Origin of the sequence: Streptomyces sp. Alt3, assembly GCF_030719215.1 — a bacterium.
Lineage (GTDB): Bacteria > Actinomycetota > Actinomycetes > Streptomycetales > Streptomycetaceae > Streptomyces > Streptomyces glycanivorans.
The window spans coordinates 916,620-1,145,764 of the sequence record NZ_CP120983.1 but is presented as its reverse complement, the minus strand read 5'-3'; the positions used below and the strand labels follow the sequence as shown (position 1 = coordinate 1,145,764).

Genomic DNA, 229,145 nt, shown 5'->3' with positions numbered 1-229,145 from the left:
CACCGCGGCCAGGGACGAGGCGACGGCAGGACGCATCCTCGACGCGCTGCGGACCGGCCGTCAGGACTAGCACCGCGACAGCCTTCAGCCGGACTCGGCTGCGCTGTGCCCCGCCGCTCCGCGGCGGGGGCTCACTCGGGCAAGCCGCGACAACTTCCGTCCTGGCATGCGGTTTTCGGCACCCGGGTGGACAATGGGAGCTGGAGTTCCTGCCCGGCGGCCGCCGACTGCCACCGGAGCCGCCGGAGTGTTCGGAACCCGAAGGGCCCGACCGGGCGACGGCGCGGCACGGCCGGATGCGTGCGGTGTCCGGCCCCGATGCGGGGCGCACCCCGGTGGGACACGGCACGGACGCGCCGGGACGGCGTGGAACGGACCGTCGTTCCCGGGGCCACCCCCGACAGCCGCCGCACCGCTGTGTCCGCCCGGGCCCGCGAGCCGCCGGGGCCCGAAAGCTCTCCCGGGCCCGCCGGGCCCCACAGCCGGACGGAGGATCCGACGTGGTGATGAAGCAGGAAACGGTTCCGATGCGCGACGGATACGACATCGGCATCGGGGTGTCGATGTCGAGCGGCAGCCCCATGGCCCTCGGCGCGACAGGGGCGGTGACCCCGCCGCAGGTCGGTGGCGGCGAGACCGGCTCCTTCACCTTCCGGCGCATCGAGACGACACAGGATCTGGAGTCGGAACTCGGAGTGGGAGCGGACATCTCGGCCGGGATCGGCCTCTTCAGCGGCTCCGCGTCACTCGACTTCTCCAAGCGGTGCCGGGTCCAGACGAGCTCCCTCACCGTGATGGTGTCGAACTCGCGGACCTTCGCCTTCGAACAGATGGACTCGCCGGCGCTGTCGGAGGCGGCGGGGAAGCTGGTGGAGCGGGGAAAGCCGCTGGAGGATCAGTTCGGCGAGTACTTCGTGCGCGGTATCGGCACGGGCGGCCGGTTCTTCGGGGTCGTACGGATCGACACCAAGAGCGTGCAGTCCAAGATGTCGCTCAACGCCGCGCTGGAGGGCAGCTACGGGGTGACGGTCTCGGCCGAGGTGCGGATCAGCGTCTCGGAGGCGATGCGGAACGCGGAGGCGCGGGCCGAGGCGTTCATCCTCCACGACGGCGGCACGTTCACCACCCAGCCGCGCAGCGGAGACCCGGTGGAGCTGGTGAACCAGCTCTACAAGGCGATGGACGAGTGGACCGCGAGCGTGCGCGCCGAGCCGCGGTCGTACACGGTGACTCTGGCGCCTTACGCGATCGCACTGGGGCCGACCCCGCCGAACATCGCCGACATCGAGAAGCAGCGCCGGGTGCTGATCCGCTGCGCGAAGCTGCGGTCGCAGAGCATCGACATGCTCAACCTGGTCGACTACGTCCTCGACATCCGGCACACCGCCGAGTTCGAGTTCGCGCCGGACGGTCCGGACCTCCAGGCCCTGCGGGCGGCGCTGGCCGGCGACCTCGACGTGATCGAGGAGGCCGCGTCCTTCGCCATCGAGAACCTGAAGGAGGCGCGCGACCCCGAGGTGTTCATGCGGGACATCCACGGGAAGGCGGACTTCCGGCTCACAGGGCTGCCGGCGAACATGCCGAAGCAGAAGGAGATCCTCCCTCCGGTCACCCCGTCGGCGGCGGCTCCCAACGCGATGCCCGATCTCGTCGGCCAGATGGCGGAACCGGTCGTCGACCTGCTGGCCTGCATCAACCTGGAGGGCGTCGACCATTGCCTGAACTTCCTGGGGCCCCGGCTGGACGCGCTCGGGCTCGACCGCAGGAAGCTGGGCGACTTCTTCTTCACCGTGCTCCGCAGCGGTGTGACCCCCGATGTCCGGGGCGACGCCGGCCGTCCGGGCTCGCGGATCACCTCGCAGTCGCCGGCCCCGGCAGCCCGGTGGAGCCGCTGACAGTCGTGACGCTGGTGGTGGCCTGAGCCGCCCGGCCCGAACGGGCGGCCGTGGGCACCGGGAAAGGAACGGTCATGTCGGCCACAGCATTGGAGCTGGGGGAAATCGTCCAGGTCGAGGTACGGGACGCGGCGGGGGTGGTGACGGGCTTCTCGCACGACTACGCGGTCGATGCCGACCGCCTGCTGCGGATTCCCTCGCTGAACATGATCCTTGCCGAGGGCAAGCCACTGACGCCGGACCTGCGGGCCGAGATCGAAGACCGGTTCATGACGGACGGCGTCCTCACCACCGTCACCGTCAATCTCGGGATTCGGGGCGACCGGGTGGACCTGGAGAACACCATCCGGCCGGGGGACGAGCTCTTCGTGCGGATGCTCAACCCCGACGGCACCATCGACGCGAGTTCCGGCTCGTTCCCGGTGGACGCCTCGGGCAGCATCAACATGCCTTTCCTGGGTGGGGTCCTCGTCCGCGACAACCGCTTCTTCGAGGCGGAGCACCAGATCGAGCAGGGGTTGCTGGACGCCCGGATCTTCACGCGGCCGCTGGTCGACGTGACCCGCGTGGAGCTCTTCTGAGCCTCCTTTCCCGGAGGCCGGCATCCACCGGAGGGGCCCGCAGAGCCGAGCTCTTTCAGCCCGCTCACCGATCGGGTGACGGCGGCCGGGCACGCACCGCGCTCCCGTCCCGCTCATCGCGCCTGCCAGGGAGCCGGACCGTGGGTGACCACGGGGCGGGAACGGCCTCCCGGCCGCGAACTGCCCCCGACCCGGCGCACAGTCGACCGAGCACCGGCCCGGGCCCGGGCACCTGGCGCGTCTTCTGCCGGGCGCCGTCACTTCCGCGTGGACAGGCGCGATCCCACGGTCCGCAGCAGCTCCTGCTCACGCGGCGGGATCGTCCCGTCAGGGCGAGGTCCGACATTGAGGAGCAGGTTGCTGCCGGCCGACCAGGCGCGCCGAATCGTGTCGAGCAGTTGGTCGGCCGTCTTGTAGGCGTCGTCCGTGGGCACGTAGCCCCAGGTCCTGTTCATGGTCAGGCAGGTCTCCTTGGGGCCGTCGAGAACGGTGCCGGTGTTGAAGCCGGCGGTGTTCTCGCCCGGGAGGTCGTTCTCGAACCCCTGCACGTCCTCCCCGGGCGGAAGGGGTACGGACTTCCGGTTGTTGAGGACCACGGCGTCGGGCTGGAGGCGGTGGACCATGTCGTAGAGCTCCGGGTAGCCGTACGACCCCCCAGGGGCGAACCAGTCGGCGTGCTCCCCTGACCAGGCGGAGTGGGGCCACTCCCCGTCGAACCAGACCTGGCCCAGTTCGCCGTACTGGGTGCACAGTTCCCGTACCTGGCCGTGCAGGAAACCGACGTAGTCCTCCCAGGCGAGCTTCGACCTCTCGCGGAAGCGGAAGGCCGGGTGGTGCCAGTCGATCAGTGACACATAGGCCCCGAGCTTCACCTCCCTTCCGGAGCATGCCTCGGCCAGCTCACCGAACGCGTCGCGACCGAAGGGCGTGTTGGTGGACCTGAATCCGGAGAGCGCGGTGTCGTACATCGAGAAGCCGTCGTGATGGCGGGTCGTCACCGTCATGTAGCGCTGCCCCGCGGCCTCCGCCAGATCGACCCACTCCCGCGCGTCGAATCGCTCCGCCTCGAAGCGGTCGGCCAGGCGCTCGTACTCCGCGAGCGGGGTGCGCGCCTCGAACATGTTCCACTCGCCTCTGCCGTGGAGGGCGTACAGCCCCCAGTGGACGAACATGCCGAACCGGGCTCTGCGGTACCGGTCGAGGCCTGCGGGTGATACCTGTCGCGCTGTCATCTTCCTGCCTTCGCGTCGCGTGCTTCGTTCCGTACATCGTGCGGCGCCCGGGCGGGTGGGGCCGGGCCGGGGGTCAGCCGGCCGGGACCAGGCTCACCTGGACGGGGCGCCCGTCGACCGTGGTGAACTCCACGCGGGTGGTGTTCCCGTGGCGCGCCGCGCGGCACGGCTGCCCACTGTCCGCGGGACGCCACCGGCCGTCGAGCACGACCGTCAGGCGGTGCTCGGCACTGGGGTCGGCCTGCCAGCTCCGCGAGTACGACGTGTAGGCGCCGGTGTAGGTGCCACCGCGGTACTGTTCGCGGTCCTTGCCCTCGTAGAGGCGCAGGTCGGGATCGCAGACGGACAGCACCCGGCCGCCCTCCCCGTCCGCCCTGGTGAGGACGAGGCAGGGGGTGTCCACCTCGCGTACCGGGCCCGCCTGGAGGCGGCGGGTGGGCTCGAACACGGCGTAGCCGGTGATCCCGGTCGCGCGGTCCGACACCACGTGGGCCACGGAGTCCGCGCGCAGTACCCGGTAGGCGGCGGTGTCGGGGCTCGCCATGGCGTGGCTGAAGGAGGCCATGGAGTCGGCGTCGGACTCCACGAGCATGGCGTACTCGTAGGCCGCTCCCCGGGGCGCCCTGCCGTGGCCTATCCAGGCCGTGGCGAAGTCCCCGCTCGTCGGCAGGTCGGTCGCCTGGTCGCGGGACTCCTGGGCGGCGCGGCGGACCCCGACGCGCTGGCCGGCGGGCACGTGGTAGCCGGTCCCCGAACCGTCGAGCAGCCAGCACGCGGAGGCGAGCCGCAGGTCGGGGCGTTCGTAGGGGAACGTCGTGACGGGGGCGGCGTCCACGTACGTGGGGGCGGTACGGTCGCTCAGCGCGCCCTGGAACAGCGTGGTCTCCGTCTCGTGGGCCCGGTCGGAGTTCTCGATGCCCGTGCCGACGGCGATGATCCGGTCGTCGAACAGGAACACCGACTTCAGGGCCCGGTGCGAGGCGTCGTACTTGGGGTGTTCGCGCAGCCGCATGGCGAACATGCCGTGACGACCGTCGATGGTGTGACCGCCGGCGAACGCGGAGTCGGTGAGGAGCATCTCCTCGATCGTGCCGGTGAGGTCGGCCTTCAGCCGGTCCAGGGGCACGTTGATGGCGGTCGTACCCGGCCAGCGGGCCCAGTCCCAGCCGTTCTGGCTGAATCCGCTGGCGGCGTTGGTCACCGGGTTGCCGCGCCCCAGGACCTGGATCTGACCGTAGGTGGAGTAGCGGCCGTACCAGTTGGAGCCCTCGTAGATCTCGGTGGACCAGTGGTACCGGTTGTGGCCCCGCACCGCGACGAGCCAGTCCTGCCGCCGGTGGAGGGACAGGGCGGCGTAGTTGGCGGCCCACGTGCCGTGGGGAGCGGTCTCGGCGGTGATGCCGCGGGCGGTGAGCCGCTGGGCGATCGCCCGTAGCGCGGTGGACGGCTGCGCGGGCAGCAGCCGCAGGAAGGCGGCCCCGAGCTCCGGGTCGACGTCGGACGACCCGTCGGGCGTGCCGGAGATCGCGGCCCACTGGTACGGGGTGATGGACAGTGCGGTGACACCCGTGGGATGGCGTCCGCTGAGGGGGAGCGGCCAGTTGAAGGTGTTGGCGTACGCCCGCATGGTGAGCAGGGTCTTCTTGTACGCGGCGTGCGCCGTCCCGGAGATCCCGAAGACACCGCCGCTCAGTACGTACACGATCGGGGCCAGGCCCGTGAACCCGTCCCGGGAGTAGTCCGGGTAGAAGCCGATGTGGTGGAAGGACGTGCCGTCCGGCTTGAGGCCGTCCTGGATCCCGCTGCTGGGGGTCAGCGCCCGGTCGAGCCAGGTACGCAGGGCGTGCAGGTGGGCGACCTGTTCGGCCTCGGTGTCCATGAGCAGGACGGACGCCAGCATGCCCCGGACGGTCGTGTTGAAGACGTCCATGATGCCGCCGTACGCCTGGCGGTCCTGCCAGTCACGGAAGACGCGGCCGAGTCCCGTGAACCACGTGACGTCTGCGCGGACCGCCTCCAGCAGACCGTGCTCCCGGAGTACGTCCCGCATCAGGTACACCGAGTCGTACAGCCCGCGCGCGTCGTACCCGAGGTGGTGGATCGTGCCCTGCGAGCTGCCGCAGGCCCAGCCCTGGTCCCGCAGGTGCGCGATCATGCGGACGTACAGGCCCGCGAGTGCGGGGCGTTCGGCGGCGCCCGCGCGTCCGTGGGCCAGCGCGACCGACTTCAGCAGGTCGGTACAGGCGCGCAGGGTCACCGCGTTCACGAACGTCTTCAGGTCGGCGGCGATCTCCGGAGGGTAGGCCTGGTGCTGGTACGAGACGACGGGGCGACCCAGGCCCGTCGAGCCCGGGGCAGGCACCCCCATGGCCTCGACCTGGGCGGTGAGGTCCGCCACCTGCTTCGGTGTCGTCGCCGACTGGCCGGCCGGCAGCAGATATTCGTCGCGGTAGCGGGTCACCAGCGCCCGCAGTGCCGCCAGTTCCGTGTCCGACGGCTGCGGAGTTCGCGGTCGGTTGCGGGTCAGCAGCTCGTCGAACCGGTAGAGCGCCTGCCAGTGCGCGTTGTCCCACTCATCACTCTCCAGGGCCACGAAGGGGACCTGGGCGTCACGGACCGGTTGGTCCGGGCGCATGGCCACGTTCAGTACGAGCTGGTCGACGTGGAGGACGCCGGCGCGCGCGGGTGCCACCAGACGCAACGTGTCCATGCCGGGATGCGGGCTGCCCTTCATGTCGTAGCCGTACCGCACCCACGCGGTGCGCCAGCCCGTGAAGTCGAGTCCGAAGTCGAACCACGCGTCGGTCCGGCCGCCCCGGCCGAACTCGAAGCGCAGCACGTCGTCCACGGGGGACGCGTTGTGGACCCAGACCGAGAACGTGTCGACCAGTCCCTGCCACGCCTGGTCGGCGCCCGGCAGGCGACCGGGCACATAGGGGTCGGGGGTGAAGTGGAGGGGCGCCTCCACGGTCACCGTGGACCGTGCGGAGTGCTCCCAGCGCAGCGAGTGGTGCCCGCACATCGCCGCCCGGTCGCTGATGCCCAGTGTCGAACCGCGGCCTGCCCTCACCTGCGCCGGAACCTCCGTCTCGAAGAGGAAGGCGGGCGGGCTCAGGGCGAGCGCGCGCTGCTCCAGGTCCGTCGCCGGCGCCTGCTCCACCGTCCTCGCGGCAGCCGCCGCGGAAGCGGGAGCTCCGGCGAGGTTCAGGCTCAGGGAACTCACGGCCAGGGCGGTGCCTGCTTGCAGGGCCGTGCGACGGGTCAACGGGCGGGGAGTTTCGGGCATGACGGCGTCCTCCTTCGGCGCAGCGCGTTGACGCACGCTGGACGGGCAGCGCCCGGTGGGTGGGTGGCACACACCCAATGCCTTCCGCACCGTATGAATCAAGGAGTATTCCGCTGTCGACGGACCGCTGTTCCACGGCCGGAACGGCCGGTGCCGTGGGATGCCCGATGAATGGTCCGTTTGGTCCGCATAGAGGGCTGATGGTTTCGTCATGTCGGCACCGCATTACGCATTGATTCCTTCTCCCACGGCGCCGTACTGTCCTCGACCACTGTCACCGGCATCACCGGTGCGTGGAGAGACAGAGGTGTTGCACGTGCGTGGAACAGGAAGACCACGGACTTTCACCGCGGCCGTCGTCACCGCCTGCGTGCTGGGCTCGGCGTTGCAGGCCGGCAGCGCGGGGGCCGTGGCCGGTTGCGCTCAGGAGAGCGGACACTGGGCACCGACCGGTTACGTGAGTGCCGCTGCCTACGGCGCGCGAGGCGACGGGGTGACGGACGACGCGGCCGCCGTGCAGTGCGCCGTGAACAGTGGCAGCGACGTGTGGTTCCCGACGGGTACGTACGAGCTCGGTGCGTCCGTCAGCCTGCCGACGGCGCTGAAACTGACGGGCGAATCCGACAGCCCCACGCCGACCGTGATCCGCGGCACGGTCCCCGGTCTCGTCCTCGGCGAGACCGCCGCCGCGACGAACACCACCCGGACCGGGACCATCACCCTCCAGGATCTGTTCTTCGACAGCATCCAGGTCGGGGTGAACGGGACGAGGACCAGCGCCGTCCTGGAACGCAACGTGTTCAGCGACGCGAGGGGCCACATCAGCCAGCTCAACAGCCCCGCGAACCAGCAGCTCGTTCTCAACCGCGTCATCGGTACCAACAGGGTGACGGATTCGGTCTTCCTGCACGGCGACCGGAGCACCGACGCGGTCGCGATGAGCCTGTACCGGACCACCGGCCTGTCCATCCAGCGCAACGTGATCGGACTCGAGCTGAGCGAGAGCGGCCGGCTGGAGGACTGGCCGGGTCACGCCAACTGGACCGAGCGGTCGTCCGACGGGACGGTGAACCCGTCACCCGCCCGGGTGTCCCTGCCGGCGAAGCTCGCCGCCCTGCGTACCGCACTCGCTCTCGGCGATTCCCAGGGGCACTACCGCAGCGGCCTGTACACGGGGTTCGACTCCCTTCTGAACGTCGACTCCAACATCTTCGACGCGGATCCCGCGACTCCCTCCCTCAGGGACCACGCCGCCTATCTCAAGGGCGTCAGCGGCCGGTTCACCCGCAACTGGATCCGCGGATGGCCGAACGCCGCGGAAGGGGGCGTGAAGGTCCGCAACTCCGACGGCCCGCTGACGGTGGGTGCCAACCGTCTCGTCGACACCCCGGTCCTGCTGTACGTGTACAGCGATCCGACCTACCCCCTGACCCTCCGGGACGTCGACGTCTGCGCCAACGTCCTGGAGGTCGCCACGCATGACGACCCGGCACACGCGGGCATCACCTACTACGAGAACGTCCGGCCCGCCGGCCTCAGCGGGATCCGGGTCCACCGCAACACCTTCGCCGATCCGACGCACACGACCGGCGTCACCGCCGGACAGCTCGCGCCCGCGGTGCTGAGCCAGACGGAGGCGGACGCGATCACGGTGTACGCGTCCAACTCCTACCAGGACACCGGAGGGACCGTACCCGTCACCGTGCCCGCGGGGATCACGCTCGCCCCTGTCGCCGGCGCCCCCGCCAGCGACGCCTGCGGCGGCCTGACAGCACCCTCCTACGCGGCTCGGGCCTACGGGGGGTGACGGCGGGCCGGCGCCCATGGGGGCGTGGCGGCCGATCCGCCGGGGACGAGGTCACTCCACCGGGACGGTCACGCGCGTCCCCGAGGCGCAGGAGGCGTAGACGCCCTCGACCGCCTGGATCACCTGGCGGCCGTAGGACCCGGGCACAGCCGGTTCCTCCTGCCCGCGCACGGCCGCCACGAAGGCCGCCAACTGGTCCCGGAAGGCGTCCGCCACGTCGTCGGGGGACTCCTTCGCCAGCTGGACCGGGCCCGAACCGTCGTCCGGGTACAGGACCGCGCCGCTTCCGCGTGCGACGCGCAGGGTGCCACGTTCCCCGATGACGGTCAGTTCGTCGCGCGGGGGCAGGAGGGCGCTGGTGACGGTGATCTGGCCGACGAGGCCGCCCGCCAGCTCCAGCCGGGCCACGACGTCGGTCTCCACACCGATGTCCCCCCGGTGCGCGGCGTCCGCGTGGGCCGCGACCACCCGGCGGCCGGTGAGCCACATCAGACGGTCCACGCAGTGCGTACCGATGTTGATGAACACACCGCCGCCGGAGACTGCCGGGTCGAAGAACCAGGACGGGCGGCTGCCGCGCCGGTAGTCCGTGCTGCGCCAGTCGGTGACCGCCAGCGGGGCTCCGAGCACACCGGCGTCCAGAGCGGCCTTCGCGGCTGTCATCGGTGGCAGGTAGTGCTGGATGTGCCCGACGAAGAGCACCGTGCCGGCGTCGAGACAGGCCCGCTCCATCAGGGCGCAGTCCTCGCTGCCGGTGGCCATCGGCTTCTCGACGAGGACGTGCAGGCCGGCCGCCGCGCAGGCGGTGACGATGTGGGTGTGCAGGGCGTGCGGGGTGTTGATGACGACGGCGTCGACCAGTCCGGACCCGATCAGGTCGCGGTGATCGGTGAAGGAAGTGGCGTCCAGGCTCCCCGCCACGTCCCGCGCGGTGTCGGCGTCGATGTCGCAGACCGCGCTCACGCTCACCCCGGGGACGGCGGCCGCGGCCTGGGAGTGCAGCAGGCCGACGGCGCCCGCGCCGATCAGTCCGAGCCGTACGTCAGTCATGAGGATGTCTCCTTGAGGAGGGGAGGGTGGGCCGAGCGTCCCGCCGCGGCTCCGCAGGACTGCCGGATGATGATGTCGGGACGCAGCAGGAGGCGGCGGCGTGGCAGGGACGGGTCGGACAGCCGTTCCAGGAGTGCCTGGGCGGCGGCCCGGCCCAGCTGGTGCTTGGGGGGCGCGACGGCGGTCAGCGGCACGTCGGCCAGGTCGGCCATCTCGTCGTCGTACGAGACGAGTGCGAGATCGCCGGGCAGGCGCAGCCCGGCTCGCTGGGCGGCGTTCTCCAGGAGAATGGCCTGACGGTCACCGAAGCACACGGCCGCGGTGGCCCCGGCGGCCCGGAGGGTCTCCAGGCACCGGTCGGCCGTCGCGGGGCTCCATTCCTCCATCGGGGCCCGGAACTCGACGTGGTCGACACCGCACTCGGCCGCGGCCTCGCCGAAACCCGTGGCGACCGGCCCCGACGTCGGACTCGGGGACCGTAGGACCAGCCCCAGGACCTGGTGCCCGAGGGAGTGGAGATGGCGGACGGCGTCGTAGGCGCCGGCCTCGTGGTGGGAACAGACGTACTCGTTCGCGTCGCCCAGGGAGGTGTCACGGCGCTCGATCAGGATGGCCGGTACGGGAAGGGCCGCGAGGCGGGCGAGGTACTGGTCGGCGGGCTCCGGGCCGGTCAGGGTGGGAACCGCCAGCAGACCGTCGACACCCGCGTCGAGCATGTCCTGGAGGTCCTTGTTCTCCCGCTCCTGGTCGTAACCGGAACAGGCCAGCAGCAACCGCGCGCCTGCCGCGGACAGCGTCTCCTCGATGCCTTGCAGAACGCGTGGGTAGTAGAACACGGTGTCCGGAACCATGACCCCGACCAGGGCCCGGTCGGAGACGGCTGCCCGGGGTGGCAGGGCGAAGGTCCCCGCACCCTGCCGGCGTACGACGAGCCCCTCCGACACCAGCTCGTCCACCGCGCGGCGCACGGTGCTCACCGACGTGCCGCTGCTGACGGCCAGTTCCTTCTCCGTCGGCAGTTTGCCGCCCACCGGCCAGGTGCCCAGAAGCAGATCCTGGCGGAGCCGGGACGCCAGCTGTCGGAATTTCAGGTCGCGTGCCTCTGGCTGCACTGATCCCCCCATGTTCGGTCTCGTCCTCCGCGGAACAGTCCTCGGCTCACTTCACCGAGCCGAGGGTCATCCCCTCGATGATCCTCCGGCCGAGCCAGATGTAGCAGGCCAGGACGGGCAGGACGACGATGGTGACACCGGCGAACAGGCCGCCCCAGTCCGCCCCGTTGAACTGCATCTGCTGCAGGAAGCCGAGCAGCGCGAGGGAGAGCGTCTGGTTCTGGGTGTTCTGGATGAAGATGAGGGCGAAGACCGTCTCCCCCCAGTGCTGGATGATGTTGAGGATCAGCACCGTGACCATTCCGCCCCTGGCGAGGGGGAGCATGACCTGCCAGAACGTCCGGAAGGGCGAGGCGCCGTCGAGTGCCGCCGCCTCCTCCAGTTCGACGGGCAGGGTGGACATGAAGCCGGTGAGGAAGAAGACGGCGAACGGCAGGGAGGTGGCCACGTACACCACGACCAGGCCGAAGAGGCTGTCCACCAGGAACAGCTTGTTCATGACGACGAACAGCGGAAGCATCACCACCTGCGCGGGTATGCCCAGGCCCAGGGCGAAGAACAGGGTGAAGCCGCCGTTGAACCGGGTGGTGATGCGACTGAGCGCGTAGGCGGCCGGTGCCGCGAGGATGAGCGTGACGACCGCCGTGCCGCCGACCACGACCACCGTGTTGAACGCCGCCTGCCCGAACAGGCCCGTGGTCCAGGCACGGGCGTAGTTGTCCCACTGGGCGGCGTGGGGCAGTTGCCACGGGGTGCTGAAGATCTCGTCGGCGTTCTTGAGCGACGACAGGAGCAGCCAGACACCGGTCAGGACGTTGAAGGCGGCGAAGAGCCACACCACGACGACCCCGGCGGAACGGGCGGCGAGGAGACGGCGGATGTGCCGGACGGGAGAACCGGACGACCGGCTGGGCGTGCTGATGGCCATGACGGGGTGACCTCCGGGGCGGGACGGCGAGGGGGCTTCAGTACTGCACGGCTTCGCGGCGCATGACCCTGCGGATGAGGACGACGAGCACACCGACGAGGACGAGCATGACCACGGCGCTGGCCGCCGCCGAGCCGTAGCGGGGTACGCCGCCGGAGGCGAACGCCTCCCCGTAGGTGTAGAGCGCCGTGTTCCACACACCCGTGTCGGGCATCTGCCCGGCCGCTCCGGCGAAGGCGTAGATGAACTCGAACACCTTCACGGCGGTGATGGTCCACAGCACCGCGCACACCCCGACCACGTCCCACATGAGCGGCAGCGTCACGAAGCGGAACTTCTGGAAGGCGTTGGCGCCGGCCAGATCACAGTCCTCGTAGAGCTCCCGCGGAATCTGGTCGACGGCCGCCATGAGGATGGTCGTGTAGAAGCCCGTGGACGTCCACACCAGGCCCGCCATGATCACCGGGAAGAGGTTTTCCTGGCCCAGCCAGTTCGGGGGGTGTTCCAGGCCGACAGCCGTGACGGCCGTGTTGACGAGTCCGTCGTGCTGGAAGAGGAAGCCCCAGAGGATCGCCAGGATGACGCCGGGCACGATGTTGGGGAAGAACAGGATCGACCGGGCGGCCTTTCGTCCCTTCATGTCGCGCAGCAGCATGGTCAGCCCGAACGACACGGCGAACGTGGCGCCGCCCACGCCCAGGATGATCCAGAGGGTGTTCGCGAAGGAGGTGCGGAAGACCGGGTCCACGAACAGCCGGTGGTAGTTGTCCAGGCCCACGAAGGTCATGGGTCCCGCGCCCGCCCACTCGTTGAGGCTGAGCCAGAACGTGTAGAGGGACGGGCCGGCGAAGAAGACGAGGTAGACGAGGACGGCCGGCAGCAGCAGGGGCCAGAAGAGCCTGCGACGGCGTGCCAGGAAGGGACTGTGGCGGGCGCCGGTACTCACCCGGGTGGCCCGTCGCCGCTCGGTCGTGCCGACGACCGCGGGCGCCGCCATCAGGCCGACTTCCAGTAGGTGGCGGAGTCGCCCGCGAGCTTCTCGGCGAAGGAGCGTGAGCTGAGACGACCGGTGAGGAACTTCGTGTTGAGCGGCAGGAAGACCTTGGTGTACCAGTCGGCCGCCGTCTCCTTGACCCCGTCCAGACTCTTGACCACCTTCCGTGTCTCCAGCGCCTTCTGTCCGTCGGCGAGCTCCGGCGGGGCCGCGATGTCGCTGCGCGGGGTGATGTTCCTCGCCTGCGTGGAGATGCCTTCGAGGTGCTTCCTGGCGAGGAAGTAGGAGATGAACTTCTGTGCGGCCGCGCTGTTGCGGGCCTTCTTGGGGATCGAGAAGCCGATCAGGTAGATGTCCTGGGAGGTGTCCCCCGACGGGCCGAAGGCGGGGAAGGGGAACGAGCGGTAGGCGAAGGAGTCGCCGGCGAACTCGGCTGTCTCACTGGGGGCGAAGGTGCCCAGCAGGAGGAAGTCGGACTTCCCCTTGGCCCACTTCTGCTGGACGGTCGGCCACTTGGAGGCGTCGTAACCGTTGGTGAAGTAGCCGCCCTTGACCAGCTTCTCGACATGTTCGAGGGCCTCGACGAACGCGTCCGTCCTGAACGACGCACCCGTGCGGTCCGCCACGGCCTTGCCGAAGGCCCCGTCACCGAGCCCTCGCGCGACCGCGTAGTAGGTCCAGTACGCCCCGTAGTCGGGGACGTCGGCGTCCAGGGCGAGCGGTCCGTCACCCAGCGCCTTCTTGCGTGCGTCGAGCAGCTCGACGAACTCGTCCCAGGTGGCCGGTGGTTCGGCGGCCACGTCGGGCAGGGCGGAGCCGTCGAACCAGAGCTGACTGAGAATCACCTCGTACGGCATCTGCCAGAGCACACCGCCGGTGGTGTTCAGGTCCAGGTACTTGGCTGGTATCACATCGGCCACCGTGCCGCTCTCGCCCGGCACCGCGGCCTTGAGCACGGGGGTCAGGTCGAGGGCCTGACCGGTCATGTGGAGCTGGGCGTAAGCGGAGCGGTCGGGAGAGTCCACCAGATCCGCCGGGACGTTCGAGGTGTTCAGCGTGGGTGCCAGCTGCTGGATGACCTGGCGGCCCTTCCACTGGACGTGGACCGTGACACCGGTGTCCTTCGTGAACTGGTCGATGGCCGCCTGCAGAACCTTCGCCTGGGGCTCGTTCTGCTTCCACATCGACCAGTAGGTGAACGACTTGCCGTCCCCCTGCGCGGCGGCACCCGCACCGCAGGCCGAGGCCGTGAGGCCCACCGCGGCCGCGAGGGTGGCGGCCAGGAGGGTGCGGCGGGAGAGGTGCGGAGAACGCGCAGCGGCAGGACCGCGGTAGCCGGCGTCGGGCATGGAGCACTCCTCAGGACGGGGGAGGGAGGCGAGGGTGGGGTGGGGAACCTGACCACATGATTCAGACGTGAGAATGGGCGAGTCAACGACTCATCATGCGAATGAATGCCCAATGAATCGCATTCTGGTGCCTGTTCGTGGAAACCGAGGGTCTGAGGTCTGAGGATTCATGGCACATTCATGCGTGATGATGGTTGACATGTCGGGGCGCGGACGAGCACGATTCCGCCATTCCCTGACCGACCGTTCCCGCACCCCGTGCCGGTCGCGGTCCGCCCACCCCCCGGAGGCTGAGGACGTCCATGGCCAGCCGCGATCCCGCCCGCCCGAACGTGCTGCTCGTGCTCTCCGACGACCAGGGGGCCTGGGCGCTCGGCTGCGCCGGCAACCACGAGATACGCACCCCACGCCTCGACGCCCTGGCCGCGAGCGGCGTCAACTTCAGCCGCTTCTTCTGCACGTCACCCGTCTGCTCACCCGCACGGGCCTCGCTGTTCACCGGGGAGCTGCCCTCGCAGCACGGTGTGCACGACTGGTTGTCCTACCACCACGCCGGCAGGACGGGGCTGGACTTCCTGGACGGACGCCTGCTCTTCACCGACCTCCTGGCCCACGCGGGGTACCGGCTCGGGCTCAGCGGCAAGTGGCATCTGGGAGCCAACGACCGGCCCCGGCCCGGATTCGTCCACTGGTACGCGCACGAGAGCGGCGGCGGCCCCTACCACGACGCTCCGATGTACCGGGACGGCCGGCGCGCGCCGGAGCCCGACTACCTGACGGACGCTCTGGCCGAGGACGCCGGGCGCTTCCTGGAACGCGAGTCGGACCGACCGGAGCCCTTCCACCTCTCGCTCCACTTCACCGCACCCCATAAACCGTGGAAGGGGCAGCACCCCCGTGAGTACACCGACCTGTACGAGGACTGCGCCTTCGAGACGTGCCCGCAAGGCGCACCTCACCCCTGGCAGCCGCTGGACGAGAACGGCGCCCCGGTCGGCGGGGAGAGCGATACCCGGCAGGCCCTGATCGGATACTTCGCCGCCGTCACGGCCATGGACGCCGCGATCGGCCGCGTACTCGACCGCCTGGACGCCCTGGGACTCACGGAGTCGACCCTCGTGCTCTTCACCAGCGACAACGGGTTCAACGCCGGACACCACGGAGTCTGGGGCAAGGGCAACGGCACCTTCCCGCAGAACATGTACGACAGTTCTGTGCTGGTGCCGTTCCTCATGTCCCAGCCGGGCAGGATCGCGGGAGGCCGGACGTGCGACGCCCTGCTGTCCCACTACGACGTACTGCCCACACTCGTCGAGCACCTCGGCCTCGGCCACGAGCCGGACCCGCATCTGCCCGGGAACTCCTTCGCCGGGCTCCTCGACGGCGGGAGCGACGCGTCCGCGGCCCGGGACCGGGTGGTCGTCTACGACGAGTACGGACCCGTCCGTATGATCCGCACCCCCGGCTGGAAGTACGTCCACCGGTACCCGCACGGCCCGCACGAGCTGTACGACATGGACCGGGACCCGGGGGAGAGGGAGAACCTCGTCACCGACCCCGCCTGCGCCTCTGTACGCCGTGAGTTGGCCGGCCGCCTGGACGCGTGGTTCGCCACCTACGTGGACCCCGCCGTCGACGGGGCCCGCCTGCCGGTGGCGGGTACCGGTCAGCGCACGCCGACGGCCCCCGGCACCCTGGGCACCGCCTTCGAACCTCCGCCGGCCTGCGCGAAGCCGGTGACACCGCCTGGTGGGTGACCGCCCCGGGCCTGTGCTGCCGCGTTCACGGACGACCCGTCAGGGCTGAGTCCCGGCGTCGAACGTGCCCCTTCGGCTTCCGGTTTCCCCGCCCGGACCCGCCGCTCAGGAGCCGCCGTCCAGCACGGCTCGCACATCCCGTACGACGTCGGCCGCCGTCTCCACCGCCGCCGCGTCCAGGCCGCGCAGGGCCGCCGACACCCGGTCCGTGAAGTCCGCCGGGGTGTCCGGCAGAGCGGCGGCGGCAGCCAGCGCGCCCTTCTCGTTGAGGCACCAGACGCGGTGGTGGGCGTGCAGGGCCTGGGCGAGGATCCCGAAGGCCTTCGACAGGCAGAGCGCGACGTGGAGCGTGTCCCCGGACGGGGCCGACTTGCGCGCGGACGTCACGGAGAAGTCCGCCTCCCACGCCGCGTCGGTCAGCGAACGGCGCAGCGGCTCGGGATAGGTGTGCACGGCCTCCTGAAGTGCCGACAGCTTTCCGTCCGGGTCGTCGAGCACCTTGCCCAGGGCGACCTCACCCACGTAGCAGGGCGACCAGAAACCCAACGGGTGGCCGGGCTGGACACCCACCTCGAAGCGGCCCGCCCGGCAGTCCGACCACACCGACTCCACCCGGTCCAGGTCGCGCAGGATCCAGTCGACGGCCACGCCGTCCACCGTCAGCCACGCCCCGCCGTTCACCCAGGGGCCCCATCCCCCCGGCCCCGCGACCTCGGCCGGCGCCCCCTGGACCTCGGACGCCAGAGCGGTGAGGGCGGCCGGATCCGGGGTACCCCGGTAGTAGACGCCCAGATCCCAGTCGGAGTCGGGACGGTGGGTGCCGCGGGCCCTGCTTCCGCCGAGGACGACGGCCTCGACAGCGGGCAGCCGGGCGAGCCGGGACGCCATCGCGCTGACGACGGGAATGGGTGCGCACGTGTTGTTCATCGTGCGGGAGGCTACCCGGAGGTTCGTCGTCCCGGCCCCCGAATATCCTGGGTCCCCGGCCACCGGCTGACAAAGGAGTCCGAAGGTGCCATCGATGCTGGATGCGGTCGTCGTGGGGGCGGGCCCCAACGGGCTGACGGCCGCGGTGGAGCTGGCCCGCCGCGGCTTCGCAGTGGAGGTGTTCGAGGCCGGCGAGACCGTCGGGGGCGGCGCGCGCACCGAGGAACTCACCCTGCCCGGCTTCCGCCACGACCCGTGTTCCGCCGTGCACCCACTGGCCATCGGATCCCCCGCCTTCAAGGCGATGCCGCTCGCACGGCACGGCCTCGAATGGCTCCGGCCGCCGCTGTCCCTCGCCCACCCGTTCCCGGACGGCACCGCCGCCGTGCTCACCCGTTCCGTCGGGGAGAGCGCGATGTCGCTGGGCCCCGAGGACGCGGGCGCCTACCGCAGGCTGGTCTCGCCCTTCACCGGTCACTGGGACACCCTCGCCGAGGACTTCCTGCGCACTCCGTGGGACGGCCTGCCCCGGGACCCGTACCGCTGGGCCCGCTTCGGACTGGACGCGATACAGCCCGCCGCGCTGCTCTCCCGTCGCTTCCGGGGGGAGAAGGCGCGAGGCCTGATCGCCGGCCTCGCCGGACACGCCATCGCGCCCACCAGCGGCTTCGCGACCGCGGGTATCGCCCTCCTCTTCGCGCTCGCCGCGCACGAGAACGGCTGGCCGGTCCCGCGTGGCGGCTCACAGGCGATCTCCGACGCCCTCGCCTCGTTCCTGCGCGAGCAGGGCGGCACCATCCGCACGGGCATCGAGGTCAAGCGCCTCGACGAACTCCCGCCGGCCCGCGCCTACGTCTTCGACACCTCGCCGACGGCACTCGCCCGGATCGCGGGCCTGGGCGGCGCGTACGACCACTACCGCTACGGCCCCTCCTGCTTCAAGATCGACTACGCCCTGTCCGGCCCCGTGCCCTGGACGGCCGAGGAGGCCCGGCGTGCCGGCACGGTCCACGTCGGCCCCTCAGCCGGCGAGATCGACGCGGCCCTGAGCGCGGCCGTTGCCGGGCGCGACCCGAGCGTCCCGTTCCTGATCACCGCGCAGCCCAGCCTCGTCGACCCGGGCCGCGCCCCCGAAGGCCGCCACGTCTTCTGGGTGTACGGGCACGTCCCGGCCGGCTGGGAGGGCGACGCCACGGAGGTCGTCGAGCGTCAGCTGGAGCGGTTCGCGCCCGGCTTCCGCGACCTCGTCCTGGCCCGGGCGGTCGCCGGACCGCCCCGGCTCGCGGCGCGCAACGCCAACTACGTCGGCGGAGACATCGCCACCGGGGCGTTCGCCGGGCTCCAGACGGTGATCCGCCCCCGGCTCGCCCGCGTGCCCTACGCCACCGCGCACCCCGCGGTCTTCCTCTGCTCGTCCGCGACGCCGCCCGGCCCCGGTGTGCACGGCATGTCCGGGCACCACGCCGCGAAGGCGGTGTGGCGGCGCCTGCGGGCGGCGTGAGCGTTCAGCCCGTCGCGGCCAGCACCGCCGTACGCCCGCCCAGCACCCGGGAGAAGGTGTCGGTGACCTGGGCGAGGGCCTCGGCCGTGCCGGGTGCGACCGTCAGTGTGCCGTCGTCGCCCGTGGTGATGTCCTTGTCGAGCGTGAACCAGCCCGGCACGATGTGCGCCGCGCCCATGGAGCTCAGCACCGGGCGCAGCGCGTAGTCGATCGCCAGCACGTGCGCGGTGCTGCCCCCGGTGGCCAGCGGCAGCACGGTCTTGCCGGTCAGCGCGTACTGCGGGAGGAGATCCAGCAGTGTCTTCAGCAGTCCCGAGTACGCGGCCTTGTAGACGGGCGTGCCGATGACCACACCGTCCGCGTCGTCGAACAGTGCCGTGGCCTCGACGACGGCCGGGTGCCGGAAGTCGGCGCCGAGCAGGGCCTCGGCGGGAAGGGTGCGCACGTCCAGGGGCGTCACGTCGTGGCCCTGCTGCCGGAGACGGTCGTCCAGGTGACGCAGGAGACGTGCGGTGCGGGAGGTGGCGGAGGGGCTGCCGGAAACGGACAGGATCTTTGCCATGGTGGGGACCTCTCTCTACGGATCGGAAATGGTGGCGCCGCCGGGACCGGCAGCGCTCACCACGCGCTCGAATCGACCGTGACGACCGGCACCAGCTCGTTGCGGAGGGTCTCCAGGAAGGTGACGATCTCGGCGGCCACCGACCGGTGCTGCAGGTCGTTCAGCACGTCGTGGTGGGCGTCCCGCACCACCGCCAGCCGTGCACGCGGCAGCGACTTCGCCGTACGGACGAGTGCCTCGCGGTCCGCGAGGGGATCGGCGTCACCGACGAGGAGCAGTGCGGGGACACCGATCCCGCCGTCGTGCGCGGCTGTGAGCAGGGCCTCGGGAAGCGCCTCGGCCAGCGCGCCGCGCCGTGTCCCGGCGTCCTCGGTGAGCGCGCCCCGGTGGGCGGGGCAGGAGGTACGCACGTCGAGCTCGTCCTCCCAGCCGCCTACGGCTGCCGCCCCGCCGCCGGGTGCCCCCGCGAGGACGACGGCGTCCGGCCGTACGGCGGAGGGGACTCCGCTCCCGCCGAGGAGCGCTGCCAGGGCGACTGCCCCCTTGTCCGCCCCCACCAGCACGAGTGGACGTACCGGTCCGTCCTCGCCGGCCGCCGAGTCGTCGGCCGCGGCGGCGAGTTGTTCGCCGAAGCGGGTCAGCGAGCCCTCCAGGTCCGCCTCGTCGAGGTCCGGGGTGTCGACGACGCGGACACGGTAGGCGTCGGCCGCCAGCCGCCGGCCGAGCCGCGTGTAGGCCGACCGGGTCTCACCGCGGCCGGGCACCACGACGACGGTGCCGCGGGTACGGAGCCCCTCGGGTCCGTGGTGGTCGGTGTACTCGGTCATCTCAGACTCCCGCGTGTGCGTGTGCGTGGCTGTTCGGGGACGGCGTGGAGCGCATCAGTCGTTCACGAGCTCACGCTCGGCCGTGTGGCGGTTCGCGGGGAGCGGCAGTCCGAGGTTGCCGCGCAGGGTGTCGGCCTCGTACTCCGTCCGGAACAGTCCGCGCTTCTGCAGGAGGGGCACCACACCGTCCACGAAGCGGTTGAGGTCGTCGGTGTTCCGGAAGGCCAGGTTGATGCCGTCCAGGGTTCCGGCGTCGTACCACCGCTCGATGGTGTCGGCGACGGTCTCCGGTGCTCCGACGAAGGGCGAGCGCCGGAACGCGTTGACGGAGTCGGCAACCTGACGCAGGGTCAGGTTTTCCGCCTTCGCCCGCTCGATGATCTTCGCGGCGCCCGTCCGGCCGCCCTTCTCCGCGAGATGCGCGACGTCCGGGAACGGCGCGTCCAGGTCGTGCGCGCCGAAGTCGTAGGCGCCGAAGGAGCGGCCCAGGAGCGCGAGGTTGCTCGCGAAGTCGTTGTCCTCCTCGAAGATCTCCCGCTCGCGGCGCCGGGCCTCCTCGTCCGTCGCCCCGACGATCGGGCCGCCGTGGATGAAGACCTTGATGTGGTCGGGGTTCCGCCCGTAGGCCGCGGTGCGCTTCTTGATGTCGGCGTAGTACTCCTGCGCCTGTTCCAGCGTGCCGCCCGGTGCGTAGATGCCTTCGGCGACCCGCGCGGCGAGGTCACGGCCCTCGGCGGAGACCCCGGCCTGGAAGATGACCGGCTGCCCCTGCGGCGACCGGGAGATGTTGAGCGGCCCGGCGACCTTGAAGTGCTCCCCGGCGTGGTCCAGCGCGTGCAGCCTGGACGGGTCGAGGAAGACGTCCCGTGCGACGTCGGCCGGGAAGGCGTCGTCCTCGTAGGAGTCCCACAGACCGCGCGCGACCTGGACGAACTCCAGGGCGCGGCCGTAGCGCGTCGCGTAGTCGAGGTGTTCGTCGAGCCCGAAGTTCTTCGACGTGCCGGTGTCGAAGCTGGTCACCACGTTCCAGCCGGCGCGTCCGCCGCTGATGTGGTCGAGGGAGGCGAACCTGCGGGCGAGGTTGAACGGCGAGTTGTACGTCGAGCTCGCCGTGCCGACCAGGCCGATGTTCCTGGTGTGGGTGGCGACGGCGGAGAGCAGCGTGAGCGGCTCCAGCCGGTTCAGGTAGTGCGACGGGTAGGTGGCGTTGATGAACTGGCTGTCGACGACGAACAGCGCGTCGAACAGGGCGTGTTCGGCGGCCTGGGCCTGCTGTATGTAGTAGTTGATGTCGATGCTGGCGTTCTTCGCGACGCCCGGGTCCTTCCAGAGGCCGTGCTGGCCGGGGCCGCCGACGCCGTACGGGTGCAGTGCGAGATGGATCCTGCGGGACATGGGGTGTTCCTCTCAGTGGTGCGGGGGATGCGGAGGGAGGCCGGCTGCTCTGAGGTCAGCCGCTCAGCTGCGCGCGCAGGGCCTCGCGCTCGGTCCGGTCGGCGGTCCGGCTGTGCAGCGTCGGCGCGGAGCCGACGAGCAGCCGTGTGTACACGTGCCGCGGGTGGTTGACGACGTCGCGGGCCGCCCCCACCTCGACGAGCTCACCCCTGTAGAGCACGGCGATGCGGTCGGCGGTCCCGGCGATGGAACCGAGGTCGTGGGAGATGAAGACGAGGGACGTGCCGGAGGCGCGGAGCTCCTTGAGGATCTCCAGGACCTGGACGCGGTTGGCGGAGTCCAGGGCGCTGACCGGCTCGTCGAGAATGACGAGGGACGGCTCGGTGACCAGGGCGCGGGCCACGGCGACCCGCTGGCGCTGGCCGCCGGACAGCTCTCCGGGCAGTCGGCCGAGCAGCTCCTCCGGCAGGTGGACCCGGTCGAGGAACGCGCGGGCCCGCTCGGCCGCCTCCTTGCGTGGTACCCCCTGGATGAGCAGCGGTTCGGTCAGGGAGTCCTCGACGGTGAGATCCGGATCGAGGCTGCGCAGCGGGTCCTGGAAGACGTACTGGACGACGCCCCGCCGGCGCAGGCCGCGCCACTGGCGGTTGCCGAACCCGGTGACGTCCTCGCCACCGATCCGGACCGAGCCGGCCGAGACGCGCACGAGGCCGAGTACGGCGCGGGCCAGTGTGGACTTCCCGGAGCCCGTCTCGCCGATGACGCCGACCGTCTCCCCGGGCGCGATGCTCAGCGAGACCCCTCGCAGGGCGCTCCGGCCCCGGCGCCCCCGGCCGTAGCGGACCTCCAGGCCCTCGACGGCGAGGACGGGGGAGGGGGCTTCCTCCTCCCGGCCGACGGTCCTCGTCCTCGGTGACGCGGTGGTCATGACGCCTCCTCGGGGTCCTGCGGGGTGAGGAACTTGTCCAGGCCGTAACTCTCGTGTTCGGCCACGAGCAGCCGGGTGTACTCGTGCTGCGGGTCGTGCAGCACGGACCGCGTCGGGCCCTGCTCCACCACCTCGCCCCGCCGCATGACCAGGACCTCGTCGCACAGCTGGGCGACGACGGCCAGGTCGTGGGAGACGACGACGAGCGCCAGGCCGGTGCGCTCGCGCAGTTCGGCGAGCAGGTCGAGGATCTCGGCCTGGACCGTGACGTCGAGTGCGGTGGTGGCCTCGTCGGCGATGAGGGCCCGCGGCTCGACGGCGATCGCCGCCGCGATCAGGACGCGCTGGAGCATGCCGCCGGACAGCTCGTAGGTGTACTGCCCGTAGACCAGCTCCGGGTCCCGGAGCCTCACCGCGTGGAGGAGTCCGAGAGCCTGTCGGCGTGCCTCGCGCCGCTTCACGCCCTTCTTCACCCGGATGACCTCGGCGATCTGGGCGCCCACACGGATCGACGGGTTGAGGTAGGACGCCGGGTCCTGGAACACCGCGCCGACCGTGGTGCCCCGCAGGGCCGTCCACCGACGAGGCGTCAGGGTGGCGATGTCGGTGCCGCCGATCTCGACGGAACCGCCGGACACCTCGAAGTGCGGGGGCAGGATGCCGAGCACGGCACGGCAGGTGAGGGTCTTGCCGCTGCCGGACTCGCCGACGATGCCGACCGCCTTGCCCGGTGTGAGCTCGAAGCCGACGCCGTGGACGATCTCCCGGTCGGTGACGCGGTCACTGATGCGTACGTCGCGGACGGCGATCACCGGCGGAGCGGCCGGGGCGGCCGTCCCGGCGGGCCCGGTGGCCGCGGGCTCCTCGGTGCGGTCGAGGGCGGTGTTCTGGGACAGGGTCCTCATCGGGAACCTCCCACGGTGACGGGGGCGGATGTGCCGGTGCGGGCCCGGGCCTTGCGTCGGTTGACCAGGGCGCGGCCCGCTTCACCCGAGACGTCGCGGATGGCGTCGGCGAGCAGGTTGCACGCCCAGACCGTGACCATGATCAGCAGGGCGGGTGCCACCGGGGCCCAGGGCTGGTGGCTGAGATAGCCCAGGTCGGAGGCGAGCAGACCGCCCCAGGTGGGAGCCGGGGGCTGGACGCCGATCCCCAGGAAGGTCAGGCTCGACACGATGACGAAGCCCACGCCGATGGTCTGGGCGAGAGCCACCGCGATCGGCGGGAGCACCTTGACCCAGACGTGACGGCGTACGACCCAGCCGACGGAGGCGCCGGAGATGATCGCGGCCTCCACGTACGGGGAGCGGGCCACGGCCAGGGTGGCGGCACGGGAGACCCGGTAGAAGAGTGGGGAGACCAGCGCGCCCGTGACGAGCATGGCCTGGGTGATGCCGTTGCCGAGCAGTGCGATCACGGCGATGGCGAACAGCAGGAACGGCAGGGCGACCAGGGTGTCGGCCAGACGGAGGGTCAGCCACTCGAAGACCCTGCCGGAGTAGACCGACAGGATGCCGGGGACCGCGCCGACGACCAGGGCCATCAGCGCGACCTCCAGCGATCCGAGCACGCTGATCCGTGAGCCGTCCAGGAGGCGGCTGAACACGTCACGGCCCAGGTGGTCCGTCCCCAGCCAGTGGGCGCCCGAGGCCGAGGCCAAGGTGTTGTCGCTGGTCGCCAGGGGGTCCTGCGGCGCGAGCCACGGGCCGCAGACCGCGAGCAGGGCGATCAGCACGAGGATCGCCACGGCGATCCGGCCGGATGTGAGTGAGAGGACGCGGCGCACCATCGTCATACCCCCCGCTGGGATGCCGGCATCACACGCGCCAGCACCAGATTGATGATCAGGTTGAAGGAGACGACCAGCACGATCGACACCACGAGCACGCCCTGTACGGCGGGCACGTCACCGGCCTGCGCCGAGTCGTTTGCGAACCGGCCGAACCCCTGGAGGCCGAAGATCCACTCCGTGACGACGGAGGCGCCTACCAGAGCCGGGAACTTCTGGCCGATCGTGGCGAGGGCGGGCCCGAGGCCGTTGCGCAGGACGTGTCCGAAGAAGATCCGCCGAGGACTCAGGCCCCGGACCACAGCGCCCGTCACGTAGTTCTCCCCGTAGGCCGCGATGAGGCTGGACCGCAACTGCCGGGCGACATCGGCGATGACGTCGAAGCTCAGCGCGAGCGCGGGGAGCGTGATGTGGGCGAGCCACGGACCGACCCCCTGCCCGGCCGGGACGTACCCGGCCGAGGGGAACAGCCCGAACCCCACGGCGAGGACCGCCACCAGCACGATGCCGACGACGAAGGCCGGCATCACCGAGATCACCGTGACGAATCCGGTGATCGCCCGGTCGACGACGGTGGTGCGCCGGAGCGCCGCCACCGTGCCGAGAACGAAACCGGCGACCACACCGATGACCAGCGCGAAGGTCGCGACCGAGAGGCTCACTCCCAGTCCGAGGCCGATCAGCGTGGAGATGTCGGCCCCGTTGACCCAGCTGGTGCCGAGCTGCCCGTGCAGGACATCGGTGAACCAGTTCCAGTACTGGGTCAGGAAGGGCTTGTCGAGTCCCCACTCGGCCTCGATGCGCTGGATCGCCTCGGGGGTCGCCTCCTCGCCCAGCTGGATCCGCGCCGGGCTGAGCCCGCTCATGGACCGCAGCGCGAACGTCACGAAGGTCGCCACCAGGAACACCGGTACGAAGATCGCGACCGACCGGCCGAGGACGGCCGCCACTCGCCCCGCCGCATGCCGCGCTTTGGCGGTGGCGACCCGGCCGCGGCGCCCGGGCGTGGCCTCGGGCGTGGTCGTCGTCATGGGGCTGCCCCCTCTCTGCAGTGGATGGATGGTCAGGAGCCGGCAGCGATCTTCACGCCGGTCCAGTCGATGTGGGCGGGGTTCTTCGGCAGGTCGGAGAGCGCCTTGTTCTTGGCGAAGAGGTTGGGCGAGGAGAAGGTGAAGATGAGCGCCTTGCTCTCCAGGCCCGCACGTGTCGCCGCCTGGAGGACCTGCGGGTAGTCGGACGCGTCCAGCGGCGTCCGACGGACCTTGGCCACGGCCTCCTTGAAACCGTCCGGCTCATAGGGAGTGCTGAGGTTGAGCGGGCCGTCAGGACCGAAATGGGCGGTGAGGGTCTGCACCGCGGAGTCGCGGCCCGTCGTCGAGTACAGGGAGAAGGCCAGGTCCTTCGCGAAGAACGGCGTGGCCCAGTTCTTGTCGATCTTGATGGTGACCTTGACGCCCACGGCGGCCAGCTGGGACTGGACGATCTCGGCCTGGGGGTCCTCCGCCGGGATGACCAGGTTCAGCTTGATGTCGCCGGGCTTGTGACCCGCCTCGGCGAGGAGCTTCTTCGACTTCGCAGGGTCGTAGGGGTAGGCGTTCTCCGACTCCGAGTCGTAGGCCACGTACCCCTTGGGGAACGGCTGGTCGGTCGTCTCGCCGTGACCGAACGTCAGCTTGTCGACGAACTCCTTGCGGTTGACCGCGTGACGGAGCGCGTCGACGACCCTGTCGTCGTCGAACGGCGCCTTGTTCACGTTCAGGCTGATGTTCGAGGCGTTGAAGCCGGGCTGGGAGAACACGTCCAGCCCCGCCTTCTCGGCGGCGGTGGCCTGGCTCGGGTCGAGGTCGGCGAAGTTGTAGACGCCGGTCTGAAGGCCCGAGACGACGGTGGAGGCGTCGGGGGCGGACACCAGCTCGACATTGTCGATGTGGATGTTCTTCGCGTCCCAGTAGTCAGGGTTCTTCCGCAGGACCGCCTTGGTGCCCGGGATCAGCTGGTCGATGACGAACGGTCCGGCACCGACGGGGTCCTGGTCCAGTTTCGTGGGGTTCCCCGCGGCCTTCGGGCTGGCGATCTGCAGGACGCGCTCGCCGAGCAACTGAGGTATCTGGTAGTCGACCTGGGTGAGGTGGAGCGTGGCGTCCAGCCCGTCGGCCTCCACCGATCCGATCGACGTCAGGTCGCCGAAGAGCGCGGAGTTCTTCTGCTTCTGCGCCCGCGCGATGGCGGCCTTCACGGCCGCGCCGTCGACCGGTTCGCCGTCGCTGAACTTCAGCCCGGGACGTACGTGGAAGGTGATCAGATCACCCTTCTCGTTGTACTCCCAGCTCTCGGCGAGGTCCGGAACGGCCTTGCCCTCCTCGTCGGTCCGTGTCAACGAGGCGTAGACGAGGGCCAGTTCACGGAACTGCGCACCACTTCCCCCTACCACCGGATCCCAGTGGCTCGGGAAGTAGGAAGAGGCCCATTTCAGGGTGGCGCTGCCGGCCGCCGACGAGGCACTGCCGCCGCAAGCGCTCAGAGCCGGGACGAGCAGGGCGACAAAAGCGGTTCCGAGGGCAGCGACCCTCAGGCCGCCCGCCTGTCGGGCCGACCGGACGTCCGGTCGGCGGCGGATCGTGAGTCGTGCGGGCATCTCGTTCTCTCTGATGAGTCCCGACCCGGAGCAGGGCAGGAGGAGGCGTTGGAGCGCGGGAAGGGGGCGCGGCACTCGCACGTGACCGTCGTCGCGTATGCGGCCGTGCGCCGCCGGGGCGGCGGCGCACGGCTGGGCAGGGGCGGACCCGGGCGGAGGCGTCGAGGAGCTCACGACCCGTACGGGGACACGACGAAGAAGGCGCGACGGAAGGCGGAGGGCCGACGCGGGGCACAGGCGCGGATCAGCGGGCCGGCGGACGGCCGGTGCTGCCGACGGATGTCAGGCGGCGCCTGTGGGACGGGGGTGGTGGGCGGTCAGCGACAGAGTGCGCTGGAGGTGCGCCGCAGGTCCACGTAGCGGCACACCACACCGGGGTGCGTCGTGAGCATGGGCATATCCTTGCGGCAGCCGTCCGCGCCTGTCAATGGACACCCATTGGTGTCTCATTCAGCGGGACGGGGTTCAGCTGCAGCTCAGAGCGCTGCGGCAGGCCCGGGAGGTCCGGCCGGACGTGCTGACGCCTCGCCAGGATGCAGCCACAGAGCACCATTTCCCGTCTGCAGGGGGACCGCCCCCGACGGGGGCCACGCACCCTCCGCCAGCAGGTGGCGTTCCGGTTCGGTCAGGCTCCCGTGGCGCTCCAGCGCTTCGGACGGGGAGAGCGGCGCGGACGATTCCAGGAGTCCTGGGCAGAGCTCCTCGACGGCCGTCGCATAGGCGGCGTACGGCCGCCAGCCGGGGATCGCGCGATACCCCGAGGGGGCGCGCAGCAGGAGCGTCGGCAACGCGTAGCGGTACCCGCCATCGAACGTCTCCTTCGCGGTGCCGGGGTGCGGTGATCTGCTGTGCACGGACAGGACTTCGGGGACCGGCCGCCGCGCCTCCGCGCGGTCGGCCCGCACCCGTTCCAGCACCCCGGGCGAAGCCGCGTCCGCTCTGATCCGCTCGGGGTCCAGCCCCGGGACACCGCGCGTGGCAGCCAGCGCGGCCTCCGGGGTGTCCGCCGGCTCACCCAGCACGAAGACGGTCTCGCGCAGCCGGCGTAGGACCCGTTCGGCCACGTCGGCACCCTGGAGCTCGGCGGCCGCGGCCACGAGCGAGGAGGGCCAGGAACTGGCCGCGACCCGGCTCAGCCGGGCCGCCCACGGCGCTCGCGTGTGCGCGCCGATCCTCTCGACGTAGCCGGCGTAGTAGGCGGTTTCGGCCGCCGGATCCGGTGCCGGATCGTCCTCGTCGTCGAAGAGGACCGCGTACGCCCGCCGCCAGCGGACCCGGCCGTCGAGCGCGGTCCTGAGCCTGCGGAAGACCGGTTCGGACCCCCAGGCCCACGGGCACAGCGGGTAGGTGTACTCCACCACCTCCACCGGTTGCGCCTCCTGGCCGCCGCTCACGCGGCACCGATCGCGGACGGCTCCTCGCGCGCGCCGGCGGGCAGCAGCGCGGCCAGCGTGAGCCCGCCGAGCACCGCCGCGGCGTCCGACTCGACCCGCCTCCACACCCCGGGCAGGCCGACGGCCGGCCCGGGGTAGTCGAGCCCGGTCAGCGACTCGCCCCGCAGGGTGATCAGTTCGCCGTCCACGGCGCGCACGACATCCAGCAGGGCGATCTCCCCGGCCGGTCTCCCGAGCCAGTAGCCGCCTTCGCAGCCGCGCTGGCTGCGCACCAGACCGGCTCTTCTGAGCTCGCCAACGACTGATTTCAAGAACCTGAACGGAATTTCCTGCGAGGAGGCGATGGCCTCACAGGAGAGCGGACGGCCGGGATCACTCGCGAGCTCCAGCAGGGCGCGCGTGGCGTAGTCCGCCTTCGCGGAGATATGCATGCCCACATCATGCCCCGGCGGTGGGCCGCAGGCGAGGCTCTTCCGGCCGTTCCGGCCCGGCGTCCGTGCCCGACATTGCGGGAACATTGCCGCAGGTGAAGGGGAAAGGACACCTCTTGACATCCTTTTCGCCACCGACCTAACGTCCCTGCCATGAGCGAGCCGTCGACGACCCCCGGAGAAGGGTTCCACCCTCATCTCCACGAAACCCCGGGCCGCACCGCGGGCCCCCTTCGCACCCGTCTGCATCACATCCGTGCGGACGCGCTGGACGGTGACACGGCGCAGACCGGAGGCATGCGCAGGTTCAGCGCCGTGAGCGGGAAGACCGTCGGCTCCGAGAAGCTGTGGATGGGCCAGACCCACGTGGCCCCCGCGACGGCGTCCTCCGACCATCACCACGGTGAGTCCGAGACCGCCATCCATGTGGTGAGCGGGCACCCCGAGTTCGTCTTCGTCGACGACTCCGGGGACGAGCCCGAGGAGGTGCGGCTGCGCACCTCGCCGGGCGACTACATCTTCGTCCCTCCGTTCGTCCCGCACCGCGAGGAGAACCCGGACCCCACCGAGGAGGCCGTGGTCGTCATCGCCCGCAGCACCCAGGAGGCGATCGTCGTGAACCTGCCGCGCCTGTACGCCCTGGACCGGCTGCCGGAGGCGTGAGCGCTCCCCTCAGCCCGCCGCCCGGAGAGCGGCGGCAGTCTCCGGGTCAGCGGGCAGGAACGTCTCGACGGCCAGTTCGGAGACGGTCACATCCATCGGGGTGTTGAACGTCGTGGCCGTCGAGACGAAGGACAGCAGCCGCCCGCCCGCTTCGATCCGCAGCGGCAACGCGTACGGGTGAACGGCCCTTGAATGCCCTTCTGTTCCGCCTTCCGTTTCCTTCTCCGGGACGGTGTGGGTGTTCCCGGCGGGTGCCGGATAGGCCGCGACCTCCTCGTACAGGCCGCGCAGCGCGTCCGAGGAGCGCGACGTGGCCTGCCTGTGCATCCGTTCCAGCAGGTGGGCGCGCCACTCACCCAGATTGCGGATCCTCGGGGCCAGGCCCTGCGGGTGCAGCGTCAGGCGCATGGCGTTCAGGGGCGGCTGCAGCAGGTGTCCGGCCACCCCTTCGAGCAGCATCCCGACGCCCTTGTTCGCGGTCACCACGTCGTACATCCCGTCCATCACCAGGGCGGGGAAGGGTTCGTAGGCGGTCAGCAGCTGGTCGAGCCCGGCGCGAAGCGTCGTCATCACCGGTGCGGTCAGTGACGTCTCCGGATACGTGGGGGCGTAACCCGCCGCCATCAGGAGCGAGTTGCGGTCGCGCACAGGAACGTCGAGATGCTCGGCGAGATGAAGCACCATGGAGCGGCTCGGTGTTGACCTGTCGGTCTCGACGAAGCTGATGTGGCGTGCGGAACTGTCCGCCTTCAGGGCCAGTTCGAGCTGAGTGACCCCCCGCAGCCTGCGCCAGCCGCGCAGCAGGTCGCCGACCTTCACGTCATCGACCTTCCTGGCCCTGGCAGTCGTCATGGCCAGGACGGTATCCGATCCGGCCGACGGCACCCGTGGATCACCTGACTGGTGGTGCCCCGGCGGTCTCACCTCGGCCTCCCGGGGGCGTCCGCGTGGGGAACCCGTCGGCCGGCGCCCGTACGACCCCCGCTTGCGGGAGAAAACCCCCGGCACGCCCGGGGGACAGCGCGTCGTCCGGACGGGGGGACAGCCGGATGGGCCGATGGCCCCTGCTCCGATGGGATGGTGGCGGACCGCCGGCCCCCGGGGCCACGGACGGAACGGTCCCTGCACGCGCAGGCGACCGGAGCGGAATGGGGATCAGCATGAGTGTTTCCGGTAGGCGACGGTCGGTCGGACTCGGCCTGGCCGCTGCTCTCCTGGTCGTATCGACCGGGCCGACGGTGGCGGCGATGCCCGGGGAGGCCGGTCCGCTGCGACGGCACGTGGAGGCGATCCACGACACCGGAGTCGTCGGCGTGGCCGCCGAGGTCACGTCACCGCACACCCGCGACCGTGCGCGTGCCGGCACCGCGCGCAGGGGAGCCGTCCTGCCGATGCCGCAGAACGGCAGATTCCGGATCGGCAGTACCACCAAGACCTTCACCGCGACGGTCGTGCTGCAACTCGTCGGCGAGGGACGGTTGTCCCTGGACGACACCGTGGAGCAGTGGCTGCCGGGAGTGGTCGGGAAGGACGGTTACCGCGTCACCGTGCGGCAGCTCCTGCAGCACACCAGCGGCATCCCTGACGTACTGCCGCGGATCCCCGCCCTGAACAGCGTGGCCGGCTACCGGGCCGAACGGTCACGCTCCTACACCCCCCGGGAACTGGTGCGGCTGGCTCTGCGGAAGTCTCCCGCAGCCACCGCCGAGCGGGAATGGTCCTACTCCAACACCAACTACGTCCTCGCCGCGATGATCATCCATCGGGTCACCGGCCGCAGCTGGGCACAGGAGGTGAACCGACGGATCATCCGCCCGCTGGACCTCAGGGAGACCTCCGTACCCGGCGACTCGGTCTCCGTCCCGGGCCCGCACGCCCGGAGCTACAGCGCCTTCGGCACCGGCACCGCCATCGACGTCACGGTCCTCGACCCCAGCATGGCCGTCGGCTCCGGTTCGCTCGTCAGCACGACGCGCGATCTGAGCCGGTTCCACTCCGCGCTTCTCGGCGGACGTCTGCTGGGCCCGGCGCAGCTCGACGAGATGACGACCACCGTGTCCGCGCCCGGGATCGGCATGCCCGGCGTGAGGTACGGACTCGGCCTGGGCGAACTCCCGTTGCCGTGCGGCGGCACCTACTTCGGTCACCCCGGTGAACTCCTCGGCTACCGCAGCTGGAGTGGCGTCACTGCGGACGGCGCCCGGACCGCCGTGGTGTACGCCACCAGCGACGGCGGCCAGGGCACGCGCCAGGCCATGAGCGCCCTCGTGGGCGAGGAACTGTGCAGGTCCCTCCCCTGAGCGCTGCCCTGCGGACGCCCGTTGTCCCTGGGCCGTCCCGCGAGGTGAGCCTGCCGGTCATCCCGGGAGCGAACGCGCTCCCGGGCTGTCGCCCCTGAAGTGCTGACCCATGGCGATCTCCTCGCCCAGCACCGACCAGACCGTCTCGTCGTCCTGGAAGGGGAGCGGGTCGACGGCGCTCGTCTCGACGCGTACCCGCTCGACCTCACGGTCCAGGCGTTCGAAGCCGGCCTCCTCGTCGCTGTCGTCGTCGAAGGTGAACTCCTCCAGCAGACGCTGGAACCGGAGGCCGACCTGGACGAGGGAGGAGACATCCGTGTGGAGGCCCTGGACGGTTTCTTCGTCGGGGTCGAAGGCGTGCACCGCGCCGGAACCGGGTTCGAGGGCCAGGTGGGCGTTGAGCAGCCAGCCGATGACGGGCCATTCGCCTGCATCGTGCGGGACGTCCTCGAAGTTCTCGAGGTGGACGACGTCCCGGACCAGGGGCAGCCCGTCCGCGTCGTGCTCACGCAGCCAGAGCGTCCCGGTGGGGACGCCGACGGTCTGCAGGAGGCGGGCTCCCTCGGTGCCGGCCGCCGCGGGCGGGAAGGCGGTCGCGGGCAGGGTCACCAGCCGGTCCTCGCCGAAGGCGTCGGCGAGCCGGCCGCGGGTGATGTCGAAAAGCACTGCGGGAACTCCGAACTCGGCGGTGGCACGGGCGCCGTGGGACACGTGGTGGACGAATCGGCCACCACGTAAGCGTCGCAGACGGCGGTGCATCCGGAGGAACCGGGTTCTGCCGCCTACAGGGCCTCCGGACCCCGCTCGCCCGTGCGGACCCGCACAGCGGTCTCCACCGGCACCGCCCACACCTTGCCGTCGCCGATCTTGCCGGTGCGGGCGGCGCGGACCACCGCGTCCAGGACCGGCTCCGCGTCCGCGTCCTCGACCAGCACCTCGACACGGATCTTGGGGACGAGGTCCACCCTGTACTCGGCACCCCGGTAGACCTCGGTGTGGCCGTGCTGACGTCCGTAGCCGCTCGCCTCGGTGACGGTCATCCCGTTCACGCCGAGGTCCTGCAGCGCGGTCTTCACCTCGTCGAGGCGGTGCGGCTTCACGACCGCGGTGATGAGCTTCATGGGGCGGTGCTCCTGTCCTGGAGACGAAGTACGGACTGACCCGGCGCCTGCGCGGCGGCATGACCCAGGCCGCCGTGATCGTAGGCGCTCTCGGCGTGGACCGTCTGGTCCAGGCCCGTGAGTTCCTCCTCCTCGGAGGCCCGCACGCCCATCGTCCGGTCGATCACCTTGCCGATCCCGTAGGTCACCAGGAAGGTGTACGCGGCCACGGCGAGCACCGCGACGGCCTGCCGGGCGAGCTGGCCCGCCCCGCCGCCGTAAAGGAGACCCTCCGCCCCGCCGGTCATCGCGGACGTCGCGAACAGCCCGATGAGCAGCGTCCCGACGACACCTCCCACGAAGTGCACGCCGACGACGTCCAGGGAGTCGTCGTAGTCGAGGCGGAACTTCCAGGCGACCGCGTACGAGCAGACGACGCCCGCCACGAGTCCGACGACGGTGGCGCCGAGTACGCCCACGGTCCCGCACGCGGGGGTGATCGCCACCAGGCCGGCGACGACGCCGGACGCCGCGCCGAAGGTGGTCGGGTGCCCGTCGCGCCGCTGCTCGACGAAGAGCCAGCCCAGCAGCCCGGTGCAGCCCGCGACGAGGGTGTTGAGGACCGATGCGGCGGCCAGGCCGTTGGCGCCCAGCGCCGAACCGCCGTTGAACCCGAGCCAGCCGAACCACAGCAGGCCCGCGCCGAGCATCACCATCGGCAGGTTGTGCGGACGCATCGCGTCCTTCTTGAATCCGATCCGGGGTCCGATCACGAGGGCGAGGGCCAGGCCCGACGCTCCGCACGTGATCTCCACGACGAGCCCGCCGGCGAAGTCGAGGGCGCCGAGGGCGTCCACGATCCACCCGCCCGGCCCCCATACCCAGTGGGCGACGGGAACGTATACGAGGAGGGTCCACACCGGCACGAAGACCAGCCACGCCGCGAACTTCATACGGTCCGCGATCGCCCCGCTGATCAGGGCGGCGGTGAGGATCGCGAACGTGAGCTGGAACGTGGTGAAGAGCAGGGTGGGAACGCTGCCGGTGAGATCGTCGGGGCCGATCCCGACCATGCCGACATGTCCGAGTCCGCCGATCAGGCCCGCGAACGTGTCGTCGCCGAACGCCAGCGAGTAGCCGGCGACCAGCCAGACGACCGTGACCAGCGCGATGGACACGAAGCTCATCATCAGCATGTTGAGGACGCTCTTGGTGCGGACCATGCCGCCGTAGAACAGGGCGAGGCCCGGCGTCATCAGCAGGACGAGAGCGGTGGCGGCGAGGAGCCAGGCGGTGTCGCCTGTGTCGAGGCCTGCCGAGGCCAGGGTCACGGGGGTCAAGAGGGGGTCCCTCCTCGGGGCGGCGTGGGGTCCGGCCCAGAGAGAGTCGCGGGCGTGCGTTTCACACAGGACGCCGTCGCGTTTCCGGGATGTTTCATTGCGTGAAGGTGACCGAAACCTCACTGTCCCGGCGCGGACGCGACCGAGCCCCCACCGGTCCGTCCAGGTGGTGCGGACGGACCGGCGGGGGCGTGGCGGTCACGTGCGACTACGGCGTCACCCTGTTGCCGCCGAAGGTGACGACGAGGGAGCCGTCGTCGGCGAAGGACCAGTCCATCGCACCTGAGTACGCTGAGCACGCCGGCCCGTTGGAGCCGGTCCAGAACTGGTTGGAACTGTCCGCGTCACCCACGGTCTTGTCGTTGGAACCGTCGTCGCCGCGGCAGGAGACGTTGTCCCGGAACACCGAAGTGCCCTTGTCGAAGGAGAAGTTGCGCTCGGCGTTGTCGATACTGACGTTGTCCGACACCGCCATGGAGCCGGGGTTGCTGTTGTAGGTGAATCCGTGGTGGCCGTTGCCGTAGGCGATGTTGCGCCGGACGATGTGGTCGACCTCGATGCCGTCGCCGCCGAGCTTGTAGCCGTTGCGGTCGCCGTCGGAGTTCACGGTCCCGTCGGAGAGGGTGCCGTTGTCGTAGGAGAGGGAGTCCTCGATGGTCACCGGTCCGATGGGGCCCGTCTCCGACTTGGTGTAGAGGTCCCAGCCGTCGTCGATGTTGTTGTGGGACACGGTGTACCGGAAGACGTTCCCGGGGCCCGAGGTGAGTTTCGAGGCGAAGCCGTCGGCGTCCTCGCCGTCGGAGTCCGCGTTGTCGTGCGATTCGGAACTCAGGACGAGGTTGTTCGCCGGCCACTCGTCGTCGGGTGTGTCGGAGGCGATCCGCGAGATCTGCAGGCCCGAGTCGTGGTTGAAGCGCGTCACGACGTGCTCGATGACGTTGTCGCTGCCACCGACGAAGATCCCGTTGTCGCCGGCGTGCTCGACGACGACGCCGTCCACGTGCCAGTAGGCGCCGTTCACCGCCAGGCCGCGGTTCGCCGGGTCCTCGCTCATGGCGGCGAAGTTCAGGACCGGGGTCTCGTCCGGATAGGCGGCGAGTGTCGTGCGGGCTGCCGAGGTGCCGTCGTTGCCCGGCGGGATGGTGACCGTCTCGGAGTACGTGTACGTCCCGCCGCGCAGGTAGATCGTCCCGCCGGAGGAGACCCGGCCGATCGCCGAGGAGAGGGTCGTCGGGTCGGACTGCGTACCGGCCGCGTCGTCGCTGCCGGACGGTGCCACATACAGGGCGTCCGCGGCCAGGGAGCCGGCGTCGGTGGGGGTGGAGGTGGCCTGAGCGAGGGTGCCGGACAGTGCGACGAGCGAGCCGGCCAGCAGGCTGACACACGCGATGACGGGCTTCTTCTTCTGCATCGTTCGTCTCCAGGTCGGGTTGGTTCCGCCGGCCGGCGGGCGTCGGGGCGGCGCATCCGGCAACTCCTCGGCGGAGGAGCCCGGTCCGGTGCGGGAGCGACCGGAGCGGGCGGGGCCGAGCGGGCACATGGGGGTGGCCCTTCCTGTCGCGGAGCGACGAGGTGCTGCAACCGGCTCGTCCAAGTTTCTGAACCGCTGGTGCGACCGACACCACGCCGGGTGGGGGGCAAGCGCTTTCTCGGACCGTAAACGCCTGTCGTGACCGCGTCAAGACATCTGTACGTGATCAGAGTTCATAAACCTGAACATTGGGCGGAAGGGGTGAAGCGCCCTCACCGCCGGACGCGCAGGTGGGAGCCGCGCGAACGCACGTCGGATTTCCGCGCGAGGTCCATGTCGGATTTCCGCCAGCCGCCGGGCCTTCCGGTGCCCGATGCTTGGACCATGCACACCGACACCGAGCGCTGCGTGCGGGCCGTCCGCTCGAAGGACGCCCGCTTCGACGGCTGGTTCTTCACCGCGGTCCTGACCACCCGGATCTACTGCCGGCCCAGCTGTCCGGTCGTGCCGCCCAAGGCCAGGAACATGACCTTCTACCCCAGCGCCGCCGCCTGCCAGCAGGCAGGCTTCCGCGCCTGCAAGCGGTGCCGCCCCGACACCACCCCCGGCTCCCCGGAGTGGAACGCACGCGCCGACTCCGTCGCCCGGGCCATGCGCCTCATCCAGGACGGGGTGGTCGACCGCGAAGGTGTGCCGGGGCTCGCCGCCCGGCTCGGCTACTCCGCCCGGCAGGTCGAGCGCCAGCTCCTCGCCGAACTCGGCGCGGGACCACTCGCACTGGCCAGGTCCCAGCGTGCCCAGACCGCCCGGGTCCTCATCGAGACCACGGAACTCCCCATGGCCGAGATCGCCTTCGCCGCCGGGTTCTCGTCGATCCGCACGTTCAACGACACCGTGCGTGAGGTCTTCGCCCTCGCCCCGGGAGAGCTGCGGACCCGCGCGGCACGAGGGCGCCGTACGCCAGGGACCCCCGGGGTCATCGCCCTGAGGCTGCCGTACCGCGCCCCGCTCACCCCCGGAAACCTCTTCGGACACCTCGCCGCGACCGCGGTGCCCGGCGTGGAGGAATGGCGCGACGGTGCCTACCGCCGCACCCTCACCCTCCCGCACGGGCACGGCATCGTGGCCCTCACCCCGCAGCCCGGCCACATCGACTGCCGGCTCTCCCTGACCGACCCCCGCGACCTCACCCAGGCCATCAGCCGCTGCCGCAGACTCCTCGACCTGGACGCCGACCCGGTCGCCGTGGACGACCAGCTGCGCTCGGATCCGCTGCTCGCCCCGCTGGTCGACGCCGGCCCCGGCCGCAGGGTGCCGCGCACGGTCGACCCGGCGGAGTTCGCCGTACGCGCGGTGCTCGGCCAGCAGGTCTCCACAGCCGCCGCCCGCACCCACGCGGCCCGGCTGGTCCGTGCCCACGGGATTTCGGTGGAGGACCCGGAAGGCGGTCTGACCCACCTCTTCCCGACCTCCGAGGCGCTGGCCGGTCTCGACCCGGAGGCGCTGGCCCTGCCACGCAGCCGGCGCACCACCCTCACCACGCTCGTCGCCGCGCTCGCGGACGGGTCCCTGCGGCTGGAGGAGGGCGCCGACTGGAGGGAAGCGCGCACGGAACTGGCCGCGCTGCCCGGCTTCGGCCCCTGGACGGTCGAGGTCATCGCCATGCGTGCCCTGGGGGACCCGGACGCCTTCCTCCCCACCGACCTCGGCATCCGCAGGGGAGCCGGACAGCTCGGTCTGCCGGCGACCCCCGCCGCTCTCACCGCACGCGCCGAGCAGTGGCGCCCCTGGCGGGCGTACGCCGTGCAGTACCTCTGGACCGTCGACGACCACCCCATCAACCATCTGCCCGCCTGAGGGCGTGAGGACGAACCATGACCACCACACCCACGACCCCCGCACCCACGACGAGCAGGCAGCACAAGGTCGTCGACAGTCCGTACGGGGCACTCACCCTCGTAGCGACCGACGGCGTGCTGGCCGGTCTGTACATGACGGGGCAGCGGCACCGGCCGCCCGAGGAGACCTTCGGCGTACCCGATCCACGGCCCTTCGCCGAGACGGTCCGCCAGCTCGACGCCTACTTCGCGGGGGACCTGACGGAGTTCGACCTGCCGCTGTGCCTGGCCGGCACCCCGTTCCAGCGGAGCGTCTGGGCCGAACTCGTGCGCATCCCGTACGGCGAGACCCGCTCCTACGGCGAGCTCGCCGAAAACCTCGGCAAACCGGGCGCCTCCCGCGCGGTGGGCCTCGCCAACGGCAGGAACCCGGTCGGGATCATCGTCCCCTGCCACCGTGTCGTGGGAGCCTCGGGGAGCCTGACGGGGTACGGCGGCGGGCTGGACCGCAAGCAACGGCTGCTCGCCTTCGAGCGCGGTACGGAGGGCGAGTCGCCCGCCCTGTTCTGAGCGGCGTCGGACGCGTTCCCGGCATCGGCGGCCGGGCCGGGCACCCGGCCCGGCCCGCACGCTCAGCCCGCGAAGATCTCGACGACCGACCAGATCGCCAGACCGAGCATGCACAGCCCGCCGATACGCTGCACGGTCTTCAGCGGCACCCGCTTGGCGATGAACCGGCCGGCGAGCAGCGCCAGCGCGGACACCGACATGAGGGCGATCGCCGAACCGATGGCCGTGGACCAGGCACCGTTGCTCGCGGCGAGGTTCGCGGTGGTGATCTGGGTCAGGTCACCCCACTCACTGATGAAGACCGCCATGAACGCCGTCGAGTAGACCGGCCAGAACCCCGTGACGGTCTTGATCTCCTCGTCCTCCTCCTCGTCACCCGAACCGCTGCGCAGCAGCATGAACGCGCCGAACGCGAAGAGGGCGGCCGAGACGAGCTTGACGATCCAGTCGGGCAGCAGGCCGATCAGCCCGCCCGCTCCGACCGCGATGGCGACGTGCACGACGAAAGCGGACGAGGTGCCGAACCAGACGTAGAGCGGCCGCATACGGGTGCCCATGGCCAACGAGGCGAACATCGTCTTGTCGGGGAGCTCCGCGAGGAAGATCAGGCCGAAGGCGGTGAGAATCGCCAGGAGGTCGAGATGCATTCCGGGTGGCTTTCTGTGAGAGCCGGGCCCCGGGCCGTTCGCGAAGCGCCACTCGGGCTCCTACGGAGGACCACTCGGCCCGGCATGACGGCATCGCCCGCAGGGCGCGGGCGTGTCATACCTGACCGAAGGTCTCGCCCACCCGTAAGGATCTACGAGCCCGGCCACCGGGAACCCGAGGGCTCCAGTGTGTCGACGACCGGTTTTCGGGGCTACTCCCCTTCGCAGCCGTCAACGATACCCCATCGGACCTGCGGCTGGGCGGCTCGGTACAGTCCTGGGACGACCGTCACGCCGTCCCCGGGAGTGCCCCCGCATGAGCCGCCGTCCCCGCAAGACCGCCGGAACAGGGCCGTCCCGGCCCACGGTGAGCGTCTGCCGGGGCTGCTGCTGCGGCACCCCGAAGATTCCGGGCGTGGACCACGCCGGGCAGCTCGCGCAACTGCGCAACTCCCTCGACGGGGCCGCCACCGTGCGGGCGGTGGAGTGCCTGGACGCCTGCGAGCACGGCAACGTCATCGTCGTGCAGCCCTCGGCCGAGGGCCGCCGTGCCGGAGGCCGTCCCGTCTGGCTCGGCCTGGTCAACGACCCGCAGGCCGTCGCCGACATCGCCACGTGGGCGGGGGAGGGCGGCCCCGGCATCGTGGACCCGCCGGAGATCCTGGACCTGTACGCCTTCAGCCCTTCCCGCCGGATCCGGGCCGGGCTGGAGGAGAAGGAGTCCTAGAGGATCCGCCGGCGTCGCGGCCCACAGGACAGCGCCCCATCCCGCGGCGAAGGAGAGCCGAAGAGGAACCGGGCACCGTGCTCCTCTCAACCGCCTTCGGACAGCCGTTCCAGCAGTGCGGGCAGCGCCGTCCCGATGGGCTCGCGCACCGTCTCCTCGGCCAGCTCGTCGTAGGGCGTCGGCTCCGCGTTCACCACGAAGAGCCGGGCCCCGTGCTCCACCGCGATCCCCGCCAGTGAGGCCGCCGGCTGCACCTGGAGCGTCGTACCCACCGCGATGAACACCTGGCTCGCCTTGGTGATCCCCATCGCCTCCGCCAGCACCTGGGGATCGAGCCGCTCGCCGAACATCACCGTCGCGGACTTCAGGATGCCGCCGCAGACCGTGCACGGGGGGTCCGCTTCACCCGCCTCGACCCGGGCCAGCGCCTCCTCCATGGCCGACCGTGCGTGGCAGCGGGTGCAGACCACCTCGCGTGCCGTGCCGTGGAGTTCGACGACCTTACGGGCGGACAGCCCCGCCCTCTGGTGCAGTCCGTCGACGTTCTGCGTGATCACCCGGACCGGGGTGCCCGACCGTTCGAGCGCGGCCACCGCACGGTGGGCGGCGTTCGGCTCGGCGTTCCACGCCTCGGCGTCGCGGCGCATCAGCCAGGAGCGGCGCCGGATGTCCGGATCGGTCATGTAGAAGTCGTAGGTGACGAGCTTCTCCGCCTCCGGATCCTTCGTCCAGAGGCCCTGCGGACCGCGGTAGTCGGGGATGCCGGAGTCCGTGGAGACACCGGCGCCGCTGAGGATCGCGACGAGAGTCATGGCCGGAGCCTACGGACGGGGTCGTCCCGCCGCGATGACATTTCCGCGGTCACCCCATAAGGTCCGGGCCATGGCCAAGGTCGACGTCGGTCTGGACGCGCAACTCGTCGTGGAAGTCATGGTGCTCGCGGGCATCGGCAATCCGCAGGACGCGGTGGAGGCGGTCGTACGCGACTACATCGCGCGCGGCCACCGCACCGAGGCGCGGGCCGCCGAGCAGGACGACGCGCGGCGGGAGGCCGACGCCAGGCCGCAGGACCCCCAGGGCTGACCCCTCACCCCGGGACCCGTACGCCGTCCTCCAGCTCGACCGCCCCCGCGCCGGAGTCCAGCGCCTCCAGCGCCGCCGCGATGCGCAGCCCCAGCTGCCCGGGCAGGTGGCCGGCCAGGTCGGCGCGGTCCACCAGCCGCCAGGAGAGGAGTTCGTCCTCCTGGATCCGGATCGCGTCGAACTGCTCCTGGTCCAGGACACCTCCGTCGTAGACGTAGGCGACGATCGGAGGACGTGCCGCGCCACGGGACCAGTCGACCGCGAGCAGCCTGCCCGGCGCGAGGTCGAGGCCGATCTCCTCCGCGGTCTCGCGGCGCGCGGCCTGCCGGGGACTCTCGCCGTCGCCCGACTCGATGGTCCCGCCGGGCAGCGCCCAGCCCTCCCGGTAGTTCGGCTCGACGAGCAGGACGCGTCCCCGCCCGTCCCGGAAGAGGGTGGCGGCCCCGGCCATTACTCGGGGGAGCCCTGCGATGTAGGTGGCGTAGTCAGAGGAGGTCACAGGGGCAGCGTAGGGGCCCCGCACGCGGTTCCGGACAGCCATGGGCAGATCAGGGGTGGTCCCGATAAGGTCGGGGCGGCGCGACTGCCTGTTCGAAAGCAAGGGATGCAAGGTGACGGACGGAGCAGCGATGGAGACCCCCCACGTGCTCGTGGCGGCGGACAAGTTCAAGGGCTCACTGACGGCCGTGCAGGTCGCGGAGCGGGTGACGGCCGGGCTCCGGCGCGTCGTACCCGGGGCGAGGGTCGAGACCCTGCCCGTCGCGGACGGCGGGGACGGCACGGTCGCCGCGGCGGTCGCAGCCGGGTTCGAGCGCCGGGAGACACGGGTGACCGGCCCGCTGGGGACCCCCGTCACGGCGGCGTACGCGGTGCGCGACACCACCGCGGTGGTGGAGATGGCCGAGGCCTCCGGCCTCCAGCACCTGCCGGCGGGGGAGTTCGCCCCGCTCACGGCGACGACGTACGGCTCCGGGGAACTGCTGACGGCCGCCCTCGACGCGGGCGCCCGGACGATCGTGTTCGGTGTCGGCGGCAGCGCCACGACGGACGGCGGCGCGGGCATGCTCTCCGCGCTCGGGGCGCGCTTCCTGGACGGCGACGGCAAGCCCGTCCCCCCGGGCGGCGCCGCACTCGCGGAGCTGGCCGAGGCCGACCTGACGGGGCTGGACCCCCGGCTCGCGGACGTCGACCTGATCCTGGCCAGCGACGTGGACAACCCGCTGACCGGCCCCAAGGGCGCCCCCGAGGTCTACGGACGCCAGAAGGGGGCCACCGAGGACGACATCGCGGTCCTCGACGCCGCGCTCGTCCACTACGCGTCCGTGCTCGGACCCGGGACCGCGGAGCTGCCCGGAGCGGGTGCCGCCGGAGGGATCGGCTACGGCGCCCTGGTCGCGCTCGGCGCACGCTTCAGGCCGGGCATCGAGGTCATGCTCGACGTCCTCGGCTTCGCCCCCGCGCTGGCCCGCGCCACGCTCGTCGTGACCGGCGAGGGCTCGCTCGACGAGCAGACACTGCACGGCAAGGCCCCGGCGGGCGTCGCCGCCGCGGCGCGCACCGCGGGGGTGGAGACCGTCGCCGTGTGCGGACGCCTCGCCCTGCCGCCGGAGGCGCTCGTCCGGGCCGGTATCAGCCGGGCCTACGCCCTGACGGATCTGGAACCGGACCCCGCCGTCTGCATGGCGCAGGCCGGGCCCCTGCTGGAACGCGCGGCCGAGGCGATCGCCCGCGACTTCCTGTCCTGACGCACCGCCACGAGGGGGAGTCCGCCTGGCTCCCCCTCGCATGTGCGACACCCTGCCGAAGAGGCGGCTTCCCGGACTCACGGGTACGGTGCCGTCAGCCTGAAGGCGTCCAGCGCCAGCATCATCTCGATCAGTTCGCGCGGCCGTGACAGCGATCTCGAGGTGAGCCGCTCCAGTCTCCGCAGGCGGTTGAGCACGGTGTTGCGGTGGCAGTACAGGCGCCCCGCCGCCCTCCCCGCCGACCCTCCGCACTCCAGCCACGCCTCCAGCGTCCGCACCAGCAGCGCCCGGTCCGCCGGGTCCAGCGCCAGCAACGGGCCGAAGACGTCCGCGACCAGCCGGGCCGACAGCTCAGGCTGGCTCACCACCAGCGCCGTGGGCAGTCGCTCCTCCAGCCGCACGATCTCCGTCGTCCCCGGCGGACACGTCAGCAGCGCCAGCTCGGCCAGCCGGCGCGCCGTCCCCAACCCTGCCAGGCCGTCCGCCACCGGGCCGACGCCACCCGGCCCCGGGCAGCACCGCACCAGCAGCGCGACGAGCGCCGCCGGATCCCGGTCGCCCAGGGCGACGACGACGCACTCGCGGTCCGCCCGCTCGCGCCGGAAGAACCGCAGTCCTTCCGCCTCCATCGCCACACCCGCGGGCCCGCCCAGGCCCGCCCGCAGCACAGCGACCGCGTAACGGCCCTGCTCCGGCACGCCAAGACCGCTTGCCGCGCGTGCCGCGAGGCCCGGTTCCGCCCGGCCCTCCAGCAGCGCGTCGAGCAGTGCCCCGCCCCGCTCGTCACCGCGCCGCCGCATGTTGTCGCTCCGTCCCGCAGCCGAGCAGTTCATGGCTGGTGAGGATGCCACCGGCCACCCCGGGCACGGCGGCGCATCACCTCCCTCTGTGCACGCGCACAACCGGGCCCTTCGAACACTGGTCACCCGCAGCGATTGCGCCCGGGGCCGTGGACGCGCGCCGCGCCCGCTGCTGGTCTGTGGCACCACGACGACCAGACGGAAGGAGGAGGACGCATGGCAACGCTCGAGATCCGCGAACTGTCCGTGGGCTACGGCCCGGTACGGGCACTGCGTGACGTCTCCGTCGACGTGCCGGCCGGCGCGATCACCGCCGTACTCGGCGGCAACGGCGCCGGCAAGACCACGCTGCTGCGGGCCGTGTCGCGGACCCTCGGCTTCCACCGCGGGACGGGCACGGGCACCATCCGCTTCGACGGCCGCCCCCTGGACGGGCTCCGCCCCGCCCAGGTGGTGGCGGCAGGAGTGATCCAGGTACCGGAAGGCCGGCAGGTGTTCGCCCGGATGACGGTGGCGGACAACCTGCGGGCCGGCGCACTCGGTGCACGCGGCGGGCGCAAGGCCGCGGCCGCCGCCCTGCACCGCGTACACGAACTGTTCCCGGTGCTCGCCCAGCGCGCGCACCAGCGCGCCGGACTGCTGTCCGGGGGCGAGCAGCAGATGCTGGCGATGGGCCGCGCCCTGATGGCCGGCCCCCGCCTGCTGCTCCTGGACGAGCCGTCCCTCGGCCTCGCCCCGCTGATGGCGGCCAGGATCGCCGAGACGATCCAGGAGATCAACGCGGGCGGCACCTCGGTGATGCTCGTCGAGCAGAACGCGGCCATCGCGCTGCGGCTCGCCTCCACGGCGTACGTCCTGGACGTCGGAGAGGTCGCACTCGACGGCCCCGCCGACGAGCTGGCCGCCTCCGACGAGGTACGCCGCCGCTACCTCGGCGTCGTCGACGAGACGGCCGCCGAGGACGCGGCACAGGCTGAGGACACCACCCGCACCCTGAGCAGGTGGTCCGAGTGACGACCTCCCCGGCCCCCCTCACCGTGCGCGACGTGACCGTGCGCTTCGCCGGACTCACCGCCCTCGACGCGGTGTCCTTCACCGTCGAACCGGGCAGTGTGCACGCAGTCATCGGGCCCAACGGCGCGGGCAAGTCCACCACCTTCAACGTGCTCTCCGGCGTCTACCGCGCCACCTCGGGCACCGTGCACCTCGGTGACACCGAACTCACCGGACTCGCCCCGCACAGGATCGCCGACCTCGGCGTGGCCCGCACCTTCCAGAACCTGGCACTGCCGCCGCACGCCACCGTCGCCGAGAGCCTCATGCTCGGCCGGCACAGGCTCACCCGCGCCGGGTTCGTGGCCTCCGGACTGAGGCTTCCCTCCGCGACCCGGGAGGCCCGGCGTCATCTCGAACGGGTCCGGGAGATCGCGGAGTTCATCGGCCTGGCCGAGGAACTCGACTTCCCCGCGGGCGCCCTCCCGTACGGCAAGCAGAAGCTCGTCGAGCTCGGCCGCGCCCTGTGCATGGAGCCCGAGGTCCTGCTCCTGGACGAGCCCATCGCGGGCATGACCGCCGACGAGCGCCGCCGCACCGCGGCCGTCGTCGCCGGTGTGCGCGACAGCCTCGGCATCTCGATCGTCATGGTCGAACACGACATGGGGGTGGTGATGCGGCTCGCGGACGCGGTGACCGTACTCGACTTCGGACGCAGGATCGCGGGTGGCACGCCCGCCGTGGTGCAGAACGACCCGGCCGTCGTGCAGGCCTACCTGGGGGCACAGGAATGACCACCTTCATCGAACTCCTCCTCGGCGGCCTGTCCATCGGTTCGGTCTACGCACTGATCGCCCTGGGCTTCGTCGTCATCTTCAAGGCGACCGAGGTCGTCAACTTCGCCCACGCCTCACTGCTCCTGGCAGGCGGCTACGTCACCGCCGTGCTCCACGACGACATCGGCTTCTGGCCCGCGCTCGGCGTCGGGATCGCAGGCGCGGCCGTCGTCGGTTCGGCGGTCGAGTTCTTCGTGATGCGCCGCTACCGGGGGAGCGACCAGAGCGTCCTGGCCATCGTCACCATCGGCGTCGACATCCTCCTCACCACCGAACTCGTCCGGCGCATGGGCACGGACGTCATGTCACTGGGCGACCCCTGGGGCGACGACGTCGTCACCATCGGGGGCGTCACCCTCGCCGAGACGCGGATCGCGGCGTTCCTCGTCGCGGGGCTGCTCATCACGGTGTTCCTGCTCGCCTTCCGCTTCACCTCGTGGGGCGTCTCCATGCGGGCCGCGGCCGAGAACCCGCAGACCGCCGCGCTGATGGGCATCCGCCTCGGCCGGGTCTCCCTCTCCGCCTGGGCGGTCGCCGGAGCGCTCGCCGCCGTCGCCGCGCTCTTCCTCACCGTGTTCCCGACCCCCGGCCTGGAACGGGCCACCTCACTCGCCGCGCTCAAGGCGTTCCCCGCCGCGATCCTCGGCGGTCTCGACTCCACGACCGGGGCACTCGTCGGAGGGCTCCTCGTCGGAGTCACCGAGTCACTCGCCACCGGCTACCAGAGCGACCTCTCCTTCCTCGGACGCGGCATCGGAGACCTCGCGCCGTACCTGGTGATGGTGGTCGTCCTGCTCGTCCGGCCGGCGGGACTCTTCGGTACGAAGGAGCTGTCCCGTGTCTGAAGCCACCAAGGACGCCGCCAAGGACGCCACAGCGCCGGCCACCACAGCCGGGGCGGCCCCCGCAGCGGCGGCGTCGATCACCGACCGGCTGCGCCGGCCCGCCCCCTACCTCTGGCTCGCGGGCTCGGTCCTGCTGCTCCTGTTCCCCTTCTACCTGGACCGGTTCTGGCTCCAGGCCGGACTGTTCGCCATGGCCGCCGCGATCGGGGCGATCGGGCTCAATCTGCTCACCGGCTCCACAGGGCAGCTCTCCATGGGGCACGCCTTCTTCCTCGCCGTGGGCGCGTACAGCTACTGCGTCCTGGCGGGGGAGAGCAGTACGGAGAACGGCCACGCCATCACCGGCCTGGGCCTGCCCACCTGGCTCGCCGCCGTCCTCGCCGTACTCCTGGCGGGCGCCGCGGGAGGGCTGTTCAGTCCCATCGCGGGGCGGCTCAGCGGTGCCTACCTCGGTATCGCCACCCTCGCGCTGATCTTCATCGGCCAGCACGTGCTGTTCAACGCGGGCTCGCTCACGGGCGGCTTCAACGGCCGTCCGGTGCCGCCCCTCTCGCTCTTCGGGTTCACCTTCGACGACACCGAGGTGGTCGTCGCCGCAGTGCCCTTCCAGTCGTCCGAGAAGCTCTGGTACCTGGGCCTGGCAGCCCTTCTGGCCGGCGGGCTCTTCGCCCGCGGGGTGCTGCGCGGCAGGCCCGGCCGGGCGCTCAACGCCATCCGGGACCACCGGATCGCCGCCGGCGTGATGGGGGTGCCGGTGGCCAGGTACCGGGCCGGCGTGTTCGTCCTGTCCTCCATGTACGCGGGCCTCGCGGGCGTCCTGCTCGCGCTGGTCTTCCAGCGGACCGTGCCCGAGTACTTCGGCATGATCCTGTCCCTCGAATACCTCGCCATGATCGTCATCGGCGGGCTGGGCAGCGTCGCGGGAGCCGTCATCGGCGCCGCGTTCGTGTCGCTGCTCCCACAGGTGCTCACCCACTACAGCGACTCCCTCCCCCTGGTGTCCGCCCCCGGTACGGGCGGAATCGCACCGGGAGAGGCGTCCCGCTATCTGTACGGCGCCGCGGTCGTCGCGGTCGTCCTGTTCCTGCCCGGCGGCATTGCGCGTCTGAAGACTCCAGGGGAGAAGAAGAAATGAAGCCACGTGTTGTCGGAGCCGTTGCGGCGGCTCTCACCCTCACCCTCGCCCTCGCGGGATGCAGCGGGAAGGCCAAGTCGTCGGACGACGGCGCCGCCGACAAGGGCGGGATGAAGACCGGGGAGGGCGTCACCGACTCGAAGATCACCCTCGGCGCCCTGACCGACATGACCGGGGTGTACGCCTCGCTGGGCAAGAGCGTCACCCAGGCCCAGCAGCTGTGGGTCGAGGAGACCAACAAGGCGGGCGGCATCTGCGAGCGGCAGATCGAACTGACCGTCCGCGACCACGGATACGACCCGCAGAAGGCGATCGGCGCCTACACCGAACTCGAACCGGACGTGCTGGGCTTCACCCAGTTCATCGGCTCCCCGTTCGTCGCCGCGGTGGAGTCACGCGTCGACGGCCAGGACAAGGGCATCGTCCTGCCCCAGGCATGGTCGGCGAACCTGGTCGGATCCAAGTACGTCCGCGTCATCGGCGCCACGTACGACGTCGAGACGATCAACCTGATCGACTTCCTGCTCGACGAGAAGCGCATCGCCAAGGGCGACAAGATCGGTCACGTCTACTTCGAGGGCGACTACGGCGAGAACGCCCTGGCCGGCTCCAAGCACGCGGCGAAGGAGGCGGGCCTCACGGTCGTCGAGCAGAAGATCAAGCCGACCGACAACGACATGACCGCCCAGGTCTCCGCGCTCAAGCAGGCCGGTGTGAAGGCGGTGATCGTCAGCGCGGGTCCGCGGCAGGCGGCCTCGCTGGTGGGTGTCGCCGCGGCCACCGGCTTCACAGTCCCGGTCGTCGGCAACAACTCGGCGTACGCCCCGCAACTGCTGGCCACCCAGGCGGGTGCGGCCCTGCAGAAGGACTACTACGTCGGTGCCTCCACCCTGCCCATCGGTGACGCCGGAGCCGGCCCGGCCAAGCTCGCGAAGGCCTATGCCGCCAAGTACCCCAAGGACGGCCTCGACAACGGCGTCATCGCCGGATACAACGCGGCATCCGTCTTCGGTGAGGCGCTGAAGAAGGCCTGCGAGTCGAAGGACCTGAGCCGTGAGGGCGTCGACAAGGCGCTGCTCACGATCAAGGACTTCGGTGCCGACTTCGGGATCTCGCACGACTTCACCGATCCGTCGGCGCCCTCCACCCGGCAGACCGTCGTCATGAAGCCCGACGCCAAGACCCCCGGCGGCCTCAAGGTGGTCCGCCCGGCCGAGGTCGCCCCGGCGGCCGAGAGCTTCGCGCCCACGTCCTGACCCTCCCCGCACAGAGACGGGCCCGGCCTGCTGAGGCCGGGCCCGTCCGTGTGCGCGATCAGCTGGTGTAGGCCTCCAGTTCGGACAGCTGGCCCGCCGGCCAACCGGTGTTCGCGGTGAACGTCAGCCGCAGGTACCGCACCGGGGTTCCGGTGAGCGTCACCGTCGCGGTGTTACCGCTCGACGGGTTGAACGTGTACCCCGCCGGAGCCTTCAGCGAGTTGTAGGCGGAGTTGTCGGTGCTGCCCGTCACACCGATCGTCTGGGTGCGCGTCGCCCAGGCGGCGGCCGGTGGCAGCTTGAGCACCAGCCGCCCGACCGACTTGGCGGCGCCGAGGTCCACGGTGACGGACTGCGGGAAGGCGTTGTTACGGCTCTCCCAGTAGCTGTCGGCGTTGCCGTCCACCGCGTTGCCCGCGCCGTACACGTCGGCGTGGCCCGTCTCCGTCACGGGGCGCCCCTGAGCGAGGTTGCCCGTCTCCTCGGGCGGATCCGTCGGGTCCGGGGGGTCGGTCGGGTCTGTCGGGTCCGTGGGGCCGCCGCCGCCCCCGGGGACACCGCCGTTGGTCCACACCGGGGCGGGCCAGACACCGGTGCAGGCGGGCGGGTTCGCGTACCAGCCGGAGTTGCCGGTGCCCTGGGTGATCTGGAAGCCGCTTCCGACGCAGTTGTGGATCGGGTTGGACTGGGCGATGTGCGTGGCGACGACCTTGTTGAACGAGGCCGTGCCCGGGGCCTGGATCTGGAGGGCGTACGTACCGGCCCCGTCGATCTTGATGTTGTCGAAGTGCAGCCCGTTGCTCGCGCCCTCGATCAGGTGGATCGCGGCGTAGGAGCTGTCCAGGATCTCGCTGTCGGTGATGTTGATCGTCGCACCGTTGATCGGCTCGTTGAGACCGCTGAACCAGATCGCGCCGACGCCGAACCGCCAGTTGAAGTCGTTGTTCCCCGTGCGGATCAGGGTGTTGCGGGCGGCGGTGTGCGTACCCGAGACGGCAGTGCCCTGGCCCGAGTTGACGCCCGGGTACCGGTTGGCGATGTGCAACCCACCGCCGTTGCTGACGGTGTCCGACATGACGTTGTCGGAGATCGTGATGTCCTTGCCGCCGTACGTCACGATGTTGTTGGCCAGGATCGGCAGGATCACCGTGTTGAACGTGAACTTGTTCTTGACGTTCGGGACGTTCTCCGCCCACATCGCCAGACCGTCGTCACCGGTGTTGCGGACGAAGGTGTTGGTCACCGTGGAGTTCGTGACCCCGTAGTGGAAGTTCACCCCGTCGGCGGTCTGGTCCAGGATCCGGCTGTTCCTGATGGTGAAGTCGTCCATCGGACCGTCCATCCAGGCGCCGCACTTGGTGTGCTGCATCCAGACGTTGTCGACGACCGAGTTGGACATGGCCCCGCCGATGGCGTTGACCTGGTCGTTGTCCACCCGCTCGCGGATGTCGCCGATGATGGCGAAGTCCTTGAGGGTGACGTTGCTGCTGCCGCCCTGGGCCGAGTACTTCCCGTAGACCCCGACCGCCTTGCTGCGGTCCGTGGGGTGGCGGCCGGTCAGCACGCTGTACCAGGGGCCCGCGCCGCGCAGGGTCACCTTGTCGACGACGATGTGGTCCTGGACCTTGAAGGTGCCCTGCGGGATGTACACCTCCTTGCCCTGGCCGCGGCCCGCGTCGACCGCCGCCTGGATCTTCGCGGTGGAGTCGGCGGCCCCCGTCGGGTCGGCGCCGAAGTCGCTCACCACGTCCAGCGCACCCGACGGCTTGCCGACCGGCGCGCCGACCTGCTCGAAGTCCGCCAGGTCGATGGTGAACGACGGTGAGGCGGCGGTGGAGGTGACCTGGAGCCGGATCTTCGTACCGGCGGCCAGGGTGGACCCGAACATGGTCCGGGTCTCGTCGTAGAAGTGGTGCGGATCGGTGTCGCCCGGGTTGTTGTTGAACGGGTAACCCCCGTAGTACCAGCCGTACTTCGACGTCACCGGCACGCTCTTCAGCGAGGAGCCGTTGACCCGCAGGTCGAGAGAGGCGTCCCGGCCCGTCCCGGCCGCGTTGTCGGGCAGCGAGTAGCGGAAGGTCATGGCGTTCGCGGGGGCGGTGAGCGTGAACTCGACGTACTCGCCGACGGAGTCGAGCGTGACCGCCTGCCGGCCAGACGCCTCTGAGGGCAGCGACCCGTAGAGACGGTCGGGGCCGATCAGGGAGCCGTTGGTGGCGGCGTACTCGGCTTCCTGCTCCTTGAACGGGACGGTGGCGCCCCGGCCGGATATCCCGACGGGGGACGGTGCGGTTACCGCGGCGGCCTGTGCGGGGGGAGCGCCGGCCAGTACGACCGCGGCTGCGGTGCCCGCGGCGGCCAGTGCGAGGGAGAGGGAGGCGGACAGGGAGCGTCGGAGGAGACGTGGTCCAGCGGGTGGTGGGGTCACGTGTGGGTCGTCCTTGCGGCTCGTGGGGCTCTTCGGACGCCCCACAGGCTAGGAGTAGTTCAGTAAAGAAGTCCACGGTGCTGCGCAAGATTTCGTCTGCATCGCTCAAATAGGTGACTCGACACGGGAATACCGAGCGGGCGCATCGGGCGTATGACTTCAAGAAATGAAGCTTGTCATGTTCATTGACAGGCGTTCCGTCCTGCTGGCTTCATGTGGGCAACGGAATGGGAGCGCTCCCATCGATCTGCCCGCCTCACCCCCATGAAGGGCGACAACGGATGAAGCCATGGAAGAGAATGCGGCTGGGTACGGCTCCGGCCGCCGCGGCGATCGCCGTCGCGTTGCTGATGACGGGGTCCGGCCCCGTCTCCGCGCGGCCGGCATCCGAGGCCCCGGCGGCACGGACCGCCGCGGCCGGGACGGACTGGCTGCACACCGAGGGCAACAGGATCGTCGACGAGCAGGGCAACGAGGTCTGGCTCACCGGGGCCAACTGGTTCGGTTTCAACGCGACCGAGCGCGTCTTCCACGGGCTCTGGTCGGCCAACCTGGACACGATCACCCGGCAGATGGCGGAGCGCGGCATCAACATCCTCCGCGTCCCGATCTCCACCCAGCTGCTGCTGGAGTGGAAGAACGGGCAGGCCACGACGTCCAGCGCGGTCAACACCTGGGCCAACCCCGAACTCAAGGACAGGACCACACTGCAGGTGTTCGACGCCTTCCTCGCGGTCGCGGAGAAGTACGGCATCAAGGTGATGCTGGACGTCCACAGCGCGGAGGCCGACAACTCCGGCCACGTCCACCCCGTGTGGTGGAAGGGAGCGATCACCACCGAGCAGTTCTACTCCGCCTGGGAGTGGGTGACCGCCCGTTACAAGGACGACGACACGCTCGTGGCGATGGACGTCAAGAACGAGCCGCACGGCACGCAGTCGGACAGTCCCCGGGCGAAGTGGGACGGCTCCACGGACCAGGACAACTTCAAGTACACCTGCGAGACGGCCGGCAGACGCATCCTCGCGATCAACCCCCACGTCCTTGTCATGTGCGAAGGCGTCGAGATCTACCCCAAGGACGGGGCGAACTGGTCCTCCACCTCGGCGGCCGACTACCACGGCATGTGGTGGGGCGGAAACCTGCGCGGCGCGAAGGACCACCCGGTCGATCTCGGCGCCCAGCAGGACCAGTTGGTCTACTCCCCGCACGACTACGGTCCGCTCGTGTACCAGCAGCCCTGGTTCCGGGGCGAGTGGAGCCGCGCCACGCTGGAGCGGGACGTCTGGGACCCCAACTGGCTCTACCTGCACAAGGACGGCACCGCACCTCTGTTCATCGGTGAGTGGGGCGGTCACCTCGACAACGGCCCCAACCAGAAGTGGATGACCGCCCTGCGCGATCTGATCGTGGAGAACGGCATCCATCAGACCTTCTGGTGCATCAACCCGAACTCCGGGGACACGGGCGGCCTGCTGGGCTACGACTGGGCGACCTGGGACGAGGCCAAGTACGCGCTGCTCAAGCCCGCCCTGTGGCAGTCCGGCGGGAAGTTCGTCAGCCTCGACCACGAGGTCGGGCTCGGCGGCCAGGGCAGCACCACCGGCATCAGCCTGGGCGACCTGTACGGCGGCTGAGCCCGCCCGCGCCCTGCGCACCGCCTCCTGAACGCCCTGGGGCGCCGATGAAACCCCACCGCCTCGGCGCCCCAGGGCTCTCCACCCGTACCGCGACGGTGTCCGGACCGGCTGTTCCGGCGACGTTCAGCTCTCCTCCGGCAAGGCGTTGATGAGCAGCAGCGCGATGTCGTCGGTACCCGGGGTCGCGCGTTTCGCGTACCGCACGAGCGTGTCGGCGACGGACTCCATGTCCTGGTCCAGCGCGAGGGCGAACTGTGCGGCCAGATCCGCGGCGGCGTCGTCGAAGGCCACCCCGGGCGCCTCCACGAGCCCGTCCGTGTACAGGGCGAGCGCCCCGCCGGGAGGCAGCGGGAACTCGGCCGTCGGGTAATGGGACGTGGGATCGATGCCGAGGAGGAGGCCGGGCGGCAGATCGAGGACCTCGGTCTGCCCGTCCGGCTGCCTGAGCAACGGCGGGGGATGGCCCGCGGTGGCCATACGGGCGGTGTGCCCGGCGAGGTCGAGATGGACGTAGAGGCAGCTGGTGAAGAGGCCGGGGTCGAGGTCGGTGAGCAGCCGGTTGGTCCGTGCCAGGACCTCGTCGGGCGGAGCGCCGGCGGAGGCGTGCACGGCGGTGCGGACCTGCCCCATGAGCGCCGCCGCGTTCTCGTTGTGTCCCTGTACGTCGCCGATGGCGGCGGCGGCCGTGGTGTCGTCCAGCCGGATCAGGTCGTAGAAGTCCCCGCCGATGCCCATGCCCCGGGTCGACGGGAGGTAGCGCGCCGCCACGTCCAGCCCGGTGATCGCGGGCAGCGTCTGGGGCAGCAGATGGGCCTGGAGGCTGTGCGCGAGCCGGTCCTTGGTGTCGTACAGCCGGGCACGGTCCAGCGCCTGGGCCAGCAGCCCCGCGATCGAGGTCAGCAGCGCGCGTTCCTCGGGGTCGAAGGAACGAGGACGGTCGTAGGCCAGGACCAGCGACCCGACCGGATGCCCCGAGACGATCAGCGGCAGGAAGGCGGAGGCGGCCACCACGTCGCGGAGGCCCGCCGAAGGGTAGGCGCGATCCAGCTCGGTGAAGGTGGGGTAGAAGTCGGGGATCCCCGTCATCAGCACGTGCGCGGCGGGCGTGGCGGAGGTCAGCGGGGCCCCGTCGAATCGCTCCATGAGCGCGGGACGGCTGCCCCTGGCGCCCTCGATCCTCAGCCGCCCCTCCGCCGACGTCATCACCACGAGCGTCTGTATCCGGAAGGCCGGCATGAGCTGGTCGGCGGTCAGCTCGATCACGTCCCGTGTCCCGACCGCCTCGGTGAGCGTGGCCGCCAGGTGCATCAGGTGGTACAGGGCGGTGGCCCGGCTGGGCACCGCGGAGGAGGTGGGCAGCGCGGGTGCCGGGATGTCCCGGGGGCCGGGCCGCGAGGTCGGCACGATCCGGACGCTGATGCCCGTGTTGCTCGGGAACAGATGGAAGGACAGCCATCGGTCCGGTGGCCGCAGCACGGTGAAGGACGTCTGCTGGCGGCCGATGACGGCTGCCCGGTAGTGGTCCTCGACAGCGGGGTTGTCCAGCCAGGGGAGCGAGTCCCAGGGAAGGGTCCCCAGCACGTCCTCGGCCCGGGTTCCCAGGAGCCCCGCCGCGGCGTCGTTGATGAAGACGACCGTGCCGTCGATGGCCAGGGCGCAGCTCCCGCCCGGCAGCCGCCGGACGAACTCCGCGACGGCCGTGGCCTCGGCCGGGCCCGGGACCTCCGGTTCCGGCGGGGGCAGCACCCGTGGCTGCGTGCCGGGCAGGATCGGGTAACCGCTGCTCTCGGCCTGCTGCAGGAGCATGCCGATGCCGTGGCAACCCTTGACGACGGCCTCACGCTCGTCGGGTGCCAGGTGCGGCGAGTGCGAACCGGGCCAGAGCAGCGTGAGTCCGCCCCGGGCCGTGGACCCGGTGTGGATGGGGGCGGCGCCCAGTGCGAACTGGTACGGCAGGACGAGCGCGGGCCGCGGATAGCGGCGTGCGAGCTCCTCCTGGCTGCCGAGCCAGATCAGACAGCGCAGACGCACGGCGTCGGCCACCGGTATCGGTGCGGACAGCGGCACCCGGGTCCACGGATGCGCCAGCTGGCCCGGCACCCCGGCGAGCACGGCCAGGTGCAGTGTGGCGTCGTCCGGCGACAGCAGGTACAGCATCGCCACGGAGGCACCGGTCTCGCGCACCACGTGGGCGACGGCGCTGTCGAGCAGCTCCGTGCCCGAACCCGTGGCCGAGAGGGACGTGACATGGTCCTGCACGCCTTCCAGCGTCTCCCGTGACAGGCGGCCGCGCACCCGCACGGGGACGCCGTGCCCCGGTGACGATCACGCCGGTGCGGGGGGCCCGGGCTGTGCGAGGTGAGCGGGCCCGGGCGCACCGTGCCCATGGCCGTGGCCGCCGCACGCACGAGGGCCCGGATGCTGGGGAGCATCCGGGCCCTCGTCGAAGTGTCACGCGCGGTTACGGGTGCTGTGCCGCCCGTGCCTCGCGCCGGTTGTCGCGGAAGGTGTTCACCCGCCGTGCCGTGGCGAAGAGCGGGATCACCGCCCCCAGGACCACCTGGAGCGCGCAGCCGGTCTGCAGGAGCAGCTGGCCGCCGGGGGCGTCGAACGCCCACGCTGCGAGGAGCCCCATCGCTGCCACGATCCAGCTGAGCATCGCCACCGCGAGGACACCCCGCGGCTTCGGGTACTCGACCCGGCTGACCATCAGCCACGCCACTCCGATGATCGCGAGCAGCGTCGGCACGAAGGGCAGCTCCAGGAGCACGATCGAGACGACCGTGAGCGCTCCGAAGGGGCTCGGCATGCCCTGGAACATGCCGTCCTTCAAGGTCACGCACGAGAACCGCGCAAGCCTGAGCACCACCGCCAGCAGCACCACGATCGCCGCGAGCGCCGACACCCGCTGGTGTGCGTCGTCCGCGACCATGCCGTACACCAGCACGAAGTACGCCGGCGCGAGGCCGAAGCTGATGAGGTCGGAGAGGTTGTCCAGCTCCGCACCCATCGGCGAGGAACGCAGCTTGCGCGCCACGAGGCCGTCGAAGAGGTCGAACACCGCCGCCAGGAGCATGAGGATCACCGCGGTGGCCGCGGAGTGCCGGGCCATGCCCGACTCGTCGCTGCCGGTGAGGTGGGGGATGAGGATCCCCGTGGTGGTGAAGTACACCGCCATGAATCCGCACGTGGCGTTACCGAGGGTGAGGGTGTCCGCTATCGACAGCCGCATGGAGAGCGGCATGTCCTCCGCGTCGTCCTCCTCGTCGGCCTCCGGCACCCAGCCGGCCTGCGTCTCAGGATCAACTACGGTCAATTCGAGTCACCCCCGCGGTGGTGGCCTGGCCGACCTCGACCGCGACGTCGACACCTTCGGGAAGGTAGATGTCCACGCGCGAGCCGAAGCGGATCAGACCGATGCGTTCGCCCTGCTCCACCTTCGTCCCCTGCGGGATGTAGGGGACGATCCGACGGGCGACCGCTCCCGCGATCTGCACCATCTCGATGTCGCCGAGCTCGGTGTCGAAGTGCCAGACAACGCGCTCGTTGTTCTCGCTCTCCTTGTTGAACGCCGGGACGAATCCGCCCGGGATGTGCTCGACCGAGGTCACTGTGCCGGCCAGCGGAGCCCGGTTGACGTGAACATTCAGCGGGCTCATGAAGATCGCGACGCGGGTGCGCCCGTCCTTCCACGGCATGATGCTCTGCACCACGCCGTCGGCCGGCGAGATGACGCGACCCTGGGTGATCTCGCGCTCGGGGTCACGGAAGAACCACAGCATGCCCGCCGCGAGCGCGGTGGTGGGCACGGCCACGGCGGCCCAGCGTCCGGACTTGCGGGCCCGGGCGAGGCTGAGTGCCGCGGTGGCGACGGTCGGGAGGAGCCACGGCGATGCTCCACGGGCGAGGCGGACCCCGCCGCGCGTTGCAGGGATTTGGCTGTCGGGCATGGTTGACCTTCGTAGCGGATGATGCCGCGCTGGCAACGGGGGGACGGCGGCTTTCCGGCGATGCTATCGGGTGCGAGCGGCAACTGGGCAAGCCAGCAGCCGAGTCGGACAGCTGAAAGGCCCCGGACAGGGGTGACCGGGTGTGATGTTCTTCGCCACCAAATCACCTCGAAAGGTACATTTCAGCCCTGGAGCCGGTACTCCTCGAGCAACCGGCGACCGATGATCATTTTCTGGATCTCGGCGGTACCTTCACCGATCAGCAGCATCGGGGCCTCGCGGTAGAGGCGCTCGATCTCGTACTCCTTGGAGAAGCCGTAACCGCCGTGGATCCGGAAGGCGTCCTCGACGACTTCCTTGCAGTACTCGGAGGCGAGGTACTTCGCCATCCCTGCCTCCAGGTCGTTCCGCTCCCCGGAGTCCTTTTTGCGCGCTGCATTGACCATCATCGCATGAGCGGCTTCGACCTTGGTGGCCATTTCGGCCAGTTTGAACTGGATCGCCTGGTGCTGGGCGATCGGCTTTCCGAAGGTCTCACGCTGCTGGGCGTACGACACGCCCAGTTCGAACGCACGCTGTGCGACGCCACAGCCACGCGCGGCGACATTTACCCGCCCGACCTCTACACCGTCCATCATTTGGTAAAAACCTCGGCCGGTCGTGCCGCCCAGCACACGATTGGCCGGAATGCGCAGTCCGTCCATGATGAGCTCGGTCGTGTCGACGCCCTTGTAGCCCATCTTGTCGATCTTCCCCGGGATCGTGAGGCCGGGGCGGACCTCTCCGAAGCCCGCCTCCTTCTCGACGAGGAAGGTCGTCATCGACCTGTGCGGAGCGGTTCCCTCGGGGTGTCCTTCGTCACTCCGGCACAGAACGGCCACCAGGGTGGACGAGCCGCCGTTCGTCAGCCACATCTTCTGGCCGTCGAGGACGTACTCGTCGCCGTCCCTGACGCCCTTCGACGAGATCGCGGAGACGTCGGAGCCGAGCGCCGGCTCGGACATCGAGAACGCGCCCCGCACCTCGCCCAGTGCCATCCGCGGAAGGAACGTGTCCTTCTGCTCCTGCGTGCCGTGCTGCTTGAGCATGTACGCCACGATGAAGTGCGTGTTGATGATGCCCGACACGCTCATCCAGCCCCGCGCGATCTCCTCGACGCACAGCGCGTACGTGAGGAGCGACTCGCCCAGGCCGCCGTACTCCTCCGGGATCATCAGCCCGAACAGGCCGAGTTCCTTGAGTCCTTCGACGATCTCCGTCGGATATTCGTCGCGGTGCTCCAGCTGGGTGGCGACAGGAATGATCTCCTTGTCGACGAAATCCCGGACCGTGGAGAGAATTTCCTGCTGGACATCCGTCAGACCGGCGGTCTGCGCGAGTCGGCTCATGGCTACTTCTCCACGTTCTTGCTCGTCGGCTGATCGATCCGGGGGCGGCCGGGCTGTTCGCCGCCGCGCTCCTCGATGTACGTCTCGGTGGGGACCATCACCTTGCGGCGGAACACGCAGACCAGCGTTCCGTCCTGTTTGTAGCCCTTCGTCTCGACATGGACGATGCCGCGGTCGCTCTTCGACCTCGACGGAGTCTTGCCGAGTACGGTCGTCTCGCCGTAGATCGTGTCGCCGTGGAAGGTCGGCGCGACGTGCTTCAGCGACTCCACCTCCAGATTGGCGATGGCCTTTCCGGAGACATCGGGAACCGACATGCCCAGCAGCAGTGAATAGATGTAGTTGCCGACGACGACGTTCTTCTTGAAATCCGTCGTCCGCTCGGCGTAGTTGCTGTCCATGTGCAGCGGGTGGTGATTCATGGTCAGCAGGCAGAACAGGTGGTCGTCGTATTCCGTGACCGTTTTCCCGGGCCAGTGCTTGTAGACAGCACCGACCTCGAACTCCTCAAATGTGCGGCCGAACTGCATGTCAGGCCTCCGGGGCTTCGAACTTGGAGGTGCGCTCCATGCCGGCCGCGCGGCCCTTGCCCGCGATGACCAGCGCCATCTTGCGGCTGGCCTCGTCGATCATCTCGTCGCCGAGCATCGCCGAGCCCTTCTTGCCGCCCTCCTCCGAGGTGCACCAGTCGTACGCGTCGAGGATGAGCTCGGCGTGGTCGTAGTCATCCTGCGAGGGGGAGAAGACCTCGTTCGCCGCGTCGACCTGACCGGGGTGCAGCACCCACTTGCCGTCGAAGCCCAGCGCCGCCGCACGGCCCGCGACCTCGCGGTACGCGTCCACGTCGCGGATCTGGAGGAACGGGCCGTCGATGGCCTGAAGGTCGTGTGTGCGGGCCGCCATCAGGATGCGCATCAGGATGTAGTGGTACGCGTCCGCCGGGTAGCCGGGCGGCTGCTGGCCGACGACCAGGGTCTTCATGTTGATCGAGGCCATGAAGTCGGCCGGGCCGAAGATCAGGGTCTCCACGCGCGGCGAGGCGGCGGCGATGTCGTCGATGTTCACCAGGCCCTTGGCGTTCTCGATCTGCGCCTCGATGCCGATCCGGCCGACCTCGAAGCCCATCGTCTTCTCGATCTGCGTCAGCAGCAGGTCCAGTGCGACGACCTGCTGCGCGTCCTGGACCTTCGGCAGCATGATGCAGTCGAGGTTCGGGCCCGCGCCCTCGACGACCGTGATGACGTCACGGTACGTCCAGTGCGTCGTCCAGTCGTTGACCCGCACGACCCGGGTCTTTCCCGTCCAGTCGCCGTTGTTGAGCGCGTCGACGATGTGGTGCCGGGCGCCCTCCTTGGCGAGCGGCGCGCACGCGTCCTCCAGGTCCAGGAAGACCTGGTCGGCCGGGAGACCCTGGGCCTTCTCCAGGAACCGGGGGTTCGAGCCCGGCACGGCCAGACACGAACGGCGCGGACGTAGACGGTTCACGGGGGACGAGGGGGTAGTCATGCGGGGACCTCCAGAGGGTCGAGCTTGTTCGCTTTCCGGATCTCGTCGACGATACGACCGATGATCTCGGTGATGCCGAAGTCCTTCGGGGTGAACACGGCGGCGACGCCGGCGGAGATGAGGGCGTGCGCGTCGGCCGGGGGGATGATGCCGCCGGCGATCACCGGGATGTCCGGCGCACCGGCGTCACGCAGCCGGCCCAGCACGTCCGGCACCAGCTCGGCGTGCGAGCCGGACAGGATGGACAGACCGACGCAGTGCACGTCCTCCGCCAGGGCGGCGTCGGTGATCTGCTCGGGCGTCAGCCTGATGCCCTGGTAGACCACCTCGAAGCCGGCGTCCCTGGCGCGCACGGCGATCTGCTCGGCGCCGTTGGAGTGCCCGTCCAGACCGGGCTTGCCGACCAGCAGGCGCAGCCGTCCGACCCCCAGGTCCTCGGCGGTGCGGGCGACCTTCTCGCGGACCTGCGCGAGCGGTGTGCCCGCCTCGGCGGCGACGGCCACCGGAGCGGAGGAGACGCCGGTCGGTGCCCGGAACTCACCGAACACATCACGCAGGGCCCAGGCCCACTCGCCCGTGGTGACGCCCGCCCGGGCGCACTCCACGGTCGCCTCCATCATGTTCTCCGTGCCCGCCGCGGCCTTCTTCAGGGCCGTCAGGGACTCGGTGGCGCGGGACTCGTCGCGGTTGTCGCGCCATTCGTGCAGCGCGGCGACGACCCGCGCCTCGTTCTCGGGGTCCACCGTCATGATCGCGGCGTCGAGGTCGGCGGTCAGCGGGTTGGGTTCGGTCGTCTCGTAGATGTTGACGCCGACGATCTTCTCCTCGCCGCCCTCGATCCGGGCCCGTCGTGCCGCGTGCGAGGACACCAGTTCCGACTTGAGGTAGCCGGACTCCACGGCGGCCATCGCGCCGCCCATCTGCTGGATCCGGTCGATCTCGGCCAGCGACTCGGTGACCAGCTCGTCGACCTTCGCCTCGACGACGTGCGAGCCGGCGAAGATGTCCTCGTACTCCAGCAGGTCGCTCTCGTGCGCGAGCACCTGCTGGATGCGCAGCGACCACTGCTGGTCCCAGGGGCGCGGCAGCCCCAGGGCCTCGTTCCAGGCGGGCAGCTGCACGGCGCGGGCGCGGGCGTCCTTGGAGAGGGTGACGGCCAGCATCTCCAGCACGATGCGCTGGACGTTGTTCTCAGGCTGAGCCTCGGTGAGTCCCAGGGAGTTGACCTGTACCCCGTAGCGGAAGCGGCGCTGCTTGGGGTTCTCGATGCCGTACCGCTCGCGCGTGACCTGGTCCCAGATGCGCCCGAAGGCGCGCATCTTGCACATCTCCTCGATGAAGCGGACACCCGCGTTCACGAAGAACGAGATGCGGGCGACGACGTCCCCGAACCGCTCCTCGGGCACCTGCCCCGAGTCCCGTACGGCGTCGAGCACCGCGATGGCCGTCGACATGGCGTACGCGATCTCCTGGACGGGGGTGGCCCCCGCCTCCTGCAGGTGGTAGCTGCAGATGTTGATCGGGTTCCACTTCGGGATGCGGTTGACCGTGTACGTGATCATGTCGGTCGTCAGCCGCAGCGACGGGCCCGGCGGGAAGACGTGCGTCCCCCTCGACAGGTACTCCTTCACGATGTCGTTCTGCGTCGTGCCCTGGAGTCTGTCGGGGTTCGCGCCCTGCTCCTCGGCGACCACCTGGTACAACGCCAGGAGCCACATCGCGGTCGCGTTGATCGTCATGGAGGTGTTCATCTGCTCCAGGGGGATGTCCTGGAACAGCCGCCGCATGTCACCGAGGTGCGAGACGGGCACGCCGACCCGGCCCACCTCGCCGCGGGCGAGGACGTGGTCGGGGTCGTAGCCGGTCTGCGTGGGCAGATCGAAGGCGACCGACAGACCCGTCTGGCCCTTGGCGAGGTTGCGCCGGTAGAGCTCGTTGGACGCCTCGGCGGTCGAGTGACCGGCGTACGTCCGCATGAGCCACGGACGGTCCTTCTGACGTTCGGTCATCGTGGACCTCAGACGTTGCGGAAGCGGTTGATGGCGTCGATGTGCTGCTCGCGGAGCTCCGTGTCGCGCACGCCCAGTCCCTCGCGGGGTGCCAGCGCGAGGATGCCGACCTTCCCCTGGTGCAGGTTGCGGTGCACGTCGTACGCGGCCTGGCCGGTGTCCTCCAGGGAGTAGACCCTGGAGAGCGTCGGGTGGATCTTGCCCTTGGCGATCAGGCGGTTGGCCTCCCACGCCTCGCGGTAGTTGGCGAAGTGGGAGCCGATGATCCGCTTGAGCGACATCCACAGGTAGCGGTTGTCGTACTCGTGGTTGTAACCCGAGGTCGAGGCGCAGGTGACGATCGTGCCGCCCTTGCGGGTGACGTACACGCTCGCGCCGAAGGTCTCACGGCCCGGGTGCTCGAAGACGATGTCCACGTCCTCGCCGCCGGTGAGTTCACGGATGCGCTTGCCGAAGCGCTTCCACTCGCGCGGGTCCTGGTTGTGCTCGTCCTTCCAGAACTTGAAGCCCTCGGCGTTGCGGTCGATGATCGCGGTCGCGCCCATCTTCCGGCAGATCTCCGCCTTCTGGTCGCTGGAGACGACGCAGATCGGGTTGGCGCCGCCGGCCAGCGCGAACTGGGTGGCGTAGGAGCCGAGTCCGCCGCTCGCGCCCCAGATCAGCACGTTGTCGCCCTGCTTCATGCCGGCGCCGTTGCGCGAGACGAGCTGGCGGTACGCGGTCGAGTTGACCAGGCCCGGGGAGGCGGCCTCCTCCCAGCTGAGGTGCTTGGGCTTCGGCATCAGCTGGTTGGACTTGACGAGCGCGATCTCGGCGAGGCCGCCGAAGTTGGTCTCGAAGCCCCAGATGCGCTGCTCGGGATCGAGCATCGTGTCGTTGTGGCCGTCGGAGGACTCCAGCTCGACCGAGAGGCAGTGCGCGACGACCTCGTCGCCCGGGTTCCACGCGTTGACTCCGGCGCCGGTGCGCAGGACGACACCCGCCAGGTCCGAACCGATGACGTGGTACGGCAGGTCATGGCGCCTGGTGAGCTCGCTGAGCTTGCCGTAACGCTCCAGGAAGCCGAAGGTCGAGACCGGTTCGAAGATGGAGGTCCAGACGGAGTTGTAGTTCACCGAGCTGGCCATGACGGCGACGAGCGCCTCACCCGGACCGAGTTCGGGCACGGGCACCTCGTCCAGGTGCAGCGACTTGCGGGGGTCCTTGTCGCGGGTGGCGAGACCGGCGAACATCTCGGCCTCGTCCTTGTGCACGGTCACCGCGCGGTACGACTCGGGGATGGACAGGCCCGCGAAGTCCGCGGCCGTGCTGTCCTGCGATTGGATCGCGTCCAGGATTTCCTTCACGGTGATGCCTCCGGCAGATCGGGTCTCCGGGCGTCGAGGGAAACGCTCGGAGGACCCCTGTGGTCAGGGGAACGGTGCGGTGTGGAGGTGTGCCGTCGGTTCGGCGGGTGATGCTGTGTGCCTGCTCGGTGGAGCAGAAGGGTTTGCCTGTGACGCAGGCGTCCGGGCGCGCCGACACGTGGTCTGCGGGGACAGCCGGCGTACGAGAGATCTCTGTACGCCGGCCGCCCGGACGTCTTCAACGTATGGCACTGCGTGACAGGTGGCAAGGCACCCAGTGCCAACAATTTCTCTCAGTTGTCATCTCGTAGGCACGCATGAGCAACATCATGGGCGGAATGTCTTGGTCCACCCTCTTTTCCGGGCGCTACGGCGCGGTGCGGTACACGTACGGCGTCGTAGCGCCCAGGGCCGTGAAGCCGAGCCGCCGCAGGATCGGGGCCGACAGGTCCGTCGCGTCGACCTGGAGGAAGCGGTAGCCGTGCAGGGCGGCGATACGGGCCCGGTGGGCGAGCAGCGCACGGTAGATCCCCCTGCCCCGCCAGGGCGCCGCGGTCCCGCCTCCCCACAGCCCGGCGAAGCCGGTCCCGGGGTGCATCTCCATCCGGGCCGAACTCACCGGTTCGTCGCCGGCCATGGCGACCACCGCGGCGAACGTGTCCGGGTCGGCGTCGAGACGGGCCAGCGTCCGGTGGCGCAGCCGTGAACCGTCGGTGCCGAAGGCCAGCTCATGGGCCCGGACCATCAGCTCGACCCCGGCCGCGTCGGTCACGTTCCGCAGTCGGACGCCCTCGGGGAGCTCCACCGGCGCGGCCCGGCCCGCCACCGGCGCCACCAGCAGCGTCTCCGTCGGCTCCGCCTCGAAGCCGGCGGCGGTGAGGAGCGCGCCCAGCTCGGCCGGGCCGTCGTGCGCGTACAGCTTCCACTCGAACTCGCCGAGGCCACGGGCGGTGTAGTGCTCCACCTGTGCGGCGATCTCCGACTCCGCGTGGCCGGGGGAGAGGTCGGGGGCAGTCCACAGGACCCCGTTCCAGTCGTCGGCGCCGCCGGTCTGCCGCACCACGTCACCCACCCGTTCGACGTGGGTGCCGGGGCCGTCCGGCCGGGCGTGTTCGCGCATCTCGTGGTCGAACAGCGCCAGCATCTCGTCAGCTTCCATGCGCGCATCCGAGCACGTGGGACCGCTGCTGACCACCGGGTTTTCCGATGACACCGCGTCAACCGGCGCCCTGGGGGCACACGGAAGTGATCTTGACGGAACGTGACGGGCTGGGGTGGTACGCGATGGGCATACGGGCGCGCGGGGGAATGCGGAACGGGCGCAGACCGGAATTCGACGTCCGGCGGACGGCCTTCGGCTTCGTCCTCGCCGGCATCCTGCTCGCCGGGGGCGGCCTCGCGCTGCGCACCGCCCTGCGGAGCGCCGAACGGCATCCGGTCGCCGCCGTCGTCCTCACGGTCCTGCTGGTGGCGGGGACCGTCGCGCTCCTGCGCAGGCGGCGAAGCCGCAGGCGGGCCGCGAGAGCCGCGACGCTGGTGGTCGAGACCGCCTACGACGTCGTGGACGCCGCCCTGGAGGAGCAGGCCGAGGCCGCTGCCGTACAGGCCACCGATCCGCTGCCGCGCCCGCTGCCGGTCGACTACGCGGCCATGGATCCGTACGAGTTCGAGGAGGCCGTGGCCGCACTCTGCCGGCGCGACGGCTGCCCGGACGCCGAGGTCGTCGGCGGCGCGGGTGACCTCGGCGCGGACGTGGTCGCCACGACGCCGGACGGGCGCCGCCTGGTCGTGCAGTGCAAGAGGTACACGGCCGACAACAAGGTCGGCTCGCAGGACCTCCAGCGCTTCGGAGGCACCTGCTACGCCGTGCACGAGGCCGACGTAGCCGTTGTCGTCTCCACAGGAGATTTCACCGGACCCGCCCTGGAGTACGCCGAGCAGTGCGGGATCCTCTGCCTCGGCCCGGACGAGCTCGGTGCGTGGAGCGAGGGCGCCGCGCCGCCACCCTGGCACGGGACGGCTGCCGTGGAGCCTGCCGTCGAGGGGCCCGCCTTCGAGGACGAGCTGCCCGAGGCGCCGCTCAGTGCTCCTTCAGGGCCTGCTGGATCGTGCGCATGATCTCGTCGAGCGGAGCGTCGGTGCGGGCCACGGTGACCAGCACCTCACCCTCCCTGGACACCGACGCGGCCGGGGTCTTCGCAGGTTCGCCCCCCGGGGTCCGCCCCGCCCCGATCCCCGTACCGAAGGTGTCCCGGACGATCGCGAACGCGTGGTCGAGCTGCGACTCGACGTCGCCCTGGCCGTCCGCGCGCAGCCAGCGCCGCAGCACATGGTTGTGCGCGGTCACCACGGCGGACGCGGCGACCTCCGCGAGCAGCGGGTCGTCATTGCCCACGTGGTGGTCGCGCTCATCGAAATGGCCCAGCAGGTAGCGCGTGAACAGCCGCTCGTAGCGGGCCACCGAGGCGATCTCGGCCTCGCGGAGCGTGGGCACCTCGCGCGTCAGCTTGTAGCGCGCCACGGAGACCGCGGGCTTCGCCGCGTACATCTTCATGACCTCCTTGATGCCGCGGCACACGGTGTCGAGCGGGTGCTCGTGCGCGGGGGCGGCGTTGAGGACGGCCTCGGCCCTGACGAGGGTGTCGTCGTGGTCCGGGAAGATGGCCTCCTCCTTGGACCGGAAGTGGCGGAAGAACGTGCGCCGGGCGACCCCGGCCGCCCCCGCGATCTCGTCGACCGTCGTCGCCTCGTACCCCTTCGTGGCGAACAGTTCCATCGCCGCGGCGGCCAGTTCACGGCGCATCTTGAGTCGCTGGGCGGCGGCCCGGGTACCGGCGGCGGTTTCCGGGGCGTCCGTCGCGGCGGAGGAACGGGGGGACTTGGCGGGTTGGGACATGCAGTGAACGTAACCCATCGGTGCAGGTTGGTGCGCCCGTGGGGGCGGGTCGCCCGAAGGCCCCAGCAACCCGCCCCACCCTGCACCGCTATCAGCGGCGGGCATATTCGCGGAAGCCGCGCCCCGTCTTGCGGCCGAGGCAGCCCGCGGCCACCAGGTGTTCGAGGAGCGGTGCCGGAGCGAGCCCCGGATCGCGGAACTCGCTGTGCAGGACCTTCTCGATTGCGAGCGAGACGTCCAGACCGACGACGTCCAGGAGCTCGAATGGGCCCATCGGGTAGCCGCCGCCCAGCTTCATCGCCGCGTCGATGTCGTCCAGCGACGCGTAGTGCTCCTCGACCATCTTGATCGCGTTGTTGAGGTACGGGAACAGCAGCGCGTTCACGATGAAGCCGGCCCGGTCACCGCAGTCGACCGGGTGCTTGCGCACCTTCACGCAGACCTCGCGGACCGTGGCGTGCACGTCGTCGGCGGTCAGCACGGTGCGGACCACCTCGACCAGCTTCATCGCGGGCGCCGGGTTGAAGAAGTGCATCCCCACGACGTCCTCGGGGCGGGAGGTCACCCGGGCGACCGCAACGACCGGCAGGGACGAGGTGGTGGTCGCGAGCACCGCGCCCGGCTTGCAGACCTTGTCGAGGGTCGTGAAGAGCTGCTGCTTGATCTCCAGGTCCTCGGCGACCGCCTCGACCGCGAGATCGACGTCGGCGAAGGAGTCCAGCGAACCCGACGCGGTGATCCGGGCGAGCGTCCCGTCCCGGGCCTCCTCGGTCAGCCGGCCCTTGGTCACCGAACGTCCCAGGGACTTCGCGATCCGAGCCTTGGCCGTGTCCGCCTTCTCCTGGCTGCGTGCGGCGAGCACCACTGTGTACCCGGCCTTCGCGAACACCTCGGCGATGCCCGAAGCCATCGTTCCCGAGCCGGCCACACCCACCGAGGACACGGTCCGCCCGGCGACCGCGCCCGCGCTCTCCTTCGGGGTCAGGGCGTCCGGCACCACGGTCTGGCCGCCGGGCGCGTCGTAGGTGTAGAAGCCACGCCCCGTCTTGCGGCCGGTCAGACCGGCCTCGCTGAGCTGCCCGAGCACCGGAGCCGGGGCGTGCAGCCGGTCGTGGGACGCGGAGTACATGGCCTCCAGGACCGTGCGGGCCGTGTCGATGCCGATCAGGTCGAGCAGTGCCAGGGGGCCCATCGGCAGTCCGCAACCGAGCTTCATGGCGGCGTCGATGTCCTCACGGGAGGCGTAGCTCGCCTCGTACATCGCCGCGGCCTGGTTGAGATAGCCGAACAGCAGACCGTCCGCGACGAAGCCCGGACGGTCACCGACGGCGACCGGCTCCTTGCCCAGCTCACGGGCGAGCCGGGTGACGCTCTCCACGGCGGGCGGAGCGGTCAGCACCGACGAGACCACCTCGACGAGCTTCATGGCCGGCGCCGGATTGAAGAAGTGCAGGCCGAGGACGCGCTCCGGGTGCTGCGACTCGGCTGCCAGCCGGGTCACGGACAGGGCGTTCGTCCCCGTCGCCAGGATCGTGGTGGGGGAGACCACCGCGTCGAGCTCCCGGAAGACCTGCTGCTTGATCTCGTACGTCTCCGGCACGACCTCGATGACCAGCTCCGCGTCCGCGGCGGCCTGCAGATCGGTGAACGTACGGAACCGGGCGAGGACGTCCCGCCGCTCCTGCTCCGTGATCCGCTCACGGCGCACGGCGCGCGCGGTGGAGGCCTCCAGGGAGGCGACGGCCTGCCGGGCCGCGGCCTCGCTGATGTCGATTCCGATGACCTCGCGGCCCGCACGGGCCAGGACCTCGGCGATGCCGGTGCCCATGGTGCCGAGGCCGACGACGGCAATGGTGGTGAGAGGGGTGTCCATCACGGGACTCCAGGGTGAGTGACGACTGTGAGGAGCACGGCGGCGCGCGTGTGTATCTGGATCAACCGGCGCTCGATGTGCGGGAATTGCGTGTCGTGGTGCACGGTCCCGGGTGCGCGTGGCACTCGGGGAGGGGTGACGGGCTCTGTCCCGAGCCACGTCTCACGAACTGCCGAACCGACATGCACTCCGGGTGGCTGCGTCACCAGGCCACCGGAGCCGGCGGGTGTGTGTCCCGCTCACTTGAGACTAACCGGCGAGTAACGAGCGCGCCAGCCCTGGCCGCCTGTGCACTGGCACACAGTTCCGTGAACACCCTGCGTGCGCGTCGTTAAACTCACCGTCATGGATGAGGAGTTCCGCTCGCTGACGAACAGGCTCGGCGACGAGGCAGGTGGGTCCGAGGACTTCCGGAGGCTGCTCGCCACCGAAGACGCCGAGGAACTTGCCCTGGTGCTCGTCGAGCGCGAACGCCCGCTGTGGGCACGCGAGATCGCGGCGTTCCGGCTCGGCTGCCGGGGCGACCGCCGGGCCTTCGAGGCGCTGGTCCTGCTGCTCAACCACCGCGATCCCGAACGCTGCGTGTCCGCCGCGCACGCCCTGCGCCTTCTCGGTGACCCCCGCACGCCCAGGGCGGCGGCCGCGCTCGCCACCAACAGCCTGCGGACGGGCTACGCCCTGCACCCGGTCCGGCTGCTGACCGCCCTGCGTGCACCGGAGTCGGTACCCGCCCTGGTCAGCACCCTGCACCGGCTCCTGACCCCCGGCGAACCGCACTGGCGCGTCGCGCTGGCCTGCGTCGAGGGGCTGGGGAGCCTGGGGGACGACAGGGCCCGCCCCGTCCTGGAGGCAGCCCTGCCGCACCCGCGCCTCGGCACGGCGGCGGCGGAAGCGCTCAGGCGGCTGCCGGCGGGCTGAGGGGGCGGGCGGTGTGCAAGGGGACCGCAGCCGAATGGCGTCGCCGCCATTTCATCTGGTCGGCGAGGTGACTACAGCCGGGTGCCTAAACCCATCCCTGGTCGAGGTAAACGGTCCAGGTGTCTCCCACTGTCTTGTTCAGTTCAACCAGCGCCGCGGCGTCGGCGATGGCTACTGGGGTGTCGGACAGTCGCAACGGGGAGTCCGGGACGCTGTTGCGGGTGTAGACCGGCAGCTCGCCGTTGCAGTTGAAGGCGTGAAGCGACGGGGGAGCATCGTTGAACCACGCGGGACAGTTCTCCTCGGCCCACGCAGCCGCGGCGTCGACACGATCCACATGCGCCAGTAGATGCTCGGGAGCTGGCCCGCCACTGAACTGTACGAGGAAGCCCTGAGCGTCCACTGCCCACCAATCCCACATGAATCCAGGTCGGGGGTGCCGCAGGATTGTCGTCATGCCATCACCGTATCCAGGCCGGACAAGATCGCTGAGGTGTTCCGAAGGAAACGGCCTGGCTGCCAGCAGTCCTTCCACTCGACGCTCGATAGCAGCCCGAGCAGGTAAGGGCGGGCCATGGCTCGCGGCTCAACTCGCCCGAACCGGCCTGCGATGCGGGCCATGACCTGGTCGAGCATCGCCCGCCAGCGGGCAGGGCCTGCATTATGGATCATGGCCCGCGGCTACCGCACGATCTTCAGAAGCCCACACAACTCCTGATCATCTCGCGGCGGCCGCCTGCGTCAGGCGCTGCGGTACTGGCCGTCGTCGCCCTGGGCCATCGAGAGACTGCACACCGGAGTACTAATCCGCTTGCAGTACGAAGAACAGGAAGCACAGGAAGCGCGGCTCGGCCGCGATGGCCTCGGGGAACAGCTCGCGGGCGGCGGGATCAGGCTCCGGCTCGCTGATGACCGTAATCCGGAAACCGGCCCCGGTGAAAGCCTCGATCATCGCGTGCAGCGGCCTGTTCCAGCGACTCACCAGGGTGGTCTGGCCGCCCATGCTCCACTCCACGGTCCACTTGGTGGTGTCGAAGTAGTCGCACTCGGCCTCGCGGCCGGCCTCACGGTGAATGAGGTTGACGGCAAAGGGATGGTCGACAGACGCGATCAGCCGACCGCCGGGCCTGAGTACGCGTCGCAGCTCGGCCAGCGCCGGCCCCCAGTCCTCCAGGTAGTGCAGCACCAGCGACGCCACTACATCGTCGAACGTGTCATCAGGGTAGGGAAGCGGGCTGCCCAGCTCCGCCACCTGCAGGTCCCCACCGTCGCCGAGCCGCTGCCGGGCCAGCCCCAGCATCCCGGCACTGGAGTCGAAGCCACTCACAATGGCGCCACGGTCGCGCAGCGCGGCGAACAGGAGCCCCGAGCCACAGCCGGCGTCGAGGATCCGCAGGCCGGCCACGTGTCCGGCGAGGGCCAGCATCGCGGGACGCTCGTAGTAGGCATTGACCAGGTTGGTTTCGTTCGCGGCCGTGTACGCCTCGGCGAAGCTGTTGTAGTCGTTGACCTTCGACGGATCCACACTCACCGAGGACGGTGAAACCAGCCTGGTGGAAAACGTGTGCTCTTGGTGCTCGCTTGAGGTCATGGTGCGGGAGACGTGTGCTGCAGTAGATCGGTTCCTGGCCCTACGATCAATATGCGTGCCCACAGAGCCCGCCTGCAACTGTGGCTCGACTCAGCGAATTTCGGGCAGGTCCCTCAGCTCATCAGACCCCTGCCGTCGATGCGGGCAGCCGCAGCGCTGGGCCGGCATCCGCCTGCGCGTCCTTCTCGCGGTGCTCAGCGCACACTGCGGAGTGGAGTGCACGGCTGCGGCAGCCCTCGGGCCGTCTCATTCGGCACCGGCAGAATCGCAACCGTCCCGATCGCTGTGGCCGACGCGTCAGTCGCACGCGGCGAGCAGCTCGCGGACAGCAGTGCTGAAGGCTTCGTCCTGGACGAAGCCCAGCCAGCCGCCGCTGCTGCGAAGCCGCTGATCAAGGTTCGGCACACCTCGCAGGAGCTCGGCGGCGGGCCGGGCGGCGTGGCCGATTCGGGCCAGGTACCGCGCTGCGGGGAGCATGACCGGCAGCCATGTACCGTCGGCCGCCCCCCGTACGGCAGTCATCAGCGCCGGTATGGAGCTCTCGGTGTCACCGGTCGCTGCCCACAGGGCGTGTGCTGCTTCGACACGGGTCCATGGTTCGGTATCGGAGGTCATGGTCCGGAGCCGGTCCGCGTGCTGGGCGGCGTGCGTGCCCAGGTCGGCGAGCATCTGCAGCGCAGGGCGTGGGAAGCCCCTCCCCGCGACCGTTCGTCCAAGTGCTTCCAGGGCGGGGCCGGGTTCGCCACCGACCTTCCAGTAGGCCCAGGCCGCGAGTTCCGTGTGCTCCCCGGGAACGGACGACCGGGCCAGGAGAAGTTCCGCCGCCCCGTTCCCGGCTCTTCCGATTCCTGCGAGCGCTTCCGCTGCTGCGGTCCAGGTCCGGTCGTCCTCCAGCAGGCCGAGCAGTTGTGGAACCGCTGCATCGGCAGCGGGGCCCCAGTCAGCGAGCACCTGACAGTACGAGCTGAGTACGTGGCCGTCCGTAGCGGTGTCGAGCCGGCCGCAGATCATGGGAAGCAGCAGGCCGGCATGGTCGGGAAGGTGGCCGACGACCTCGTGGAGCGCGGGGAGGACTGCGTAATGCCAGTCGGCGGAGGGGTAGTGAGCAGAATTCGAAGCGAAACCGGATCGTGGGTGAGCCGCCGCGTCGATCAGGCCCGGCACGCAGCGGGGGTCGTTCATCCGGGCCAGCGCCCATAGGGCCGCCTCGGCGACGGTCTCCCCTTTGCGTGTGGTCCGGGCACCGGTGTCGCCGATCAGCGCGGCGACCTCATCCGCGTGAGCCGCGGCCGCCGGACCCAGACAGGCCAGCAGCTCGACCGCCCGGAAACGGACCTCGGCTGCGGGGTCGTCCAACCGTGCCACGAGGCGTGGAAGGAGCGCGCTGGCAGGTGAGCGCCACTGGGCCAGCAGCCCGCCGGCACGGGCCAGGCCTCCGATCCGCTGTTCGACATCGGGGTGGTCATCCAGCAGGCCGAGTGTGAAAGAGGGAGACGGGCCGGTGAGCAGCGCAGCCGTCCAGTGGTGGACACCCCGTACACCGGTCTCCACCGCGCTGGTGTGCTGCCACAATTCGACGCTCGGATCCCGTACCGCGTCCAGCAGCAGGCCCAGCTGTTGCACCGGAAGGGCCGGGTCGGCCGGGGCGATCGCGTGCACCGCTGCCAGGCGTATCTGCGCCTCCGGGGCATCGAGCAGCCCGCGGAGCAAGGTGCGGACCCCGGGGCCATGTTCGCCGGCCGGTTCCTGGAGCACCGCATGGCCGAGTGCGAGGACCAGGTCAAGACGCGTCGCCGGATCGTCCTCCGCCTGCCAGCGCCGTAGCAACGCAGGCAGAGTGAGCTCACCGGGGCTCCGGCAGGAGCCGATCACATCGGCTGCGGCTCGCCGTATCTCCGGCTCGGGCACGTCGAGCAGGACGAGCACCTCCGGCAAGGTGCGCTCCCATGCCGATGGCCAGCCGGGATCCACCCACTTCTCGGCGACCTGCACGGACTCGGACGCCAGCCTCGATACGAGTTCCAGCAGCGTGAGACGGCTCGGCACGTCCGGCTTCGCGGCCAGGCGCAGCAGAAACGGAAGCGCGGCAGGGGCGGCGGAGCATATCCAGCCACCCTGGTGGAAGAGGTGATTGAGGAGGTCGTCCGCAGCGCGCTCCGCATCTTCCGGATCCGGCCCCGCGCACCGGCGCAACAGTCCGGGCACGTCCTCTGCGGACCCGTAGTTGTGCCTCAGCGCTGCCCAGTCGATCAGATCCACTTCCGCCCACATGTGGGCGACCCTACGTCGGACGTCAGCCGTCGTCGCAGCGGGCGTGGTGAGATGCCTGATCACATGCTCGGACGAAGGCCGACTGCGCGTCCGCCAGTCACCAGTCCGAGCCGTCAAGTACGACGAGCCGTTCGGACCCCGAGGTCAGCCGCGAGCTGACCGGCTGGGGCCTCGTCAGGCTGCTTCGGACACTCGACCTCGGCCTCGACACCAGCGGCACGCAGCCGGTGGGCGAGAAGAGTCGTCTCGGGCATCGTCCCTGCGAACAGCCCAGCCCGGATCTGCTGGAGTGTCCTCTTCGTCCGGGCCGGATCTCCGCCGAGTTCGGCGCGAAGAACCTTCATCACAGGGACCGAACTGGCGCGAGGATCACTGAGTACGAGCCGCGCCTCGCCGTGCTCGGCCAGAAGACGCCGGCGCAGGTCGTCCGGCACGGAGCTTCCTCCTGGCCCGCACTCGTACAAAGCGTCGCCGCAGCCGGAGCAGTGGTAGCTGATGTCCCATTCAAGACTTTCTCCAACCAACGCCTGAACGCCGACGCACTCCAGCTCCGAGCCGCAACCCGAACACCGTTCCGGGTACCTGACAGACGCGATCAGCACGACCTGGCCCATCCACCGGCACGATCTTGACGCCCCGGACCCCGGGGCCCTGATGTCAAAGGCAAGCTAGGCCCCCACGGGCAGCGCGGGGAACACGATCACCGAGCCGTCCTTGTCGCGGGCGATCTCGATCGCCACGTCCGTCGCGCGGCTGTTGACCGTGATGCCATCACCGAGCTGGTGAATCCGGTGTGTCGCGCGCATCAGTCGATCGACTTCACCGGGCGTGAAGACGGGCCGCAAACCGTTCGGGCGGGCCAGCTCCAGCGCCGACAGACGGACCAGGACACCGGCGATGCCCGACTCCATCTCGTCGAGACGCTGTTGGTCGCGCCTGAGTGCGCGGGTGAAGCTCTCGAACAGATTGCCAGGGTCGCTCTGGGCATGCTCGACGGCTTGCAGGACGATGACCCGTCGCTTCAGCGCGAGGGCGAGGGCGGCGAGTTCGAGGTGGGCGCGGAAGGTGCCTCCCTGGTCGTCGACGCCGGGGAACGACTTGGTCAGCGCGGCGATCTCGACGGCCTCACCGTCGGGCAGCTTGTCGAGTGCGCTCCGCCACCGGGCAAGACGGCGATCAGCTCTGCCGAGCGCCGTGTTGATGGCATGCACCGCCGAGTCCAGTCCCAGCGAAATACCGAGCTTGCCCTGGTCGAGCAGGATGGCGGTGGCTTTGTCGATGGCATCGCGGCAGCCGTCGAGTTCGCTGTGCTCGTCATCGAGCTTCTCTTCGTGCAGTTGCTCCAGCAGCTCTGTGATGTGTTCTATGGCCTGCTGGCGCTGGCGGTCCGCATGCGCGCTCACCCCCACCGCCACGGCCATGAGAACGAGCGGCGCGGCCACGGTGAGCGCCGCGCTGCCGGCGGCCGCGACACCGGCCGTCGCACCGGCCCCACCGGCTGCGCCCGCCGCTGCCGCCTTCCCGACCGGCACGAACGTCACGCCGGAGGCGATGCGGCCCATGGGGTCCACGAGCGGGCCGCGGATGCCACCGGCCACCGCCTTCGACATCATCGGGCGAAGGGTGCCCTGACCGAGCTGGGCGGCGACCTTCGCCGGAACCACCATGGTGTACAGGTTCTCGCCGGCGGCGGTGGCCGTGGCCGCAGCGGAGGAGTTCCGCGCTGTCTGCGTGACGAGCTGCGTCAGGTGCTGTGCCAGGGGGCTCACGGCATCGAGCGGGATGCCTCGGCTGCGGTCGAGGTCGGTGGGCAGCGGATGCACCTCAAGCGTGGCGATCGGCTCGTCGGCCAGGGCGGCAAGCACACTGCGAAGTTCGCCCAGGCGCTCAGCCGTCATCGGCCCGTCCCCGGCCACTGCGGGCACCCGGACGTCACCCGTCGCGAGTGTCCACACCGGAACGGCTGGTGCCTTGCGGTAGTCAATCATCGTCTCCCCCTTGTTCGCCCACAGCCGCGTACGGCTGACGCCCGACAGGAACGGCAAACCCTCATGTGATCAACCCGCACGGAAACGCTGATGATCACTGGTCTCTTGCCTGCCCTGCGGCCGACGGACCCAACTCCCCCTGAACGCCGCCAATCTACGTGATCCGCGAACGCGCGACCGCCCTGCGCAGGAAGCGGTCGGCCTCGGAAACGGGCACGGAGACACGGGCAGGGCGAGCCGGCGGTCGCGCGGCCGCCCGATCGAGCTCCCGGCGGCTCCTTCACAGCTCGGCCCGGATGGTCTTGCCGGGTGCGCAGGCACGTGGCGTGACACCTCATCGCCCCCGCCACGGGGCAGTACGGTCCGGGCACCGGCCACCAGGTCCTGCCAGGTCTCCTCGGCGGAACTGAGGTAGTGGAGGAACTCCGTGAGGTTGTCGGCGTCGGGTGAGAGATCGAAGAAGCGGCTGCGGCGGAGGCGGGAAGGGAGGCGTGCGGCGGGTACGGCGACGTCGAACACCCGGAACGAGGACAACTGTTGAGCGAACCACCAGGACGGTGAGGGGGCCGAGGGGGGCGGTCACGTCTGGTCGCGGACCTCGGGGCTGACCTTCGTACGCCGGATCCCCGCTCCGAATGGTTCGCTGTGGGCGACGGGTTGCCAATGGTGCGTCACGGGTGGATGCCAGGTGAAGGCGTCGGCGGGCTGAGGGGGCGGACGTACCGGACCTCCGGCACCAGGGTGCCACCCGCCTCGAAGGTCTCCTCCGCTCCGTCCGGCCGGAATCCCGCCCGCTCGTAGAAGCGCCGGGCCCGCGCGTTCTCCTTCAGGACCCAGAGCGCCATCCCGCCGAATCCGTCCGCCCGTGCCCGGGTGGTCACCTCGGCCAGGAGCGCGCCACCGATCCCGGTGGCGATGCGGTCGGGGTCCACATAGATCGCGTACAGCTCCGCGCTCCCGGGCCGGGCGTCCTCGTCCCGGCGCGGGCCGTAACAGGCCCAACCCGTCACCGCGGAGTCCGGGGCCTCGGCCACCAGGTTCACCGGACCGCCGTCCGCCGTCAGGTACGCGCGCCGGCGCTCGGCGTCCCGGCCGACGTCCATCGCGTCCAGGTAGGCCTGCGGGATCAGACCCGCGTACGCGCACTGCCAGCCGTGCACCCGGATCTTCGCCACGGCGGCGCAGTCGGCGAGAGTCATGTCGCGTATGCGCACGCCGGGGGCATACCCGGGAATGGTCCGTGTGATCACCCGGACCATCCTGGCGTACGCCCCCGGCGCGGGGCCCGGTATTTCTCGGCTGCGGATCGGCTGCGGATCGGCTGCGGACCAGCCGCGGCCCCGCCCGCGGCCACCCGCGGATCAGCCGCGGAAGCCGAGCAGGCCGTGCAGCACGCTTCCCTTCGTGTTCGTGCCCGCCTTCGCCGCCGGGGCGGCCTTCGGTTCCGGCTGGGCGGCGCAGACCGCGTCCGCGCCGCTGCCGCCGCCTGACGGGAGGGTGCCTTCGGTGAGGTAGGCCACCAGGTGCTTGTCCAGGCACCCGTTGCCGCTCAGCGTGATGCCGTGGTTGCCGCCGCCCTGCTCGACGACGAAGCCGGAGCCCTTGAGCCTGCGGCTCATGGTGACGCCGCCCTCGTACGGGGTGGCCGCGTCGTCGGTGGCCTGGAAGATCAGCGCGGGCGGGATCTCGTCGTTGCTGACCCGTACGGGCTCCAGCGGCTCCACCGGCCAGGTGGCGCACGGGGCGTTGTACCAGGTGTTGTTCCAGGTCATGAAGGGTGACTTGCGGTGCGCCTGCCAGGTGTCGTTGCGCCAGGTGCTCCAGGTCCGGGGCCAGCCCGCGTCCCGGCACTGCACGGCCGTGTAGACGGAGTACCCGTTCTCGCCGGCCTTGTCGACGGCGGCGAAGTCCTCGTACGCCGTGGCGAGCGCGTCCTGGTCCTTGTCGTTCACGTACGCCGCGAACGCCTCGGCGAGGCGCGGCCAGTAACCGTCGTAGTAGCCGCCCGGCATGAAGGTGTCCTCGAGCTCGCCCGGCCCGACCTTGCCGGCCGCGGGGTGCTTCCTCACCGCGTCGCGCATCCCGTACCAGGCGGCCTCGACCCTGGCGGGGTCCTTGCCGAGCCCGTAGGTCGCGTCGTTCCTCGCCACCCATGCGGTGAAGGCCTTGTGGCGGGCGTCGAACGCGTGGTCCTGGGCGAGGTTGTCCTCGTACCAGACGCCGTCCGGGTCGACCACCGAGTCCAGCACCAGGCGGCGGACCCGCTCGGGGAACAGCTTGGCGTAGACCGCGCCCAGATAGGTGCCGTAGGAGTAGCCGAAGTAGTTGACCTGCCGGGCGCCGAGGGCCCGGCGGATGACGTCGAGGTCCTTCGCGGCGCTGACGGTGTCCATGTACGGCAGCAGGTCGCCGTGCTTCTCGCCGCACGCGGCGGCGAAGGACGCCGCGCGGTTGCGCGCCGTCCTCTCTGCCTCGTAGGAGTCCGGTACGGAGCCGGGGCGCACGGGGTCGAAGTACTTCGGCAAGCAGTTCAACGCGGGGGTGCTCTTCCCGACCCCGCGCGGGTCGAACCCGATCACGTCGTACTGCGCCGCCAGCTTCGCGGGCAGCGCGGACGCCACGAAGCCCGCCATGGAGAGCCCGCTGCCGCCGGGGCCGCCTGGGTTGACCAGCAGCGGGCCCTGAAAGGTCTTCGCCGTGTGCGGGATACGGGAGAGGGCGAGGGTGACCGGCCTGCCTGACGGGTTGTCATGGTCGAGCGGTGCACGCACGGTCGAGCACTGCAGTGTCGGATACGACTTCGTCCCGCAGCCGGTCCATTTCAGCGGCGCGGCGCCGCCCGGCGCCGCCGTACCCGCCTCGGCCGACGTGGTGGACGGTGCGGACGCGGTGGACGGCGCGGCGGTCACCAGACCCGCGACCGTGGCACCGACGGCGACCAGAATTCCTGCACGTTTCGTCATAGGGCCTCCCGGGGCCGGAGATTGCGGCTGTGGGTGGCACAGCCCCGGCCGCATGCTTCCCGGATCCGCCGGAGGAAGGACACATGTCGCCGAGAGTTGACCCGTTCGGTGAGGAGGTCCCGTGCGGTCAGAGCAGTGACAGCTGGGTGGGTCCGGTCGCGGGGCCGTCCAGGGCCGGCGCCGGGGTCTCGCGGGTGATGCTGCGGGCGCCACCGCGGTCGGCGGGGCCGATGCCGAATTCCGCCGCCAGTTCGTGGACCCGGCGGGTGATGTCGCGCTGGTACCAGGTCGGTGCGTACGCCCCGTCCGCGTACATCTGCTCGTACCGCTCCACCAGGTGCGGATGGCAGCGGCCGAGCCACTGCATGAACCACTCGCGGGCGCCCGGCCGCAGATGCAGGACGAGCGGGGTGACGGAGGTCGCCCCGGCGGCGGCGACCGCGCGGACCGTGTCGCGCAGCTGATCGGGGTGGTCGCCGAGGAAGGGGATGACGGGCGCCATCAGCACCCCGCAGCCGATTCCGCTGTCCGTCAGGGCGCGGACGACGTCCAGCCGGCGTTCGGGGGAGGGGGTGCCCGGTTCGACCGTGCGCCACAGCTCCTGGTCGGTGAACCCGACGGAGACGGAGACACCGACCTCGGTGACCTCGGCGGCCTGCCGCAGCAGGTCGAGGTCGCGCAGGATCAGCGTGCCCTTGGTCAGGACGGAGAACGGGTTCGCGTGGTCGCGCAGGGCCGCGAGGATGCCGGGCATCAGCCGGTAGCGGCCCTCCGCCCGCTGGTAGCAGTCGACGTTGGTGCCCATCGCGATGTGCTGGCCCTGCCAGGTGCGGGAGGCCAGGTGGCGGCTCAGCAGTTCGGCGGCGTTGACCTTGACGACGATCTGGGAGTCGAAACCGAGCCCCGTGTCCAGGTCCAGATAGCTGTGGGTCCTGCGGGCGAAGCAGTACACGCAGGCGTGGGTGCAGCCCCGGTACGGGTTCACGGTCCACTCGAACGGCATGCGGGAGGCCCCGGGCACCCGGTTCACGATCGAGCGGGCCCGGATCTCGTGGAAGGTGATCCCCCTGAATTCGGGGGTGTCGAAGGTACGCGTCGTCACCGCGTCCGCGGCGAAGAGCGCACCACTGCCTTCTTTTGTGGTGTTCTCTGCAAGATTGTCCCAGCGCATGAACGCCTCCTCGGTAGCACTCCGCAGAGAATAGAACATGTGTTCCCTTGATCGTGTGCGGTGGAGTGGGGGACCCGATTTTGAGGGGCCCCACCCGAGGTGGTTGGCTCAGCACGACCCCGAACAACGAGTGCTGGAGGAGCAGGCATGGCGCAGGTCGAGGCCACGACAGAGCGAATCATCGCGGCGGACGCAGAGACGGTGTTCGATGCGCTGGCCGACTACAAGGAGGTCCGGGGCAAGGTGCTGACCGGGCACTTCAGCGAGTACGAGGTCCGCGAGGGCGGAGACGGTGAGGGAACCCTCGTCCACTGGAAGCTCCAGGCCACCAGCAAGCGGGTCCGTGACTGCCTGCTCGAGGTCACCGAGCCCACCGACGGGCAGCTGATCGAGAAGGACCGCAACTCCTCGATGGTCACCACCTGGACCGTCACCCCGGCCGGCGAGGGGAAGTCCAAGGCCGTCGTCTCCACCGTGTGGAACGGCGCCGGTGGCATCGGAGGCTTCTTCGAGAAGACCTTCGCGCCCAAGGGCCTCGGCCGGATCTACGACGAACTGCTCCGGAACCTCGCCGCCGAGGTCGAGAAGTAACCCTGCTCCCCCTGCTGTTGGCGTCGCGGCCGGCCTCACCGGAACGAGTGGTTTTCCGGGGCGGCCGGTTGCGTGCCGCAGAGCCTCCCACCGGCGCATAAGCCCTCCGGGCGCGCCGTGCGCGCGCCCGGTCGCGTTTGCCCCGCCTTGCCGCCTGATGCGAGAAATGGGCGGCGCAGGTGCGACGAGGGGAGCGTCACGTGGTGGGTGGGATCACTCTGGTGAAGGACGAGCCGGGAGGCACGGAGTACGGCCGGGGGACGCCCGGCACCGTGGTGGAGGCCGAGCCGCCCGCACCCCCGTCCGCCGCCGGGCCGCCCGCACCGCCTGACGGGATCAGCCCCCGCAGGGTCCGGCTGGTCTTCCTCGGGCTGATGCTCACCCTGCTGCTCGCGGCGCTCGACCAGATGATCGTCGCCACCGCCCTGCCGAAGATCGTCGGTGAGCTGCACGGCCTGGACCGGATGTCCTGGGCGGTCACCGCCTATCTGCTGGCCTCCACGATCGGCCTGCCGATCTACGGAAAGCTCGGCGACCTCTTCGGCCGCAAGAGCGTCTTCCAGTTCGCGATCGTCGTCTTCGTCATCGGCTCCGCCCTCGCGGGCTGGTCGCGCTCCATGGACGAGCTCATCGCCTTCCGGGCCGTCCAGGGCATCGGCGGCGGCGGGCTGATGATCGGCGTCCAGGCGATCATCGCCGACATCGTCCCGGCCAGGGAGCGAGGCCGCTACATGGGCCTCATCGGGGCGGTCTTCGGCCTCGCCTCCGTCGCCGGGCCGCTCCTCGGCGGATTCTTCACCGACCACGCCTCCTGGCGCTGGTGCTTCTACATCAACGTGCCGTTCGGTGTCGTGACCCTCGCCGTCATCGCGGTCGTGCTGAAACTGCCCAAGCCCGCGGTCCGCCCCCGCCTCGACGTGCTGGGGGCCCTGCTGCTGGCAGCCGCGTCGACGTGCCTGGTGCTGCTCACCAGCTGGGGCGGCACGGAGTACGCCTGGGGCTCGCGGACCATTTTGGGACTCGCCGCCGGAGCTGCCGGAACGACCCTGCTGTTCCTCCTCGTCGAGCACCGCGCCGCCGAACCCGTCATCCCGCTGCGGCTGTTCCGCGACTCGGTCTTCAACGTCACCTCCCTGGTGGGCGCGGTCGTGGGGGTCGCGCTGTTCGGAGCCGCCAGTTACCTGCCGACCTACCTCCAGATGGTCGAGGGTGTGTCCGCCACCGAATCGGGGCTGCTGATGCTGCCCATGATGGGCGGCATCGTCATCGCCTCCGTCGTCTCCGGACAACTGGTCTCGCGCACCGGCCGCTACCGCGTCTATCCGCTCGTGGGCGGAGCGGTGTCCGCAGTCGGGATGTGGCTGCTCTCTCTCCTCGACACGGGGACCTCGGCGCTGGAGTACGGCCTCTGGCAGGCGGTCCTCGGCATCGGTATCGGCCTCGTCATGTCGATCCTGGTCCTGGCTGTGCAGAACTCCGTGCGCCCGTCCGACCTCGGCACCGCCACCAGCGCCCACAACTACTTCCGGCAGATCGGCGGCAGCGTCGGCGCCGCCATCTTCGGCACCCTGTTCGCCGGGCGGCTCGCGGACGCGCTCGCGGTACGGCTCCCCACAGGTGCTGATCTGCCCGACCCGGAGTCGATCACCCCGCAGCTGGTCCACACCATGGAGCCCGCCCTGCGCGACGCCTACATCCAGGCGTACGCCGACGCGATGCCGCGGATCTTCCTCTACCTGGTGCCGGTGCTTCTGCTCGGCCTCTTCCTCGCCTTCTTCCTCAAGGAGAAATCGCTGGTGTCCCACCACACCCCGCAGACGGCTCCCGACCCGGCCGCGGAGCAGTCCACGATCCCCCTGGCCCGCACCGACCCCGGTCCGCCGCAGCCCGGCCCCCTCTCAGGGACCCCGGTGCGCGGATCCGTCCAGCATCCCGACGGCACGGAGGTCGGCCGGGCCGCGCTCACGCTCATCGACGGCCAGGGACGGCAGGTCGGGCGCGGGGCGAGCGGCGCCGACGGGCGTTACGCGCTGAGCGCGCCCGGCGCCGGTTCGTACGTGCTGATCGCCGCCGCGGGCGGGCACCAGCCGCAGGCCGTCAGCGTCACGGTCGGCGAGCGGCCGGTGGAGCTGGACGTGGTCCTGGGCGGGGCAGGGCGGCTCGCCGGAGCGGTCCTCACCCCCGACGGCGCGCCCGTCCGCGACGCGGCCGTCACGCTCACCGACGTACGGGGCGAAGTCGTCGCGACCACCCGTACCGGGCGCGAAGGCGCCTACGTCATCAGCGAGCTGGTGGCCGGTGAGTACACCCTGGCCGCCAGCGCCCCGGCCTTCCGCCCCGCGGCCCTCCCGGTCAGTGTGCAGGCCGCCCGGGAGACCAGGCAGGACATCGAGCTGGCCGGCGGCGCCGTGCTGCGCGGGATCGTACGCGCCCCCGGCGGACGCGCCGTCGAGGACGCCAGGGTCACGCTGCTCGACGCGGCGGGCAACGTGGTCGACACCCTCACCACCGGCTCCGACGGGGCGTTCCGGTTCGTGGACCTGTCGACCGGTGAGTACACCGTGATCGCCGCCGGCTATCCGCCGGTCGCCACCGTGCTCCAGCTCCCCGGGGGCGGGCGGACCGAACGCGACCTCCAGCTGGGACACGAGGACTGAGGGCCCGGCGTGCGGGAGGGGGTGTGCGGCCGCGGCCGCACACCCCCTCCGGCATCTCACGGCAGCAGACGGGGCCTTCGTTTCGCCGCGACGTCCTCGACCCAGCCGAAGGACACCACCGCGACCGCGATCAGCACCCACGCGATGCCGAACTGCACCCACAGGCTGTCCAGCGGCAGGTGCTGCTCCAGTGCGGGCACCTCCCACATCAGATCGATCAGCGGCACCGTGGCCATCAGCGCCACCTCGTGCCAGAGATAGACCGTCACCGCGCGGGCGTTGAACACCGTGACGATCCGGTCGGCCACCGGACGACGCGCGAGCCCGTCGAAGCGGGGCCGGAAACGCAACAGGAGCAGGACGAAGCCCGCCGACCACAGCGCCTGGGCGAGCGGGATGTCGTCCAGGTCGAACGAACCGTCCGCCGGATGCCCGGCGGCCCACCAGGCCCCCGCGGCCATCAGTGGCGCCGCGACGGCCAGGGCGCCGGGGACGCGCAGCCGGTCGAGCACACCGTCGCGGTGCGCGAAGCCCAGCAGCCAGCAGAAGAGGAACACCGACGCGTCGCTGAGCGCGCCGCCCAGTCGCCCGTCCGGGACGCCCGACACCGTCTCCAGCACCACGAAGGGCACCAGCGACAGGGCGAGCACGGGGAGCGGCGCCAGCCTGAAGAGACGCAGCAGGACAGGGGAGAGCAGTACGAACCACAGGTATGCGCGCAGATACCAGAGCACCGCCCAGGCCTGTTCCCCCCACGCGTTGCCGGGCGGGTCGCCGACCGGCAGGACCCAGAGCAGGACGTCCGGCCCCGGTGTCCAGCCGTGCAGCAGCATCGCCACCCCGAGCACGAGACCGAACAGCCACACCGGGATCAGCAGCCTCCGGAGTCTGCTGCGGAGCACGGCGGGAGCCGGCCGCTCCAGCGAGCGGGCCATGAGCGATCCGGCGAGCGCGAACATCACGCCCATGGAAGGGAAGACGTATCCCAGCCACGGCCACTCGAAGGTGTGGTAGGTCACCACCCGGACGAGCGCCACGGCCCGCAGCACGTCGAAGGACCGGTCGCGGCCCGTGGCCGTCGCCGTCGCGGGGGAGGGCGAGGCCGCCGTCCTGCGGTGCGTCCCCGCCACTACGACGCCCCGGCCCGGGGAGTGCCCACCTCGCCGGTGCGTTTCAGCTTCTGCCAGCGCAGCCTGCCGCCGGTCGCCGCCGTCACGCAGGAGTGGATCAGCACGAGGTACATCAACTGCCGGTAGGCGAGCTGCTGGAGGGGCAGCATCAGCAGATAGCGGTACTTCTCCCGGTCGAGGCGGAAGGCGTACGCCGCGCAGAACAGCTGAACCGCCAGGACGGCCAGCCAGGCGAGCAGCGAGGCACGGAAGTCCACGAAGATCATCGCGTAGACGGTGAAGACGTCGATGAGCGGCGCGAAGACGGGCGTGACGATCTGGAAGAGGACGACGAGCGGCATGCCGACCCGCCCGAAGCGTCCGGAGGGCCCGCGGTCGGTGACGGACCGGCGGTGCTTCCACAACGCCTGCATGGTGCCGTAGCTCCAGCGGTAGCGCTGACGCCACAACTGCCCCAGGGAGGCCGGTGCCTCGGTCCAGGCGCGTGCGTGCTCGGCGTAGACGACGCGCCAGCCCGCACGGTGGAGCGCGATGGTGATGTCGGTGTCCTCGGCGAGGGTGTCCTCGCTCATCCCGCCGGCCTCCTGGACCGCTTGGCGGCGGAAGGCCCCGATGGCGCCCGGAATGGTCGGCATGCAGCGCAGCAGGTCGTACATCCGGCGGTCCAGGTTGAACCCGATCACGTACTCGATGTGCTGCCAGGCGCCGATCATCGTGGACCGGTTGCCGACCTTCGCGTTGCCCGCGACGGCACCGATCCCGGGGTCGGCGAACGGCTGGACGAGCTGGTGCACGGCGTCCGGCTCGAAGACGGTGTCCCCGTCCATCATCACGACGATGTCGTACCGTGCGTGCCGCACGCCGTTGTTGAGCGCCGCGGGCTTGCCGGCGTTCTCCTGCCGGACCACCCGCACATTGGGCAGGCCGAGCGCTTCGGCGATCTCCGCCGTGCCGTCCGTCGAGCCGTCGTCGACGACCACGATCTCGATGGGATGGGTGCTCGCGGCGAGGGAGTTGAGGGTATTGGCGATGCACTCCTTCTCGTTGTACGCGGGGACGATCACACTGACCGGCCCGGTCACCTCGGGACCCCAGGTGAATCTGCGCCTGTTCCGCTGCCGGTGGTGGCGCCGGGCGAGCAGGAGCATCATGCCGAAGCGGCCCAGGACCGCGAAGCCGACGACGGCGAGCACGGCGGCCAGTCCCGGCACGCTCCACTCCGCCACGGCGACGGCGGCGAGCAGGGCGCGGCCCTCCCAGATGCTGGCGGTGTCCGCCGTGCGGTGGGCGGACTGCTCGGCGTTGCCCTGCGCCGAGCCCGCCTGGGCGGGGCCGCCCGGCTGTGCGGCGCCGTTCGCGTCCCCACCGGTCTCGCCGGCGGTTGCCGCGTCCTGCTGCTGCGCCCCGCTGACGGTGGTGAAGGTGTACCCCTTCGCCTTCATCTTCTTGATGTACTTCGGCAGCGCGGCCAGTGTTTCGGAGCGGTCGCCGCCCGCGTCGTGGAACAGGACCGAGGCGCCCTCGCCCTCCTCCGGAGTCGCCCACTTGACGATCTTGGAAACGCCCGGCAGCTGCCAGTCCTCGCTGTCGGTGTCGATGAACACGCTGGTGTAGCCCATCGCGCCGAGGCGCTGGTAGACGGGCCAGCTGTAGTCGTCGATCGCATCGGTCTTCGAGGAGTACGGGGCGCGGAACAGAGTCGTAGTGATGCCCGTCGCGCCCGCCAGCGCGAGCTGTGTCTGGGCGATCTCCCGCTTGACGCGGGCCTCGCTCTGGTACGAGAGGTCGACATGGGTGAAGGTGTGGACCCCCACCTCGTTGCCCTCGTCGACCATCCGGCGGACGACGTCCGGGTAGCGCGAGATCATGGAGCCGACGAGGAAGAAGGTGCCCGGCACGTCGTTCTCGTCCAGGATGTCCAGCACCTTCCCGCTCCATTCGGGATCGGGGCCGTCGTCGAAGGTCAGCACGATCGTCTTGTCCGGTACGGACTGGCTGCGGGCGGTGCCGCCGGGGAAGCTCAGGATGGGCCCGCCCTCAAGCACCTCGTCGGGCACCGTGTCCGCCGAGGCGTTCGAGCGCACCCGCTGGTCGTTGCCGACCTCCGCGCGGAGGTATCCGTCCAGCAGCATCGTGCAGACGAGCCCCAGCAGCAGCACCAGGGCCATGATCACGCGGGGCCGGGGAACGGCCGGGCGCCCGACGCGGCCGATCCTGCCCGGAGTGGCGTGGCGGCGGCGCGAAGCGGCCATCAGTTCGCCCCGCCCGAAGCCGAAGCCGAAGCCGAAGCCGAAGCCGATGCCGATGCCGAAGCCGAGGCCGATGCCGAAGCCGAGGCCGTCGCCCGGCCGGACGGGGTCGCCCCGTCGGAGGCCGGCGGTGCGGGTGCGCCGCTCGGGGGTGCGCTGCCGCCCGGCGGCATGCCGTATCCGGGCTGCATCCTGCCGCCCGGTCCGGCTTCCGCGGCCGGTCCGCCGTCGAACGGGAGCAACTGGGAGGGGGTCAGGGAGATGCCGCCCATGAAGGCGAGCCCCAGCACGGCGGCGTAGCCGACACACACGGTGCCCAGCAGCACGCCGGCGCGGCGCAGCAGCTTGGCCCGGCGCCCGGAGCTGTCCACGAAGACGGGCCCCTCCTGGGGCTGTCCGGCCGTGCGGCGACGCTCGGCCGTGCGGGCCGGGCCGGCGTGTGCCCGGCGTCGGCCGCGCGGCGCCGGGTCTTTCTCGATGACGGGGTCGGATTGCATGTGCGCATGGTGGCGAAGCTTGTTGTGCGAACTCTGGAGCTTTTCTGGCCGTCCGCTGTGAAAAGGGCCCGAACCTGTCGGCCGGCTGAGAGTGCGGCGGACGCGGTGAAGCCACCCCGTACCCCTCGAACCCTTGTCCGCAGGGGAGTTGAGGGATTCGGATGACCGGCCGAGGCCCTTTCCCATGAGTTCGCTGTGTCCTCGCCGAGACCCGTGGTGTGAGAGGTTCGAGGTGTCCCGGCAGCACCGGCTGCCGTTCCGGGACACCTTCCGGGAGCAGGTGCACATACGTCATGCAAAGGCGCACACGGGTTTCCTCGGCCCTCGCCGGGCTGATCGCGCTCGGCCTCGCCTGCTCGGCCTGCTCGACGGGCGGTGTCGCCGATCAGGCGAAAGGGTCCCAGCCGCCACCGCCGGCGGCCACCCGCACCGACTACACGCCGTACGTGAGCGCCACGACCGCCGCCGACACCGACGGCGCGGGTGCCCCCGACACGTACAACCTGGCCTTCGTCACCTCCGAGGCCGACGGCTGCACCCCTCTCTGGGGCGGCACCACGGCGATCACCAGTGAGGCGGTCGCGGCCCGCGTCGAGGCGCTCACCGGGACCGGGGCGGACATCCGGGTCTCCTTCGGCGGCGCCGCGGGCACCGAGGCGGCACTGACCTGCGACAGCGCCCGGGAACTGGCCGACGCCTACGCGCAGGTGCTGGACGCCGTCGGCGCCACGAAGGCGGACTTCGACATCGAGGGCGACGCGCTCACCGACACCGCCTCCGTCACCCGCCGCAACGAGGCCCTCGCCCTGCTCCAGGACGAGCGCGACCTCGACGTCACCTACACCCTGCCCGTCATGCCCGACGGGCTGGAGGACACCGGCACCGCAGTCCTGGAGGACGCGTTGGACCAGGGGGTCGAGGTCTCCGCGGTGAACATCATGGCGATGAACTACAGCACCTCCCACGACGGGGACATGGGCGACTACGCCGAGAGTGCCGCGCGCGCCGCCCACGACCAGCTCGTGGACATCCTCGGACTGTCGCAGGAGGCGGCGTGGAAGGCGCTGCACATCACCGTGATGATCGGGGTCAACGACGTCGAGGGCGAGACCTTCACCCTCGACGACGCGGCGTCCCTGCGCTCCTTCGCCACCCGACAGGGAGTCGGCGCCCTCTCCCTGTGGGCGGCCTTCCGCGACCAGAAGTGCGCCTCGGACGAGGACACGGAGACCGCCTCGGACACCTGCAGCGGGGTCGACCAGGAGGCGGGCGCGTTCGCCGAGGCGCTGAGCGGCTGAGACGTCGGCGGCCCGGTTCAGCGCAGCGGGGCCTCCCGGACCAGGGTCATCAGAGCCTTCGCCCCGGGACTCATCGCCCGGGACGGCGGGAGCACGACGACACTCTCGTAGACCGGCCGGTGTGCCCCGGCGACGTCGACCGCGACCAGGCCGCCCGCTTCCTGCTTGCGGGAGAAGTGGTGCGGTACCACCGCGATCCCGAGGCCCTCGTGCACCAGTTCCAGCAGGCTGTGCACGTCGCTGACCTCGAGGGCCACCGTGCGCCGGACCCCCGCCGCGGTGAACGCCTCGTCCGCCGCGCGGCGGGGCCCCCAGTCCGGGTGGAAGTCGATGAACGACTCGCCGCGCAGGTCGTCCCACGCCACCCGTGCCCCCTCCTCCGCGAACCGGTGGCCGGGGGAGCACAGGACGACCATGCGCTCACGTGCCAGCGGTACGAGATCGCCCCGCCACTCCGGCGGGCTGACGGTCGCCGCGAACGCGAGGTCCAGCCGGCCGCCCGCCACCCCGTCCAGCAGGCTGGACGTGCCCTCCTGCCGCAGCCTGATCTCCATGTGCGGATGCTCCCGGTGGAAGGCCGCGAGCAGCCGCGCCGTGCTCACCCCGGCCACGCACTGCTCCACCCCGAGCGTCAGGGTGCCGCGCAGCAGACCCCGGACGGCGTCGACCGCGTCCCGCGCCGCCCTGGCACCCGCCAGGGTGCGCTCGGCCTCGGTCAGCAGGGCCTGCCCGGCCTCGGTGAGCCTTACCGAGCGGGTGGTACGGCTGAACAGCGGCGTCCTCAGCTCGTGTTCCAGCGCCCGCACCGACGCGGACAGCCCCGACTGGGACACCGCCAGACGTTCGGCCGCCCTGGTGAAGTGCTGCTCCTCGGCGACCGCGACGAAGTGCTCCAGCTGACGCAATTCCATGATTGAGCAATTTAGCCGATGAATCCCAGCGCAATCTCCTGTTGGACCGCTGGATCTTTCTCCGCCAGTCTTGAGGACGCGCACCGGACCTGGCGCGCTGGACCGTGCCCCGTGGAGTGCTCGTATGTACCTTCCGTCCGCCGACCGCTACGACGCCATGCCCTACCGGCGCACCGGACGCAGCGGTCTGCTGCTGCCCGCGCTGTCCCTCGGGCTCTGGCACAACTTCGGAGGCGACCGGACCCCCGAGAGCCAGGGCGCGATCCTGCGCCGGGCCTTCGACCTCGGCATCACCCACTTCGACCTCGCCAACAACTACGGCCCGCCGCCCGGCTCCGCCGAGACCGCCATGGGCCGCGCCCTGAAGACGGACTTCGCCGGCCTCCGGGACGAGATCGTCATCTCGACGAAGGCGGGCTACCACATGTGGGACGGCCCGTACGGGGAGTGGGGATCCCGCAAGAACCTGCGCTCCTCCCTGGACCAGAGCCTGAACCGGCTCGGCCTCGACTACGTCGACATCTTCTACTCCCACCGCTTCGACCCGGACACCCCGCTCGAGGAGACGATGGGTGCCCTCGACACCGCGGTGCGCCAGGGCAAGGCGCTCTACGCGGGCGTCTCCAACTACTCGGCCGAACAGACCCGCGAGGCCGCCCGCATCCTGAACGAGCTGGGTACGCCCCTTCTCATCCACCAGCCGCGCTACTCCATGCTGGACCGCTGGGTCGAGGACGGACTGCTGGACGCGCTCGACGAGCTCGGCACCGGCTCCATCGCGTACTCCCCGCTGGAACAGGGAATCCTCTCCGACCGCTACCTGAACGGTGTCCCGGAGGGTTCCAGGGCGGCGGGGAGCAGCCCGTTCCTGTCGGCCGAGGCCGTCACCCCGGACCTCGTGACCCGGCTGGGCGCGCTGAACGAACTGGCGCGGGAACGCGGACAGTCCCTCGCCCAGATGGCGCTCGCCTGGGTGCTGCGCGGCGGCCGGGTCACCTCCGCCGTCGTCGGCGCGAGCAGCGTCGCCCAGCTGGAGAACAGTGTCGAGGCGGTCCGCGGACTGGAGTTCGGCGACGAAGAGCTCGCCCGGATCGAGGAGCTCGTCAAGGGCACCGGCCGCGTCTGATCCCGGAGCCGTCCGCCGCCCGGCACCCGGGCGGCGGACGGCTTCACCGGACTGGACCAGTGACAGATCACCGAGGCCCTGGCCCGGCGGTGCCCCGGCGCGTACCGTGATCCGGCACGAAGATCCTCTTCCCGTGACGGGCGGAGGAACGGCCGACCAGCGACAGGACCGCGCACCGTGAAGATCCTCGTCAGCGCCGACATGGAGGGCGCCACCGGAGTGACCTGGCCGGGCGACGTGCTGCCCGGCACCCCGCAGTGGGAGCGCTGCCGTGCGCTCTTCACCTCCGACGTGAACGCGGCGGCACTCGGCTTCTTCGACGGCGGCGCCGACGAGGTGGTCGTCAACGAGGCCCACTGGAGCATGCGCAACCTGCTCCTGGAGCGGCTCGACGACCGCGTCCAGATGCTCACCGGCCGGCACAAGTCCCTCTCCATGGTCGAGGGCATCCAGCACGGTGATGTCGACGGCATCGCGTTCGTCGGCTACCACACGGGCGCCGGCACGGAGGGCGTCCTCGCCCACACCTACCTCGCCAACTCCATCACCGGGGTCTGGCTGAACGGGGTCCGCGCCAGTGAGGGCCTGCTCAACGCCCATGTCGCGGCCGAGTACGGCGTCCCCGTCGTCCTCGTCACCGGCGACGACCTGACCTGTGTGGACGCCCGCGGCTACGCACCCGGGGCGCGCACGGTCGCGGTGAAGGACCACGTCTCGCGGTACGCCGCCGTGTGCCGCACACCGGCCCGTACCGCCGCCGACATCAGGGCCGCCGCCGCCGACGCGGCCGCGCTGGCCGTCCGCCACGCGCCCGTGACCGGCGGGTCCTGGACGGTCGAGCTCGAGTTCGACGCGGAGCATCTGGCGGCCGCCGCGACCGTGGTCCCCGGCGTGGCGTCGAGCGGCGAGCGGCGCGTCGCCTACACCAGCGGGACGATGTACGAAGGTATTCGCACGTTCAAGGCGGTGACGACGATCGTGTCGGCCGCTGTGGAGGAGCAGTATGGCTGAGGCGGACCACCCCACCGGACCGGTCGACGAGCGTGCGCTCGACGAGTCGGTGACGTTCACCTCCGAACTGATCCGGATCGACACGACCAACCGCGGCGACGGCAGCTGCCGCGAGCGCCCGGCCGCCGAGTACGTCGCGGAGCGGCTGGCCGACACAGGGCTGGAGCCCGCTCTCCTGGAGCGCACACCGGGACGCACGAACGTCGTCGCCCGGATCCGGGGCACCGACCCGTCGGCCGACGCGCTCCTCGTGCACGGCCACCTCGACGTGGTGCCCGCGATGGAGGCCGACTGGTCCGTGCACCCCTTCTCCGGCGAGGTGCGCGACGGCGTCGTGTGGGGGCGCGGGGCCATCGACATGAAGAACATGGACGCGATGGTCCTCGCCGTGGTCAGGGCCTGGGCGCGCGCGGGCGTTCGCCCGCGCCGCGACATCGTCATCGCCTACACGGCCGACGAGGAGGCCAGCGCGCACGACGGGGCCGGTTTCCTCGCCGACCGGCACGCCGGACTCTTCGACGGCTGCACGGAGGGCATCAGCGAGTCCGGGGCCTTCACCTTCCACGCCGGCCCCGGGATGGCGCTCTACCCGGTCGCAGCGGGTGAACGCGGCACGGGATGGCTGAAGCTGACCGCGGAGGGCAAGGCCGGACACGGATCCAAGGTCAACAGGGCCAACGCAGTCAGCAGGCTGGCCGCCGCCGTCGCCCGCATAGGGGACCACGAGTGGCCTGTGCGGCTCACCCCGACGGTACGGGCCGCGATCGTCGAGATCGCCGCGCTGCACCACATCCGCGTGGATCCCGACGCTCCCGGATTCGACGTGGACGAGCTCCTCGGCAAGCTCGGCCCGGCCGCCGCCCTGATCGAGCCGACCGTGCGCAACAGCACCAATCCGACGATGCTGGAAGCCGGTTACAAGGTCAACGTGATCCCGGGCCGCGCCTCCGCCCAGATCGACGGGCGCATGGTGCCCGGTGGCGAGGACGAGTTCCGCGAGACCCTCGACCGTCTCACCGGCCCCGGCGTCGACTGGGAGTTCCAGCACCGGGAGGTGGCCCTCGAAGCCCCGGTCGACTCGCCGACGTTCGCGAAGATGCGCACGGCCATCGAGATGTTCGACCCGGACGCCCACGTCGTCCCCTACTGCATGTCGGGCGGCACCGACGCCAAGCAGTTCTCCCGCCTCGGTATCACCGGCTACGGCTACTCCCCGCTGAAGCTGCCCGTCGGCTTCGACTACCAGGCGCTGTTCCACGGTGTCGACGAGCGTGTCCCCGTCGACGCACTCCACTTCGGCGTCCGGGTCCTGGACCAGTTCCTGCGCACCGCCTGAGGACGCGAGGCGCTCACCGAACCGCACCGACCGACCCAAGAGGGGGGAACCGATCATGGTGTCCACAGAGGCGTACGGCACGTGGCCGTCACCGATCGACGCGGCGCTGACCGCGGCGCAGGACGGCAAGCCGGAATTCGTCGGCACAGTCGGCGACGAGGTGTGGTGGACGGAACCGCGCCCGGCCGAAGGCGGCCGACGCGCCCTCGTGCGCCGCCGCGCCGACGGCGCCACCGGGTCCGTGCTCCCTGCACCGTGGAACCCGCGCAGCCGCGTCATCGAGTACGGCGGAATGCCGTGGGCCGGTGCCCCGCGCCAAGAAGGCGGACCGCTGGTCGTCTTCGTGCACTTCCCCGACCAGCGGCTCTACGCCTACGCGCCGGACGGGCCCGACGAGCCGTGGCCGCTCACCCCCGTGTCGGACATCGGCGGCGGACTGCGCTGGGTGGATCCGCAGTTGCAGCTCGCACACGGTGAAGTGTGGTGCGTGCTGGAGGAGTTCACGGGGGAGTCGCCCACCGATGTGCGGCGGGTGATCGCCGCCGTGCCACTGGACGGTTCGGCCGCCGCCGATCGCGGGGCCGTACGCGAACTCACCGACGACCGGAACCGGTTCGTCACCGGCCCCCGGCTGTCGCACGACGGCAGCAGGGTCGCCTGGATCGCGTGGGACCACCCGCAGATGCCGTGGGACGGCACCGTCGTGAAGATGGCCGACGTCACCGCCGACGGCACCTTCACCGGGGTCCGGCCGCTGGTCGGCGACGTCGACGAGTCCGTCGTCCAGGTGGAGTGGGACCGCGACGGCTCGCTGCTCTTCGTCTCGGACGTCGGAGGCTGGTGGGAGCTCCAGCGGATCAGGCCGGACGCCGTCGCCGACGCGGTCGTCCCCACCAGCCGGCTCTGCGCAGTCAGGAACGAGGAGTTCGGCGGGCCGTTGTGGAGAATCGGGCTGCGCTGGTTCCAGCTCCTGGACAACGGGCTCGTCGCGGTCATCCACGGCCGGGGCACCACGGCGCTCGGTGTGCTCGACCCCGAGACCGGTGAACTCGTCGACGCCGTCGGCCCCTGGACCGCCTGGGCCGAGACGCTCGCCGTGCAGGACACCAGGGTCATCGGAATCGCCGCGAGCCCCCACACCTCGTACGAGGTGGTGGAGCTGGACACCGCCACCGGGCACACCCGGACCATCGGCGCGCCCCACGAGGACGCCGTCGACCCCGCCTACCACCCCGAACCGGTGATCCGCACCTTCACCGGACCGGGCGGCCGGGAGATCCACGCCCACGTGTACCCCCCGCGTCACCCCGACCGCACGGGCCCCGAGGGCGAACTGCCGCCCTACGTCATCTGGGCGCACGGCGGTCCCACCGGCCGCACCCCGCTCGTGCTCGACCTGGAGATCGCCTACTTCACCTCCCGGGGAATCGGTGTGGCCGAGGTCGACTACGGCGGTTCGACCGGCTACGGCCGCGCCTACCGCGAACGGCTCCGCGAGGAGTGGGGCGTCGTCGACGTGGAGGACTGCGCGGCCGTCGCGCTGGGCCTGGCCGAGGAGGGTTCGGCCGACCGGGCCCGGCTGGCGATCCGGGGCGGAAGCGCCGGGGGCTGGACCACCGCGGCTTCCCTCACCCGGACCGACGTGTACGCCTGCGGGGCGATCAGCTACCCGATCCTCGACCTGGAGGGCTGGGCGACCGGTGAGACGCACGACTTCGAGTCGCAGTACCTGGAATCGCTCGTCGGCCCGTACGCCGAGGTGCCCGAGCGCTACCGGGAGCGCTCACCCGTCAACCACACCGACAGGATCACCGCGCCGTTCCTGCTGCTCCAGGGACTCGACGACCCGATCTGCCCGCCCGTCCAGTGCGAGCGCTTCCTCACCGCGATCGAGGGGCGGGGCATCCCGCACGCCTACATCAGCTTCGAGGGGGAGGGGCACGGGTTCCGCCGGGCGGACACCGTGAGACGGGCCCTTGAGGCCGAACTCTCGCTGTATGTACAGACGTTCGGCATCGAGCGTCCCGACGTACCCCGGCTGGAGCTGAGGAAGTGACCCTGGAGCCCCTCGTCCGCCCGGCCCGATTGCGGCCGGGCGCCAGGGTCGCGGTCGTCGCCCCCAGCGGCCCCGTGCCCGCCGAGCGGCTGGAGCGCGGCCTGGACCTCCTCCGGGGGTGGGACCTCGACCCCTGTGCGGCCCCTCACGTGCTCGACACGCACCCGCGGCTCGGCCATCTCGCCGGCACGGACGAGGACCGCGCCCGCGACCTCCAGGAAGCCTGGTGCGATCCGGGCGTGGACGCCGTCCTCTGCGCCCGGGGAGGGTACGGCGCGCACCGTATGGTCGATCTCCTGGACTGGTCGGCGATCCGGGCGGCCGGGCCCAAGGTGTTCGTCGGCTACAGCGACATCACCGTGCTGCACGAGGCATTCGCCCTGCGGGCCGGGTTCTCCACGCTGCACGGTCCGATGGTCGCCACCGACGTCTTCCTGAAGGACGAGCCCACCCGGGAGGCCCTGCGCTCGACCCTGTTCGAGCCCGAGTCGACGCGCACCCTCGGCCTGGACGCGGCCGCTGCGCTGGTCCCCGGCACGGCGCGGGGGATCACCTTCGGCGGCTGTGTGAGCCTGCTCGCCGCCGACGCCGGAACTCCGGGCGCCCGTACCTCCGCCCGGGGCGGGCTGCTGGTGATCGAGGACACCGGGGAGGAGCCGTACCGGCTCGACGGCATCCTCACCCGGCTGTTGCGCATCGGAGCCCTGGACGGGATATCCGGTGTGGTGTGCGGCTCGTGGGAGGCCTGCGGGCCGTACGAGGGGATCAGGGCCGTGCTCCTCGACCGGCTCGGCGGTCTCGGGATCCCCGTGGTCGAGGAGTTGGGCTTCGGGCACGGCCCCACGGCGCTGACCGTCCCGCTCGGTGTGCCGGCGGTGCTGGACGCACCCGCCGACGGCAGCCGGTGCACCCTCACCTCGCAGGTACCGGCGCTGGTCTGACGCGACGGGGGCCGCGGCCCCGGGGGTGGATCTCCCCGGGAAACTCGGCCCCCGTACGTTGACAGAGGTATGAGCTGTGTCACAGCATGGGCCGGGCCCGGTACTTACCGGTCGGTAAGGTGTCCTCGGTGTGGAGGTCCATGTGTCGCGTGCTGTGCCCAGATTCCGTCGTCCACTCACCGTGCTCGCCGGCGCGGCACTGCTCGCCCCACTCGCCCTGACCGGTACTCCTCCGGCTGCCGCGGCCGACCGGTACAGCGTCACCGCGCTGGAGTTCACCGTGCACGCGGGTGACCGGTCCTGCACGGTGGACGCCGATCTCTACAGGCCCGCCGGTGTCGACGCGCAGCACCCGGCTCCGGCCGTCCTCGCCACCAACGGCTTCGGGGGCAGCAAGTCCGACGGCTCCACCGACGTCATCGGCAGGGCGTTCGCCGAACGCGGCTACGTCGGACTCGTCTACTCGGGCCTGGGCTTCGGCAGGTCCGGCTGCCTCATCACGCTCGACGACCCCGCGATCGACGGCAAGGCGGCCTCCGGGCTCGTCGACTTCCTCGCCGGCACCCGCGCCGCCGACGACGGCACCAAGGCCGACTTCGTCACCTCGGACGCGCCCGGCGACCCGGTGGTCGGGATGATCGGAGGTTCGTACGGCGGAGCGATCCAGCTCGCGACCGCCTCCGCCGACCGGCGCGTCGACGCGCTCGTCCCGCTGATCACCTGGAACGACCTGGCGTACTCGCTGGCGCCCAACGCCACCGGGGCGGCCCGGGGCGTCTCCTCCGACACCCCCGGTGTCTTCAAGTGGCAGTGGACCAACGGCTTCTACCTGATGGGCGAGGGGCAGCCGCTGCTCGTCCCGAGCCTCGATCCGTCGCGCTTCGGCAGCCTCGGCTGCCTCCACTTCGCGGCGCGGGCCTGCGACACCATCCGTCTCCTGAACTCCGGACGCTATCCGGCCGCCGCGACCCAGGAGATGCTGACGTACGCGCGGAGCGTCTCACCGGTGTCCTACCTCTCCGGTGTCACCGCACCCACGCTCCTCGTCCAGGGCCAGGCCGACAGCCTGTTCAACCTCAACGAGGCCACCGCCACCTACCGGGCGCTCAAGTCCCAGGGCACCACGGCGAAGATGATCTGGCAGGCGTGGGGCCACAGCGGCGGCCAGGTGCCCGGCGAACTCGACCTCTCCACGGGGGATCTGGAGTCCAGTTACGTCGGGCGGCGCATCCTCGACTGGTTCGACCGCTACCTCCACCACGACGAGACGACCTCCACCGGACCCGAGTTCGCCTACTACCGGGACTGGGCGAGCGGCTACGGCACCGCGGCCTCCGTACCCGCCCCGTCCCGTACGATGTACCTCTCCGGCGACGGCTCCCTCGTGGACAGCCGCTCGGAGGTCGCCCGCGGCAGTCGCCGGTACACCAACTGGCTATTGCCCACCAGCCATTCGGAGAGCTCTCTGGCCGGGATCATCGGCCTGTCCGATCCCGCGCCCTACGACACCAAGGGCACCTACCTGGGCTGGACGAGTGCTCCGCTGACGGAGCCGGTGGACGTGGTCGGCGCGCCGAAGGCCACCCTGAAGGTCGTCTCGCCGAAGACGGAACGGCTCCGGAACAGCGGTGACGCCGCGGACAAGCTCGTACTGTTCGCCAAGGTGTACGACGTGGCGCCCGACGGGACCAAGGAGCTGGTGAACCGCCTGGTCGCCCCCGTACGCGTCCCCGACGTCACCCGTCCCTTCACCGTCGAACTGCCCGGCATCGTCCACCGGTACGAGGCCGGGCACCGGCTGCGGTTCGTGATCGCCGGGAGTGACACGGCGTACTTCGGCAACCGGGGTGTCAAGCCGGTCACCGTGGTCAGCTCTCCCCAGGACACCGGCGTGCTGGAGCTCCCGGTGGTCCGCTGACCGTCACCCGTACGGCCCTGCTCCACCGCTCCCCGGGTCCGTGACGGGGTCATCCTGGGGTCCGGGACCGCCCTTCCCGGCCCCGGACCCCAGGACCCAGTGAAAGGGCCGCCCATGAGCCCCAAGGACGTATCCAGCGGGAGCAGCGGCGCCTTCAGCCCCGCCCGCATCGCCGTCACCCTCCTGGCGGTGCTGACGATCGTCTTCATCTGCGTGAACACCGCCGAGGTCACCATCCGGGTGATCATTCCGAAGGTCACGATGCCGCTCTGGGCCGCGCTGCTGGGAGTGTTCGTGGCAGGCGCGCTCTGCGGCGCCTATCTGTTCCGCAGGCGGGCCGCGCGCTGAGGGCTGCCCCGCAATCTCTGGTGGAACAGCGCGCGGCGTCAGATGCGGTGCATCGCAAGGCGGAGGGACACCCGCATACTGGACGTATTCGAGTGTTCCGGCAACGCGGCGAGGTGCCGTAGCTGTCGTCGTGCGCCCGCCAGGGATTGCGGGACAGCCCTTAGGCGTACCGCTCTCTCCGCCCGGCAGTCTGAAAGGTGACGCCGGGGGTACGCGCGTCTCATCACGCCCCAGGGCGTGCCGGACGACTGCGGGCGGCGGAGAGGACATGAAGGTGCGGACTGTGGGTGTCGAGGAAGAGCTCCTGCTCGTGGACGCGGGAAGCGGTGACCCCCGGGCGCTGTCGACGGCGGTACTGGCCCTGGCGGAACGCCGCGCCGAGGGTGACTCCGTGTTCGAGTCCGAACTGCACGACCATCAGCTGGAGTTCGCCACCGAGCCGCGCGGTGCGATGGGAGACCTGGCGCAGGAGATACGACGCTGGCGCGCCGAGGCGGCGGACAGCGCGGCCGAGGCGGGCGCCGCCGTCGCCGCCCTGGCGACCTCGCCGCTGCCCGTCAGCCCCGCCATAGGGGAGGACGAACGGTACCGGTGGCTGGCGCGGCGCTTCGGCCTGACCGCGCAGGAGCAGCTGACCTGCGGCTGCCATGTGCACGTGTCGGTGGAGTCGGACGAGGAGGGCGTCGCCGTGCTCGACCGGGTGCGGCCCTGGCTTCCGGTCCTGCTGGCCCTGAGCGCGAACTCCCCTTTCTGGCAGGGGCAGGACACCTCCTACGACAGCTACCGGAGCAGGGTCTGGGGCCGTTGGCCCTCGGCCGGCCCGGTGGAGGTGTTCGGCTCGGCGGACCGCTACCACGAGCAGGTCGGGGAGCTGATCGGCACGGGAGTCCTGCGGGACAAGGGGATGATCTACTTCGACGCACGGCTCTCGCACCGCTACCCCACGGTGGAGTTCAGGGTGGCCGACGTGTGCCTCGATCCGGCGGACACCGTGCTGCTCGCCACGCTCGCACGTGGCCTGGTCGAGACGGCGGCACGTGCCTGGCGGGCAGGTGACGCGCCTGACCCGGTGGCCGTGAGTGTGCTGCGCATGGCCGACTGGCAAGCAGCCCGCTCCGGCATGGAGGGACGGCTGATCCATCCCCTCACCAGGCGCCCCGAACCGGCCGCCGACGTCGCGCACGCCCTGCTCGACCACGTCCATGACGCGCTGGACGACAGCGGGGACCTCGCGTCCGCACAGGCGGCCCTGCGGGCCCTGCTGGAACGGGGGACGGGGGCGCGGATCCAGCGGGACCTGCTCGCGCGTTCGGGCAGTCTCCGCACCGTCGTGACCGACTGCGCGGCCAGGACCCGAGGCTGACCGCCACGTCACCCGATCGGCCCAGTCGGGCCCTGCGTTCCCGGGGCGGGCCGCGGCGTCTCTCCCGTGCCCGGAGCCGGTGCATCCGCTCCCGGTCCTGCTCGCCCCACCGGCGTACGCGCGGTAGACCGGACGGGGAACACCCCGGCGATCCACTCGGACGAGCGAGGAGAGCGCATGCGTGCACTGACCTGGCAAGGGCGGCGCGACGTCCGTGTCGAGACGGTCCCCGACCCGGTCCTCCGGGACCCCACGGACATCATCGTGCGGGTCACATCCAGCGGAATCTGCGGATCGGACCTGCATCTGTACGAGGTGCTCGGCCCCTACCTCGATCCGGGCGACATCCTGGGGCACGAGCCGATGGGCGTCGTGGAGGAGACCGGAGGCGAGGTGACCGCCGTCAGGCGGGGGGACCGCGTCGTGGTCCCGTTCAACGTCTCCTGCGGTGACTGCTTCATGTGCGGCCAGGGGCTCCAGTCGCAGTGCGAGGCCACCCAGGTGCGCGAGTACGGCAGCGGCGCCGCCCTGTTCGGCTACACCAAGCTCTACGGTCAGGTGCCCGGCGGACAGGCGGAGCTGCTGCGCGTCCCGTTCGGCAACACGCTGCCCGTCAAGGTCCCGGACGGCCCGCCCGACGACCGGTTCGTCTATCTGTCGGACGTACTTCCGACCGCCTGGCAGGCTGTGGAGTACGCGGCCGTGCCCCCGGGCGGCAGCCTGACGGTCCTCGGGCTCGGACCGATCGGTGACATGGCCGCGCGGATCGCCCTGCACCGCGGGGCCGGGCTCGTCATCGGAGTGGACCTGGTGACCGACCGTCTGCAGCGCGCCGCGGCGCGGGGCGTGCACACCCTGGACCTGCGGGTGTACGGCAAGGACGTGGGGGACGCCGTGCGGGACCTCACCGGCGGCCGGGGCACCGACGCCGTCATCGACGCGGTGGGCATGGAGGCGCACGGCGCGGTGGCCGCCAAGGCGGGGCAGTGGGCCGTGAACAAGCTGCCCGATCCCGCCGCCCGCGTCCTCATGGAGAGGGCGGGCATCGACCGCCTCAGCGCGCTGCTCACGGCCGTCGACGCGGTGCGCCGGGGCGGCACCGTGTCCGTGTCCGGCGTCTACGGCGGGGCCGTGGATCCGCTCCCCCTGCTCAAGATGTTCGACAAGCAGATACAGCTGCGCATGGGGCAGGCCAACGTCAGGAACTGGGTGCCGTCCATCCTGCCGCTGCTCGTCGACGACGATCCGCTCGGTGTGGACGGCTTCGCCACCCACCATCTGCCGCTGGAGGACGCGCCGAAGGCGTACGAGACGTTCCAGAAGAAGGCGGACGGCATGGTGAAGACGCTGCTCAGGCCCTGAGTGCCCCGTATCCGCGGGCGGCGACGGACGGGACGCGGGCGACTTCGGCGATCGGAGTACGCCCTCCGGCCGGGTCGGCGAGGATGGGCCGCATGCGCACACGAGTGGTCCGCGACGCTCCTTCCAACCTGGGACTGCGGCCTCCCGCGCCCGGCACCGTCCCCGGCTGCCACAAGCTGGCCGGAGCGCTCCGCGAGCGGCGCATCGTGCAGCGCCTCGGGGCGTCCGAGGGTGGTGTCGTGGTACCGCCGCGCTACGACCGCGGCGACTGGAAGGAGGGTGACGGCGTCTTCAACGCCGACGCCATAGCCGGTTACACCCGCACCCTCGCCGACCGTATCGAGGGGCACGTCCGGGCGGGCGAATTCCCGGTCGTCCTCGGCGGTGACTGCTCCATCCAGCTCGGTGCCACCCTCGCCCTGCGCCGTATCGGCCGGTACGGCCTCGCGGCGATCGACGGCTCGGCGGACTTCCGTCACCTGGGCAACGGTGGCGGGATCGGTGCGGCGGGTGGAGAGGAGCTGGCGATCTCCACCGGACGCGGGCAGGCCGACCTCGCCGACATCGAAGGGCTGGGGCCCTACCTCAGGGACGAGGACATCCGGCTCTTCGGCATGCGGGACCACGACGAGGACCGCGCCGAGATGGCAGCGCTGAAGATCTCCAACGCCACGGTGGGCGAGATCAGGGAGCGGGGGCCCGATGCCGTCGCCCGGGCTGTGGTGCGGTCCCTGGAGGCGCCCGTCCTCGACGGCTTCTGGGTCCACCTGGACGCCGACGTGCTCGACCCGAGCGTGATGCCGGCCGTCGACAGCCCCGACGACGGCGGACTGTTCCCCGACGAACTCGCCTCCCTGCTGCGCCCGCTCGTCGGTTCACCCCGCTGCGTGGGGCTCAACGTCACGATCTACGACCCGGATCTGGACCCCGACGGCACGGCAGGCACACTGCTCACCGACCTCGTCGTCGGCGCCTTCGCCGAGCCGGAGGGCGGCACGGAGAGCCGTTGATCACCCGGCGTCTCCTTCTGTACGTGCCCGCGCCCGTCCGGAAGGCGAGGCGCCGCGCACACGGGCCCTGAGTCCGCCGTTCGCCGTTCGCCCGGACGGTCAGGCGGGCACGTTCCGGTCGACGTACTCGAAGACCGAGCCGTCCGGGTGCAGAGCGATCAGATTACGGCCCGCCGGGGTGGGCAGCGGGCCCGCGACGACCCTCGCGCCCACCCGGGTGAGAGCCGCGTGCGCCTCGTCGACGTCCTTGACCGCGATGGTCGCCGACACCTTGCGCAGCACCTCCAGCTCCGCCTCCGGTCCGCTCATCAGGAGGAAACAGCCGATCGCGGCCACCGAGACCCCGCCGCGCTCGAAGCGCAGCGCCGGGGTGCCGGTCAGGCCTTCGTAGAAGGCCACCGAGGCCTCCAGGTCGTCGACGCAGATTCGTAGCGTGGTTCCCAAGATCTCCATGCACACGAGGGTAGTTCGGGCGCGAGTCGTTGGGGGCGGGAAGCCGGGACGGGGCGGACACCGGCACATCCGAAAACAGTAGCCATGGACATGGTAGCCATGTACGTTATTTGTCATGAGCAAGGTTCCGCCGGGTCCCACGCCCGGTTTCCTGGTGTGGCGGGTCGCGAACAAGTGGCGGGTCGCGGTCGATCGCGCGGTGGCTCCACTGGGCCTCACCCACGCGAAGTACGCACTGGTCGCCTCGCTGTACGGCATGCGGCACAGCGGTGAGCGGCCCAGTCAGCGCGAACTCGCCGACCACACCGGCCTGGAGGCGCTGTACGTCTCGAAGCTGGCGCGCGCCCTCGAGGCGGACGGTCTGATCGAGCGGACCCGCCACCCACGCGACCCGCGTGCCGTGCAGCTCGCCCTCACCGGACAGGGGGAGTCCGTCACGCGGCAGGCCGTCACGGTGGTCCAAGGGCTGCTCGAACAGCTGCTGGAGCCACTCGGTGGCCTCGACGCCCCACGGACGCGCGCGTTCACCGACGAGCTCACCACTCTGCTCCACGCACCTCTCGCCCCATCCCGACCGAACGACGAGAGCACTCAGGGGACGACACCATGACCGCACCCACGCCCACGCCCACGCCCACACCCACATCCGCCGCGCCCGCCGCGAACGCCCGTACCCTCGGCCTGGCCCACTACGCGGCCCGCGGCGTCCTGGAGCACTTCCTGTCCCTGCGCGGCCTGACCTTCCAGCAGCACCTCACCCTGCGGACCGCAGCCGGCGCCGACGCGCCCCAAACGCGGGAGCGGCTCGTCGAGCAGGTCCGGAGCTCCATCAAGGCCGACCCGGCGGGCATCCGTGCCACTCTCGACGAACTCCTGGCCGCAGGCCTGCTCGTCGAGGACGGCGCTCGCCTGCGCCCGACGGACGCGGGGCGTGAACTGCTCGCCGCCGTCGCCGAGGAGGTCGCCCCCGTGTCCGCCCGCATCTGGGGCGGGCTGCCCGCGGACGACATGGCCGCTGCCGGTCGCCTCCTCGCGCTGATCGCCCGGCGTGCCGACGAGGAGCTCGCGACGCTGACCGCCTGACCCGCGGGCCGTGGGACAACCGCTCACGCCCGCATCGGCGGTGCGTGAGCGGGCCGCCGACGCGGGGTCACGCGCGGCAGAGGACCTCGCCGTGGGGGACCATGAACCACCCGTCGGGCTCCTCGCCCCAGGCGCGCCAGGCGTCCGAGACCGCCGTCAGCTGTCCGGTGCTCGCGTGGCCGCCGTCCACCGCCAGCTTCGCGTACACCGACGCGGTCGTGCGGTCCGACCACAGACCGCTCCACCAGGCACGGTCCTCCGGGGTGGCGAAGCACCATGCCGCCGCGGTCGGAGTGATGTCGGTGAAGCCCGCCTGCCGGGCCCAGGAGAGCAGGCGCCGTCCCGCGTCGGGCTCACCGCCGTTGGCGCGGGCGACGCGGCCGTACAGGTCCAGCCAGTCGTGCATGCCGGGCACCTCCGGGTACCAGGTCATGGCCGCGTAGTCGCTGTCGCGGGCCGCGACGATGCCACCGGGCCGGCAGACCCGCCGCATCTCGCGCAGCGCCTGCACCGGATCGCCGACGTGCTGGAGCACCTGATGGGCGTGCACGACGTCGAAGGAATCGTCCGGGAAGTCCAGGGAGTGGACGTCGGCGGTGGCGAACTCGACGTTGTCCACGCCGCGTTCCGCGGCGGCCTCGGCCGCGCGGTCCAGGATGTCGCTGCTCGTGTCGACCGCGGTCACCCGCCCGGGCGCCACCAGCGCGGCGATGTCCGCGGTGATGGTGCCCGGGCCGCAGCCCACGTCCAGGACCGCCTGGCCCGGGCGGAGTCCACCGATCAGGTACGCCGCCGAATTGGCGGCGGTCCGCCACTGGTGCGAGCGCAGCACCGACTCGTGGTGACCGTGTGTGTAGACAGCTGATTCCTTCGGCATGGCCGTACGTCCTCTCTCGGACCTCAGTCGCAGGCGATGACGTCGACGGTACGCCGCGATGTCGTATCCTGAGATCGGCATCTCACCATGTGATCACGCTAGATGGGCATCGGGCAGTACACCGTCAGTGCCTCGGGCAGTTTGTCGATCAGCAACTCCGTCCCGCTGTGCGCCACTTCACCGTCGAAGGCGTAGGGGGTGCCCGGTGTGAGCCCTGCGAGCCGGACCCTGCGGCGCCGTACGGCCGCGTGGACGGGTGACCGGGTCAGAGGTCCGGCCACAGCCGCGGCGAGCAGTCGGAGGCCGGGGGTGCGGCCGCCGTGCACCACGCGGACGTCCAGCAGCCCGTCGGCCAGGTTGTGGCGGCGGCCCGGGGCCGGACCCACCCGCTGGAACAGTCCGTTGCCCACGAACAGGAGCCACAGGGGGCGCCGCCGGCCCTGGAGTTCGGCGGTCAGGGGGCGTGAGCCGCGCAGGGCCTCGCCGGCCGCCAGCACCCCGGCGGGCCAGCCGCCGATCCTGGGCGCCCACCGCTCCCGGGTCCGCACGAGCTCCGGGTACACGCCCAGGCTGAAGGCGTTGAGGAAGTAGCCGGGAGCCCCGTCCGGTCCCTGCGGCCCGGGCCGGAAGCGGCCCAGGTCGACCCGGACCGCGTCGCCCGCGGTGAGGGCCCGCACGGTGTCCTGCACGGTCTCGATGCCGAGGTCGTAGGCGAAGTGGTTGAGGGTCCCGCCGGGGAACACGGCGAGCGGCACGCTGTGGGTCGCGGCCACGGCCGCCGCCATGTTGACCGTTCCGTCGCCCCCGCAGACACCGAGGGCCTTGCCCTGGCGTGCCGCCTTCTCCAGGCACCCCTGCAGATCGGCGGGTGCGCACTCCACCGTCTCCGCGAGCGGCAGTGCGTCGCGGATCAGGGCCGCCGCGTTGGTCGCCGAGCCGGACTCGCGGTTGACGACCACCACCAGGTCCTTGCCCGCGGCCAGTGCCGGGGCTTCCGTCGGGGGGCGGCCCGGAGCCGGCAGCTGTCCCCGGGTCGGTACGACACCCCGCAGTGCGAACGCGGCACCGACGCCGAGTGCGGCACCGGCCACCACATCGCTCGGATAGTGGACCCCGGTGTAGACGCGGGATGCGGCCACGGCGGCGGCCACGGGGGCGACGACCGCACCCCAGCCCTTCGACTCCAGCGCGACCCCCGTCGCGAAGGCCGCCGCGGACGCCGCGTGACCCGACGGGAAGGAGGTGGTGAACGGCTGGCGCTTCAGCTGCCTCATGACCGGGACCATGTCCAGTATCGGGCGCTCCCTGCGTACCGCCTGCTTGCCCACGGTGTTGATCGCCGCCGAGGCGACGGCCAGCGAGGCGACCCCGCGCAGGGCCGCCCTGCGCGACCGCGCACTGGAGCCCAGCGCCGCCATGCCCGCGGCGGCTCCGAACCACAGCAGCCCGTGATTGGCGCTGCGGCTCAGCCGGGGCAGCACGGCGTCGGCGCCGGGCCAGTGTCTTTCGGCCACACCCCGGAATGCGGCGACATCGCGTTGCAGGAACCGGGCGCGCCAGTAACCGGGGGAGGAGGGACTGCTGTGTGTCGACATGGGACAGCGAATACCCTGCGACCGGATGGTGAACCAGGAGGCGCGCGCGGCGTGCTCCGTCACACACCGGTCGAACCAGTCGAACGGGATGAAGTATGACGAATTGCCGTCGTCCTTCCCGATCCGTCGTGCCCAGGGCGTTGCCCGGACAAGATCCGGCCCGTTAGCCTGCGTTCGTGATTCCGGTCATTGGCCGGAGTGTCGAACGAGATTGGCGGGCGATCATGGGGCGACTCGTCCCTGCGGTGACCAGGGCGCTGGATGTTCTCGAACTCTTCCTCCAGGGCGAGGGGACCCTCTCCGCCCCCGAGGTCACCCGCAAGCTCCAACTGCCGCGGACCACCGTCCACGAACTGCTCACCACGCTCGCCGCACGGTCCTATCTGGTCACGGTCCCGGAACAGCCGGGCCGCTACCGGCTGGGTGTGCGCACCTACCAGCTCGGCAGCCGTTACGCCGAACAGCTCGACCTCGCAGCCGAGGGGCAGCAGGTGGCCCGTGAGGTCGCCGAGACCTGCGGCGAGACGGTCCACGTGGCGATCCTGGAGGACACCGAGGTCATCTACATCGCCAAGGTCGACTCCACGCACGCCGTGCGCATGGTCTCCGCCGCGGGCCGCAAACTGCCCGCCCACTGCACGTCCGTCGGCAAGCTGCTGCTCGCCGCACTCCCGGAGGCGGAGCTCGACGCCCGTCTGGACGGACGAGAGCTCATCGCCATGACCGACAACAGCCTCACCGACGCCGTGGAGCTTCGGGCCGCGCTCGCCGTCGTCCGCAAGCGCGGGATAGCGGTCGAGCACCGGGAGTCGAACCCGGACGTGAGCTGTGTGGCCGCCCCCGTACGGGACCGGTCCGGACGGGTCGTCGCCGCGCTCTCCATCTCCGTGCCGGTGATCCGCTGGAGCGAGGAGCGCGAGGCGGAACTCGCGCAGCTCGCGGCGGGCGGCGCGGACGCGCTGTCCGGGCGGCTGGGACACCACCGGGGCCAGATGTGAGGCCGGCCCCGGAGGTTGCGGTGCGCGAGACCGCCGAGCTCGGTGAGGGCCCCACCTGGGACCCGGCCGTGGGACGGCTGATCTGGGTCGACATCCTCTCCGCCCGTGTGCACACCTACGACCCGTCGACCGGCCGCCGCACCGTCATGGCCACCGGCCAGCACGTCGGGGCCGCGAAACCGAGGAAGGACGGCGGCCTCGTGGTCGCGCTGCGGGACGGAATCGGAATGTACGGCGCCGACGGTGCCTTCTCCTGGCTGGTCCACGACCCGGTCCCCGGTCGGCGTGGAAACGACGCCGCCGTCGCGCCGGACGGCTCGCTCTGGGCGGGCACGATGCGGTACGACGAGGCCGAGGGGGGCGGCACCCTGTCCCGGATCGCCCCGGACGGCAGGGTGAGCCCCGTCCTCGACGCGGTGACGGTCAGCAACGGCACCGGATGGAGCCCGGACGGCCGGCTCATGTACTACATCGACACCCCCACGCGCCGCATCGACGTCTTCGACGTGGACGGTGAGCGTGTCCTGAACCGGCGCCCCTTCGTCGGCGTCGAACACGGTCCCGGATGGCCCGACGGGCTGACGGTGGACGCAGAGGGCTGTGTGTGGGTCGCCTTCTGGGACGGTGCGGCGATCCGGCGCTACACCCCCGACGGCCGGCCGGACCTGGTCGTGGACCTGCCGGTCCGCAGGCCCACGGCGTGCGCGTTCGGCGGGTCGGGGCTCCGCGACCTCTACGTGTCCACCGCCCGGACCGGCCTGGACGCCCCCCACCCGCTCTCGGGCTCCCTGCTGGTGCTCCCGGACCTGGGCCAGGGGCTGCCGGGGACGCCGTTCGCGGCGTGAGCCGGCGGGCCGCCCGAGTACGTGTCGGGGCGGGTGCCGGAGTACGTATTTCTGTCGCCCTCCGGCGCCGGTCCGGGGGCGGAAGGCGGGGAACCTCCGTATAAAGGGGCCTGAGAGCGACTCAGGCGGAGGGAGGCCCCGGGATGCACTGGAGCGAGCGGGAGCCGCCCCGCCCCCTCGGCGAGGACCACGGACCCGTCCGGTACGGGCCGCCCGCACCCGACCCCGGTCTCCCCGTGCTGCCCGAGCTGGCCGCCGTACTGGCCGCTTCGGCCGCGCGGACGCGGCCCGAGCCACCCGGTGGCGGAACGATCCTGCGTGAGGCTGCCTGCGCCTACTGGGAGCGACGCGGCCTGCACGGCGGGCCCGGGGACGTCGCCGCGGCCCCGGGCGTCCAGTCACTCGTGCTCGCGCTGATCGCCGCGTACGGGGGCGATGTGCTCATGCCCCGGCCGTGCCCCGCCACATGGATGCCCCAGGCACGGCTGCTGGGCCGGCCCGCCTACCACGTACCGACGCCCGCCGAGTGCGGCGGCATCCCCGACCCGTACGCACTGCTGGAGACGGTACGCAGGGTCCGTGCCGAGGGGGGCCGCCCCCGACTGCTCCTGATCTCCGTGGCCGACGACCCGACCGCGACCCTCGCCCCGCCCGAACTGGTCCGCGAGGCCTGCGAGGCCGCCGTCTCCGAAGGGCTGCACATCGTCAGCGACGAGACCTGGCGGGACACCCTCCACCGGCCCCACGACACCGTCATGCTCAGCCCCGCGGAGATGTGCCCCGACGACGTCACCGTCGTGTCCGACCTCGCCGGAGCGCTCACCCCGTCGGCCTGGCCGGTCGCCGTCGCGCGTTTCCCGGCCACCGCACGTGCCTCGGCGCGCCGCGCCCGGGTCCTCGACATCCTCACAGCGCTCGGCGCCCTCGTCGCCGAGCCGGTGGCCGGGGCCGCCGCCCACGCCCTGCACGAACCCGACGCCGTCACGGAGAGGATCCGGCAGGCGGCACGCCTCCAGGCCCAGGTCGCCTCCGCCGCACACCGCGCGGTGCTCACCGTGGGCGCCCTCGCCAGGCCGCCGCAGGCCGGCCGTCATCTCTACGCCGACCTCGGCCCGCTGCGCACACGGCTCGCCGCGCGGGGCGTCACGGACTCCATGGAGCTCGAGGACTACCTGACGAAACGTATCGGCGCCCCCGCTCCCGGCGGACACCGCTTCGGGGACGAACTGGGAGCGCTGCGCGTGCGGCTGAGCACCGGACCACTGCTCGGCTCAACCCCGGAGCAGCAGACGGAGTCCCTCACTGCGGTGGAGCCCTTGAAATTGCCGCACGTCGCCCGGGCGCTGAGCATTTTCGCAGCAGCCCTCGATGAACTCCGATGACAGGAGCCTCTCGATGACGGAACAGACCGAGCGCCCGTTCGCCGGAACCGGCCCCGCGCCCGTCGGCCGTCCCGTCGCCGCTCCGCGCCGTCTCGGCGAGCTCCGGACCTGGCCCCGCAGCTTCGCGGACCGGCTCACCGCTCCGCTCCCGGGTGTCAGGGGCATGACCCGTCTGGCCAGGGAGCGCGCCATGCGGCCCAACGCCGAGGGTCTCCGGGGCATCCACCGGCTGCCGTACGCCCCCCAGCCACTGCCCGAGGCGGGCCCCGGCACGATGGCCGTCACCTGGGCAGGACACGCCAGCTGGGTGGTCCGCATCGGCGGGCTCACCGTCCTCACCGACCCGGTCTGGTCGCGGCGCATCCTGGGCACCCCGGCCCGGATCACCCCCGCAGGAGTGCGCTGGGAGGAACTGCCACCCGTCGACGCGGTCCTGATCAGCCACAACCACTACGACCACCTGGACGCGCCCACGCTGCGCAGGCTCCCCAGGGACACCCCGCTGCTGGTGCCCGCGGGTCTCGGCCGCTGGTGCCGCCGCCGACGCTTCACCTGCGTCACCGAACTCGACTGGTGGGAATCGGTGGAGCTGGGGGGCGTCCGGTTCGACTTCGTGCCCTCCCACCACTGGTCCAAGCGCACCCTCCTGGACACCTGCCGGTCCCTGTGGGGCGGCTGGGTGATCGATGACGGGGGCGGGCGCCGGCTCTACTTCGCGGGGGACACCGGCTACGGCCACTGGTTCAAGGAGATCGGCCGCCGCTACCCGGACCTGGACCTGGCCATGCTGCCCATCGGCGCGTACGAACCGCGCTGGTGGCTCTCGGACGTGCACACCGACCCCGAGGAGGCCGTGCAGGCGTACGCGGACCTCGGCGCCCGGGCCATGGCGCCGATGCACTGGGCGACGTTCCTGCTCTCCGCCGAACCGGTGCTCGAACCACTGACCCGGCTCCGCACGGCCTGGCAGCAGGCCGGATACCCGCGGGGTGACCTCTGGGACCTGCCGGTCGGCGGCTCACGTGTCCTGGAGAACTGAGGTGCCACCCGGCCGCACCGCCGGCTCCTCAGTCGGCCGTGCGGGCCCTCAGCCGCCGCCAGAGCGCGGGGGTCCCGCTGATCAGCAGCGTCAGCACGACCGCAGCGAGCACGCCCTCCCACGGCTCCGGGAACAGCGAACCGCCCAGGATCCCGATCAGCTGATACGTCGCAGCCCAGGCCAGACACGCCGGTACGTCTCCGCGGGCGAACTGCCGCAGCGGCATCCGGCCGAGCAGACAGGCCAGCATCACGGGTATCCGCCCGGCCGGCACCAGCCGGGACAGCACCAGGACCATCGTGTCGTGGTCGTCCAGCTTCCGCTGCGCCTGCGCGAGCCGCTCCGGAGCGGCCCTGCTGGTGATCGCCTCCAGCCACTTCGAACCGTGCTCCGAGCGCACCCCCCGCTGTCCCAGCCAGTACAGGCATATGTCCCCGAGGAACGCCGCACCCGACGCCACGGCGAACACCACGAGCAGGGCGAACGGTGACGTCTGGTGCAGCGTCACGACGGCCGCCGTACTCACCAGCGCCCCCGTCGGAATCACCGGCACCAGCGACCCCAACGCCACCAGCAGGAACAACGTCGGGTAGCCGACGGCCTGCTGCGTCGACTCCGTCGGCAGCTGCCCCAGCACTTCATCGATCACCTACGGGCCTCCGGCCTCACATGCTCGCCGTGCCCCAGCCGGTGCACCGCCACCTCCGGTGCGAGCAGGGACGCCTGCCGCACGAATTCGTCACCCGGCGCGTGGAACTCGTGAGGCCGGACCCCGTCCATCCCGATCGGCCAGTACGTGCCGTAGTGCACCGGCACCGCGGACCGCGGCCCCAGCAGGGTCAGCACCTGCGCGGCACGCGCCGCGTCCAGATGGTGGTGGCCCAGGTTCGGCCCCCAGCCGCCGACCGGGAGCAGCGCCACGTCCACCGGCCCCACCGCGTCGGCCATGGTGTCGAAGAGCCCGGTGTCCCCGGCGAAATAGGTGCGGGCCTCGCCCTCGACGACGTATCCGAGAGCGGGCACCCTGTGCGGGCCGACCGGGAAACGGCGTCCGTCGTGAAGGGCGGGGACCGCGCGGACCAGGACCTCGCCGACCCGCACCGTGTCCCCGGCGGCGACCTCCGAGATCCGCAGCCCGCGCATCCGGCGCAGCAGGCGCAGGCCCGGGACGGCCCCGACGGCACCGCGGGGCACGATCAGCAGGCTGCCGGGGGCGAGGCGGGCCAGGGAGGGGAGATGCAGATGGTCGGAGTGCAGGTGGGAGATCAGTACGGCGTCGGCGACCGAGGCCTGCGCCGGCGGGACCTCGCCCCGTCGGCGGCGCAGATGCGCGAAGCGCCGCGCGAACAGCGGGTCGGTCAGCACCCGGACCCCGGAGTCCTCGATCGTGCAGGTGGCATGACCCCACCAGGTGACCTCCACCGCCCCGCCTCCTCGTCCGTGCCCACGACAACGCCGTACGCGTACGAGGGTAGGCGGTCCGCGCCCCTCCCACGCCGGAGTGCTCCTTCGCGCCGGACGCGGCACGGAACCGAGCGGCTACGGAGGGCTACCTCGCGGGTAGGGTTGTCACCTGCATCCGAGCTCGGGGGGACCGGTTCATGGGCGACGTCGTCGCGGACGTACGGGTGGCGGCCATCGCCAGCCTCACACCGCTGGAAGAGCTCGACGGTGACCCGTTCCTCGTCGACACCCGCAGCCAGCACGCCATGTGCGCACGCTGGGCGGCGGAACACGGATACGTCGTCACGCGGCAGCTCCGTGTCTACGGGCTGCGCCCCGATCACCAGGCCCTCTGGACGGACGTCGAGAGCGGACAGGTCGACCTGTTCGTCGCCCCGAACGACCGGGTGCTGGCGCGGGCACTCGTCTCGGTGCCGGACTTCGAGGACGAGTGCGAGCGCCGTGGTGTGCGCTTCGAGTTCGCCGGCCTCGAAGAGCCCGTCTACACCGCCCGCAGCAAGGCCAGCGTCCACCGCAGGCTCTCCATGCCGACCGCAGGATACGACGGCTGCTGAGCCCCGCGGACGGCCCGGGGCCCCACAAGGCTCCCGGCGGGCTATGACAGGCTTGACGCGGATCCATGACGCACACCGGGTCCGGACGTGAGGTGGAACGGCGTGAATGACGGGCGATGGCGTAAGGCGGGGGGAGCCCTCGTACGGGTGATCTCGGTGTGGGCCGTCTCCACGCTCACCATGCTGGCACTGGCGGGAATCCTGCCGGACTTCCAGCTCCAGGCCGACGACGGTGACACGGTCACCAGGACCGCCTTCACCGCGGCCTGGGGCGCCGGCGCGTTCGGCCTGCTCTCCGCCCTGGTGTGGCCGGTACTCGTCAGGGCGCTGCTCATCGTGCCCGCCCTGGTGCTGGGAGCCCTGGTCTTCTTCCTCAACGGATCGCTGCTGCTGATAGCCCTGCGGCTCATCCCCGACGGGCGCGGCGACGCCAACCCGGAGACCGCGGTCGTCGTGGCGGCCGTGATGTCCGCCGTCGCCTCCGCCACCTCCACCGCCCTCGCGGTCCGTGACGACGACGCCTACCGGCGCCGGCTCTCCCGGCTCGCCGACCGGCGCCGCAGACGCAGCGGCATGCCACGGAGCGCGGACGGAGGGCGCGGCGGACCTCCCGGCATCGTGTTCGTCCAGCTCGACGGTGTCGGCCACGACGTACTCGAACAGGCGGCGGCGGCCGGTGTCATGCCGACCGTCGCCGGCCTGCTCGCCGACGATGCGGGCCACCGGCTCACCCCGTGGAGAACCGACTGGTCCAGCCAGACCGGCGCCAGCCAGCTCGGCATCCTGCACGGAAGCAACTTCGACGTCCCGGCCTTCCGCTGGTTCGAGAAGGAGACCGGCACCGTCATGGTCTCCAGCAGACCGGCGAGCGCCCTCGAACTGCAGCGCAGAGCCATAGCCCGCACCCATGACGGCGGCCTGCTCACCGTCGACGGCGCGAGCCGGGGCAACCTCTTCAGCGGCGGCGCGGAGGAGCTGGCCCTGGTCCTGTCGATGGCCGCCAGGCTCGGCAAGGGGCGCGGCTCGCGCGCCGGCTACTTCGCCTACTTCTCCGACCCCGCCAACGCCGTCCGTACGGCCCTGTCCTTCGTCGCCGAGGTCGCCCGCGAGATCGGCCAGTCCGTCCGGGCCCGGGTGCGGAAGGAGTCCCCCCGGGTCAAGCGCGGTGGGCTGTACCCCTTCATCAGGGCGTTCGCGACCGTCGTCGAACGCGATGTGGTCGTCGCCGCCGTGATCGGCGACATGTTCGCGGGACGCACCGCGGTCTACGCCGACCTGGTCGCCTACGACGAGGTGGCCCACCACTCCGGGCCGCACAGCCGCGACGCGGAGAAGGTCCTGAAGCGGCTCGACCGCTCGCTGGGCCTCATGCTGAAGATCGCGGACCACACCCCCCGCGCCTACCGGATCGTGCTGCTGTCGGACCACGGCCAGAGCCCGGGGGAGACCTTCGCGGGACGGTACGGTCTCACGCTCAAGGACCTCGTACGGGCCGGCTGCGGGCTGCCCGTACCCCGCAGGGCGCAACGCACCCGCAGCGCCTCCGAGGCCCGCGACGCCGTGCGCATCGCGCTGCACAGACCGGTCGTCGGGGAGCAGGAGGCGCAGCACCCCGCCAAGCCCTCCGACCCGGTCGTGCTCGCCTCCGGAAACCTCGGGCTGCTGTCGTTCCCCGACATCGAGGGGCGGGCCTCGCGCGAGCAGCTCGACCGCCGCTACCCCGCGCTGCTCGGCACCCTCGCCGCCCATCCGGGGATCGGCTTCCTGCTCGTACGCAGCCAGAAGCACGGATCGGTGGTGCTCGGGCGGGGCGGGGCCGAGATCCCGGTGGCGGAGCTGAGGGACGGGGACGGACCGATCGCGGCCTTCGGGCCCGGTGCGGCGGACGCGGTACGGCGGACCGACGGCTTTCCGCACGTCGCGGACGTGATGGTCAATTCGATGTACGACCCCGAGTCCGGCCGTGTCCACGCCTTCGAGGAGCAGATCGGTTCGCACGGAGGGCTGGGCGGCGAACAGTCGCGGCCGTTCCTGCTCTGGCCGCGGACGCTGACCGACCCGCTCGACGCGGTGGCGGCCGACACCCCGCGGGACGCGACGCCGGACGCCACTGCGGGGGTGCCCGCTCCCGGACCCGCCGGCTCTGTCGCTCCGGCGGGGCCGGCCGGTCCCGTCGTCGGGGCGGAGGCGGTGCACCGGGTGCTGGCGCGCTGGCTCAGGGAGCTCTCCGGCCCCCAGGTACCGCTGCGGCAGGAGGGCTTCACAGGGGCGGACCCGGTGGACGAGCCGTTCCCCGACGAGCCGCCCGCCGACGGACCGGTCGGGGGACCGCGCGGGCCGGTCGGCTCCGGATCCCCGGGCAGCCGGTCCGGGGAGGGGGCCGAGGGGCCGGTCCACGCGCTGCGCCCTCAACCGCCCGTCCCGGATCCCGGTGACACCGTGCCGGGCGCGCGGGGATGAAGGATCAGGCGCTCTCGCGCCGGACCAGGGTCGGATGGAACACCACGGACGGCGCGGGGCCGTCGGCCGGGCTGCCGATCTGTTTCAGGAGGAGCCGCGCCATCTCGGCCGCCATCTCCTCCACCGGCTGACGCACGGTCGTGAGCGGCGGATCGCAGGCCACCGCCGCGGTGCTGTCGTCGAAACCCACCACGGCCACGTCGCCGGGCACGTCCCTGCCGGCCCGCAGCAGCACGGGCAGCGCGCCCTGGGCCATCAGGTCCGAGGCGATGAACACCGCGTCCAGACCGGGACGTTCACGCAGCAGCTGCCGCATCGCCGCCGCACCGCCCGCGTGGGTGAAGCCCCCTTCGGCTGTCACCACGTCCCCGATGCCGTGCTGCTCCAGCGCGTCCAGGAAACCCGTCAGACGCACCTGGCCGGCAGGCATGTCCTGCGGGCCCGCGATCGTCCCGATGTTCCGTCGCCCCAGGGCCGCCAGGTGGTCCGCCGCCATCTGGGCCCCGGCCCGCTGGTCCGCCTCGACGTAGGTGAGGGGCGACGGGTTGCGGGGCCGGCCGGCCAGTACGGCCGGCAGCCGGGTGTCGTGGAGCAGGGCGGGCAGCGGGTCGTCGGCGTGCGAGGAGATCAGCACCACTCCGTCGACGTGCCCCTGGCGCAGGTACGACAGGAGCTGATTGCGCGACGTCTCGTCGTCGGACAGCATCAGCACCATCTGGATCCCGGCGGGGCGCAGTACGTCCATCAGCCCGGCGACCACACGCCCGAAGTGGGGGTCGGAGAACATCCTGCCGATGAACGGCTCGGAGACCGGGCGCCGTTCGCGCTCAGACACGACCAGCGCGACCGAATCCGTCCGGCGGGTCACCAGGGAACGCGCAGCCCGGTTGGGGACGTAGCCCGTCGTGGCCACCGCCTCCTCCACGACCCGTCGCAGCGCCGGGTCGACCGTGGTCGCACCGTTGATGACACGGGACACTGTCGCCCGGGAGACGCCCGCCACCGCGGCCACGTCCTCCAGGGTGGCGGGGCGTACGGGCGGTTGGACATCGGCAGTCATGCAGTCTTTATACCGGGTGATCCTCCGGGCATGCGAAGGGTTCCGGCACGTCAGCGGCCTTGCCCGCGCACAGCGACGTCAGGGCCGCCAGCTGTTTCCCGCGTGCGGCGACGAGCTCCCGGGCGCGCGTCGTGGCCCGCGTCCCGCTGCCGGCCGCCGTCTCCGAGCGTGAGACCTGTTCCGACTGGCGCAGATGTTCGCGGATCTGCGACACGAGCAGGCGGTCGAAGGAGGCGCCCCCGGCCGCGCGGGCGGTCCTGAGATCCGCCGCCGTCACCATGCCGGGCATGTCGTGTCCCTCGTGCAGATCGGTGTCCGGCAGTCCCATCCGTGTCCGCAGCCGCCGCAGTTCCGCCAGTTCGGTGGCCTGGTCGCTCCGCAGCCGGGCGGCCCAGGCCCGCAGCCGCGGGCCGGTGGCCTTCCGCGACGCCATGTCCAGCAGGGCGACAGCCTGTTCGTCCATCGGGATCATCAGCTGGACCCACGCGGAGTCGGTCGGATCGGCGGACGGACCGGGAGCGGCAGCCGTGCGGGACGGCACGGTTCCCGATTCCGCCGCCCGTCCCTCCTGCCGGGCGCACCCGGTCAGGACGGTGAGCAGGAGGAGCAGTGCTGCGACAGGACGAGCGGGCATGGGCGGGGTCCTTGCGCGGAGGTGCCTGCCCGGGCCGGAAGGACCCGGACAGGCACCGATGGGCGGGGGACGGACGAGCGGTCAGGGTGTGCCGTCGGCACCGCACTTGATGATGGCGTTGATGCAGTCACGCACCCGTTGTGCCATCTCCGCCTCCGGCCACACGTTGAAGAAGTCACCGTGCATCGTGTAGCCACGACCCGAAGCCAGCCGTAACCGTGCCGGGTCGCCGTTGACGGGGTAGCGCAGGACCTGGCGCAGTTTGGGCACCGGAACGGGGTGGGTCGACGGGCAGGCGCCGCCCACCGGATAGGCCATGTGGCTCTTGTGGTCGGCCGAGTCGAGATCCCGGCCGTTCCAGCACTGCGGGAAGTCCAGGTAGCTCTCCATCATCGAGCCCGCCGGACAGTTGACGAAGTCGTGGGACGGGTCGACCTCGCCGTGGTGCAGGCAGGACCAGCGCGAGATCGTGTTGTCGTCGGGGCCGGTCGCCTTCGCGTTGCCCGCGACGATCCGGAGTCCGCGCGGGAACGGCTTGATCGTCCTGATGATGTCGTCCCGCACGCCTTCGCCGAGGTAGTAGAAGGTGGTGCCGGTCGGCTCCACCTCCTTGTCGCCGTCGTACAGCGTGGGGACCCAGTACGAGGAGAGGTCGGTCCTGGGCGCGCAGCTGGTGCCGGCCTTCTCCAACGAGGCCAGGTCGGAATGGGCGTTGGTGGAGTCGTTGCCGAAGAAGCTGTGCATGTGCGAGGCGCCGGGCAGACCGGGCAGCACGATCGGGTCGTCCGGAGCCCGGTGGGTGTAGGGACACTCCGCGAGGAATTCGGCGACCCTGACCACGTCGGCGACGGCCGCCGGTGCCGACGGGGCGGTCCGGTCCCCTGCCGCGTTGCCGGTGGTGGCCTGGACGAGGGACAGAGCCAGTGCGGCGGCGGCCAGCCCGGCGACGCGGTAGCGCCACGGGGGCAGGTTCCTGCGTCCGTGGTGTTGCTTCGTACGTCTGCGTAGGAAGAGCACGGCACTCCTGTTCCGAGGAAGTGGGGATTCCTCTGACCGGGGCCCGGCCAGGGGAGAGAGCGCTCTCTCATGGAACGTAGAAGCGTGACGCAGGCATGTCAATACATTGCGCTGAAGCCCCATTTGGCTTGCATTTGAACGAAGTTGACACGCCTGATCATGGGAGAGCGCTCTCTCGTCGCTGGCTCCCGATGGCGGTGGGAGGGCGTTGTCAGTGGTGGACGGCAGGATGGTGCCCATGACGACGAACACAGCTGGTCCGCTCGCCGACACCGCCGCCTACGCAGCTGCGGTGGAAGAGGCCGAGCGCGCCGCAGCCGCGTACTACACCGCAGGTGAGAGCGCGCTCGACGACGATGCGTACGACCGGCTGGTGCGGGCGATCGCGGCCTACGAGGAGGAGCACCCGCAGGAGGTGCTGGACGCCTCGCCGACGGGGAAGGTCGCCGGCGGCGCGGCCTCGGGGGACGTGCCGCACACCGTGCCGATGCTCTCGCTCGACAACGTGTTCTCCGCCGAGCAGTTCGTCACCTGGACCGCTTCCGTCGAGCGGCGTATCGGCCGGCCCGTCGCGGCCTGGAGCGTGGAGCCCAAGCTCGACGGTCTGGCCGTGGCCGCGCGCTACCGCCTGGGCCGGCTCGAGCAGTTGATCACCCGGGGCGACGGGACGGCCGGCGAGGACGTCTCCCACGCGATCGGGACGGTGCTCGGCCTGCCCGAGCGGCTGGGCGCTCCCGCCACGCTGGAGATACGCGGCGAGATCCTCATGACCAACGAGCAGTTCGAGACGGCGAACACGGTGCGCACGGAGCACGGCGCCGCCCCCTTCGCCAACCCGCGCAACGGCGCGGCCGGCACCCTGCGCGCCAAGGACCGCCCCTACCGCGTGGAGATGACCTTCTTCGCGTACGGCGCGCTCGCGCTGCCGGATTCCGGCGAACTGACGGACACCCTGGCCGAACTCCCGCACAGCGAGGTCCTGGAGTACGTCGCAGGGATCGGCGTGCACACCGCCGCGGACACCGCGGTCGCCCCGCGCACCGTGACCACGGTCGAGGAGGTCCAGGCGGGGGTGGAGGACATCGCCTCGCTGCGCGCCTCGCTGCCCTTCGGTATCGACGGCATCGTGATCAAGGCGGACCTGGCGGCCGACCAGCGTGACGCGGGCTCCGGGACGCGCGCGCCGCGCTGGGCCATCGCGTACAAGCTCCCGGCCGTGGAGAAGGTCACCCGGCTTCTGGGGGTCGAGTGGAATGTCGGCAGGACCGGCATCATCGCGCCGCGCGCCGTGCTGGAGCCCGTCGAGATCGACGGGTCGACCGTCAGCTACGCCACGCTGCACAACCCCGCCGACATCACGCGCCGGGACCTGCGCCTGGGCGATCACGTGATGGTCTACAAGGCGGGCGACATCATCCCCCGCATCGAAGCGCCCGTGGCGCACCTGCGGACGGGCGAGGAACAGCCGATCGAGTTCCCCGAGGCATGTCCCCGGTGCGGTTCCGAGATCGATGCGAGCGAGCAGCGCTGGCGCTGCACCCGGGGCCGTGACTGTCGCCTGGTCGCCTCCATCTCCTACGCGGCAGGCCGTGACCAGCTGGACATCGAGGGGCTCGGCGCCACGCGCGTCGTCCAGCTCGTCGACGCCGGCCTCGTCCAGGACTTCGCCGATCTCTTCACGCTGGAGCGCGAACAGCTGCTCTCGCTGGAGAGGATGGGGGAGACCTCGACCGACAACCTGCTCGCGGCCATCCGGACCGCCGCGAGCCGTCCCCTGTCGAGGGTCTTCTGTGCGCTCGGCGTGCGTGGCACGGGGCGTTCCATGTCCCGCCGGATCGCCCGCCACTTCGCCTCGATGGACCGGATCGTCGCCGCCGACGCCGACGCGCTGCAGCAGGTCGACGGCATCGGGACGGAGAAGGCGGCCGCGGTCGTCAGGGAACTGGAGGAGCTCGCTCCGCTGATCGCCAAGCTGGTGGCCGCCGGGGTCAACATGACGGAGCCCGGTGCCACTCCGCCGCCGGAGCCCGGGGCCGCGCAGGAGGGCGACGCCGAGGACTCCGCGACGACCGGGCTGCCGCTCGCCGGCATGACGGTCGTGGTCACCGGAGCCATGACCGGGGCCCTGGAGAAGCTCTCGCGCAACGAGATGAACGAGCTGATCGAGCGGGCCGGAGGGAAGTCCTCCTCCAGCGTCTCCAAGCGCACGAGTCTGCTCGTCGCCGGGGAGAAGGCGGGATCCAAGCGGACCAAGGCCGAGGATCTCGGAGTGCGGATAGCGGCGCCCGAGGAATTCGCCGAGCTCGTCGAGGCGTATCTCGCTGTGGAGGTGTGAGAGCTCTCGCTGTGGAGGTGTGACAGCCGCTCATCGGCTCGCACCCTTGAATTGTCGAGGCGGTGGCCTTTTCGTGCCTTGTATTGCATAGTGAGGGTTCGATCTGACCTCGCTATCAGCGGGCCGGTGCGTGCCGGTCCGCTGTGGCGGCAGACCTGAGGACGAGGGCCGATGCGTACTTCACGTGACGGGCGGCGAGGCCGGCCGGTCCTCCGGCGGCAGGACGCACATGCCGCCCGCGCCGCCGGCCGGCCCGGTCCCGCCAAGGGGCTGGCCATCGACCTGGGCAGCTCCGGAATCCGCGCCTGGGTCGCGGGTCAGGGGCTCGTCACCGGCGGACCGGCCGGCTGGGAGCACAGTGCCACGCGGCCGGTCCGACGAGGCCGCATCGTCGACGCGGAGACATGCGCCGGGCTGCTCGGACGTCTTGCCGACGTCGCGTTGGGCGCCGACCGTGAGGGCGGCGTCGTGGTGCTCAGCCATCCGGTCCTGGCCGGACAGGAACACCGGGCGACGGCGAGGGAACTCGTCGCGTCCCTCGGGGTGTCCCGTGCGGTGGTCCTCAACAGTGCCAGTGCCGCGGCCGGGTGCACCGGCGATCCGGCCGGCGGCCCGGTGCTCGTCGTCGACATGGGTGCCGAACTGACCGAAGTCGCCCTGCTCGTCGACGGAACGGTCGTCGACGCCCGTCAGGTCGACGCGGGCCTCAGCGACCTCGACCCGGGGTCGGTGCCCGCCGAACTCGTCGGAAACGTCATCGATATGATCACGTCCATGTGGCGTGAGGACCGGCACGGAGCGGTACGCGGAGCACTGCGCCGCGGGCCGGTGCTCACCGGTGGCGGCGCGCTCCGCCATGATGTCACCGACCGGATCACGGGCCGCCTCGGTGTGCCGGTGCGCATCGCCCCCGACCCGTCGACCGCTGTCGTGCGGGGCGCCGCCCTGTTCCTGGACTCCGTCCTGTGCCCCGCCGCCGCAGGCGCGGTGTCCGTCCGCCCGGTCCGGCTGAGGTGAGCCCCCTCCCGGGGGCACCCCGGGGGAACGCGCCCCCGACGGGGCCGCACGACACAGCACCGCACGACATGGCACCGCACCGCACATCGCGGCACCGCACGACGTCCCACCAGGTGCGGCACATCCTCGCGGCATTGCTCCTCGGTGTCCTGGCACTTCTCGGCGGCACGCCCGCGACGGCCGCGAACGCACTTCCGGTACCGGGGCACAGCGGCGGACACCCCGTCGGCTCCGCGGCGTACTCCGCCGGCCCCGTGGGGCACGGCGCAGGTACCGCCGTCCCTCGCGGTGACCCCGCGGCGGACGGCTCCGGTCCTACCGGCTCCGCCGCGCACACCGCCGGCCTCGTCGTCCACGCCTCGGGGCCGGACGCAGCCGTCCGGTCCGACGATCCCGCCCGGTGGGCGGAGGCCGGCCCCCTGCCGGGGCCCCGTGCGGGCGCCGACCGCCCGCACGCTCCGCAGCACCTCCCCCCGCCCGGCCACGGCGCCCTGCCGCCGCGCCCGCAGAACCTGCTTCCGCCCCGCGGCTCCGCTCCGGGAGCCGCGGGTGCGAACCCCTTCCTCGTCGCACGGGCCCGGGCGGCGCTGCCCGGTGTGCGGGGCCCTCCTGGGGTGACGGCCGGTCAGCCGGCCCGTCACCGGTCCTGTTCCGCAGACCTGTCGTCGCGCCCCTCCCCCTGAGGCACGGGCGGACGACGCCCACTCGAGGGGATACCCATGACTCGCGCCACCACGGTGCGAGCGGTTCTGGCTGCCGCCGTTCTGCTCGTGTCCGTGTTCATCACCCTGACCCAGTCACCCAGACTCGGCCTCGACCTCCAGGGCGGCACCCGGATGGTGCTGCAGGCCAAGGACTCCGCCACCGCGACGGCGGACCGGGAGAGCACCGACCGCACCCTGGAGGTGCTGCGGCAGCGCATCGACTCACTCGGCGTCGCCGAGCCGACCCTGACCCGCTCGGGTGAGGACCGGATCATCGTCGAGCTGCCCGACGTCCAGGACCCGAGGCAGGCCGCCGACGTCATCGGCCGGACGGCCCAGCTCGGTTTCCACCCGGTCCAGGGCCCCGGTACGGAGGGCGACGACGCGCAGGAGACGCTGTCCGACGAACAGGGCGGCCTCCTCGCGCTCGGCCCGGTGCAGCTCTCCGGCGCCGGGGTCAAGGACGCCACCGCCGAGTTCGACGCCCAGCAGGGCACGGGCTGGGCGGTCTCGCTCGACTTCCACAAGGACGCGGGCCGGGAGTGGAAGCGGCTCACCGGCGACGCCGCCTGCCACCCCGCCGGCGACGAACGGCGCCGCGTCGCGATCGTCCTCGACGGAAAGGTCATCTCCTCACCCCAGGTCGATCCGTCGATCGCCTGCGAGGCCGGACTGCCCTCCGGTTCCACCCGGATCACCGGCTCGTTCAGTGCCGAGGAAGCACAGGACCTCGCCCTGCTCATCAAGGGCGGCGCGCTCCCCGTGCCCGTCGAGATCGTCGAACAGCGGACCGTCGGACCGACGCTCGGCGCCGCCGCCATCGACGCGAGTGCCCGGGCCGCTCTCATCGGCGCCGCGGCCACCGCCCTCTTCATCACCCTCATGTACCGGCTCTTCGGCGCCCTCGCCGCGGTGGCGCTGGCGGCGTACGGCGTGATCTCCTACGCCGTCCTCGTCGCGCTGGGGGTCACCCTGACCCTGCCGGGTCTCGCCGGCTTCGTCCTCGCCATCGGGATGGCGGTCGACGCCAACGTCCTTGTCTTCGAACGGGCGCGCGAAGAGTACGCGGACCGTGGCCGCGGTTCGCTGCGCTCCGCGATGACCGCCGGTTTCCGGGGCGCCTGGAGTGCCGTCGCCGACTCCAACGTCACCACGCTGATCGCCGCCGCGCTGCTCTTCTTCCTCGGCTCGGGGCCGGTCAAGGGCTTCGGGGTCACGCTCGCCATCGGCGTCCTGGTCTCGATGTTCTCCGCGCTCGTCATCGCCCGCGCCCTCACCGAGATCGCGGCGGGGTCCCGGTTCGTCAGCGACTACCGCGGTGTGAACGGCATCGCCCGGCCGGGCCGTGTCCGCACGTGGCTGAACAAACGCGAGCCCCAGCTGTTCAGGTCGCCGCGCCGCTGGCTGCTGACCTCCACCGCGCTCGTCCTCGTCGCCGTGACCGGCATCCTCGTGCGGGGTGTCGACCTTGGTGTCGAATTCACCGGCGGGCGGCTCGTGGAGTACTCGACGAGCCGCCCCGTCGACGTCGAGACCGCCCGGGACGCGATCGCGGCCGCGGGGTTCGACGACGCCGAGGTCACCACCGCGGGCGAGCAGGACCTCTCCGTACGCACCGGGCAGCTGGACAACGACGGGGAGCACGCACTGAGAGCCGCGCTGGCCGAGGAGGGCGGTGCGACGGAGAAGGTACGCGACGAGCTGATCGGGCCCAGCCTCGGCGACGAACTGCGGCGCAACGCCCTGATCGCCCTGGGCGTGGCCGTGTTCGTGCAACTCGCCTACCTCGCGGCACGGTTCCGCTGGACGTTCGCCGTCTCCTCGGTCGGGGCCCTGGTGCACGACGTCATCATCCTGATCGGCGCCTTCGCCTGGCTCGGACGGCCCGTCGACGGGATCTTCCTGGCGGCCCTGCTCACCGTCATCGGCTACTCCGTCAACGACTCGGTGGTGGTCTTCGACCGGGTACGTGAGCTGTGGGCCAGGAACCGGCGCACACCGGTCGCCGACATCGCCAACCGGGCCGTCCTGCAGACGGTCCCGCGCACCGTCAACACGGGGATGGGCGCCCTGTTCATCCTGGTGGCCCTCGCCGTGCTGGGCGGGGACTCCCTCGCGGACTTCGCGCTCGCCCTCCTCATCGGCATCTGCGTGGGCACCTATTCCTCGGTGATGACCGCCGTGCCGGGGGCGCTCCTTCTGGAGAGGAGCAGCAAGGCTCCGCCGCCGGCGCGTAAGCGGGCACCCGGCCGCAGGACCGGAGCCGGACGCGAGCGCCGGGATCCCGCCGACAACGGCGCGCGCGTGTAGGGCCGGCGCCCGGCGTGCCGGGCGGGGCCGATGCGGTCCCGCCCGGCGCGTACGGCCGGCAGTGGCGGCGGGCTGCGGCACAATCCCGACCACAACGAGTGATCGGAGTGTGCCGCTCATGTCCGTCGTGCTGCGTGAGGCCCGGGACACGCTGGTACCCGACATGAAGGGACCGCAGGGGCCCCTGCCACCGGTGCTGCTCGCCCTGACCGTGGTCACCGGCCTGGTCGACGCGTTCAGTTATCTGCTCCTCGGTCAGGTCTTCGTGGCCAACATGACGGGCAACGTCGTCTTCATGGGCTTCGCCCTCGCCGGCGCACCGGGCTTCTCGACGCTCGCCTCGGCCGTGGCGCTCGCGTCGTTCGCGGCCGGGGCGCTGGCCGGCGGCGTCACGGTGCACCTGGCGAGGGCGCACAGGGGCCGGCAACTGCAGCACGCGCTGCTCGTCCAGACGGCCTTCGTCGTCGCCGCCCTGGCCGTCACACTGATCTCGGGCGCGCCGTACACCGGGGGCGTCCGTTTCGCACTCATCGTGCTGCTGGGCGTCGGACTCGGCGTGCAGAACGCCGCCGCCCTGGCCCTGGGAGTTCCCGACCTGACCACGACCGTGCTGACGCGCACCCTCACCGGTGCCGTGGCCGAAAGCACGCTCGCCCGGGGGCCGGGCAGCCGGGCGGGACGCCGTGTGCTCTCCGCCGCGGCCATGCTGACCGGCGCCTTCGTCGGTGCGCTGGCCGCGCTGCACGTGCACCCGGCGCTGCCCCTGCTGATCGCCGTGGTCCTGCTGGCGGTCGCGGTCGCGGCTGTCACCCTGTTGTCCCGGAGCGACGCCCCCTGGACGCGGCCGTCCACCGGGAGGTGAGCGGCGCGGGCGGCAGAGCGGTGCTCTCCCGCGCGAGGTCCGTGTCAGGCGCGACAGCCGACGCACCCGGACCGTAACGTCCACCTGCATCGACGTTCATCCGCATCGACGTCCATGTGTACCCACGTCACCTTGCACCGACGTCACCTTGTACCGACGTCCGCCAGCGCCGCCGACCGTACCGACACGCCTCAGGAGCCGCCGTATGCCCGCCGAACCCCTGTCCGCCCAAGACGTCGAGGCCGGGTTGCGCGAACTGCCCGGGTGGCAGCTGGAAGGGGACCGGATCACCCGTACATACCGGCTGCCCTCCCACTTCGCCGCCGCCGGGCTGACTGTCCACGTCGCCCGGATCCAGGACGAGCTCAACCACCACTCGGACCTGACCCTGGGCTACAACACCGTGGCCCTCGCCGTGCACACCCATGACGCGGGCGGCGCCGTCACCCGCAAGGACCTCGCGCTGGCCGCGCGCGTCGAGGCCGTCGCCGCCGGACACGGGGCGCAGTAGCCGGATCCGCTCGAACGAACTCCGGGAACACGACTGCGCCCCCACCGCGCGGATGCGGTGGAGGCGCGGTCGTCGGAGCGGTGCGGGGCGGCTCAGGCGCCTACCTCGGCCGGGTCGGAGCCGATGCGCTTGCCCTCGTCGAGCGCGGCGAACGCGGCCAGGTCGTCGGCGTCCAGCTCGAAGCCGAAGACGTCGATGTTCTCCGCGATCCGGGACGGCGTCACGGACTTGGGGATGACCACGTGACCGGTCTGGAGGTGCCAGCGGAGCACTGCCTGGGCCGGGGTCCGGCCGTGCTTCTGCGCGACGGCGACCACCGTCGGGACCTCCAGGAGGCCCTTGCCCGAGCCGAGCGGCGACCAGGCCTCGGTGACGATGCCGTGCTCGGCGTGGAAGGCGCGGGACGTGGCCTGCTGGAACTGCGGGTGCAGCTCGATCTGGTTGACCGCCGGGACGACGGACGTCTCACCGAGCAGGCGCTCCAGATGCTCCGGGTTGAAGTTGGACACGCCGATGGCCTTCGCCCGGCCGTCGGCGAGGATCCGCTCGAAGGCCTTGTACGTGTCGACGTAGGCGTCCTTGGCCGGAACCGGCCAGTGGATGAGGTACAGGTCGACGTAGTCCAGGCCCAGCTTGTCCAGCGACGCGTCGAAGGCGCGCAGCGTCGAGTCGTGGCCCTGCTCGCTGTTCCACAGCTTCGTGGTGACGAACAGTTCCTCGCGGGCCACACCGGACGTGGCGATCGCCTTGCCGGTGCCCGACTCGTTGCCGTAGATGGCAGCGGTGTCGATGCTGCGGTACCCGGCCTCCAGGGCCGTGGTCACGGCGGTCGTGGCCTCGTCGTCCGGCACCTGCCAGACACCGAAGCCGAGCTGCGGCATCTCGAGACCGTTGTTGAGCGTGATGGTGGGGACCTGGCTCACGAGCAGTCGATCCTTATCGTCGTCGGTTGATACTCCAGGATGGAACGAACGACGGTGCCGGAGCATTCCCGGTGGCCGGATCCCGCGCACCGCGTTCCGCACGTCCTACTCCCCGTCAGATCCCGCGGGCGGCGGTCACCGGTAGAGGGCGTCCACCTCGGCCGAGTACGCCGTCTCGATCGCCTTCCGCTTCAGCTTGAGCGACGGGGTCAGCAGACCGAGCTCCTCGGTGAACTGGTGGGCCAGGATGCGGAAGGTCCGGATGGACTCCGCCTGGGAGACCGCCGTGTTCGCCGCGACCACCGCCCGCCGGACCTCCATCTCCAGGTCGGGGTCGCGCACCAGGTCGGCGGGTCGCATGGCCGTGCGGCCCTGCATGGCGAGCCAGTGCTCCACCGCCTCGTGGTCCACGGTGACCAGGGCCGCGACGTAGGGCCGGTCGTTGCCGACGGCGATGCACTGCGCGACCAGGGGATGCGCGCGGACCCGCTCCTCCAGGCCGCTCGGGGCCACACTCTTGCCCCCGGAGGTCACCAGGATCTCCTTCTTGCGCCCGGTGATGGTCAGGTACCCGTCCTCGTCGAGCGCGCCGATGTCGCCGGTGGCCAGCCAGCCGTCGTGCAGCACCGCGTCCGTGGCCTTGGGATCGCCCAGGTACCCGGAGAACACATTGGCGCCGTGCACCCAGATCTCGCCGTCCCGCGCGATGTGCACCGTGGATCCGGGGATGGGCTGCCCGACGGTGCCGTAGCGGGTGCGCTCGGGCGGGTTGGCGGTGGCCGCGGCGGTCGTCTCGGTGAGTCCGTAGCCCTCGTAGACGGCGACGCCCGCACCCGCGAAGAACAGTCCGAGCTGCCGGGCCATGCCGGAGCCTCCCGACATGGCGTGCCGCACCCGGCCGCCCATCGCCTCCCGGACCTTGCGGTAGACGACCTTGTCGAAGAACTGGTGCTGCATCCGCAGACCGGCGGACGGACCCGGTCCGGTGCCGAAGGCCCGCTCCTCCAGCGCCTCCGCGTACTTCACCGCGATGTCCACGGCCTTGTCGAACGCCCCCACGCGGCCCTCGGACTCAGCCTTGCGCCGGGCGCCGTTGAAGACCTTCTCGAAGATGTACGGCACCGCCAGGATGAAGGTGGGCCGGAAGGACACGAGGTCCGGCATCAGCGCCTTCGCGGACAGCTCCGGCTGGTGCCCCAGCTTCACCCGGCCGCGCAGGGCCGCGATCTCCACCATGCGGCCGAAGACGTGGGCGAGCGGCAGGAAGAGCAGCGTCGCGGTCTCCTCACCGGGCTTGGAGAGGAACACCGGATGCCAGCGGGCGACCATGGTGTCGGCCTCGAACATGAAGTTGGCGTGGGTGATGACGCAGCCCTTGGGGCGCCCGGTGGTGCCGGAGGTGTAGATCAGGGTCGCCACCGAGTCGGGTGTCACCGCGCGCCGGTGCCGGTGGACGACCTCGTCGTCGATCAGTGCCCCGGCGTCGACGAGCTCGGTCACCGCGTCCGCGTCCAGCTGCCACAGCCGGCGCAGGTTCGGCAGCCGGTCGATCACCGAGCCGATCGTCATGGCGTGGTCCTCGTGCTCGACCATGACAGCGGCGACCTCGGCGTCGTGCAGCATCCACAGGACCTGCTCGGCCGAGGACGTCGGGTAGATCGGCACGGACTGGGCGCCCACCGTCCAGAGGGCGAAGTCGAAGAGGGTCCACTCGTAGCGCGTACGCGACATCAGCGCGACCCGGTCACCGAACCGGACCCCCTGTGCGATCAGCCCCTTGGCCAGAGCGAGCACCTCGTCGCGGAAGGCGGCCGCCGACACGTCGTGCCACCGTCCCTCCGCGTCCTTGTGGCCGAGGGCGATCCGCTGGGGATCCTCCTCCGCGAAATCGAAGACGGTGTCGGCAAGACCGCCGACTTGAGGGGCAGCGGCCATGGGTGGGACAGTGAATTCGCGCAATGACCTGCTCCTTGTGGCGCTCCGCACGGCGCCGCGACGCTACCTCACCGCGCGAGGCTGCGGGAGGGGTCAGAAGTCTCCGGAAAACGTGACATCTGGCCAGGCCAACCGTAGAAATCGGGCCAGATGGGCAAGGCTCGGGCGCACTTCTGACCACGGAGTAAGTAGCTCGGGCGGGAATCTCCACCGAATCTGTACGCGGAACCTACGCCTGATCCGGGTGCGGAGGCAGGACCGGAGCGCGGTGGAGGCGGTCGCCGCCTGCCAGGATCGCCGCCGCGAGAGCGTCCGCGGCGTCCTGCGCGGTGTCCCTTCGGCGCCCGTGCAGCAGCACGAAGTCCACATCTCCCAGATCCGGCAGACCGGCCCGGGACGGCACCGGCACGAGCCCGGGCGGGATGAGCCCCCGGGTGTGCGCCATCACCCCCAGACCTGCCCTGGCCGCCGCGACGAGCGCGCTCAGGCTCGCGCTCGTGCACGCGAAGCGGAACGCCCTGCCGTGCTCCTCGAGCACCTCCAGCGCCCGTGCGCGGGTGATGCCGGGAGGGGGAAAGGCGATCAGTGGCAGCGGGCGGTCGGGGTCGATCCGCAGCTGCGGCGCGCCGATCCAGGTGAGGGTGTCCTGCCAGACCAGCTCACCATGGGTGTCCCCGGCACGGCGCTTGGCCAGCACCAGGTCGAGCCGGCCCGCCGCGAGCTGCCGGTGCAGGGCACCGGACAGCTCCACCGTCAGCTCCAGCTCCACCTCGGGATGCTCACGCCTGAACGACTCCAGGATCTCCGGCAGCCGCGTCAGGACGAAGTCCTCGGACGCCCCGAAGCGCAGCCGCCCGCGCAGCCGGGTGCCCGTGAAGAACGCCGTCGCCCGCTCGTTGGCCTGGAGGATCGTCCGGGCGAAGCCCAGCATGGCCTCGCCGTCCTCGGTGAGGTCGACCCGGTGGGTGTCCCGGCTGAACAGCTGCCGGCCGGCCTCGGACTCCAGCCGGCGGACGTGCTGGCTCACCGTGGACTGCCGCACGCCGAGCCGGCGCGCGGCCTGGGTGAAGCTCAGGGTCTGGGCGACGGCCAGGAAGGTGCGGAGCTGGACGGGGTCGTACACGGTCCGAGGTTATCGCGAATCGTGATGACAGTCAGTGCGGTGTACGGGATTCCCGATCGCGGTGTTCAGGAGCAGGATGGGGAGGCCACGATTCCACCGAGAGAGCACGGAGCACATGAACCGCCGCACCAGCCGCCGTATCCCCGCGCTGCCGTCCTGGCTGCCGGTCGACCCCTACATCCTGGCGCTGATCGGCACGGTGGTACTCGCGGCTCTGCTGCCCGTGTCCGGGACCGGTGCGGATGTCGCGGGCGGCGCGTCGACCGGCGCCGTGGCCCTGCTCTTCTTCCTCTACGGAGCCCGGCTCTCCACCGCCGAGGCCCTCGACGGCCTGAAGCACTGGCGGCTCCACCTCACGGTCCTGGCCTGCACCTTCCTGGTCTTCCCGCTGTTCGGACTCGCCAGCCACGGGCTGGTGCCCTACGTCCTGACCCCCCAGCTCCAGGACGGCTTCCTCTTCCTGTGCCTGGTGCCCTCGACCATCCAGTCGTCGATCGCCTTCACCTCGATGGCCCGCGGCAACGTGCCCGCCGCCATCTGCGCGGGCTCCTTCTCCAGCATCGCCGGGATCCTGCTGACGCCGCTGCTCGCGGCGGTACTGCTCGGCGGGAGCGGGGGAGGGTTCTCCGCGGACTCCCTGCTGAAGATCGTCCTCCAGCTGCTGGTGCCCTTCCTCGCCGGACAGCTGCTGCGCCGCTGGGTCGGCGGCTTCATCGGCCGCCACCGCAAGGTGCTGGGCTACGTCGACCGGGGCTCGATCCTGCTCGTCGTCTACACGGCCTTCAGCGAAGGCATGGTGGCGGGCATCTGGCACCAGGTCACCCCGCTCCGTCTCGGCGCGCTGCTCGGCGCCGAGGCCGTACTGCTGGCCCTCATGCTCGCGGTGAGCTGGTACGGGTCGAAGCGGCTGGGCTTCGGCAGGGAGGACCGCATCGCCATCCAGTTCGCCGGCTCGAAGAAGAGCCTGGCGGCGGGCCTGCCGATGGCCAGCGTCCTGTTCGGCGCGCACGCCAGCCTCGCGGTGCTGCCCCTGATGCTCTTCCACCAGATGCAGCTGATGGTCTGCGCGGTGATAGCCAAGCGCCGCTCCCGCGACCCGCTGCCGGACGGCGAACAGCCGTCGCAGCAGGCCGTCCCGGTGGGCTGACCGGCTACGGGCGTTGAGGGGCCGCCGAGTCCGGATGCCGGGCCGTCACCGTCCGAGGTCCTCTGCCCCGTCGTTGCGCGGGGAGCCCCGTATGCCGGCGAGCCCGAGGCCCGTGCGGCTACGAGCGTTGGCCTCGGCGACGCGGGCGCTCAGCAACTCGGCCGGGCCGAGCGGCCGCAGACGGGACGGATCCGCGTCCCACTCGCGGCCACCTCCGAGCGGGCGGAGCTGGAGGTACGGGCCTTCGTGGCCCATCACCAGCCCCACCCGGCCGCTGTCGCCGTCGTGCACGGCTGTCCCGACGCGGAGGGCGCCGCCATCCGTCACCTGGCCGCCCCCTTCCTGATCACCGCCGCGAGGGCGTGCGCCACGGGGGCGGAGCAGACGCCGAGGTGAACGAGGGCGTAACGGGCCGGCCGTGAGCTGTCCTCGCCGTCCGTGTCCGGCCAGGGGGTGCGCACATCCATCATCGGCAGCTGGACGCCGGCGCCGCTCAGCGCGGCGGCGAGGTCGTCGCGCGCGGCCACGGCTTCCTCGACCTTGGCCGTTGCCGGGCGTCCTGCCCGGGGTGTCCTGCGGGGGAGGGGCGGCTTCTGCTGCGACGACGTCATGCTGTCTTCCTTCGGCTGTTCTTTCGCGGATTCCTCTGCCTGGCCACACCTCCGCGAACTACTTTGCGTGAGGGGCTCGTTACGAGAATGGCCCGGTCAGGGCCGTGACACACCGAGGGCGGGGTGTGCCTCTCCGGCGGGTCCCGTACGTTCCACACGTTCCACGGAGGACAGGATGCCGACGAGGCGAGCGGTTACGGGCCGCAGCAGGGAACCACGTGCACGGTTCGCGGAGGAGCTCCGGAACCTGCGTACCGAGCGCGGCGACAGTCTTCGCCAGCTCGGCGAACGGCTGGGCTGGGACTGGTCGCTGTTCGGGAAGATGGAGAAGGGCGAGACGGTCGGCGGCCCGGAGGTGGTGCAGGCGCTGGACCAGTACTACGGCACACCAGGCCTGCTGCTGGCCATGTGGGAGCTGGCGATCAGCGACCACTCGCAGTTCAAGGAGCGGTATCAGCGGTACATGGCGCTGGAGGCCGAGGCGACGAGCCTGTGGCACTTCGCGGTGAGCGTGCTGCCGGGGCTGTTGCAGACGCCGGGGTACGCGCGGGAGTTGCTGGCGTCCGGTGGGTTGAGTGGGGAACGGCTGACACAGCAGGTGGAAGCGAGGATGGGACGGAGGAGCCTGCTGGAGGGAGAGGGCGCACCGGCGTTCCGGACCATCCTGTCGGAGGCGGCTCTTCGGACGGCCCTGCGAAGTACGGAGGAGTGGCGAGACCAGCTCGCTCACCTGTCGGAGATGGCGGAGCGGCCGAATCTGGCGCTTCAAGTGCTGCCGCAGAGTGCGGGGTTGCACGGGTTGTCGAGTACGGACGTCTGGTTTCTTCGACTGCCGGACAGCCGTACTGTGGCGTACACGGAACACGGGTACGGAGGGGAACTCCACGAGGAGAGCGCTGCTGTGGAGCGTATGCAACGTGCGTACGATGCAACACGTGACCTCGCACTTTCCCCAGTCGAGTCGCAAAAATTCATCCTGCACGTGTTGGAGGAACTGTCGTGCGATCCATCGACCTGAGCGCCGCGACCTGGCGCAGGAGCAGCCACAGCAACCAGGACGGTGGCGCATGCGTCGAGGTCTCCGACGACTTCACCGCCGTCGTCCCCGTCCGTGACAGCAAGAACCCGCACGGCCCCGCGCTCATCTTCGCGGCGGACGGCTGGTCGTCGTTCGTCTCCGCGCTCAAGGACGGTGCCGTGGGCGCCTGAGCCGTCAGGAGAGGGCCCGGCCGGCGCAGGGGGCGCTCCCCGTCGGCCGGACCTCTGCCCCGTGCAGCGGGTGGGCCGGATCAGCCCTGGCCCACCGTCGCCCCGAGGGCGATGCGGTGGTCACCCGCGTACACGTTCATGGACTGCCCCCGCAGGAAACCGACGAGGGTCAGTCCGCTCTCGGCCGCGAGGTCCACGGCCAGCGACGACGGTGCCGAGACCGCTGCGAGCATCGGGATCCCGGCCATCACCGCCTTCTGCACCAGCTCGAACGAGGCGCGTCCCGACACCAGCAGGATCGACTGCGAGAGCGGCAGCCGGTCGTCCGTGAGCGCCCGCCCCACGAGCTTGTCGACCGCGTTGTGGCGTCCGACGTCCTCCCGTACGTCGAGCAGCTCGCCCTCCGGGGAGAACAGCGCGGCGGCGTGCAGGCCCCCGGTCCGGTCGAACACCCGCTGCGCGTCACGCAGCCGGTCGGGGAGGGCGGCGAGCTGCGCGGGCGTCACCCGGACCGGGGGAGTGTCGGCGACGGGATGGCGGGTCGTGGTGCGGACGGCGTCGAGACTCGCCTTGCCGCACAGGCCGCAGGACGACGAGGTGTATACGTTGCGCTCCAGTGTGATGTCGGGGACCACGACACCCGGGGCGAGCTTCACGTCCACCACGTTGTAGGTGTTCACGCCGTCGGCCGTCGCCCCGGCGCAGTACACGATCGACTGCACCTCGGAACCCTCACCGATCACGCCCTCGCTCACCAGGAACCCCGCCGCGAGCGCGAAGTCGTCGCCCGGAGTGCGCATGGTGATGGCGAGCGGCTTGCCGTTCAGCCGGATCTCCAGGGGTTCCTCCGCTACGAGGGTGTCGGGGCGTGTCGTGACCGCCCCGTCCCGGATGCGGATGATGCGGCGACGCTCGGTGACCCGTCCCATAGCCGTCAATCCCGATTCTGTACGTGTTGGAAGCCGAAACGGCCCTTTATACAGAGGTTGCCATGGGTCACCGGGTTGTCGTGCGGCGAGGTGACCTTGACGATCTCGTTGTCCTGCACGTGGAGGGTCACGTTGCAGCCCACACCGCAGTAGGCACACACCGTCGTGGTCCGCGTCTGCGCGGTCTCGTCCCACGTCCCCGCCGCCCGCATGCCGAACTCCGAGCTGAACGAGAGAGCCCCCGTGGGGCAGACCTCGATGCAGTTCCCGCAGAAGACGCAGGCCGAGTCGGGGAGCGCGGCATCGTGTTCGGTGGAGATACGGGCGTCGAAACCGCGGCCCGAGACGGCGATGGCGAAGGTGTTCTGCCACTGCTCGCCACAGGCGTCGACGCACTTGTAGCAGAGGATGCACTTGTCGTAGTCGCGGACGTACAGGTCGTTGTCGACCTTCGGCTGTTCGTCCACCCGGGCCGCGTCCGTCCCGAAGCGGTCGGGCTCCGCCTCGTACTCCTCGATCCACTCGGCGGCCCGCGGCGTCGTCGACAGGTCCGTGGACGAGGCCAGCAGCTCCAGCACCACCTTCCGGCTGTGCCGGGCCCGCTCGGTGTCCGTCCGGACGGTCATGCCCGGCTCGGCACGCCGGGAGCACGCGGGGGCGAGCGTACGGGCACCCTCCACCTCGACCACGCACACCCTGCACGCGTTCTTCGGGGTGAGAGTGTCGCCCTGGCACAGGGTGGGAACGTCCCTGCCGGCCGACCGGCAGGCGTCCAGGATCGTCGAGCCCTCCGGGACCCGGGTCTCCTCGCCGTCCAGCGTGAACGTGACGAGGCGGCGAGGCGGCTGAAGCGGTACTGCGGTCACCTGTAGACCCCCAGACGGTCGATGGCGGACTCGACGGCGTTCCACGCGGTCTGGCCGAGACCGCAGATCGAGGCGTCCCGCATGGCCTGCCCCACCTCTCTCATCAGCGCGATGTCCTGGGCGGCCGCGGCGCCCGTACGGTCCACGATCCGGTGCAGCGCCTCCTCCTGGCGGACCGTTCCCACGCGGCACGGCACGCACTGGCCGCACGACTCGTCGCGGAAGAACTCCGCGATGCGCAGCAGGATCCTGGGGAGTTCCACCGAGTCGTCCAGGACCAGGACCACACCCGAACCCAGCGTCGTCCCCGCCGCGCGGGTGCCCTCGAAGGTGAGCGGGACGTCCAGCTCGTCGGGGCGTACGAAACCTCCCGCCGCCCCGCCGAGGAGCACGGCGCGCAGTCGCTCGGGCGGCCCCGCGAGGTCGAGCAGCTCCCGCAGACTCGCGCCGAAGGGCAGCTCGTAGACACCGGGGCGGTCCACCTGCCCGGAGACGCAGAACAGCTTGGTGCCGGTGGACGTCTCCGTGCCGGTGGCCGCGTACGCCACGGCCCCCCGCTCCAGGATCGGCAGCACGTTGACGAGCGTCTCGACGTTGTTGACCGCGGTCGGCTTGCCGAAGAGGCCCTTCTCCACCGGGAAGGGCGGTTTGGAGCGCGGCTCGCCGCGCTGCCCTTCGATCGAGTTGAAGATCGCGGTCTCCTCGCCGCAGATGTAGGCACCCGCACCGCGCCGGATCTCGATGTCGAAGGCGTACCCCTGCCCGAGGACGTCCGGGCCGAGCAGCCCACGGGTGCGGGCACCGCGCAACGCGTGGTCGAGGCGTTCGTACGCCCGGGGGTACTCGCCCCGCAGGTAGATGTAGCCCTGGCGGGCTCCTACCGCGTAGCCGGCGATCGTCATCGCCTCGACCAGGGCGTACGGATCACCCTCCATCAGCACCCGGTCCTTGAAGGTGCCGGGCTCGCTCTCGTCCGCGTTGCACACCAGGTAGTGCGGGCCGTCGGCCTGCTGCGCGGTGGCCTGCCACTTGCGTCCGGTCGGGAAGGCCGCGCCGCCGCGGCCGACGAGCCCGGCGTCCAGCACCTCGCGGATCACCCCGGCGGGGCCGAGCTTGAACGCGTGGCGCAGCGCGGTGTAGCCGCCGGTCGAGCGGTAGTCGTCCAGCGAGGCGGGGTCCACCGTGCCGATCCGCCTGAGGAGCACGAGGGCTGGATCGCCGGCCTGGGGGACGGCAGCGGCGGCCGGGGGCTCCACGGGGGCCTCCAGGGGTGCGCGGACCGCGGTGACCAGCCCAGGTGCGGTGGCGGGGGCGACCACGGCGGAGCAGCGGACCGGGCCTGCGGCGGGCGCTGGAGGGGGCAGAGGGGCTGTATCCGCCGGATCCGTCCCCGCCTGGAGCAGCAGTGCCGCCGGGGCCCGCTCGCACAGGCCCAGACAGGGGCTCTCCTGCCAGACCGCGCCCTCGGCCGGGGTGCCAGGAGCCCCCAGGCGCTCGGTGAGGTCCGCGCACACAGCAGCCGAGCCCCGGGCCGCGCAGGCCAGGTCCGTGCAGACGTGGAGCACCTTCGCCGGGCGGGGCCGCACCGAGAGCAGGGAGTAGAAGGTCGCGACGCCGTACGCCTCGGCGGGGGCGACCGTCAGCCTGCGGCAGATGTGGTTCAGCGCGCCCTCGCTGATCCAGCCCACACGGTCGTTCACCGCGTGCAGTGCCGGCAGCAGCTGGTCGCGGCGGTCCTTGGCCGCGGCCGCACCGCCCCTCGCCCAGCGCAGGTCCTTGTCCGTGCGCTCGGCGGCGCCCTCCCAGCCGGACGGCGGGGGTCCCAGCAGGGCGTCCACGGCTTCCCGCTCGGCGTCGGTGGGGACGGCGTCCGTGTATCTCAGGTCCATGCGGGCACCAGCTTCTCTATCCGTACGGCGGAGGCCTTGAACTCGGCGGTACCGGCGATCGGGCAGTTCGCCTCGATGGTCAGCTGGTTGGTGTCGACCTCGTCCGGGAAGTGCATCGTCATGAAGGCGAGCCCCGGCCGCAGCCCGGAGTCGATCCACACGGGAGCGGTGACACTGCCCCGCCGCGAGGAGACCCGCACCTCCTCGCCCACGACGACGCCGTAGGACTCCGCGTCCTCCGGGCAGAGCTGGATGTACTCGCCCCGGCGCAGAGGGGACGCGTAACTCCCGCTCTGTACACCGGTGTTGTACGAATCCAGTCGTCGCCCCGTGGTGAGCCGTAGGGGATAGGAATCGTCGGTGAGGTCGACCGGCGGGTCGTGCCGCACCAGGCCGAAGGGCGCCGCGGGGCCGCGCCGCACGGGATCGGTCTCCCAGAGCCGGGCGTGCAGGAAGCCGGACGGCAGCTTCTCCGTGTCGGGGCAGGGCCATTGCAGCCCCTGGTGCTCCGCCAGCCGTTCGTACGTCATCCCGAAGTGGTCGGGCGACAGGGAGCGCAGCTCGTTCCAGACGGTCTCGGCGTCGTCGAACTTCCAGTCTTGGCCCAGCAGTCCGGCCATCGCGCAGATGATGTCGATGTCCTCGCGGGCCTCGCCCGGCGGGGTGAGCGCGGCGCGGACCCGCTGCACCCGGCGCTCACTGTTCGTCGTGGTCCCGTCGGTCTCCGCCCAGGAGGCGGTGGCGGGAAGGACGACGTCGGCCAGCTGCGCGGTCCTGGTCAGGAAGATGTCCTGCACCACCAGATGGTCGAGTGCCTCCAGCCGGCGCACCGCCTGGTCGCTGTCGGCCTCCGACTGTGCCGGGTTCTCCCCGATGCAGTACACCGCGCGCAGTTCGCCGGTCTCCATGGCCTCGAACATCTGGGTCAGCGTCTTGCCGTACCGCGGCTGGATGACGGTGTCCCAGGACCGCTCGAACTTCTGCCTGACGGGCGGGTCGAGGATGTCCTGGAAGCCGGGCAGCTTGTTGGGGATGGCGCCCATGTCCCCGCCGCCCTGCACGTTGTTCTGGCCGCGCAGGGGCTGGACCCCCGCGCCGTAACGTCCGACGTGCCCGGTGAGCAGGCAGAGGTTGATCAGCGCGCGGACGTTGTCGGTTCCGTTGTGGTGTTCGGTGATGCCCAGGGTCCAGCAGAGCTGGGCGCGTTCGGCCGTGGCGTAGGCGTGGGCGAGGTCCCGGATCGCTTCGGCCGGCACCCCGGTGACCTTCGCGGCGGCGGTCAGGGTCCAGGGCTCGACGAGGGCGGCGTACTCCTCGTACCCGGTGGTCGCACGGTCCACGAAGGCCCGGTTGACGAGTCCCGCGTGGATGATCTCGCGGCCGATGGCGTGGGCGAGCGGGATGTCGGTGCCGACGTCGAGGCCCAGCCAGCTCTCCGCCCATTCCGCGGTCGAGGTCCGCCGCGGGTCGACTGCGTGCATGCGCGCCCCGTTGCGGATGCCCTTCAGCACGTGCTGGAAGAAGATCGGGTGCGCGAAGCGGGCGTTGGAGCCCCACATCACGATCAGGTCGGTGTGCTCCACCTCCTCGTAGGAGGAGGTTCCGCCCCCTGAGCCGAAGGCGGCCGACAGACCTGCCACGCTCGGGGCGTGGCAGGTGCGGTTGCAGGAGTCGACGTTGTTGGTGCCCATGACGACCCTGGTGAACTTCTGGGCCACGTAGTTCATCTCGTTGGTGGCCCGCGCGCAGGACAGCATCGCGAAGGCATCCGGGCCGTGGGTCTCGCGGGTCCGCCGGAATCCCGCGGCGGCCCGGGCCAGCGCCTCGTCCCAGCTCGCCCTGCGCAGCACCCCGTCCTCCCCGCGAACGAGAGGGTGGGTGAGGCGTTCGTACGTCTTCGGCTGCCGGCCCCTGCGGTTCCCGCCGCCTGTGCGTTCGCTGTTCATGGTGCGCTCCCTGCCGGTGCCGAGGACGTGGTGGCGAGGAGATCCGCGAGCGCGTGCACGGCGCGCAGCGTCGGTACGGGCGTCCCGGCCAGCTCGGCCAGCTCGACGACGGCCGCGAGCAGCACGTCGAGTTCGAGGGGTTTGCCCTTCTCCAGGTCCTGGAGGGTGGATGTCTTGTGGTCGCCGACGCGCTCCGCGCCCGCGATGCGCCGCTCCACGGACATCCCGGGGCGGCAGCCGACGGCCGCCGCGACGTCGAGGGTCTCGCGCATCATCGACTCCACGAGTGCGCGGGCGTCCCGATGGCGGCAGATCTGGCCCATGGTCGCGCGGGCCAGCGCGCTGATCGGGTTGAAGGAGATGTTGCCGAGCAGTTTGATCCAGATGTCGTTGCGCAGATCCGGTTCGACCGGGCACTTGAGCCCGCCCGCGACCATGGCCTCGCTGAAGTCCAGACAGCGCGCGGAGACCGAGCGGTCCGGCTCGCCGATGGAGAACCGGGTGCCTTCGAGGTGGCGTACGACGCCGGGTGCTTCCAGTTCGGTGGCGGCGTAGACCACGCATCCGACGGCACGTTCCGGAGGCAGTGCGGCGCTCACCGAACCTCCCGGGTCGACGCTGTCGAGCCGGCGGCCCGTGTACGGGCCGTCCAGGCCGTGGAAGTACCACCAGGGGATGCCGTTCTGCGCGGCGACCACCGCGGTGTCCTGGTGCATCAGCGGATGGACCAGTGGCCCTGACATCGCGTACGAGTTGGCCTTGAGTCCGAGGAAGACGTAGTCGACGGGCCCGACATCCGACGGGTCGTCGGTGGCGGCGGGCCGTGCGGTGAAGTCACCGCGCGGGCTGAGCACGCGCACACCGTCACGGCGCATGGCCTCCAGGTGCGGGCCGCGGGCTATGAGATGGACCTCGGCGCCTGCGCGGTGGAGCGCGGCCCCGACATAGGCGCCGATGGCTCCGGCGCCGACAACTGCGACTTTCACGGGGCTCTCCGTTCGGTGAGGAGGACCGAGCGAGGGTGTCAAGTCGACAGAATATTGTCTACAGTATGCCTTCGTGAGGGGTCAATACTCGTGACAGCGGGTGTGCCTCGTCCGTCCGCGATTCCGTGTGGCTGCCGGAGTGTCCGCGAAAGTTCCCGGGTAGCTGTTCGAGACGCTCCAACCTCGGGCCCGGATTCCTGTGGGGTTAGGTGCCCTTGTACCGGTCGGTAGCAACCAAGACTGGATAGTTCCTGCCAAACGTAGCGAGGGGAACCCGTACATGACCGGCTCACGTGTCGTGGCGCTCGGCCACTACCAGCCTGCCAAGGTCCTCACCAATCAGGACCTGGCGGCCATGGTCGACACCAGTGACGAGTGGATCACCAGCCGTGTCGGCATCAGGACCCGGCACGTGGGCGGCCCCGACGAACCGGTGGACGAACTGGCGGCACACGCCGCGGCCAAGGCGCTCGCGTCGGCCGGCCTGCAGCCCTCGGACATCGACATGGTCCTCGTCGCCACCTCCACGGCGATCGACCGCTCGCCGAGCATGTCCGCCCGGGTCGCCGCGCGTCTGGGTATGGGATCTCCGGCCGTGATGGACATCAACGTGGTCTGCTCGGGGTTCACCCACGCGCTGGCCACCGCCGACCACGCCATCCGTGCCGGAGCGGCCACCCGGGCCCTCGTCATCGGCGCCGACAAGATGGGCGACATCGTCGACTGGACGGACCGCTCCACCTGCGTCCTGATGGGGGACGGCGCGGGGGCCGCGGTCGTCACCGCCGACCCCGACGGAGGTGACAGGCCGGGGATCGGCCCCGTCCTGTGGGGTTCGGTGCCCGAGATGGGCAACGCCGTCCGGATCGAGGGCACGCCCCCGCGGTTCGCGCAGGAGGGGCAGTCCGTCTACCGCTGGGCCACCACCCAGCTGCCGCCGATCGCCCGCAAGGTGTGCGAGCGGGCCGGTGTCACGCCCGAGGACCTCGCGGCCGTGGTGCTGCACCAGGCCAACCTGAGGATCATCGAACCCGTCGCCCGGAAGATCGGCGCGGTCAACGCGGTCATCGCCCGGGACGTCGTGGACTCCGGCAACACCTCGGCCGCGTCCATCCCGATGGCGCTGTCCAAGCTGGTGGAGCGGGGCGAGGTCGAGAGCGGCGCTCCGGCCCTGCTGTTCGGCTTCGGCGGGAATCTTTCCTACGCGGGTCAGGTGATCCGCTGCCCCTGACGCCCCCGCTGCGGCATTGCGCTCGGTAGACTGTAGACGATAAGCAATTGCCGGGCGCCCGGAGGGGGACCGCGATGTTGTCCGCAGGACTGCCGCAAGGAACTGTGCCGAAGCTGGAGCGGCCGGGGCCGTTGCGCGAGCGCGTCTACGAGGCGCTCCTCGAGCTGATCACCACGCGTGCCCTCCGTCCCGGCCAGCACCTGGTCGAGAGCGAACTGGCAGGGCACCTCGGGGTGTCGCGGCAGCCGGTCCGCGAGGCGCTCCAGCGGCTGAACACCGAGGGCTGGGTCGATCTGCGCCCCGCGCAGGGCGCGTTCGTCCACGAACCCACCGAGGACGAGGCGGACCAGCTGCTCTCGGTCCGCACCCTGCTGGAGGCCGAGGCCGCCCGGCTCGCCGCCGCCCATTCCGGGCGGCCGGGCATCGAGGCGCTGGAGGAGCTGTGCTCGCAGGGCGAGCGAGCCGTCGCCGCCGACGACGTGGACCTCGCCGTCGCCACGAACGCCGCGTTCCACGCCAAGGTCATGGAGCTGGCCGGCAACGTCGTGCTGTCCGAGCTGGCCGCCCAGGTGGACCGGCGGGTGCGCTGGTACTACACACCGGTGGCCAGGCAGCGCGGCACCCGGTCCTGGATCGAGCACCGTGAGCTGATCGCGGCGATCGCGGCCAGGGACGAGCAGCGGGCGACCGAGATCATGCGGACGCACACCGAGCACACGCGCCAGACCTATCACGAACGCGAACAGTCCTGATCCCGTTCGCGGACACCCGCAGATCCTCCTGACGGGAGGAGGGCGGGTGACCGCGGTCGTTCGAAGGAGGCCGGGGCGCGATGCCCCGGCCTTTTTCGTGTCCCGGCGGGAGTCCGGCCGTGGTGGACAGCTCTCCGTGTCGATCTCCCGCGGTGCCTCGCCGGCCCTCGCGAGGGACATCTTTGTCCTGAGTGTGGAGAAAGTTGGAGCGGATTCATGCGCAACTTCTTCCCACTCAGGTAAACCGCTGCTACGTTCCCCTCGAAAGCCCGACGGACTGGCCGATGTGGCGGGGAGGGACGCGTGAGACGCATGACGGCACGACCCGCGAACACGCACCAGGCTCGACTGCTCAGACTGTTGCGCGACGGAGGTCCCAACTCCCGTGCACAGCTGGGCGATCAGATCGATCTGTCACGGTCCAAGCTGGCCGTCGAGGTGGACCGGCTCCTGGAGACCGGACTCGTCGTGGCCGACGGGCTCGCCGCGTCACGCGGCGGTCGCCGCTCCCACAACATCAGGCTCGCCCCCGGACTGCGTTTCCTCGGCGTCGACATCGGGGCCACCTCCGTCGATGTCGCCGTCACCAACGCCGAGTTGGAGGTCCTCGGACACCTCAACCAGCCCATGGACGTACGGGAGGGTCCCGTCGCGGTCTTCGAGCAGGTGCTGGCTATGGCGGCCAAGCTCAAGGCATCCGGGCTCGCCGAAGGGTTCGACGGCGCCGGCATCGGCGTCCCGGGGCCCGTCCGCTTCCCCGAGGGCATACCGGTCGCTCCGCCGATCATGCCGGGCTGGGACGGCTTCCCGGTCCGGGAGGCGCTCAGCCAGGAACTCGGCTGCCCCGTCATGGTGGACAACGACGTGAACCTGATGGCGCTGGGGGAACAGCACGCGGGTGTCGCCCGCTCCGTCGGCGACTTCCTCTGCGTCAAGATCGGCACGGGTATCGGCTGCGGCATCGTCGTCGGCGGTGAGGTCCACCGCGGCACGACGGGCAGCGCGGGCGACATCGGCCACATCCAGGTGGAACCGGACGGGCGCGCCTGCGCCTGCGGCAACCGGGGTTGCCTGGAAGCACACTTCAGCGGCGCCGCCCTGGCCCGCGACGCCGAGGACGCCGCCCGCGCCGGCCGCTCCCCCGAGCTGGCGGCCCGGCTCGACGGCGCCGGAAAGCTCTCGGCCGTCGACGTGGCCGCGGCCGCCGCGGCCGGTGACCCCACGGCACTGGACCTGATCCGTGAGGGCGGGAACAAGGTCGGCCAGGTCATCGCCGGACTCGTCAGCTTCTTCAACCCGGGCCTCGTCGTGATCGGCGGAGGCGTCACCGGGCTCGGCCACAACCTCCTGGCCAGCGTCCGCACCCAGGTCTACCGGCAGTCCCTGCCCCTGGCCACGGGCAACCTCCCCATCGTCCTCGGTGAGCTGGGGCCCGTCGCCGGAGTGACCGGTGCGGCCAGGCTCATCAGCGACCACCTGTTCTCGCCGGCCTGATGCACGGGCCGGTGCGCCGTTCGGCACGCGCACCACAGCCACCTCCGTAAGCAGCCTGTCCCGAGCTCCGCCCGCAGGACCGCACCGCACGAGCACAGCAGCACCACCCAGCAGTACCGCACCGCACGAGCACAGCAGCACCACCCAGCAGTTCCGTCAGCAGTACGGCACCGCCGGCACTGCACCCTGCCCGCTCACCGGCCTTCCCCGCGCTCCCGGCTTCCCGCCCGGGCGGGGGAGAACCGATCCGCCGAGGGGATCCGTCATGGCACCAGAACCACCTCTGCTCACGATGTCCGGCATCACCAAGTCGTTCCCCGGAGTACGCGCCCTCGACGGCGTGGACCTGGAGGTCGTCGCCGGTGAAGTCCACTGCCTCCTCGGCCAGAACGGCGCCGGCAAGTCGACCCTCATCAAGGTACTGGCCGGGGCCCACCAGCCCGACGGCGGCGCCATCACCTGGGGCGGCGAACCGGTCCAGCTGACCTCGCCCATCACCGCGATGCGCCTCGGAATCGCCACCATCTACCAGGAACTCGACCTGGTGGAGGGCCTGTCGGTCGCCGAGAACGTCTTCCTCGGACACGAACCGACCAGCGCGGGCTTCGTCGTCCGCAGCCGTGAGGCCCGCACCCGGGCCGCCGCGCTCCTGGGGCGCCTCGGACACCCGGAGATCGACCCGGCCCGCCTGGTCGGGGACCTCTCGGCCGCCCACCAGCAGATCGTCTCCATGGCGCGGGCCCTCTCCCACGAAGTGCGGCTCATCGTGATGGACGAGCCGTCCGCCGCCCTCGACCCCGACGAGGTCGACAACCTCTTCCGCATCGTCGACGGACTGACCGCCGACGGTGTGGCCGTCGTCTACATCTCGCACCGGCTGGAGGAGATCCGGCGCATCGGTGACCGGGTGACCGTGCTCAAGGACGGCCGTGCCGTCGCCGTCGGCCTCCCCGCCAAATCCACCCCCACGCGGGACGTCGTCGCCCTGATGACCGGCCGCAACGTCGAGTACGTCTTCCCCGAGCGGCCCGCCCCCGGCGCGCGAGCCGCTGCCGAACCCGTGCTGAAGGTCGAAGGACTGTCCCGCAAGGGCGAGTTCGAGCCCGTCGACCTGGAACTGCGGCCCGGCGAGATCGTCGGCCTGGCCGGGCTCGTCGGCTCCGGACGCTCCGAGATCCTGGAGACCGTCTACGGCGCCCGCAAACCCACCACGGGCCGCGTCCTCGTCGACGGCGCACCGCTGCGCGCCGGCAGCGTCAGGGCCGCCGTGGCCGCGGGCATCGGCCTGGCCCCCGAGGAACGCAAGGCCCAGGCACTGCTGTTGACGGAATCCGTCACCCGCAACGTCTCGGTCTCCTCACTGTCCCGCTTCGCCCGGGCCGGCTGGCTCGACCGGGGCGCCGAGCGCGAGGCCGCCAGGACGGCGACCCGTGAACTCTCCCTGCGGCCCGACAACCCGGACGCAGCCGTCCGCACCCTCTCCGGCGGCAACCAGCAGAAGGCGGTCCTGGCCCGCTGGCTGCTGCGCGGCTGCCGGGTCCTGCTGCTCGACGAACCGACCCGCGGCGTCGACGTCGGCGCCCGCGCCGAGCTGTACGCCGTGATCCGCCGGCTGGCCGACGAAGGCCTCGCCGTTCTGCTCGTCTCCAGCGAAGTGCCCGAAGTCCTGGGCCTCGCCGACCGGGTGCTGGTGCTCAGGGAGGGCCGTGTCGTGCACACGGCCGACGCCCGGGAGCTCGACGAGCACCGTGTCCTCGACCTCGTCATGGAAGGGAGCCCGACGTCATGACACAGCCCGCACCGTCGGCGCAGCACCACGGGCCGGAGAAGGGGACCGTGCCCGGCCCCGCGGCCGCACCGCCCTCGAAGAAGGGCGGCGGCCTGCGCGCCCTCGGCCTGCGCGTCGATGTCCGCAACCTGTCGCTGCTCGGTGTACTCGCCGTACTGATAGCCGTCGGCGGCATCACCGAGCCGGAAGCGTTCCTGGACACCGGGAACCTCCAGCTGATCCTGACGCAGTCCTCCGTCATCGGGGTCGTCACCGTCGGCGTCACCTTCGTGATCATCAGCGGCGGGATCGACCTGTCCGTCGGCGCGATGGTCGCCCTGGCCTCCGTCTGGGCGACGACACTGGCCACCCAGGAGTACGGCTTCGCGGGCATCCTCTTCACCGCCGTGGTCGTCGGACTCGCCGCGGGACTCGTCAACGGGCTGCTGATCTCCTACGGCGGCATGGTCCCGTTCATCGCGACGCTCGCCATGCTCGCCTCGGCGCGCGGCCTGGCCCTCCAGATCACCGACGGGAAGACGCAGATCGTCACCGTCCAGTCCGTGCTGGACCTGGGCCTCCCCGACAGCTACGTCCTCGGCATCCCGCCCCTGGTCCTCGTCTTCGCCGCGGTGACCGTGGCCGGCTGGCTGATCCTCAACCGGACGACGTTCGGACGCCGTACGGTCGCCGTCGGCGGCAACGCGGAGGCGGCCAGGCTCGCGGGCATCGACGTACGCCGCCAGCGGCTCTACCTCTACCTGCTCTCCGGCCTCTGCTGCGGCATCGCCGCCTTCATGCTCGTCATCCTGTCCGGATCGGGCCAGAACACCAACGGCAACCTGTACGAGCTCGACGCCATCGCCGCCGCGATCATCGGAGGCACTCTCCTGAGCGGCGGACGCGGCACCATCGTCGGCTCCGTGCTCGGTGTCCTCGTCTTCACGACGATCACCAACATCTTCGCGCTGAACAACCTGCAGAGCGACGTCCAGCAGATCGCCAAGGGCGCGATCATCGTCGCCGCCGTACTCGTCCAGCGCCGCACCCTGCGCGGCGGCGAGACCTGATCCCCTCCCCGGCGACGGAGCGCTGACCTCCGTCGGCCGCACAGCACCTGACACCACCCGCAGTTCCGTATGCACCGCACCGGATGAAGGGTTTGACAGCCATGCCAGAAACCAGCCGCAGAGGACTGCTCTTCGGCACCGCGGCCGTCTCCGCGGGAGCCTTCCTCACCGCCTGTACCAGCAACGAGCCCAAGGAGAAGGCGGCCGCGCAGAGCAATCAGCCCGCCGCCGACGACAAGCCGGGAACGCCCGTCACCATCGGCTTCGCCGGCCCCCAGGCCGACCACGGCTGGCTGAACGCGATCAACGTCAACGCCAAGTCGCGGGCCGAGAAGTACTCCGAGGTGACCCTGGAGATCACCGAGGGATCCAACGACACCGCCGCCCAGATCGGCCAGGTCAAGACCCTCATCAACAAGAAGGTCGACGTGCTCGTCGTCCTCCCCGCCGACGGCAAGGCGCTCACCCAGGTCGGCCTGGAGGCCATGAGGGCCGGCATCCCGGTCGTCAACCTGGACCGCGTCTTCGCCTCGCCGCAGGCCTACCGCTGCTGGGTCGGCGGGGACAACTACGGCATGGGACTCAACGCCGGGCACTACATCGGCGAGCAGCTCAAGGACAAGGCGGACGCCAAGGTCGTCGAGCTCGCCGGCATCGACAACCTGGAACTCACCAAGCAGCGCAGCCAGGGCTTCGCCGACGCGCTGAAGAACTACTCCAACATCAAGCTGGTGGCCCGTCAGGCGGCCGACTTCACCGTGGAGTCGGGCCAGGCCAAGATGGCGCAGCTCCTCCAGGCGCAGAAGCAGTTCGACGCCCTGTGGAACCACGACGACGACCAGGGCGTGGGCGCCCTGCGGGCCATCCAGCAGGCCGGCCGCGACGAGTTCATCATGGTCGGCGGGGCGGGCGCGAAGTCCGCCATGGACGCCATCAAGGCCGACGACAGCGTCCTGAAGGCCACCGTGCTCTACCCGCCCACGATGGCCGCGTCCGCGATCGACCTGGCCCGTGCCCTCGGCCAGAGCAAGGGTGTCGCGGGACTGGCCGAGATGGAGATCCCGACCTCGCTGACCCTGTACTCGGCCGTGGTCACGAAGGAGAACATCGACCAGTACCTGCCGACGGGCTTCAGCTGAGCCGGCACCACCGCCGCCACCGAACCACCGACGAGGAGGAAGTCCGCATGGCCCGTAGGGAAGAGACCGAGCAGGAGACCGGGGCACCGCCGCCGACGGCGACACTCGGCGTCGGCATGGTCGGATACGCGTTCATGGGCGCCGCCCACTCCCAGGGGTGGCGCACCGCGGGACACGTCTTCGACATGCCGGTGAGACCCGCTCTGGCCGCGATCTGCGGACGCGACCGCACGTCCGTCGAGGCCGCCGCCGCCCGGCACGGGTGGGCGGCGGCGGAGACGGACTGGCGCGCCCTGATCGCCCGGGACGACGTGCAGCTGGTCGACATCTGCACCCCGGGCGACAGCCATGCGGAGATCGCCATCGCCGCCCTCGAAGCGGGCAAGCACGTGCTGTGCGAGAAGCCGCTCGCCAACACGGTCGCCGAGGCCGAGGCCATGGCGGAGGCCGCGGAACGGGCGGCGGCCCGCGGCCAGGTGGCGATCGTGGGCTTCAACTACCGCAAGGTGCCGGCCCTCACCCACGCCCGCGCGATGATCGAGGAGGGGAGGCTCGGGAGGCTGCGGCACGTCCGGGCCACCTACCTCCAGGACTGGCTCGTCGATCCGGAGTCGCCGTTGACCTGGCGGCTGGAGCGCGAACGCGCCGGATCGGGCGCGCTGGGGGACCTGGGGGCGCACATCGTCGACCTCGCCCAGTACCTGGCCGGGGAACCGCTGGTCGGGGTGTCGGCGGTGAGCGAGACCTTCGTACGCGAGAGGCCCGTGCTCGTCGGCGCGGCAGCCGGGCTCCCGGGCTCGGCGGACGGTGCCGCACGGGGGGCGGTCACCGTCGACGACGCCACGCTGTTCACCGGACGGATGGCGTCGGGAGCCCTGGCCTCCTTCGAGGCGACCAGGATGGCGGCGGGACGCAAGAACGCCCTGCGCCTGGAGATCAACGGGGAGCTGGGGTCGATCGCCTTCGACCTGGAGCGCCTCAACGAACTCTCCTTCCACGACCACACGGAACCCGCCACCAGCGCGGGCTTCCGCCGGATCCTCGTCACGGAACCCCAGCACCCCTACCTGGAGGCGTGGTGGCCGCCGGGCCACGGCCTGGGCTACGAGCACACCTTCGTCCACCAGGCCCGTGACGTGGTGCGCACGATCGTCGAGGGCCGTGCCCCGGTGCCCTCGTTCGCCGACGGGCTCCAGGTCCAGCGGGTGCTCGCCGCAGTCGAGGAGAGCGCCGCCAAGAACTCCGTACACACCCCGGTCCCCTTCTAGGAGGTTCCGCGCATGCCCCGTCCCTTCACTCTCTTCACCGGCCAGTGGGCCGACCTGCCACTGGAGGAGGTCTGCCGGCTCGCCCGGGACTTCGGCTACGACGGACTCGAACTCGCCTGCTGGGGCGATCACTTCGAGGTCGACAAGGCCCTGTCCGACCCCGGGTACGTCGACGGGCGGCGACAGCTCCTCGACAAGTACGGCCTCAAGTGCTGGGCGGTCTCCAACCACCTGGTGGGCCAGGCGGTCTGCGACAGCCCGATCGACGAGCGCCACCAGGGCATCGTGCCGGCCCGCATCTGGGGGGACGGGGAGCCCGAGGGCGTACGCCGGAGGGCGGCTGAGGAGATCAAGAACACCGCCCGCGCGGCCGCCGCCTTCGGGGTCGACACGGTCATCGGCTTCACCGGGTCCTCGATCTGGCACCTGGTCGCCATGTTCCCGCCGGTCCCGCCGCACATGATCGAGCGCGGCTACGAGGACTTCGCGGAGCGGTGGAACCCGATCCTGGACGTCTTCGACGCCGAGGGGGTGCGCTTCGCCCACGAGGTGCACCCGAGCGAGATCGCGTACGACTACTGGACCACGCACCGCGCCCTGGAGGCCGTCGGCCACCGGCCCGCGTTCGGGCTGAACTTCGACCCGAGCCACTTCGTCTGGCAGGACCTCGACCCCGTCGGGTTCCTGTACGACTTCCGGGACCGGATCTACCACGTGGACTGCAAGGAGGCCCGCAAGCGCCTCGACGGGCGCAACGGGCGCCTCGGCTCCCACCTGCCGTGGGGCGACCCGCGGCGCGGCTGGGACTTCGTCTCGGCGGGGCACGGTGACGTGCCCTGGGAGGACGTCTTCCGGATGCTGCGGTCCATCGGTTACGAGGGCCCGGTCTCCGTGGAGTGGGAGGACGCCGGCATGGACCGGCTCACGGGGGCGCCGGAGGCGCTGGCCTCGCTGAAGCGGTTCGACTTCGACCCGCCGAGCGCGTCGTTCGACGCGGCGTTCGGCGGGGGCAACTAGCCGGCAGCGGGGCCCGGGCCCCGCTCCTCCGTCGCCAACGGCGGGCGACCTGGCCCCGTGGTGTCCGTGAGAGGACTCCAGGGGCCGGTCAGCCGTGCCCTGAACCGGCTTTGTCCTGGCCTCGGCGGAAGTTCGACCCAGTCCCTGCGCAAGGGCTTTTCGTACCGGACGAACGCAGCTACCGTCCCATACGTGTACACGACATGACTCGCGTCACCGGGTCCCCCACGCCCCCGGTGACGAGCGCGGCAGTCCCCGCGCGGATCGGCAGACCTCACCCGCCCGAACAACCGGCACACTCCGGAGGACGCACGTGCACAGAAGCAGCAGACGGCTCCGCGCCCGTAAGACACTCGCCCTCTTCACCGGCGGACTGCTCGCCGCCGCGACCCTCACCCTCGGCTCCTCGCCCGCGGCCACCGCCGACGCCTCTCACGCCGCGGCCGCGCAGGACGCCGCCGAAGACTTCCAGCAGGTCACCCTCGCCAAGGGGGCGGCCGAGACCGGCGAACCCATGTCGCTGGCGGTGCTGCCCGACCGCAGCGTGCTGCACACGGCCCGCAGCGGCGAGCTGCGGATCACGGACAGCTCCGGCAACACTCGCGTCTCGGGCACCGTCCCCGTCTACTCGCACGACGAGGAAGGTCTCCAGGGCGTCGGGATCGACCCGGACTTCGCCGAGAACCGGGCGATCTACCTATACTACGCGCCTCCGCTGGACACCCCGGCCGGCGACGCCCCGGAGAACGGCACCGCCGCCGACTTCGCGAAGTTCGACGGTGTGAACCGGCTCTCCCGCTTCGTGCTCAAGGAGGACGGGACCCTCGACAACGCCAGCGAGAAGAAGGTCCTCGACATCCCGGCCACGCGCGGCATGTGCTGCCACGTCGGCGGAGACATCGACTTCGACGCACAGGGCAACCTCTACCTCTCGACGGGTGACGACTCCAACCCCTTCGCCTCCGACGGGTTCACGCCGATCGACGACCGCCCGGACCGCAACCCGGCGTTCGACGCCCGACGCACCGCCGGCAACACCAACGACCTGCGCGGCAAGGTCCTGCGCATCAAGGTCGCCGACGACGGCTCCTACACCGTGCCGGAAGGCAACCTCTTCGCGCCCGGCACCGACAGGACCCGTCCCGAGATCTACGCGATGGGCTTCCGCAACCCGTTCCGCTTCAGCGTCGACAAGGCCACCGGCATCCTCTACGTGGGTGACTACGGCCCGGACGCCGGCGCGGCCGACCCGAACCGCGGGCCGGCCGGACAGGTGGAGTTCGCCCGGGTCACCGAGGCCGGCAACTTCGGCTGGCCGTTCTGCACCGGCGCCAACGACCCCTTCCGCGACTACGACTTCGCGACGAAGACGTCCGGACCGGCCTTCGACTGCGCGGCCCCGAAGAACGAGTCGGCGCACAACACCGGCCTCGTCGACCTGCCGCCCGCGCAGGCCGCGTGGATCCCGTACGACGGTGCCTCGGTGCCCGAGTTCGGCACCGGCTCGGAGTCCCCGATGGGCGGACCCGTCTACCACTACGACGCGGACCTCGACTCGCCGGTGAAGTTCCCCGAGGAGTACGACGGCGACTTCTTCGCCGGAGAGTTCGGCCGGCAGTGGATCAAGCGCGTCGAGCAGGACACCGACGGTGCCGTCCAGTCGATCAACGACATCCCGTGGACCGGCACGCAGGTCATGGACATGGCCTTCGGACCCGACGGGGCGCTCTACGTCCTGGACTACGGCCTCTCCTGGTTCGGCGGTGACGAACACTCGGCCCTGTACCGCATCGAGAACGCCACCGGCGGCCGCTCGCCCATCGCCGAGGCCTCGGTGAACAAGACGTCCGGTGTCGCACCGCTCAAGCTGAAGTTCTCCTCCGCCGGCACCTCCGACGGTGACGGGGACGCCCTGACGTACGCCTGGGACTTCGGTGACGGTGGCACGTCCACGACCGCCGACCCCACGTACACGTACAAGAAGAACGGCACCTACGTCGCCACCCTGACCGTCGAGGACCCCACGGGCCGCACGGGATCGGCGAGCGTGCACGTCACCGTCGGCAACACGGCGCCCACCGTCGTGCTGCGGGCACCGGCCGACGGCAGGCCCTTCGAGTTCGGCGACGAGGTGCCCTTCGAGGTGACCGTCACCGACCCCGAGGACGGGACGATCGACTGCTCGAAGGTCGAGGTCAAGTTCACCCTGGGCCACGACAGCCACGGCCACGACATCACCACCGAGCACGGCTGCGAAGGCACCATCAAGACCGCCATGGAGGGCGGCCACGACCCGAACGCCAACATCTACGGCGGGATCTCCGCGTCCTACACCGACGGTGGCGGCGGCGGACAGGCCGCACTGACCGGCCGTGACGGGGCGAAGCTCCAGCCGCGCCACCGCCAGGCGGAGCACTTCGACGACTCCTCCGGCATCACCACCCCGAGCAAGACCAGCGCGCACGGCGGCCGGACCGTCGGCGACATCGACAACGGCGACTGGATCTCCTTCACCCCGTACATCCTCGACGGCTCCACGAAGCTCACCGCCCGTACCTCGTCGGCCGGCGCCGGAGGGTTCCTCGAAGTGCGGGCCGGGTCGCCCACCGGCAAGATCCTCGGCTCCGCGCCCGTCCCGGTGACCGGCAGCTGGGACACGTTCCAGGACATCGACGTGCCGCTGCGCGGAGCGCCGAAGAAGGCCACGGAACTCTTCCTCGTCTTCAAGGGAGGAGCCGGAGCCCTGTACGACGTGGACGACTTCGAGCTCTCGAACAGCCCGGTCGACCGCACCGCGAAGCGCGTCCTCGTGTTCTCCAGAACGGGCGGGTTCCGGCACGACTCGATCCCCGAGGGCGTCGCCGCGCTGAAGGAACTCGGCAAGGACACCAACATCACGGTCGACTCCACCGAGGAGGCCGCCCAGTTCACCACCAGCAACCTGGCCCGCTACGACGCCGTCGTCTTCCTCTCGACCACCGGGAACGTCCTGAACGCCGACCAGAAGAAGGCGTTCGAGAACTTCGTGTCCACCGGCGGCGGCTACATGGGCGTCCACGCCGCAGCCGACACCGAGTACGACTGGGAGTTCTACGGCGGCCTCGTCGGGGCCTACTTCGACTCCCACCCGCAGATCCAGCCCGCGACCGTCCGCGTGGAGAACCACGACCACCCGGCGACCGCGCACCTGGACGAGGCCTGGGACCGTACCGACGAGTGGTACAACTACCGCTCCAACCCCCGGGACAAGGCCCAGGTCCTCGCCACCCTGGACGAGACCACCTACACCGGCGGCACCATGAAGGGCGACCACCCGATCTCCTGGTGCCAGGCGTACCAGGGCGGCCGCTCCTTCTACACCGGCCTCGGCCACACCAAGGAGTCCTACGCCGAACCGGCCTTCCGCCAGCACCTGCTGGGCGGTCTGCGCTACGCCGCCGGACAGGTGAAGGCCGACTGCAAGCCGGACACCGGCTACCGGTCGATCTTCAACGGCAAGACGCTCGAAGGCTGGAAGCAGGCCGGCCCCGGGAAGTTCGCCGTCGTCGACGGTGAGCTGCGCACCGAGGGCGGCATGGGCCTGCTGACCTACCAGGCCAAGGAGCTGAAGTCCTACTCCCTGAAGCTCGACTGGAAGATGGAGGGCGACGACAACTCCGGCGTCTTCGTCGGCTTCCCCGAGTCCGACGACCCGTGGTCCGCGGTGAACAACGGCTACGAGATCCAGATCGACGCGACGGACGCCGCCGACCGCACGACCGGCGCCGTCTACACCTTCAAGTCCGCGGACATCAAGGCCCGTGACCGTGTCCTGCGTCCGCCCGGCCAGTGGAACAGCTACGAGATCAAGGTCCAGGGCGAGCGGCTCCGGGTCTTCCTCAACGGCGTGAAGATCAACGACTTCACCAACACCGACCCCGTCCGCAGCCTCAGGGACGGCTACATCGGTCTCCAGAACCACGGAGCCGACGACCAGGTGTCGTTCCGCGACATCCAGCTGAAGGAGCTGCCCTCCACGTAGGGCGGCAACCTCCTGCGACGCGGCGGGCGGGGAAGCACGAATCTTCCCCGCCCGCCGCCCACCACCCCTCTTCATCCCCCCTGGGAGGCAGCCCGTGACCGCACACGCCGCTCGTACCGGAGTCTGGTTCATCGGAGCACGCGGCTCCGTCGCCACCACCGCCACCGCGGGGTGCGCGGCCGTCGCGGCAGGGCTCCACCCGCCGACCGGCATGGTCACCGAGACGCCACCGTTCAACGGCACCGGGCTGCCGCCGCTGACCTCCCTCGTCTTCGGGGGCCACGACACCCTCGACTGCCCGCTGCCCAAGCGTGCCGAGGCCCTCGCGGCCGGGGGAGTGCTCCCGCACGGCCTCCCCTCGGCCGTACAGTCCGAACTCACCGCAGCCGACGAGGAGATACGCCCCGGCGGACCGCTCCCCGGCGACACCCGCACCGACGAGGAACTCGTCGCGGCCTTCGCCGCGGACATCCAGGACTTCTCCCGACGTCACGAGCTCGCCCGTACGGTCGTCATCAACGTGGCCTCGACGGAACCCGCCCCCGGCGAGGACGACTCCCGGCTGCCCGCCAGCTCCCTCTACGCGGCGGCCGCGCTCCGCGCGGGCTGCCCGTACGTCAACTTCACCCCGTCCACCGGGCTGCGCAGCCCGCACCTGCGGGAAGCCGTCGACTCCTGCGGACTGCCCCACGCCGGACGCGACGGCAAGACGGGCCAGACACTGCTGCGTTCCGTGCTCGCCCCGATGTTCGTCCAGCGCGCACTGCCCGTGCGCGCCTGGTCGGGCACGAACCTCCTGGGCGGCGGGGACGGGGCGGCGCTGGCCGACCCGGCCGCGGCGGCCGCCAAGAACGCGGGCAAGGAACGCGTACTCGCCGACACCCTCGGATCCGCGCCGGAGGGCGAGGTCCACATCGACGACGTACCGGCGATGGGGGACTGGAAGACGGCGTGGGACCACATCGCCTTCGACGGTTTCCTGGGCTCCCGCATGATCCTCCAGACGATCTGGCAGGGCTGCGACTCCGCCCTCGCCGCACCGCTGGTACTGGACCTGGCCCGTCTCCTGGCCCGCGCCCACGAGAGCGGACTGACCGGGCCGCGGCCCGAACTCGGCTTCTACTTCAAGGACCCCGACGGCGGCCCGGCCGGACTGCCCGAGCAGTTCCAGGAACTGCTGGCCTTCGCCGAACGCCTGCGGGCGGCCCGATGAGGCCCCTCCGGCTGCTCGCGGCCCTCACCGGCTCCCCCCGGCTGCTGGGCACCGCACCGCGCACCGGCGCCGGCCCGGTACGCGTCCCCCAGGACAGCCTGTCCGGTGCGGGCGGGACTGCGCCCGCACCGGACAGGCCCCGCACCCGCGCCCGCCTGCGCGCCTGGGCCGAACTGCTGCGCGTGTCAGCGCTGTTCACCGTGCCCGGTGACGCGCTCGCCGGCGCAGCGGCCACCGGGCGCCGTCCCGGCCGGGGCACCGCACTCGCCGTGGGCGCGTCGCTGTGCCTGTACGAGGCGGGCATGGCCCTCAACGACTGGGCCGACCGCGAGGAGGACGCCGTCGACCGCCCGCACCGCCCGATCCCCTCGGGGCGGGTCGCGCCGGGGGCCGCACTGGCCGCGGCGGGCGCACTGACGGCGGCAGGTCTGGCCCTCGCCGCCCGCGCCTGCCGGCCCGCCCTGGCCGTGGCGTCCGGGCTCGCGGCCACGGTCTGGGCCTACGACCTGCGCCTCAAGCACACGAGGCTGGGACCGGCCGCGATGGCCTCGGCCCGCACCCTGGACCTGCTGCTCGGTGCGACGGCGACGTCCGGGACCTCGGCCGCCGCCTCCCGGCCCACCGGCGCCCACGCCGCCTCCCGGCCCACCGGTGCCCGCACACCGGCCGCCGCGCTTCCCGCCGCCCTCGCGCTCGGCGCGCACACCTACGCCGTGACCGCCGTCTCCCGGCACGAGGTCCAGGGCGGCCACACCGCCGCGCCGCTGGCGGCGCTCGCCGGAGTCACCGCGATCGGGACCGCCGTCCTGCGCGGGCGCCCCGCGGAGGGGGAGCCACCACCGGTGCCGGCCACCGGCAGGCTGCTGCTCCCCGCCTTCGCCGCCGCGTACCTCCGTACCTCCGGCGTCCCCCTCCTCCACGCCGCCCTCAACCCCTCCCCGCCCCTCACCCAGCGCGCCGTCGGAGGTGGCATCCGGGCGATGATCCCGCTGCAGGCCGCGCTCGCGGCGCGGGCCGGGGCACCCCTCGTCGGGCTCGCGGCCATGGGGCTCGTCCCCCTCGCCCGGGCGCTCTCCCGGAAGGTGAGCCCCACATGACCCTCCGCCTCGGTTACGGCACCAACGGACTGACCGACCTCCGGCTGGACGACGCCCTCGGCCTCCTCGCCGACCTCGGCTACGACGGGGTCGGCCTGACCCTCGACCACATGCACCTGGACCCCCTGGCACCGGACCTGGCCGCACGCACCCGACAGGTGGCCCGCAGACTGGCCGGTCTGGGGCTCGGCGTCACCGTCGAGACCGGAGCGCGCTACGTCCTCGACCCCCGCCGCAAACACGGCCCGTCCCTCCTCGACCCCGACCCCGACGGCCGTGCCGCCCGCACAGCACTGCTCGTCCGGGCCGTCGAGGTCGCCGCCGACCTCGGTGCCCACGCCGTGCACTGCTTCAGCGGCATCACGCCGCCGGACACCGCGCCGGACACCGCCTGGCAGCGTCTGACCGGCGCGCTCACCCCCGTGCTGGAGGCCGCCGACCGCGCGGGCATCCCCCTCGCCGTAGAACCCGAGCCCGGCCATCTCCTCTCCACGCTGGCCGACTTCCACCACCTCCGCACCCTCCTCGGAGACCCGGGCCCCCTCGGGCTCACCCTCGACATCGGCCACTGCCAGTGCCTGGAGCCCGCCTCACCCCCCGACTGCGTGAAGGAGGCCGGCCCCTGGCTGCGCCACGTCCAGATCGAGGACATGCGCCGAGGTGTCCACGAACACCTGCCGTTCGGTGACGGCGAGATCGACTTCCCGCCGGTGCTCGAAGCGCTCGCCTCCACCGGATACGACGGCCTGACCGTCGTCGAACTGCCCCGGCACTCCCACGCGGGCCCGGAACTGGCCCGCACCTCCTTGGATTTCCTGCGCCGGGCCGCCGGGACGACGGACGGAGCCGCACCGTGCTGACCAGCCGCAAGGAACTCGACGACCTGCTCGGCGGGGCGGCCAGAGCCTGGCTCGACGAAGCGCTCGCCGAGGCCGCCCACGCCGCGGCCCACCCCGGCACCGACAGCGGCAACCCGCCCTGGGAACTGCGGTTCGCCTCTGCGGGCAGACACTGCGGACTCGAACACGCCGACTCCGTACGCGCGCTGCTGCTGGTCGAGGCCCGGCCGGCGCTGCCCGCCGTGACGAGGCTCTACGAGCAGGGCACCGCCGCCGAACGCCGGGCCGTCCTCCTCACCCTGCACCGGCTCGACCTCGGCGCCACCGCCCTCCCGCTCGTCGAGGACGCCCTGCGCACCAACGACACGCGGCTGGTCGCCGCCGCCGTCGGCCCCTACGGCGCCGCCCACCTCGACGCGCACGGCTGGCGCCACGCCGTCCTCAAGTGCCTCTTCACCGAGGTCCCGGTCCAAGCCCTCGACCGGCTGGCGGAGCGGGCCCGCGGTGACGCCGAACTGGCCCGCATGCTCGGCGACTTCGCCACGGAACGCACAGCGGCGGGACGCCCCGTACCCGCCGGACTGCGGACCGTCCTGGAACTCACGGCCCCGGCGCCCGCCCCCGCCCCCACGTCCACGGAGGAAGCCCGATGAGGATCTTCGACCCCCACATCCACATGACCTCCCGCACCACGGACGACTACCAGGCGATGTACGACTCAGGGGTCCGCGCCCTCGTCGAACCCTCCTTCTGGCTCGGCCAGCCCCGCACCTCTCCCGCCAGCTTCTTCGACTACTTCGACGCACTCCTCGGCTGGGAACCCTTCCGTGCCTCCCAGTACGGCATCGCCCACCACTGCACCCTCGCCCTCAACCCGAAGGAGGCCAACGACCCCCGCTGCACCCCCGTCCTGGACGCCCTGCCCCGCTACCTCGTCAAGGACTCCGTCGTCGCCGTCGGCGAGATCGGCTACGACTCGATGACCCCCGCCGAGGACACCGCCCTCGCCACCCAGCTGCAGCTCGCCGCCGACCACGGACTGCCCGCGCTCGTGCACACCCCGCACCGCGACAAACTCGCCGGGCTGCACCGCACCATCGACGTCGTCCGCGAATCCGACCTCGCCCCGGAACTGGTCCTCCTCGACCACCTCAACGAGACGACTGTGCGGGACGCCCTCGACAGCGGATGCTGGGCCGGGTTCTCCATCTACCCGGACACAAAGATGGACGAGGACCGCATGATCACGGTCCTGCGGAACCACGGCACCGACCGGATCCTCGTCAACTCGGCCGCCGACTGGGGAAAGAGCGACCCGCTGAAGACCCGCAAGGTCGCCGACACCATGCTGAAGGCCGGATTCGACGAGGACGACGTCGACAAGGTGCTCTGGCGCAACCCCGTCGCCTTCTACGGACAGAGCGGCCGGCTCCAGCTCGACATCGCCGCCCCCGGCCCGCTCCACGAGGGCAACTCCATCCTCCGCGGCGGGGAGTGACCATGCGCTTCCGCCACCCCGACGGCTCCACCGTCCACCTCGCGTACTGCACCAACGTGCACCCCGCCGAGACCCTCGAAGGCGTACGCGCCCAGCTGCGCGACCACTGCGAACCCGTCCGAAGACGGCTCGGACGGGACCGCCTCGGCATCGGCCTCTGGCTCGCCAGGGACGCCGCCCGCGCCCTCATCAACGACCCCGCCGCGCTGCGCTCCCTGCGCGGCGAGCTCGAACACCGCGGCCTCGAAGTGGTCACCCTCAACGGCTTCCCCTACGAGGGCTTCGGAGCGCAGGAGGTCAAGTACCGCGTCTACACACCGGACTGGACCGACCCCGAGCGGCTGTCCCACACCACCGACCTGGCCCGGCTGCTCGCCGCCCTGCTCCCCGACGACGTCACCGAAGGCACCGTCTCCACCCTGCCCATCGCCTGGCGCACCCCGTACGCCGACGATCCCTCGGCGGCCGGAACGGCGCGGAAGCAGCTCACCGCACTCGCGCAGCGGCTCGACGCCCTCGCCGAGCTGACGGGCAAGTCCATCAGGATCGGCCTCGAACCCGAACCGGGCTGCACCGTGGAGACCACCGCCGACGCCATAGGCCCCCTCACCGCGGTGGGCCACGACCGCATCGGCATCTGCGTCGACACCTGCCACCTCGCCACCTCCTTCGAGGACCCGGACACCGCCCTGGACGCCCTGCGCGCTGCCGGGATCACCGTCGCCAAGGCACAGCTCTCCGCCGCCCTGCACGCCGAGAACCCGCACCTGCCCGAGGTGCGCGCCGCGCTGGGCGCCTTCGCCGAACCGCGCTTCCTGCACCAGACACGCACCCTCACCACGGCCGGCCTCCGGGGGACCGACGACCTCGACGAGGCGGTGTCCGGCGGCGCGCTCCCCGACGCGACGCCCTGGCGCTCGCACTTCCACGTCCCCCTGCACGCTCCGCCCGCACCTCCGCTCACCTCCACACTCCCCGTACTCCGGTCCGTGCTGAACCGGCTCGTCGGCGGGCCCGCGCCCCTCACCCGGCACCTGGAGGTCGAGACGTACACCTGGCAGGCGCTCCCCGCCGAACTGCGCCCGCGCACCCGAACCCAGCTCGCCGACGGGATCGCCGCCGAACTCACCCTCGCCCGCGACCTCCTCGCCGACCTCGGACTGAAGGAGCTCCCATGACAGCACCCGGCACCTCGCCCACCCCGCTCCTCGTCCTCGACGTCGTCGGCCTCACCCCGCAGCTCCTCGGGCACATGCCGAACCTCAGGGCGATGGCCGGATCGAAGGCGCCCCTGGCCACGGTGCTGCCCGCCGTCACCTGCGCCGCCCAGTCCACCTTCCTCACCGGCACCACCCCCGCCGAACACGGCATCGTCGCCAACGGCTGGTACTTCCGCGAACTCGGCGACGTCCTCCTGTGGCGCCAGCACAACGGGCTCGTCGAGGGGGACAAACTCTGGGACGCCGCCCGGCGCGCCCACCCCGGATACACCGTCGCCAACATCTGCTGGTGGTACGCGATGGGCGCCGACACCGACTGGACCGTCACCCCCCGCCCGGTCTACTACGCCGACGGCCGCAAGGAACCCGACTGCTACACCAGGCCCCCGGAGCTGCACGACGAACTGACGGAGAAGCTCGGCACCTTCCCCCTCTTCCACTTCTGGGGCCCCGGCGCCGACCTCGTCTCCTCGCAGTGGATCATCGACGCCACCCGGCAGGTCCTCACCACCCGCAACCCCGACCTGGCCCTCTGCTACCTCCCGCACCTCGACTACGACCTCCAGCGCTACGGCCCCGACGACCCCCGCTCCCACCGGGCCGCCGCCGACCTCGACCGTGCCGTGGCGCCCCTGCTCGACGACGCGGCGGCGGCCGGCCGCACCGTCGTCGCGCTCTCCGAGTACGGCATCACCCGGGTCGACCGGCCCGTCGACATCAACCGCGCCCTGCGCCGCGCCGGTCTGCTGGAGGTCCACACCCAGGACGGCATGGAGTACCTCGATCCGATGGCCTCCCGCGCCTTCGCCGTCGCCGACCACCAGCTCGCCCACGTCTACGTGCGCCGGCCCGAGGACCTGGAAGCCACCCGCGAAGCCCTCGCGGACCTTCCCGGGATCGCCGAGCTCCTCGACGACGACGGCAAGAAGGCCCACCACCTCGACCATCCCCGCTCCGGCGAACTCGTCGCCGTCGCGGAGAAGGACGCCTGGTTCACGTACTACTACTGGCTCGACGACGACCGCGCACCCGACTTCGCGCAGCTCGTCGAGATCCACCGCAAACCGGGCTACGACCCCGTGGAACTCTTCATGGACCCCCAGGACCCCTACGTCCGGGTCAAGGCGGCCTCGGCGGTGGCCCGCAAGAAGCTCGGCATGCGCTACCGCATGGCGGTCGTCCCCCTCGACCCCTCACCCATCCGCGGCAGCCACGGCCGACTTCCCGCGAGCGACGACGAAGGTCCGCTCATCCTCTGCTCCACCCCCGATGCCTTCGACGGCCGAGTCCAGGCCACCGAAGTGAAGTCCCTGCTCCTCCAGCTTGCCGGACTGCACCGGCAGTCCGCCCCGCCCGCACGTTCACAGGGAGATTTGTGATCATGAGCCGCACCCCGAAGGACCCCGAGCTCGCGAGCAGGCTCAGCCGCCGCAACGTCCTGGGCGTCGCCGCAGGAGCCACGGCCGCGACCCTCCTCAGCGGCGCAGCAGCGCAGGCCTCCAGCCAGGACGGCGGCCACGGCAAGGACCACGGCCCGGGGAAGGGCCACGGTCACGGCAAGGGCCGCGCCGTGCTGCCGCCCGGCCGCCTCGGCATCCAGCTGTACAGCCTCCGCGACAAGGTCTCCACCCTCGGCTTCGCCCCCGTCTTCGCCGAGCTGGAGAAGTACGGCTACGACGAGATCGAGTTCGCCGGGTACACCCAGGGCTCGGCCGGCGCCATCACCCTCGCCCAGCTCAAGAGGCTGGCCAAGGACCACGGCCTCAACCCCATCGGCAGCCACGTCGGCTACTACGACGACAACAACCCGGGCGCCTACACCTTCGCGCAGAACCTCACCAAGGTCCTCGACGAGGCACAGGCCCTCGGCCTCAAGCACATCGGCACGGCCTCCGGCCCCTTCCGTTACGGCTCCACCGTCGACGGCTGGAAGCGGGCCGCCGAGGACTTCAACACCTACGGCGCCGAGGCCCGCAAGCGCGGCATGAAGTTCTACCAGCACAACCACGCGGAGGAGTTCTCCTTCGCGACCGACAAGCCGAAGGTGCGCCTCTACGACGTCCTGCTCGCGGAGACCGACCCCGACCTGGTCTACCTGGAGATGGACATCTACTGGGCGTTCTGCGCCCAGTTCCGCTTCGGCAAGCGGGTGGACGGCACCCCGGCGCCCTTCAACCCCATCGACTACGTGCTCAAGCAGCCCGACCGCTACCCCCTCTTCCACGTCAAGGACGGCACCCGGAACGACGCAGCCCGCGACGGCTACGACATGACGGACGTCGGTGACGGCGACATCGACTACAAGAACTTCCTGAGCCGGGTCACCGCGCGCACCCATCCCCAAGGTCTCGGCTCCGCTCGACCAGGGGAGACCCCATTCGGTCGCACCTACCACCACTGGCAGACCGAGCACGACAACCCGGTCGAGTCCCTCGCCTTCGCCCGCAAGTCCAGCGAGCACCTGCACTCGCTCCGCGAGAGCCGCTGCGGCGACTGACGCCCGAGGGCACACACGCGTGGGGCCCGGTTCCAGGAACCGGGCCCCACGCGTGTGCCACGGGCATGCGATCAGTCCGTCTCCCGGATGACCGGTGCGGGCCCGGCCTTCACCAGTGGGTTGCCCTTCCGGTCGCGGCCGGGTGCCGCGAGGAACAGGGCCAGGAATCCCGCGAAGAACGAGATGCTGCCCGCAAGGATGAAGGCGCCGTTGAGCCCCCAGGCGTCGACGACCAGGAAGCCCATCCCCGCCCCGAGCCCGGAGACCAGCTTGGAGCTGTAGACCATGCCGTAGTTGGTGGCGTTGTTGTTCTCACCGAAGTAGTCCGCCGTCATCGCGGCGAACATCGGGAAGATGGCGCCGCCGCCGAAGCCGGAGACCGCGGAGAAGAACAGGAACAGCGGCAGGCTCTTCATCTCGGCCGACCAGATGATGCCGAACTGGGCGAGCCCCAGGATGACGCAGACGTGGAGCAGGCACTTCTTGCGGCCGTAGAGGTCGGAGAGCCACCCGATGACGCCCCGTCCGGTGCCGTTGACGATCGCCTTGAGCGACATGGCGGTGGCCACGATCCCGGCGGCGAAGCCCGCGTCCTGGCCGATGTCGACCTGGAAGGCGATCCCGAAGATGTTCACGCCGGACGTACAGGCGAGGCAGCACCACATCAGCGCCACGCGGCCGGTCCGCCATGCCTCGCCCGGCGAGTACTGCTTCATGGCCGGCGGGTTCTTCTCCAGTGCCCGGCGGGCCCGAGGGTCCGCCGGCGGGTTGAGCGGGTCGACCTCGGCGGGCCACCAGTTCTTCGGCGGGTCCCGGAAGAAGAACCCGGCGCAGGCCACGAGCGCGGCGAGGAAGAGACCCGCGGAGACCAGGACCCACCTGAAGTTGGTGATGTCCATGAACCCGGTGAAGATGAAGACGAACGGCACCGAACCGTAGGCGAAACCGCCGTTGACGAAGCCGGTCTTGCCGCCCCTGCGCTCCGGGTACCACTTGCCGACCATGTTGACGCAGGTGGCGTACACCATGCCCGCGCCCATGCCGGAGAACACGCTGAAGCCGATGTACGCGAAGATCACGTGCGGTGCGTACGCCAGTGACAGGTAACCGAGGAGCGTGCCCGTCGCGCCGAGCATCATCGCCCAGCGGGCCGGCAGCCGGCCGGTCTCGCGCAGTCTGCCCGCGGGCATCGCGACCGCGGCCTGGAAGAACACCCAGACGGTCATCATCCAGTAGATGTGACCGCTGTTCCAGTTGTGCGCGTGGTGCAGCGTGTCCTCCGCCGACGCGAAGGCGTACTCGGCCGAGCTGATGCCCATCATGCCTACCCAGGGCAGGATGACCATCCACTTGCGCTTGCGGCCCATGATGTCGATGTCGCTCTCGCCGAGCCGGTAGGTCCGGCCGTTGGCGTCCGTCACCTCCCTGAAGGGGACGGATGTGGAGAGGTCTGCAGTCGTCATTGCGATCGAACCCCTTGCGTGGAAGAAGTCTGGCCAGCGCCCCCTGCCCGTTCTCACTTCGCGCGGGGGTCCGCGGCCGAGCGGTACGCCGCAGACCCCGTGGTTCGAGCCGTCGTCATCAGGTCATCGGCCACCACCCAGCAGTCCGGCGGCCCTGGCCCACCTGTACTTCGCGCCGAGCACCGCGACCGGCAGCTCCGTGGTGTACGGATACGCGACGACTCCCCGCTCGAACAGGTAGGCGCAGGCCTCCTCGACCTCGGTGTCCCCCGCCAGGGACGCCACCACGGGCTTCTCGATGCCGCGCGCCCGGAACTCCTCCACCACCCGGGCCGTCAGCTCGGCGAACACCATCGGAGGGGTGACGATCGTGTGCCAGTAGCCGAGGACCAGGGCATGGATCCGCGGGTCCTCCATCCCGAGCCGGATCGTCGCCTCGTACGTCGACGGCGGCTCACCGCCCGTGATGTCGATCGGATTGCCGGCCGCTCCGAACGGCGGGATGAACGCCTTGAACGCCGTGTCGAGATCCGGCGGTATCTCCATCAGCGAGAGCCCGTTGTCGACGACCGCGTCGGACAGGAGCACACCCGACCCGCCCGCCCCCGTGATGATCACGACGTTGTCGCCCTGCGGGGCCGGCAGCACGGGCAGCGCACGCGCGTACTCCAGCATGTCGTTCAGACCCGGGGCCCGGATCACACCGGCCTGCCGCAGGATGTCGTCGTACACGGCGTCGTCCCCGGCCAGCGCGCCGGTGTGGGAGCCCGCCGCCCTGGCACCCGCACTCGTGCGGCCTGCCTTGAGGACGACCACCGGCTTCTTCGGCACCGTCGCCCGCGCGGCCTCCACGAACGCCCGCCCGTCCTTGAGGTCCTCCAGGTGCATCGCGATGCACTCGGTGTTGGGGTCCTCGCCGAACCAGGTCAGCAGGTCGTCCTCGTCGATGTCGGACTTGTTGCCGAGCCCGACGATCGCCGAGACCCCTGTCCTCGTCGACCGTGCGAAGCCCAGGATCGCCATGCCTATGCCGCCGGACTGGGAGGTCAGCGCCACGGAGCCCTTGACGTCGTACGGGGTGCAGAACGTGGCGCAGAGGTCCTGCCATGTCGAGTAGTAGCCGTAGATGTTCGGCCCCAGCAGGCGTGTGCCGTGCTGCTCGGCGATCGCCACGATCTCGTCCTGCAGGGCGTGTTCGCCCGTCTCCGCGAAGCCCGACGGAATGAGCACGGCGTTCGGGATCCCCTTGCGGCCCACCTCCCGGAGCGCCGAAGCGACGAACTTGGCGGGGATCGCGAAGACCGCCACATCCACCTCACCGGGAACGTCGGTGACACTCTTGTACGCCTTGCGGCCGAGAATGTCATCGGCTTTGGGGTTCACCGGGTGGATCTCGCCCGCGAAACCCCCGTCGATCAGGTTCCGCATCACCGAATTGCCGATCTTGCCGGGCTCGTTGGAGGCTCCGACGACGGCCACCGAACGTGGCTCCATCAGCCTGCGCATCGACACGAGGATCTCCTCGCGGCTGTAACGCCGCCGTGGCTCCACCTCCTCGGTCGCCAGCAGGATCCGGATGTCGGCGGCGACCGCTCCGTCCGGCGAGGCGATGACGGGGTTGAGGTCCACCTCCGCGATCTCCGGGAAGTCCGTGACCAGCCGGGAGACCCGCCGGATCTGTTCGGCCAGCGCCCACCGGTCGACGGCCGGCGCGCCGCGGACGCCCCTCAGGATCTCCGCCGCGCCGATCGAGTCGAGCATCGACCGCGCCTCGTCCGCCGTCACGGGCGCCAGCCGGAAGGTGATGTCCTTCAGCACCTCGACGAGGACCCCGCCCAGGCCGAACGCCACCACCTTCCCGAACGTCGGGTCGGTGACCGCCCCGACGATGACCTCCTGACCGGGCGGCACCAACTGCTGCACCTGCACGCCCTCGATGCGCGCGTCGGCGGCGTAGGCCCGCGCGTTCTTCACGACGGTGCAGAACGCGGAGCGGACCTCCTGCGCGCCCGACACCCCGACCACGACGCCGCCCGCATCCGTCTTGTGCAGGATGTCCGGAGAGACGATCTTGAGGACGACGGGGCCGCCGAGCCGGTCGGCCAGGGCCACCGCCTCGTCCACGTCCCGGGCCAGGCCCTCGCCCGGCACCGTGATCCCGTACGCGTCCGCGAGGATCTTCCCCTCCGGGGCGGTGAGCGCGCTGCGCCCCTCGCCCCGGACCCGGTCGATCAGCGCCCTGACGTGTTCCTGCTCCTGTGTCCCGACTGTTCCGGTCATGCTCAGATGACTCCGTTCGTCTTCAGCAGCCGCAGTTCCTCGTCGCCCAGGCCCAGTTCGCCGACGTAGACCTCGGCGTTGTGCTCACCGAGGAGCGGGGAGGTGACGATGTCGACGGGGGAGTCGGACAGCTTCAGCGGGCTGCCGACCGTGGTGAAGGTCCCGCGCTCGGGGTGCTCCACGCGGACCACCATTTCGTTGGCGGCCAGGGACTCGTCCTCGACGATCTCCTTGGTGGAGAGGATCGGACCGCACGGGACGTTGTGCGCGTTGAGCTGCTCCAACACGTCCCACTTGGGGAGCGTCGCCGACCACTCCTCGATCAGCTGGAACATCTTCCCCAGCTTCGGGAGCCGGGACTCCGGCGTCGCCCACTCGGGGTCCTCCGCCAGCTCGGGCCGGCCGATCAGCTCGGACAGGGGTTTCCAGCCGACAGGCTGCACGATGACGTACACGTAGTCGTTGGGGCCGCCCGGCGCGCACTTCACCGCCCACCCCGGCTGCCCGCCGCCACTGGCGTTGCCGCTGCGCGGCACCTCCTCGGCGCCGGCCGTGTCCTGCGCGTCCGGGTACTCGGCGAGCGGCCCGTGCTCCAGCCGCTGCTGGTCGCGCAGTTTGACCCGGCAGAGGTTGAGCACCGCGTGCTGCATCGCCACGTTGACCCGCTGTCCCCGTCCCGTGTTCTCCCGCTGGAACAGGGCGGCGAGGATGCCGGCCACCGCGTGGATCCCGGTGCCGGAGTCACCGATCTGGGCGCCGGTGGCGAGCGGCGGCCCGTCGGCGAATCCGGTGGTGGCCATGGAGCCGCCCATGGCCTGCGCGACCACCTCGTACGCCTTGAAGCCGGTGTACGGGCCCTCCCCGAAGCCCTTGATGGAGGCGTAGACGATCCGCGGGTTGATCTCCTGGATGCGTTCCCAGGTGAACCCCATGCGGTCGACCGCGCCCGGACCGAAGTTCTCCACCATCACGTCACTGCGGCGGATGAGTTCGGTGAGGATCTCCTTGCCGCGCTCGCTCTTGGTGTTGAGGGTGATGCTGCGCTTGTTGCAGTTGAGCATCGTGAAATAGAGGGAGTCGACGTCGGGCAGATCGCGCAACTGCCTGCGGGTGATGTCCCCGCTCGGTGCCTCCAGCTTGACCACGTCCGCACCGAGCCAGCCGAGCAGCTGGGTGGCGGAGGGACCGGACTGTACGTGCGTCATGTCGAGGACGCGCACGCCCTCAAGAGCTTTGGTCATGCCGACGGCTCCTCTACTTGTACATCGTCTGGTTCATCGTTCCGGGGGCGTACGCGTCCGGGTCGACCCAGACGTTGATCAGCGAGGGCAGCCCCGACTCGCGGGCCCGCCGCAGGGCGGGGGCGATGTCCGCCGGGTCACGGACCTCTTCGCCGTATCCACCCAGCATCTGGGCGAACTTGTCGTAGTGGACGTCGCCGAGGGTGTTGCCGATCCGCTCGCGCTCGTCGCCGTACTTGGCCTTCTGGCCGTAACGGATCTGGTTCATCGAGGAGTTGTTGCCGACGATGCCGACGAAGGGGAGGTTGTAGCGGACCAGCGTCTCGAAGTCCCACCCGGTCAGCGAGAAGGCGCCGTCACCGAACAGCGCGACCACCTCCTTGTCGGGCCTGGCCTGCTTGGCGGCGAGGACGAAGGGCACCCCGACGCCGAGCGTGCCGAGCGGCCCCGGGTCCATCCAGTGACCGGGGGTGCGGGGCTGGACGACCTGGCCGGAGAAGGTGACGATGTCGCCGCCGTCCCCGATGTAGACGGAGTCCTCGGTGAGGAAGTCGTTGATCTCGCTCACCAGCCGGTAGGGGTGGATGGGCGAGGCGTCCGACCTGAGCTGGGGCAGCCGCTTCTCGATGGCCGTCTGTTCGGCGGCGCGCAGTTCGTCGAGCCACGCCTTGCGCAGGGCCGATCCGCCGTTCAGCCGTCCGCTCGCGGCCTCCGTGACGGCCTTCAGGACGACCGAGGCGTCGCCGACGATCCCGAGGTCGACGTCGCGGTTCTTGCCCACGGTGCGGTAGTCGAGGTCGATCTGGACGACGGTGGCAGCGGGGGAGAGCCGTTTGCCGTAGCCCATCCGGAAGTCGAAGGGGGTCCCCACGATCACGATCAGGTCGGCGTTGGAGAACGCGTAGCGCCGCGAGAGCTGGAAGTGGTGCGGATCGCCGGGCGGCAGGGTGCCGCGGCCCGCGCCGTTCATGTACGCGGGGATGTTGAGGGTGCGGACGAGCTCGGTGGCGGAGTCCGTCGCACGCGTCGTCCAGACCTGGCTGCCCAGCAGGATGGCGGGCTTCTCGGCGTGCACGAGCAGATCGGCGAGCTTCTCGATGTCGGCCGGATCGCCGGCCGCCCGGGTGGACGCGCGGTACCGTCCTCCCTCGGGGACCCGCGCCCTGTCCGCCGGGACCTTCGCGTCGAGCACGTCGCGCGGGATCTCCAGGAACGACGGACCGGGTGCCCCGTGGTAGCACTCGCGGAACGCCATCGACACCATGTCCGCCGCCCGCGCGGTGTCCGGCACGGTGGCCGCGAACTTCGTGATGGGGGTCATCATGTCGACGTGCGGCAGGTCCTGGAGCGAGCCCATCTTGTGCTGGGTGTGCGCTCCCTGACCGCCTATCAGGAGCATCGGTGACTCCGCGCGGAAGGCGTTGGCGACCCCGGTGACGGCGTCGGTCGTCCCGGGTCCCGCGGTGACGACGGCGCATCCCGGCTTCCCGGTGATCCGGGCGTAGCCGTCGGCCGCGTGGGCGGCGACCTGCTCGTGCCGTACGTCGACGACCTCGATGCCCTCGTCGACGCAGCCGTCGTAGATGTCGATGATGTGGCCGCCGCAGAGGGTGTAGATGCGTTCCACCCCCTCAGCCTTGAGTGCCTTGGCGACCAAGTGCCCACCGGAGACGAGGTTCTGGTTGTCCTGGCTGTCCTCGGGCATGGCGATGTCCTGTCCCTTCGTAGGGGAGTGCGGGAGCCGCTCCGCCGCTCACGCGGTACATTGCATACAGTCGACGAATACTGTATGAAGCTTGTTATCCCGCATCCGGTGGGTGGTGTCCAGGGGGCGTGCGGCACTTTCACAATCGGCACGATCGGGAGTGGCTATGGATCTGTACGAGCACCAGGCAAGGCAACTCTTCGCGGACCACGGCATCGCCGTACCGGACGCCGAGGTGGTGGACGACCCGTCCGCGGTTCATGCGGCGGCCGAGCGGCTCGGTGGCCGAGTCGTCGTGAAGGCGCAGGTGAAGGTGGGCGGCCGGGGCAAGGCAGGCGGGGTGAAGGTCGCCGAGGACCCCGCGGCCGCCGTCGTCACCGCACGCCGGATCCTCGGCATGGACATCAAGGGCCACCCGGTCCGGACGGTGATGCTCGCCCAGCCCGTCGACATCGGGGAGGAGTTCTACGCCGGCTACGTCCTGGACCGCGCCGCCGGAACCTTCCTCGCCATCGCCTCGGCGGAGGGCGGCATGGACATCGAGGAGGTCGCGGCCACCCGCCCGGAGGCGGTGGCCCGGATTCACGTAGACCCGGCCGAGGGGGTCAGCGAGGCGGTGGCGGCGCGGATCGCCGTCGCGGCCTCGCTGCCGCCGGAGACCGCCCCCGTGCTCCAGGCGCTGTGGCAGGTCCTCACCGCGGAGGACGCCCTGCTCGTCGAGGTCAACCCCCTGGTGCGCACCACGGACGGCCGGATCCTCGCTCTGGACGGCAAGGTCACCCTCGACGACAACGCGGCCTTCCGGCAGCCCCGTCGGGACGCGGACAGCGTGGACCCGCACGGTGACCCGCTGGAAGCGGCCGCCGCCGACAAGGGGCTGAACTACGTCAGGCTCGACGGCGAGGTCGGCATCATCGGCAACGGCGCCGGGCTCGTCATGTCCACCCTCGACGTGGTCGCCGGCTGCGGGGCCCGCCCGGCGAACTTCCTCGACATCGGGGGAGGCGCCTCGGCCCGCGTCATGGCCGACGGTCTCACCGTCATCCTCTCCGACCCGGCGGTGAAGTCCGTGTTCGTCAACGTGTTCGGCGGCATCACGGCATGTGACGCGGTCGCCGACGGCATCGTCCAGGCCCTGGACTCCGTCCACCTGACGAAACCCCTGGTCGTCCGCCTGGACGGCAACAACGCCGCGCGGGGCCGGGCGATCCTCGACGGCCGGGCGCACCCGATGGTCCAGCAGGTCACCACGATGGACGGCGCGGCCGACCGAGCAGCCCGACTGGCCCAGGGAGGGCACTGACCATGGCGATCTTCCTCAACAAGGAGAGCAAGGTCCTCGTCCAGGGCATGACCGGTGCCGAGGGCATGAAGCACACCCGGCGCATGCTCGCGGCGGGCACGCAGATCGTCGGCGGCGTCAACCCGCGCAAGGCGGGCCGCGCGGTGGAACTCGACGACCGTACGGTCCCGGTCTTCGGCTCCGTCCGCGACGGCATGGACGCCACCGGCGCCGACGTCACCGTCGTCTTCGTCCCGCCGCCGTTCGCCAGGGCGGCCGTCGTCGAGGCGGCGGACGCGGGGATCGGCCTGGCCGTGGTCATCACGGAGGGCATCCCCGTCCACGACGCCGTGGCGTTCAACGCCCACGCCCGGGCACGCGGAACACGCGTCCTCGGGCCCAACTGCCCCGGAGTCATCAGCCCCGGCCACTCCAACGCGGGCATCATCCCGGCCGACATCGCGACCGAGCCCGGCCGCATCGGCCTCGTCTCCAAGTCCGGAACCCTCACCTACCAGCTGATGCACGAGCTCCGCGGGACGGGTTTCTCGACAGCCGTGGGCATCGGCGGCGACCCGGTGACCGGAACCTCGCACATCGACTGCCTGACGGCGTTCGAGAACGACCCGGACACCGAACTGATCGTCCTCATCGGCGAGATCGGCGGCGACGCGGAGGAACGCGCCGCGGCCCACATCGCCCAGCACATCACCAAGCCGGTGGTCGGCTACATCGCGGGCTTCACGGCCCCCGAGGGCCGGACGATGGGCCACGCGGGAGCGATCGTCTCGGGGTCCTCGGGCACCGCCTCGGCGAAGAAGAAGGCGCTGGAGGCGGCGGGGGTCGCCGTGGGCGCCACCCCGACGGAGACGGCCCGCCTGGCGGAGGACCGCCTGCGCGGCTGAGGCGCACGCACCGGCCCCCGGGCGCCACCGCCTCACCCGTCCGGCGCGGGAGGACAGGGGTCCCTGTTTCGGGAAGAGGCGGGCAGGGGACAGTCCGCCGCGGGCGACCGACCCGAGCCGCCCCGCCGCCCCGCCGCACCCCGCACTGCCGCACCCGCCCTGCCCCGCCCCGCCGCACCCCGCATCCGCACTCCGCGCGTCACACGTCACGCACAAGCACCCGCGTCACCCGACTCGGCGAACCCGCGTCACCCCACCCCGTGAACCCACCCGGGTCCCCCGCACCTCAGAGCGGAGACACCATGACACCCTCATCCCCATCTCCGGCCGCGACCCTCATCCTCAAGCCGGGAACGGCCTGGCAGGACGCATGGCGCCGCTGTCTCGCCGCCGCCCCCGAGGCCTTCCAGGACGACCGCGTCCGCAACCTCTGGGACGTCGCCTGGCACCCCGACGGCCGCACCCTGCCCGCCGTCAGCCCGGTCGACGGCACCCCCGTCGCCGGACCTCCCCGGCTCGACGCCCCGGCCGCCCGGACCGCCGTACGAGCGGCCCTCGATTCCCACCGGGCCTGGCGCCACGTCCCGCTCCCCGAGCGCCGCGCCCGCGTGTCCGCCACTCTCGACGCCCTCACCGAGCACCGCGAACTCCTCGCCCTGCTCCTGGTCTGGGAGATCGGCAAGCCCTGGCGCCTAGCCCAGGCCGACGTGGACCGCGCCATCGACGGAGTCCGCTGGTACGTCGACCACAGCGACCGGCTGCTGGCCGGCCGGACCCCGCTCGCGGGCCCCGTCTCCAACATCGCCAGCTGGAACTACCCCATGTCCGTGCTGGTCCACGCGATGCTCGTACAAGCCCTGGCCGGCAACGCCGTGATCGCCAAGACACCCACCGACGGCGGCGTCTCCTGCCTCACCCTGGCCTGCGCCCTCGCCGCCCGCGAGGGTCTCCCGCTCACCCTGCTCAGCGGCAGCGGGAGCGAACTGTCCGAGCCCCTCGTCCGGTCGGCCGAGATCGGCTGCGTCTCCTTCGTCGGGGGACGGGACACCGGCGCCAGGATCGCCACCGCCGTCGCCGACCTCGGCAAGCGGCACATCCTCGAACAGGAGGGCCTCAACACCTGGGGGATCTGGAACTACTCGGACTGGCCGGCCCTCACCGCGGTCGTACCCAAGCTCTTCGACTACGGCAAGCAGCGCTGCACCGCCTACCCCCGCTTCGTCGTCCAGCGAACCCTGTTCGCGGACTTCCTGGCGGCCTACCTCCCGGCCGTACGCTCGCTCCGCACCGGGCACCCCCTCGCGGTGGAGGCCCCCTCGGACCCGCTGCCCGACCTGGACTTCGGCCCCCTGATCAACGCCACCAAGGCCAAGGAACTGCACGACCAGGTCACCGAGGCGATCGACCGCGGGGCCGTCCCCCTCCACCAGGGATCCGCAGCGGACGCCCGTTTCCTCTCCGGCCAGGACACCAGCGCCTACCTCCAGCCGGTCACCCTCCTGAACCCGCCGCCCTCCTCACCGCTCCACCACGCGGAGCCCTTCGGCCCGGTCGACACGATCGTCCTGGTCGACACCGAGGCCGAACTCCTCGCCGCCATGAACGCGTCGAACGGCGCCCTGGTCGCGACCCTCTCCACCGACGACCCGGAGACCTACGAGCGGCTGGCGCCGCAGATCCGCGCCTTCAAGACCGGTCACGGCAAGCCGCGCTCCAGGGGGGACCGCGAGGAGCTCTTCGGCGGCTTCGGCGCGTCGTGGCGGGGCGCGTTCGTGGGCGGCGAGCTGCTCGTACGGGCCGTGACCGACGGCCCGGGGGAGGAGAGGCTGCCGGGCAACTTCCCGGACTACCACCTCATGCCGTAGGTGCGAGGGAAAGTTGAAGGATCTGTGACGCGCCGTCGGCTCGCCGGTGGACGCTCGTACGATCTTCGCGATACGTCACCGGCTCGCAGTTCCGTGCCGGATGTAGAAGACGAATGCGCAAGAGTAAGGAAGCCCTTCGTGAAGAAGACAAAGGCCTGGACGGCGATCGCCCTGCCTGTCCTGGCCGCCTCGGCCGTACTCGGCGCCGCCCCGTCGGCCGGCGCTGCTTCCGCCGGCACCCTTGTCGCGTCCGGTGGGGTGAGTGCGCAGGCCACGCTCACCTGCAAGGCGTACGGGAGGTCCGGTGTGACGAACTCCCGTACCCCGGTCCACACGGGTGCTTCGGGAAGCTCCGCCGTCACCGGCCACATCGCTGCCGGACGGACGGTCCGTCTCCATTACCGGTGCGTCAATTCCGCGGGGAACACCTGGTACGAGATCACCGGCCATCTCGACGACAACGCCCCTGGTACCCCGGTCGACGCCAGGTTCATCTACAGCGGATACCTGTAGACCGGAGATCGCCCGAGCAGGCCGTCAGGGGAGAACCTCAGCCGATCCCCTGACGGTCCGCGCGCAGCGCGAACGCCCGCCCGGCCGCCCCGGGCACCGTGCGCTCCACCGCTTCCACCAGGAGCGCACGGTGTCTGAGCAGCGGCTTCCGCCGCTCCCCGGAGGCGAGCAGCAGCAGATCGTCGAGCCCGGCCATCAGCCGCCGTGTGACCTGAGGGCTGTCGGCCGCGGACCACCGGATCTCCTCGAACGCCAGATCCACGAGGTCGGCCCACCCCGGCACCTCCTGGACGAGCCGTACGTCGCCCCGGCGGTCGCGGTGGTGCAGCGTGGCGAGCGGCATCGTGACCGCGACGGAGAGGAACTGCACGATCCGGTCCAGGCACTGCACCGCGGTGGTCGGATCGTGCACCGACGGCGACAGGGCGCGCAGCGCGATGTCCACCAACTGCCGCAGGCCGAAGGCCGGATCCTGGTGCAGGGTGCGTTCGACCCCGACCGACACCGTGCCCCTCAGGGCGCGCCGGGGAGGGGAGGCCCCGCCGTGGACGGTGAGCAGCGGTGTGCCCGGCACCACGAAGTCCCCGGCCCGGGGCACCAGTCGCAGTACGACCCCGTGCCGTCGCGCGTTCCGCACCAGCCGTGCCACCGCCACGTCCCGCACCACCCCCGCCCGCCCGTGGTGCACGAGCTGCGCCGTGCGGGGCTCCTGCGGTGGTGGTGCGGCGGCTCCTGCCGGCTGCCGTGACAGCGCCCGGAGCGTTTCACGGGTGATGTGGTCGAGGACGGGCCCGACCTGCATGAGCCGCAGGGTGGACGAGACGTAGGCGACGAACAGCAGCAGACTCAGTCCGACCAGGCCCAGGGTCAGCAGGCTCTGCAGCAGCGGCACCGAGGTCACCCGCCGGGGGTCGGGCTCCGCCCCGCCCTCGTAGGACGTGAGGACGAGCAGCGAGAACGCGAAGGTCGCCAGGAACACCGTCAGCGTGAGCTTGCTGATCCTGCTGCGTACGAAGATGCGGACGACGCGAGGGGTCAGCTGTCCGCTCGCCATCTGCACGGCCACCAGCGAGATGCTGAAGACGACACCGATGAAGGTCATCATCGCCGCGCTGACCGTCGTGACGATGGTCCTCGCGTCCACCGCGAAGGCCAGGAGATCCCCGATCTCCTGGTACGCCCCTTCCTCCTTCAGATGCGCGACGATCCTGGTGTCCAGCTCGGAGAGGACCCACCACAGCGCGAAGGCGCACACCAGCCCCGCCGCCGGCGCGAACCAGAAGGTGTCACGCAGCCGCTCGCGCAGCGAGGTCAGTGCGGGGGGCGGCCGGTGGACGTGCTCGCTCCCGCTGCTCGGGATGCTCTTGCCACTCATGCCCGCGAAGGTAGCCCGGAGCGACTGTGCGTACACGGCACGCCACGGTGCGTGCGTAACCCGCCGCCGGGGGCGTCCGACGTCGTCCGCACCGCACTGACCACCGAAAACGCAGGTGAGAGGCACCCCGAACCCCTGGTATTGTTTTCTTTGTCGCCGCGGGGAACACCCCGGGACGACAGACACCTTGTCCGGGTGGCGGAATGGCAGACGCGCTAGCTTGAGGTGCTAGTGCCCTTTATCGGGCGTGGGGGTTCAAGTCCCCCCTCGGACACCACGCATCACGAAGAACCCCGGCCCAGCTGGGGTTCTTCGCGTTTTCGGGAGTCGGGGCCGCACGCGCGGGTGGGCCGGACGCCGTCGTCCGGCCCACCCCGGGACTCACACCGCGTCGGTCATGACGTGGGTATCGTGCACGCCGTCGTCGTGCCGTCACTCAGGCAGGCCCGCACCCGGCGGCCGTCCGTCGCCTTGAGCTCGTCTGCGTCGGCGACCTTCGCGTACGCCCCGCCGGGCTGCTTGTCCTCCAGCCACACGGTGACGCCCTCCGAGGCCGAGTGCGCCCAGGCGTAGTGGTCGGTCACCGACCAGTCGGGGCGGCCACCGGACAAGGTGACCCCGGCACCGTTCGGCAGGGTCGCCTTCGCCCACTCCGTCTGCTTCGACGCCCAGGTGGTGACCGCCGCCGGGGCGACGCCCTCGCACGCCTCACCCGGGGCGCACGGGCCGATCGGGCCCTGGACGGACGTCTGGTAGATGTTGTTGCCCTGATGGGTGGCGAACGCCCACTTCTTCCCGTCCACCACCAGCCCGGCGATCTCGTCCCCGGACAGCGGGTCCAGCGCGACCATCTTCGTCGTGCCGGAGGCGGTCAGCCTGCCGCCGGTCAGCGGCTCGGGCCGGGCGGTCCGGGAGTCGGCACCGCTCGACGTGTGCTTCATGAGCGTGGCCGAGACGTCGTCGCGGCCCGGCGGGAGTTCCGCCACGCCCCAGTAGTACAGGTGGTACGGGTCCCAGGCCGGGCGGCCCTCGTAGATCTTGAACCGGCCCCCCAGGTAGATGTTGGCGTCCTCGACCACGTCGCCCTCGTAGTTCGGCATCCACTCGGTGACGCTCGCCGGGTCGATTCCCGTGCACGGCAGCGTGTCGCACGGAGCCTCGGCCGGGGCCGTGGCCGTGAAGTCCTCGTCCGCGGTGCACTCGGTGCCCGTCGCGTCACTGACGCAGGCCCGTAGTTCCGGCAGCCAGGAGAACGCCCGGGTGGAGCCCGTCGCCGTACGCGAGGCGCCCTCGCGCGGGAACGCGGAGTACACCTGGCCCCAACGCCCCTCGCCCTGCCACGCCTCCAGCCAGAAGCGGCCGCCCGCGGGCAGTTCGCCCTCGGCCCAGCCGAGATAGCTGCCCTGCTTCAGGCGTCCGGCCACCTGCTGCACGGACGCACCCGACGGCAACTCCGCCCGGTCGTAGGTGGACCGCTCGACGTACGACCAGTCGGACTGCGGAACCGCCCCCGGGTCGGCTACCTCGGCGCACCAGCCCTCGCACGGCCCGAGTGGGACCACCTCGGCGGCGGAGGCGTCGAGACAGCCGCGTTCGGTGCCGTCGGTGACGCAGGCGCTGTTGGCGTAGGTGCCCTGGGGTGCCGAGGTCGAGTACTGGAACATGCCCGTGGTGCCGGTGGTGCCGCGGTACGAACGCGGATGCTGCACGGTCGTGGTGATGTTGATGCCGTCGCCCCAGTTCTCCTCGGCGCGCAGCCACAGCCGGCCCTCGGTCACCCCGGTTCCGAAGTGGACCTCTGCCCAGGTGTAGGTCCGGCCGGCGGAGGCGTCCCAGGCCGGCTTGCCGGTGTACTGGACGACCCGGGTCCCGGAGGCGAGCGTCGTCTCCTTCAGGACCTTCGGCGCTCCGCCTGACTGCCACGCGGTCACCTGGCCCGGATCCGCTCCCTCGCAGGGGAGTTGAGGGCAGGGTGCCGCTTGTGCGGCGGCGGGTGCCGCGTGCGCCGTGGGCGCCGTCAACAGTGCGGCGCCCACGGCGGCCACGGCCAGGACGGCGCAGCGCGACCATCGCCGCCGCCAGGTCCCGGCGCCCGTCCTGCCGCCGCCGGTTCTGCGGCCGCTCGCCGTGTGTGGAGATCCCCCGCGTTCCATCGCACCTCCAGTGCGTCGTGTCGATGCCGTGCCGGGCCGTGCGGGCCCGGGGCGATCGAACCGGCGGCACCTCTCCGGACCGTCTCGGCGATGTCTCGGGACGCGGATTACGGCCACCCGAGGTGACGGACGTCGGGGGAGTGGTGCATCACAATCCGGCCTCGGGCGTCACTCAGGGGGTTGATTTCCGCCATGTAATCGATTCCAATCATCCGTGTAATCGATTCCACGGCTCGTTCCGCTGGTTTCGAGGCTCACGGAAACCACAAGGAGGTGGTCCGGAAATGGCGAGCATCAAGGATGTCGCGGCCCAGGCAGGAGTCTCTGTCGCCACGGTCTCCCGTGTCCTCAACAGCCATCCCTCCGTCAGCCCGGACGCACGCGCACGCGTCCTCGCAGCCGTCGACGCCCTCGGCTACCGGCCCAACGCCGTGGCCCGCTCGCTGCGCACCGACCAGACCCGCACGCTCGGCCTCGTCATCAGTGACGTACTCAATCCGTACTTCACCGCGCTCGCCCGCTCCGTCGAGGAGGAGGCCCGTGCGCTCGGCTACAGCGTGATCATCGGCAACGCCGACGAGCGGCCCGAACAGCAGGACCACCACGTCCGCACGCTCCTGGACCGCAGGATCGACGGACTCCTGGTCTCGCCCGCCGACGGCGAGTCGCCGCTGCTGCTGGACGTCGCGCGCGCCGGAACCCCGATGGTCTTCGTCGACCGCTGGATCCCCGGGGTCGACATCCCCGTGGTGCGTGCGGACGGCCACCGAGCCATCCAGGACCTTGTCGCCCATCTCCACGCCCTCGGCCACCGCAGGCTCGCCATCATCGCGGGCCCGGCGGCCACCACCACGGGCAACGAACGCGTCGAGGCGTTCAGGGAGGCCATGCGGGCCCACGGACTTGCGCTCCCCGACGCCTACATCGGCCAGGGCGACTTCCAGGCGGACAGCGGGCGGCGTGCCACCGAGCACTTCCTCTCGCTCCCCGAGCCACCCGAGATCGTGTTCGCCGCCGACAACCTCATGGCACTCGGCGCCCTCGACGCCATCCGCGCAAACGGACTGCGCGTCCCCGAGGACATCGGCATCGCGGCCTTCGACGACATCCCGTGGTTCGTCCACACCGGACCGCCGATCACCGCGATCGCGCAGCCCACGGGCGACCTCGGCCGTGCCGCGGTGCGGGCCCTCGTCGACATCGTCGAAGGCCGCCCCCCTCAGTCCGTCACCCTGCCCGCCACCCTCGTCGTACGCAGCTCCTGCGGCGAGCGCACCTCCATCCCCGGGAGCAACGAGTGAGCGAATCGGTCGAGTTGCTGCGCATCGAAGGCGTACGCAAGACCTTCCCCGGTGTCGTCGCCCTGGACAGTGTCGACTTCGACCTGCGCAGCGGCGAAGTGCACGTCCTGCTCGGTGAGAACGGCGCCGGCAAGAGCACCCTCATCAAGATGCTCTCCGGCGCCTACCGCCCCGACGGCGGCCGGATCTTCGCCGGCGGCCAAGAGGTGCGCATCCACGGTGCGCAGGACGCCGAACGGCTCGGGATCGCCACGATCTACCAGGAGTTCAACCTGGTCCCCGATCTGACGGTCGCCGAGAACATCTTCCTCGGCCGCCAGCCGCGCCGCTTCGGCATGATCGACCGGCGGCGCATGGAGGCCGACGCGGAGGTGCTGCTGCGCCGGGTCGGACTGCATGTCTCGCCCAGGGCAAAGGTCCGTGAACTGGGCATCGCCCGACTGCAGATGGTGGAGATCGCGAAGGCGCTCAGCCTGGACGCCCGCGTCCTGATCATGGACGAGCCGACCGCCGTCCTCACCTCCGAGGAGGTCGACAAACTCTTCGGCATCGTGAGGCAGCTCCGCGCGGACGGCGTCGGCGTCGTCTTCATCACCCACCACCTCGACGAGATCGCCGCCCTCGGCGACCGCGTCACCGTCCTGCGTGACGGCCGCAGCATCGACCAGGTGCCCGCCTCGACACCCGAGGCGGAGCTCGTCCAGCTCATGGTGGGACGGAGCATCGAGCAGCAGTACCCGCGCGAACGCCCGGAAACGGGAGCGCCGTTGCTCTCCGTCCGCGGACTCACCCGCGACGGGGTGTTCCACGACATCAGCTTCGACGTGAAGGCCGGTGAGGTCGTCGGCCTCGCCGGACTCGTCGGAGCGGGCCGCACCGAGGTCGCCAGGGCCGTGTTCGGCGCCGACCCCTACGACACCGGCACCGTCGACGTGAACGGCGAACGCCTGGGCAGGCACGACGTGACCGCCGCCATGGGCGCCGGGATCGGACTGGTCCCGGAGGACCGCAAGGGACAGGGCCTCGTGCTCGACGCCTCCGTGCAGGAGAACCTGGGCCTCGTCACCCTCCGCTCGGCGACCCGCTCCGGACTCGTCGACGTGAAGGGGCAGCGCACCGCCGCCGCCCGCATCGCCGAACAGCTCGGTGTCCGGATGGCCGGCCTCGGCCAGCACGTCCGCACGCTGTCCGGCGGCAACCAGCAGAAGGTCGTCATCGGGAAGTGGCTCCTGGCCGACACCCGGGTGCTGATCCTCGACGAACCGACGCGCGGCATCGACGTCGGGGCCAAGGTCGAGATCTACCAGCTCATCAACGAGCTCACGGCCTCCGGACACGCAGTCCTGATGATCTCCAGCGATCTGCCCGAGGTCCTCGGCATGAGCGACCGGGTGCTGGTCATGGCCCAGGGCCGCATCGCCGGAGAACTCCCCGCACACGAAGCCACCCAGGACGCGGTGATGGCACTCGCCGTCAGCGCCGCACCCGTCACCACACCCACAGAGAAGGCAGAGGAGGGCCCCCGTGGCCACTGACACGCATCCGAGCAAGGCGCACGCGGGCGGCGCCGGACACACCCTCCGCCGCCTCCTGCTCGACAACGGCGCCCTGAGCGCACTGGTCGTCCTCCTGGTGGCGATGTCGCTGCTCTCCGGCGACTTCCTCACCACCCAGAACCTGCTGAACGTCGGCGTCCAGGCCGCGGTCACCGCGATCCTCGCGTTCGGCGTCACCTTCGTCATCGTCTCGGCGGGCATCGACCTGTCCGTCGGCTCGGTCGCCGCGCTCTCCGCGACCGTCCTCGCCTGGTCGGCGACGTCCGCCGGAGTGCCCGTCTGGCTGGCGGTCATCCTCGCCGTCGCCACCGGCATCGCCTGCGGTTTCGTCAGCGGCGCCCTCGTCGCGTACGGCAAACTGCCCTCGTTCATCGCGACGCTGGCCATGCTCTCGGTGGCCCGGGGACTGTCCCTGGTCATCTCCCAGGGCCGGCCGATCCCCTTCCCCGACTCCGTCTCCGTGCTCGGTGACACCCTCGGCGGCTGGCTGCCCGTCCCGGTCCTCGTGATGATCGCCATGGGCCTGATAGCGGCACTCATCCTGGCCCGCACCTACATCGGCCGCTCCATGTACGCCATCGGCGGCAACGAGGAGGCCGCCCGGCTCTCCGGACTGCGCGTCAAGAAGCAGAAGCTGGCGATCTACGCCCTGTCCGGCCTCTTCGCAGCCGTCGCGGGTATCGTCCTCGCCTCCCGCCTCGTCTCCGCGCAGCCGCAGGCCGCACAGGGATACGAACTCGACGCGATCGCCGCGGTCGTCATCGGCGGCGCCAGCCTGGCGGGCGGCGTCGGCAAGGCGTCCGGCACCCTGATCGGCGCGCTGATCCTCGCGGTCCTGCGCAACGGCCTCAACCTCCTGTCCGTGTCCGCCTTCTGGCAGCAGGTCGTCATCGGCGTCGTCATCGCCCTCGCGGTGCTGCTCGACACACTGCGCCGCAAGGCCGGATCCGGCGCCGCGACCGCGGGCGGCTCGTCCGCCGCGCCCGGCGGACCCGGCAAGGGCCGAAAGGGGGCGATGCAGGTCGGAATCGCCGTGGTCTGCCTGGCCGCCGTCATCGCCGCCGTGACCTTCTTCAAGTCCGGCTCCTCCGGCACCACCACCAAGGTGGGCATGTCGCTCTCCACCCTGAACAACCCCTTCTTCGTGCAGATGAAGGAGGGCGCGCAGGCCGAGGCCGAGGCGGCCGGAGTCGACCTGACCGTCACCGACGCCCAGAACGACGCCTCGCAGCAGGCCAACCAGCTGGAGAACTTCACCAGTTCCGGAGTGGACTCGGTCATCGTCAACCCGGTGGACTCCGACGCGGTCGGCCCCGGTGTCCGCGGTGCGAACAAGGCCGACATCCCGGTCGTCGCCGCCGACCGCGGTGTCAACAAGGCCGAGACCGCGACCCTCGTCGCCTCCGACAACGTGGCAGGAGGCAAGCTCGCCGCGAAGTCGCTCGCCGACCGGCTCGGCGGCAAGGGCAGCATCATCGTCCTTCAGGGAACCGCCGGCACCTCCGCCAGCCGTGAACGCGGTGCGGGCTTCGCCGAAGGCATCAAGGCGTACCCGGGCATCAAGATCGTGGCGACCCAGCCGGCCGACTTCGACCGCACCAAGGGGCTGGACGTCATGACCAACCTGCTCCAGTCCCACCCCGGCATCACGGGCGTCTTCGCCGAGAACGACGAGATGGCACTCGGAGCCGCCAAGGCGCTGGGCAGCAAGGCCGGGAAGTCCGTCTCGGTCGTCGGCTTCGACGGAACCCCCGACGGTCTGACCGCGGTCGAGGCCGGCACCCTGTACGCGTCCGTGGCCCAGCAGCCCAAGGAACTGGGGAAGATCGCCGTGCAGAACGCGGTCCGGGCGGCCGACGGCAAGAAGGTCGACAGCATGGTGAAGGTACCGGTCAAGGTCGTCACCCGGCAGAACGTCGCCGACTTCTCCTGATCACGGAAGGCACCGTCCAGATGTACGGAAACGAAGACTCCGCGCCCTCCGCCCCCGCCGGGCCCGCCCGGTACGACCTCCTGGTCGTCGGCTCGGCCAACGCCGACCTGGTCGTGGGTGTCGAACGGCGCCCCGGACCGGGCGAGACGGTGCTCGGCACCGACCTCGTCGTCCACCCCGGCGGCAAGGGCGCCAACCAGGCGGTCGCCGCCGCCCGCCTCGGAGCCCGGACGGCTCTGCTGGCCCGGGTCGGTGACGACGCCCACGGCCGGCTGCTGCGCGCCTCGCAGCAGGAGGCCGGCGTCGACACGGGCGGAGTCCTCGTCGGCGGTGCGCCCACCGGTGTCGCCCTCATCACCGTCGACCCCTCGGGGGACAACAGCATCGTCGTGTCGCCGGGCGCCAACGCCCGGCTGACTCCCGACGACGTCAGGGCCGCGGGCGCCCTGTTCGCCTCGGCGCGCGTCGTCTCCGTACAGCTGGAGATCCCGCTGGACACCGTCGCGGAGACGGCCCGCGCGCTGGGTCCGGGCGCGCGTCTGGTCCTCAACCCCTCCCCGCCCGCCCCGCTCCCCGGCGAGGTGCTGGCAGCGTGCGACCCGCTCGTGGTCAACGAGCACGAGGCGCGCTACATCCTGGGGGACGCCGCGGGGGACACCCCGGAGGCCTGGGCGCGGGGCCTCACCGCCCTCGGACCGCGTTCGGTGGTGATCACCCTGGGCGCGGAGGGCGCGCTGGTGTCCGACACCCGCGCCGACGGCTCCGTGCGGGTACCGAGCCCCCGGGTCGCCGCCGTGGACACCACGGGAGCGGGCGACGCGTTCACCGCCGCGCTGGCCTGGCGGCTGGGCCTGGGCGAGGAACTCACCGAGGCCGCCGCGTTCGCCGTACGGGTCGGCGCGGCGGCTGTCACCAAGGAGGGCGCGCAGGCGTCCTTCCCGACCGCGGAAGAGGTCTCGGCACTGTGAAGAAGTCAGGCATCCTGAACCGCCACCTGGCGGGCGCACTGGCCGAACTCGGCCACGGGGACGGCGTCCTGATCTGCGACGTGGGCATGCCCATACCCCCGGGCCCGCGCGTGGTCGACCTGGCCTTCCGGGCGGGCGTCCCGTCGTTCGCCGAGGTCCTGGACGGGCTGCTGGACGAGCTCGTCGTGGACGGCGCGACGGCGGCCGAGGAGACCGGTGAGGCGAACCCGGAGGCCGCCCGCCTGCTCACCGCACGGCTCCCGGACCTGGAGCTCGTGTCGCACGAACGGCTGAAGGAACTCACCGCGTCCGCCCGCCTGGTGGTGCGGACGGGGGAGGCCCGGCCGTACGCGAACGTGCTGCTGAGGTGCGGGGTCTTCTTCTGACGCCCACCGGACGGCAGCCCCGTGCGAACGGTGCCCCGTGAGCGCCGCCGTCCCCGTGCCCGGGGCGGCGGCGCTCAGTTCTTGAGCGCGGTCGCGGCGGTCGCGGCCAGGGCCGAAGCCGAACCCACCGGCCACCACGCGTGGTTACCCGTGCCGGACACGAGCCCGTCGCATGAGCCGTGCGCACCTGACGCACCTGACGCACCTGCGCGGAGCCGGTGCGGCCGGAAGGCGAAGCCGTTAGGATCGGCCCTGTGACTGCCGGGTCGGCCATGGGCCACGTACGCGAGATGTGCCCGGCCCCTGCGTGAGCGCGCGGCGGGCCAGAGGCCCGCCACCCCGTCGTGTTGTCCCGTCCGGCGCCCTTGAGCGGCGCCCCTCCCCGCGGAATCACACGACATGGAGACTCATCGCGCATGCCCCATACACAGCAGCGGGACCCGCAGTCGGGCCAGCAGGGCGTCGACGTGGTCCAGTTGGACCACCACGCCGTCTACGCCACCGACCGCAGCCTGTCGGCCGAGTTCATCGCCGCGGTCCTGGGCCTGGAGGTCGGCACCCCGTTCGGACCGTTCCTGCCCGTCGATCTGGGCAACGGCGTGACGCTCGACTACTACGAACTGCGGGACGAGCCGGTGCAGTCGCAGCACTACGCCTTCCTCGTCCCCGACGCGCAGTTCGACACCATGATCGCCCGGCTTCGGGCGCTCGGGGTCACCTACTACGCCGACCCCCACCACACCGAACCCGGCCGGACCAACCACCTCTTCGGGGGCCAGGGCGCCTACTTCGAGGACCCGGACGGCCACAACATGGAGATCATGACCCGGCCCTACGCCCGCCCGAGGTAGCCGGTCCCGTCACAGGCCGGTGAGCCCGTCCACCAGCCCGGCCAGTGCGGAGGCGAGCGGGTCGAGCCCCGGGCCGGCCGGGCCGCCGGGCTCGGTCATGTACAGATCGCGCCTGATCTCGATCATCAGCGCGCCCACCCGCCGGTCCGTCCCGTAGTGCTTCAACGGCACGTAGGTGCCGGAGAAGGGGCTGTCCAGCCCGGTGCCGCCGAATCCGGAGAACGCGGCCTCGGCCAGGGCCAGTAGCTCCGGCGGGGTGTGGAAGCCGTCGGTGCCCAGACAGACCGGGGGGCGTGGGCCGGTGCCGTGCAGTTCGTAGGGGAGCGCGGTCGACGGATAGGAGTGGACGTCGACGACGACGGCGCGTCCCGCGGCGGCGAGCCGGTCGTCGACCGCCTCGGTCATGGCACGGGCGTAGGGGTGGAAGTAGCGGTCGAGCAACGGCTCCGGCTGCGCACCGGGCAGGCGGAGCCGATCCCCGTGCGTGGTGCGGGTGTAGACCGCACCCATGCCGGCGGCCAGCATCTCCTCCCGCTCGTCGGGGAACCGCTCGGGGTCCACGACCAGTCGTGACAGGCCGTTGACGAAGCGCCAGGGGGCCACGGAACAGAGGCCGGCCGTCCTCGCGGCCAGCTCGGCCGTGTGGGAGTCCGTGATGTGGTCGAGTTCGGCCTCCAGCGCACCGTCGTCGAGCACGATGCCGTCGCGCACCCCAGGCGGCACGACCCGGGAGGAGTGCGGCACGTGCAGCAGTACCGGTGATCCGGGGGCGCCGGACAGCAGCTGGAAGGGGGAAGGCTCCGGGGGCGTCATGTGGTCCTCGCGTGTGGGGTGTCGTGCGGGACGAGCGGCGGCCCGGCATCCGCCCGTCCTCGTACGGTGCCCCTGCGGACCGCGCGGGCCGGCCGGACTGCCGGCGTTCCGGCCCGCGCGGGCGCGGTCAGCTCGCCCAGACCTCGGCGTCGTCGGCCGGCACGGTGGTGGCGAGCTTCAGCTCCTTGCGGGCGGCGACCGTCTTGGTCGGGTCGATGCCGGTGAAGCCCAGGTCGTAGGCGATGTAGAAGGCGTCCACGTCACCGGCCGAAGCGGCGTCCTTCCATGCCTTCGCCGTCTCCGTCAGCTGGGAGCGGAGCTTGACGGTCTGAGGCTGCTCCACGCCCTTCAGGGCGGTCAGGTGGGTGTTCAGGGCCTCGGAGACGGCCTTGGCCTGCTTCTTGTAGGCCGCCAGGTCGTCCTCGGGCTGCTCGGCCTCGGGCTGGTTGTTCCAGAGCGCGTCGTAGACGGCGTTCGAGCCCTTGAGGTACGTGGCCTGGTCCGCGGTCAGGGACTTGTTCTGGAGCGAGCCCGAGAAGGTGCCTGATTCCTTGGAGTACGAGCAGCTCACGGCCCGGTCGCCGGTCTTCCAGCTCTCGCTGGTGGGGTAGTAGTAGAAGAGGCCGACGCCCTCGGGGATCGCCCAGGTGTCGGGGACGAACTTCTGCGACTCCGCCGGGCACTGCTTGTCGGCTATCGCCGTCGCCCCGGCCTCGCCGGGATACTCCGACTCTCCCTCGATGTCGAACTCGGCGACGACCTGGCCCTCGTGTGCTTCCTCGCAGGGCACGATCTCGACGCTGAACTCCTCGCTCTTGGTCGCCCCGCTGTTCGGGTTGTAGCAGTCGCCAGGGGCGAGGGAGAAGACCGACCGCGTGCGAACGGCCTTCTTGGCGCCGGCCTTGGCGCTGTCGATCGCGTCGGCGCAGCCCACCGCGCCGATCGCGAGAAGGGCGACTGCGGCGGATATGCCGCGAGCTGAACGGGACGTGACACCGAAAAACATGACGTGGGCATCCTCAAACGCAAGAGCTGTGAACAGGTGTGCGCATCGTATGGCATAACTGTGACAGCGCTGTGCGCGGGAAATTCCCGGTGCACGCCTCGTCGCGGTCAGCCAGTCGGTGGGCGGTGAGGTGAAGCATATATCGCTTGTGAACCCAGTCAACAGCTGGGGCTCACGTAAAGCAGATGCACGCCGCCGCTTGCGGCGAGGTCATCGCCGACGCGTACGCACCGACGGCCGCGAACTCCCCTTCCGTCCAGGAGCATTCATGAGAACTCTGCAGACCGCGGCTCTGTTCGCCTCGGCCGGAGGGGCCGCGCTGATGGCGGGGCTGTTCTGTGCCTTCGCGTACGCCGTCATGCCGGGCCTGTCCCGCTCCGACGACCAGGCCTTCGTACGGAGCATGCAGAACATCAACGGAGTCATCATCAACGGCTGGTTCCTGATCCCCTTCCTGGCGCCCCTGCCCCTGCTCGTCCTGGCGACCGTCCTGGCCGCACGGGGCGACAGCCCGGGGACCCTGCCGTGGATCGCCGCCGCGCTCGTGCTCCACGGGCTGGCGTTCCTCGTCACCGGGACACGTAACGTCCCTCTCAACGAGGCGCTCGGCAAGGTCGGGAAGGACTCGACACCGGACCAACTCGGCTCGGCACGCGCCGCGTTCGAAGCCCCCTGGGCCAGGTGGAACATCGTCCGTGCCGCTCTCCACACGGCGTCCCTGGGGGCGCTGCTGCCGGCGATCCATCTGCATGGCGCGGCGGTGGGTTCCTAGGAGTGCCCGGCGGTGCGTCCGGCGGAACCGACTCCCGGTCGCCGTCGGACCCGCCCGTGTCCACGTCCCCGCCGTCCCGTCACCACCCACATCGCTCGGAACCGTAGGACGCCGACAACCGCCTCGACCGTGTCCACCCGGAACCATGCCCGGGTGACCTTCTCCGTCGGCCGAACGACGTCGAGCGGGCGCACGAGCCCGCTTCCCCGCACGACTTCGGAGCGGTACGCCTGGTGGCAGCTCTAGGATCGGCCCCATGCCCACCATGCCGTCACGAGTCGAACTGTGCCCGCTCACCCTCGCCGACCAGGAAGAGTTCTGCTCGCTCGTGCGGGCCAGCGCCGAGCTCCACTCGCCATGGATGAGACTGCCGCGGACGGGCGAGGAGCTCCGGAACTGGATGCAGCGCTTCGGCGACGGCACGAACCTGGGCTTCGTGATCCGCGTCGTGGAGACCGGTGAGCTCGCCGGCATGGTCGACATCGACTCCATCATCCGGGGCCGCTACCAGGGTGCGTCCCTCGGCTACGCGGCCTTCGCTCCGTCCGCAGGGCAGGGACACATGACCGAAGGGCTCACCGCCGTTCTGCGGCACGCCTTCGGCGACCTGCGGCTTCACCGGCTGGAGGCGCACATCCAGCCGGCGAACAAGGCGTCCCTGGCCCTGGTCCGGCGTCTGGGGTTCCGTCACGAAGGCATCTCGACCGACTACCTCTACATCGACGGAGCCTGGCGCGACCACGAACGCTGGTCCATGACCGCACCGTCAACTTGGACGCCCGACCCCTCTCTGCCCGAGGTCTGACGGGAAACGCCGGCCGGCAGCTCCCCGGACGCCGAGAGATACGCGGTCCGCTCGACCGGCGCGGTGGGCGCCGACTGCACGGCGTGCAGGACGAGAAGACGCCCGTGGCTACCCGGAGCCGCGTGACCCCTGCCGTTCCTTCCTCGTTGACCAAAGGGCTGTCCCGCCAGGGATTGCGGGACAGCCCTAAGGCCGCGCCGCCGTCGTGCGTGGCGCCGGTGAGGACTGGAGCGGTCATGTACGGAACCCGGCCGACGCGTCCGGCGCAGCAGGTCCCCGTCTCGACCCACCCGGTCCGGCGGGCGGTCGGCCCGCTGCCGTGGCTGGCAGCGGTCGCCGTGTTCTTCGCCGCGGTGCAACTGGCCTTCGTCGTACCGGGGTCGGGGCCGGCCTGGGACGAGACCGTCTACGTCAGCCAGGTCGGCGGCAACGCTCCCGCAGCCTTCTTCAGCGCACCGAGGGCCCGCGGGATCTCCTACCTCGTGGCCCCTGTCGCCGCCCTCACCGCGTCCACCACCGCACTGCGGATCTACCTCGCCCTGATGTCCGCCGCCGCTCTGTTCGCCGCCCTCCGGATCTGGCGCACGGTACTGCCCACGCCCGTCCTCGTGGGGGCCGGCGCGTTGTTCGCCGGTCTGTGGCCGACCCTGTTCTACGGTCCCGCCGCGATGCCGAACCTGTGGTGCGCCCTGGGCTCCCTGGCCGCGACGGGCTGGGCCGTGAGGACCCTGCGCGGTGACCCCCGACGTGCGGGGACGACGACCGGACCCGCCTCGGCCGTGGCTCTGGTCGCCCTGATGCGGCCCGCCGACGGGTTCTGGCTCGCGCTGCCGCTGATGCTCGCGGCCGTCCTGGTTCCCGGCCGACGCAGGCCGAGCCTGTGCGCCGCACTGGCGGGCGGACTCGTGGCGGGCTGCGCACCCTGGATCGCGGAGGCGTACGCCCACTACGGGGGTCTCGTCGCCCGGCTGCACCGGGCCGGTGAGATCCAGGGCGGGCTCGGGTGGAACTTCGCCGTCGACGACCACCTGCGAGCGCTCGCGGGCCGGACCCTCTGCCGCCCTTGCGACATCGGCTGGGAGAGCCCGGCCACCGCGGTGTGGTGGGCGGCGCTGCCCCTGCTCACAGCCGGGGGGATCATGGCGGCCCGGCGTGCCGGACGAGGTTTGGTGGCACTGCTGGCGGCAGCGACGGGGATCTCGACGGCCGTTCCGTATCTGTTCCTGGTCGAGTACGCGGCGCCACGCTTCCTGCTCCCCGCCTACGCGCTGCTGGCCCTGCCGGTGGCCGAGTACCTCACGCACGTGTTCGCCCGTACGCGCCGGGCCCGCCGCCCGGCCGGCACCGTCGCGCTGGCGCTGGTGCTGGCGGCCCACCTCGGGGTCCAGCTCTCCGTGCTCAGCCATGTGATCCGCACCAGCCACGCCACCGGTGCGCGGTTCGCCGCGGTCGCCGGTGCGCTGAACGGGATGGGGGTGCGGCCGCCGTGCGTGGTCAGCGGGGACGACGCCGTACCGATCGCCTACTACGCGGGCTGCGCCTCGCGTCAGACCGGAGGGCACGACGCGAGCATCACGCCCGGGGCGCTCCGCGACCTCGCGCGCCGCGTGCCCGTGGCGGTCCTGGTGACCGGTGGCGGCGCTGCGCCACCGGTCACCAGGGGGTCACGCGTGGTGACCCTTCCGACGGGCCGGATCCATCTGCTGCCGGGCCCCGATGCGGGCCGTTCACGAGGGTGAGCACTTCTAGAAGTAGTGCTTTCGCCCACCGACCTTGCGTCCGCTCGCGCCGAGGATCCACAGGATCGCGCCCACCACGACGAGGACGCCACCGATGGTCGTCAGCAGGGAGACGCCGACCAGCAGGCCGATGACGAGGAGGATGGCACCAAGGAGAATCATTGTCAGGTCCGATCTTCAGGTCGCTTCGGTGCGTGCCCGTCGTGAACGACGCGCAGCACACGGTTCCCGCCCTTCGCACCACGTTCACCGGGTCAGAGCCGGGCCCGTCGTGCGATCGGCGGCCGCAAGGCCTTCTGCCGTGCTTCCTCCGTGTGCCCTGCTCCCTGGGGCATATGCATGTGAGTCCGCAGCGCGCGGACGAGGCGCCCGCGACCGTTCCCGAGTCGTCCGGAACCGGCCGCGGGCGCCGTGTTCAGCGGTCGTGGGAGCCGCTCGCGGAAGGCTCCGACGGGTAGCCATGGGCGTGCTGGTGCCGGCCGGTGCCGGCCTCGGCCGCCACGGCCTCCGCGGGGGCGCCGGTGAAGTAGTCGGCGTCCTTGGGGCGCCTGCGCGCGAGGCCCAGGGGACGGGGCGCCGGCTCGAGGTGCGGGATGTGCTTCGAGCAGTGCACGTACGCTTCGTGGACGCTGATCAGTGTCCACAGCACCGGGTACCGTCCGGGAGCGCTGTCGGTGGGTATCCAGGGGTGGACGGCACGCAGTTCCTGGTCGCCGACGAGCTGGGCCGATCCGTTCACGTGCAGCCCGATGTGGTCGCGGGTGAAGTCCATGAAGAGCAGCCCGATGTGGGGGTTCTCGGTGATGTTGCCGGCACTGGCCATGACGCCGTTCCCGCGGTACTCGGGGTAGGCCAGGGTGCGGTCGTCCAGCACCGCCACGAATCCCGGGGGCCCGGCGCGGAAGGTGGCGTCGCACTGCCCGCGGGAGTCGGCGGTGGAGAGGAAGACCATGGACTGGCGGCTGATGAAGTCACCCATGTACGCGGTGAGGTGGGGACGTACCTGCCGGTCGTAGAACGCGTCGGCGCGTTCGCCTGTGCCGAGGTGGTTCTGCAGCATGCGCTCTCCCCGCGAGGGGGCCGCGTCGTGAGGGGTCACAGCTGGTCGATCTCCTGGTCGGGTCGGGGCGGTGTGAGGGGAGCGGTGAGCACGGGTGTGTCGAGCGGATCGTGGTGGATGTGGGCCAGGGGTGTGCCTTGGTGCATGAGCGTGCGCACGGCGCTGGTGACCATGTCGGGCGGACCGCACAGGAAGGCCTCGTGCCGGTCCCAGGGGCCGAACTCGCGCAGCACCTGCGGGAGCGTCCCCTGCTGGCCGGGGATGCTCTCGTGGGAGACGGCCGCCCTGACGGTCAGCCAGTGATGGCGCTGGGCGAGGCGCAGCATGTCGTCGAGGCCGTACAGTTCGTCGGCGGTCCGGGCTCCGACGAACAGGTCCGCGTAGCGGCGCATTCCGGAGACGGCGGCTTCCTCGATCAGCGCGCGGATCGGCGCCAGGCCGGTCCCGCCCGCCACGAACAGCAGATCGCGGTCGCCCGCCGCGGCAAGGGTCATGTCACCTTGCGGCGGTCCCAGCCGCACCCTGTGACCAGGGGCCGCATGGTGCACGAGTGCGTTGCTCACCTGGCCCCGGTGGACGGCCCGGACGTGGAACGTGAGCGTGTGGTCCGACCGCGGCACGTGGGCAGGGGAGTAGTGGCGCCAGGTGCGGGGGTACCAGGGGGTCTCGACGCTCACGTACTGGCCGGCGACGAACGGGAACGGCTGGTCGGGCAGCACGGTGATCTCGGCGATTCCGTGGCCGCGGTGTTCGTGCCTGATGATCTGCGCGTCCCAGGAAGCGGGGCGCAGGCGCGTGTCGTCGTCAGCGGCGTCGATCATCACCTGGGCGGCCACGGTGTAGGCACGGGTCCAGGCGGCGGCGACCTCGTCGTTCCACGCGGTTCCCGCGAACCGGGCCAGAGAGGCCACCAGGCATTCCCCCACCGCCGGGTAGTGGGCGTCCAGTGCTCCGAACTTCCGGTGGTCCCGACCGAGGCGGGAGCAGAACCGCACCAGGTTGTCGACGTCGTCGACGAGATCGATGATGCGCAGCAGGCCCCGCAGCAGACGGTCACGCTGAACGTCCATGTTCTCCGGAAACAGTTCGCGCACACCGGGGTACCGGGCGAAGAGGATGGCGTAGAAGTAGACGGTCATCTCGGTGGCCTGTGGTGCCACCACGGTGAGGCTCGTTCGTACGAGAGATATCTCCCGGTCTGTCAGCGGGGAGGCAGTCATCTTCTACCCCTGACGGTCGTGGGGTGGAGACGTATCCGCATTTGTCGAGCGGTAAAGGCATGAAGGGCGCCGGGTGTCGTGCGCAGCGAGGGGATCACCAGGCGTACCGGATGTGCTGACAAGAAAAAGTTCGCAATCGTAGATGAACGTTTCGTGTCCTTCAGGATCAGAACCGCGAGGGTGTGATCACCGGACGAGTCATTGTGCACATAGAGCGCCAGAACCAAACCCGCGATCGAGCTCTTTTCTTCATGTGCGAAAGCACTCAATCCGGCGAAAAAGCGTGGTACTCGCCCAGTTCTCTTTCCGTGGGAGTGAGGGGCGCGCACGGCACGCCACCAGGCTTCCCGTCCGCCGGGGACCTGCCCGGGGATGTGCGGGCGGCCGGGACGCGGGCGAGATGGGGAGATTCAGTGTGCAAATAAGTGAGGTGGCGTGCCTGTGCGGCCGGCGCGGGACGGGGTGCCGGCGGCGAGAGCCGGACCCCGCCCGGCGGGTCAGTGTGCGGCGTGCTCCGGGTCCACCGCCACGATCGGCCGGATCCGCGCCCCGACGCGACGAAGATGCTCCCGGTAGTCCTGCGTGCTCAGAGCCAGGGAGCGGTCCAGCCGTGCGGCGTTGAAGAACATCTCCTCATGCTCCAGCACTCCGGGATCCACGACGAGTTCGAGATCCGGATGGAAGCTGAACGGCAGAATGGTCCCGCTGACACTCCCCGACAACTCCTCGGCCCTGTCCGCGGAGGCGAACGACACATAGGTGCCTTCTGCCAGCGCCTTCAACCCAGGGAGGTCGACGCGGGCGTCCCCCGGGACGACCGCGAGGAAGTACCGCTTGGTGCGCTTGCCCGTCTTGACCATGACGACGAGGCACTTGGCCCCCTGCGCCACCGGGTGCCCCCGGTGGCGGCTGACCTCCTCGGTGCGCCCCTCGGGGGCGTGGTCGATGACGCGGTAGCGGGCGCCGTTCTCGTCGAGCAGCGACATGAGCCGCCCGTAGGCGTCGCCGGTGGCTTCGGGCTTGTGCGAGACGGGTGCGAACTGTTCGGGCACGTGTACCAATCCTTCGTCGGGCATCCGCTTGACCTCGGTGATGTGGTGCAAGCACGACGATAGGACGCGTGCGCCCGGAGAGGTTCCTTTCCACTTAGGGGGCAGGACCGTGCGACGAGGAGCTCTCCGTGCCGACACGGAACCGGCCTGCCGCCCGCGATGATCACAGGGCGCGTCTTCCGGCGTGTGCGCCACCCACGTGTTACGAATGCCGAAGCGGCGCACAACCACCCGGGCGCCGCCCGAAACGTCCCGGTAATCCGCCCGGCGCGGGAGCTTCCTACCCTCGCTCGGGAATCGTCGGAGCAGCAGACGGAGGCGGTCCCGTGGCCGGCGCACCAGCACGCGGACGACAGGCCGAGCAGAGCGTGGAACTGTCCCACAGGATCATCCACGGCTACCGCCGCGCCTACAGGATGGCCGGGGAGGGGCCCGCCGTCCTGCTCATCCACGGTATCGGCGACTCCTCCGCGACCTGGGCCGAGCTGATCCCCGAGCTGGCCCGCCACCACACCGTGATCGCCCCTGACCTGCTCGGTCACGGAGACTCCGACAAGCCCCGGGGTGACTACTCGGTGGCCGGCTACGCGAACGGCATCCGGGACCTGCTGGGAGTCCTCGGCATCGAACGCGCCACCCTGGTCGGCCATTCGCTCGGCGGCGGTGTCGCCATGCAGTTCGCCTACCAGTACCCCGAACGCACCGACCGGCTCATCCTGGTGAGCGCGGGAGGCGTCGGGCGGGAGGTCAACCCCGTCCTGAGAGCGGTGTCCCTCCCGGGCGCCGACCTCGTGCTGTCCACCCTGCGCCTGCCCGGAATGCGCGGTCAGGTCGGCCTCTTCACCCGGCTGATCAAGCTCCTCGACACCGACCTCGGCCAGGACGCGGGCGAACTGCTCGACCTCGTCGACGCCCTGCCCGACACCACCTCCCGGAGCGCCTTCATCAGCACGCTGAGGGCGGTGGTCGACTGGCGCGGCCAGGCGGTCACGATGCTGGACCGCTGCTACCTGGCCCAGGGCATGCCCACCCTCCTGCTCTGGGGCTCACGGGACAGCATCGTCCCGGTCCGCCATGCCCACGGAGCCCACGCGGCCATGCCCGGCAGCCGCCTGGAGATCTTCGAAGGGGCGGGACACTTCCCCTTCCACAGTGACCCCGTCCGGTTCCGTGCCCTGGTCGAGGACTTCATCCGCACCACGGCCCCGGCCGACTGGAGTCAGGAACACTGGCGCGAACTCCTACGCGCCGGCCGGCCGGACGGCGGTGACGGTGCGCCCGGCCCCGAGTCCGGCCCCGCGTCCGTCCGCGCTGGGGACCGTCACATGCCGGAGACGGGTGAACGCAGCGTCACCTGAGGACGCGGGGTGCCGGGTCGAGACGACCCGGTGGGCCCTGTCGGCGAGGGAGGGACGTCAGGCCTTGCGGGCGACGGCACACCACATGGGCAGGGTGTCGTCCGGGACGTCGGATGCTTCGGGCCGCCAGCGCGTCAGGGTGACCACACCCGGTTCGAGGATCTCCAGCCCCTCGAAGAAGCGTTCCACCTCCGCCTGGGTACGCGGGGTGGCCGAGGCGTGGCTGGCAGCGCGCTCGTTGTAGATCCGCATGGACTCGGCGACCTCGGGGGCCGTGACATCGGCCGCCGGGTGCGAGAGGACGAGATGACTGCCGGGGGCGAGGCGGTCCAGCAGGCGACCGGTGATGTCCCACGGGTCCTCGGCGTCCTTGATGTACTGGAGGATCGCCACCAGCATCAGGCCGACCGGTTCGTCGAGGTCCAGGGTGCGTGAGGCCTCGTGGAGGATCGTGTCGACGTCCCGCGCGTCCGCCTGCACGTAGTCGGTCTGCCCGTCGGGGCCACTGACCAGGAGCGCCCGGGCGTGGGTCAGCACGATCGGGTCGTTGTCGACGTAGACGACACGCGATTCGGGTGCCGCCCGCTGGGCGACCTCGTGGGTGTTGTCCGCGGCGGGGATGCCCGTGCCGATGTCAAGGAACTGACGGATCCCGGTCGTGGCGAGGTGGCGGACGGCACGCCCGAGGAACGCCCGGTTGGCCCGGACCGACGGCACGATCGTCGGGTTGGCCTCCGCGGCGAGTTCGGCCGCCTCCTGGTCCACCTGGTAGTGGTCCTTGCCGCCCAGCCAGACGTTGTAGACGCGGGCGGGATGCGCGGTCGTGGGGTGGGGCGTGGGCAGCGGGTATGCGTTCATCGTTCGTCACCTCGTGCGGCCGAGAGGCCAGGTCGGACTCGTGTTCGGTCACGGTACCCCCTGATCAGCCGCCCTCCGTCGACCCGGGGGCGGCGAGCCCGTACTCCTCAAGTCCGCTGCGTACAGGGCTGCTGACTGCCTGTCAGGACCCCTGGGTGCCCGGCCGCGTGCGCGCCGCGTCGCCGTCTCCGGGGACGGGATACCGTGGGCCGCGACGCGCCCTCTCCGGCTCCCCGGGTGCCGGTGGAGCGGCCGGGCCGGGCGGCAGCTGGTCGGGAACGAAGCAGAGGGCAGTGGGGGCGGGGGCATGGGCGCGAACGGGCGGACACCGACACCCGGAGCGGTGGCCGCGAAGGCGCGGGAGGGTGGGGTGCCGCCTTCCGGTGGCAGGAAGGCCGCAGGTTCCCTCGCGTGGGCGGTGGCGCTTCCGGCCGTGATGATCCTGGGCGCCGGGGTCGGCCAGTGGGTGACCTGGATCGGCGTCGTCGTCATGCTGGCGGCCGTCGCGGCGGCCGCATGCCTGATCGGTGGCGTCTGGCACCGGGCCGGCGCCGCGACCACGGCCTCCGTGGCCGGATTCCTGCTGATGCTCTTCGCGGGGCCCGCGGTGTACGAGGCCTACATGACGACGGTGGGTGAGCCCGCGTCCGCCGTGGTGACCGAGGTGAGCGACCGGCACAACAGGCGGGGTGCCGACATGTTCTGCTCGGTCCGGGAGACCGGCGGCGACCGGGCGACGTACGAGGTCTCGCAGCAGGAGAACTGCTTCGGCCAGGCCGAGGTGGGTGACCGGGTCGAGATCCGGAAGGACCCGCTCGGTCTGCTGGACCCGCGGCTGCCCGACGGCCCGGACCAGGAGAACACCACCGAGATCACCCTCGCCGCCGCCACGGGTCTCACCCTGCTGACCGCCGCCGCCACGTTCTACGCGGGGCAACGTCGACGGCAGGCGGTCTGACCGGTCCCGTGGTGGGGGTGTCCTGTCCGACCCTTCCGGGGCGTGCCGTAATGTGATCGGCCCATGTATCCGGGGGTCTGTGTGCGCGCGAAATCTGTGACGGTGGTACTGGCCGGCCTGCTGCTGACAGCGGCCGTCACCGGCTGCACGGGCGAGGGCGGGCAGGGCGAGGAACTCTCCGCCGACGCTCTGCTCGACGAGGCACACAAGACGATGGAAGCGCTGGAGACGGTCACCATCGCCTCGTCGACCACGGGGTCGGCAGGCAGCAGCTACTCCAGTCGGCAGACCACCGACCTCAAGGGCCGGTGCACGAACAAGATCACCTGGACCGAGGGCGGCAGCCTCGAACAGATCCGGATCGACGACACCGACTACGTACGCCCGGACCGGGTGTACCTCGACCGGTGGTCGGGCCGCGAGGCGGCCGGAGGCAAGGCCCAGAACCGCTGGATCAAGGCCCCCTCCAGCAACGCCAAACCCGGGGACGGGCTGGTCGACTGCACCTGGCCGTTCGCTGCCTTCGGGACGGCCGCGAAGGGGGACCGTACCGAGATCGACGGCCGCCCGGCGGTCGCGCTGCGGGTCTCCGACGATGCGGACGGAGCAGACGCGAAGGGCACCTACACCTTCTACGTCGCCACCGAGGGCAAGCCGTACCTCCTCAAGGTCGCCTACAAGGGCAGCGACTACCGCAGCACCACGTCCTTCAGCGCCTTCGACGAGCCGTTGGGCGTGCGAGCCCCGGCCGGGGACGACGTCCTGGACGCCGCGGACGCCGGTTAGGCGTGATGTCCCGGACCGGCCGCGCCCCTACGACCACCGACTGGACCGCGGAAGCGCGACGCATCGCCCGCGGGAGGCGCGCCGGCGAGGTCGGCTCCGCCCCCTCGCGGCAGGGGGCCGGCGCCGCGGCTCCGCTGTCCGAATCGGAGATCCGTGAAGCGGAGGCGGAGCTGGGCATCGCCTTCCCTGACGAGTACCGCGCGTACCTGCGCCGGCAGGACGTCGGCGGCGCGGTGAACCGTCTGTGCCGGTCCACGGAGGGCTGGGGCTGGCACGGTGACCCGGACACCAACTACGACCTGCTCACCACCGCTTTCCCTCATCCTGACTCCTACCGTGCTCACGAGGACGAACTGATCGGGCGAGAGCCGCTGACGCAGGACTTCCCGGAACACGACGCCTATCAGGCGGCGTTCGAGCAGTGGGATGCCGAGTACGAGGTCTTCCAGGAGCGCAGGACCGCCGGCGCCGTGTTCATCCAGGACAACGGCTGTGGTTTCTCCACCCTGCTCGTTGTCACCGGCCCGCACCGGGGCTCGCCGTGGTTCGACGGCCGGGCCACCTGCGACCAGATCCTGCCTCTGGACCTGGGGGGTCAGCCCGTGTCCTTCACGGACTGGCTCGCTCGAAGGTCCATGGACCTGCTCGGCTGGTGAACACCGCCGGGATCCGGCCGGTGCTCAGATCGTCCGATTTCCCTGGCGAAAGCCATGCCGGTTCGAGCACGCGATGACGCTACCCGGCGTGTCGGCGCAGATCACAGTGGTTTCGGACAGTGGCCGCTCCTCGACCTGGCGACGCTCTTGGGTGCTGCCCCCGCTGCCCCCGCTGCCCCCGCCGTCCCCGCCGTCCCCGACTCGTCCGGCCGGACGAGTCGGTGCTGCGCCAAGCAGGCCAGTACGAGCGTGGCACCGAGCACCGGCCAGGCGAACGGGCCGGCGCTCACCGCCGCTCCCACGACGACCGGGCCGAGGCTGCGCTGGGCGGACTGGGCCAGGCCGTGCGCACCGAGGTAGGCACCCTGTGCCTCGCCGGGTGCGAGTGCCACGGAGAGTTCCCAGGACGAGAGCGAGTGCAGGATCTCCGCGAGCGTGAACGCGACAGCCGCGAGGAGGACGGCCGCCGTGGCGAGCCAGGGGCCAGGGCCGGCCGAGGCGGCGAGCGCCACCCCTCCCGTCAGGAACGCCGCGCCGATCGGGACGAGCAGGCGGCGGGCGGCCGCCCTCGTCTCCCCGAAGCGTGACAGGGGGACCTGGAGGGCGATCACCAGCACGCTGTTCAGGACGAGCACCAGCGGTGCGAGTCCGACCGGTGCGTCGGTGGCGTGGACGATCCACAGCGGGAATCCGACCTGGAGGATGCTGTCGTCCAGGAACAGCCATATCTCCGAGCCGGTGAACGCGAGGTAGCGGCGGTCCCGCCAGGGTGTCGCGCGCCCGGTCCGGGAGGCGGGACGCCCCGCTCCGGTGGGCCGGGCGCCGTTCCCGGTGGTGGGGTCCGAGGGCGTCACGACGCTGCTGGTGGCGGGGGACGCCACGACGCGGCTGGGGGCCGGCGGTTCCGCGCAGCGGAGTGTCAGGGCTCCGATGACGACGTACGAGAGGACGTTGGCGAGCAGGAGAGCCTGGTAGGAGGCGGTGGTGCCCACGGTCAGCGCGGCGGCAGCACCGGCGGCGCCGACCGCCCACCCGATGTTCACGGCGGTGCGCTGGATCGCCTGGTAGCGGATGCGGTCGGGACCGGCGACGCGTGCGGCGAACAGCTTGGTCAGGACACTCGACGCGCGGTCGGGCAGGGCCCCCAGCGCCGAGAACAGCACAAGCAGCGCATAGTCGTTCGTCGTCAGCAGGGCCAGGAGTGCCGCGCCGCGGGCAAGTTGGGTGATGACCAGGATGCGGGTCACGGGGAAGCGGTCGGCCAGCCGTCCCGCGAGCGGTGGCCCGGCCACGCCGAGGATGCCGGACAGGCCCATGAGGGCACCGATCTGGGCGATCGACAGGTGTGCGACGTAGACGAAGTAGAGCGTGGCCGCTCCGCTCCACAGGCCGGTGCCCACCTTGTCGATGATCGCCACCACCAGCATGCGCCGCCCGTCGCGACCGCCCGGAATCGTGAGGCGGCGGGTGAACGGCACGCGTTTCGGCGTCGGTTTCATCGGGATCCCCCTTGACACAACTTTTGTATCGGTACAAACTGTTCTCTGTGGCAGAACAATATGGGATCGTCGGCGGTACGGCCAGGGAGATTTCGGCGTCCGTCGAGAGCGGAGTTGCCGACGGCGCTCTCCGGCCGGGCGCCTCGCTGCCTCCCGTGCGGCGGCTGGCCGAAGCGCTCGGCGTCAGCGCGGGGACGGTCGCGGCGGCGTACAAGGAACTGCGCGTACGCGGGGTGGTGGTGACTCTGGGGCGTGGTGGCACGGTGGTGGCGTCCGCTCCCGCCGTCACCTCGCGTCGCCCACCGCGTGTGCCCGCCGGCCTCCGTGACCTGGCAGGCGGTCACCCGGACCCCGACTGGCTCCCGGCGCTGACCCCGCCCGCTCGTGTGGAACCCGTGCCCGGATCGCACCGTGCGTCGCCGAGGCTCGCCGCGCTGGAGGGCGCGGCCCGCGCCTGGCTGGCCCGGGACGGTGTCCCCACCGACGCGGTGACCTTCGCCCACGGGGCCCTGGACTGCATCGCCAGGCTGTTGTCCACCGAACTCAGACCCGGTGACGCCGTGGCGGTCGAGGATCCGGGCTTCCACCATCTCCTCGACCTGGTAACGGCGTTGGGCCTGCGCATGCTGCCCGTGACGGTCGACGACGAAGGCATGCGCCCGGAGGCGCTGCGCTCCGCACTCCGGGCGGGAGCCCGGGCCGTGGTGTGCAGCCCTCGCGGCCAGAGCCCGCTCGGCGCCCGCTTCACCCCGGACCGCAGGGACGAACTCCTCTCGGTCCTCCGCGACTTCCCCGACACGCTGGTCGTGGAGGACGACCACAACGCGGACATCGCCGGTGCCGACGCGGTGACCCTCGCTTCGGGAGAACTGCCCCGCTGGGCCCATGTGCGTACGGTGTCCAAGCACCTCGGGATCGATCTGCGCTGGGCCGCTCTCGCCTGCGACGCCGCCACCCTCGCGCGCCACGACGGGCGGATGCTGCTCACCTCGGGATGGGTCAGTCACATCCTCCAGGCGACCGTCGCGGGTCTGCTGACCGACCCGGAGGTGACAAGGTTGGTGGCCCGGGCTGCCCGCACGTACACCGTCCGGCGTGAGGCCCTGGGGGCGGCGCTGGCGGAGCGCGGGATCGCGTCCCACGGGTCGAGCGGGCTCAATGTGTGGGTGCCCGTCCGGGACGAGTCCGCGGTGGTCAACGGGCTGCGCACCCGGGGCTGGTGGATCGCGGCGGGGACACGCTTCCGCATCGCTTCCCCGCCCGGCGTGCGTGTCACGACCGCCACCCTCACCCCGGCCGAAGCGTCCACCCTCGCAGCTGACTTCGCCGAGGTGCTCGCGGACTCACAGGCGGTCTACGGCGGTTAGACGCGTCCGACCGGCCGGCGAGACGCGCCGGACGAGCAGCGACAGCAGAGCCGCGGCGGCGCACAGGGCGCCGAGGGTCACCCAGACGGGAGCGTACGTCCCGAAGGCGTCGCGGGCGGCTCCGCCTCCGTAGGCGGCCAGCGCGGCGCCGACCTGGTGGGCCGCGCCGACCCAGCCGAACACCACCGCGCCGCCGTCGCCGTGAAACTCACGGCACAGGGCGACGACCGGGGGCACGGTGGCGAGGTCGAGCAGACCGAAGGCGACGACGAACCCCACCATCGGCGGCTGCACCGTGGCGCTCATCAGCATCGGCAGGCACATCAGGAGCAGCCCGCGCAGGGCGAAGAAGACAGCGAGCAGCCGGCGCGGGTCGCGGCGGTCCGTGGCCCACCCGGACGCGACGGTGCCGATCACGTTGAAGACCCCGATGGCCGCCAGCAGGGACGACGCCGTGGTGGCCGGCATGCCGTGGTCGTGGGCGGCAGGGGTGAAGTGGGTCCACATGATGCCGTTGGTGGACGCCCCGCAGATCGCGTACGCACCCGCCATCAGCCAGAAGGGACGCGTGCGCGCCGCGTCGCGCAGGAGGGCGATCGCCCTGCGGCCCGCACCCTCGGCGGGGGTGGGGCGCGGCACATGACGGTCGGCGCCGTAGGGCTCACGCCCCACGTCCGCGGGGTGGTCGCGCAGTACGAGCCACATCAGCGGCGCCGTCGCACACGCCGCGAGTACGAGGGTGACGAGGGAGGGGCGCCACCCGTGCCGGTCCACGATCCAGGACAGCGCCGGCAGGAACACCATCTGCCCGAAGACGCTCCCGGAGGCGAGCAGACCGGTGACCAGCCCGCGCCGCCTGACGAACCACCGCTGGGTGACCGTGGCTCCGAAGGCCGTGGCCATGGAGCCGGTGCCCAGACCGACGAGCACACCCCAGTACAGGGTGAACTGCCAGGCCGTCGCCATGACGGAGGTGAGAGCGGCCCCCGAGGCGATGACCAGAAGAGCGACGACCACGACGCGGCGCATGCCGAAGCGGTCCATGAGGGCTGCGGCGAACGGGGCGGTGAGACCGTACAGGACCATGTTCACCGAGGCCGCGAGGCCGATCGATCCGCGGGACCAGCCGAACTCCCGGTGCAGGGGCCCGGTGAGCAGGCCGGGCAGGGTCGAGAACGCCCCGGCCACGACGATCGCGAGCAGCGCGGCAGCCGCCACCCACCACGCGCGGTGACCGAGGCGGCCGCGGTGCGGGGGAGGGGCGGGGCTACCGACGTGCCCGCTGTGCGGGGGAGGGCTGCCGTGATCGAGGTTGCCGCGGTGCGGGGGAGGGTCGGGGCGATCGAGGGGGCTGCCGTGCGAGAGGCCGGTGACTGCGTCCATGCGTCGATCGTCATCGCGTACCCGTAGGGCGACCACTGGCGAGATGGACGGCTTCTGCAAGAATCTGGCCATGGCGAACAAGAGGCATCGAGTGGTCGTGCTCGTACGCCCCGGGCTGCTGCCGATGGAGCTCGGGATCGTGCACCGCCTGTTCGGCCAGGCGGTCTCGGCGTCCGGAGACCCCCTGTACGACCTCGTCACCTGCACACCGAGGCCGGGCGTCGTGCCGACGGACACCGACTTCACTGTCAACGTCGCCGAGGGCCCCGAGGCGCTGGAGCGTGCGGACACCGTCATCGTGCCGGCGGCCCAGGAGGACTACGAGCCGCAGGCGCGCGGGCGGATCGATGCGGATGTTGCCCGTGCCCTGGCCCGTATCCCCCGCGGAGCGCGGGTGGCGTCCATCTGCACCGGTTCCTTCGTCCTGGCTGCGGCCGGACTGCTGGACGGGCGGCGGGCGACGACGCACTGGAAGTCGTGCGACGAGTTCCTGGCGCTCTACCCGGAGATCGAGGTGGACGCCGACGTGCTCTACACCGACGACCGGGGTGTCCTGACCTCGGCCGGTGTCGCCTCGGGCATCGACCTCTGCCTCCACATGATCCGTACCGACCACGGAGCGGAGGTCGCCAACACGGTGGCCCGCGGCACCGTCGTCCCGCCCCACCGGGAAGGCGGACAGGCCCAGTTCATCGAACGACCGGTCACCCCGCCCGAGCAGTGCTCGACGGCCCCGGCCCGGGAGTACGCCCTCCGGCACCTGGACCGGCCCCTGAAGCTGGCCGAGCTGGCGGACCGCGCGTCGATGAGTGTGCGGACCTTCAACCGGCGTTTCCGGCAAGAGGCCGGTCTCACGCCCATGCAGTGGATCATCCAGCAACGTGTCAGCAGAGCACGGCAGTTGCTGGAGAAGACCGACCTCCCGGTGGACCGGATCGCCACCGACGCGGGCTTCGGCACCGGCACCGCGCTACGACAGCACTTCCACACGGCGCTGGGAGTGTCGCCGCGCGCCTATCGCTGCACGTTCAGGGGCACACCCGACGGTGGCGCGGAAACCGGTGCCTGAGGGCGCGTCAGGCAGCGGCGGGAGTGCGGATGGCCGCGATGTCGAATTGGAGGCGCAGCCGCTCGCTCACCATGGCTCCACCTTCGGCGAGCCGGGCGTTGTAGGTCAGGCCCCAGTCGGAACGGTTGATGGTGGTGGTCCCGTCGAACCCGACGCGCTCGTAGCCGAAGGGATCGGTGACGTAACCGATGTACGTGAGGTCCAGAGTCACGGGGCCGGTGATGCCCCGGATCGTGAGGTCGCCGGTCATGCGGTAGACGTCCTTGCCGATCAGCTGAACGGCGCTGCTCGTGAAGCTGATCCGAGGGTGATTCCTGGCATCCAGGAAGTCCCGTCCGGTCAGATGTGCGTCACGCTGCTCCACGCCCGTGTCGACACTCGCGGTCGCCATCGATATCTCGGCCCGGGAGCGTGCCGGGTCGCGCCCGTCGAAGTAGAGACGGCTCTCGTACTCCGTGAACGCGCCGCGCACGGTCGTCACCATGGCGTGCCGCACGGAGAAGCCGATCCTGCTGTGTGCGGGGTCGATCATCCACTCCCCGGTGAGAGCGGCCAGGCGGGGGTCGGGAAGAACTGCGGCACCGGTGGCCTCCGGGGCGGCAGTTGACTCCTCCGTACGGGGCTCCGGACGGCGGAGCAAGGAGCTGCGGCTGAAGAGGTTCATGGGACAGTTAGTTACTCTGAGGTAAGTGGAACCCGCAAGAGCCGATCAAGGAACCCGACCATTCATGGTCAGACCTTCACAAGGTGACGTAACGGCGGTGGCGGAGGGTTGCCTGCGCCGACCGCGGACAGGTTCACGCCGGTTGCGGACACTCGTGCTCGGCCTGATCTGCAACGCCGAAACTTTCACAGCCCTGCCTCCAGCAGGAACTCACTCGGGTCGCCCGACCACGAAACGTACAGCCCGTCCCGGGCCCGGGTGCACGCGACGAACAGCAGACAGCGCTCCGCCAGCAGGTCCGCGTCGTGCTGGAGCCGGTCGACCTCCGCCGCGGTGACCGCCCTCGGGAACGGAAGGGCGCCGTCGCTCACCCCGATGACCGCGACGCACCGGAACTCCAGTCCCTTGAACGCGTGCATCGTGCCGATCTGTACGGTGTCCGGGTCGGCCGGCGCGTTGCCCCGGAGTCGCACGGCAGGGATGCCCGCCGCCCTGAGGCGGTCCACCGCCCTGTCGCAGGTCTTGTTGAACCGGGCACTGACACCGATCTCGCCCGGCGCGATGCCGCTTGCGAGCCATCCGCACACCTTCGCGACCAGGGCGTCCAGCTCGGCGTCCTCCGAATCCCCGCCGAACGTCTCGGGCCCGCTGCCGTGCAGGGCGGAACGGTAGCCGAGCAGGGTTTCGTTGCGGGCGTCGTCCGCCAGTTGTTCGAAGGGGCGGCCGACAAGAAGCGCGGTGGACCAGCTAAGGATCTCGTGGGTGGAGCGGTAGTTCTTGCGCATCTTCGTGGACCGGCCGGTCACCTTCACGCCGACCGCCCTCAGAGAGACCCTCGTGTCGTAGATGCGCTGGTGAGGGTCGCCCGCGATGAACAGATCGTCCGGGCGCGCCGGAGCGGCGGCCCGCAGCAGCCGCCACTGGGCCGGGTGCAGATCCTGGGCCTCGTCGATGACCACGTGCCTGTATGGCGGACCCGAGGTCTCCAGCAAGTCGGCGGCCTCCGCGCACGTGCCGAGGTGGTGCGCAGCCCGTCGACGCCGAGCCGGTCGGTGAACTCCTCGACGGTGCGCCACACCAGAGCGCGGGCGGAGGTGGGCAGAGCGCTGCCGCGTCCTCGTCGCTCGCAGGCCTCGTACTGTTCCGGCGTCCGCAGGTTCTGGGCGAGGACCACATGCTTGTACTCCTGCGCGAGGAACTGTGGAGTGCCGGTGAAACCGGTGACGCGAGCCGCCCGTTCCCATCGGGCCTCCTCCTCACCGCCTCGCAGAGGCCGACGCGACGTGGACACGACACGGCCCGCGAACGCGTCGACGGTCATGATGTCGACACGGTCGCGCAGCACCTCGTCCTCGACCAGGGCGGCGAGACCGGCGCGCAGTGCAGTGACCAGGGCATTGGTGTACGTCGTCAGCAGCACCCGGTCGCCGTCGCGCAGATGGCCCAGGAGGTGGCGTACCCGGTGCAGGGCGACGACCGTCTTTCCGGTCCCGGGACCGCCGGTCACCTGTGCGGGACCGGAGTACGAAGGGCGGTAGGCGACCTTGTGCTGCGACGGGTGGAGGAAGACCCGCCAGGCCGCGAACGGCTTGTCCAAAATGTCACGCAGCTCCTCCGACGCGGTGACGAGAGCGATACGCGCACGGGTGCGCTGAATCGCCGTGGCGAAGTCCTGTGTGTCCACGGGCGGGTCACCGGCGGAGACGGTGGACATGGCCACGGACACCACGTCCCGCCAGACGTCCTCGACGCTGAAACCTGCCGCCAGATACTCCAGGACCTCGCGCTGGTCCTGGGGGAAGTACGGCGCGAATACCTCCAGTTGTTCGGCGTCGGTGAGCACGCGGGCCTGCCGAAGAGTGGTCTCGTCGATGCCGAGCGCAGCCATGTCGCCATCCGACACCTTCGCGAACAGTCTCTCGTCGGGAGCCGGAGCGATTTGCTCATACGCGGGAGTGAGCTCGTCAAGCATGGCGATGTCCCGGATTTCGACGGCCCGGGTGACCGTGTTGATGCTGGCCTTCTGCTTGATCGCCCACGAGATCGCCTTGTCGTGCGGCATCACACGCAACAGCACGTACGTGTCACCGCTGTCCGGGGCCAGGACGACACCGCGCGTGCCCTGGTCGATGCGGATGGTCCGGATGTGCGGATCGCGAGCCCGCTTGAGGGTCTCCAGTTTCAATCCTTGGTCCCTGAACAACTGGTCGAGGGTGAGACGCTCGAACTTCTCCCAGGCATCGAACACTCCCTGTTTGACGCTGCCCTGGAGCTTGCTGAGTTGTGCGCAGAAGTCGATGTCGAACGCGAGGTGGGGCATGGGCGGACTCTCCGGGGGAGCGACGGGTGTGGAGGCGGTGGCGGTCAGACAGTCGGGCCGTCGAGATCGAGCTCGATCAGGCTCAGCACCTCGGCGACCTCTTCGGACATGTCGTCCGTCGGACCGTAGACCAGGCACAGATCGTCGTGGAGGGGAGCGAGGATCAGCTGTGCCTCAGGCGCCTGTCCCTGGGCAAGCAGGAGCATGCCGATGTCCCGCCGCAATTCGACCGCCTCGTCGCTGACGTCGCCGTCGACCGTGCGGACAATGTCCAGGACACCCCGTAGCGCGGCCAGTGCATCGGTCGCCTGGCCCAGCTCGGCACGGCACCGGGCAGCCTGGGCACGGCACGCACGTGCCTGCGTACTGCTGGGACCGCCGGTACGCGCGTATGCGTCGGCCAAGGCGTCGAACTCCGGCAACGCCGCACGGTAGTCGCCGCCGAGCAGCCGGATGGCGGCGCGTTGCGTCCGGAGCTCCAGGACCTTCCTGTTCTCGGCGCCGAGTGCATGGGCGGCCGGCTCGATGATCTCGCTCAGCACCTCAGCGGCCTGGGCGAACCGCTCCTCGTCCAGCAGTGCGTCGGAGTGCGCGTATGCCTCCGCGATCTCCTCCCGCAGCTGCGCGGGCACGGCGACGGGGGCCGGTTGTGCGGCGGCCGGATCGACCGTGGTGGGCACAGGCCGTCCTGCACCGGCGCGGGCACGTGGCGCGTACGGCTGACGGAAGATCGCGGTCGGATCCGGCGCTCCCTGCGGCCCTGCCTCACCGGGAGCAGGCCCCGCGCCGGGCGCGGGCAGGAAGTGCCGAAGCCGCTCGTACACCTCCTGAACGTCGGCGGGCCGCGCCTCCGGAGCCTTGAGCAGCAGGTGCAGGACCAGCTCCTCCAAGGAGTCCGGCACATCCGGTCGCAGCAGGCGCAACGGGGTCGGAGCGGCGTTCACGTGCTGGTACATCACCAAGTACTCGCTGTCGGCGGTGAACAGAGGCCGTCCACCGAGCAGTTCATGCAACACGCAACCCAGCGCGTACAGATCGGTCTGAGGACTGGTGCGCCCGCCGCGGACCTGCTCCGGTGCCATGTACTGGTAGGTGCCGATAGGGCTGCCGGTCGCGGTGAGCTTGGTGACGTCCGTGCGCAGGATCGCCGCGATACCGAAGTCGAGGACCTTCACCGTCCCGTCCCGGGCGACCAGGATGTTGGACGGCTTGAGGTCGCGGTGGATCACCGGCACGTCGTGGGCGTGCGACAGCACGGTGGCGACCTGCGCGGCGACCGCCACGGCCCAGCTGACGGGCAGCGGGCGATCGGGGTGGATGTACGCGGACAGGGGGATGCCGTCGACGAGCTCCATGACGAGGAAGAGCCGCTCGAAGGTGTCGTCCAGCACCGCGTCGTACACCTGCGGCACGCCGGGGTGCTGAATGCGCGCGGTGATGCGCGCCTCGCGCTTGAACCGCTTGGCGAACTCCTCGGCCAGCTGCGGTGAACCGGCGACGGCCTGCCGCCGGACCACCTTCACGGCGACGGGCCGGTCCAGCACGGCGTCGTAACCACGCCATACGTCTCCCATACCGCCGCTGTTGAGCTCCTCCAGGAGCTCGTACCGTCCGGCGATCGGTTGGTCCGGCACCTTGCCCCCGTGTGTGCGTGTGCTTGATGGCCGGCACGTGTTGGCGCGCGGACCCGACATGGTGGGGCAAGTCTCTCCGGACGGCGATCTCCAGTCCAGCGAAGTCGAGGGAGCGCGTGAGGAGCCGTCACTTTCCGGTCACCGCGCCGAAGCGGTCGGTCCTGCGCGGCTTGATCCCTGTGGCCGACAGCGGAACGGGCGCTGTGTTCGTCCTCGGTGCGCGAACGCCCGCCTCCGTGGTCGGCGAGAAGAACTCGCTGACTTCATCACGACACGAGGCGCCGAGAAAGTGAGGAAGGCGTGCAATTGTTTCATCGCGCCCCTACTGTTTTCGCGTCGCGGTCGCGCGCAGGTCCCGTAGAGCGGCGCGAAAATCGTTTTGTACCGGGTCCGTTGCAGCAAGGCCGGAAAGTTCCTCGTCAGCAAGGATCTGAGCGGACCGGAGGACTGCGTTTGAAAGGTCATCAAGACTCGATTCCCCAAGCAGCGTTCCGCTTTCCGATACCGACACGAGTCCTTTCCTTGCGCATTTGAAATCGAGCCGGAATGACGTGTCGACACCTGTGAATGAGATCTGCTTCTTCTCCCCGGAGAAGAGCATCCTCAGGGAGTCGAGAAGGAGGGTGACTGAAGGGTAGATCATCATTCCTTGGTCGGGAACGTGGCCGCCTGAATTTGCTGCTCCACGCTCTCCCTCGACAAGGATGTCCCCGAGGTCGAAACCGCTGGGTTCACCCTGTCCTGCGCGAACTGAAAATTTTACCTTGATCACGGACTGAAGCTCTTTCCTACTGGGAAGAAAGTAATGATCCGATTTCCGTCGGAAGAATCCACGACCAAGCGGTAAACGGCTCGCATGCCATTTACGTTCATTCGCTTCTCCAGCGTCTGGATCGTGCGATTTGGATCCGATATTCGTGTACCCTTTTCGATGATCTTATCCGCTGCCGCTTCCACCTGCGCGCGTGTCGTGGTGGGGGGCATGAGGTCACCGTGGCCATGTGCGGCGGTTCCGCTGATGTGTCGCTCGTCGATGTGCTGCCATCCCTCTTTCGTGTTGCCGTCCTCGAGCCTCGGCTTCACGCGGCACAGGGACAACCCTAGGGGATCTATCCATGTGTAGGGATTGGGGCCATACCAGTGAGGGTTCGGGCCGCCCTCCAGCCCGATCGGGTCCGGACTTATGTAGCGGGATACGTCAGGGTCGTAATATCGGAGGTAGTTGTAGTGCAGAAGGCTTTCTTGGTCGAAATACTGGCCCGGAAAGCGCAAAGGGGTATACGCTGAACTGTCCTTGGCCCATTCTGTGGTGCCCCACACTGACCGGCGAACGCGCCAAGAAATGAACCCCGACTCGTCGATAAGTTCAGTTGGGCTACCTACCAAATCCGTTATGATGGCGAAGAAGCGCTCGTCGACTGTGTCCTGTGGGGCGCCTTGAGTAGCCACACGTTCCGTCTGGGCAAGAGGTCGAATTCCGTCATGATCCCAGGTGAGGGTGACGTACCTGAGCATCGCGAGGTCGTAGCTGCTCTCCTCACACAATGTGACGCCATCCCAGACGAAGACGATCTCGTCCAGCACAGTCTGTGAATCGTCGGCAAGGCGCTGCTTCGCAGTACGTCGGCCCAGGGCGTCGTACTGGTACCGCCAAAGAGTCCCGTCCGGGGTGGTCAGCGAGACGAGACGATCCTCGGCGTCCCACTGGTACCTCCACGTATCGGCCTTGCGTGAAAGGTGCGTCTTCTGACGCAGAACGACACGACCCTGTGCGTCGTGTTCGTAGCGGACGTTGCCTGCTCGGCTGACGCGTGTGCCGTTGTAACTGCGAGGGCCGGCGGCTTCTTGACGTGGGTGGGATTTCGGCAGAGAAGCTGAGGTCTGGTTTCCGGCCGCGTCGTAGGCATATCGCTCGGTCCAGTGCGCTGAGTGGGATGATGTCACCCGTCCAACTGCATCCAGGTCGAAGCGACGGACGCCGGAAAGCCTGTCGTTGATGCTCGTGAGGCCACCATCTCCTCGATAGTGGTAACCGCGTTGCTGGATAGTACGCCCACCACTGATGACCTGCTCGTCTGTTAGACGGCCCATCACATCGAAGGTGTTTCTGAGCGTGATGTCTGCGCCTACACGGCGGACCAGCTCCTGGCCCATCGCGTCGTGCTCGAAGGTGAGTGTTCGTCCCGAGGACGTGAGCGAAGTACGTCGCCCTGCCGCGTCGTATGCCCATGTGCTGATGGCCCCGGACGGAGTCGTCCGTCCGGTGCGACGGCCCAAGTCGTCATATTCGAAGGTGCTCGTACGGCCGTTGACGGTTTCGGACTTGAGTCGTCCGTAGCGGTCGCGCATGCGAGTGATCGTGGTGTCGGAACTGGCCGCCTTAGCCAATTCGTCAAATATGTCGTACTCGAACGTGGTGACGGAGTCGACGGTCTTCTTGTGTAGAACCTGGCCCAGTTCGTTGTGTTCGAAGAGAGTGGTCTGTCCTAGGCCATTCTTCCGGGACACCAGTCGGTTGGCAGAGTCGTAGGCATATGAGAGAGTCCGGTGGTCAAAATCAATCTCGCACTGAATTCGACCAGCTGGGTCGTACAAATATTTCCATGTCAAGCCTTGCGGATTAGAAACCTGGGCGAGCTGGAGATTCGAGTCGTAGCTGAACTCGTAGCGCGCTCCGTCCGGGTCGGTCCGTCCCGTCAAAAGATCGAAGTCCGTGTACTCGTGCACCGTGACTCCGCCCAGAGCGTCGGTGTGGCGGATGCAGTTGCCTTCGCCGTCATACGCCCAGCTTTGTTCGGTTCCATCAGCTTCCAGGCGGCGTGCGATCTTCCCTTCCACCGTCCACTCGAATTTGGTGACGACTCCGAGTTCGTCCACAGTTGACGTCGGACGGTCGAATGTATCGTGTATGCAGCGAGTGGTCGCGCCGAGAGGATCCGTCACAGATACGGTCAGTCCCGCTTTGTTGCACTGGATGATAGATCTATTACCCAAGGAGTCGAATTCCGACAGCAGGTGTCCCGCCTCGTCGTACTCGTAGAGCGAAGTAGCCCCGCTGGGGTGGATAACCTTCGTGCAGTTTCCGCGTTCATCGTAGCTCTGCCGAGTCACATTTCCATCGGTACCGACTATGCGTACGGGGAGACCGAAATCATTGTATTCGGCGCGGGTTTGTCGCCCGTCTGGCCGCTCCACCAGGGTGGGACGGCCGTGCACGTCGAATGTGGAGCGAGTGGTGTGTCCAAGCGGGTCCGTGACAGACAGCAGCTGGTGGAAACGGTCGAAATCGAAGTGGGTGACCGCGCCCATGGGATCGATCTCGGCGACGACTTGTGAGCGGTCGTTTACTACGTAACGCGTGGTGTGGCCGAGGCTGTCCGTCATGGACGTCATGCGCAGACCGGTCTCAGGGTCTGTGCCGTCCCAGGTGAAGCGGGCTTCGAGGTGGCCGTTCGTGCCGGCCTGGTAGATGCAGCGGTCGTGTTCGTCGTAGACGTATTCGTACCGGCTGCCGTTGGTGTCGGTCCAGGCGGTGATGCGGCCCAGTTCGTCGCAGTCGAAGCGCATGGGCTTGCCCGATGAGTTGGTGACCGTGGTGAGGTGGCCGTCGGTGTAGCCGTATCGCAGGATCTCCTGGTCGGTGCCGTCGGGGCCGGCGCCTGCCAGGTGTAGGGCGGTGACCCTGCCTTCGGCGGTGGTGAGTTTCAGGTGGTAGCCGCCGTGGTGCACGATCGAGGTCGGGGCTCCTGCCTCGTCGTGCTCGAAGGCGATCCAGCGGCCGTTGCGGTCGTCGATCTGGGCCAGGAGCGCCAGTTCTCCGGTGGGCTGGTCGACGAAGTGCCGGACCTGGCCGGTTTCCGGGTCGGTGACGGTGTAGCCGTCGGCCACCCGGTCCAGCGGCCAGCGCCGGCCGTGCGTGGGCATGACGGGAACACCGGGTGCGGGGTGCGGGTAGGCGAGCAGACTACCTTCGTTGCAGCTGAAGACCACGCCTTCCGCGTCGATCTCCAGCCGCTGGTCGACGGTGCTGGACCAGCCGGTGCCGAACCAGCGTCCGGCCCGGTGCGAGGAGTCGAAGACACGCTCGAAGACCAGGGGCAAAGACCCGGGCAGTACGATGTCGGTCTGCGGGAGCAGCATGCGCCCGGTCGCGACGTCGACGGGATCCCCGGCGCACTTGACCTTGCTGCACTGCTGCCCGTGGGAGTCAGGATTGTTCTCGTGTACTCGGCGGTTGGGGCTCCTGGGGCGTTCGGCGAGGTCTTTCATCCCGGCCCGCAGGCCGCCCTTGATCAGGCCCCCGCCCTTGGTACCGATGAGTTCGGGCACGAGCCGGCCGAGGAATTCCGAGGGGTCTCCCTTGGCCGCGTCCCAGGCGTTCTTCAGCGCGCGGTCGGGGTTGGCGACGGTGGAGGTGAGGCCGGCGAGCGTCATGTTGACGCCCTTGTAGTACTCGGCCGGGTGCGTCAGGTTGTACGGATCCTGCGGGTTGACCGACCGGACGAAGTTCACCAGCCCCGCGGTGCCCTTGATGACACCACCGCCGAAGTGCGCCAGCTCCATACCCTGGCCGACCCCGTAGTCGAACAGCTCCTGCTTCGCCCGGTCCATCCCGGTCGGTTCCTTCGGAGCGTGCGCCATCGCGGCCGTGATCGCACCCTTCGCGGCCTCGCCGGCGTCGTCACGCGCCCGCCGGGCCCGCTGAAGGATCTCCTGCGCGTGCCGGCGCTTGGCCGCGCCCGGGTCGGAGAACGTCCCCGGATGCGGAAGCGGATGGTCGGTGTTGCGGACCGCGTTGTACGCCTCCGCCTTCTCCTTGAACGCGGCCGCCGCGGTCTCGTAGTCCTGCTTGCCCTCCTTGTACAGGGCGATGGCCTCACCGGCCTTGGCCTGCGCGCTGGTCACCACCCCGGCGAACGTCTCCAGCGCCTTGGCCGCGTCCTCGAACGCATCCGCCGCCCGCAACCAGTCGGTCGGCAACGTCTGGAACTTGGCCCGGAACGCGTCGGCGGCCTCGCCCTTCCAGTGACCGGAATCCAGCTTCTTCATCCCGCCACCGACGAGATCGAACGCCTTCTGAAAATCCCGGAGGTTCTTCACCGCCGCACTGATCTTCTCCGGCCGCCCATGGATCAGCTCATCGGCTTCCTCGCTCTGGCCGAGCTGCTGCTCCCCGACCTCCGCGCCCAAGGAGGAGGCGGTCTCATCGCCCCAGTCCTCGACCTTGTCCGCCCACTCATCGGCACCGACCTTCTCCAGGCCCGAGCCGAGCACATCGGTGCCCTTGTCGATCCCCTCGCCGAGAACCTCCTTGCCCTTGTCGACAAGGTTGCCCGCACCGTCGTACAGAGCGTCGCCCCACTTCCCCCAGTCCACCATCAGCGACTCTCCCCCCACCGCGGCTGCTCAGCCTGATCGATCGTCTCCTGCGACGGATCAAGCTGCTCCCGCAACCGCTCGTCCGCAGCGTCCCGCACCTCCGGGGCCAGCAGCCCGTTGCGCTCCATCGAGTCGAGCGCGGCGTCCTCCACGTCGTAGGCGGTGTCCTTCCAGGTCTGCTTCACCTCGGCATGGGCCGCATCCCACGACTCGCGGCTGTAGTCCGGGTTGTCATACGCGGACTGCGTACTGACCTTGTCCCAGCTCATTGCCTTGACCTCGTCCTCGGACGCATGAGGATTCCCGTTCAGCGAGTTCACACCGATCTTGATCGAGTCCTTGACGTACTGCTCCTGCTCCGCGAATGAACCCGCCGACAGGCCCACCCCCAGCGCGAAGCCGTTCCCCTTCTGCGTCAGGGCCCGGACACCCCACTCCCACCGGTCGCAGAACGTCTCGAACTCCGACGTCAGCCCGCCATGCCCCAACTCCAGACCCGACAAAGCAAGATCAGAGAAACCCCGCCCCACCGACGCCTCGCCGATGAATCCCAGCTCCTTCAGCTCCGCATGCGCCAGATCGATCCCCTTCGCGATCAGCGCCAACGCCTCCGGCGGAACCTGAAGATCCGACCCCTCCCCACTCACCGCGTCCCCCCGAGATCCACCGCAACCGCATCCGGAACGATGCCCGCCACCGGCGGGAACAACATCCCGTCCGTACTGCCCGCATCCAGCGCCACCCCGCCAGGACCCGGCAACATCGGCACCATCACATCCAACAACCGAGCACCCAGAACGGTCCGATACGCCCACTCCCGCCCGGACTCACCACGGGCCAGCGCGAACCGTGCCAGCGCCTCCTCGTCCGAGAACGCGCAGATCCAGCGCACACCGTTCAGATCCGCCGACCACAGATCACCGGCCCCATCAAGAGGCACCAACACCGCCGTACGCCGAAACTCACCCAGCAACACAGCAAACTCTCGGCGGGCCGTACGCAACTGCTCCTGTTGGATATCGACCGACGTTGCAGCAAGTGCCCGCCGGGGAGGCGGACCCGGAAGGTCCAGGTCCGCCAGCCGTGACCGCCTGCGCTGCTGTTCCGGTATCCCGTCCCCACCCGTGGTCATACGCAGGATCATCACATGCGCGGATTTTCAAGTGCAACGTGATACTGCCTACTGGCTGGAATCCTGCTGCTCCGGGAACAGGGAGACTTCGAGGACCGCCCACACCGTCTTGCCCGGCCCGTCCACGCAGGGGTACCAGCCCCAGCGGTCGGCCAGCGCGGCGACCATCAGGAGGCCGCGGCCGCCCTCCTGATCGGGTGAGGCAGGACCGGCGGGGGTAGGGAGGCATGCGCCCCGGGTGTCCGTGACCTCGATGCGGATGGCCGTGCCCTCGGCGACGAGACGGAGGCGGAAGTCGCGGCCGTGTACGTGGCCGTGGCGCACCGCGTTGTTACTGAGCTCGGCGACGGTCAGCGTCAGCGCGTCGTGCGCCTCACACCCGTACGGGATGCCCCAGGCGTCGAGTCGCTCGCCGGCCAGGTGCCGGGCGAGGCGGGCACCGCGCGGCGTCGAGCTGAAGCGCATCGTGAAGTGGTGCCAGGTGAAACGGGGTTGTGCGGGACGCAGGGGGAGGGGTGGCTGCTTACTGGTCATGCCTCAACGCTGGCGCTCGTGGCCGAGCGTGACCAGTGGTGACGCGCTGTCGCCAGGCGGCTGTACGTGGCGCGTGCCGACCTGTACGCAGGAGGGGAGAGCGCGCGGGCGACCGTCCGGGGCGGGCGCGGCCGGCGTCGGTGGCGAACCGCCACTGGCGTCCGAGCGCCCCCGCCTTCGGTTCTCAGCCCTTCAGCTGGGTGAAGCGGAGGTGGTTGCCGAAGGGATCGCGCAGACCGCAGTCGATTCCGTACGGCCTCTCCGTCGGCTCGTCGGTGAACTCCACGCCCCGGGCCAGCAGTGTCTCGTACGTCTTGCGGCAGTCGTCCGTGGTGAGAATGAGCGCGCTGCCCAGTGCCCCCTTGGTGAGCAGTTCGCGGATCTGCTCCGCCGTCTCCTCGGACACCGCCGGAGGGCCGGGCTTCTCCAGCAGGACCTGGCGGTCCGGATGCCCGGGGACGCTGACCGTGAGCCAGCGCATGAAGCCCATGTCGACATCGGCATTGACCTCCAGGCCGAGCTTGCCGACGTAGAAGTCGAGGGCCTGGTCCTGGTCGAGGACGTAGATCTGTGAGTGCGTGATCGCGTTGAACATGTGGACCACGCTAATCGGCGGGACCGGCGAAAACTTATCCGAAACTGCTCGGTCGGCGGTCGGCGGTCGGCGGTCGGCGGCCGGTGGCCGGTGCCGACAGGCGGTTCAGGCGCTCGGCCGCGTCCACGCCTTCGTGAAGCACGTGGGTACGTCCGTGGCCGCCGACTCGTTGCGGTACGTCCTCGGCGACCGGCCGACGATGTCGCGGAACGTGCGGCTGAACGTGCCGGTGCTGCCGAAGCCGACCTCGTAACAGATGTCCGTGACGCTTCGGTCGCTCTCCCGCAGCAGGAACATCGCCCGCTCGACGCGTCGGCGCTGGAGGTAGCGGTGCGGGGTCTCACCGAAGGTGCTGCGGAAGGTGCGGGCGAAGTGTGCCGGGGAGACGTGGGCGATCCGGGCGAGGGCAGGCACATCCAGCGGCTGCGCGTACGCGCGGTCCATCGCGTCCCGCGCCCGGAGCATACGGCGGTTGGTCTCTTCGGTGTTGCGGCTCACGGCACCATCCCACCACAGGGCGGTCCGGTGCCGGAGGGCTGTGTCGTACCCGCTCAGTAGGCTCGGACCATGAGCGTCTCCCTCTACTACTGCGCGAGCCGGACCGCACCGCTGACCGATGCCGAGACGGCCGCTGTCGAGCGGATCGTCGCCGCGCACCGGGCGTCCTTCCCGTACGAGGACCAGGAAAGCCTGTACCTCTACGACAGCGACGACAGCCGACCGGACGAGGTCGTCGCCGGTTCCACCAAGATGCCGTTCGACCCCGACATGGTGTTGCCGGTGCTCGACCATGTGCTGGGCTCCGTCTCCGAGTTGCGCCGCGCCCTGCCAGGAGCGGAGTGGCGCGTGCACATGGATGACCTCGACGTCCCGTGGGGCGAGGCCGAGGGCTACGCCTTCCCCGGCATGCGCGATCCGGACCTGGCCACCGAGCTGGGCGGCCTCTGAGGCCCTCGTCCGCCGTGTGAGCGGGTGCTGCGGTCAGGGCAGTCGTGTCAGCTCGCGGAGTCGGCCGACCAGCGCGTGGACGTCGCGTTCGACCGGCGGACCGGTGGGCGTTGTCGGAGTGGTGTCCGACTCGGCGGCGCGGCAGCCCCGGCACTGGCCGTCGGGCAGTGCTTCGGGCGCGCCGGGACGGCCGCACTCGGTGCACTCCGCCAGCAGGCGACGCCCCCTGGTGACGGCTGTCGCAGGGGCGGTGCTGCTGGCCAGCTGCGGTGGCAGCTTGTCGGTGAGGCGGCGGCGTACGAGGCCCACGGGGGAGCCCACCTGCGCGGGGAGGCCCGCCGTGAGGGCCTGGGTGAGGTAGTCGGCATCCACGCCGCGTGAGAACCAGGCGGCGGCCAGGGGCTCAAGGACGCGGCAGTCGGCTGCGGAGAGGGCCAGGCGTGCGTCCGCGCGGCCGAGCTGGGCCAGCGCGAGGTACGCGGGAGAGGGAGCGGCCTGGGACGCCCCGTGCGTGCGCTGCTCGGGCACGGCAGGGGGTGCGGGCGCGGGGTGCGTCGCGCATGCGGCGGCGGCTTCGGAGGCGACCTCGGCCTGTTGCGGGGCGGGCTCGGGCGGTGCGGCCGGTGAGGTGGCCGCGTTCTGGGGTGACGCAGCGACCGGGGCCTGCGTACGGGCGTCGGCCGACGGGGGAGCGAGTGTCGCTTCGGGCGCGGGGTTGCTGCTCTCGGTGGTCAGGAACGCGTCCCACCACTCGTTGTCCCGTGCCGTGCGGGACCAGTAGGTGCGGGACACCCAGCGGACCTGGTCCCGCTCACCGGTCAGGCAGCGTACGCGCCGCAGGTGTCCCGCTACTCCGAGGGCCTTCAGGGCGCTGGAGACGGCCATCTGACCGTACAGGGGCAGGTTTCTGGCCAGCGACTTGATGTCCATCGCCGCGCCTTCGGGGAGCCGGTCGACGTATCCGGCGATGTACCGCTCCCGTTCCGGCATCAGGGCGAAGTCATCGGCCCGGGACGCGCGTTGCCCTGACGCGGCTCGTTTGCCGTAGCCGGGGCGGGCCTTCGCGTACGGGCGGGAGGATGCGGGTGCGGGAAGGGCAGGGCTAGGGTGCTCGGTAGCCACGAGATCGTCCGTTTCGATCTTGGGGTGAGACCCCGGCCTGGTGCTTGTTACACCGCGTCGGGGTCGCTTCGTTGGGGGCACCGTAAGCAGTCGTGACGGCGTGCTGCAAGCTGATCACGTTTAGTCATATCAGCTGGCCGTGGCGGGGTAGGGGGGTGGGGAGGTTTCCCCAAAACCCTTCTTTCACCTACCGGGTGGACCACATCGCTCGAATCCCGGAGCCCGCGTCCCGGCTCTCGTGTCCCGAAGCTCAAGCGTCGGGTCCGGCCCCTGAGGGCGTCCCCCTGACGAGTGAACGGCCATACCCCGGCGCTCGAAGCTCGCCGCCCGAGTCCCGAGTTCTGGGGCTACTGCTCACGCACTTCTCGCCGCGTCACACCGATGGCTTGTTCTCTCACACGCTGTTGAGATCGAACCGGTGCAGCCCTGAAGATGGCTGGGGCGACAAGAAACGGGGGCACGCTGTGCTGCGGAGCGAAGACGGCCTGACCGTCGGTGCGCCATGAGGCAGCGGATGCAGCTCGCGCTTCAAGTGATGCTGGTATTGGTCGCGAGCCTGTTCGGCATCGTCACCAACTACGCCACCGGCGCCGACGAAGCTCCCTGGCTGTTGCAGGTCATCCAGCAGGCTTCCGTCCCCGCGATCGGTGTGCTGGTCGTCGCGATGGTGGTGGGCCAGGTCGTGGTGTACCGGTTGGAGAATCCTGCGCCACCGCAGGCCGACTGGCCACGTGACCGGGTCCCGTACCCCGGACTGGACGCCTTCGCGGAGGACGAAGCGGCTGTGTACTTCGGCCGGGAGGCCTTGGCCGCCGAGTTGACCCGCAGGCTGCACACTTCCCCGGACAGGCCGACCGACCGCTTCCTCGTCCTCGTCGGCGCGTCAGGGAGCGGGAAATCCTCCCTGGTCAGAGCTGGTGTCATGCCTCGCCTACGAGAGCGTCGTTGGACGCTGATCCCTGCCTTCACTCCAGGGACGAACCCGCTGGCCGCGATGGCCGCGGCCATCGCGGCCGCAGGTGGAGGACAGGAATCCGCGGGTGCGGTCCTGCGGCGTCTGCGACAGGGCCCCACTGCGCTGAGGACCGAACTGACCCGCCTGCGCGGCGGCCGGTTCCGACGCGTGCTGCTGGTGGTGGACCAGTTCGAAGAGGTCGTCACCCTCGCCGGTGATCGGGAACGCGCTCAGTTCCTCGACGCGCTCCGCATGTGTGTGGAGCAGGACCCGGGCGTCCGCGTGCTCGCCACCCTGCGGGTGGACTTCCTTGCTCGGCTCCTGACTAGGGGCCACGCCGAGATCTGCCAACACCCCGTCACCGTCGGCGCGCTCGGCAGGAGCCAGTTCACGCAAGTCGTGGAGAGCCCGGCCGCACTGGTGGGCCTCTCCTTCGCACCGGGCGTCGTAGACGCCATCGTCGACGACGCCGGCACGGACGACGCTCTACCGCTGCTCGCCTACCTCCTCCAGGAGCTCTACTTCGCCTCCGGCCCGGGCGGGACCGTCACCGAGGAGCTGTACCGCGAATTGGGCGGCGTGGCGGGCGCCCTCGCACGGCAGGCCGACCACACGGTGTCCGAGCTCGACCATGCAGACGGGATCGCGTTCGTCCTGCGCGTGCTCCTCCGGTTCGTGACGGTCCAAGGTCAGGAGGTGGCTCGGAAACGCGTCCCGCTGTCCGAGCTCACCGACCGGGAACGGCACGTCGTGGAGGCCTTCATCGACGCACGTCTGTTGATGTCCGACGCGGCCGGCGACGGCACCCCCGGTCAGGAGGAGCCCTACGCACAGGTGACGCACGAGGCGCTGTTCCGCCAGTGGGCCCCGCTCCGCCAGGAGGTCGAGTCACGCGTGGACCAACTGCGCGAGCGCGCCGAGCTGGAGCGGTGGGCCGAGGACTGGGAACGCTCCGGCCGCAGTGACGACTACCTCCTCACCGGGGAGCGCCTCACGCTGGCCCGGCGCAGGCTCGCCGCGCTGGAGCAGGCAGGCATCGCGTCCGAGCCGGTCCGTGTGCTGGTGCATTCTTCACAGCGGCGCGATCTGGCCTTCCTCCGTCGCGTGTCGGACAGCATCGGCCAGTACGCGCTCGGAAGCGCGGAGACGCACCCGGAGCGAGCAGTGCTCCTGTCCCTGGCCGCGCTCGGCGAATGCACGCCGACTCCCTCGGCCCGCCGCGGCCTCATGGCGGCGCTCGCGGCGAGCCACCTCCGCACGCGTGTGGATGCGCACACGGACACCGTCAGGCACATCGCCTGGTCACCGGACGGCCGACGGCTGGCCACCGCATCACGTGACGGCAGTGCCCGCATTCTGGAAGCCCGGTCCGGGCAGTCGCTGCTCGTCCTGCCGTCCGACGGGGCGATGGTCGAGTCGGTCGCATGGTCGCCGGACTCCGCGCACGTCGCGACAGCGGGGCGAGAACGTGTCGTGCGAATCTGGGACGCCGCCTCGGGCGCGTCCGTCCGGCTGCTGACCGGAGCCACGGACATCGTGAGGCAGGTGGCCTGGTCACCTGACGGACAGTACGTCGCCGCCAGTTCGAAGGACCGTGTCGTACGCGTGTGGGAGGCCGGGACGGGAAGCCTCGCGCAGGCTTTGGAAGGGCACCGGGACGACGTCTGGGGCGTCACATGGTCGCCGGACAGCACCCGGCTCGCCTCGGCCTCACATGACCAGACGGCCCGCGTGTGGGACCTTGCCACCGGTGCCACCGATGTCGTACTGGAAGGCCATACGGACTTCGTCGAAGGGATCGCCTGGTCGCCGGACGGTCTCTCCCTCGCCACGGGCAGCGGTGACCACACCGCCCGCATCTGGGACGCCCGGACCGGTGCCCTACGGCTGCTGGTGCGCGGCCACACCGACTACGTGTGGAACCTGGCCTGGTCCCCGGACAGCCAAGCCCTCGCTTCCGCGTCCTCCGACCACACCGTGCGCCTCGTCAGCGCCCAGGACGCGAAGGTCCTGGCCGTGCTGCGGGGGCACAGCGACACGGTCTGGGGCGTGACCTGGTCGCCCTCCGGCACTCAGCTCGCCACCAGCTCGACCGACGGTTCGGCGATCGTGTGGGACCTGCGGCCACGAGGAGCGGAGGTCGTCGCGGCCGACGGGCACCGCGGCCCGGTGAACCAGGCCTCCTGGTCCGCCGACGAGCAGCGGATCGCCACCGCATGCGACGACGCGACCGTACGTCGCTGGTCCGCGAGCGACGGAAGCCCTGAGGGGGAGCCGCTGAGGCTCGACGACCGGGTCTGGAGCGTGGCGTGGTCCCCGCTGACCCAGGACGGCAGGTTCGCGCTCAGCACGAACGACGGTCTCTTCCGCATCCTGGACGACACCGGTGCCGTGCTGGTCGAGCAACGGGGAGAGGTCGTCGAGTCGTGCACCTGGTCACCCGACGGCCGCCGCATCGCAACCGGCGGACACGACGGCATCGTGCGCGTACGGGACGCGGACACCGGCGCCGAGCTCACTTCTCTGGCCGGCCACCAGGACTGGGTCGGACGCATCGCCTGGGCGCCCGGCGGGCGACTCATCGCCAGCGCATCGGACGACCGCACCTGCCGCCTCTGGGACGTCGCGGAGAGCCGCCAGCTCACCGTCCTGCGAGGCCACGACAACTACGTCGACGACGTTGCATGGTCCCCGGACGAACAACGGATCGCCACGGCCTCCGGCGACTGGACGGTGGCGGTGTGGGAGGTCACCACGGGCCGCCGCACGGATGTGCTCAAGGGCCACGAGGGGCGCGTCCGCTGCGTGGCCTGGTCACCCGACGGCCGCTTCATCGCCAGCGGCTCGGACGACCGGACAGTACGTGTCTGGAGCGCCGACACCTTCGAGGAGGTCGCCGTCGTAGGCGTCCACCAGGACAAGGTCTCGTCGGTCGCATGGTCCCGGGACGGCACCCGGCTGCTCACCGCCTCCTTCGACGGCACAGCCCGCATCTGGTCCGCGGACCCCGACTACGACCGGCTGGAAGCCCATGCCCGGGGGCGTGTGTTCCGGACCCTCGACGAGGACGAACGGCGACGGCACCTGCTGCCCCTGGCGGGGGCGTAGACGGCGCGCGTCGGCTCAGTACCACTCCTCCACCGTCCGCTCCTCGGTGCTGACGAGATAGTCGTCCGGATCGAGATCCATCGACCTGCGGGCCGGTGAGTCCCAGTACATCGCGTTGCGCTCCGCGAACGTCTCCGGACCCTCGTAGGAGATCAGCCAGACGAACTGGTTGTGCTCCCGGTCGACCCAGGCGCCGCCGATCGCGAACCCCAACTCAAGACGCAACGGCAGGATGTCGGCCTTCCACCGCTGCGCCCACTCGTCCAGCAGGCCGTCGCGGACGGTGTAGATGCGGAGCTGGGTGGTCTTGGCCATGAAGAGTGTCCTCTCGCGGGTTGACACGGTGCGCCACCGCAGAGGCTATGTGATCCACGGGTGGCGGGGATGGATGAGCGTAGGCCCGCTCGTACCCACTCTTTGGAGGGACCTGCCCGCGAACGCTGTGCAGGCGTGCGAGCAGGTGATTACGGTGCCCGAGCGGGACCTGGCAAGGCGGGCGCGGTGGTTCGGGGGCCGCAGACGTGGGTGATGTCGTCCTGCTGGTCGAGCTGTGAAGTGCTGTCTGCTGTGTGACGGTTGGGCGCGACGGACGTGGTGCGTGTGCGTACGGGGACAGGCGGTGGCGGATGACGCAGGACGAGATGGATGCCGGTGTGGGAGCGGGGGAGGGCGGGGAGACCCCGTCGGGCACCCAGCCGGAGGACAAGGCGGAAAACGGAGTTGCGGTCGCGTTCGGCCGGCAGTTGAAGCTGCTGCGGGTGCGGGCGGGGCTGGACCGGGTGGAGTTCGGCAAGCGGGTGGGGTACGCGGCACAGTCCGTCGCGTCGTTCGAGCAGGGGCGGCGGATTCCGCAGCCGGAGTTCATCGACAAGGCGGACCGCGTGCTGGACGCCGGGGGGCTGCTCGTGGCGTTGAAGGAGGAGCTGGCCCGGTCGCAGTACCCGGCGTTCTTCCGGGATGCTGCGCGACTGGAGGCGAAGGCGGTAGCCCTCTGTGTGTACGGGCTTTATGCGGTGCCAGGCCTGTTGCAGACGGCTGACTATGCGCGGGCAGGATTCCAGCAGGAACGGCCGTTGCTCGACGACGAGGTCATTGAGCAGGGAGTGTCTGCTCGACTGGCCAGGCAGGAGATCTACGATCGACGCCCAGCCCCGCTGTTGAGCTTCATTGTGGATGAGGCTGTACTTCGCAGGCCGATCGGTGGGTGGACAACGCTGCACGGCCAGCTGGAACACATGCTGCGCCTTGGTGACAAGCGCAACGTCGAAGTGCAGGTGATGCCCCTCGACCGTGAGGACCATGCGGCACTCGGCGGACCATTCACGCTGATCGACACGGCGCAGGGGCAGCGCATCGCCTATGCCGAAGTGCAGGGCGACAGCCGTCTCTACACGGGCCGTGCAGCGGTCCGCGAGCTCGAAGCCCGCTATGGCATCATCCGGTCACAGGCTCTCACTCCTCGTGAGTCCTCGGAGTTCATCGAGAAGCTTCTGGGAGAGAAATGACTATTCACCACACCAGGCTGGCGACCCTCGATTTGGCGTGGTCCAAGAGTAGTTACAGCACCGGCAACGGCGGCGAGTGTGTCGAGTTCGCGGCCGCAGCAGACCACGTGCACATCCGGGACTCGAAGCAGGCCGACGGCCCCGTCCTGACGATAGGGCCAGAGGCCTGGGCCGGGTTCGTAGGGGTCGTTGCCGGCTGATCGACGTGCGTAGAGGGGCCGCCGCGACGCCGAACCAGCGTTGCGGTGGGTCCCACCCATCACCCTCTCCGCTCTGCGGGTCCTGGTCATCAGCGACGTACGGCCGCAACGGTCGGTCCGGGTCCGCGGAGACCGCCCAGGAGGGCGCGCTGCCCGCCGGTGCCTGAAAGGCCATGGAACTCAGCCCGCGGCGGTCATCCACAGTTCCGTGTCGGTGAGGATCAGTCGGCCCGGCCGCTGGGCTGCGGTGTCCGGGACGACGGCCCGCACCACCGGCTGGTCGCCCTTCTCGACGGTCACCTTCGTGCCGTCGAACTTCGGGGACTCGTCGCTGACCGCCGCCCGAAGATCGGCCTCCAGCTTCTTGGCCGCCGCTTCGTCCTTCACCACGAAGCACAGCACCTCGGTGTTCTTGGCCGCGGACTCCGCCTGCTGGCCCAGAGCGGCCAGGCGCACGGGGTTGGGGGAGCTGAGCGGGTTGAAGTCCGCGCGGTAGACGTCGCCCAGGCACTCGGCCGCGCGACGGAACTCCTTGTCGTCCGCCAAGGAGGAACCGTCCTTCGGGGTGACGGCCGACATGGGGTCGGAGTCCCGGGCCGAATAGGAGATCTCGTCCTCCGAGAACTTGAGCGAGACGCCCTTCCCCTCGGGATGGGACCAGACCTCCTGGTCACCCTCGTCGTTCTGTGTGTAACCGCTCGACTTCAGCGACTCGGTGATCGCCGACGCGTCGAACGAACCCTTCCAGTGGCCGGCGTCGTCGGTGTCGACCGCGGAGTCGATCTGGCCCTCCTCGAAGTTCCGTCCCAACAGTCCGGGCTGGTACGGATTCAGCAGGGCGCTGCTCGGCTGCGCGATGGAGGCGAACCGCTTCGGGTCGTCCTTGCTCAGCTCACGTACCTCGGCGGCGTCGAGGAAGCTCACCTGCTTCGTGCTGGTGTCGCCTGCCAGGGCTCCCAGTGCGGAGAGCAGTGCGGATCCGCTGTCCCCGTCGTCGGAGTCCGCTGAGCAGCCCGTGACCGAAGCCAGAAGAAGAGTGGCCAGAGCGGTGGCGCCGACGGCTGACTCGCGTGCTGATATGCGCATGGTGGAGCAGCGTACCGATGGTCGGCTCAGGGGTGGCCGTGGGGAGGCCACCCCGGCGCAACGGTCCGTATTCCGGGGTCGGTCGAGCAGGTGTTCTCAGACGATCCGGGTGAGCCTCTTCGCCGTGCTGCAGTGCACGGTCCTCCCGTGCCGCCACAGTTGCACCGCCGTCAGCGTGAGCAGCGCGGCGAACACCAGCAGGAAGATACCCGCGATCACCGTCTGCCGCCCGCCCGCCGCCGAATCGTCGTAGGAGAGCAGGCCGAGGACGGACAGGAGCATGCCCGCCAGGTACACCGAGCGGACACGCCGCAGCTGCCGCAGTGCACGGGGAGCAAGAGCAACACGCTTCACGAGAGCCATGCCTGTCCTCGTACCCCCGTTGGCGGGCGATGAGACGTCGAGCGGTCGATCGGCCCGACGAGTACGCGGGACGGCGGGGGCATGTCGCTCGCCAACCCTGCCTGCGGGTACTACTCACCCACCAAGTATCTTGATCATTGAAATACATTCAGCGGTAAGAGACGTAAGAGGGAGTCCTGAGTGATCTCGTCGGTGTTCGCCGTGCTCGCGGTCGCGCAGTTGTGCCTCGCGGTGTCCGCGGGGCGCTACTGGCGTGCGGCACCAGGGCTGTCGGCCGTCGTGCCGACCCTGGTGTGTTCCGCACTGGTCTGGGACAACGGCGTGATAGCTGTGGGGAGTTCGGTGGGGGCCGGGCCGCTGCTGGAGACGTTGAGCGTCCCCCGCTTCGTGGCGCACGCGCTGCTGACGCCCCTTCTCGTGCTCTGGTCGCTGTCGGCGGCGGAACACGCGGGGCTGCGCTGGGCGAGGCGTAGGGCGGTGCGGGGCGCTGCCGCCGGCCTGACCGTTCTGCTGGTGGCAGCAGGGGTGCTCCACGACGTCATCGGCCTGACGCTGCGTACGGAGCGCTGGGCGGACACGCTCCGCTATGTGAACGACGCGGCGTCGCCGACAGGGCCGCTGCCGGCCATCATCACGGGGCTGGTGGTGCTCTCCGCCGGGATCGTGCTGTGGCGGTCCACCGGGTTCGCCTGGCTGGCGGTCACCGCCGCCGTGATGGTCGTTGTATCCGGGGCGGCCGTCCAGGTGCCCGTGCTCGGCAACGCCGGTGAAGTCGTCCTCGACATCGGGCTGCTCCTGACCGTACGCAGGCTGCTGCCCGGGCGTGCGTCCCGGTCCAGCGCCGGGACCGCCCCCGCCGAGTCGGCTCCGTAGCCGGAAGAGGCGCTGTCGAGGCCGGCCGGGCCGCCGCCCGGCCTGCCTCCTCGTCAGCTCACCAGGCTCGGAAAGTCGCCTCCGGCCGGTCGGCGGCGGTGACCTCCTCGACGTACAGCAGAGCGTCGCGGTGCCTCAGGTGGAGGCCGGGTGAACCGAAGAACTCGAAGGACACCAGGGACCGGTCGGACAGGCCCGGCACGCGCCGCCACGTCGCGTCCGCGCGGAAGCCCGCGTCGTCGGTGCGCTGATCGATCCACACCTCCCCGTCCCGCTGCCGGAGGAACGTTCCGGGGAAGTTGACCGACTCCAGTGACACGGCCGCCGGGTCGGCCAGGCCGGGCACCACCTTCCACCGCATGTCGGCGTACGGCGTGACGTCGGCATCCACCCGGCCGCGGCTCCACGCGTGGCGGATAAACCGGTTCGGCGCGTCGGCCGACTCGAACGTGAACACGTTGGAGCGGACGGAGGCGTTGTCGAAGCGTGCGACAGGCTCGGCAGCGCCCGGCGCACCGGCCTGCGACGGCTTCCGGGTGCCGGCGTGTACCCCGTTGGCGCCGGAGGCGAAGGACGCGTCAGTCGTCCTGATGTACCAGATGTCGGTGCCCGGCACGTTGAGGATCGAGTTGTGCCCGGATCCCCGGGCGACCGCCGGGTCCTGGGCCAGCACCCTGTCGATCTTCCTGAACGGGCCGGTGGGGGAGTCCGACATCGCGTACGAGACCGAGTAGTCCGGGCCGGTCCAGCCGCCTTCGGACCACATCATGTAATAGGTGCCGTCGCGCTTGAACATGAAGGAGCCCTCGGTGTAGTTCTCCGGGGTGATCTCCTTGTACGTCGACCCGTCGGGGAAGGTGCCGAGGCTGGTCATGTCCGGATTCAGCTCGACGACGTTCGCGTGGCCCCACCCGCCGTAGTACATGTACGCCTGACCGTCGTCGTCGATGAAGACGAGTCATTGTCAAGACTTGTGGATTGGCGACCCAGTGAGGTGTAAGCACCAGCGGTAAGACTGGGCTTGAGTCTCCCGTAGGGGGAGACACGAAGGTGCAGGCATGGACGGCGACACGCTCTTCACGATTGGGGCCCTGGCCCGGCGGACCGGGCTGACTGTCAAGACCATTCGGTTCTACTCCGACACCGGAATCGTGCCGCCGACAGACCGCAGCCCGGCTGGCTACCGTCTCTATGACATCGGCGCACTGGCGCGCCTGGATCTGGTGCGCACCCTGCGTGACCTGGGGCTCGACCTTGCTGTCATCCGGCAGGTGCTGGACCGCGAGGTTTCGGTGCCCGAGGTCGCGGCCGCACACGCCGACGCCCTGGAAGTACAGATCCGCACTCTCCGACTGCGGCGCGCGGTGCTGCGAGCGGTGGCCAAACGGGACTTCACCCCCGAGGAAATGGACCTCATGCACAAGTTTGCCAAGCTCTCCGAAGACGAACGACGACGCCTCATCACCGACTTCATCGACGACACCTTCGGCGGGTTCGAGGCCAACGCCGACTTCGTCGACATGATTCGCTCGGCCATGCCCGAACTGCCGGACGACCCCGAACCCCATCAGGTCGATGCCTGGGTGGAACTCGCCGAACTCACCCAGGACCCCGACTTCCGCGCCTCCGTCCGCCGCATGGCGGAGTACCAGGCAGCCGAGCGCGCCCAAGGCGACGTCACCGGCTTGCACCACGACCTCACCGAAACCGTCCGCGACAACGTCGGCCGCGCGCTCGATGCCGGCATCGCTCCGGCCTCGGCCGAGGCCGCACCCATCATCGACACCCTCACCGCTCGTTACGCGCAAACCTTCAGCCGCGCCGACGACGCTGACTTGCGCCACTGGCTGCTGACACGCCTGGATATCGCCGGCGACCCCCGCGCGGAACGCTACTGGCACCTGCTGGCCGTCACCAACGGATGGCCCACCTCGCCCAGCCTGGCACCGGTGTTCACGTGGTTCACAGAAGCCCTGCGCACTCACACCCCGCAGCAGACCCGCGTGCAGTAGTCCCAGGCCTGGCGGTCGCTCGGATCCTCGCGGCTCGATCACGCCGCGGGGATCTCGGAGCGTTCGACACGGAGACCGTTCGAGGTTCCAGGGCGGTGTGGGCTCGGCAGCCCCTGTACTACGTTGGAAATTGCAATGACGTGAGCATCACAACATGGGTGCGGCGCTCTGTCCACCCTGCCCTCACCGCCCCGACGCCGCCCCCGGCTACGGGCAGCGACCCTCGTCCACGGTGACGGTGAGAGTCAACTCGACGCTGTCCAGGGTGGGTTCGGGCTCGGGCGGGGACACGCCCAGGCAGTAGACCGTGTCCACGTCCTCGGTGCTGACCTCGAATCGGTCCACAGTCGCATCGGCGTCCTGGTCGTAGGTGTCGTCCACCTCCGAGACACTCACCGCGCCGCCGGTCGAGGGGCCCTCGCCGCTGTCCTCGATCGCGTCCCGGATCATGCTGCCGTAACCGCCCGTCCAGGAGGCGAACTTCTGGTCCTCGGACTCCAGGGCCCCTGCCGCGGAGTGGACGGCGTCGCGCAGTTCGCCCTCACTCCACGACGAACTCGCGCGGAGGTGGTAGAGGGCGCCCGCAGCGAACAGCAAGGAGCCGATGATGAGGGCGAGGCCTATCGGGTTGCGTGGGTTGTAGACGTATCGGGTGGTCCCCCACTCCGAACGTCTGAAGACGGGCTCGTCGTCGTGATCTCTGCGCACAGGACGAGCCTACGGGCTGCCCCATGGCTCTCGGTGATCAAGCCCCGGACGCCCCGCCTGGTGGAGGCGCCACCTGGACGGTTGTGGCTGCGGCCGGCCACGCCCCGCGGTCCGACAGATCGAGGACGAGTGCGGCGATGTTCCACGCGTCGTCCTCGCCGCGGTGATGGCGCCCTTCGAGCGGCAGCCCGGCGATCCGCAGAGCCTGGTCCATGCCTGGCTTCCTGCGCAGCCCGTATGCCTCGGTGAACACGGCCTTGGCGTCGGTGTGGGTGCGTTCCGTCGGATACCCGAACGGACAGGCCACCGCGTCGGCCCGGCACTGCCGCGCGAACTGCCGTCGGTCGTACTCGCCCCAACTCGCCCAGGGGCGTTCCCCGGCGCCGTACTCCTCCACGAGGATCCGGCACGCCTCCGCGAAGGTGGCGCCCCTGTTCACCTCGGCCTGCGTCAGTCCTGTCAGCTGGGTGCAGAAGCCGCTCACGGCCGACCGTGCGGGGCGGACCAGGATGCGGTGACGGGACGAACGGCGTCCCGCCGGCAGGTCCACGACGGTGAGACCGATCTCGATGATCTCGTTCACGGAGCCGGGAGGTGGCTGTCCGTCCCAGCAGGTGGCTTCGACATCGATGACGTTCAGCAGGGTGGTCCCTTGGCGCATGGGGCTGAGAGTAGGGTCGCGCCCCGGGTTGCGGCACCTCCTTTTCCATGGGCGCCGGTGTCGCGATCACCCCCGAAGTCTCACCCAACTTCCCTATAGTGGGGCCGCGTTGACCGCACGGCCGCAACGCGTGAAGCCGCCTCCCGGGAGTCCGGACGATGACGCCCTTCTTGCTCGCCGCGCTTGCAGCCGGTGGCGGCTGTCCCGCGCACGCCGCCACCACGCCCGTCCGCCCTCCTGCGCGGGACGAACGCGCTGCCCGTCCGGTTCGCTCCCGTACAGACGACAGGAGACCAGCTGTGAAGTGCCCGTACGCCACCGTGGTGATCGACCCCATGGTCCAGGACCTCGACGGTGAGACCGAACAGCTGCGGGCTTCCGCCCCGCTCGCCCGCATCGAGCTCCTCGGAGTCCCCGCCTGGACCGTCACCCGGCACGCCGAGGCGCGCCGACTCCTGCTCGACGCACGCCTGGTGAAGGACCTGGCTGCCTGGGGGCTCTGGCAGCGTGGGGAGGTCACGCACGCCTGGCCGCTGATCGGCATGATCGACGCGGGGCGCTCCATGTTCACCGTGGACGGCGAGGAGCACCGCCGGCTGCGGACGAAGACCTCCCAGGCCCTCACCCCCCGACGGCTGGAGGCGATCCGGCCGGACATCGAGAAGTTCACCGAGGAACTGCTGGACGCGCTGGCCGCACAGGGCGAGGACGGGGTCGTCGACCTCAAGGCCGTGTTCGCCCAGCCGCTCCCGATGAAGGTGGTCGGGCTGCTGATGGGGGTGGACGAGGCGCTGCACCCCATGCTGACCCGGCAGTACAAGGCGTTCTTCTCCATGCTCACCCCCCAGGAGGACCGGCTGGCGCTCCTCGCCGAACTCGACGTCTTCTACGCCGAGTTGGTGCGGGAGAAGACCGCGCATCCCACCGACGACCTCACCAGCGGGCTGATTCTCGCGGAGGAGGGCGGGGAGCCCCTCACCGAGGAGGAGGTCGTCGGCAACCTCAAGGCGTTGGTGGCGGCGGGACACGAGACCACGATCGGGCTCATCCTCAACGCCGTACGCGCCCTCCTCGCCCACCCCGGCCAGCTGCGCAAGGTGCTGGACGGCGAGATCCCCTGGGACACGGTGATCGAGGAGACGCTGCGCTGGGACACTCCCACCACCCACCTCCTGATGAGGTTCGCCACCGAGGACATCCAGGTCGGCGACCAGGTCATCGCCAAGGGGGAGGGCGTCGTCATCTCCTACCGGGCCATCGGCCGCGACACCGCCCAGCACGGGGACGACGCCGGCACCTTCGACATCACCCGGCCGACGCCGATACGGCACATGACCTTCGGCCACGGACCCCACATCTGTCCCGGCGCGGCGCTGTCCCGGGTCGAGGCCGGCATCGCGCTGCCCGCGCTGTTCGGACGCTTCCCGGAGCTGAAGCTCGCGATCGAGGACGACGAGATCCGCAGGCTGCCGGTGATGACGCAGAACGACATGGAGGCGTTCCCCGTGCTGCTCCACGGCTGACGCCACTCGGGGGAGTCGCGGCGGGACCGGACATGCTCACGGCGCCGCAACTCCCCTTGGGTCAAAGCTCGTTCGGCATTCCGAACGGCGTCCGGTTTCTCGGTGGAAGTGGCCGGCGCGCGGCAACCGATCCCACCCTCCGCGGCGACTGCGGGGTGGACTGCCCACCCCCGACCCCCCATGGAGGTCCCCTCGTGAGCCGCATGTCGATGAGAGCCCTCGCCGTGGTACCCGCAGCGTTGCTGCTGGCCCTCGTGCCGGGCAGCGCGTCCGCGTACCCCAACCCGGGTGTCGTCAACGGCGACGTCGTCGTGCACGACCCCAGCATGATCCGCAGCTCGTCCGGCCAGTACCTGCTCTACTCGACCGGTGAAGGTCTCCAGGTGCGTACCTCCACCGACCGCACCGCCTTCGGCCGTTCCGGGAACGCCTTCACCACCAAGCCGAGCTGGTGGAAGAACTACTCCTCGGCGTCGGACCCCTGGGCCCCGGACATCTCGTACCGCGGCGGCAAGTACCTGATGTACTACGCCGTCTCGTCCTTCGGCTCCAACACCTCGGCCATCGGTCTGGCCGGCTCCACCACCGGCCAGGCGGGCAGCTGGAGCGACTACGGGATCGTGTACACGTCGAGCTCGTCGAGCGACTACAACGCCATCGACCCCAACCTGTTCGTGGACGACGACGGCAAGTGGTGGCTGTCCTTCGGCTCCTGGTGGACCGGGATCAAGATGATCCGCATCGACCCGTCGACGGGCAAGCAGTACGCCGGGGACACCACCCGCCGTTCCCTGGCCTCCCGGCCCACCGGTACCAAGGCGGTCGAGGCGCCGTCCATCGTGAAGCGGAACGGCTACTACTACCTCTTCGCCTCGTACGACACCTGCTGCGCGGGCACCAGCTCCACGTACAAGATCAAGGTGGGCCGGTCGAGCAGCGTCACGGGCCCCTACACGGACCGCAACGGCGTCGGCATGCTCAACAACGGGGGCACACCCGTCCTGGAGTCGCACGGCCGGTACATCGGGCCCGGCGGCCAGTCGATCCTGGCGGACTCCGACGGCGACCTCCTCGTCTACCACTACTACGACGGCCAGGACAACGGCACCCCGAAACTCGGTGTCAACCTTCTGAACTGGAGCAGCGGGTGGCCCGTCGCCTACTGACCCTGCTGGGCGCCCTCCTGCCGACGCTCGCCCCGGGCCGGCCGGCGTCCGCGTGGGCAGCCGCGGGCCGTCCTCGCAGGTGGACCCGGCTGAACGACGCCTGCCGGCAGTTCGAGCTCGTCCCGGTCCCCTGAGGCCGCCCCCGGCCTGATCCGGGCCCGCCGCAGCTCACGGGCCACCCCGCCCGTAGGCTGCGGCGGCATGGCTGATCTCCTCGCCCTCGCGCCATACCGTTCCACCACAGCGGCCCTGCTGGCCGGTGCGGCCCGCGAGCGCGGCATGGGCGTGGTCGTCCTGACGCGCGACGGCATCCCCACCCCGCCCCCGCACGGCGTCCGGACGTACTACTACGGTGGTCCGTACTTCGCGGATTCGGCCCTCGGACACCTCGGGGTCGCACTCCTCGAACCGGCCGCCGGCTGGCTCGATTCGCTGCCGTACGCCTTCACGGGCCGACACGTCCGGTGCGTACCGCTCGGTGAGGCCCGCCGCGCACCGGGCCCGCTCTTCGTGAAGCCGCCCACCGACAAGAGCTTCCCGGCCGCCGTGTACGCGGACGGTGAGACCCTTCCTGGGCCAGTGGGCCGCCTCCGGGACGAGGCCCTCGTCCAGATCAGCGAAGTGGTCGCCTGGGTAAGGGAGTTCCGGATCCATCTGCTGGACGGAGAGATACGTACCGGTTCGCGGTACGCCACCTTCGGCAGGCTCGACCCGGCACCCCTGGCCGGCGATCCGGACGAGCCCGCGGTGCGCGACTTCGTCCGACAGCTGACCCGGGCGTGCGGGGACACCCTGCCCAGCGGGGTGGTGCTGGACGTCGGGCTGATGCGTAACGGCGACGACGAGCGGTGGGCGGTCGTCGAGGCGAACATGGCCTGGTTCAGCAACGTGTACGCCGCCGACCCGGCCCGGGCCCTCGACGTGGTGCTCCGTTCGGCTGGGCCCGGGACGTCTGTCCGTGCGCGGGACACACGATTCCGTCGGGCGTGATGCCAGGCTCCGGACCGGCCGGACGCCGACCCGCGCCGAGCCCCGGCCCGCGCCGAGCCCCGGCCCGCGCCGAGCCCCGGCCCGCGCCGAGCCCCGGCGCGGGCGTGACCCGAAGTCCCCGGCAACCTTCGGCGCGGCTGCGGCGACTGATGGGTGGAACCCCACCTCTTCCCCGACGAACGGATCACGCCATGGCAGCCGACCGACCACGACGCGCCGCCCCTCACCCCGGGCCGCGGAGAGCGATGACGGCGGGGGCGGCCGCGCTGCTCGCCGTCGCCACGGTGTGGACCTCCGGGTCCGCGTCCGGCACCGAGGCGGCGACCACCCTCACCGTCGCGAAGGACGGCAGCGGGCAGTACACGACCGTGCAGGCGGCGGTCAACGCCATCCCCGCGGGCAACACCGCACGGGTCGTCGTCTCCATCAGGCCCGGGACCTACCGGGAGCTGGTGAAGATTCCCTCCACCAAGCAGAACGTCACCCTTCAGGGCAGCGGATCGAGCCGCAACGACACCGTCATCGTCTACAACAACGCCTCGGGCACGCAGAAGCCCGACGGCTCCGGTACCTACGGGACCAGCGGCAGCGCGACCGTCGCGGCGGAGGCCAACGGCTTCCAGGCCCGCAACCTCACGATCTCCAACGACTTCGACGAAGCCGCCAACCAGAACATGAGCGGGCTCCAGGCCGTGGCGCTTCGCACCGCGGCGGACAAGGTCTTCCTGGACTCCGTGATCGTCACCGGCGACCAGGACACCCTGCTGCTCGACACCGCCTCCAAGGCGACACTCGGCCGTGTCTTCATGACGAACTCCTACGTCATCGGCAACGTCGACTTCATCTTCGGGCGCGCCACGGCGGTGATCGACAAGTCCGTCATCACACTGAAGAAGCGGTGGGACGGCAGTTCCGCCGGCTACATCGCCGCTCCCAGCACGGCCGCCGACCGCAAGGGCTTCCTGATCACCGGCTCGACCGTCAACGGCGACGTCTCGGCGTCATCGTTCCACCTCGGCCGGCCCTGGCACGCCGGCGGTGACGCCACGCTCGACCCGATGGCCACCTTCCGCGGCACCACGCTCAGCTCGGCGGTCAAGTCCGCTCCGTGGACCGACATGAGCGGCTTC

General features: G+C 70.7%; 197 protein-coding genes, 1 tRNA gene and 2 pseudogenes (2 of these 200 cut by a window edge). 99 read left to right on the top strand and 101 right to left on the bottom strand.

Annotation, left to right across the window (positions count from 1 at the left end; genetic code table 11):
* From P8A20_RS05120 to P8A20_RS05110, 3 genes are all read left to right on the top strand, one after another.
* Nucleotides 1-70 carry the final stretch of an inositol monophosphatase family protein gene (locus P8A20_RS05120; protein ID WP_306102961.1) on the top strand. The gene continues 782 nt to the left of window position 1, outside the view, so the window shows 70 of its 852 coding nt (coding positions 783-852); its start codon lies off the left edge, out of view; it ends in the stop codon at nt 68-70.
* A gap of 436 nt (nt 71-506) precedes the next feature.
* The gene (locus tag P8A20_RS05115) at nt 507-1,895 is read left to right on the top strand and encodes a hypothetical protein (protein WP_306102960.1); all 1,389 of its coding nucleotides are present in this window, start codon (nt 507-509) and stop codon (nt 1,893-1,895) included.
* Nucleotides 1,896-1,969: 74 nt separating this feature from the next.
* Complete coding sequence (locus P8A20_RS05110; RefSeq protein WP_147960177.1) at nt 1,970-2,476, top strand: polysaccharide biosynthesis/export family protein; 507 nt, start codon at nt 1,970-1,972, stop codon at nt 2,474-2,476.
* A gap of 257 nt (nt 2,477-2,733) precedes the next feature.
* Here the strand turns inward: P8A20_RS05110 and P8A20_RS05100 are convergent, their stop codons facing one another.
* Together P8A20_RS05100 and P8A20_RS05095 are read right to left on the bottom strand one after the other, a co-directional pair.
* Nucleotides 2,734-3,708 (bottom strand): alpha-L-fucosidase, encoded by a 975-nt coding sequence (locus P8A20_RS05100; protein ID WP_147960178.1) that lies wholly within the window; start codon nt 3,706-3,708, stop codon nt 2,734-2,736.
* Between the two features lie 73 nt (nt 3,709-3,781).
* Nucleotides 3,782-6,994 carry a chondroitinase family polysaccharide lyase gene (locus tag P8A20_RS05095; RefSeq protein WP_306102959.1) on the bottom strand — a complete coding sequence of 1,071 codons (3,213 nt, stop codon included), beginning with the start codon at nt 6,992-6,994 and terminating at the stop codon, nt 3,782-3,784.
* Nucleotides 6,995-7,310: 316 nt separating this feature from the next.
* On the opposite strand from P8A20_RS05095, the gene P8A20_RS05090 reads away from it, so the two are divergent.
* Nucleotides 7,311-8,801, top strand: a complete 1,491-nt coding sequence (locus tag P8A20_RS05090) for a glycosyl hydrolase family 28-related protein (protein ID WP_306102958.1) — start codon at nt 7,311-7,313, stop codon at nt 8,799-8,801.
* Between the two features lie 51 nt (nt 8,802-8,852).
* On the opposite strand, the gene P8A20_RS05085 is transcribed toward P8A20_RS05090, so the two are convergent.
* From P8A20_RS05085 to P8A20_RS05065, 5 genes are read right to left on the bottom strand one after another with little or no spacing between them, the layout of a single operon-like run.
* A complete protein-coding gene (locus P8A20_RS05085) occupies nt 8,853-9,851 on the bottom strand; it encodes a Gfo/Idh/MocA family protein (protein WP_306102957.1) in 999 nt (332 codons plus the stop codon).
* Nucleotides 9,848-10,975 carry a LacI family DNA-binding transcriptional regulator gene (locus tag P8A20_RS05080; protein WP_306102956.1) on the bottom strand — a complete coding sequence of 376 codons (1,128 nt, stop codon included), beginning with the start codon at nt 10,973-10,975 and terminating at the stop codon, nt 9,848-9,850. The genes P8A20_RS05085 and P8A20_RS05080 overlap by 4 nt, the downstream gene beginning before the upstream one ends.
* A 34-nt stretch (nt 10,976-11,009) precedes the next feature.
* On the bottom strand, nt 11,010-11,891 hold the full coding sequence (locus tag P8A20_RS05075; protein ID WP_306102955.1) for a carbohydrate ABC transporter permease: 882 nt from the start codon (nt 11,889-11,891) through the stop codon (nt 11,010-11,012).
* Between the two features lie 37 nt (nt 11,892-11,928).
* The gene (locus P8A20_RS05070; RefSeq protein ID WP_147964423.1) at nt 11,929-12,888 is read right to left on the bottom strand and encodes a carbohydrate ABC transporter permease; all 960 of its coding nucleotides are present in this window, start codon (nt 12,886-12,888) and stop codon (nt 11,929-11,931) included.
* Nucleotides 12,888-14,234 (bottom strand): ABC transporter substrate-binding protein, encoded by a 1,347-nt coding sequence (locus P8A20_RS05065; protein WP_306102954.1) that lies wholly within the window; start codon nt 14,232-14,234, stop codon nt 12,888-12,890. Before P8A20_RS05065 ends, P8A20_RS05070 begins: the two co-directional genes overlap by 1 nt.
* A gap of 302 nt (nt 14,235-14,536) precedes the next feature.
* Here P8A20_RS05065 and P8A20_RS05060 point away from each other — a divergent pair, with 302 nt between their 5' ends.
* Nucleotides 14,537-15,991: a sulfatase family protein gene (locus P8A20_RS05060; protein ID WP_306102953.1), complete on the top strand. Its 1,455-nt coding sequence runs from the start codon at nt 14,537-14,539 to the stop codon at nt 15,989-15,991.
* 105 nt (nt 15,992-16,096) lie between these two features.
* Here the strand turns inward: P8A20_RS05060 and P8A20_RS05055 are convergent, their stop codons facing one another.
* A complete protein-coding gene (locus tag P8A20_RS05055; protein ID WP_306102952.1) occupies nt 16,097-16,918 on the bottom strand; it encodes a nucleotidyltransferase domain-containing protein in 822 nt (273 codons plus the stop codon).
* A gap of 85 nt (nt 16,919-17,003) precedes the next feature.
* On the opposite strand from P8A20_RS05055, the gene P8A20_RS05050 reads away from it, so the two are divergent.
* Nucleotides 17,004-18,419 (top strand): phytoene desaturase family protein, encoded by a 1,416-nt coding sequence (locus P8A20_RS05050; protein ID WP_147960179.1) that lies wholly within the window; start codon nt 17,004-17,006, stop codon nt 18,417-18,419.
* Between the two features lie 4 nt (nt 18,420-18,423).
* Here P8A20_RS05050 and ssuE read toward each other — a convergent pair whose 3' ends face one another.
* The 10 genes from ssuE to P8A20_RS05000 form a co-directional block, all read right to left on the bottom strand.
* Entirely contained in the window at nt 18,424-18,981 is a 558-nt protein-coding gene (gene ssuE / locus P8A20_RS05045; RefSeq protein ID WP_147960180.1) for an NADPH-dependent FMN reductase, read from the bottom strand.
* Between the two features lie 56 nt (nt 18,982-19,037).
* Nucleotides 19,038-19,808 (bottom strand): alpha/beta hydrolase, encoded by a 771-nt coding sequence (locus P8A20_RS05040; RefSeq protein WP_147960181.1) that lies wholly within the window; start codon nt 19,806-19,808, stop codon nt 19,038-19,040.
* 54 nt (nt 19,809-19,862) lie between these two features.
* Nucleotides 19,863-21,203 (bottom strand): NtaA/DmoA family FMN-dependent monooxygenase, encoded by a 1,341-nt coding sequence (locus tag P8A20_RS05035; protein ID WP_147960182.1) that lies wholly within the window; start codon nt 21,201-21,203, stop codon nt 19,863-19,865.
* Between the two features lie 55 nt (nt 21,204-21,258).
* On the bottom strand, nt 21,259-22,131 hold the full coding sequence (locus P8A20_RS05030) for an ABC transporter ATP-binding protein (protein WP_306102951.1): 873 nt from the start codon (nt 22,129-22,131) through the stop codon (nt 21,259-21,261).
* Nucleotides 22,128-23,036, bottom strand: coding sequence for an ABC transporter ATP-binding protein (locus tag P8A20_RS05025; protein ID WP_147960184.1), 909 nt, complete (start codon nt 23,034-23,036; stop codon nt 22,128-22,130). Before P8A20_RS05025 ends, P8A20_RS05030 begins: the two co-directional genes overlap by 4 nt.
* Nucleotides 23,033-23,920, bottom strand: a complete 888-nt coding sequence (locus P8A20_RS05020; protein ID WP_147960185.1) for an ABC transporter permease — start codon at nt 23,918-23,920, stop codon at nt 23,033-23,035. Before P8A20_RS05020 ends, P8A20_RS05025 begins: the two co-directional genes overlap by 4 nt.
* 2 nt (nt 23,921-23,922) lie before the next feature.
* Nucleotides 23,923-24,951, bottom strand: a complete 1,029-nt coding sequence (locus P8A20_RS05015; RefSeq protein WP_306102950.1) for an ABC transporter permease — start codon at nt 24,949-24,951, stop codon at nt 23,923-23,925.
* A gap of 32 nt (nt 24,952-24,983) precedes the next feature.
* Nucleotides 24,984-26,555, bottom strand: a complete 1,572-nt coding sequence (locus tag P8A20_RS05010) for an ABC transporter substrate-binding protein (RefSeq protein WP_306102949.1) — start codon at nt 26,553-26,555, stop codon at nt 24,984-24,986.
* Nucleotides 26,556-27,031: 476 nt separating this feature from the next.
* Nucleotides 27,032-27,949: a DsbA family oxidoreductase gene (locus tag P8A20_RS05005; RefSeq protein ID WP_306102948.1), complete on the bottom strand. Its 918-nt coding sequence runs from the start codon at nt 27,947-27,949 to the stop codon at nt 27,032-27,034.
* The gene (locus tag P8A20_RS05000; RefSeq protein WP_147960188.1) at nt 27,946-28,380 is read right to left on the bottom strand and encodes an RrF2 family transcriptional regulator; all 435 of its coding nucleotides are present in this window, start codon (nt 28,378-28,380) and stop codon (nt 27,946-27,948) included. Before P8A20_RS05000 ends, P8A20_RS05005 begins: the two co-directional genes overlap by 4 nt.
* Before the next feature lie 153 nt (nt 28,381-28,533).
* On the opposite strand from P8A20_RS05000, the gene P8A20_RS04995 reads away from it, so the two are divergent.
* A complete protein-coding gene (locus P8A20_RS04995; RefSeq protein WP_147960189.1) occupies nt 28,534-29,043 on the top strand; it encodes a cupin domain-containing protein in 510 nt (169 codons plus the stop codon).
* Between the two features lie 9 nt (nt 29,044-29,052).
* Here P8A20_RS04995 and P8A20_RS04990 read toward each other — a convergent pair whose 3' ends face one another.
* Nucleotides 29,053-29,895 carry a helix-turn-helix domain-containing protein gene (locus P8A20_RS04990; RefSeq protein ID WP_306102947.1) on the bottom strand — a complete coding sequence of 281 codons (843 nt, stop codon included), beginning with the start codon at nt 29,893-29,895 and terminating at the stop codon, nt 29,053-29,055.
* A gap of 308 nt (nt 29,896-30,203) precedes the next feature.
* Here P8A20_RS04990 and P8A20_RS04985 point away from each other — a divergent pair, with 308 nt between their 5' ends.
* Entirely contained in the window at nt 30,204-31,343 is a 1,140-nt protein-coding gene (locus P8A20_RS04985; RefSeq protein ID WP_147960191.1) for a serine hydrolase domain-containing protein, read from the top strand.
* Between the two features lie 57 nt (nt 31,344-31,400).
* On the opposite strand, the gene P8A20_RS04980 is transcribed toward P8A20_RS04985, so the two are convergent.
* The 4 genes from P8A20_RS04980 to P8A20_RS04965 all read right to left on the bottom strand — a co-directional run bounded on the left by P8A20_RS04980 (nt 31,401) and on the right by P8A20_RS04965 (nt 35,194).
* Nucleotides 31,401-32,009, bottom strand: a complete 609-nt coding sequence (locus tag P8A20_RS04980; RefSeq protein ID WP_147960192.1) for an SUKH-4 family immunity protein — start codon at nt 32,007-32,009, stop codon at nt 31,401-31,403.
* Nucleotides 32,010-32,125: 116 nt separating this feature from the next.
* On the bottom strand, nt 32,126-32,464 hold the full coding sequence (locus P8A20_RS04975) for a P-II family nitrogen regulator (RefSeq protein ID WP_147960193.1): 339 nt from the start codon (nt 32,462-32,464) through the stop codon (nt 32,126-32,128).
* A complete protein-coding gene (locus P8A20_RS04970; protein ID WP_147960194.1) occupies nt 32,461-33,783 on the bottom strand; it encodes an ammonium transporter in 1,323 nt (440 codons plus the stop codon). The genes P8A20_RS04975 and P8A20_RS04970 overlap by 4 nt, the downstream gene beginning before the upstream one ends.
* Before the next feature lie 208 nt (nt 33,784-33,991).
* Complete coding sequence (locus P8A20_RS04965) at nt 33,992-35,194, bottom strand: right-handed parallel beta-helix repeat-containing protein (RefSeq protein WP_187282162.1); 1,203 nt, start codon at nt 35,192-35,194, stop codon at nt 33,992-33,994.
* Nucleotides 35,195-35,638: 444 nt separating this feature from the next.
* Between P8A20_RS04965 and P8A20_RS04960 the strand changes: the two genes are divergently transcribed.
* Together P8A20_RS04960 and P8A20_RS04955 are read left to right on the top strand one after the other, a co-directional pair.
* The gene (locus tag P8A20_RS04960) at nt 35,639-37,111 is read left to right on the top strand and encodes a DNA-3-methyladenine glycosylase 2 family protein (protein ID WP_306102946.1); all 1,473 of its coding nucleotides are present in this window, start codon (nt 35,639-35,641) and stop codon (nt 37,109-37,111) included.
* 17 nt (nt 37,112-37,128) lie between these two features.
* Entirely contained in the window at nt 37,129-37,662 is a 534-nt protein-coding gene (locus P8A20_RS04955) for a methylated-DNA--[protein]-cysteine S-methyltransferase (RefSeq protein ID WP_306102945.1), read from the top strand.
* A 62-nt stretch (nt 37,663-37,724) separates the two neighbouring features.
* Here the strand turns inward: P8A20_RS04955 and P8A20_RS04950 are convergent, their stop codons facing one another.
* A complete protein-coding gene (locus P8A20_RS04950; protein WP_147960197.1) occupies nt 37,725-38,309 on the bottom strand; it encodes a TMEM165/GDT1 family protein in 585 nt (194 codons plus the stop codon).
* A 316-nt stretch (nt 38,310-38,625) separates the two neighbouring features.
* Between P8A20_RS04950 and P8A20_RS04945 the strand changes: the two genes are divergently transcribed.
* Nucleotides 38,626-39,036, top strand: coding sequence for a (2Fe-2S) ferredoxin domain-containing protein (locus P8A20_RS04945; RefSeq protein WP_147960198.1), 411 nt, complete (start codon nt 38,626-38,628; stop codon nt 39,034-39,036).
* An 86-nt stretch (nt 39,037-39,122) separates the two neighbouring features.
* Here P8A20_RS04945 and P8A20_RS04940 read toward each other — a convergent pair whose 3' ends face one another.
* Nucleotides 39,123-39,848 carry an SIR2 family NAD-dependent protein deacylase gene (locus P8A20_RS04940; RefSeq protein WP_147960199.1) on the bottom strand — a complete coding sequence of 242 codons (726 nt, stop codon included), beginning with the start codon at nt 39,846-39,848 and terminating at the stop codon, nt 39,123-39,125.
* Nucleotides 39,849-39,918: 70 nt separating this feature from the next.
* On the opposite strand from P8A20_RS04940, the gene P8A20_RS04935 reads away from it, so the two are divergent.
* Nucleotides 39,919-40,119, top strand: a complete 201-nt coding sequence (locus P8A20_RS04935) for a DUF2191 domain-containing protein (protein WP_147960200.1) — start codon at nt 39,919-39,921, stop codon at nt 40,117-40,119.
* A gap of 4 nt (nt 40,120-40,123) precedes the next feature.
* Here P8A20_RS04935 and P8A20_RS04930 read toward each other — a convergent pair whose 3' ends face one another.
* The gene (locus P8A20_RS04930; protein ID WP_147960201.1) at nt 40,124-40,618 is read right to left on the bottom strand and encodes an NUDIX domain-containing protein; all 495 of its coding nucleotides are present in this window, start codon (nt 40,616-40,618) and stop codon (nt 40,124-40,126) included.
* Between the two features lie 130 nt (nt 40,619-40,748).
* Between P8A20_RS04930 and P8A20_RS04925 the strand changes: the two genes are divergently transcribed.
* Nucleotides 40,749-41,864 carry a glycerate kinase gene (locus P8A20_RS04925; protein WP_147960202.1) on the top strand — a complete coding sequence of 372 codons (1,116 nt, stop codon included), beginning with the start codon at nt 40,749-40,751 and terminating at the stop codon, nt 41,862-41,864.
* 77 nt (nt 41,865-41,941) lie between these two features.
* Here the strand turns inward: P8A20_RS04925 and P8A20_RS04920 are convergent, their stop codons facing one another.
* Nucleotides 41,942-42,697: a PucR family transcriptional regulator gene (locus tag P8A20_RS04920; protein WP_306102944.1), complete on the bottom strand. Its 756-nt coding sequence runs from the start codon at nt 42,695-42,697 to the stop codon at nt 41,942-41,944.
* A gap of 183 nt (nt 42,698-42,880) precedes the next feature.
* On the opposite strand from P8A20_RS04920, the gene P8A20_RS04915 reads away from it, so the two are divergent.
* The 5 genes from P8A20_RS04915 to P8A20_RS04895 are packed head-to-tail and all read left to right on the top strand — an operon-like array spanning nt 42,881 to nt 47,729.
* Nucleotides 42,881-43,678, top strand: coding sequence for an ABC transporter ATP-binding protein (locus P8A20_RS04915; RefSeq protein WP_147960203.1), 798 nt, complete (start codon nt 42,881-42,883; stop codon nt 43,676-43,678).
* Nucleotides 43,675-44,451, top strand: a complete 777-nt coding sequence (locus P8A20_RS04910; RefSeq protein WP_147960204.1) for an ABC transporter ATP-binding protein — start codon at nt 43,675-43,677, stop codon at nt 44,449-44,451. Before P8A20_RS04915 ends, P8A20_RS04910 begins: the two co-directional genes overlap by 4 nt.
* Nucleotides 44,448-45,338 carry a branched-chain amino acid ABC transporter permease gene (locus P8A20_RS04905; protein WP_103514469.1) on the top strand — a complete coding sequence of 297 codons (891 nt, stop codon included), beginning with the start codon at nt 44,448-44,450 and terminating at the stop codon, nt 45,336-45,338. The genes P8A20_RS04910 and P8A20_RS04905 overlap by 4 nt, the downstream gene beginning before the upstream one ends.
* Nucleotides 45,331-46,473 carry a branched-chain amino acid ABC transporter permease gene (locus P8A20_RS04900; RefSeq protein WP_147960205.1) on the top strand — a complete coding sequence of 381 codons (1,143 nt, stop codon included), beginning with the start codon at nt 45,331-45,333 and terminating at the stop codon, nt 46,471-46,473. The genes P8A20_RS04905 and P8A20_RS04900 overlap by 8 nt, the downstream gene beginning before the upstream one ends.
* A complete protein-coding gene (locus P8A20_RS04895) occupies nt 46,470-47,729 on the top strand; it encodes an ABC transporter substrate-binding protein (protein ID WP_306102943.1) in 1,260 nt (419 codons plus the stop codon). The genes P8A20_RS04900 and P8A20_RS04895 overlap by 4 nt, the downstream gene beginning before the upstream one ends.
* 58 nt (nt 47,730-47,787) lie before the next feature.
* On the opposite strand, the gene P8A20_RS04890 is transcribed toward P8A20_RS04895, so the two are convergent.
* Nucleotides 47,788-50,157, bottom strand: coding sequence for a galactose-binding domain-containing protein (locus P8A20_RS04890; protein ID WP_306102942.1), 2,370 nt, complete (start codon nt 50,155-50,157; stop codon nt 47,788-47,790).
* A gap of 281 nt (nt 50,158-50,438) precedes the next feature.
* Here P8A20_RS04890 and P8A20_RS04885 point away from each other — a divergent pair, with 281 nt between their 5' ends.
* Nucleotides 50,439-51,794 carry a glycoside hydrolase family 5 protein gene (locus P8A20_RS04885; protein ID WP_306102941.1) on the top strand — a complete coding sequence of 452 codons (1,356 nt, stop codon included), beginning with the start codon at nt 50,439-50,441 and terminating at the stop codon, nt 51,792-51,794.
* Nucleotides 51,795-51,920: 126 nt separating this feature from the next.
* Here the strand turns inward: P8A20_RS04885 and P8A20_RS04880 are convergent, their stop codons facing one another.
* The 9 genes from P8A20_RS04880 to P8A20_RS04840 form a co-directional block, all read right to left on the bottom strand.
* On the bottom strand, nt 51,921-54,056 hold the full coding sequence (locus P8A20_RS04880) for a SpoIIE family protein phosphatase (RefSeq protein ID WP_306102940.1): 2,136 nt from the start codon (nt 54,054-54,056) through the stop codon (nt 51,921-51,923).
* Between the two features lie 202 nt (nt 54,057-54,258).
* Entirely contained in the window at nt 54,259-55,077 is an 819-nt protein-coding gene (gene pssA, locus P8A20_RS04875; protein ID WP_014153044.1) for a CDP-diacylglycerol--serine O-phosphatidyltransferase, read from the bottom strand.
* A gap of 22 nt (nt 55,078-55,099) precedes the next feature.
* Nucleotides 55,100-55,747 (bottom strand): phosphatidylserine decarboxylase, encoded by a 648-nt coding sequence (locus P8A20_RS04870; RefSeq protein WP_014153043.1) that lies wholly within the window; start codon nt 55,745-55,747, stop codon nt 55,100-55,102.
* 182 nt (nt 55,748-55,929) lie between these two features.
* Complete coding sequence (locus P8A20_RS04865) at nt 55,930-57,135, bottom strand: acyl-CoA dehydrogenase family protein (protein ID WP_147960210.1); 1,206 nt, start codon at nt 57,133-57,135, stop codon at nt 55,930-55,932.
* A gap of 2 nt (nt 57,136-57,137) precedes the next feature.
* The gene (locus tag P8A20_RS04860) at nt 57,138-57,665 is read right to left on the bottom strand and encodes a MaoC family dehydratase (protein ID WP_147960211.1); all 528 of its coding nucleotides are present in this window, start codon (nt 57,663-57,665) and stop codon (nt 57,138-57,140) included.
* A 1-nt stretch (nt 57,666) separates the two neighbouring features.
* On the bottom strand, nt 57,667-58,641 hold the full coding sequence (locus tag P8A20_RS04855; protein WP_147960212.1) for an HpcH/HpaI aldolase/citrate lyase family protein: 975 nt from the start codon (nt 58,639-58,641) through the stop codon (nt 57,667-57,669).
* Nucleotides 58,638-60,650 carry an ethylmalonyl-CoA mutase gene (locus P8A20_RS04850; RefSeq protein ID WP_147960213.1) on the bottom strand — a complete coding sequence of 671 codons (2,013 nt, stop codon included), beginning with the start codon at nt 60,648-60,650 and terminating at the stop codon, nt 58,638-58,640. The genes P8A20_RS04855 and P8A20_RS04850 overlap by 4 nt, the downstream gene beginning before the upstream one ends.
* An 8-nt stretch (nt 60,651-60,658) precedes the next feature.
* Nucleotides 60,659-61,996: a crotonyl-CoA carboxylase/reductase gene (gene ccrA, locus P8A20_RS04845; RefSeq protein WP_147960214.1), complete on the bottom strand. Its 1,338-nt coding sequence runs from the start codon at nt 61,994-61,996 to the stop codon at nt 60,659-60,661.
* A 367-nt stretch (nt 61,997-62,363) separates the two neighbouring features.
* Entirely contained in the window at nt 62,364-63,155 is a 792-nt protein-coding gene (locus P8A20_RS04840) for a GNAT family N-acetyltransferase (protein WP_306102939.1), read from the bottom strand.
* Between the two features lie 125 nt (nt 63,156-63,280).
* Between P8A20_RS04840 and P8A20_RS04835 the strand changes: the two genes are divergently transcribed.
* Nucleotides 63,281-64,114 carry a restriction endonuclease gene (locus tag P8A20_RS04835; RefSeq protein ID WP_306105115.1) on the top strand — a complete coding sequence of 278 codons (834 nt, stop codon included), beginning with the start codon at nt 63,281-63,283 and terminating at the stop codon, nt 64,112-64,114.
* Here the strand turns inward: P8A20_RS04835 and P8A20_RS04830 are convergent.
* Nucleotides 64,077-64,892 (bottom strand): TetR family transcriptional regulator, encoded by an 816-nt coding sequence (locus P8A20_RS04830; protein ID WP_306102938.1) that lies wholly within the window; start codon nt 64,890-64,892, stop codon nt 64,077-64,079. The two genes, P8A20_RS04835 and P8A20_RS04830, sit on opposite strands and share 38 nt — an antisense overlap.
* Nucleotides 64,893-64,983: 91 nt before the next feature.
* A complete protein-coding gene (locus P8A20_RS04825; protein WP_147960216.1) occupies nt 64,984-66,765 on the bottom strand; it encodes a 3-hydroxyacyl-CoA dehydrogenase family protein in 1,782 nt (593 codons plus the stop codon).
* Between the two features lie 345 nt (nt 66,766-67,110).
* Between P8A20_RS04825 and P8A20_RS04820 the strand changes: the two genes are divergently transcribed.
* Nucleotides 67,111-67,683: an adenylosuccinate lyase gene (locus P8A20_RS04820; RefSeq protein ID WP_187282163.1), complete on the top strand. Its 573-nt coding sequence runs from the start codon at nt 67,111-67,113 to the stop codon at nt 67,681-67,683.
* A gap of 85 nt (nt 67,684-67,768) precedes the next feature.
* Here the strand turns inward: P8A20_RS04820 and P8A20_RS04815 are convergent, their stop codons facing one another.
* The 8 genes from P8A20_RS04815 to P8A20_RS04780 all read right to left on the bottom strand — a co-directional run bounded on the left by P8A20_RS04815 (nt 67,769) and on the right by P8A20_RS04780 (nt 77,667).
* Nucleotides 67,769-68,140, bottom strand: coding sequence for a hypothetical protein (locus P8A20_RS04815; RefSeq protein ID WP_306102937.1), 372 nt, complete (start codon nt 68,138-68,140; stop codon nt 67,769-67,771).
* Nucleotides 68,141-68,485: 345 nt separating this feature from the next.
* Nucleotides 68,486-69,274 carry a class I SAM-dependent methyltransferase gene (locus P8A20_RS04810; RefSeq protein WP_306102936.1) on the bottom strand — a complete coding sequence of 263 codons (789 nt, stop codon included), beginning with the start codon at nt 69,272-69,274 and terminating at the stop codon, nt 68,486-68,488.
* A gap of 297 nt (nt 69,275-69,571) precedes the next feature.
* On the bottom strand, nt 69,572-71,545 hold the full coding sequence (locus P8A20_RS04805) for a HEAT repeat domain-containing protein (protein ID WP_147960220.1): 1,974 nt from the start codon (nt 71,543-71,545) through the stop codon (nt 69,572-69,574).
* A 113-nt stretch (nt 71,546-71,658) separates the two neighbouring features.
* The gene (locus P8A20_RS04800; RefSeq protein ID WP_187282164.1) at nt 71,659-72,159 is read right to left on the bottom strand and encodes a hypothetical protein; all 501 of its coding nucleotides are present in this window, start codon (nt 72,157-72,159) and stop codon (nt 71,659-71,661) included.
* A gap of 54 nt (nt 72,160-72,213) precedes the next feature.
* The gene (locus P8A20_RS04795) at nt 72,214-73,533 is read right to left on the bottom strand and encodes a hypothetical protein (RefSeq protein WP_147960221.1); all 1,320 of its coding nucleotides are present in this window, start codon (nt 73,531-73,533) and stop codon (nt 72,214-72,216) included.
* 671 nt (nt 73,534-74,204) lie between these two features.
* A complete protein-coding gene (locus tag P8A20_RS04790; RefSeq protein WP_306102935.1) occupies nt 74,205-74,792 on the bottom strand; it encodes a GNAT family N-acetyltransferase in 588 nt (195 codons plus the stop codon).
* A gap of 102 nt (nt 74,793-74,894) precedes the next feature.
* The gene (locus P8A20_RS04785) at nt 74,895-76,496 is read right to left on the bottom strand and encodes an alpha/beta hydrolase (RefSeq protein WP_306102934.1); all 1,602 of its coding nucleotides are present in this window, start codon (nt 76,494-76,496) and stop codon (nt 74,895-74,897) included.
* A gap of 127 nt (nt 76,497-76,623) precedes the next feature.
* The gene (locus P8A20_RS04780) at nt 76,624-77,667 is read right to left on the bottom strand and encodes an Rv2578c family radical SAM protein (protein ID WP_147960224.1); all 1,044 of its coding nucleotides are present in this window, start codon (nt 77,665-77,667) and stop codon (nt 76,624-76,626) included.
* A gap of 147 nt (nt 77,668-77,814) precedes the next feature.
* Here P8A20_RS04780 and P8A20_RS04775 point away from each other — a divergent pair, with 147 nt between their 5' ends.
* Both P8A20_RS04775 and P8A20_RS04770 read left to right on the top strand, forming a co-directional pair.
* A complete protein-coding gene (locus P8A20_RS04775) occupies nt 77,815-78,258 on the top strand; it encodes an SRPBCC family protein (RefSeq protein WP_014153029.1) in 444 nt (147 codons plus the stop codon).
* 200 nt (nt 78,259-78,458) lie between these two features.
* Nucleotides 78,459-80,915 (top strand): MFS transporter, encoded by a 2,457-nt coding sequence (locus tag P8A20_RS04770; protein ID WP_147960225.1) that lies wholly within the window; start codon nt 78,459-78,461, stop codon nt 80,913-80,915.
* A gap of 56 nt (nt 80,916-80,971) precedes the next feature.
* Here the strand turns inward: P8A20_RS04770 and P8A20_RS04765 are convergent, their stop codons facing one another.
* Genes P8A20_RS04765 through P8A20_RS04755 form a run of 3 tightly spaced genes read right to left on the bottom strand, consistent with a single transcriptional unit; the run spans nt 80,972 to nt 84,791 of the window.
* Nucleotides 80,972-82,045, bottom strand: coding sequence for an acyltransferase family protein (locus tag P8A20_RS04765; protein WP_306102933.1), 1,074 nt, complete (start codon nt 82,043-82,045; stop codon nt 80,972-80,974).
* Entirely contained in the window at nt 82,045-84,297 is a 2,253-nt protein-coding gene (locus tag P8A20_RS04760) for a bifunctional polysaccharide deacetylase/glycosyltransferase family 2 protein (protein ID WP_147960227.1), read from the bottom strand. Before P8A20_RS04760 ends, P8A20_RS04765 begins: the two co-directional genes overlap by 1 nt.
* The gene (locus P8A20_RS04755; RefSeq protein ID WP_306102932.1) at nt 84,297-84,791 is read right to left on the bottom strand and encodes a hypothetical protein; all 495 of its coding nucleotides are present in this window, start codon (nt 84,789-84,791) and stop codon (nt 84,297-84,299) included. Before P8A20_RS04755 ends, P8A20_RS04760 begins: the two co-directional genes overlap by 1 nt.
* A 293-nt stretch (nt 84,792-85,084) precedes the next feature.
* On the opposite strand from P8A20_RS04755, the gene P8A20_RS04750 reads away from it, so the two are divergent.
* Complete coding sequence (locus P8A20_RS04750) at nt 85,085-86,089, top strand: chitinase (RefSeq protein ID WP_306102931.1); 1,005 nt, start codon at nt 85,085-85,087, stop codon at nt 86,087-86,089.
* A gap of 17 nt (nt 86,090-86,106) precedes the next feature.
* Here the strand turns inward: P8A20_RS04750 and P8A20_RS04745 are convergent, their stop codons facing one another.
* Nucleotides 86,107-87,000, bottom strand: a complete 894-nt coding sequence (locus tag P8A20_RS04745) for a LysR family transcriptional regulator (protein ID WP_306102930.1) — start codon at nt 86,998-87,000, stop codon at nt 86,107-86,109.
* A gap of 124 nt (nt 87,001-87,124) precedes the next feature.
* On the opposite strand from P8A20_RS04745, the gene P8A20_RS04740 reads away from it, so the two are divergent.
* The 10 genes from P8A20_RS04740 (at nt 87,125) to P8A20_RS04695 (ending at nt 99,471) form a co-directional block, all read left to right on the top strand.
* Nucleotides 87,125-88,126, top strand: coding sequence for an aldo/keto reductase (locus tag P8A20_RS04740; protein ID WP_306102929.1), 1,002 nt, complete (start codon nt 87,125-87,127; stop codon nt 88,124-88,126).
* A gap of 177 nt (nt 88,127-88,303) precedes the next feature.
* Nucleotides 88,304-89,137 carry a M55 family metallopeptidase gene (locus P8A20_RS04735; RefSeq protein WP_306102928.1) on the top strand — a complete coding sequence of 278 codons (834 nt, stop codon included), beginning with the start codon at nt 88,304-88,306 and terminating at the stop codon, nt 89,135-89,137.
* Complete coding sequence (locus P8A20_RS04730; protein ID WP_147960233.1) at nt 89,130-90,473, top strand: M20/M25/M40 family metallo-hydrolase; 1,344 nt, start codon at nt 89,130-89,132, stop codon at nt 90,471-90,473. Before P8A20_RS04735 ends, P8A20_RS04730 begins: the two co-directional genes overlap by 8 nt.
* A gap of 55 nt (nt 90,474-90,528) precedes the next feature.
* Nucleotides 90,529-92,529 carry a S9 family peptidase gene (locus tag P8A20_RS04725; protein WP_306102927.1) on the top strand — a complete coding sequence of 667 codons (2,001 nt, stop codon included), beginning with the start codon at nt 90,529-90,531 and terminating at the stop codon, nt 92,527-92,529.
* Nucleotides 92,526-93,470: a S66 peptidase family protein gene (locus tag P8A20_RS04720; RefSeq protein WP_147960235.1), complete on the top strand. Its 945-nt coding sequence runs from the start codon at nt 92,526-92,528 to the stop codon at nt 93,468-93,470. The genes P8A20_RS04725 and P8A20_RS04720 overlap by 4 nt, the downstream gene beginning before the upstream one ends.
* 142 nt (nt 93,471-93,612) lie before the next feature.
* Nucleotides 93,613-95,388, top strand: a complete 1,776-nt coding sequence (locus P8A20_RS04715) for a CocE/NonD family hydrolase (protein WP_306102926.1) — start codon at nt 93,613-93,615, stop codon at nt 95,386-95,388.
* A 114-nt stretch (nt 95,389-95,502) separates the two neighbouring features.
* Nucleotides 95,503-95,736 carry a LapA family protein gene (locus P8A20_RS04710; RefSeq protein WP_147960237.1) on the top strand — a complete coding sequence of 78 codons (234 nt, stop codon included), beginning with the start codon at nt 95,503-95,505 and terminating at the stop codon, nt 95,734-95,736.
* Nucleotides 95,737-96,004: 268 nt separating this feature from the next.
* Nucleotides 96,005-97,099: a glutamate--cysteine ligase 2 gene (locus tag P8A20_RS04705; protein ID WP_306102925.1), complete on the top strand. Its 1,095-nt coding sequence runs from the start codon at nt 96,005-96,007 to the stop codon at nt 97,097-97,099.
* Between the two features lie 177 nt (nt 97,100-97,276).
* Complete coding sequence (locus tag P8A20_RS04700; RefSeq protein WP_306102924.1) at nt 97,277-98,461, top strand: alcohol dehydrogenase catalytic domain-containing protein; 1,185 nt, start codon at nt 97,277-97,279, stop codon at nt 98,459-98,461.
* 92 nt (nt 98,462-98,553) lie between these two features.
* Entirely contained in the window at nt 98,554-99,471 is a 918-nt protein-coding gene (locus P8A20_RS04695) for an arginase family protein (RefSeq protein WP_306102923.1), read from the top strand.
* 99 nt (nt 99,472-99,570) lie between these two features.
* Here the strand turns inward: P8A20_RS04695 and P8A20_RS04690 are convergent, their stop codons facing one another.
* Nucleotides 99,571-99,924 carry a VOC family protein gene (locus P8A20_RS04690; protein ID WP_147960241.1) on the bottom strand — a complete coding sequence of 118 codons (354 nt, stop codon included), beginning with the start codon at nt 99,922-99,924 and terminating at the stop codon, nt 99,571-99,573.
* 115 nt (nt 99,925-100,039) lie between these two features.
* Between P8A20_RS04690 and P8A20_RS04685 the strand changes: the two genes are divergently transcribed.
* Complete coding sequence (locus P8A20_RS04685; protein WP_147960242.1) at nt 100,040-100,534, top strand: MarR family winged helix-turn-helix transcriptional regulator; 495 nt, start codon at nt 100,040-100,042, stop codon at nt 100,532-100,534.
* Nucleotides 100,531-101,007 carry a winged helix DNA-binding protein gene (locus P8A20_RS04680; RefSeq protein WP_306102922.1) on the top strand — a complete coding sequence of 159 codons (477 nt, stop codon included), beginning with the start codon at nt 100,531-100,533 and terminating at the stop codon, nt 101,005-101,007. The genes P8A20_RS04685 and P8A20_RS04680 overlap by 4 nt, the downstream gene beginning before the upstream one ends.
* Nucleotides 101,008-101,074: 67 nt before the next feature.
* Here the strand turns inward: P8A20_RS04680 and P8A20_RS04675 are convergent, their stop codons facing one another.
* Nucleotides 101,075-101,884, bottom strand: a complete 810-nt coding sequence (locus P8A20_RS04675; protein ID WP_306102921.1) for a methyltransferase domain-containing protein — start codon at nt 101,882-101,884, stop codon at nt 101,075-101,077.
* 98 nt (nt 101,885-101,982) lie between these two features.
* The gene (locus tag P8A20_RS04670; RefSeq protein WP_306102920.1) at nt 101,983-103,479 is read right to left on the bottom strand and encodes a bifunctional phosphatase PAP2/diacylglycerol kinase family protein; all 1,497 of its coding nucleotides are present in this window, start codon (nt 103,477-103,479) and stop codon (nt 101,983-101,985) included.
* Nucleotides 103,480-103,703: 224 nt separating this feature from the next.
* Between P8A20_RS04670 and P8A20_RS04665 the strand changes: the two genes are divergently transcribed.
* The 4 genes from P8A20_RS04665 to P8A20_RS04650 all read left to right on the top strand — a co-directional run bounded on the left by P8A20_RS04665 (nt 103,704) and on the right by P8A20_RS04650 (nt 107,743).
* Nucleotides 103,704-104,477 carry an IclR family transcriptional regulator gene (locus P8A20_RS04665; protein WP_147960246.1) on the top strand — a complete coding sequence of 258 codons (774 nt, stop codon included), beginning with the start codon at nt 103,704-103,706 and terminating at the stop codon, nt 104,475-104,477.
* A gap of 20 nt (nt 104,478-104,497) precedes the next feature.
* Nucleotides 104,498-105,322: an SMP-30/gluconolactonase/LRE family protein gene (locus P8A20_RS04660; RefSeq protein ID WP_371934386.1), complete on the top strand. Its 825-nt coding sequence runs from the start codon at nt 104,498-104,500 to the stop codon at nt 105,320-105,322.
* Between the two features lie 143 nt (nt 105,323-105,465).
* Nucleotides 105,466-106,704 carry an aminotransferase class I/II-fold pyridoxal phosphate-dependent enzyme gene (locus P8A20_RS04655; RefSeq protein ID WP_306102918.1) on the top strand — a complete coding sequence of 413 codons (1,239 nt, stop codon included), beginning with the start codon at nt 105,466-105,468 and terminating at the stop codon, nt 106,702-106,704.
* A gap of 13 nt (nt 106,705-106,717) precedes the next feature.
* Nucleotides 106,718-107,743 (top strand): MBL fold metallo-hydrolase, encoded by a 1,026-nt coding sequence (locus tag P8A20_RS04650; protein ID WP_147960249.1) that lies wholly within the window; start codon nt 106,718-106,720, stop codon nt 107,741-107,743.
* Nucleotides 107,744-107,771: 28 nt separating this feature from the next.
* On the opposite strand, the gene P8A20_RS04645 is transcribed toward P8A20_RS04650, so the two are convergent.
* The gene (locus P8A20_RS04645) at nt 107,772-108,392 is read right to left on the bottom strand and encodes a DedA family protein (protein ID WP_147960250.1); all 621 of its coding nucleotides are present in this window, start codon (nt 108,390-108,392) and stop codon (nt 107,772-107,774) included.
* The gene (locus P8A20_RS04640) at nt 108,389-109,165 is read right to left on the bottom strand and encodes an MBL fold metallo-hydrolase (protein ID WP_147960251.1); all 777 of its coding nucleotides are present in this window, start codon (nt 109,163-109,165) and stop codon (nt 108,389-108,391) included. The genes P8A20_RS04645 and P8A20_RS04640 overlap by 4 nt, the downstream gene beginning before the upstream one ends.
* A 179-nt stretch (nt 109,166-109,344) precedes the next feature.
* Here P8A20_RS04640 and P8A20_RS04635 point away from each other — a divergent pair, with 179 nt between their 5' ends.
* Together P8A20_RS04635 and P8A20_RS04630 are read left to right on the top strand one after the other, a co-directional pair.
* A complete protein-coding gene (locus P8A20_RS04635) occupies nt 109,345-109,761 on the top strand; it encodes a recombinase family protein (protein WP_147960252.1) in 417 nt (138 codons plus the stop codon).
* A gap of 102 nt (nt 109,762-109,863) precedes the next feature.
* Nucleotides 109,864-112,221 carry a phage holin family protein gene (locus P8A20_RS04630; protein ID WP_147960253.1) on the top strand — a complete coding sequence of 786 codons (2,358 nt, stop codon included), beginning with the start codon at nt 109,864-109,866 and terminating at the stop codon, nt 112,219-112,221.
* Nucleotides 112,222-112,225: 4 nt separating this feature from the next.
* Here the strand turns inward: P8A20_RS04630 and P8A20_RS04625 are convergent, their stop codons facing one another.
* From P8A20_RS04625 to P8A20_RS04615, 3 genes are all read right to left on the bottom strand, one after another.
* Complete coding sequence (locus P8A20_RS04625) at nt 112,226-113,281, bottom strand: LacI family DNA-binding transcriptional regulator (RefSeq protein ID WP_147960254.1); 1,056 nt, start codon at nt 113,279-113,281, stop codon at nt 112,226-112,228.
* Nucleotides 113,282-113,288: 7 nt separating this feature from the next.
* Nucleotides 113,289-113,915, bottom strand: coding sequence for a DUF305 domain-containing protein (locus P8A20_RS04620; RefSeq protein WP_306102917.1), 627 nt, complete (start codon nt 113,913-113,915; stop codon nt 113,289-113,291).
* Between the two features lie 81 nt (nt 113,916-113,996).
* Complete coding sequence (locus P8A20_RS04615) at nt 113,997-114,932, bottom strand: DUF1996 domain-containing protein (protein WP_306102916.1); 936 nt, start codon at nt 114,930-114,932, stop codon at nt 113,997-113,999.
* A 238-nt stretch (nt 114,933-115,170) separates the two neighbouring features.
* Here P8A20_RS04615 and ligA point away from each other — a divergent pair, with 238 nt between their 5' ends.
* The 6 genes from ligA to P8A20_RS04585 all read left to right on the top strand — a co-directional run bounded on the left by ligA (nt 115,171) and on the right by P8A20_RS04585 (nt 122,671).
* Complete coding sequence (ligA, locus tag P8A20_RS04610; protein WP_306102915.1) at nt 115,171-117,267, top strand: NAD-dependent DNA ligase LigA; 2,097 nt, start codon at nt 115,171-115,173, stop codon at nt 117,265-117,267.
* A 171-nt stretch (nt 117,268-117,438) separates the two neighbouring features.
* Complete coding sequence (locus P8A20_RS04605; RefSeq protein WP_147960257.1) at nt 117,439-118,284, top strand: rod shape-determining protein; 846 nt, start codon at nt 117,439-117,441, stop codon at nt 118,282-118,284.
* Nucleotides 118,285-118,352: 68 nt separating this feature from the next.
* Complete coding sequence (locus P8A20_RS04600) at nt 118,353-118,967, top strand: hypothetical protein (RefSeq protein ID WP_306102914.1); 615 nt, start codon at nt 118,353-118,355, stop codon at nt 118,965-118,967.
* A 36-nt stretch (nt 118,968-119,003) separates the two neighbouring features.
* On the top strand, nt 119,004-121,298 hold the full coding sequence (gene secD, locus P8A20_RS04595) for a protein translocase subunit SecD (protein ID WP_306102913.1): 2,295 nt from the start codon (nt 119,004-119,006) through the stop codon (nt 121,296-121,298).
* 118 nt (nt 121,299-121,416) lie between these two features.
* Nucleotides 121,417-122,160, top strand: a complete 744-nt coding sequence (locus P8A20_RS04590; RefSeq protein WP_306102912.1) for a YoaK family protein — start codon at nt 121,417-121,419, stop codon at nt 122,158-122,160.
* A 205-nt stretch (nt 122,161-122,365) separates the two neighbouring features.
* Nucleotides 122,366-122,671 (top strand): 4a-hydroxytetrahydrobiopterin dehydratase, encoded by a 306-nt coding sequence (locus P8A20_RS04585; protein WP_147960260.1) that lies wholly within the window; start codon nt 122,366-122,368, stop codon nt 122,669-122,671.
* A gap of 92 nt (nt 122,672-122,763) precedes the next feature.
* Here P8A20_RS04585 and P8A20_RS04580 read toward each other — a convergent pair whose 3' ends face one another.
* From P8A20_RS04580 to P8A20_RS04570, 3 genes are all read right to left on the bottom strand, one after another.
* Nucleotides 122,764-123,594, bottom strand: a complete 831-nt coding sequence (locus P8A20_RS04580) for an aldo/keto reductase (RefSeq protein ID WP_147960261.1) — start codon at nt 123,592-123,594, stop codon at nt 122,764-122,766.
* Nucleotides 123,595-123,729: 135 nt separating this feature from the next.
* On the bottom strand, nt 123,730-125,529 hold the full coding sequence (locus tag P8A20_RS04575) for an AMP-dependent synthetase/ligase (protein ID WP_147960262.1): 1,800 nt from the start codon (nt 125,527-125,529) through the stop codon (nt 123,730-123,732).
* A 229-nt stretch (nt 125,530-125,758) separates the two neighbouring features.
* A complete protein-coding gene (locus tag P8A20_RS04570) occupies nt 125,759-126,652 on the bottom strand; it encodes a LysR substrate-binding domain-containing protein (protein ID WP_147960263.1) in 894 nt (297 codons plus the stop codon).
* Between the two features lie 115 nt (nt 126,653-126,767).
* Between P8A20_RS04570 and P8A20_RS04565 the strand changes: the two genes are divergently transcribed.
* Nucleotides 126,768-127,799: a bile acid:sodium symporter family protein gene (locus P8A20_RS04565; RefSeq protein ID WP_147960264.1), complete on the top strand. Its 1,032-nt coding sequence runs from the start codon at nt 126,768-126,770 to the stop codon at nt 127,797-127,799.
* 45 nt (nt 127,800-127,844) lie between these two features.
* On the opposite strand, the gene P8A20_RS04560 is transcribed toward P8A20_RS04565, so the two are convergent.
* Both P8A20_RS04560 and P8A20_RS04555 read right to left on the bottom strand, forming a co-directional pair.
* Nucleotides 127,845-128,054: a hypothetical protein gene (locus tag P8A20_RS04560; protein ID WP_306105114.1), complete on the bottom strand. Its 210-nt coding sequence runs from the start codon at nt 128,052-128,054 to the stop codon at nt 127,845-127,847.
* A gap of 68 nt (nt 128,055-128,122) precedes the next feature.
* Entirely contained in the window at nt 128,123-128,410 is a 288-nt protein-coding gene (locus P8A20_RS04555) for a hypothetical protein (protein WP_147960266.1), read from the bottom strand.
* A gap of 175 nt (nt 128,411-128,585) precedes the next feature.
* Between P8A20_RS04555 and P8A20_RS04550 the strand changes: the two genes are divergently transcribed.
* Both P8A20_RS04550 and P8A20_RS04545 read left to right on the top strand, forming a co-directional pair.
* Nucleotides 128,586-129,428 carry a helix-turn-helix domain-containing protein gene (locus P8A20_RS04550; RefSeq protein ID WP_306102911.1) on the top strand — a complete coding sequence of 281 codons (843 nt, stop codon included), beginning with the start codon at nt 128,586-128,588 and terminating at the stop codon, nt 129,426-129,428.
* Complete coding sequence (locus P8A20_RS04545) at nt 129,410-129,619, top strand: DUF397 domain-containing protein (RefSeq protein ID WP_147960268.1); 210 nt, start codon at nt 129,410-129,412, stop codon at nt 129,617-129,619. Before P8A20_RS04550 ends, P8A20_RS04545 begins: the two co-directional genes overlap by 19 nt.
* Nucleotides 129,620-129,699: 80 nt before the next feature.
* Here the strand turns inward: P8A20_RS04545 and fdhD are convergent, their stop codons facing one another.
* Genes fdhD through P8A20_RS04520 form a run of 5 tightly spaced genes read right to left on the bottom strand, consistent with a single transcriptional unit; the run spans nt 129,700 to nt 136,235 of the window.
* Nucleotides 129,700-130,548 (bottom strand): formate dehydrogenase accessory sulfurtransferase FdhD, encoded by an 849-nt coding sequence (gene fdhD, locus P8A20_RS04540; protein ID WP_147960269.1) that lies wholly within the window; start codon nt 130,546-130,548, stop codon nt 129,700-129,702.
* Nucleotides 130,549-130,553: 5 nt separating this feature from the next.
* Nucleotides 130,554-131,414, bottom strand: coding sequence for a 2Fe-2S iron-sulfur cluster-binding protein (locus P8A20_RS04535; protein WP_306102910.1), 861 nt, complete (start codon nt 131,412-131,414; stop codon nt 130,554-130,556).
* On the bottom strand, nt 131,411-133,303 hold the full coding sequence (locus tag P8A20_RS04530; protein WP_306102909.1) for an NAD(P)H-dependent oxidoreductase subunit E: 1,893 nt from the start codon (nt 133,301-133,303) through the stop codon (nt 131,411-131,413). Before P8A20_RS04530 ends, P8A20_RS04535 begins: the two co-directional genes overlap by 4 nt.
* Complete coding sequence (locus P8A20_RS04525) at nt 133,294-135,249, bottom strand: molybdopterin oxidoreductase family protein (protein ID WP_306102908.1); 1,956 nt, start codon at nt 135,247-135,249, stop codon at nt 133,294-133,296. The genes P8A20_RS04530 and P8A20_RS04525 overlap by 10 nt, the downstream gene beginning before the upstream one ends.
* Entirely contained in the window at nt 135,246-136,235 is a 990-nt protein-coding gene (locus P8A20_RS04520; protein WP_147960273.1) for a 2-dehydropantoate 2-reductase, read from the bottom strand. The genes P8A20_RS04525 and P8A20_RS04520 overlap by 4 nt, the downstream gene beginning before the upstream one ends.
* Before the next feature lie 280 nt (nt 136,236-136,515).
* On the opposite strand from P8A20_RS04520, the gene P8A20_RS04515 reads away from it, so the two are divergent.
* From P8A20_RS04515 to P8A20_RS04435, 17 genes are all read left to right on the top strand, one after another.
* Nucleotides 136,516-137,466, top strand: a complete 951-nt coding sequence (locus tag P8A20_RS04515; RefSeq protein ID WP_147960274.1) for a beta-ketoacyl-ACP synthase III — start codon at nt 136,516-136,518, stop codon at nt 137,464-137,466.
* Nucleotides 137,467-137,540: 74 nt separating this feature from the next.
* Nucleotides 137,541-138,218: a GntR family transcriptional regulator gene (locus P8A20_RS04510; RefSeq protein ID WP_147960275.1), complete on the top strand. Its 678-nt coding sequence runs from the start codon at nt 137,541-137,543 to the stop codon at nt 138,216-138,218.
* Nucleotides 138,219-138,530: 312 nt separating this feature from the next.
* Nucleotides 138,531-139,712, top strand: a complete 1,182-nt coding sequence (locus tag P8A20_RS04505) for an ROK family transcriptional regulator (RefSeq protein ID WP_147960276.1) — start codon at nt 138,531-138,533, stop codon at nt 139,710-139,712.
* Nucleotides 139,713-139,977: 265 nt separating this feature from the next.
* Nucleotides 139,978-141,501 (top strand): sugar ABC transporter ATP-binding protein, encoded by a 1,524-nt coding sequence (locus P8A20_RS04500; protein WP_306102907.1) that lies wholly within the window; start codon nt 139,978-139,980, stop codon nt 141,499-141,501.
* Entirely contained in the window at nt 141,498-142,550 is a 1,053-nt protein-coding gene (locus tag P8A20_RS04495; RefSeq protein WP_147960278.1) for an ABC transporter permease, read from the top strand. Before P8A20_RS04500 ends, P8A20_RS04495 begins: the two co-directional genes overlap by 4 nt.
* Nucleotides 142,551-142,651: 101 nt before the next feature.
* The gene (locus P8A20_RS04490; protein ID WP_306102906.1) at nt 142,652-143,689 is read left to right on the top strand and encodes a substrate-binding domain-containing protein; all 1,038 of its coding nucleotides are present in this window, start codon (nt 142,652-142,654) and stop codon (nt 143,687-143,689) included.
* A 47-nt stretch (nt 143,690-143,736) separates the two neighbouring features.
* Nucleotides 143,737-144,957 carry a Gfo/Idh/MocA family protein gene (locus P8A20_RS04485; RefSeq protein ID WP_306102905.1) on the top strand — a complete coding sequence of 407 codons (1,221 nt, stop codon included), beginning with the start codon at nt 143,737-143,739 and terminating at the stop codon, nt 144,955-144,957.
* Nucleotides 144,958-144,969: 12 nt separating this feature from the next.
* A complete protein-coding gene (locus tag P8A20_RS04480) occupies nt 144,970-145,974 on the top strand; it encodes a sugar phosphate isomerase/epimerase family protein (RefSeq protein ID WP_306102903.1) in 1,005 nt (334 codons plus the stop codon).
* 313 nt (nt 145,975-146,287) lie between these two features.
* Nucleotides 146,288-149,995, top strand: coding sequence for a ThuA domain-containing protein (locus tag P8A20_RS04475; protein WP_306102902.1), 3,708 nt, complete (start codon nt 146,288-146,290; stop codon nt 149,993-149,995).
* Nucleotides 149,996-150,089: 94 nt separating this feature from the next.
* Nucleotides 150,090-151,208, top strand: a complete 1,119-nt coding sequence (locus P8A20_RS04470; protein ID WP_147960283.1) for an inositol-3-phosphate synthase — start codon at nt 150,090-150,092, stop codon at nt 151,206-151,208.
* Nucleotides 151,205-152,305 (top strand): SCO3242 family prenyltransferase, encoded by a 1,101-nt coding sequence (locus tag P8A20_RS04465; RefSeq protein ID WP_306102901.1) that lies wholly within the window; start codon nt 151,205-151,207, stop codon nt 152,303-152,305. The genes P8A20_RS04470 and P8A20_RS04465 overlap by 4 nt, the downstream gene beginning before the upstream one ends.
* Nucleotides 152,302-153,165, top strand: a complete 864-nt coding sequence (locus tag P8A20_RS04460; RefSeq protein ID WP_147960284.1) for a sugar phosphate isomerase/epimerase family protein — start codon at nt 152,302-152,304, stop codon at nt 153,163-153,165. Before P8A20_RS04465 ends, P8A20_RS04460 begins: the two co-directional genes overlap by 4 nt.
* Nucleotides 153,159-153,797: an EboA domain-containing protein gene (locus tag P8A20_RS04455; RefSeq protein ID WP_147960285.1), complete on the top strand. Its 639-nt coding sequence runs from the start codon at nt 153,159-153,161 to the stop codon at nt 153,795-153,797. The genes P8A20_RS04460 and P8A20_RS04455 overlap by 7 nt, the downstream gene beginning before the upstream one ends.
* Complete coding sequence (locus tag P8A20_RS04450) at nt 153,794-154,642, top strand: TatD family hydrolase (protein WP_147960286.1); 849 nt, start codon at nt 153,794-153,796, stop codon at nt 154,640-154,642. The genes P8A20_RS04455 and P8A20_RS04450 overlap by 4 nt, the downstream gene beginning before the upstream one ends.
* Before the next feature lie 2 nt (nt 154,643-154,644).
* On the top strand, nt 154,645-155,820 hold the full coding sequence (gene eboE, locus P8A20_RS04445; protein WP_147960287.1) for a metabolite traffic protein EboE: 1,176 nt from the start codon (nt 154,645-154,647) through the stop codon (nt 155,818-155,820).
* Nucleotides 155,817-157,241, top strand: a complete 1,425-nt coding sequence (locus P8A20_RS04440) for an alkaline phosphatase family protein (RefSeq protein ID WP_306102900.1) — start codon at nt 155,817-155,819, stop codon at nt 157,239-157,241. The genes eboE and P8A20_RS04440 overlap by 4 nt, the downstream gene beginning before the upstream one ends.
* A gap of 2 nt (nt 157,242-157,243) precedes the next feature.
* A complete protein-coding gene (locus P8A20_RS04435) occupies nt 157,244-158,359 on the top strand; it encodes a sugar phosphate isomerase/epimerase family protein (protein ID WP_147960289.1) in 1,116 nt (371 codons plus the stop codon).
* Between the two features lie 71 nt (nt 158,360-158,430).
* On the opposite strand, the gene P8A20_RS04430 is transcribed toward P8A20_RS04435, so the two are convergent.
* The 4 genes from P8A20_RS04430 to P8A20_RS04415 all read right to left on the bottom strand — a co-directional run bounded on the left by P8A20_RS04430 (nt 158,431) and on the right by P8A20_RS04415 (nt 165,048).
* Nucleotides 158,431-159,822 (bottom strand): OFA family MFS transporter, encoded by a 1,392-nt coding sequence (locus P8A20_RS04430; RefSeq protein ID WP_147960290.1) that lies wholly within the window; start codon nt 159,820-159,822, stop codon nt 158,431-158,433.
* Nucleotides 159,823-159,945: 123 nt separating this feature from the next.
* Nucleotides 159,946-162,102: an acetate--CoA ligase family protein gene (locus tag P8A20_RS04425; protein ID WP_306102899.1), complete on the bottom strand. Its 2,157-nt coding sequence runs from the start codon at nt 162,100-162,102 to the stop codon at nt 159,946-159,948.
* Nucleotides 162,103-162,104: 2 nt separating this feature from the next.
* Complete coding sequence (gene frc, locus P8A20_RS04420; protein ID WP_306102898.1) at nt 162,105-163,343, bottom strand: formyl-CoA transferase; 1,239 nt, start codon at nt 163,341-163,343, stop codon at nt 162,105-162,107.
* 13 nt (nt 163,344-163,356) lie between these two features.
* Nucleotides 163,357-165,048, bottom strand: a complete 1,692-nt coding sequence (locus tag P8A20_RS04415; protein ID WP_147960293.1) for a thiamine pyrophosphate-binding protein — start codon at nt 165,046-165,048, stop codon at nt 163,357-163,359.
* Nucleotides 165,049-165,214: 166 nt separating this feature from the next.
* Between P8A20_RS04415 and sucC the strand changes: the two genes are divergently transcribed.
* From sucC to P8A20_RS04395, 4 genes are all read left to right on the top strand, one after another.
* A complete protein-coding gene (sucC, locus tag P8A20_RS04410; RefSeq protein ID WP_147960294.1) occupies nt 165,215-166,351 on the top strand; it encodes an ADP-forming succinate--CoA ligase subunit beta in 1,137 nt (378 codons plus the stop codon).
* Nucleotides 166,352-166,353: 2 nt separating this feature from the next.
* Complete coding sequence (gene sucD, locus P8A20_RS04405) at nt 166,354-167,235, top strand: succinate--CoA ligase subunit alpha (protein WP_306102897.1); 882 nt, start codon at nt 166,354-166,356, stop codon at nt 167,233-167,235.
* A gap of 302 nt (nt 167,236-167,537) precedes the next feature.
* Entirely contained in the window at nt 167,538-169,100 is a 1,563-nt protein-coding gene (locus P8A20_RS04400) for an aldehyde dehydrogenase family protein (RefSeq protein WP_306102896.1), read from the top strand.
* 138 nt (nt 169,101-169,238) lie between these two features.
* Nucleotides 169,239-169,613, top strand: coding sequence for a hypothetical protein (locus P8A20_RS04395; protein ID WP_306102895.1), 375 nt, complete (start codon nt 169,239-169,241; stop codon nt 169,611-169,613).
* 37 nt (nt 169,614-169,650) lie between these two features.
* Here the strand turns inward: P8A20_RS04395 and P8A20_RS04390 are convergent, their stop codons facing one another.
* Nucleotides 169,651-170,988 carry a DUF2254 domain-containing protein gene (locus tag P8A20_RS04390; protein WP_147960298.1) on the bottom strand — a complete coding sequence of 446 codons (1,338 nt, stop codon included), beginning with the start codon at nt 170,986-170,988 and terminating at the stop codon, nt 169,651-169,653.
* Between the two features lie 189 nt (nt 170,989-171,177).
* On the opposite strand from P8A20_RS04390, the gene P8A20_RS04385 reads away from it, so the two are divergent.
* Nucleotides 171,178-171,265 (top strand) — tRNA-Leu (locus tag P8A20_RS04385).
* A gap of 118 nt (nt 171,266-171,383) precedes the next feature.
* Here P8A20_RS04385 and P8A20_RS04380 read toward each other — a convergent pair.
* The gene (locus tag P8A20_RS04380) at nt 171,384-173,141 is read right to left on the bottom strand and encodes a hypothetical protein (protein ID WP_306102894.1); all 1,758 of its coding nucleotides are present in this window, start codon (nt 173,139-173,141) and stop codon (nt 171,384-171,386) included.
* 284 nt (nt 173,142-173,425) lie between these two features.
* Between P8A20_RS04380 and P8A20_RS04375 the strand changes: the two genes are divergently transcribed.
* From P8A20_RS04375 to P8A20_RS04350, 6 genes are all read left to right on the top strand, one after another.
* Nucleotides 173,426-174,442: a LacI family DNA-binding transcriptional regulator gene (locus P8A20_RS04375; protein ID WP_147960300.1), complete on the top strand. Its 1,017-nt coding sequence runs from the start codon at nt 173,426-173,428 to the stop codon at nt 174,440-174,442.
* Entirely contained in the window at nt 174,439-175,977 is a 1,539-nt protein-coding gene (locus tag P8A20_RS04370) for a sugar ABC transporter ATP-binding protein (protein WP_147960301.1), read from the top strand. The genes P8A20_RS04375 and P8A20_RS04370 overlap by 4 nt, the downstream gene beginning before the upstream one ends.
* Nucleotides 175,967-177,931: an ABC transporter permease/substrate-binding protein gene (locus P8A20_RS04365; protein ID WP_147960302.1), complete on the top strand. Its 1,965-nt coding sequence runs from the start codon at nt 175,967-175,969 to the stop codon at nt 177,929-177,931. The genes P8A20_RS04370 and P8A20_RS04365 overlap by 11 nt, the downstream gene beginning before the upstream one ends.
* Nucleotides 177,932-177,951: 20 nt before the next feature.
* Entirely contained in the window at nt 177,952-178,899 is a 948-nt protein-coding gene (locus tag P8A20_RS04360) for a ribokinase (RefSeq protein ID WP_306102893.1), read from the top strand.
* Nucleotides 178,896-179,285 (top strand): D-ribose pyranase, encoded by a 390-nt coding sequence (rbsD, locus tag P8A20_RS04355; protein ID WP_147960303.1) that lies wholly within the window; start codon nt 178,896-178,898, stop codon nt 179,283-179,285. Before P8A20_RS04360 ends, rbsD begins: the two co-directional genes overlap by 4 nt.
* A gap of 416 nt (nt 179,286-179,701) precedes the next feature.
* On the top strand, nt 179,702-180,136 hold the full coding sequence (locus tag P8A20_RS04350) for a VOC family protein (protein WP_147960304.1): 435 nt from the start codon (nt 179,702-179,704) through the stop codon (nt 180,134-180,136).
* A gap of 9 nt (nt 180,137-180,145) precedes the next feature.
* On the opposite strand, the gene P8A20_RS04345 is transcribed toward P8A20_RS04350, so the two are convergent.
* The gene (locus P8A20_RS04345; protein ID WP_147960305.1) at nt 180,146-180,949 is read right to left on the bottom strand and encodes an N-formylglutamate amidohydrolase; all 804 of its coding nucleotides are present in this window, start codon (nt 180,947-180,949) and stop codon (nt 180,146-180,148) included.
* A 127-nt stretch (nt 180,950-181,076) separates the two neighbouring features.
* Complete coding sequence (locus P8A20_RS04340; protein WP_147960306.1) at nt 181,077-181,955, bottom strand: septum formation family protein; 879 nt, start codon at nt 181,953-181,955, stop codon at nt 181,077-181,079.
* Between the two features lie 268 nt (nt 181,956-182,223).
* On the opposite strand from P8A20_RS04340, the gene P8A20_RS04335 reads away from it, so the two are divergent.
* From P8A20_RS04335 to P8A20_RS04325, 3 genes are all read left to right on the top strand, one after another.
* On the top strand, nt 182,224-182,727 hold the full coding sequence (locus P8A20_RS04335) for an anthrone oxygenase family protein (RefSeq protein ID WP_147960307.1): 504 nt from the start codon (nt 182,224-182,226) through the stop codon (nt 182,725-182,727).
* Between the two features lie 256 nt (nt 182,728-182,983).
* Nucleotides 182,984-183,532, top strand: coding sequence for a GNAT family N-acetyltransferase (locus P8A20_RS04330; protein WP_147960308.1), 549 nt, complete (start codon nt 182,984-182,986; stop codon nt 183,530-183,532).
* A 236-nt stretch (nt 183,533-183,768) separates the two neighbouring features.
* Nucleotides 183,769-185,271: a hypothetical protein gene (locus P8A20_RS04325; protein WP_306102892.1), complete on the top strand. Its 1,503-nt coding sequence runs from the start codon at nt 183,769-183,771 to the stop codon at nt 185,269-185,271.
* Between the two features lie 6 nt (nt 185,272-185,277).
* Here P8A20_RS04325 and P8A20_RS04320 read toward each other — a convergent pair whose 3' ends face one another.
* The 4 genes from P8A20_RS04320 to P8A20_RS04305 form a co-directional block, all read right to left on the bottom strand.
* Nucleotides 185,278-185,433 (bottom strand): hypothetical protein, encoded by a 156-nt coding sequence (locus tag P8A20_RS04320; RefSeq protein ID WP_147960310.1) that lies wholly within the window; start codon nt 185,431-185,433, stop codon nt 185,278-185,280.
* Nucleotides 185,434-185,686: 253 nt separating this feature from the next.
* The gene (locus P8A20_RS04315) at nt 185,687-186,370 is read right to left on the bottom strand and encodes a pyridoxamine 5'-phosphate oxidase family protein (protein WP_147960311.1); all 684 of its coding nucleotides are present in this window, start codon (nt 186,368-186,370) and stop codon (nt 185,687-185,689) included.
* Nucleotides 186,367-187,551 (bottom strand): globin domain-containing protein, encoded by a 1,185-nt coding sequence (locus P8A20_RS04310; RefSeq protein ID WP_147960312.1) that lies wholly within the window; start codon nt 187,549-187,551, stop codon nt 186,367-186,369. Before P8A20_RS04310 ends, P8A20_RS04315 begins: the two co-directional genes overlap by 4 nt.
* Nucleotides 187,552-188,048: 497 nt before the next feature.
* Complete coding sequence (locus P8A20_RS04305) at nt 188,049-188,537, bottom strand: YbaK/EbsC family protein (RefSeq protein ID WP_261988733.1); 489 nt, start codon at nt 188,535-188,537, stop codon at nt 188,049-188,051.
* A 392-nt stretch (nt 188,538-188,929) separates the two neighbouring features.
* On the opposite strand from P8A20_RS04305, the gene P8A20_RS04300 reads away from it, so the two are divergent.
* On the top strand, nt 188,930-189,961 hold the full coding sequence (locus P8A20_RS04300) for an alpha/beta fold hydrolase (RefSeq protein WP_147960314.1): 1,032 nt from the start codon (nt 188,930-188,932) through the stop codon (nt 189,959-189,961).
* 57 nt (nt 189,962-190,018) lie between these two features.
* Here the strand turns inward: P8A20_RS04300 and P8A20_RS04295 are convergent, their stop codons facing one another.
* Entirely contained in the window at nt 190,019-190,819 is an 801-nt protein-coding gene (locus P8A20_RS04295; protein ID WP_306102891.1) for an SAM-dependent methyltransferase, read from the bottom strand.
* Between the two features lie 307 nt (nt 190,820-191,126).
* On the opposite strand from P8A20_RS04295, the gene P8A20_RS04290 reads away from it, so the two are divergent.
* The 3 genes from P8A20_RS04290 (at nt 191,127) to P8A20_RS04280 (ending at nt 193,219) form a co-directional block, all read left to right on the top strand.
* Nucleotides 191,127-191,777 (top strand): hypothetical protein, encoded by a 651-nt coding sequence (locus P8A20_RS04290; RefSeq protein ID WP_306102890.1) that lies wholly within the window; start codon nt 191,127-191,129, stop codon nt 191,775-191,777.
* A gap of 81 nt (nt 191,778-191,858) precedes the next feature.
* Nucleotides 191,859-192,563, top strand: coding sequence for a hypothetical protein (locus P8A20_RS04285; RefSeq protein ID WP_147961460.1), 705 nt, complete (start codon nt 191,859-191,861; stop codon nt 192,561-192,563).
* A 5-nt stretch (nt 192,564-192,568) separates the two neighbouring features.
* Nucleotides 192,569-193,219 (top strand): SMI1/KNR4 family protein, encoded by a 651-nt coding sequence (locus tag P8A20_RS04280; RefSeq protein ID WP_306102889.1) that lies wholly within the window; start codon nt 192,569-192,571, stop codon nt 193,217-193,219.
* Between the two features lie 101 nt (nt 193,220-193,320).
* Here P8A20_RS04280 and P8A20_RS04275 read toward each other — a convergent pair whose 3' ends face one another.
* Nucleotides 193,321-194,718: an MFS transporter gene (locus P8A20_RS04275; RefSeq protein WP_306102888.1), complete on the bottom strand. Its 1,398-nt coding sequence runs from the start codon at nt 194,716-194,718 to the stop codon at nt 193,321-193,323.
* Between the two features lie 47 nt (nt 194,719-194,765).
* On the opposite strand from P8A20_RS04275, the gene P8A20_RS04270 reads away from it, so the two are divergent.
* The gene (locus P8A20_RS04270) at nt 194,766-196,085 is read left to right on the top strand and encodes an aminotransferase class I/II-fold pyridoxal phosphate-dependent enzyme (RefSeq protein ID WP_306102887.1); all 1,320 of its coding nucleotides are present in this window, start codon (nt 194,766-194,768) and stop codon (nt 196,083-196,085) included.
* On the opposite strand, the gene P8A20_RS04265 is transcribed toward P8A20_RS04270, so the two are convergent.
* Nucleotides 196,062-197,468: an MFS transporter gene (locus tag P8A20_RS04265; RefSeq protein ID WP_306102886.1), complete on the bottom strand. Its 1,407-nt coding sequence runs from the start codon at nt 197,466-197,468 to the stop codon at nt 196,062-196,064. The two genes, P8A20_RS04270 and P8A20_RS04265, sit on opposite strands and share 24 nt — an antisense overlap.
* A gap of 70 nt (nt 197,469-197,538) precedes the next feature.
* Between P8A20_RS04265 and P8A20_RS04260 the strand changes: the two genes are divergently transcribed.
* A complete protein-coding gene (locus P8A20_RS04260; RefSeq protein ID WP_306102885.1) occupies nt 197,539-198,537 on the top strand; it encodes a GlxA family transcriptional regulator in 999 nt (332 codons plus the stop codon).
* 7 nt (nt 198,538-198,544) lie between these two features.
* Here P8A20_RS04260 and P8A20_RS04255 read toward each other — a convergent pair whose 3' ends face one another.
* The 10 genes and pseudogenes from P8A20_RS04255 to P8A20_RS04210 form a co-directional block, all read right to left on the bottom strand.
* Nucleotides 198,545-199,201 carry a YceI family protein gene (locus P8A20_RS04255; RefSeq protein ID WP_147961465.1) on the bottom strand — a complete coding sequence of 219 codons (657 nt, stop codon included), beginning with the start codon at nt 199,199-199,201 and terminating at the stop codon, nt 198,545-198,547.
* A gap of 185 nt (nt 199,202-199,386) precedes the next feature.
* Nucleotides 199,387-201,521: pseudogene (locus P8A20_RS04250) on the bottom strand (UvrD-helicase domain-containing protein).
* Nucleotides 201,522-201,565: 44 nt separating this feature from the next.
* On the bottom strand, nt 201,566-203,095 hold the full coding sequence (locus P8A20_RS04245) for a serine/threonine-protein kinase (RefSeq protein WP_371934432.1): 1,530 nt from the start codon (nt 203,093-203,095) through the stop codon (nt 201,566-201,568).
* A gap of 382 nt (nt 203,096-203,477) precedes the next feature.
* Nucleotides 203,478-203,927 carry a hypothetical protein gene (locus tag P8A20_RS04240; protein ID WP_306102883.1) on the bottom strand — a complete coding sequence of 150 codons (450 nt, stop codon included), beginning with the start codon at nt 203,925-203,927 and terminating at the stop codon, nt 203,478-203,480.
* The gene (locus P8A20_RS04235) at nt 203,924-208,534 is read right to left on the bottom strand and encodes a putative T7SS-secreted protein (protein WP_306102882.1); all 4,611 of its coding nucleotides are present in this window, start codon (nt 208,532-208,534) and stop codon (nt 203,924-203,926) included. Before P8A20_RS04235 ends, P8A20_RS04240 begins: the two co-directional genes overlap by 4 nt.
* Nucleotides 208,534-209,181 carry a hypothetical protein gene (locus tag P8A20_RS04230; protein ID WP_306102881.1) on the bottom strand — a complete coding sequence of 216 codons (648 nt, stop codon included), beginning with the start codon at nt 209,179-209,181 and terminating at the stop codon, nt 208,534-208,536. Before P8A20_RS04230 ends, P8A20_RS04235 begins: the two co-directional genes overlap by 1 nt.
* Nucleotides 209,178-209,666 carry an SseB family protein gene (locus tag P8A20_RS04225; RefSeq protein ID WP_306105113.1) on the bottom strand — a complete coding sequence of 163 codons (489 nt, stop codon included), beginning with the start codon at nt 209,664-209,666 and terminating at the stop codon, nt 209,178-209,180. The genes P8A20_RS04230 and P8A20_RS04225 overlap by 4 nt, the downstream gene beginning before the upstream one ends.
* 48 nt (nt 209,667-209,714) lie before the next feature.
* Nucleotides 209,715-210,200 carry an ATP-binding protein gene (locus P8A20_RS04220; protein ID WP_306102880.1) on the bottom strand — a complete coding sequence of 162 codons (486 nt, stop codon included), beginning with the start codon at nt 210,198-210,200 and terminating at the stop codon, nt 209,715-209,717.
* A 184-nt stretch (nt 210,201-210,384) separates the two neighbouring features.
* Complete coding sequence (locus tag P8A20_RS04215; RefSeq protein ID WP_147961472.1) at nt 210,385-210,795, bottom strand: VOC family protein; 411 nt, start codon at nt 210,793-210,795, stop codon at nt 210,385-210,387.
* A 105-nt stretch (nt 210,796-210,900) separates the two neighbouring features.
* Complete coding sequence (locus P8A20_RS04210) at nt 210,901-211,260, bottom strand: helix-turn-helix domain-containing protein (RefSeq protein WP_306105112.1); 360 nt, start codon at nt 211,258-211,260, stop codon at nt 210,901-210,903.
* 102 nt (nt 211,261-211,362) lie between these two features.
* On the opposite strand from P8A20_RS04210, the gene P8A20_RS04205 reads away from it, so the two are divergent.
* The gene (locus P8A20_RS04205) at nt 211,363-211,743 is read left to right on the top strand and encodes a hypothetical protein (RefSeq protein ID WP_306102879.1); all 381 of its coding nucleotides are present in this window, start codon (nt 211,363-211,365) and stop codon (nt 211,741-211,743) included.
* Between the two features lie 33 nt (nt 211,744-211,776).
* On the opposite strand, the gene P8A20_RS04200 is transcribed toward P8A20_RS04205, so the two are convergent.
* Nucleotides 211,777-212,865 carry a MarR family transcriptional regulator gene (locus tag P8A20_RS04200; RefSeq protein WP_306102878.1) on the bottom strand — a complete coding sequence of 363 codons (1,089 nt, stop codon included), beginning with the start codon at nt 212,863-212,865 and terminating at the stop codon, nt 211,777-211,779.
* 502 nt (nt 212,866-213,367) lie between these two features.
* Between P8A20_RS04200 and P8A20_RS04195 the strand changes: the two genes are divergently transcribed.
* Nucleotides 213,368-216,928 (top strand): WD40 repeat domain-containing protein, encoded by a 3,561-nt coding sequence (locus P8A20_RS04195; protein ID WP_306102877.1) that lies wholly within the window; start codon nt 213,368-213,370, stop codon nt 216,926-216,928.
* Nucleotides 216,929-216,943: 15 nt separating this feature from the next.
* Here the strand turns inward: P8A20_RS04195 and P8A20_RS04190 are convergent, their stop codons facing one another.
* Nucleotides 216,944-217,243: an NIPSNAP family protein gene (locus P8A20_RS04190; RefSeq protein ID WP_306102876.1), complete on the bottom strand. Its 300-nt coding sequence runs from the start codon at nt 217,241-217,243 to the stop codon at nt 216,944-216,946.
* A gap of 311 nt (nt 217,244-217,554) precedes the next feature.
* On the opposite strand from P8A20_RS04190, the gene P8A20_RS04185 reads away from it, so the two are divergent.
* Together P8A20_RS04185 and P8A20_RS04180 are read left to right on the top strand one after the other, a co-directional pair.
* Complete coding sequence (locus tag P8A20_RS04185; protein ID WP_306102875.1) at nt 217,555-218,433, top strand: helix-turn-helix domain-containing protein; 879 nt, start codon at nt 217,555-217,557, stop codon at nt 218,431-218,433.
* Entirely contained in the window at nt 218,430-218,633 is a 204-nt protein-coding gene (locus P8A20_RS04180; protein WP_147958000.1) for a DUF397 domain-containing protein, read from the top strand. Before P8A20_RS04185 ends, P8A20_RS04180 begins: the two co-directional genes overlap by 4 nt.
* A 180-nt stretch (nt 218,634-218,813) precedes the next feature.
* On the opposite strand, the gene P8A20_RS04175 is transcribed toward P8A20_RS04180, so the two are convergent.
* Together P8A20_RS04175 and P8A20_RS04170 are read right to left on the bottom strand one after the other, a co-directional pair.
* Complete coding sequence (locus tag P8A20_RS04175) at nt 218,814-219,719, bottom strand: hypothetical protein (protein ID WP_147958001.1); 906 nt, start codon at nt 219,717-219,719, stop codon at nt 218,814-218,816.
* 96 nt (nt 219,720-219,815) lie between these two features.
* The gene (locus P8A20_RS04170) at nt 219,816-220,082 is read right to left on the bottom strand and encodes a hypothetical protein (RefSeq protein WP_147958002.1); all 267 of its coding nucleotides are present in this window, start codon (nt 220,080-220,082) and stop codon (nt 219,816-219,818) included.
* 180 nt (nt 220,083-220,262) lie between these two features.
* Here P8A20_RS04170 and P8A20_RS04165 point away from each other — a divergent pair, with 180 nt between their 5' ends.
* Nucleotides 220,263-220,955: a hypothetical protein gene (locus tag P8A20_RS04165; RefSeq protein ID WP_147958003.1), complete on the top strand. Its 693-nt coding sequence runs from the start codon at nt 220,263-220,265 to the stop codon at nt 220,953-220,955.
* Nucleotides 220,956-221,013: 58 nt separating this feature from the next.
* Here P8A20_RS04165 and P8A20_RS04160 read toward each other — a convergent pair whose 3' ends face one another.
* Nucleotides 221,014-221,904: an AbfB domain-containing protein gene (locus P8A20_RS04160; RefSeq protein WP_261988519.1), complete on the bottom strand. Its 891-nt coding sequence runs from the start codon at nt 221,902-221,904 to the stop codon at nt 221,014-221,016.
* 109 nt (nt 221,905-222,013) lie between these two features.
* Between P8A20_RS04160 and P8A20_RS04155 the strand changes: the two genes are divergently transcribed.
* Nucleotides 222,014-222,967: a MerR family transcriptional regulator gene (locus P8A20_RS04155; protein WP_306102874.1), complete on the top strand. Its 954-nt coding sequence runs from the start codon at nt 222,014-222,016 to the stop codon at nt 222,965-222,967.
* 207 nt (nt 222,968-223,174) lie between these two features.
* On the opposite strand, the gene P8A20_RS04150 is transcribed toward P8A20_RS04155, so the two are convergent.
* Complete coding sequence (locus tag P8A20_RS04150) at nt 223,175-223,675, bottom strand: hypothetical protein (RefSeq protein ID WP_306102873.1); 501 nt, start codon at nt 223,673-223,675, stop codon at nt 223,175-223,177.
* A 37-nt stretch (nt 223,676-223,712) separates the two neighbouring features.
* A complete protein-coding gene (locus P8A20_RS04145; RefSeq protein WP_306102872.1) occupies nt 223,713-224,336 on the bottom strand; it encodes a 3'-5' exonuclease in 624 nt (207 codons plus the stop codon).
* Nucleotides 224,337-224,671: 335 nt separating this feature from the next.
* On the opposite strand from P8A20_RS04145, the gene P8A20_RS04140 reads away from it, so the two are divergent.
* The 5 genes and pseudogenes from P8A20_RS04140 to P8A20_RS04120 form a co-directional block, all read left to right on the top strand.
* Nucleotides 224,672-225,859 (top strand): cytochrome P450 family protein, encoded by a 1,188-nt coding sequence (locus tag P8A20_RS04140; RefSeq protein WP_306105111.1) that lies wholly within the window; start codon nt 224,672-224,674, stop codon nt 225,857-225,859.
* 203 nt (nt 225,860-226,062) lie between these two features.
* Entirely contained in the window at nt 226,063-227,025 is a 963-nt protein-coding gene (locus tag P8A20_RS04135; RefSeq protein ID WP_306105110.1) for an arabinan endo-1,5-alpha-L-arabinosidase, read from the top strand.
* Nucleotides 227,007-227,159 carry a hypothetical protein gene (locus P8A20_RS04130; protein WP_306102871.1) on the top strand — a complete coding sequence of 51 codons (153 nt, stop codon included), beginning with the start codon at nt 227,007-227,009 and terminating at the stop codon, nt 227,157-227,159. The genes P8A20_RS04135 and P8A20_RS04130 overlap by 19 nt, the downstream gene beginning before the upstream one ends.
* A gap of 67 nt (nt 227,160-227,226) precedes the next feature.
* The gene (locus P8A20_RS04125; protein ID WP_306102870.1) at nt 227,227-228,015 is read left to right on the top strand and encodes an ATP-grasp domain-containing protein; all 789 of its coding nucleotides are present in this window, start codon (nt 227,227-227,229) and stop codon (nt 228,013-228,015) included.
* A gap of 314 nt (nt 228,016-228,329) precedes the next feature.
* Nucleotides 228,330-229,145: pseudogene (locus P8A20_RS04120) on the top strand (pectinesterase family protein) (its annotated part continues 150 nt past the right edge of the window); the annotation flags it as partial.

Excerpts from the sequence above, each read along its gene's own strand:
- P8A20_RS04960 (WP_306102946.1), top strand. The coding sequence starts at position 35,639 with ATGCACACCGACACCGAGCGCTGCGTGCGGGCCGTCCGCTCGAAGGAC.
- P8A20_RS04600 (WP_306102914.1), top strand. The coding sequence starts at position 118,353 with ATGGCACCGCACCGCACATCGCGGCACCGCACGACGTCCCACCAGGTG.
- P8A20_RS04885 (WP_306102941.1), top strand. The coding sequence starts at position 50,439 with ATGAAGCCATGGAAGAGAATGCGGCTGGGTACGGCTCCGGCCGCCGCG.
- eboE (WP_147960287.1), top strand. The coding sequence starts at position 154,645 with ATGCGCTTCCGCCACCCCGACGGCTCCACCGTCCACCTCGCGTACTGC.
- P8A20_RS04835 (WP_306105115.1), top strand. The coding sequence starts at position 63,281 with ATGGGCATACGGGCGCGCGGGGGAATGCGGAACGGGCGCAGACCGGAA.
- P8A20_RS04920 (WP_306102944.1), bottom strand. The coding sequence starts at position 42,697 with ATGAACTGCTCGGCTGCGGGACGGAGCGACAACATGCGGCGGCGCGGT.
- P8A20_RS04320 (WP_147960310.1), bottom strand. The coding sequence starts at position 185,433 with ATGATTCTCCTTGGTGCCATCCTCCTCGTCATCGGCCTGCTGGTCGGC.
- P8A20_RS04460 (WP_147960284.1), top strand. The coding sequence starts at position 152,302 with ATGACCCTCCGCCTCGGTTACGGCACCAACGGACTGACCGACCTCCGG.
- P8A20_RS04190 (WP_306102876.1), bottom strand. The coding sequence starts at position 217,243 with ATGGCCAAGACCACCCAGCTCCGCATCTACACCGTCCGCGACGGCCTG.
- P8A20_RS04435 (WP_147960289.1), top strand. The coding sequence starts at position 157,244 with ATGAGCCGCACCCCGAAGGACCCCGAGCTCGCGAGCAGGCTCAGCCGC.
- P8A20_RS05040 (WP_147960181.1), bottom strand. The coding sequence starts at position 19,808 with ATGACCGAGTACACCGACCACCACGGACCCGAGGGGCTCCGTACCCGC.
- P8A20_RS05000 (WP_147960188.1), bottom strand. The coding sequence starts at position 28,380 with ATGCATATCTCCGCGAAGGCGGACTACGCCACGCGCGCCCTGCTGGAG.
- P8A20_RS04675 (WP_306102921.1), bottom strand. The coding sequence starts at position 101,884 with ATGCCGAAGGAATCAGCTGTCTACACACACGGTCACCACGAGTCGGTG.
- secD (WP_306102913.1), top strand. The coding sequence starts at position 119,004 with ATGACTCGCGCCACCACGGTGCGAGCGGTTCTGGCTGCCGCCGTTCTG.
- P8A20_RS04965 (WP_187282162.1), bottom strand. The coding sequence starts at position 35,194 with ATGCAGAAGAAGAAGCCCGTCATCGCGTGTGTCAGCCTGCTGGCCGGC.
- sucC (WP_147960294.1), top strand. The coding sequence starts at position 165,215 with ATGGATCTGTACGAGCACCAGGCAAGGCAACTCTTCGCGGACCACGGC.
- P8A20_RS04560 (WP_306105114.1), bottom strand. The coding sequence starts at position 128,054 with ATGGGCCACGAAGGCCCGTACCTCCAGCTCCGCCCGCTCGGAGGTGGC.
- P8A20_RS04620 (WP_306102917.1), bottom strand. The coding sequence starts at position 113,915 with ATGCCCGCTCGTCCTGTCGCAGCACTGCTCCTCCTGCTCACCGTCCTG.
- P8A20_RS04400 (WP_306102896.1), top strand. The coding sequence starts at position 167,538 with ATGACACCCTCATCCCCATCTCCGGCCGCGACCCTCATCCTCAAGCCG.
- P8A20_RS04425 (WP_306102899.1), bottom strand. The coding sequence starts at position 162,102 with ATGACCGGAACAGTCGGGACACAGGAGCAGGAACACGTCAGGGCGCTG.
- P8A20_RS04670 (WP_306102920.1), bottom strand. The coding sequence starts at position 103,479 with ATGTCGACACACAGCAGTCCCTCCTCCCCCGGTTACTGGCGCGCCCGG.
- P8A20_RS04310 (WP_147960312.1), bottom strand. The coding sequence starts at position 187,551 with ATGACTGCCTCCCCGCTGACAGACCGGGAGATATCTCTCGTACGAACG.
- P8A20_RS04905 (WP_103514469.1), top strand. The coding sequence starts at position 44,448 with ATGACCACCTTCATCGAACTCCTCCTCGGCGGCCTGTCCATCGGTTCG.
- P8A20_RS05015 (WP_306102950.1), bottom strand. The coding sequence starts at position 24,951 with ATGACGACGACCACGCCCGAGGCCACGCCCGGGCGCCGCGGCCGGGTC.
- P8A20_RS04995 (WP_147960189.1), top strand. The coding sequence starts at position 28,534 with ATGAGCGAGCCGTCGACGACCCCCGGAGAAGGGTTCCACCCTCATCTC.
- P8A20_RS04790 (WP_306102935.1), bottom strand. The coding sequence starts at position 74,792 with ATGGTCCGGGTGATCACACGGACCATTCCCGGGTATGCCCCCGGCGTG.
- P8A20_RS04305 (WP_261988733.1), bottom strand. The coding sequence starts at position 188,537 with ATGTCGCTGCTCGACGAGAACGGCGCCCGCTACCGCGTCATCGACCAC.
- P8A20_RS04235 (WP_306102882.1), bottom strand. The coding sequence starts at position 208,534 with ATGGTGGACTGGGGGAAGTGGGGCGACGCTCTGTACGACGGTGCGGGC.
- P8A20_RS04255 (WP_147961465.1), bottom strand. The coding sequence starts at position 199,201 with ATGAACCTCTTCAGCCGCAGCTCCTTGCTCCGCCGTCCGGAGCCCCGT.
- P8A20_RS04565 (WP_147960264.1), top strand. The coding sequence starts at position 126,768 with ATGAACCGCCGCACCAGCCGCCGTATCCCCGCGCTGCCGTCCTGGCTG.
- P8A20_RS04940 (WP_147960199.1), bottom strand. The coding sequence starts at position 39,848 with ATGACTCTCGTCGCGATCCTCAGCGGCGCCGGTGTCTCCACGGACTCC.
- P8A20_RS05080 (WP_306102956.1), bottom strand. The coding sequence starts at position 10,975 with ATGGGGGGATCAGTGCAGCCAGAGGCACGCGACCTGAAATTCCGACAG.
- P8A20_RS04390 (WP_147960298.1), bottom strand. The coding sequence starts at position 170,988 with ATGAGTGGCAAGAGCATCCCGAGCAGCGGGAGCGAGCACGTCCACCGG.
- P8A20_RS04145 (WP_306102872.1), bottom strand. The coding sequence starts at position 224,336 with ATGCGCCAAGGGACCACCCTGCTGAACGTCATCGATGTCGAAGCCACC.
- P8A20_RS04210 (WP_306105112.1), bottom strand. The coding sequence starts at position 211,260 with ATGCTCCGGGCGCGGGACGCGATGGACCGCGCGTACGCGCAGCCGCTG.
- P8A20_RS04465 (WP_306102901.1), top strand. The coding sequence starts at position 151,205 with ATGAGGCCCCTCCGGCTGCTCGCGGCCCTCACCGGCTCCCCCCGGCTG.
- P8A20_RS04760 (WP_147960227.1), bottom strand. The coding sequence starts at position 84,297 with ATGGCCGCTTCGCGCCGCCGCCACGCCACTCCGGGCAGGATCGGCCGC.
- P8A20_RS04695 (WP_306102923.1), top strand. The coding sequence starts at position 98,554 with ATGCGCACACGAGTGGTCCGCGACGCTCCTTCCAACCTGGGACTGCGG.
- P8A20_RS04650 (WP_147960249.1), top strand. The coding sequence starts at position 106,718 with ATGACGGAACAGACCGAGCGCCCGTTCGCCGGAACCGGCCCCGCGCCC.
- P8A20_RS04490 (WP_306102906.1), top strand. The coding sequence starts at position 142,652 with ATGCCAGAAACCAGCCGCAGAGGACTGCTCTTCGGCACCGCGGCCGTC.
- P8A20_RS04265 (WP_306102886.1), bottom strand. The coding sequence starts at position 197,468 with ATGGACGCAGTCACCGGCCTCTCGCACGGCAGCCCCCTCGATCGCCCC.
- P8A20_RS04800 (WP_187282164.1), bottom strand. The coding sequence starts at position 72,159 with ATGGGCCAGGTCGTGCTGATCGCGTCTGTCAGGTACCCGGAACGGTGT.
- P8A20_RS05030 (WP_306102951.1), bottom strand. The coding sequence starts at position 22,131 with ATGACCACCGCGTCACCGAGGACGAGGACCGTCGGCCGGGAGGAGGAA.
- P8A20_RS04485 (WP_306102905.1), top strand. The coding sequence starts at position 143,737 with ATGGCCCGTAGGGAAGAGACCGAGCAGGAGACCGGGGCACCGCCGCCG.
- P8A20_RS04515 (WP_147960274.1), top strand. The coding sequence starts at position 136,516 with ATGACCGGCTCACGTGTCGTGGCGCTCGGCCACTACCAGCCTGCCAAG.
- P8A20_RS05025 (WP_147960184.1), bottom strand. The coding sequence starts at position 23,036 with ATGAGGACCCTGTCCCAGAACACCGCCCTCGACCGCACCGAGGAGCCC.
- P8A20_RS05035 (WP_147960182.1), bottom strand. The coding sequence starts at position 21,203 with ATGTCCCGCAGGATCCATCTCGCACTGCACCCGTACGGCGTCGGCGGC.
- P8A20_RS04510 (WP_147960275.1), top strand. The coding sequence starts at position 137,541 with ATGTTGTCCGCAGGACTGCCGCAAGGAACTGTGCCGAAGCTGGAGCGG.
- P8A20_RS05085 (WP_306102957.1), bottom strand. The coding sequence starts at position 9,851 with ATGACTGACGTACGGCTCGGACTGATCGGCGCGGGCGCCGTCGGCCTG.
- P8A20_RS04655 (WP_306102918.1), top strand. The coding sequence starts at position 105,466 with ATGCACTGGAGCGAGCGGGAGCCGCCCCGCCCCCTCGGCGAGGACCAC.
- P8A20_RS04730 (WP_147960233.1), top strand. The coding sequence starts at position 89,130 with ATGGCTGAGGCGGACCACCCCACCGGACCGGTCGACGAGCGTGCGCTC.
- P8A20_RS04590 (WP_306102912.1), top strand. The coding sequence starts at position 121,417 with ATGTCCGTCGTGCTGCGTGAGGCCCGGGACACGCTGGTACCCGACATG.
- P8A20_RS04755 (WP_306102932.1), bottom strand. The coding sequence starts at position 84,791 with ATGCAATCCGACCCCGTCATCGAGAAAGACCCGGCGCCGCGCGGCCGA.
- P8A20_RS04170 (WP_147958002.1), bottom strand. The coding sequence starts at position 220,082 with ATGGCTCTCGTGAAGCGTGTTGCTCTTGCTCCCCGTGCACTGCGGCAG.
- P8A20_RS04280 (WP_306102889.1), top strand. The coding sequence starts at position 192,569 with ATGTCCCGGACCGGCCGCGCCCCTACGACCACCGACTGGACCGCGGAA.
- P8A20_RS05065 (WP_306102954.1), bottom strand. The coding sequence starts at position 14,234 with ATGCCCGACGCCGGCTACCGCGGTCCTGCCGCTGCGCGTTCTCCGCAC.
- P8A20_RS04840 (WP_306102939.1), bottom strand. The coding sequence starts at position 63,155 with ATGGAAGCTGACGAGATGCTGGCGCTGTTCGACCACGAGATGCGCGAA.
- P8A20_RS04220 (WP_306102880.1), bottom strand. The coding sequence starts at position 210,200 with ATGACCAGTAAGCAGCCACCCCTCCCCCTGCGTCCCGCACAACCCCGT.
- P8A20_RS04505 (WP_147960276.1), top strand. The coding sequence starts at position 138,531 with ATGACGGCACGACCCGCGAACACGCACCAGGCTCGACTGCTCAGACTG.
- P8A20_RS04810 (WP_306102936.1), bottom strand. The coding sequence starts at position 69,274 with ATGACCTCAAGCGAGCACCAAGAGCACACGTTTTCCACCAGGCTGGTT.
- P8A20_RS04500 (WP_306102907.1), top strand. The coding sequence starts at position 139,978 with ATGGCACCAGAACCACCTCTGCTCACGATGTCCGGCATCACCAAGTCG.
- P8A20_RS04785 (WP_306102934.1), bottom strand. The coding sequence starts at position 76,496 with ATGACGAAACGTGCAGGAATTCTGGTCGCCGTCGGTGCCACGGTCGCG.
- P8A20_RS04205 (WP_306102879.1), top strand. The coding sequence starts at position 211,363 with ATGAGCGTCTCCCTCTACTACTGCGCGAGCCGGACCGCACCGCTGACC.
- P8A20_RS04140 (WP_306105111.1), top strand. The coding sequence starts at position 224,672 with ATGGTCCAGGACCTCGACGGTGAGACCGAACAGCTGCGGGCTTCCGCC.
- P8A20_RS04990 (WP_306102947.1), bottom strand. The coding sequence starts at position 29,895 with ATGACGACTGCCAGGGCCAGGAAGGTCGATGACGTGAAGGTCGGCGAC.
- P8A20_RS04935 (WP_147960200.1), top strand. The coding sequence starts at position 39,919 with ATGGCCAAGGTCGACGTCGGTCTGGACGCGCAACTCGTCGTGGAAGTC.
- P8A20_RS04185 (WP_306102875.1), top strand. The coding sequence starts at position 217,555 with ATGACGCAGGACGAGATGGATGCCGGTGTGGGAGCGGGGGAGGGCGGG.
- P8A20_RS04820 (WP_187282163.1), top strand. The coding sequence starts at position 67,111 with ATGGATGAGGAGTTCCGCTCGCTGACGAACAGGCTCGGCGACGAGGCA.
- P8A20_RS04925 (WP_147960202.1), top strand. The coding sequence starts at position 40,749 with ATGGAGACCCCCCACGTGCTCGTGGCGGCGGACAAGTTCAAGGGCTCA.
- P8A20_RS04450 (WP_147960286.1), top strand. The coding sequence starts at position 153,794 with ATGAGGATCTTCGACCCCCACATCCACATGACCTCCCGCACCACGGAC.
- P8A20_RS04860 (WP_147960211.1), bottom strand. The coding sequence starts at position 57,665 with ATGCAGTTCGGCCGCACATTTGAGGAGTTCGAGGTCGGTGCTGTCTAC.
- P8A20_RS04215 (WP_147961472.1), bottom strand. The coding sequence starts at position 210,795 with ATGTTCAACGCGATCACGCACTCACAGATCTACGTCCTCGACCAGGAC.
- P8A20_RS04440 (WP_306102900.1), top strand. The coding sequence starts at position 155,817 with ATGACAGCACCCGGCACCTCGCCCACCCCGCTCCTCGTCCTCGACGTC.
- P8A20_RS05115 (WP_306102960.1), top strand. The coding sequence starts at position 507 with ATGAAGCAGGAAACGGTTCCGATGCGCGACGGATACGACATCGGCATC.
- P8A20_RS04225 (WP_306105113.1), bottom strand. The coding sequence starts at position 209,666 with ATGACCACGGGTGGGGACGGGATACCGGAACAGCAGCGCAGGCGGTCA.
- P8A20_RS04865 (WP_147960210.1), bottom strand. The coding sequence starts at position 57,135 with ATGAGCCGACTCGCGCAGACCGCCGGTCTGACGGATGTCCAGCAGGAA.
- P8A20_RS04330 (WP_147960308.1), top strand. The coding sequence starts at position 182,984 with ATGCCCACCATGCCGTCACGAGTCGAACTGTGCCCGCTCACCCTCGCC.
- P8A20_RS04975 (WP_147960193.1), bottom strand. The coding sequence starts at position 32,464 with ATGAAGCTCATCACCGCGGTCGTGAAGCCGCACCGCCTCGACGAGGTG.
- P8A20_RS04625 (WP_147960254.1), bottom strand. The coding sequence starts at position 113,281 with ATGACTGCCGATGTCCAACCGCCCGTACGCCCCGCCACCCTGGAGGAC.
- P8A20_RS04415 (WP_147960293.1), bottom strand. The coding sequence starts at position 165,048 with ATGCCCGAGGACAGCCAGGACAACCAGAACCTCGTCTCCGGTGGGCAC.
- P8A20_RS04575 (WP_147960262.1), bottom strand. The coding sequence starts at position 125,529 with ATGGCCGCTGCCCCTCAAGTCGGCGGTCTTGCCGACACCGTCTTCGAT.
- P8A20_RS04850 (WP_147960213.1), bottom strand. The coding sequence starts at position 60,650 with ATGACCGAACGTCAGAAGGACCGTCCGTGGCTCATGCGGACGTACGCC.
- P8A20_RS04325 (WP_306102892.1), top strand. The coding sequence starts at position 183,769 with ATGTACGGAACCCGGCCGACGCGTCCGGCGCAGCAGGTCCCCGTCTCG.
- P8A20_RS04775 (WP_014153029.1), top strand. The coding sequence starts at position 77,815 with ATGGCGCAGGTCGAGGCCACGACAGAGCGAATCATCGCGGCGGACGCA.
- P8A20_RS04340 (WP_147960306.1), bottom strand. The coding sequence starts at position 181,955 with ATGTTTTTCGGTGTCACGTCCCGTTCAGCTCGCGGCATATCCGCCGCA.
- P8A20_RS04750 (WP_306102931.1), top strand. The coding sequence starts at position 85,085 with ATGCAAAGGCGCACACGGGTTTCCTCGGCCCTCGCCGGGCTGATCGCG.
- P8A20_RS05100 (WP_147960178.1), bottom strand. The coding sequence starts at position 3,708 with ATGACAGCGCGACAGGTATCACCCGCAGGCCTCGACCGGTACCGCAGA.
- P8A20_RS04795 (WP_147960221.1), bottom strand. The coding sequence starts at position 73,533 with ATGATTGACTACCGCAAGGCACCAGCCGTTCCGGTGTGGACACTCGCG.
- P8A20_RS04605 (WP_147960257.1), top strand. The coding sequence starts at position 117,439 with ATGCGTACTTCACGTGACGGGCGGCGAGGCCGGCCGGTCCTCCGGCGG.
- P8A20_RS04180 (WP_147958000.1), top strand. The coding sequence starts at position 218,430 with ATGACTATTCACCACACCAGGCTGGCGACCCTCGATTTGGCGTGGTCC.
- P8A20_RS04195 (WP_306102877.1), top strand. The coding sequence starts at position 213,368 with ATGAGGCAGCGGATGCAGCTCGCGCTTCAAGTGATGCTGGTATTGGTC.
- P8A20_RS04175 (WP_147958001.1), bottom strand. The coding sequence starts at position 219,719 with ATGCGCATATCAGCACGCGAGTCAGCCGTCGGCGCCACCGCTCTGGCC.
- P8A20_RS04375 (WP_147960300.1), top strand. The coding sequence starts at position 173,426 with ATGGCGAGCATCAAGGATGTCGCGGCCCAGGCAGGAGTCTCTGTCGCC.
- P8A20_RS04870 (WP_014153043.1), bottom strand. The coding sequence starts at position 55,747 with ATGCCCGACAGCCAAATCCCTGCAACGCGCGGCGGGGTCCGCCTCGCC.
- P8A20_RS04815 (WP_306102937.1), bottom strand. The coding sequence starts at position 68,140 with ATGACGACAATCCTGCGGCACCCCCGACCTGGATTCATGTGGGATTGG.
- P8A20_RS05020 (WP_147960185.1), bottom strand. The coding sequence starts at position 23,920 with ATGGTGCGCCGCGTCCTCTCACTCACATCCGGCCGGATCGCCGTGGCG.
- P8A20_RS04275 (WP_306102888.1), bottom strand. The coding sequence starts at position 194,718 with ATGAAACCGACGCCGAAACGCGTGCCGTTCACCCGCCGCCTCACGATT.
- P8A20_RS04125 (WP_306102870.1), top strand. The coding sequence starts at position 227,227 with ATGGCTGATCTCCTCGCCCTCGCGCCATACCGTTCCACCACAGCGGCC.
- P8A20_RS04495 (WP_147960278.1), top strand. The coding sequence starts at position 141,498 with ATGACACAGCCCGCACCGTCGGCGCAGCACCACGGGCCGGAGAAGGGG.
- P8A20_RS04895 (WP_306102943.1), top strand. The coding sequence starts at position 46,470 with ATGAAGCCACGTGTTGTCGGAGCCGTTGCGGCGGCTCTCACCCTCACC.
- P8A20_RS04690 (WP_147960241.1), bottom strand. The coding sequence starts at position 99,924 with ATGGAGATCTTGGGAACCACGCTACGAATCTGCGTCGACGACCTGGAG.
- P8A20_RS04550 (WP_306102911.1), top strand. The coding sequence starts at position 128,586 with ATGCCGACGAGGCGAGCGGTTACGGGCCGCAGCAGGGAACCACGTGCA.
- P8A20_RS04855 (WP_147960212.1), bottom strand. The coding sequence starts at position 58,641 with ATGACTACCCCCTCGTCCCCCGTGAACCGTCTACGTCCGCGCCGTTCG.
- P8A20_RS04955 (WP_306102945.1), top strand. The coding sequence starts at position 37,129 with ATGACCACCACACCCACGACCCCCGCACCCACGACGAGCAGGCAGCAC.
- P8A20_RS04830 (WP_306102938.1), bottom strand. The coding sequence starts at position 64,892 with ATGTCCCAACCCGCCAAGTCCCCCCGTTCCTCCGCCGCGACGGACGCC.
- frc (WP_306102898.1), bottom strand. The coding sequence starts at position 163,343 with ATGACCAAAGCTCTTGAGGGCGTGCGCGTCCTCGACATGACGCACGTA.
- P8A20_RS04805 (WP_147960220.1), bottom strand. The coding sequence starts at position 71,545 with ATGTGGGCGGAAGTGGATCTGATCGACTGGGCAGCGCTGAGGCACAAC.
- P8A20_RS04985 (WP_147960191.1), top strand. The coding sequence starts at position 30,204 with ATGAGTGTTTCCGGTAGGCGACGGTCGGTCGGACTCGGCCTGGCCGCT.
- P8A20_RS04245 (WP_371934432.1), bottom strand. The coding sequence starts at position 203,095 with ATGGGAGACGTATGGCGTGGTTACGACGCCGTGCTGGACCGGCCCGTC.
- P8A20_RS04680 (WP_306102922.1), top strand. The coding sequence starts at position 100,531 with ATGACCGCACCCACGCCCACGCCCACGCCCACACCCACATCCGCCGCG.
- P8A20_RS04350 (WP_147960304.1), top strand. The coding sequence starts at position 179,702 with ATGCCCCATACACAGCAGCGGGACCCGCAGTCGGGCCAGCAGGGCGTC.
- P8A20_RS04155 (WP_306102874.1), top strand. The coding sequence starts at position 222,014 with ATGGACGGCGACACGCTCTTCACGATTGGGGCCCTGGCCCGGCGGACC.
- P8A20_RS04335 (WP_147960307.1), top strand. The coding sequence starts at position 182,224 with ATGAGAACTCTGCAGACCGCGGCTCTGTTCGCCTCGGCCGGAGGGGCC.
- P8A20_RS04530 (WP_306102909.1), bottom strand. The coding sequence starts at position 133,303 with ATGGACCTGAGATACACGGACGCCGTCCCCACCGACGCCGAGCGGGAA.
- P8A20_RS04295 (WP_306102891.1), bottom strand. The coding sequence starts at position 190,819 with ATGAACGCATACCCGCTGCCCACGCCCCACCCCACGACCGCGCATCCC.
- fdhD (WP_147960269.1), bottom strand. The coding sequence starts at position 130,548 with ATGGGACGGGTCACCGAGCGTCGCCGCATCATCCGCATCCGGGACGGG.
- P8A20_RS04430 (WP_147960290.1), bottom strand. The coding sequence starts at position 159,822 with ATGACGACTGCAGACCTCTCCACATCCGTCCCCTTCAGGGAGGTGACG.
- P8A20_RS04665 (WP_147960246.1), top strand. The coding sequence starts at position 103,704 with ATGGGGCGACTCGTCCCTGCGGTGACCAGGGCGCTGGATGTTCTCGAA.
- P8A20_RS05055 (WP_306102952.1), bottom strand. The coding sequence starts at position 16,918 with ATGAACAACACGTGCGCACCCATTCCCGTCGTCAGCGCGATGGCGTCC.
- P8A20_RS05070 (WP_147964423.1), bottom strand. The coding sequence starts at position 12,888 with ATGGCGGCGCCCGCGGTCGTCGGCACGACCGAGCGGCGACGGGCCACC.
- P8A20_RS04635 (WP_147960252.1), top strand. The coding sequence starts at position 109,345 with ATGGGCGACGTCGTCGCGGACGTACGGGTGGCGGCCATCGCCAGCCTC.
- P8A20_RS04705 (WP_306102925.1), top strand. The coding sequence starts at position 96,005 with ATGAAGGTGCGGACTGTGGGTGTCGAGGAAGAGCTCCTGCTCGTGGAC.
- P8A20_RS04525 (WP_306102908.1), bottom strand. The coding sequence starts at position 135,249 with ATGAACAGCGAACGCACAGGCGGCGGGAACCGCAGGGGCCGGCAGCCG.
- P8A20_RS04345 (WP_147960305.1), bottom strand. The coding sequence starts at position 180,949 with ATGACGCCCCCGGAGCCTTCCCCCTTCCAGCTGCTGTCCGGCGCCCCC.
- ligA (WP_306102915.1), top strand. The coding sequence starts at position 115,171 with ATGACGACGAACACAGCTGGTCCGCTCGCCGACACCGCCGCCTACGCA.
- P8A20_RS04915 (WP_147960203.1), top strand. The coding sequence starts at position 42,881 with ATGGCAACGCTCGAGATCCGCGAACTGTCCGTGGGCTACGGCCCGGTA.
- ssuE (WP_147960180.1), bottom strand. The coding sequence starts at position 18,981 with ATGGCAAAGATCCTGTCCGTTTCCGGCAGCCCCTCCGCCACCTCCCGC.
- P8A20_RS05060 (WP_306102953.1), top strand. The coding sequence starts at position 14,537 with ATGGCCAGCCGCGATCCCGCCCGCCCGAACGTGCTGCTCGTGCTCTCC.
- P8A20_RS04740 (WP_306102929.1), top strand. The coding sequence starts at position 87,125 with ATGTACCTTCCGTCCGCCGACCGCTACGACGCCATGCCCTACCGGCGC.
- P8A20_RS04480 (WP_306102903.1), top strand. The coding sequence starts at position 144,970 with ATGCCCCGTCCCTTCACTCTCTTCACCGGCCAGTGGGCCGACCTGCCA.
- P8A20_RS04725 (WP_306102927.1), top strand. The coding sequence starts at position 90,529 with ATGGTGTCCACAGAGGCGTACGGCACGTGGCCGTCACCGATCGACGCG.
- P8A20_RS04380 (WP_306102894.1), bottom strand. The coding sequence starts at position 173,141 with ATGGAACGCGGGGGATCTCCACACACGGCGAGCGGCCGCAGAACCGGC.
- P8A20_RS04685 (WP_147960242.1), top strand. The coding sequence starts at position 100,040 with ATGAGCAAGGTTCCGCCGGGTCCCACGCCCGGTTTCCTGGTGTGGCGG.
- P8A20_RS04260 (WP_306102885.1), top strand. The coding sequence starts at position 197,539 with ATGGCGAACAAGAGGCATCGAGTGGTCGTGCTCGTACGCCCCGGGCTG.
- P8A20_RS04585 (WP_147960260.1), top strand. The coding sequence starts at position 122,366 with ATGCCCGCCGAACCCCTGTCCGCCCAAGACGTCGAGGCCGGGTTGCGC.
- P8A20_RS04555 (WP_147960266.1), bottom strand. The coding sequence starts at position 128,410 with ATGACGTCGTCGCAGCAGAAGCCGCCCCTCCCCCGCAGGACACCCCGG.
- P8A20_RS04135 (WP_306105110.1), top strand. The coding sequence starts at position 226,063 with ATGTCGATGAGAGCCCTCGCCGTGGTACCCGCAGCGTTGCTGCTGGCC.
- P8A20_RS05010 (WP_306102949.1), bottom strand. The coding sequence starts at position 26,555 with ATGCCCGCACGACTCACGATCCGCCGCCGACCGGACGTCCGGTCGGCC.
- P8A20_RS04700 (WP_306102924.1), top strand. The coding sequence starts at position 97,277 with ATGCGTGCACTGACCTGGCAAGGGCGGCGCGACGTCCGTGTCGAGACG.
- P8A20_RS04945 (WP_147960198.1), top strand. The coding sequence starts at position 38,626 with ATGAGCCGCCGTCCCCGCAAGACCGCCGGAACAGGGCCGTCCCGGCCC.
- P8A20_RS04745 (WP_306102930.1), bottom strand. The coding sequence starts at position 87,000 with ATGGAATTGCGTCAGCTGGAGCACTTCGTCGCGGTCGCCGAGGAGCAG.
- P8A20_RS05075 (WP_306102955.1), bottom strand. The coding sequence starts at position 11,891 with ATGGCCATCAGCACGCCCAGCCGGTCGTCCGGTTCTCCCGTCCGGCAC.
- P8A20_RS04710 (WP_147960237.1), top strand. The coding sequence starts at position 95,503 with ATGAGCCCCAAGGACGTATCCAGCGGGAGCAGCGGCGCCTTCAGCCCC.
- P8A20_RS04290 (WP_306102890.1), top strand. The coding sequence starts at position 191,127 with ATGGGCGCGAACGGGCGGACACCGACACCCGGAGCGGTGGCCGCGAAG.
- sucD (WP_306102897.1), top strand. The coding sequence starts at position 166,354 with ATGGCGATCTTCCTCAACAAGGAGAGCAAGGTCCTCGTCCAGGGCATG.
- P8A20_RS04825 (WP_147960216.1), bottom strand. The coding sequence starts at position 66,765 with ATGGACACCCCTCTCACCACCATTGCCGTCGTCGGCCTCGGCACCATG.
- P8A20_RS05110 (WP_147960177.1), top strand. The coding sequence starts at position 1,970 with ATGTCGGCCACAGCATTGGAGCTGGGGGAAATCGTCCAGGTCGAGGTA.
- P8A20_RS04780 (WP_147960224.1), bottom strand. The coding sequence starts at position 77,667 with ATGCGCTGGGACAATCTTGCAGAGAACACCACAAAAGAAGGCAGTGGT.
- P8A20_RS05095 (WP_306102959.1), bottom strand. The coding sequence starts at position 6,994 with ATGCCCGAAACTCCCCGCCCGTTGACCCGTCGCACGGCCCTGCAAGCA.
- P8A20_RS04950 (WP_147960197.1), bottom strand. The coding sequence starts at position 38,309 with ATGCATCTCGACCTCCTGGCGATTCTCACCGCCTTCGGCCTGATCTTC.
- P8A20_RS04360 (WP_306102893.1), top strand. The coding sequence starts at position 177,952 with ATGTACGGAAACGAAGACTCCGCGCCCTCCGCCCCCGCCGGGCCCGCC.